Below are 227,871 nucleotides of genomic sequence, written 5' to 3' on the forward strand. Positions count from 1 at the left end.
CCGCTTCAGGACCAAGCCTTCAAGCTTCTCGACCTCGATCCGATGCGTGTCCAGTAACCGAAAAATCTGATCGTCAAATTGGCGAGTCGGTTCAAGGCCTTGCACAGCTCACAAACAGAAACTTCGGTTTAGGTAGGCAGTTGCCGTGATCGCCCCAACTCCGGGAATCGACATCAGCAACTGGCATTGCTGGCTTCTTCGCGCTTCAGCAAGGAGTTGCCTGCTCAACCTGGCTGCCTGGAGACGCAGACTACGCCACGCTTCGAGCAAGGGCAGGATTGTCCTCGAAAGTCCGACATTGTCGGCCAGGAGGAAGCGAACCTGCACCTCGAATTTGCCGCCCGTACCGCACGGAACGATAAGGCCGAACGTCTTCATCAATCCCCGGATCTGGTTCGCCACGTCCAGTGTCGTCCGCATGAGTTTCGTTCGAGCCGCGACCAATGTCCGAGAAAGTCGCGCCGCAGCACAGATAAATCTGGTCGGTCGGCACCACCGTGATCACCTGCTCAACTCCGCCATGACGATGCGCAGCGCTGTCGGATCGGCGGTCCCATCGATCCGCAATCGCGCACTGTTCGCAAAGGCCACGACGATTCTCCCGGCCGGGTCCGGGCAATCGGCGACGGGGCTTTCGACCTGGGCCAGATCGCTCACGTCGACGCGCGCGAAGGTGGCCACTGCCTGATCGGCATCGGGCTGGTCGCCGGCCATCTGCTTGCGCCACGCATAGAGCTGTGGACGGAGCCAAACCGAACGCTTGCGCGACCTCCGTCACCGACGAACCCGCCGCGCTCGCCAGGTCGACCAACGCGCGCTTCTCGGCGCAACTCCACAGCCTCCGTTGCCGTACGCGGCCGGGCATCGTTGCACCATCTTCAGCCGCCGCAGTGCTGCTGATCTCGGCGACCACATCGCCCTCTGCATGTTCCAATGTCATGGCGCGAAAGCTCCATGTTCATCGGCCTATTGCAAGGTGCCTTCACGCATTGCTTACGATGGTCGTGAAGCTGAGGATGACAATTAGCGCGAGAGGGTTTCTCAAGCTACTTCGCATTGGACGATCTTAGTTTTTGGGTCCGATTTCGTGAATGCGCCTAGACACTTTGGTGTTCTACTATTGGAACGCCGCAATGTGAGAGCTTCTTGCAAGGCTGCTGGATGAAAAGAAACCGCCACATCTATTGCGTAGGGAACAGCTTGCGCACTCATCGGCGTATTCATTTTTCCAATCGCTGATCGAACGTTTTGCGTACTGATGGATGGAGCCATCAAGAAGGCAGAGCTGGTGGTTGTAGACTGAGACATTGATCCTAGCGGCAGCCAGATACTGCACTGCAGCCCGCAGCTCACTTCGATAGTCGTACGGGTCCATCCAGAGCTTGTCCATGTTTGCCCTCGTGAAGCCGGTAATCTCAAGCCCCATAAACGTCACGTGATCGACGAAGGTCAGGTTCCTAAAAATGAAATCCGACAGGTCGGCTAGACCCTCGTAGGTCTGCTTGTGAACGACGACTCGTATCTCGACCTCAGCTCCGACAGCCTTCAGGTTCATGATCCCGCGGATAGTCTCATCAAAAGCGCCCTTGGATTGAACCACGTAATCATGAACTTCAGGGTCCGCGGAATAGATCGGTATGCCCAGCGAGAGGCGACGATGGCCAATCGCTTGATATCTCTGCGCGAAGGCCTTGTCCTTGAATGTCCGGCCGTTTGAAAGAATGTGGATTGGCGTTGCAGGTAGGTGGTCCCTAGCGCAAGACAAAATCTCGAAAAAGTCCTCGCCGACCAGCGTTGGCTCCCCACCTGTGATCCCGAGAAACGGTGTCGATGCGGGCAGCAGCGGCAGCACGTCTATGATTTCTCGCGCCAGCCAGCGATCATCAACATCTTTTGGCGGCTGAGAGCACATCAAGCAAAGATGGTTGCACCTTTCGGTCACGAGGAAATAGTTCGCGTTGGCCTCCTTTCGAAACAGGACGCGCACCGCCTTTCGATCCGGCGCAAAGCGGATGACGTCCCCTTCGCCGAGATAGGAGAAGTAATCAGGTAGAACGATCAGCCGTCGGTCTGAGAACAGTTTTTCCGCCTCGGCCTGATGCTCTTCAAAGGTCACGACCCATTGGCAGCCGGGGTCTGACGTTTTGCCCCGAAAGAGATAAGCATCATGGTTCGGATTGGGGTTGGGACCGGTCGGTGAGGTCACCAGACGGAGGGCCGCTCGAGGGGCGGACTCTTCGATATTGGCTGACGCGGCGAACCCGCTCAAACGCAGCATCTTAGTTCGCCCAGCTCAAAAATAGTTCTCGCGTGGCAACATCGCTTTCCATGAGCGCGATCAGCCTCTTGAAGATGGACATGTTTCGGTTGCAAAAGCCCGAACGAGTCTTCAGACCGACGAAGTCGCCATGCGTGGCAGTGTGGAATACCGGATCGGAACCACAAAAGGGTTCATAGGCGCATTCCGAGCACATTGGGACTGAGCCTGCGAAGGATTGCTCGATCGGATCCAACAGAGCGTCGGCTCCAAAGATTTCCGCATAGGTGTTTTCATGGACATTTCCGAGCAGGAACGTCTTGTCGCCCATTTCGGCTAACATCCGCGCCTCGTCGGACGCGTACACGCTGGCGTCATAATTATAGACAACGGCCGAGATACCGATGCCAGCTGGGCTCATAAGGTCTACGTATCCCGGCTCGAATGGCGTCAGCATCTTTGTGAGGATGGTAGCCGCGTAAAACTCCTTGAATGGAATGCCAATCCGATTGAGCTCAAGGATGTAGTTCAGCCCTTCGAAATAGAAATCGAGCCAGCGGTCCACGTCATAGGCGGAATAGAACTTCGTCTTGACTGCGAAACCATAGGGAGAAAGCGGACGAAGGAATATCCCGGGGAACTGCAAACTGACGTATTCGTCGATTATCGTGCGGACTTGCGAGAGGCTGGCCTTCGTAGTGGTCATTAACGCGCTGACGCGTTCATGGCCGAGGGCCTTTCTCGCCTTGTGAATGCCCGCGACAGCCAACTCGTAGCTGTTTTTCCCGGGACGCGGACGATTGGCGTTGTGAAGCGCAGCCGGCCCATCAAGCGATGTCGAAATCAGGATGCGGTGCTGGCGGCAAAACTCCAGGATTTCGTCCGTGATGACGGCGAGGTTTGTCGTGATGACGAACTGCAAGGATCGCCCGGCAACCTGATTGATCTCTTCAGCTCTGCGCACGACATGCTGGATCAGCGGAAAGTTCAGCAGCGGTTCGCCGCCTTGGAATTCGATTTTGATCGCTAGGCTTGGGGATTGAAAAATCAGGGCCAACGCTTTCTCGGCAGTCTCCTCCGACATGTCGAAGGCCGAGCGATCTTCACTCTGACGAGACACCTGACAGTACGGGCAGGAATGCTCGCACCGCAGGGATACGACCATTATGTGAAGCGAGGTAAAGTTCTCGAGCCTCTTGGCCTTGGTGCGAACCTTCAGCGCCAGCAGGTCTCGCCCCAAATTTGACGAGGCGTCGAAAAGGAACTGTCGGCTGCGAAGACGAGAGTATGCCGGGTGGTTGCTTGGGAGTTCATGCTTGACAAAGGAAGCCAGCACAGCGCGCGGCAATACCAGATATTCACCGGCTTGGTTCGTCAGGACATACCGCTCGTCGTCGAGCGGCGAAAAACGGAAGTAGGCCAGCTGGTACGTGTCATCCGCTGATCGGCGAAAGTCGCTCGCCGGGGCAAACCTAGTCATCCGACTGCAGGCCCGATCTGGAGAAGGCCAACGCCAATATCGCGTTCCTAACTGAAGTTGTTTCGGCGGCGATCGTGCCTCGCAGGTCTTGATCCAAAACCTCGAGTTGCAGCCTCTCTATCGCTGCGTCGGCCGAAGCTCGCCCGACCGCCTTGCTAAAGTTGATCGTGCAGATTGTGAAGCCATCTTCGATAGTGATTTCAACAGCAGCGTTCCCGGTTATCCGGTACGCTGCGCGCTTCACACAGTCGAGGCCGAAGACAGACAGATCAAACTTGGCTTGGGCAGTCCGGACGAGCTCGCTATCGCGAGGAGCGTCCGTCATCAGCAATAGCTGTAGCCAGAGCAGTGAGACCCGTGACTAGCATGGCTCGAATGGCTGGTGTGGTACGCCATGATAACGTCCGTACCATTGGAGCGGTCGAGCACCTCACCGTAGCCAAGGTCCGCCGGGACAGTGCCAGCTTCAGCCAGCTTGCTCGAAGTCTGATTCGCCGATTCGACAAGCGCTGCGGTCTGCACTTGGCCGCCAAGGATCATCGTGGCCGACAAGGCCATTGGCGATAGAAAACTACGTTTTGACATTATCCAAACCCCCGTTTGCACGGATTCATTAGCAAAGCCGGTCAATCTGGGCAAGTACCACTTGCGCGAAAAGGCTTAAGCCTTCACTAATATGATTGTTCAATACTGTATTGTTGCGGTGATGGGTTCCGCGTTCTGTGCACGAGGCTCGTCACGCATGTTCATGTTTTGTGCTTCATTAATGTTGCAACCAAGTTCGAATGTCGCGCAGCCAGCAAAGTAGAAATGTCGCAATCCGGTGCTGCCGGCTGCGACGCCAGCGCCCGATCGGGCGTCAGCTGGTCGGGGTTGCGCAGCCCGATCGGGGGGCGATCCAGTAGATCTCCGTCGGCTTTAGCTTTGAGAGCCGCGTGGCCCTCTTCGAGCTAAAAGCCGGCGTCCGTTGTCGGTTGAGTCTTCCGGTTGATTGGAAACTCGTCCAGCACTGCGAGGACATCCGCAATACGATGCCTATCGCTCTCTGAGAGTGTCAGATCGACTTTGACGGCCTGGCTCTCGACCTTGGCTGCGGGCAGTCTGGCAAACCCCTGCTCACGCCGCACGACGACCGCGGGGTCCTTTGTGAAATCCGCCTTCCGACCGGGCTTGCGGCCACGCTTCACATAGCCATTGCTCTGGCTGCCGTCGGGAATGCCGAACATGTGGTTCGTCTGTCCGGTGCGCCGCGGCCCGCGCTGGCTGCGATGAAGCTCCCGGCCAGCCTGCATCTGGGCGACCAGGTCCAGGGCAGCATCAAGTCGCTTGTTCTCGACAATCTCTGATCTATGAACCGAACGCAGCTTGTCGAAGGTTCTGTAGGGTAGGGCGATGCCGTCGTGCGTGACCTCGAGGCGACCGTCGGGATAGTCGCAGACGACGACCTTTTTGCGGGCAAGCCGCTTCGCGGTATCGGTCGGATCGAGAATGAACAGCACCTTGTCGTAGCGCAGCGTCAAAGCCTGAGACAGCGTGCGAACCTCCTTGCGGCACATGGCGCCGTCCAGATTCTCATGATCGGCGAGGGGGCGGTGCATATCCTTCGGATTGCGGGGTTCCTTGCCGAAGCGTGCGTTGAAGTCCGCCATGAACTCGGGCGCATAGGCATTGGCCGCTTCGATCGTGCTGATGTCGCGCAGGCGCAGTTCCTTCACAAGCCGGTCCTGGAGCGTTTGGTTGGCGCGCTCGACGCGACCCTTGGCCTGTGGGGTGTTGGCACAGATGATATCGATGTTGAGTTCATAAAGAGCCCGGCCGAACTGTGTCAGGCCGCTGCTTCTATCCTTCTCGGAACCATGGGTCGCTCGGAAAATGCCATGCTTGTCGCTGTAAAACGCAAGCGGCTTGCCCCATTCCCGCAGATACGCCTTTGCCGCGTGAAAGTAGTCGAACGTGTTCTCGGAGCCGGCAAAGCGCAGATGAAGCAGCTTGCCGGTCGCATCGTCGATGAAGACGAGCAGGGCGCATTTGGGCCCACGGTTCTCGAACCACCAGTGATGCGAGCCGTCGATCTGCACCATCTCGCCCAAGCAGTCTCGTCGCCCGCGCGGCTGATGCAGCCGCTGCTTGCGTTCACGGCGCGACGTCCAGATTCCAGCCTCCGTCATCCACTTTCGGAGCGTCTCCTTGCTGACCGCGAGCTGATGCCGTTCGATCAGCTTCTCGCGGGCAAGCGTTGGACCGAAGTCGATGTAGTGTTCGCGGATCAGCTGAAGCACGAAGTCGCGAACACCATCGACAATGCGATTGTTGGAACGCCGGCCACGCGCCTTGTGCCGGAGAGCTGCAGCGCCATCCACCTGGAACGTCTTCAACAGCCGCTGGACCTGACGAACTGAAACGTCGAGCAGGTTTGCCGCTGCAACGCCTGTCATTCGCTGCTCAATAACCTTCGACAGAACCTCGATACGCCGCAGCTCGCGTTCGCTCATCAGAACCAGTCCCAATCTGCAATCTCCCGCGCTCTCGAACGCGGGGAGATTGGCAAGGCAGGAGTGACATTCCTACTTTGCCAGATCCGGACATTTTAACTTAGCTGCTACAATTAAAAGTCGCATAAAAGGCAGTCTGGAATTTGCAGAAATTTCCAGAAAACCGCCACCCTCTTCACGGTCTCAGATCGCGTCGAACCTGCCGGCATCGCCAAAATCCGCGGACGACTTTCCTTGGATCGGGGTTGCGCGGTGTCAGAGTCGCTTCGGCATCCAGGCTATGCATTGTTCCAGGCGTTCCAACCTAGCCTTTTGCGAACGAAGCTGGTGACCTACGTTAAGCAGATTGGATTTGCCTTTGGAACCAGCCGCATTGATCAATTCGGATTCGAGCAAAGCTATCCGATCGCGCATCTGCTGAGCCTCCGTCAATCGTATTTCTCTAATCCAGCCTAGGCCGCGCATATTCAACGATCACCATCCATGCAGCGTGGATTAGCATCCGAAAACTAACGCCAGCAGATTCGAAAAACTCGCATTTTAAGCGTTGCTAAAATTCGCCGCGCTGTCCTACGTTTGCGCGCGTTCCCGACCGCAGATGACGGCACCTCTTTTCTCGCCCTTCTAGTTTCAGAATAATCTTAATTGACTTGGTAACGGCTCTTTCAGAGCCTCTAGCTAAAGAAACAGTGCCAATCTCCAAAGAAACAACATGACGCCTCGCGCCAAGCGTATTCTAGGCAAATCAATAGTCGTGACGATAATTGCAATCGTCGCGACCTTTGCTCTGTCGTTCACGGCAAGACTCGCCTTGCACATGCCGATCGATTGGCTGAGCTGGGTGGAATGCACCCTCATTCCCATCCTGATTGGAATGCCCGTCGGTGCCTACATCTTCGCCCAGTCGGAAACCATCCAAGACACCTGTGACAAGTTGGAGAAGTCGTATGCAGCCCTGAGAGAGACCCACGACAGGCTGGCGTTCGTGACTAGCCACGACCCGATGACGGGGCTTCTTAGCCGCGGCGGATTCATGGCAAGGATGGACAGGAAGCGCGATGAGGGTGAATACGACACGCTTCTCGTTATCGACCCCGATCACTTCGCCTTGTTCAATGACAAGCACGGACATTCCAAAGGTGACGAGGCCTTGGTTCGAATCGCAAAAGCGCTTGTCTATCTGACGCGCCCTGGCGATTCAATTGGGCGCCTTGGGGGCGAAGAGTTCGGGGTCCTGCTGCGAGGGGTCCGCAAAGAGCAGGCAATGACCATGGCGGAGAACATCCGCCGTCTTATCGAGGGGATGCCCTGGATCAAAGGACAACAGGACGATCTAAAGGTGACTGTCAGCATCGGGGGTGCGGAAATCCCTCCCAATGCAGATAGTCAGGATATCCTTCGCACAGCAGAACGATGCATTTTTGAAGCGAAACAGCGTGGCCGGAACCGCGTTTCGTTCGACTACGAAGCAATCAGATTCCGAGTCGTGACTTCATAGCCGACCTCGCTTCGGGCGGGTTCCTTCGGGTGCGGCGCTACTCAGTAAATCAACCATCGTGAGTTCAAAACGAGAGCCACACGCCGCAACAAATTGCCTTAAACGGAGCGCATCAAATTCCTGATGCCGTGCCAATCGGAAGCCGTAGTCTTCGATTTGTACCAGGCTGCCTCAACGCGAAGGCGGTTGTCGGTTGCGATGATCCGCCGCTGTCCCCCAGCAAAGGCGGCACTCTACGAAATCCATGATTTCCCTCGGGCGCGACGCGGCTCCTTCCCATCAAGCCGTCATCGCCGTGACAACACATGCTGCGATAGTCGCAACCGACCTCGATCAGTGGCCTCTTACACAGACAAGCCGTTCAGCAGGTCGGGGGAAATGAAATGAACGCCGAAGTTTTCAGCAGCCCCATCTTCGTGAGGCGTGCCACGGTTATCGTGCAAGAGATTGCCGGCCTTGCGGACGCAATCGATTTTCTCGATGAATGGCCGGAAGATCGCAGAGACTTGATCCATCAAACCGCCCTTCGGGCGTGCTTTGACGCCCACGACGGGCACAAGCCTATAGGCGCGGCCCACAATGCCTTTCTCGGCTTTGCGAAACGGGCCGGGATTTTGGAAGACCCAAACTCCGCGATGCAATGGGTCGCTGCCTGCAAATCGGGAAGCGGAAAGGTGCAGGTGTAGACTGGCGCTTGGGTGAGATTGGTCGAAAGAAGGCAGCGCCGAGCCTTGGAAGCCGGCGCAACCCAAATTCGCCAGTTCCCTTGTGGCGCAGCCGGCGCGACTTGCCGGTGGCCGAGTTCATCGCCTTGAAGCAGAGCGGATGCGACTGGCGAGGCAGGTCAGGCGATCTTAATATCCGCTGCACCGGGAGCTTGCTGAATGGCGTCCTTCGTGACCTTTCGACGGCAGGGACGGCCAGACGGGGTAGGACCTTAGCCGAATCCCGACCTGACCCAAATCAATTCGCGCAGAATGGTTCGATCCAATCGCCACTTGCTCTGGACGCAGGCTATCGACAGCACAGGTCGGCGATCCCGTTACGCGAGACGCGATGTCTCTTCGAAATACGCGCCGATGATGGAGGCGACACTCTTGCGGGCAACCGGCGGGCTGAACAGGAACCCTTGCAACTCGCCGCATTTTTCGGCGCGCAATGCCTCCAACTGCACGACCGTCTCCACCGCCTCGGCCGTGGTATCGATGCCGAGGTTGGTGCCGAGGCCGATGACGGCACGGACGATGGCGAGCGACTCTGGACACCGGCCGATCTCGCGGACAAACGACCGGTCGATCTTGAGGCCATTGAATGGAAACTGCCTGAGGTAGCTCAGGCTGGAGTAGCCAGTGCCAAAATCGTCGAGCGCAATGCGCACGCCGAGCGATCGAAGTTGCTTGAGAATGGCGAGGTTGGTGCTGCTCTCGGCCAGCAGCACCGACTCCGTGATCTCAATCTCCAACTGGTGCGCCTCCAGCCCGCTGCCGGCCAGGGCCAGTCCTCCTCCGACGAGATTCCCTTTGCGGAACTGCACCGGCGAGACGTTGACGGACAGCACCAGATCGCGCGGCCAGGGCCAGTCCTCCCGGCATGCCATCGCAAATACCCAGCGGCCGAGTTCGTCGAGTTTGCCGGTTTCCTCTGCGATCGGGATGAAATCCGCGGGCGACACCATGCCGCGGCGCGGATTTTGCCAGCGCAGCAGGGCCTCGAACCCGCGGAGCTTTCCGGTTTGGGTCCGGATGATTGGCTGGCAATGCAACTCGAACTCGCGTTCGATCTCGGCGCCGCGCAGCTCTATCTCCAGCGCACGCCGCTCGCGCTGGCGCATGTCCATCCCGGCTTCGAACCAGCGGAAGGTACCCTTGTCCGATTGCTTCGCTCGATAGAGGGCGAGATCGGCGCATTTCAGTAGGCTGTCGATGTCGGCGGCGCCGTCCGGGACCAGCGCAGCGCCGATACTCGCGCCGATCACTATCTCGGCGCCGTCGACCTGAAGCGGCGGAGTGATCGGGATGTCAAAGCTAGTTTATCTTGCAGCTGGAGCCGTCCGCCGCCGACCGGGCTAGGCAACCCTGACCATCTCCATCCGGTCGGCGGCTTGCGTCTTCGTACTTTGCAAATATTGTAACTTGCGAACGAAGTAATAATCGCATTTATAAGTTGGCTACTTTGTCTCACTTTAAATAGCATTGACAAAAATGCAGCCAATCACTTGCTCAGTTTCGGGAGACCCGAATGTCGTTTTGCCTACCTGACGGCCCCAATGTCGCCGTATAGGGCACGCCGTCAATGGTGAAATTCGTCTGCGGCCGAGACGAGCTCGGCAACACTTCCTTGTAGTGCATTCCGCGCATCAGGTCCATTGACGCCCGTTGATTGCCGTGTTGCCAGCCCGAGACGTAGATGTTTAGCTCTGGCACTGGAGGCGGCGCGTAAGGCATGTATGGTGCCCCAAAGATCGACGCTGCGGCGCCTTGCTCCCACGATGGGCCTGGCTGATTGACGCTGGGCGCCGGTGAAGGCGCACCCTGCCAAAAACTCGACGAGTTGGCCCCCCAATTCTGGGGCGGCGCCTGGTTCCATTGATCGACGCCCGCCCAAACCTCCGCCGAATTGTGACTGGGCGGTGGAGAGGCGCCGCGCCACCCTGCCTCCGTCGCATCATACGAGTCCCAAAGGTGGTCTTGATTGTAACTCGACACCCGCGACGGGGACGATTCGTGCTCTGGCTGATTGACGCTAGGCGCCGGCGAAGGCACACCCTGCCAAAAACTCGACGAGTTGGCCCCCCAATTCTGGGGCGGCGCCTGGTTCCATTGATCGACGCCCGCCCAAACCTCCGCCGAATTGTGACTGGGCGGTGGAGAGGCGCCGCGCCACCCTCCCTCCGCCGCATCATACGAGTCCCAAAGCTGGTCTTGATTGTAACTCGACACCCGCGGCGGGGACGACTCGTGCTCTGGCTGTCTAGCGCTACCCTCCGCAGCCCCCGACGTACCCTCCCCAAGAGTCTGACGGTAGTTCTCAATCATGCGCAGCCCTGCCGCGACCCGCTTGTCACCCCCACAAAGTTCCTGGGCATAATTCTTGAGCGCCTCGCCGCTGACTCCACAGAGAGACAAGCCGTAAACGCTGTGAAGCCTGTCAGATAGCTTCCGGAGCCCGGAACCATATTCGACCACGGTATGACCCGCTATAGTGTTACCAGCCCGAGCGAAATCACCCGCCCTCTGGATGAGGTCATCGTCTCCAGGAGCGAACTGATACCGCCTCCCAGTGCCCGCCTGCGACGAACCCTCCCCGGAAGTCCCACGGTACCGCTTAAGCATGTTCAGCCCCTTCACGACTTGGCTTTCACCTGCGCACAGTGTGCGAGCATAGCTCTTTAGCGACTCGCAGCTGAGGCCAGAGAGAGACAACCCATAAACGTCGTGAAGCCTTTCAGATAGTTTCCGAAGGCCTGAACGGAACTGATCTACGGCCGCACGCCCAGATCTCTGCAACTCCATATTACCCGCGCTCTGGATGAGGTCCTCGTCTCCAGGGGCGGCCCTATACCTCCTCCCATGATCCGGAACGTTCGGCTGGGCCGCCCCTTCGAGGTGCTGCTCAAAGTGGCCTTGCGCAGCCTCCTCAGGTTGTTCCGCCTGCCCCGCCTGCTGCTGCGCCGCCAAGGCGAAGTACGCATTCGGATCGAATCCAAATAGATTGAAGTTGCTCGGGTCCATCATAGTCTCCTAAGGTGCATGCATCACGTATGCATGGGCCCCAGACGCTACTCTGGTTAACTGTCCAAGAACTGACGAACGCCTACGGTCCTTCAGAAAACTGGACCAGTCCTTTTTGTCTGGTTCTTACTGCGCGCAATTAGCTCTAAGAATTCATATCGGTAGCACTCTCCGGTATCGAGTGCTAAAAAATTCGTGCCGCCCTCTTGAAATGCGTGTTTCAGATGATATGGGGCGAGCGGCGAGGGTGTGGCATCCTTCGGCGCTCCAAGATCATCCAGCAGAAGGAGCGTCCCCATGTCGCAATCTTTTGACGCGAGCCGGTCCCTTACCGCTCTTGAACAAGATAACACGATCGTCGCCGTCATCGAAATGAGCAAGGCGAAGTGGCTGGTCGCCGCGCTGGTTCCGGGCTTCAAGCGCCAGCCGCTCAAGAAGCTCGATGCCGATGCGCCAGCTCTGTTGAAACTGCTGCAGCGCTGGCGCGACGAAGCCGGCCAGGCCGGGCACCCGATCAAGCGCATCGCCGTCGCCTATGAGGCGGCTGGCGACGGCTTCTGGTTGGCGCGCTGGCTGCGGGGACAAGCCATCGAGGCCTACACCATCCACCCCGCCAGCGTTGCAGTGTCGCGCGAGCACCGCCGCGCCAAGACCGATCGCCTCGACACTGAGCTATTGATGCGTGCCTTTCTTGGCTGGCTGCGCGGCGAAAAGCGCCATTGCACCATGGCGGCGATCCCGACCATGGAAGAGGAGGACTCGCGGCGACCGAGCCGCGAGCGCGAGCGCCTGGTCGGCGAGCAGACGCGGCTCGTCAACCGCATCAAGGCGATCCTCGCCCGCTTCGGCATCCGCCACTTGCGGTTGAGCCTGCGCCAGGCTGCGGACAGGCTCGAGGCCGTCCGTACAGCTGAGGGGACGGCGCTGCCGCATAACACCCGCGCCGAGCTCCACCGTTTCCTCGAGCGGCTCAGCCTGGTGCGCCAGCAGATCCGCGCCATCGAACAGGAACGGGAGCGCAAGCTCGCCACCGGCCCGGCGGCGGAAAACGACCCGCACGCGATGGTTCGCCTTATCGCACGCATCATCGGCATCGGCGTCGAGACGGCGGACATGTTGGTCCACGAGATCCTGTCACGCGGCTTGCGCGACCGCCGCGCCGTAGCGCGCTATGCCGGGCTCACCGGGTCGCCGGACGAGAGCGGCCAGCGCCGCCGTGAGAGGGGGCTGGCACGTGCCGGCAACGCCCGCGTGCGGCGCGGCATGATCCAACTGGCGTGGCGGTTTCTGAGCTTCCAGAAGGACAGCAACCTCGCCCAATGGTTCCAGGCGCGCACGAGCGACGGCCGCAAAACCACACGTAAGACGATGATCGTGGCACTCGCCCGCAAGCTTTTGATCGCCCTGTGGCGTCTCGTCACCACCGGCGAGGTGCCGAACGGCGTCGTCTTGCGTTTGGCATCATGAGGGCACGTGGAAAAAGGAGAACAACGCATACCCCAGTTGGCGGGCCTTTAGCAGGGTCTGCTGATGACGATCCGAGGTGGCGGCAACCCGAGGAATTACATGGTCTTTGAGCCGCGTTTCAGAATGGGCCCGCCGCCCGGAGCTTCGCCACCGATGCGCATGCTGCATCATGGTCGGATCATCGGGATCCACCGCATACAAGTCTGCCGCGCGACCTCCGCGCCTGCTCATGGCGAGCTCGCCTCGGAATCCATCAATGGGTCCCGCAGGAAGGCCCCACCCCGTGGCTAGGCAGCCTGCCGCCATGCTCGTGACCGTCAAAGACAAGTCGCTTCGCGATGGCCTGCAGCCATCCTTGACCGTCACTGCGCGCGGCGGTCAGTCAGAAAGCCCAAAGGCCCGGGACGAGGAGATGGTCGCCAATCGGGCCGAGAAGGAGATGAGGAAAACGAACCAGGATCAAGCCTGACAAATCATAGCCCCATACAGGTAATTCCCGGACAGCCTTTTCGCTAAATCTAGTACAGCGGTGGCGGACGCGGCATTATGACTCGGGCGTGTCGGGTTGAGGTGGGTGGCGGTTTGGCGTGCGGCATGATTCCATCAGACCATGTCGGAGCCACCCGATTCTCGAACGCTGACCCCTGCGGGCCTGCTCGACGTGATCGTGGCAGTTGCGGGCGGAGGTCGCCGGGCTTCGCGCCGAGAATGCGGCTCTGAAGGATGAGATACGGCGTCTGAAAGGTCTACCGCCGCGCCGACGCTGAAGCCGAGCGGGATGGAGCAGTCGTCCAAGCGGAGCTCGCCTGCGGCAACGGGTCCGAAGCGGGTGGTCCGCTATGGTTTTGCCCCGGTTACTCCCAGCCGACGACAGATAATTCTGGGCTCGGGCCCTCAGGCAGCTGGCTGACCGTCGCTTGATCTCCGGGCGAAATGCCGTCCGAATTTCTCCGCCCAGCTTCGAATGGTGTGATGCGTGACGATGATACCGCGGGCCGACACCATGTCCTCAACCATGCGGAGGCTGAGCGGAAGGCGAAAGTAGAGCCATACTGCGTGCGCAATGAACTCGGGCGGGAAAGCGGTGGCGACGATAAGCGGATCATGAGCAACTTTCTGACATCGTCCATGTACGCACATTCTTCATCAGCCGTCAGTTAACTTTACGGGGCCTTCAGATCACCATGCTGAAGCAGAAGAAATTACCAAGGCTCTAATCGCCTGGATGACAGTTCAGCGGCAGGACAAACCTAACAATTGTCCCACACACGACAATTGTGCGCCCTGTGGGTTGAGGCTCGTGCGCGAGAGCCTCTTATCGATAAGCGACTGGACCCTATGGAACTTCCGAGTTTCTTCGAACACCTTTACATATGTGGCACGAAAGTTGCTGTTCCTCCTTGCGGCGTGCTGACACCAGGAAGCCTGGCGTACGGCAACATGACTGGAGTGGCATCCGCCAAACCAGTTCAGGTACTCACACGGAAAAGGAATGCACCATGCAGAAGAAGATCGCAGAAACCACCACGGTCATCCGTACGACCGGCACGGTCTAAATGACCTGGCAGAGAGGCAATGCGCCACCCTCCTCAATCGAAAACGGTGAGCAATATGGTCGATTTTGTACAGTCGAATGCGTTTGCGTTGATTTCGGAGGCGGTTGGCGCCCACGCAATTACATCGGCGTGCTTTATGCGACGCTGGGCAAGCCTGGTGGCGATGCGCCGGACTATCCTGGATAGACCAGCGGATCAGGTCCTGATGGGTCGACATCCGTTTTTGGGGCGTCGCGTCATTGGCGCGGTACCGGATCGCCGCCACATGGCCAAAATCGCAGCTTCGGGCCGATTAGGCCGAATACGCAGCCGCGTTCATGGCCAAAGCGGGCACGTCTTCTCGGCCTGCCGAACGCGATCCAATTCGTCGCCTAGATGACATCGCCATCGAAAAGCGCTGGCAAGGCGAGCGGCTCAAGCTGGCACGGGTTTTGCCCAGCGGTTGTTGGAGCGGCGCCACGACCGCCAGCCTTGGGAGCTTCGTTGCCGATCGCGTCATGCGTCGTTTGTTTAGTGAGGTGAAATGCGATCTGGAGTTCTAATTTGGGGTGGGGCAATAGTTGCGTTCGCCGCATGCGGTGCAGCCAATTCGGCCAATCTCAACAGGATGGTCGAGCCGGGACCGGCGGTCTGGGACTGGACCGGAGGATATATTGGCGTCCACGGCGGCGGAGGCTATGGCGGCACGTCCTTTAGTGATCCTTATGGCCCATCGATTTATGGAGACGTCGTCAGCACTCCGGTGTTCCTGGCCGGAGGCCAGCTCGGCTACAATTGGCAAAGAGATAGGTTGGTATTCGGCGCCGAACTCGACGCGAGCTACGCTGTCTCCGACGGCACAAACAGCTGCTTTGCCTTCTCAGGCACTGCTGTAATAGACACCTGCCACGCAGGTCCGAACTCCTTTTTCACAGCGACCGCACGTGTCGGGTACACGTTTGGCCCGCAGGGCCAAATGCTGGCCTACGTCAAGGCAGGCGTAGCTTGGCAAAACAATCGTGGCGAGATCGCCAACAACAACGAATTTTTGAGGCAGGACTTCCCTGGGTTCGGACGGCACACAACACATTTCGATTATGGTCGCTTCGGTTGGAGCCTCGGAGCTGGCGTTGAGCAAGCGCTCTCGCCTGATTGGTCTGTCAAATTCGAGTACGACTATATGGGTTTTAGCGGGACGCGTTTAACGACTCCTTCGACCGTGCAGTACCCACCTCTTGGATTCGTCTCCACCAGCAGCAGCAATTTATCTAGTAGCTATCACGTGGGAAAGGTCGGCCTGAATTACCATTTTGGCGTCTCCCCGCGATCTATGGGACGGAATGATACACTACTCTCGGACGGGGCGACAGAAGCCCAGCCTATTGTATATACAGGCGATTGGTCCTTCGAGGGTGGCTCACGGGCCTGGCTCAGCCGGGGGATATTTCAGTGGGATTACATCCTTGCGCCACCAACACTTGGGGATGAGAGCATCCCCAGCTCAAGGCTGACGTACAGGGGGTTGGACGGCCTTTCGGGCGAATTTTTCGGACGCCTTGATAGCCCCTGGGGGATATTCTTGAAGGGCAACATTGGCGCCGGACGCTTCGACAAAGGACGGATGAACGACGAAGATTCGAGCATTGACAAACTCGCCTACAGCAACACCTTACACGGCCAAGCAAATGGAAAGTTCGCGTACTACACGGCTGATGCGGGCTTCAACTTTCTGCGCGGTAGCACCTATAAACTGGGTGCATTCGTCGGATGGACCTATTACGGCCAGAAGTCGGATTCGATCGGATGCGTGCAGATCGCTTCGCCGTTCGCTCCATGCCAGGTGCCAATGCAGCCTCTGATCACTGGCCGCCAAGAATCCGATTGGAATGCGCCGCGCATCGGCCTTTACGCCGAGACTATGCTGCTTGAGCGCTGGCGTGTGAGCGCCGATGTTGCTTACCTGCCGTGGACGGACTTCCGTGGTCGTGACGACCACTTTCTTCGGTCTAGACCAACTTTCTACGATCAGCGGGGGCAAGGTGGCGGGGGCGTTCAGGTGGAAGGAGCACTATCCTACTTCTTCAACAAGAATTTCGGCATCGGCATTGGTGCCCGGTACTGGGCAATGTGGACGAAGAACAACAGCAGTGTTACCTATAACTGCATCTGCGATGACGTCGGCAACATTGTTAAGCAGCCTGCTCTTGCTAAGTACAGCATGGAGCGATGGGGCACGTTCATAGAGCTCTCCTACAGGTTTGACTGAAACGTATATTTATGGCTTGAAGTCTGTTTAAACCGCTGTTGCCGCAAAGAGCACCCGATTGCGCGGTGTTGGCCTGTAGCAGCTGGGGAAGGCTTCTCCCCAAACTTGAAGAGGGGTCGCATGGGAGGCAAAACCTCAGGCCGAGTGCCAAAGACGACAGTTGGCGACCTATCGGTCGTTTCACATTGGTCAATCCTGCGCGATGGTAGGTGCGACGCGCCATCGCCGCGCCTCCAGGTCACCGGCGCCGCCGATGTATCAAGTTGGTCCGGGGGGACGCTCCTGCTTTCGAGTTAGCGTCGCACGAAGATGTTTTCTCGGCAATGGACGCATGCTGGCTCGCCTATGCAAGGTTCATGGGTAGGTTACCGCCGGAGGAGGCTGTGGCGGAAGCCTAGAAGGGCACTCCGGAGATGAAGCTCGTTGCGCTTCGCACCACGCCAATCTCTGTCGGCGGCCGATTGGCCGCCCGCGCGGCCGGCGCCCCGCTCACGACAATCGACCAGACGATGGAGCAACTACACTTGGCCTCACTCGGTGACGTCTCGCCATTCGTCCTGAGGGCGCCGACGCCGACACCATTTCACGCCGGTCGTCTGCTCGATCTCGATTTCGCCGTCCCGCAGGCGGTGCTGCCCGCCACGTGATCGGGCAGCCGCTGATCGGGTTGGAGCTGGACAGGGCTCTAGCCGCCGGTAACGCCCATCCATTGCATGTGTAATGCATAGCAAGTGACATCGTAGGGCGTTGTGCGACCTTCGTCAGCATCGAATTAGTGGCCCCGGCAACGCCGATCATAGAAGTCCGCTTGTGCCTCACTTGCAGGCAGTTCTCACATTCGATATCGCCATGATGTTCGGACCATGGAGGTCAGACGCGGCCCGACTTGCCATTGAGGTCACCAGGACGAATGCTGTGCCGCACGCCTCGCCGGGGCGGTCTGCCCCGCGTCCCGCCTCAGGCGGCGCTATGTTGACGCTCCTTAGGCGCCCTGTTGAACCGGTCTCGGCGTCCGAACCGGCTCGACGATGAAATGAAATGTCCTGCGGCGGACATTTCATCGTATGCGCTTTGTACGTCCTCCTTTGCTTTGACCGCATACGCGGCGCGGCTAACGCCGGAATTGATAAAGTTCTCGGCGGGAGAGGGACCGTTAGCAGGGAAGGTTCAGGCGGCTCGGGTCTGAAGCGAGGGTCAGATGCCGCCCATGCACAGATACTTCATCTCCAGATAATCCTCGAGCCGGTGGCGCGACCCCTCCCGCCCGATCCCGGACTGTTTCACGCCGCCGAAAGGGGCTGCCTCAGACGACATTCGCCCGGTATTGATGCCGATCATGCCGTATTCCAGCGCTTCGGCCACACGCCAGACGCGTTGCAGATTGGAGGCGAAGAAATATGCGGCGAGGCCATAGATCGTGTCGTTGGCCGCGCGCACCACCTGGTCCGGATCTTCGAAGCGGATGATCGGCGCCAGAGGCCCGAAAGTCTCCTCCCGGGCCACCTCCATGTCGCTGGAGATACCGGTCAGAACCGTGGGCTCGAAGAACGTGCCGTGGGAACCGATCCGCTCCCCTCCGCATTGAATTACGCTGCCCTTCGCCACGGCGTCGGCGACATGCGCCTCAATTTTGGCAAGGGCATGCTTGTCGATCAGCGGCCCGATCGAAACGCCTTCCCCGAAGCCGTCGCCCACCGAAAGCTGGCTATCATGAAAAACAGGACGCCCTTGAGGCCTAGCCGCCGCGCACTCTGTGTATCTGCCCTAACCTGATCAGCGAAAGCCTTGCCGGTGAGGACGGTGCGCGCTTCTTCGGCATTGATGCCGACCTCCTTAGCAAGCTCGACCAGGGTACATATCGCCCAGCGTCTTACGGTCGCTGAAATAGGCTCTGAACAGGCGCTCCTCCATCCCCGTTTGTACGCCAAGGCGTGCGTGCGAAGTGGATCAGTCGGTGTGCATCGAACGAGTTGCCGTAGCGCCCTCGATCGAAGTTGTATTCGAGTCCTTCATGCGCGCCGTGCGAACGCATTTCCGACAAGGTATCATTGAGATTCTTGTTCGTGATGGGTGGCGCATCCGGGCTGATAGCTGCGCCAGTTGACCTCCACCTGGTTTGCGATGTTCGAACCCGGACAGCGCGTTGTCGAAGCGATGTTTGGCGATGTAGCACCAGGGGCAGACCATATCCGACCAGATCTCCACTTCATGGCTTTCTGATTACTGGCTCCTCGCGAGCGTCCGTGAGTGGCGAGATGAATATCGATGTTCATGCGCACGTCCATGAGCTTCCATGTCGGATTGCAAATGGCCGGCAGTGCCAGGAGCGGCCCGCACAAACTCTCTGCTCGACACTTTATCGAACAGAAACTTTGCCGGATGTCCTTTGGACAGTTTCATGCCGAGCTTCGTCCTTCCATAGGAACCAACCGCTAACCCGCCGTCGGCGGGACCGTCCTTGAGGAACGCGCTGCGCACCAAAGTCCAGTCGAGGTCGGAGTCTGCAACCAATTCGCCGGTCGCCTTGATGTCGTCGTAGGAACTCCGTGCGATTACCTTGAACAGCGTCACCAAAGCCTTCGATTTCAAGCCGAAGCCATCTTCTGGATCGCGGTAGCTCGCGGTCGAAACCTGGATAAGTCGCCCGAAATTCAGTTCGTTCATGATCGAAATCACGTTCCGAGGTTCATTCGTGACTACACAATGGAACGACCGACCGATTACGGTTGACGGCAATACATAGCGAGTCATCGCATCCAATCGTACGTGAGGCGCATTCGTAATTGTGCCTGGCCGCGCGATGCTACGTTGCGTTATCCAGCGAGACTAGCCAATGACGCCCACGAAGCTGTTAATCGGGCAGATCGCCGTTGTGTTCGCGATCGTCATTCTTGGGGTGTGGACGTCGACGCAATGGTGCGCTCACATGCTCGGCTATCAGTCGCCGCTTGGCGTCCCATGGTTCGTCGTAGCCGGCTGGCCGATCTACAAGCCGTGGAAACTGTTTGAATGGTGGTTCCATTTCGACGCCTACGCGCCCGAGATATTTGATCAGGCCGGCGCGCTGGCCGGCGCCAGCGGGTTCTTGGGTTGCGCAGCCGCGATCGCTGGTTCGCTCTGGCGCGCGCGGCAAAGAGGGTTGGTTTCCACCTACGGCTCCTCGCGATGGGCCACGACGCTAGAGATCGAGAAGGCAAGGCTGTTTCTGCCGGCCGGAGTTTTCCTGGGCAAATTGAAGGATCGGTATCTTCGCCATGATGGGCCGGAGCATGTGATGGCCTTTGCTCCGACACGTTCAGGCAAGGGAGTCGGATTGGTCGTTCCGACGCTCCTTTCCTGGACTGGCTCGGCCGTCATTCATGACATCAAAGGCGAGAACTGGCAGCTGACCTCAGGCTGGCGGTCGAAGTTCTCATACTGCCTTTTGTTCAATCCGACCGATCCACGATCGGCGCGCTATAATCCGCTGCTGGAAGTGCGCAAAGGTCCAAACGAGGTCCGCGACGTTCAGAACATTGCCGACGTCTTGGTCGATCCGGAAGGTGCGCTCGAGCGACGAAATCATTGGGAGAAGACCAGCTATTCACTGTTGGTCGGCGCGATCCTGCACGTGCTCTACGCCGAAGAGGAAAAGACGCTTGCACGCGTCGCCACTTTCCTGTCGGACCCTCAACGTTCGTTTGCCTCGACACTGAAGCGCATGATGACGACAAACCACCTCGGCGCGGCGAACAAGCCTCAGGTCCATCCCGTTGTAGCCTCGGCAGCACGCGAGGTGCTCAACAAGTCAGAGAACGAGCGTTCAGGCGTTCTCTCGACTGCAATGTCGTTCCTCGGTCTCTATCGCGATCCGACCGTGGCCGCGGCAACATCGGCCTGCGACTGGCGCATTGCAGACCTTATGGATGCCGAACGGCCGATGTCGCTCTATCTCATCGTTCCGCCGTCGGACATCTCGCGCACCAAGCCGCTGGTTCGACTGGTCCTCAATCAGGTCGGAAGACGGCTGACCGAGCGCCTGGAGGGTGATCCGAAGAAGAGCCGGAAACATCAACTGCTCATGATGCTGGACGAGTTCCCGGCGCTCGGCCGCCTCGATTTCTTCGAGACGGCGCTCGCCTTCATGGCGGGTTACGGCATCCGCGCCTATCTGATCGCGCAATCCTTGAACCAGATTTCCAAGGCGTACGGCGAGAACAACGCCATTCTCGATAATTGCCATGTGCGAATTGCCTTTTCCTCAAATGATGACCGCACGGCCAAACGGATTTCGGACGCGCTCGGCACAGCGACGGAACTCAGATCAATGCGCAACTATGCCGGCCACCGGCTGGCACCTTGGTTGTCGCACGTCATGGTCAGCCGCCAGGAGACTGCTCGTCCGTTGTTGACGCCAGGCGAAGTGATGCAATTGCCGCCCTCGGACGAACTAGTGCTGGTTTCGGGATTGCCGCCGATCCGCGCTCAGAAGCTGCGCTATTACCAGGATCAGAATTTTACCGAGCGGGTACTTCCTTCACCGGTGCTGCGCGACGATCCCTACGCGGACTGCCCCACGTCGAGCCCGGATGACTGGAGTGGACAAGTGCGCAGCTTCGACCGCCGTCTTGCCACCGACGACGAGAACGCCGGCGCGACAATTGAAGGTGAGGGCGGCGTTCAGCAGCAGCGCCATCCCGGTTTGCCTGAAGAACAAACCGTAATCGCTAAAGAGCCTGATCAGAGCGATCTGTTCGACTCCACGGACGACGATGGCGAGGCGGTAACCGACAAGCGCGTCATGGACCGGATTTCTAATGCCGCCCGCGCCTACGGCATCAATGAGGGCAGGGGCGACGACAAGGACATCGTTCCCGGCTTCTGAAAGGCCGCTCCAGGCAAAGCGCACGTCAGCGTAGATAACGGCCATAAGCGATTTTGAGCATCTGGCCGATGCTTGTTCGCATCGCCGGCGCAATGCCGGCCCGTCAGAACGAGCCGCTATGAAGTCCCACCGCATTCGTCATCAGTTTCTTCTCGAGCCGGAGCTCAGCGAGAAACTGGACAACCTCAGCCGCAACCCCTCGACCACCAAATCCGCGGTCGTGGCAAAGGCGATCGAAGCCTTTATCGAGCGGCGGGGCGAGAATGAGCTCGACCGGCGCTATGGTGTAAGGCTCGATCGTCTTTCCCGCGACCTTGGTCATGTCACGCGCGATGCAGAGATGATCCTGGAGAGCCTGGCGCTCTTCATCCGCTTTTCGATCACGCTCCATGCTCATACGCCGGTCCCCGACAAGGCAACGCAGGCGATTGCCCAGGAGCGTTTCGACAAATTCGTCGAGCAGGTCGGACGGCAGATCGCTTCCGGGAAACGCTCGCTCGGCAAGGAGAATAGCGGGGGAGGCGAAGGATGAGCTCTCATCCCGAAGTCGACCATCGCCGGCGCGCGATGTTGCGCACCGCAATGGGCCCGGCGATCACCGACGCGCTGGCAGATACGTTGGTCATCGAGGTGATGGTCAATCCTGATGGTGCGCTGCGGCTCGACCGTCTCGGAGAAGGCCGGATCGACACTGGCGTGTCCATGCACCCGTCGGAAGCGGAGCGCATCATCCGTCTGGTCGCATCCCATGTGCGCGCCGAGGCGCATGCCGACAATCCGATCGTCAGCGCCGAACTGCCGTCGGGCGAGCGCTTTGAGGGCCTGCTGCCACCGGTGGTGCTGGCGCCATGCTTTGCCATCCGCAAGCCGGCCGCAAAGCTCTACACGTTAGACAACTATGTCGCAGACCGGATCATGCTGCCGCTGCAGGCCGATGCCCTTAAAAAGGCGATACGCGAGCGTCGCAACATCCTGGTCGCTGGCGGCACATCATCCGGCAAGACGACCCTTGCCAATGCGCTCTTGGCCGAAGTCGCCGAATGCGACGAGCGGGTAATCCTGATCGAGGATACGCGCGAATTGCAATGTGCGGCCAAGGACTGCGTTGCCTTGAGAACAAGGCGCGGCTCGGTCACCCTCGCCGATCTCGTTCGCTCGACGCTACGCCTTCGACCCGATCGCATCATCGTCGGCGAAGTCAGAGGCTCGGAAGCGCTCGACATGCTGAAGGCCTGGAACACCGGGCATCCCGGCGGCATAGCCACCGTCCACGCCAACTCGGCACGCTCTGCCCTTTATCGCATCGAGCAACTCGCTCAGGAAGCCGTCGTCACTGTCCCCCGTCGGCTCATCGCCGATGCGATAGATCTGATCGTCTTCATCGCCGGGCGTGGATCCTCGCGCCGCATCGACGCGATCGCCGAGGTCACCGGTCTCGACGGCAGCGGCGACTACGCCGTCACCCAACTCATGCTTCCCCAACTCCAACAGTTCTGAAAGGCCAGTTCATGCGCAAGAAGCTTCGCTTTCTTTCGTCCGCCGCGCTCGCGTTCTGTCTTACGGCTCCAGCACACGCTGCCGGCTCTGGCATGCCGTGGGAACAGCCGCTGCAGCAGATACTGGAATCGGTGCAGGGACCGGTGGCCAAGATTGTCGCGGTGATCATCATCATCACCACCGGTCTGACCCTAGCCTTCGGCGACACGGCAGGCGGTTTCCGCAGGCTGATCCAGATCGTGTTCGGACTGTCGATCGCCTTCGCGGCATCGAGTTTCTTCCTCTCCTTCTTCTCCTTCGGCGGCGGGGCACTCGTCGGATGAGCACTGGAGAGCAACACATTGAGGGCTTCGAGGTGCCGGTCCACCGGGCATTGACGGAGCCGATCCTGCTGGGCGGTGCGCCACGAGCGGTGGCAATCCTCAACGGCACGGTTGCCGCGGCGATAGGCCTTGGCTTGCAGCAGTGGATTGCTGGACTGGTGCTTTGGATCGCGGGCCACACGTTAGCGGTCTTCGCTGCCCGTCGCGATCCGGACTTCGCCAGTGTGCTTGTCCGCCACCTTCGTCTGAGGGGGTGGCTTGCATGCTGAACCTGTCGGAATATCGCGGCAAAGCCGACCGGCTCGCCGACCATCTGCCCTGGGCTGCATTGGTGGCGCCGAGCATCGTGCTGAATAAGGACGGCAGCTTTCAACGGACGTTGCGGTTCCGCGGTCCCGATCTCGAAAGCGCGACGGAAGCCGAACTCATGGGCATTTGCGCCCGGGCGAACAATGCCCTGAGAAGGCTCGGGTCAGGCTGGGCACTGTTCTTCGAGGCCGAGCGCGTCGAAGCGCTTGGCTATCCGCACTCGCATTTCCCCGACGCGGCCACATGGCTGGTCGACGAAGAACGCCGCGCCGCTTTTGAGGGCAAGGTCGCGCATTTCGAAAGCCAGTATCACCTGACCGTGGTGTTCATGCCACCGCCGGACAGCCACGCTCGGGCGGAAAGCGCGCTCGTCGATACCCATCGTTCGGAGGGCGAAAGGGACTGGCGCCAGGAGCTGGCGCGGTTTCGAGATGAGACCAACCGCCTTCTGGATCTCCTGTCGGGCTTCATGCCCGAAGTGCGCGTGCTCGACGATGCCGAGACGCTGACCTATCTGCACGGCACCGTCTCCACCCGCCGCCATCCTGTCGCCGTGCCGGAAACGCCAATCTATCTCGACGGCATTCTGGTCGATGCGCCGCTCACCGGCGGATTGGAGCCGACGCTGGGCGAGCGGCATCTGCGCACGCTCACCATCCTTGGTTTTCCCAACCTCACCCGGCCCGGACTCCTCGATGCCCTCAATCATCAGGATTTTGCCTATCGCTGGATGACGCGCTTCATCCCGCTCGACAAGACGCAAGCTACGAAGACGCTAACACGGCTCCGGCGGCAGTGGTTTGCTAAGCGCAAGTCGATCGTCGCCATCTTGCGCGAGGTTGTCACCAACGAGCCCGTCCCGCTTGTCGACAGCGATGCCGACAACAAGGCGCTCGATGCCGACGAAGCACTTCAGGCATTGGGCGGCGATCATGTCGGCTTCGGCTATCTGACCACGACCGTGACGGTATTGGATGAGGACCGTCAAGTCGCCGCGGAAAAACTTCGCGCCGTCGAGCGCATCGTCAATGGGCTCGGCTTCACCACGATCCGCGAAAGCGTCAATGCGGTCGAGGCGTGGCTCGGCTCATTGCCAGGCCAAGTCTATGCCAATGTGCGGCAGCCGCTCGTTCACACGTTGAACCTTGCCCATCTAATGCCGCTGTCGTCGGTGTGGGCCGGTCCGGTTGCGAATGAGCATCTCACCAAAGCCACCGGCACCGAAGCCCCGCCGCTTCTCGTGGCCGAGACCAGCGGGTCGACACCGTTCCGGCTTTGCACCCATGTCGACGATGTCGGCCACATGCTGATCGTCGGCCCGACCGGCGCCGGCAAGTCGGTTCTGCTTGCCATGATTGCTCTGCAGTTCCGACGCTATGCCGGCGCGCAGGTCTATATCTTCGACAAAGGCAATTCGGCCCGCGCCGCAACGCTTGCCATGGGCGGCGAACACCATGCGCTGGGGGCTGCAGGCGCGCTCGCCTTTCAACCGCTGCGCAGCATCGGCGATCAGGCCACCCACAGTTGGGCGGCCGAATGGATCGCCGGGCTCATTGCCCATGAAAACGTCACCGTCACGCCAGAGGTGAAAGAGGCAGTCTGGTCGGCGCTCACCAGTCTTGCCACCGCGCCGGTTGAGGAGCGCACGCTGACCGGCCTGTCGGTCCTGCTTCAGTCCAACGCCCTGAAGTCCGCTTTGATGCCCTACACGCTCGACGGTCCCTTCGGTCGGTTGCTCGATTCTGATGACGATCGGCTGGCCTTGTCCGATGTGCAGTGTTTCGAGACCGAGGAGCTGATGCACAGCCAGGGCGCTGTCCTGCCGGTACTGACTTATCTCTTCCATCGTCTCGAGGAGCGCTTCGACGGTCGACCGACACTGCTTATGCTTGATGAGGCCTGGGTCTATCTCGACAACCCGCTCTTTGCCGCCCGCATCCGAGAATGGCTGAAGGTGCTGCGCAAGAAGAACGTGTCGGTGATCTTCGCCACGCAGTCGCTAGCCGACATCGCCGGGTCTTCAATAGCGCCCGCTATCATCGAGAGCTGCCCGCAGCGCATTTTTCTCCCCAACGATCGTGCCGTGGAACCGCAGGCTAAGGCAGCCTACGAACGTTTCGGTCTGAACGAGCGGCAGATCGAGCTGGTCGCTCGCGCCACACCGAAGCGGCAGTACTATCTGCAATCGCGCCGCGGGAACCGGCTGTTCGAGCTCGGCCTAGGCCCGATTTCGCTTGCGCTTTGCGGTGCCTCCGATCCTGCCAGCCAGACCCTAATCGATAGCGTGCTGTCCGAGCACGGGCAGGACGGCTTTGCCTCCAACTTCCTCAATGCACGCGGCCTCGACTGGGCCGCCGAGCTTCTCCGGCAATTCCCTCAACCAGATAAGGAGCAATCGTTATGATGCGGCGCCGTTTTCTCTCCGGCCTGATCACTCTTTCCCTGATCGCCAAACCGTTGGCCGATTATGTCCAGCCGGCTTATGCCCTCGTCGTGTTCGATCCGTCGAATTATGCGCGGAACGTGCTGACGGCCGCGCGGTCATTGGAGCAGATCAACAACCAGATCCAGTCGCTTCAGAACCAGGCGACCATGCTGCAGAACATGGCGCGCAACCTCCAGAGCCTGGATTTCTCTTCCGTTGGCCAGCTTACCGGTTCGCTCCAACGGATCGACGGTTTGATGGACCAGGCGAGCGGCCTGAGCTTCGATCTCGACAAGCTTCAGGACCAGTGGCGACAGCAATATCCCGAAAGCTATGACGCCACGATCAAGGTCAGCGACGTGGCGAGCGCCGCGCGTGAGCGCTGGCAGAGCGCCATGCAGGGGTTCCGCCAGACCATGGGCGTCCAGTCGCAGATCGTCGAGAATGTCCGCAGCGACGGCGACCTGCTTACCGATCTCGTCAACCGCAGCCAAGGGGCAGCCGGCGCGCTTGAGGCAAGCCAAGCCACCAATCAGCTGATAGCGCTTTCGACCAAGCAGCAGATGCAGATCCAGGCGCTGCTTGCGACCCAGTTTCGGGCTGAGGCTGAGGATGCGGCGCGCAAGGCGCAGTCCGAGGAAGCCGCCCGCCAGACAACGAAGCGCTTCCTGGGTAGCGGCACGGCCTATCCCGGCAACTGATCACTAGCTCTTCAACATGAGGGAGGTGGCGGCGTGAACGACCTGGGCGTCATCGACCGTTTTATGGAGACCTTCATCCGCTATATCGACAGCGGGTTCGGTCTGCTGACTGGCGACGTCGCCTTCCTCACCACGATTCTGATCGGCATCGACATCACGCTTGCCGGCCTGGCCTGGGCATTCGGCGGCGAACCCAACATTCTCGGCCGGCTCATCCGCAAGGTACTCTATGTCGGCGTCTTCGCCTTCATCCTGAACAATTTCAAGAACCTCGCCGACATCATCTACCGGTCCTTTGCCGGCCTCGGCATCAACGCGTCCTCCGGCAATCTGTCCGCTGACAATCTCCTGCATCCCGGCCGCATCGCCGCGACCGGCTTCGAGGGTGCCTGGCCGCTTCTCGATCAGGCGAGCCAGCTTCTTGGCTTCCCCGAAATTTTTGGCAACGCGCTGACCATCTTTGTGCTGCTCGTGGCTTGGTTCCTGGTCATCATCGCCTTCTTCATTCTTTCGATCCAACTCTTCATCACCATCCTGGAGTTCAAGCTCACCACGCTAGCCGGTTTCGTTCTGGTGCCCTTCGCGCTGTGGAACCGGTCGGCATTTCTGGCCGAGCGCGTGCTCGGCAATGTGATCTCGTCCGGCATCAAGGTGATGGTGCTCGCCGTGATCGTCGGTATCGGCTCCACGCTCTTCGGCGAGTTCGCTTCGGCGCTCCAGGGCAAGGAGCCCGACCTGGCGGCGGCCATGTCACAGGTGCTCGGCGCGCTGGCGCTGCTTGGCCTCGGCATTTTTGGTCCTGGGATCGCCTCGGGTCTTGTCTCCGGCGCGCCACAACTTGGCGCGGGCGCCGCACTCGGGACCACGGCGGCCGCTGCCGGATCAGCGCTCGTTGCCGGGGGAGCTGCCTTTGCCGGTGCGCGAATGGCAACCGGCGGCGGTCTCGCCGCCATTCGAGCTGGCACGACCATGGGTTCGGCAGCTTCCTCGGCATGGCAGCTGGGACGTGCAACGTCGCCTGACACCGGCCTGCCCGGTGTGGCTGCTGGAATGCAGGGCGTGGCGGGTGCCGCAAGCGGCGCTGCGATGCGAGCAGCACGATCTGCCGCCGGAAGCTTCGAGCGCAGCGCCGATGCCGGACGCGAAGCCGCATGGACCGCGACCGGCGGCGCGCCGACCGCATCTATGACCGAAACCCCAGCCGGTGCAGGCCCCGATGCCGCGCCCAATTGGGCAAGGCGTTTGCGTTCCGAACAGACCTCCCGTGCGCATCGCCACGCCGCCATACAGGCCGTCCGTGATGGAGACAGGCCAGGAGGCAGCGCCAATCCCTCTCTCAGCGACAAGGACGACTAGATGCTATTCAAACGACCCGTTCAACGTTACGGCAAGACGCCCGAGCCGGTCACGCCGTATCAGAAGGCCTCCCAGCTGTGGGATGAGCGCATCGGCTCTTCGCGAGTGCAGGCCCGCAATTGGCGGCTGATGGCTCTTGGCTGCCTGGCGTTGGCAACCGGGCTCTCCGGTGGTCTTGTTTGGCAGTCGATGCAGAGCCGCGTCGTGCCTTATGTCGTGGAGGTCGATCGCTTCGGTGAGGCGCGCGCCGTAGCCCCGGCAACCCAAGACTACGAACCCTCGGATGCCCAGATCGCCTGGCATCTCGGCCGTTTCGTTCAAAATGTCCGTTCTGTCTCAACCGATCCGGTGTTGGTGCGGCAGAACTGGCTGGCCGCCTACGACTTTGCCACCGACCGCGCGGCACTCTTCCTCAATGAGTACGCAAAGGCCAACGACCCTTTCGGCCAGATCGGTACGCGCAGTGTGTCGGTGCAGGTGACCAGCGTAGTGAGGGCTTCCGACAGCTCGTTCCAGATCAAATGGACCGAGCAGGTTTTTGAGCGCGGCAGCCTGGCCAGCACGACGCGATGGACCGCGATCCTGACCATCGTGATCCGCCCGCCAAGCAATACCGATCAGCTGCGCAACAATCCGCTCGGCGTCTTCGTCAACGCCATCGACTGGTCGCGAGAGCTCGACAGCGCAGCACCTGCATCCGTTTCCCCGAAGGAGCCCGATAATGACAAATAGAGCCCGATCGTTCCGTGCTGTGATGATCCTGTCAGCGTCGGCAGCCGTCCTCTCGGCTTGCGCATCGAAGCCGGTGCCGCCGCCTGAGATTTCTTATGACACGGGCGACTTCAAAGCAGCGGCAATCCAGAAGCCGCCGGAGAAGCCGGTCAAGATCGTCGAGGTGCCAAAGCCGCTGCCTTTGCCCAGTCAGCTGCAGCCTGACCCGGGCAAGGTCGGCGAGGATAAACGTTCCCCTGAAGAACGTGTCGCGGACGCCAACAAGGCGGCGACGCAGCAGCCCACCAAATACGGCTATGTCAATGCGGTCCAGGTCTATCCCTTTGCCGATGGCGCGCTTTATCAACTCTACGCCGCGCCGGAGCGCGTCACCGATATCGCTCTGCAACCCGGTGAGAAGCTGACGTCAGTGTCCGCGGGCGATACGGTGCGTTGGGTCATTGGCGATACAGTGAGCGGCATCGGAGACAATCAGCGCACCCATGTGCTGGTAAAGCCTTTCGCGCCGGGACTTAGCACCAACCTGGTGATCACCACGGAACGGCGGACGTATCACCTGCAGCTACAAAGCACTGACAAGACAGCAATGGCGGCGATCTCCTGGACCTACAGCGAAGACCAGATCGTCGCGCTGCGCCAGCGTAACGCTCAGGCCGAGGCCGCCACGCCCGTGGCGTCGAACGTGGTGCTCGAGAACATCCGCTTCCGCTATTCGATCAGCGGTGACACGCCGCCCTGGCGGCCGACGCGCGCCTTCGACGACGGCAGCAAGGTCTATATCGAATTTCCGCGCCGAATCGATCAGGGCGAGGCGCCACCGCTCTTCATCGTAGGAGCTGACGGCAGCAACCAGCTCGTCAACTACCGTATGCGCGGCAACTACTACATCGTCGATCGCCTCTTTGCCGCAGCAGAACTGCGGCTCGGCTCCAAGCAGCAGCAGGTGGTGCGCATCACCCGGACCGACGGCCGGAAGCCGCCGCGGCGGATCTCGCTGTTTTCGCGCTTCAGCAGGTGAGGGGAGCGCTCATGACTGACACGTCCCAGTACACCGCTCCGCCGAAGCTCGATCCCGAGCAGCTGCAGCTGCGCGCCTCGCCGCGACGCGCCGTCCGATTCAGGCGCGGCGTGATCATCGCGATCGCCGCCGTCGGGTCCGGTGCCATATTCGGTATCACGATGATTGCGCTTCAAGGACCGGAGTTGCGCATTCCAGATCTGGTGGAAGACCGGTACAATACCGAGCGCAAGCCGACCGCCGAGGGGCTCGACAGCCTGCCCAAGGATTATTCCGCGATCAAGCCAAAGGCGCCTGTGCTTGGGCCGCCGCTACCGGGCGATCTTGGCCGCCCCATCCTTGAGCGGCAGCGCCAGCTTGGTATTGCGCCGGGGCAGGAGGCCTCCGCCGAAGAGCAACGGCTCGCCCAGCAGGCGATTTCGGCGCGGGAGTCGCAAGTCATGTTCCGGATCGACAATCGACCGAAGCAGACAGATGCCGCGGGCAACGGGCAAGGTGCCCAGCAGCCAATTGAGGCTCTTCCGCAAGCCGTGGCCTCCCGGGCGTCAGCTTCAATTGCACCAGCCGAGGGCGACCAGAGCAATCTAGCCCCCGAAGCCTCGGCGAAGGAGGACCAACAGCACAAGCTCGATTTTATCAGCCAACGGAGCACAGGTGGCATCTACAATCCGCACGCGTTGCAGACGCCGGCTTCGCCCTATCAGTTGATGGCCGGCAGCGTCATCGCCGCAAGCCTAATCACCGGCATCAACTCCGATTTGCCCGGTCTCGTCGTCGCGCAGATCACCGAGAATGTGCATGACACAGTCACCGGCAGCACCTTGCTGATACCGCAGGGCTCACGGTTGATCGGAACCTATGACAGCGTCGTCGCCTTTGGGCAAAAGCGTGCGCTGCTGGTCTGGCAGCGCATACTGCTGCCCGACGGCTCGTCAGTCGAAATCGACAACCTGCCCGCCACAGACACTGCCGGCTATGCGGGGTTAGAGGACAAGGTGGATTTCCACACCTGGCAGTTGATCAAGGGGGTTGCGCTAGCCACGCTGTTGGGTGTCGGCACCGAGCTGAGCTTCGGGGAAAACGAAAGCGACTTGGTCAAAGCGATCCGGCAATCCACCCAGCAGAACATCAGTCAAGCAGGCCAGCGCATCACCGAAAAGAACCTTAACATTCAACCGACCATCACAGTGCGCCCCGGCTGGCCGCTGCGTGTCATCGTCCACAGGGATCTCTTGCTCCGGCCATACGCGGATTGAATAGGAAGCTCATGCCAAACCTGAAACTAGGAAAGCTTCCGGACCGGACGCCTTCCAAGATCACCATCACCGTTAGCGCCGGCTTGAGCCAAGCGCTCAACGACTATGCCGCGCTTTACCGTCAGACCTATGGCGAATCTGAAACGGTGGCAGAACTCATCCCATTCATGCTGTCGGAGTTCCTCGAAAGTGACCGAGCATTTGCCAAGGCCAGAAAGGAAGGCCTGCCGGGCGTCGGCGCATCGGAAAAGCCGCGACGGCAATCAGCCGCAAGATTGGACGACACATAGAGCGGGGTACTCGGGCTCTTCCGTCTAAAGATACCGCTGACGATTGCAGCGCTAGGAACTCTGCTGAAGATGACCACGCCAATAGCGAGCCGCTCTAATGGCCTCTTGCGGAGTGATTCACCGGAGACGCGCGTTTGAGTTCCGAGAAAACCGCAAACCAAAAGCGATAGTCGCGGTCGCGCCCATCAAAATGGGCCGTCAATGCGCAGTGAGCCGCGGCAGTCGTCGCGTCCGGCTCATAGACATCGAGAGCTGCTTTGGCCGCCTCATCCGGGTCCGCAAAATCCCAAAGCGATAGACTGCCACGATTTGCTCGATCGGCGCTGTCACGATCACGTTGATTCCCTGGCACGCCAAGACCTCCGGTTGTCCACCACTCAGGCTTTCGCCTTGCGTTTCGCAGCAGGTTTTTTGGCAGGAGCAGACTTTCTTCCCAAACCTAACGATTTCGCCAGCGCTGATCGGGTGGCCGAATAGTTCGGGGCGACCATGGGGTAGTCCTTCGCCAATCCCCACTTCGCGCGGTATTCATCGGGCGTCATCCCGTGTCGGGTTGCCAGATGGCGCTTAAGCGACTTGTATTTCTGACCGTCTTCAAGACTGATGATGTAGTCCGGGAACACCGATCTTTTAGGATTGACTGCTGGCTTTTGCGCGGGTGCTTCTTCTGGAGCTGCTTGCCCAATATTAGACAATGCCGAATTAACGCTGGCGATCAAATCCGGCAGTCCAGATACGGGGACTGGATTCTTTTGGACGTAAGCGGAAACGATATCTGCGGTAAGTTCGATCAGATTATTGTCGGCTTCTTCGGACATGTCAGGCTCCAGAGTCACAATCTATACGCTCATAGCCCTCAATCCAGCAACGTGCAACGTACCGGCGAGCTAGATCTGTGCCTGATCACTTAGAGAGCTAGGCAGCAGCGGATAAAAGCGCGTCGCAATAGCGTCGGCTCTCGTTGCTAGGAAACGATAGAGTCAAAGGCGTGCATGCCGCGACGGCGGCTACATTGTTGCAGGCTTTTCAACAGCGTAGCAATCTGACGGTATTATTGACGGTATTCTGGGTGTTGGCTGATTAAAGTTCATCAATAAAATCAAGGAGGTGCTGTTCAGATTGATGATCGAGTGGGAGTGAGGGATACGGCAATCGCAAAGCTTCGGCGGCGATTTCGCTTGCCGCGCCGTTCCCCGTTCATGAAAAGCGAACGGATAGGAGAGGCTGAGATATTCGGGCTCATCCCTGCAAAGACGGTCGACCGAAATTCCCCGGCAACCTCACAGCGCTTGTTCACGGAAGGGATGGCCTTGCAGCGTTCCGTGAACGGTCGCCTTGCCGATTGATGCCCGCAAACGGTGTTTCAAAGCGGTTTGCTCCGCCTTCGGTCAACGATGCCGGCGGAGGCGGTCGCGCAAGCACCGGAGGCTTGGAGGCAATTGCCGCGCCTCCAAGAAGAAGGCCAATCGCAATCAGCCAGCTGCCAAGGATGCGCGCGGCAATCGGAAACCAGCCGTGCCAAAAGGCGTGCCCGCTGAGCCCAATGGCAGCCAGGATCCACAAGCCGATAAGAGTGGCGATCATCGAAATTGCGGGATCGTGCAAGGTGGGGTCGGTCAGCGTTGTGGCGACACCCAGCATCGCGCCGATCAACATGGCGCAAACGGGAAGAATCCATCGTCTGACGCGGGCAGGCAGGATCAACAGCAGGCCGGCCGTAAGCGCCGAAACTGGCCCGGTCAGGAAAAGGTGCGTCGTCAACCCGGGGACGTCCGCCATGATCGCGAGATATCGATCACGAAAGGCAATTCCGAGCACGACGCCCAGGAGGAATGTTGCCAGTGCGACAGCCATGTGGCGTCCGCGCGCCAGTGCGATCGCCACACCCAATCCGGCAAGCGGCATGACCCGTTCTGCGGAAAGGCCACTGTTGAGAATCCACCATGTCGTCACCGACCGTTCGGATCGCGTCTCCAATATGAGAGCGCAGATCAAGGCAATCCCGAGGAATGCCAGCAGGGGGCCGGACCAGCGCAGAGCCCCGGGCGTTGTTCGCTCAGTGTCGTTCTCAAGTGACAAGGAAATAGACGCCTCCAACCGCGATCAGCCCGCCCAGCACTTGCGATAGCCGCCCGCCGAACGGCTTGCCTAGAACAAGCCCGACCCCGATGCCAAGAAGATGGATCAAGCCGGTGGCGATGACAAACCCGATTGCGTAGTCGGCTGGGTCGGCTGCGTTCGGAAGCTCCGCACCGTGAGCATATCCATGACAGATCGCAAACACTGCGATCAACAGCAAGGCCATCCATTCCGCCGGCCGCCAGGCGCTTGCAATGGCCAGTCCTAGCGCGATGATCGAAAGCGCGATTCCGATCTCCACGCCGAGTAGAGGGATTCCCGCAATGCCGGCGACGCCGCCGAGAACCATGATCAGCGGGAAGGCAACCGGCAGCGTCCATATTGATCGTCCGCCGATCTGAGCACCCCACAGGCCGACGGCGAACATCGCCAGAAAATGATCGGGGCCGGTCAACGGATGTTCGAACCCGCTGCCGAACCCCTCGGATCCAGACTGAATTATGTGAGCTTGGACTGCCGTTGGCATGGATATCAGTACACAACTGGCGACCAAGCGACAGACGAAGACACGCCCTTGCCGAAAGGCATCGGTTTGCGGAAGGTTCAGTTGATGCGCCGCGACGGTCTGCTGACTACGCACTAATCACGCCACCCATGATCAATCGTTCCGGACAGAACTCTTTGGATGGTTCTAGCGATAGAGTGTGCGAGACGCATTGGCAATTTCAAGCGCATGGCGTTCGGTGTGTTCCAGTCCTTTCGTCTACCAGATCCACGGCGTAGCCGCGGCTTGGTGATATTATGCATTCCAATTAGGAATACTCCGACGCCGCTTAACCCGGTGCATGGCTATCGTTGAAGCTATGCAGCGCTCCCCGAGCTCGCTGGCTGTCGCAACACCTCGTCGACGAAGGCGATAAACGTGCGCGCCTTGGTCGTCGCTGCCCGCCCCGTGGGATAGACGGCCCACAGATCCATTGATGGTAAGTCCCAATCCTGGAGCACCGCCTTGACCGTCCCAGCCGTCAGTTCGGGCGCGAACATCCAATCCGAGGCGATGGCGATGCCTGCGTCCGCCAGCACGGCTGCGCGCACCCCCTCGGCGGCCGTAACGTGCAGCCGGCCTTTGACCGTGACCGCCACTTCTGCCCCGTCGCGATGAAAGGTCCAGACCGTGCCGCCGCCACGCTGGCTGTAGATCACCGCCTCATGCGCAATCAGTTCGCCGGGTGACCGAGGCTCGCCGGCCCGCGCGAAATACGCGGCGGTGCCGATCACGGCATGTCGAGTTGTGGCAATGCGGCGGGCGGTCAGCGCCGTGTCAGCGAGCCGCCCCATGCGTAAAGCCACATCGATTCCCTCTTGCACGAGGTCGATATTCCGGTCGTCCAGCACAACCTCCATCTCAAGATCTGGATGGCGTGCCAGGAATTCCGGTAAACGCGGAATCAGATGGATGCGCGCGAAAGTGACCGCGGCGCAGATTCTGAGCTTGCCGGTGAGGCCGCGCCCGGCGCCGCGCGCCGCCAGCTCTGCCTCCTCTGCCTCCTCGATCGAGCGCCGTGCCCGTTCATAGAAATTGAGCCCGGCCTCGGTCGGCGCCAGACCGCGCGGCGAGCGGAGAAGCAACTTGACGCCGAGCCGGTCCTCTAGCTGCGCGACCGATTTCGAGACCGCCGGTTGTCCAACATTGAGACGGCGCGCCGCGGCCGAGAAGGAGCCGGAATCGATCACCAGCACGAATGCCTCCATCGCCGACAGTCGGTCCATGCGCATGCCTCATTGGAATAGATCATATAGCCACGGGGTTTCTGCCACACATATCCTGGAATGGCTATTTTCTCTTCCGGCAGAGCCGGAGTGGCTATGGATACGCGGAGACAAAGATCAGCGGCGCGCCGTGCGTGCGCGCTGGCGATCACGCGCCAGATTTCACGCTCACCACCCATGACGGACAGCCCGTTTCTCTGACGGCTGAGCTTCAGAAGGGGCCGGTCATGCTTTCCTTCTTGGCCTCTATGCAACTACGCTATGCCGACATTCAGCTCGCGGCCCTGTCAAACTGCGCGGGCAGATTGGGACGGAGGGCGGGGTACTTCTGGCGATCTCGTCTGCCGTCATGCCGAGGAGCGACTCGGCCCGCGATCTTCCCGTGCTGTACGACGCCTGCGTTGTCGCGGGGCGTTATGGAATTTCGGCGCCCGCTACCTTTGTCATCTACGATCGCGCTGTCACTGATCGACGTTGCCCCCGGCAACCGCCTCACCGGCGCTCTGGGCACTGCGCCGCATCGGAGTGCGCCGGTCACGATCACGCTCTTGTCCGCTGTCCTGCGTGTTCGTGCTGATCCTGGCGAACCTTGCCATCAAAGAATTCCTCGTCTTAAGCATCAAATCCTTGGCCGTACTACTGACAATGTCTCGGCACCGGGAGTCGCGTCACTGCCCATATTCCAATTCAGAATAGAAAGTATTTCTCCATGCTATCTGCTCACCGATTCCGGAATGAGCAATACTTCTCCTTAGAACGCAGCTTTAGAACAAAGGAGAGATCATGATTAACGGTTTCAAGCTTCACGAGACGGCGATCGCTCCTGCAGCCTCGGCGGAGATCCTGAACTGCGTCCAGAAGGCCTGGGGCTTCGTACCCAATCTGCACCGCGTCCTGGCCGAGAGCCCGGCCGCGCTTGAGGCCTACAGCACCCTTTGGGGCATCGCCGAAAAGACCAGCTTCACCGCGCAGGAACGCCACATCGCCTATCTCGCCATCATCTACGAGAACGAGTGCACCTACTGCATGGCGGGCCACACCAACCTGTCGCGGATGGCGAAGGTGGCCCCCGAGGCGATCGCGGCGGTCCGCGAGAGCCGGCCGATTGCCGATGCCAAGCTCGAGGCGCTGCGCCAATTCGCCGCCAAGGTCACGCGCCAGCGCGGCGCGGTCAGCGAGGCCGACGTCGAAGCCTTGAAGGCTCGGGGCTATGACAACCGCGCCGTGCTCGATGTGCTCGTGCTCGCAGCGACCAAGCTCATCTCAAACTACACGAACCATCTCGCGCAGACGCCCAATGACAGCTTCATGAAGGGCGCAGAATGGACGGTACCCGGCAAGCTCAAGCCGGCCGTTTGACCCACCCGCAGCGCCGTTGTTCCCGCGATCGAAATGGTGACCGCGCTCGCTTCAAAGGAGTGAACTGTGCCATGCCACTTTTACTTGAGGGTAAAAAGATCGTCGTAATTGGCGGCAGCTCCGGCATCGGTTTGGCGATTGCCCGCCAAGCTCAGGCGCAAGGAGCTTCGCTGGTCATCATCGGCCGGGATCCGATGAAGCTATCGAATGCGGCGTCAAAACTCGGCGGCGACGTTCAGACCATCGGGGGTGATGCCCATGATCACGCTGCCCTTGAGAGCTTCATCGCGGCCCTGCCAGAATTCGATCACCTTGTCTCGATGATCGGCGACACCATGGCGGGCGGTTTCCTGCAGACACCGCTCGACTCGATGCGACATGTGCTGCATTCGAAGTTCTGGACCAATCTGCTGATCGCCCGTTTTGCCGCACCCCTCGTCCGCGAGAGCGGCAGCATGACGTTCACCTCGGGGAGCGGTGTTAGGGCGCAGGAGGCGGCGGCGAGCTACGTGGCGAACGAGGCGCTCGCCGCAATGGCGCAAGGATTGGGTTCTGAACTCGGCCCGCGTGTGCGTGTGAACGTCATCGCCCCGGCGTTCATGGACACGGCCTTATGGCGCGCAAAGCCACGTGAGGACATAGACGCAAGGATACGCTCCTATTCTCAGATCAATCCACTGAGGCGTCTCGGGACGCCAGAAGAAGTGGCATCGGCCTATATCTTCCTAATGGTCAATACGTACACAACGGGACAGGTCTTGCAGATCGACGGCGGCATGATGCTGCGGAAATAGCTCCGGTGGCGTGACCCATCGGAGAACGACAATGTCCCAAACTATGAACCTGCGTTAGGTGCCTGAAGCCATGACCTTGCAAAGCGCCCTGTGGGCGGGCCGGATAATGAGCGCGTTTGTCGTTATCGCTCTGGTGGCAGACGGCACTATTCAGCTTTTCGCGCCGGCACAGATCGCGAGCATGTTGCAGGAAACCGGCTTCGCGATGGACCTGACCCGTGTCGTGGGTCCGATCATACTCGCCTGCGCCATCCTTTACGCCATCCCGGCCACGGCAGTCCTCGGCGCGATCCTGGTGACGGGCTTTTTGGGAGGCGCGATCTGCGCCCATGTCCGCATCGGTGAGTTGGGGTCGCCGCCGGAAATCATTTCCCTGCTTCTGGGCGCGATGACATGGGGCGGCCTTTACCTGCGCGCCCCCCGTGTCCGGGCCATTTTGCCGCTCATCCGTTGAACCCACAGGGCAGTGTTCTGGACCTCAAGATCAGGAGAAAACACATGTTTTTAGTAGTGGGAATCACGGGAAAGGTGGGCGGCGCAACGGCAGAACATCTGTTGGCGCACGGCAAGGAAGTGCGCGCGCTGGTCCGCAATCGCGAGAAGGAGTCAAGCTGGGCGAACCAGGGTGTGGAACTGGTTGACGGCGATTGGAATGATTCGGCAGCGATCGAGCGGGCGCTCAGAGGGGTCGAAGGCGCGTTTGTAATGTTGCCGGCTGTCTGGGCGCCCTCGCCCGACTACAGAGAAGCAAAGGGCGTGATTACAAACTATGTCGAGGCGCTCACCAAGGCAGCGCCGCCGCGAGTGGTTGCGCTTTCATCGATGGGTGCGAACAGAATCAACGGGCTCGGGATGATCACGGCCTTGTCGCTTCTGGAGCAAGGTTTTCGCGACCTGACATCCCCAATCGCATTTGTGCGCGCAGGCGGATTTTTCGAAAACTTCCTCTACGGCTTGCAGGTTGCCCAGGGCGGAACGCTACCGGTCTACTACAATCCGACAAACCGGAAATCGACCATGGTCGCGACGAGCGACATCGGCGCGGAGGTCGCAACCCTTTTGACCGAGCCAGCGTGGTCAGGGCAGCGCGTCGTCGAACTTGGTTCGATGGTCACCGCGGATGAAGTCGCGAAGCAATTGGGTGAAGTCCTGAATCTCGACGTGAAAGCCTTTGCAGTGCCGCGCGCGGGGTGGGCGGAAGCGTTCGAGCAGTTCGGCATCCCGAAGGGCCGCACCGGACCTGCCGAAGAAATGTTTGAGGCCGTGAATGCGGGATGGATGGATCTCGGAGTCGAGGGTACGGAGCACGTAGCGGGTACGACGTCTGCACGCGACGTCTTCGCGGCGGCTCAGAACGCCGCCAAGGCGCAAGTTCGGGACGGATCAAGCATGAGGCGGAGACTGCCCGCTTCTGTGTATCGTTGAGGCTCTTGCTAGCCGTGACGGTCTTTTTGCCGATGGGACCGATCGTGAAGGCACGGCTATAGAACGTCGAAAATCGATCAATCGGTGCCGATAGTCGCTGAAATCGAAGGGATTTTGAATCGCCGAAATTTTCCTTTGAAATCAAGAGCGAAAATTTCTGACGGATCGGTGAGACGGTTCTTCGTCGCGCACAGAAAAAATTTGCGCTGAAAATTCAGCGCGTTACCATCGCTTAGAACAATCGAGTGGGAGTGAAGGGGAGTGCCGTGGAGTGGCATAGGATAGCAATTGCCGAAATGCGCACGCCCAGGACCGCCATCTCGGAGATGGCCGAGCTCGTCATCTGCTGGGAACTGGTGGTTGCCCACTTGCGCGGTGAAGGGTCGGCTCCAGTCAACGCTGCAGCACGGGACTTTCTCGAGCTTCTCACTTTCTTCGAGACGTGATGCCCAGCAAACGCAGCTCGTTGGCAATGGAGGTCGTCTAAATAACGATCACGGCCTTGATAAGCCCCGACTTCTGATGTGCCCAACGAGCAATATCGTGCGGACTGTCCTCAAGGGTCGTGTGGTGCGTTATGAGCTTGGCCACAGGAACAGCGCCGTCGTGCATTGCTGCCATGACGTGGTCAAAGTCGACGCCAAGTGCGTTTCGGCTGCCGATCAACAACATCTCGCGTTTGTGGAATTCGGGGTCGGAGAAGCTGATTTCGTCCTTGATGACGCTTACCATTGTCAGGGCGCCGCCATGGGCGACGTAGCTGAACGCGGCTTGTATCGAGGCCTTGTTGCCGGTCGCATCGAAGACGAGGTCGAAACAATCGCCGTCGGTTCGCTCTCGCACCAGGTCGACAGGTGACAGCGACGCCCCATCGATGACGGGAAATCCAAGTTGACCTTCGGCGAAGTCGAGCCTTTCCCGGCTCACGTCCATCACCGTCACTGCCTGGCCTGCAATACGCGCAAACAATGCCGTACCCAGCCCGATAGGCCCGGCGCCGATAACCAGCGTATTTCTGCCGGCGGCAAGCCTGGAGCGCCTTACCGCATGAGCGCCGATCGCCAGAAATTCGACGGCTGCCGCGTCAACGAGCGACAGTCCTGCAACAGGGTAGAGATTGGCGACGGGCACAAGCAATTCTTCACACATGCCGCCGTCGCGATGGACGCCCAACACTTCGATCGATACGCAGCAATTCGGCTTGTCGTGACGGCACGCAATGCATTTGCCGCAGGCAAAATAGGGATTTACGACGACCCGCTCACCGAGTTCGATGGCAACGCCTTCGCCTATGGCGGTCACGGTCCCGGAAAGTTCATGCCCCATGACACGCGGATAGGCCAGGTAGGGATGTTTGCCTTCAAAAATGTGGTAGTCAGTGCCACAGATACCGATATGGCTGATGCTGACCAGCGCCCAACCGGCGCCCGGTCGGCCGGGCGCCGGGCGATCTTCGAAGATCAATTTGCCGGGCTTTCGGCACACGAGCGCTTTCATCGGAACTATCCTGAAATGTTCCAAAAGAACCCGGCGGCCGGGTGACCGCCGGGCCAAGTTGGGGAGACTACTCGAAGTCCTTGACGTTCTTGAGCGTCACAAGGCCTGCGCCGGTGTCCACATTGGCTTCGACGGTTTCGCCGTGGATCGCCTTGACGACAGTGTCGATGCCAAGCTCGCCCATTTTTGCCGGAAATTGCGCAACGCTAGCATCTTCCGCGCCGGACTTGATCGCTTCGATCTCACCGCAGCAGGCGTCGAAGCCGACCAGGATGATCTTGTCGTTGGCGATGCCCGCATTGCTGATCGATTTGACGGCTCCTGGGATGGGCGGGCCGCAGGCCGAGTAGATCGCCTTGAGATCGGGATTGGCTGTCAGGATGTCTTCGGTCACTGACGTGCCAAGTTCGAGCGTGCAATTGGTTGCACCCTTGCCAACGACGTCAACCTTGACGTCGCCTAGCCCTTCCATCATGCCGGTAACCCGATCATCCAGCGCCGGCACTCCAGGAACACCTTGCAGGATGCCGATCTTGTCGCCGTTCTTCAGCACGGTCTTCAGATACTCTCCAGCGATCTTGCCGCCATTGAGATTGTTGGTCGAAACCAGCGCCGTCGCGCCTTTCCAGTTCGGGATGCTGTTGTCGACGAGTACCACCTTGATGCCGGCGGCCACAGCCTTGTCGAGGGCGGGCGCCACGGTCGGATCGACCGGTGTGATCGCCAGACCCTTGACGCCTTGGGTGATCATGGACTCGATCAGCGCGATCTGGCCTTCGATGTCGGTAGCCGCCTGGCCCTGGCCGGTGACGAGTTCGATTTCGGGATGGGCGGCCGCGTATTTCTTGGCGGCATCCTCCATGGTCGAATAGAACGGCACCGGGAATTTTGTAATCAGGCCGACCTTGATCTTGTCGGCGGCCGAAGCCGGCATCGCAAACGTAACGGCGATCGCCAGCCCGGCTAACAGTTTCAGGTTCATTGGCATTCCATTCCTCCCTTGGAATTGAGGCGTCTTCCGGCGGAAGCCGCTTCAGGCATTTGCGGACCGGAACGGTCCCCAAATCTCGAACGGTTCAGGCTCCAACGATCATTGAAACCAGCTCCTGTTTGTTGCCCTTGGTCGGCACAAGTTCGCCAACCTTGCGGCCCTGGCGAAGCACCACGGCGCGATCGGCAAGCTCGACGACATGCTCCATATTGTGGGTGATCAGGATGACGGCGTTACCCTGGTCGCGCAGGGCGGCGACCAGGTTGAGCACCTGGCGCGATTCACGCAGGCCAAGTGCGGCGGTGGGTTCGTCCAGGATCACGACCTTGCGGGCAAACACGGTCGAGCGGGCCACGGCGATGGCTTGTCTTTGGCCGCCCGACATCATGGCGACGACGGCGTCCAGGCGCGGCAACGTCACCTTGAGGTTTGCCAGCAAAACGCGGGTTTCGGCATCCATCTTGCGTTGCTGAAGAAATCGCATCCCGCGCGGAAGCCATCGCGGCCTGGCCAACTCGCGACCTGCAAAGAAGTTCTGTCCAGGCGTCAGATTGTCGAACAGCGCCAGGTCCTGATAGACGGTTTCAATGCCGGCAAAGCGTGCATCCGCCGGCGAGCGGATTTGCGTTTGCACACCGTCGAGAACGATGGCGCCGGCGTCGAGCTGATGGACGCCGCTAATGCACTTGGTCAATGTCGACTTGCCGGCCCCATTGTCGCCGAGAAGCCCGACGATCTCGCCGCTCCGGACCTCGATGCTGACATCGTCCAGCGCCACCACCGAGCCGAAACGCTTGGTCGCGCCACGAACCGCCAGCACGGGATGGTCGGCTGCATGATCGACGCCGGCCGCAACGGCGCTCATGACTGCCTCCCGGCCTGCATGACACGCACACGCCCTTCGAGATAGTTGCGCAGCACGTCGGACTCGACCGCTATAACGATGACCACGCCGATGACGATGAGCTGGAAAAAGACGTTGACGTTGAGCAGGTTGAGCGCGTTGCGGATAACGCCGATCATGATGGCGCCGATCAAGGCATGGCCGAGATGGCCGCGGCCGCCAAGGAAGCTGGCGCCGCCGATGATCACCGCCGCAATCGTATCCAACTCCAGCAGATTGCCGAACAAGGGGGAACCGGCGTCGGTTCGGCCGGCGAGGATGACGGCGCCGATGCCGGCGCACAGCCCTGAGATCACATAGACCGAAACCAGAACCCAGGCCACGGGGATGCCCATGCGCACGGCAGCGTCGGGCCGGCCGCCGACCGCATAGATCCAGCGCCCCCAGACCATCGTCTTGGCCATGATGAAAAGGACGGCGGCTACGCCCGCAACGACGAAAACCGATCCAGGCAGACCCCAGACCGCCTCGCGGCCGAGCGCATCGATGGCATCCGGCATTCCAGGGATGGCGCGCCCGTCGGCCAGTTGCAGCGCCAATCCCTTGGCGATGCTCAACGTTGCCAGCGTGATGATGAAAGGGTGCGGCAGCCGGCCGAAGACGTAGAACAGCCCATTGATAGCGCCGACCGCCGCTCCGCAGCCAACCATCGCCGCGATCACCACGAAGGCGGGAGCGCCGGCATGAAAGGAGAGGGCGCCGACGACGGAAGCCAGCGCAACGTTCGAGCCGACGGAGAGATCGATCCCGCGTGTCAGGATGACGAGATGCTGGCCCATCGCCACGACCGAGATGACGGCGGTTTGGGCAAGGATGTTGCTGAGGTTGCGCCCTGTCAGGAAATAGGGTGACAGAAAACCGAGGACGACGATCAGCAACGCCAGGATGATGACCGGACCAGCACTCAGCAGGGTCAGGCCAAGCGCAAGGCCGGGAACGGCTTCCCGCTTCTTGGGTGCCGGCAATGCGGACCCGCCGACAGTGGCGCCGGTGTTTCCCGTTTCAGGCAAAGTTTCCCTCCCCGCCGAGGCTCGGTGCGCCGCGTCGTCAAAAACTCAATTCGTGCAACAGGTCTTCTTCTTATCGATAAAAAACAACGAGCGGGGTTGTTAGGTCAAGTTGTTTTTTATGGATAAAGTTCATGCTAAAAGAACAAGGTATTGTTTAGGAGGAGTCCGGTGCGAACTGATACCGTCTACAAGAGGGCCTTTAACCGCGCCGCCAGTATGCTGCGCGATGGACAACTGGTCGGGGAACTCCCGTCCGAGAACCAACTGAGGCGGCGAATTGGCATCAGCCGCACCACTGTCAGGAAGGTTCTACTGGAACTTGTTCGCCGCAAACTTGTCGCTTATCACAACGGCATCCGGGTGGCGGGTCGCGCGGTTGACGAAAATGACTACTATCCCGACGCCGAAACCACGCCGCGCGCCAAGCATGTCGAACAGCAATTCATGGAGTGGATGCTGCGAGGCGATACAAAACCCGGCACGAGCATCAACGAGCTTGAGCTTGCGCGTCAGTTCGGTGTCGCGACCAACGGCATTCGCGAGTTCTTGATTCGCTTCAGCCGGTTTGGGCTGATCGAGAAAAGGCCGAATACAGGATGGCTTTTCAAGGGCTTTACGGAAGATTTCGCACTTGAACTGTTCGAGATCCGGATGATGTTCGAGTTGCGCTCGGCGCATCTGTTTTCACAACAGCCCGAGAATTCCCCGCTGTGGACCAAGCTCGCCGCGCTCAAGATTGCGCATGTCGACCTGCTGAAGCGTATCGAGAGCCGCTTTCACGATTTCTCCGGCCTCGACAACCGGTTTCACAGGCTCATAAACGAGGCGTCGCCGAACCGCTTCATCGACGATTTCTACGAGATCATCAGCTTCATTTTTCACTATCACTACCAGTGGAACAAGCAGGACGAAAAGCAGCGCAACAAAGCAGCGCTCCTTGAGCACATCACCTATATAGATGCGCTCGAAAGCCGAAACTCAGCTCGAATTGCAAAGGCCTGCCGAGCGCATCTCGCCTCGGCAAGAGCAACGCTGATGCGTTCGCTGATTGCACTTGAAGAATAATCGAAGCCGCCGAACCCTAGCCATCGGATCTATGCCTGATTCGGGCCCAAAAAAACACAATTTAATCAATGGTTTCGGGACATCATCCGGTTCTGCCATTGAGATAACTATGTTACTTTTCAAATTTTCTGATGCTGCGATTTGGACTCGAACCCCTGGAACGATACGGGAAGATCTCTGAATCTGGCCCACGAAAAATAAATTCAACATTCTTAATACACCCTCGGGGCCGATCATTTTTTGCCCGTACAGTGCAGTTTCTGCGACTGTGCGACGGTGCTTTTCCGCTGGCCGGCTGGCAGGGATCACCGAATTGGTATGTGCTATTGTAGCCCAGCCACGATCGAAGCTCACACGTAGGCCGTCGAAACCGTGCGGCCTGTGACATGCGATCCCAGTTTCCAAGCAAGGAAGGACGTCACACGCGATCTCGTGCTGACGCCCTGGACGCTTAGGCGACGTAGCGGACCACGCCGCCATCCACGCGCAGAGCCGCGCCAGTGGTTGCGGAGGCCTGCTCCGAGCACACATAGACAATCATGTTCGCGACCTCGTCGGTGGTCGCGAAACGCTGGATGAGGGTGGTCGGACGCATAGCCCTCAGGAAGCCTTGCTCGGCTTCCTCTTGCGTGATTCCGGTTGCCTTAGCCTGCTTCGCCATGAAGTCACCCAGGATCTCAGATCGGGTAGGTCCCGGCAGGACGGCGTTGACGGTGACACCCGTGCCCGCGACCGCCTCGGCAAGACCGCGCGAGACCGCCAACTGCGCGGTCTTGGTCATGCCATAGTCGAGCATCTCCTTGGGAATGTTGACCGCGGACTCGCTGCTCACGAACACGACGCGGCCCCAGCCCTTCGCCACCATGCGCGGCACGTAGTGGCGCGTCATGCGCACGCCGCTCATCACGTTCAACTGGAACAGGCCGAGCCAGTCCTCGTCGGGGACCTTGGCGATGTCCTCGACGCCGTTATAGTCCCGGATGTGAGCCGTACCGACGTTGTTCACGAGGATATCGGCGTCGGGCGCTTGCGCGAAGAATGTGGCGGCGCCCTCCGCGGTCGACAGATCGGCGGCGACGCCGGAGATCTCGCGGTCCGGGAAAGACTGGCGCATCTGCCGCACTGCCTCGTCGACCCGGGCATTTCCACGGCCATTAATGACGACCGACGCCCCGGCACGAGCTAAACCCTCTGCGGTGGCGCGCCCGATGCCTGCCGTCGACCCGGTGACGATCGCCGTGCGGCCCTTGAGTTCGATATTCATGTCATTCATCTCCTGTTGTGAGCGGCTAATGCATGTTGCCCAAAAGTGCGCAGCGGTTTTGGGACAACGACATGCGTCAAAACAAAGACTTAAAGCGCGTCGCCTGAGTCCGTTTCATCGCGACGCGCTTTAAGGCGACCCAATGTGTGCAGAACCAGACTAGAAGCGCGTCGTCCCCTTCGATCGAGAGCCTTGAAACCTGGCCCGTGCGGGCCAGGTTTCAAGGCAAATGCGCTAACCTGCCTTTTCGCGACTTCCGCCTCCGCTGCGCGGGCGAGGCTTTCAACCCATTGCTGGTGATAGCGATAGAGCGCTCCGGGATGCTTGCGTCCGAGCTCCTCGAGGAACCAGGGGCCTTGCTGTGTCTCCTCGGTCAGCACATGACAACCATCGCTCGTGGGAGTGATGACCCAGCCGTGGTAGCGCTCGAGCCGGACCTGTCGCCATCGACTGTCGTCGCCCATGCGAGCCTGCGGAAGGGCTCGTACTCCTTCACGACCAGACTCATCGGGAATCCGACCGTCACTCGGCTGTATCTGGTTCCGAGCGCCAGCTCCGGCTCACCGGTCAGGATCTTGACCTGATCTTCGGCAGGAAAGTAGCTCGACCAGTTCTCGGCGTCGACGAGCAGCCTCCATACCACTTGAGGGGGTGCCTCCACGTCGATGTCATTGAGCGCATAGATGGCCGACGTTTTGGGATCGTACTTCTCGGGCCAAATCACACGGTCGTACATCGATTACTGCTCCTTCTTGAACAAATCCTGGAAGATGAGCTGGCCCCAAACGCGGCCGCGTGCGTGCACCAGCGCGCCACCCTCGTTGAGCTTTCCCAGGTTAATGGGTGCGAACCCGAGTTGTTTGGCCAGGGCCGCCACGGGAGCGATCGCGTCCTCGTCGTCGCTCGACAGGAAGACCACCCGGTGGCCGCCCCCGACGATCGGATCGGCAGCCAGGGTGGCCGCAATCAGGTGATTGAAACCTTTGACGAACTTGGCGCCGGTGAACGTCTTCGCGACGAAGGCGGAGGATGGGAGACCGTCCAGTTCCTCAGGGACTGGAAACGCGTTCGTCGCGTCGATGACTGTCTTGCCCTCCCAGCTCGGCAGAGCCTTCGCAACCTCGCGATGCTCCCCGAACGGGACCGCCAAGATGATTGTGTCGGCCTCGAGTGCATCCCGCAGCGACTTGGCGACGACCGAGGGTCCAATCGCCCGGGCCTGCGGTGCCAACGCCTCGGGCGGCCGGCGGCTCGCGACGGTCACGTCGATGTCTTTGCGGGCGAAGGCGCGGGCAAGGGCCTGGCCTATCTTACCGAATCCTACAATCGCATAGCTCATAGTACTTCTCCGATCCGTGTTGATATTGATTCCCCGGCCCTCAACGGCACTGGGTTATTCGTTTCGCTGCGTGGCGACTTCCGCGTAGCCGGGCCGACCGTTCAGCGCGGAAGCCGTTCCACCGTGGACATGCTAGTGCCCGCCGATCAGCCACTTCGCGCTATCCGGCGCGATTTCAGATGGCCGAGAGGCCGCCGTCGACAGACAACTCCACCCCATTCACGAAGCTCGAATCGTCTGAAGCAAGAAACAGCGCGGCCGCCGCAATTTCCTCAGGACGCCCCATCTTTCCGCGCGGGATCACGGATTCGAACATCCGCTTCGCCTCCTCGGTGAGAACTTGGTCCTGCATCGGTGTGGCGATCGGCCCCGGATGCAGCACGTTCACCCGGATATTCCTGCCCTTCAGCTCGTTGAGCCACCCGCGTGCGAATGCGAGCAACGTCGCCTTGCTCGCCGCATACACGCTGAAACCAGGAAAACCTTTGATCGAAGCGACTGACCCGGTCATGAAGATCGATCCGCCATCGTTGAACAGCGGCAACGCCTTCTGAACCGTGAACAGCGTGCCGCGCGCATTCAGGTTGAAGGCCGCATCGAAATGCTGCTCGGTAATCTCGCCCAGTGGGACGGCTTCGCCCATGCCGGCGCTCGCATAAAGGACGTCGATCTTGCCCTTTTCCCGCTTGACCGTATCGAACAGGCGGTCGAGGTCGTCGAGATTGGACGCGTCGCCGCGCACGCCGGTCACGTTCCGGCCGATCAGCTTGACGGCCTCGTCGAGCGCCTCCTGCCTCCGGCCCGTGATGAAAACATAGGCGCCTTCTTCAACGAACCGCTTGGCGCTCGCCAGCGCCATGCCGCTCGATCCACCCGTGACGACTGCAACCTTACCTTCAAGCTTTCCCATGACTTCTCCTTTCGTGGTGTCGAGACAGCATCTGCCTCCGAGAACCTCGAAATGGGTCCGCCGGCGTCAGTTGTTGAGTGCGGAAGCGCGCACATCGCTGGTGCAAAATCGATCCGGCTGGATGACCGACGTCAGCCGCGACGGTCAGTGTCCCACCGTTCGGAGTTGGGGCCGCGCTCCTCGACATAAGCTATGATGACCGTCCGTACCGCTGTACGATGCGTTAGATACGGGCTTGGAAGGCGCACCGCGCGGTGCGGGATTGCACCATGATCGACTGGGATGACATTCGCCATTTTCTTGCCGTGGCGCGCGGCGGCTCGGTGCGGGCTGCCGCCGAGGGCCTCGGGGTGTATCACTCGACCGTGCTGCGACGCATCGCACAGCTCGAGGAACGCCTCGGGGCGCAGATGTTCGAAAAGCTGCCTTCGGGCTACCGCCTGACGGCTGCGGGCGAGGAGGTCCTCGAGCTCGCGAACCAGATGGAAGCGTCGTCGCACCAGCTGGAGACGCGCGTCTTCGGTCGCGACCAGAGCGTGCGCGGGCTTCTGCGGGTGACGCTGGCACCGCCCCTCGCGACACACCTGCTCATGCCGGACTTCGCCGATTTCGCGCGTCTGCATCCGGACATCGAGATGGAAATCTTGTCGTCCGGCGAGCTGGCAAATCTGACCAACCGAGAGGCCGACGTGGCGATCCGCGTCGTCTACGATCGCAAAACCCTGCCGCTCAATCTTCACGGCCTGAAGGGACCGGAGGTGTTCGGCGGCGTCTACATGTCCCGCGATCGACTAGCCGCATGGCGTGCGGGCGCGCCTGATCCCATCCGGTGGATCGTCATAAGCATTCATGGAATTCCGGATTGGGCCAGCGAGGGTGAGGTTCGCACCACGGGGGTTCCATTCAGGACCACGGATGCCGAGGCACAGATCGTTGCTGTACGGCAAGGGCTCGGGATCACGACACTGCCGTGCTTCGTCGGAGATGCCGACCCCCTGCTGGTGAGGGTGCCGGGCACCGACCTGCACATGTACGGAACGCTCTGGCTTCTCACACAGGGGGAGACTCGCAAGACGAAGCGCGTGCGGCTCTTCACGGAGTTCGTATCCGGCAGGCTCGCCGCGTATGCTCCGCTTCTCGCGGGGCTGTCCATATCGCGCGACTGACGCCCGGCAGGTCGCCGGCGACGCTTGCCGTAATCCGGTCGGGAAGCCGAGCTGCGATCGCTTGAAAAGGCGTCGTTCAATCCGCGAATGTTGCGCCGTTTCGCAACCGGCGCGAAGGCCACACTACTGACGGCGACGGACTTCACCATCGCTACGCCTTGCTGGTGGCCGCAACCTTGGCGGCGGGATCTCGCCGTCAGCCTGGCATGTGAGCGGAGCAAGGTGCGGACGCGGAATCCAACGGACGCCGGCGTTCCGCTGGTGTTGCTCTTTAACGTCGGTTATGGGCGGTATCGCGCCGCAGAGTTGAAAGCGGCCCGGCCGCATCTGGGACAGGCCAAAAGTCGGTAGCCCAACGCAAAGGATGGTTTTGATCTTACCGTCATGGTTCCAGACCGTTTCTGCCGCTGGCAGCCATGAAGTTGCGCCAGCCACCATAGGCGGAGATGTCGGTCGCAGCTGTCAATCCCGCCGGTTCCGCCAGGAAGCCCTTCGACGAGGTCCCGTCATCGAGCTCGATATTGCCGATCCCGAGCGGTGACGGAATGGCGGCGACAAAGCGCCCAAAGGCCTCTGGGCCGAGCCGCCAGACTTCCACGTCGATAGACATGCCGCCGCCGTTCTCGACGCGGACCAAGCCAGGCTTGGGAACCGACTGGCCGGCGAGCGCATAAAGCTTATACGCCGTCGATGTCTTCGCGGATCGACAAAACCGGGCGTCCAGCTCTTTGAGCTGACCGTTCAGTGGCATGCCTGAAAGGTGAGCGCCGACGACGACCAGTTCGATCATCCCATCTTCGGTCGGCGGACGTGCGTGCGAGCGCTGGCCTGGCAACGGCCAGCCAGTCGCGCCGAGCGTAAGGCTGCTCGCGGCATGAAGATCACGGGCCAGCGAAGCGGCCAGCGCGTCCCTGCCGGCCAAGCCAAGCAAGGTCACACTCATCGGCAGGTTATCGCTGCGCTTGCCTGTGGGCACAGCGATGCCGCACATGTCGAGCAGATTGACGAAGTTGGTGTAGGTGCCGAGCCGGCTGTTGGTGACGATCGGCTCGGCGAGCACGGCATCGACTGTGTAATGCGTCGGCGCCGTCGGTACGCAGAACAGGTCGACCGAGGCGATGACCGGGGCAAGCTTCGCCTTGTAGGCCTGCAAGGCGTAGAGGCCCTTAAAGGCGTCGGCGGCAGACAGCTTGCGCGCGCCACCGATGATCTGGCGTGTCACCGGATGCATGACGGCTTCGTTGGCGTCCATGAAATCCCGGATCGCGGCGTAACGCTCCGCCACCCAGGCGCCCTCATAGAGCAGGTTGGCTGTGGCGTAGAAATCGGAAAAGGGGATTTCGGCCAATTTGCAGCCGAGCTTCTCCAGCATCGAGAGTGCAGCGGCGAAACCGGCCTGCATGGCATCGTCACCAAAGAACTTCAGGTCACTTCCGGCCGGAACGCCGATGGTCAGCACCGGCGGGAGGGCGGCGATCTGGGGGGCGGCAACGGGGCGCGAATAGGCATCGGCCTCGTCCTTCGCCGCAGCCACCCTGAAGATCGCGTAGGCGTCGTCGACGGTGAGCGCGAAAACCGAGATGCAGTCGAGCGTGCGGCAGGCCGGCACGACGCCCATGGCAGACAGCGCGCCGACCGTCGGCTTTAGCCCGACGATATTGTTGAGGCCGGCGGGGATGCGGCCGGAGCCGGCGGTGTCGGTGCCGAGCGCGAAGGAGACGATGCCACGCGCCGTGGCCACCGCCGAACCGGACGATGAACCGCCGGGCACCAGCGCGGCATCGATCGCGTTTCTCGGGATTGGATAAGGCGAACGAACGCCGACCAGCCCGGTGGCGAACTGGTCGAGATTGGTCTTGCCGATCACCAATGCTCCGGCCGCCTTCAGCCGGGCGACGACCGTGGCATCCTCCGCTGGCAGATAGGCGTATTCGGCGCAGGCAGCCGTGGTCGGCATGCCGGCGACGTCGATATTGTCCTTGACCGCGAAAGGAATGCCCCACAGCGGCTTCGTCACGGGATCGAACGGCCCAAGCGCGGCTGCCTGTGCAAGCAGGTCGGTCTTGTCGGCAAGGTGGATGAAGATGCCGGGGTCCGCAGCTTCGGCGATGCGCTCGAAGACGGTCTCGATCATGGCCGATACAGGCAGGCCCGCCGCATACGCCGAGTGCAGGCCGCCGAAATCGAAGCGAATGTCGCTCATCGTTCTTCTCCCAGAATGATCACCGGCAGGTCCCACTGGATCAGCACGACGCAGCCTTTTTCGGTCCATACCGAATGCTCGGTTCCGACCGGATTGAGGATGACGCTGCCGACGGCATAGCTGCCGTTCTCGTCGTTCTGCGTGCCCTCCAGCACGACGATGGTTTCCAGGCCGACATGGCGATGGCGCGGCACGCCGGCGCCGGGCTGGTATTTCAGGATTGCAACGGAGGCCTCGACCGGATCACCTCTGAGCAGCCAGTGCACCGTGATGCCTTCGCGAAAATGCTCGAACGCCAGCTCGCGCCACCCCCCGTCGAGGAGGCCGGCAAAACTCAGATTAGGCATCGGCAATTCCTTCGAGCACCTGGTCGGTCGTCGCCGTCCAGCCGACGATGGCACCTTGGGCGCGGATCATGGCGATGGCTGCTGCCTTGAACTCGGGGAAATAGCTTTCCGTCGCATCTTCGGCAAGCAGGCACTCATAGCCGCGATCATTGGCCTCGCGCATCGTCGTCTGCACGCAGACCTCGGTGGTGACGCCGGCGAAAACCAGTTGCTGCGCGCCAAGCCGCTTCAGCTCGTCGCCGAAGCTGCTCGCATAGAAGGCGCCCTTGCCCGGCTTCTCGATGACGATTTCGCCGGGCAGCGGCGCCAACTCGCAGAGGATCGCCGTTCCCGGCTCGCCAACGATCAGCACGCGGCCCATCGGCCCGACATCACCGATACGGATCGACGGATTGCCGCGGTTGCGCTTGGCCGGCGGCAGGTCGGAAAGGTCGGCGCGGTGGCACTCCATTGTGTGGATCACAGGCAGGCCGGCGGCGCGGAACCCCTCGATCAGCTTCTTCACCGTCGGCACGATGGCCGTGATGCGGCTGACATCGTTGCCGAGGCTGGCGCCAAAGCCGCCGGGCTCGGCGAAATCGCGCTGCATGTCGATGACCACCAGCGCCATCGTGTCGGGCTTGAACGCAAAGGCGAACGGCTGCGCGTCGATTTTCGCCATCAATGATGTCCCGCCATATGCTCGCCGATTGTCTGGACGCTGGCTTGCGCGATCGGGGTTTCGTAGACGAGGGTGCCGCCGGACATGACGAAGATGCGGTCGGAGAGTTCGAGCAGTTCGTCGAGATCTTCCGATATCAAGAGCACCGCCGCGCCGGCATTGCGCGCCCGCATGATGCGCGCGCGGATCTCGGCGACGGCCGAGAAGTCCAGGCCGAAACAGGGATTGGAGACGATGAGCAGATCGACTTCGCCGGTCAGTTCACGGGCCAGCACCGCGCGCTGGATATTGCCGCCGGACAGCGACGAGATCGGTGAAGCCAGCGACGCCGTCTTGACCTTGAACTGCTCGACCAGGCGCGCGCTGAAGGCGCGAATGGCGCTGGAGCTAATCCAGTTTACCGGCCTGCCATTGCCGTCTATGTCGAAGGTGCGGAAGGAGATGTTTTCGGCCACCGTCATTTTCGGCGCGCATGCATTCTTCAGCGGCTCCTCGGGAATGAGCCGCACATTGAGCGCGCGCGCTTCGGCACGCGTCGCCGCGTAGGCCGAGCCGCGCACCAGCACCTCGCCCGCCTCGCGCGGACGCTGGCCGGCCAGCACTTCCAGGAACTCCTTCTGGCCGTTGCCGGAAATGCCGGCAATGCCGACGATCTCGCCCGAGCGCACGCCGAGGTCCTCGATGCCGATCGACTTCAGCCCGGTTCGATCCGGCGCCTTCAGCGATTTGACCTTGAGCACGGTCTCGGCATCGGGTTTCGGCGTCGCGCGGCTGTCCAGCGTGGCGATCGGCTGGTCACCGATCATCATCGCCGCCATCGCCTTGTGGTCGAGGTCGGCGACGCGGCCAGTCCCGGTAAGCTTGCCCTTGCGCAGCACGCTGAAATCGTCGGCGAAGGCCGTTACTTCGTGGAATTTGTGCGAGATCATCAGCACGGTGAGGTCGCCGGCCTTGGTCATGTTGCGCACCAGCCCCAGCACCTCCTGTGCTTCGCCCGGCGTCAGCACCGAGGTCGGCTCGTCCAGCACCAGGAAGGAGCGGCCGAGATAGAGCTGCTTGATGATTTCGAGCTTCTGCTTCTCGCCGGCCGCAAGCTCCGCCACCTTGACGTCGAGCGGCAGCTTGAACGGCATGCGCTCCATGAACACGGCAAGATCGCCCCGCTCCTTGCGCCAGTCGACGATGCCGGGCACCTTCTCGCGCGAGATGACGAGATTCTCCGCTCCGGTCAGCGACGGCACCAGCGTGAAATGCTGGTAGACCATGCCGAGCCCGAGCGCCGAGGCATCCCTGGGGCTGGTGATCTTGACCTCCCGGCCATCGACCAGCATGTCGCCGGAGGTCGGGTGATAAAAACCCATCATGCATTTGACCAGGGTCGACTTGCCGGCGCCGTTCTCGCCGAGCAGCGCGTGGAACGAGCCTGCCGGGACCTTCACCGACACGGCGTCCAGCGCCGCGAAGGCACCGAAGCGCATGGTCATGCCGATGGTTTCGACGCCGACGGCTTTTCTGACGCTGTCACTCATAGGCCCTCCTCACGGCAGCTGCGCGACGAGCGCCTCAGAATTCGACACCGTGCCGAAGACGCCGCCCTGCATCTTGATCATCTTGATCGCCGCCAGATGGTTGCCGTGGTCGGTCGCCCCGCAGCAATCCTCCAGCATCATGCATTCATAGCCGCGGTCATTGGCCTCGCGCATGGTGGTGTGCACGCAGACATCCGTGGTGATGCCGGTCAGCACGATGTTCTGGATGCCGCGCTGGTTGAGGATCAGCTCCAGATCGGTGGCGCAGAACGAGCCCTTGCCGGGCTTGTCGATGATCGGCTCGCCCTCGATCGGGTAGAGGTCGGGGATGATGTCCCAGCCCGGCTCGCCGCGCACCAGGATGCGGCCGCATGGGCCCGGGTCGCCAATGCCGGCATTGATGCGGCGCGAGCGCCAGCGCTTGTTGGCCGGCAGGTCGGCGAGATCGGGCCTGTGCCCCTCGCGCGTATGGATGATGGTGTAGCCCTTGGCCCGCATGGCTGACAGCACCGCCTTGATCGGTTCGATCGGCGCCCGCACCAGCGACAGGTCGTAGCCCATATGGTCGACATAGCCGCCCGGCCCGCAGAAATCGGTCTGCATATCGATGATGATCAGCGCCGTGTTGTCCGGGCGAAGATCACCATTGTACGGCCATGGATAGGGATCGGCGTCGATGTAGCGCTTGGTGAATTCGGCTCTGGCGTTCATCGGCAAAACTCCAGTCATTTGGTGATCGACAATTCGCCCGGCGCGCCGGCAAGCGAGCGTGTCGGCGACGAGGTGGCGATCATGATGATGAGGGTGAGGATGTAAGGGGCGGCGTAGAACAGATAATAGCCTTGCGTGACGCCGACCGATTGCAGCGCCGGGCCGAGCGCGCCCGCCCCACCGAACAAAAGGGCCGCGGCAAAGCAGCCGAGCGGATTCCAGCGCGCGAAGATGACCAGCGCCACCGCCATCAGGCCCTGGCCCGACGAGATGCGTTCTGTCCAGCTGCCGGGATAGTAGAGCGACAGATAGGCACCGCCGACGCCGGCCAGAGCGCCGCCGACCCCGGTGGCAAGCAGCCGCACCGTATCGGGATTTAGGCCCATGGCGCGCGCGGCGTCCGAACTGTCGCCGACGACGCGCACGATGAGGCCGGCACGCGTATTGCGGAACGCCCACCACAGGATGACCGACAGCACCGCCCCGATCAGGAACAGCACGTTGACGTCGAGTGCGGCCTGCACCTGCGGAATGTCGGACCAGCCGCCGAAGGGAATTGCCGGCAGATTGGGCGCCTTCGGCTTGATGAACGGCTTGCCGAAGAAGAAGGCGAGGCCCGATCCGAACAGCATCAGCGCGATGCCGATGGCGATGTCGTTCACCTTGGGGAATTTGCAGATCCAGCCATGAAACAGGCCGAAGCACAGACCGGCAGCGGCTGCGGCAAGCAGGCCGAGCCAGGGTGAGTTGGTCATCACCGCGACCGCATAGGCGGTCATGGCGCCGAAGACGAGCGTGCCTTCGAGCCCCAGATTGATGCGGCCGGAGCGCTCGGTGATCGCCTCGCCCAGGGAGACGAAGATGAAGGGTGTCGACACGCGGATGGCGCTGCCCAGAATGGCCAGCGGCACGCCCCAGAGGCCGATCTCGGTCGCGCCCATCAGGCAGTCTCCCTCGCGAGGTCGGACCGCTTCCAGAGATCCGGATTGAAGGCCTTGAAGCGGCCGTAGAAAGTTTCGCTGAACAGGATGACGATGAAGATCATGCCCTGCAGCACAAGCACGGTGGCATCGGGCAGCTCCATGCGGCGCTGGATCAGCCCGCCCGAGGCATCGATGCCGCCAAGCAGGATGGCGACCGGGATGATGGCCAGCGGATTGTGGCGGGCGAGGAAGGTCACGAGGATGCCGGTGTAGCCATAGCCGGCGGCGAGCGAGGCATTGGCGCTGCCCTGCACGGCGGCGACTTCAAGCATGCCGGCGAGCCCGGCGAAGCCGCCGGCCAGCGCCGTGAAGCCGACGATGAGCGGCCCGACGGCCAGCCCCTGCACCTGTGCGGCCCGCACATTGCCGCCGGCGATGCGCGCGGCGAAGCCCCAGCGGGTCTTTTCGATGAGCACCCAGGAGAGGAGGCAGGCGACGACGCCGACAACCAGCCCCCAATGCACGTCCATGCCCGGAATGTTGCCGATGCGGTAGATGTCCGCCAGCGGCTGTGTCGACGGCTTGTTGAGCGAGGCCGGGTCGCGCAGCGGCCCCTCCACCAACTGGTTCATCAGCGCGATGGCGATGTAAGCCATCAGCAGACTGGAGATGGTTTCGTTGACGGCCCGGTAGTGGCGCAGCGCGCCGACGGCACCGATCCAGATGCCGCCGGCGGCCATGCCCGCCACGCCCATGGCAAGAATGACGATGAAGGAAGGCGCGCCGCCGAGCGCCATGCCGACGGCAGCGGCGGCGACGCCGCCGAGTACGATGGCGCCTTCGCCGCCGATGACGACGAGGCCAAGCCGCGCCGGCAGCGCCACGCAAAGCGCCGCCAGCAACAGCGGTGCGGCCCGCGACAGCGAGTTCTGGATGGAGAACCACGAGCCGAAGCCGCCCCGCCACATGGTCTCGTAGAGCAGGACCGGCGACTTGCCGACCAGGGCGATGAACAGGCTGAACAGCGCCATGCCGACGATGAGCGCCGCGAGCGGAATGACGAACGCCTCCGCCCGCCGCGCGATCCATTCCAGCGCCGCCGAATAGCCCCTGGCGCCGAATAGCGCCGGCATGCCGGCCCCTGTCACCATGTCCGTCATCGCCCGGCTCCCCTCAGATCAGGCGGTCGAACCGACGACGCCCTCGACCAGATAGTCCATGCTTTCGAGCTCGATGGCGGTCTCCGGGAACGCCTGGCCCGCGGTGGCGACGACCACGCCCTTGTTGCTCTTCAACGGTCCCTTGATGACGGCGAAGCCGCCCTTCATCATTTCGGCCAGCGTGGCGTCGAACTGCTTGCGCGCCGGCTCGCCGACGGCGGGGCCGAGCGGGCTCATCTTGACGAAGCCGTCGGCCAGCCCGCCGCGCGTGAAGTTGGGCAGCGGCGTGCCGGCCACCAGATCGTCGACGAACATCTTGTAGACCTTGGCCCAGTTCCACTCAGCGCCGGTCAGGTATTTCTCGGGCGCCAGTGGGCTCTGGTTGGCATGATAGCCGCAGACGAAGGCGCCGCGCCCGGCGGCCGTCTCGACTACCACTTTCGGGCTGTCGACATGGCAAGTGATGACGTCGGCGCCCTGGTCGACCAGCGCATTGGTGGCTTCCGCTTCCTTCACCGCCAGCGACCATTCGCCGGTGAAGATGACCTGGCAGGTGATGGTCGGATCGACAGATCGCGCGCCGAGCAGGAAGGAGTTGATGTTGAGCAGCACCTGCGGAATGGGCTTGGCAGCGACGAAGCCGATTTTCTTGGTCTTGGTGGTGTGGCCGGCCACGACGCCGTTGAGATACTGGCCCATGCCGATATAGCCGAAATAGGAGCCGGCATTCATCGGGTGCTTGGCTTTGTCCCACATGCCGCCGCAATGGCGGAACTGCACGTCCGGGAATTTCGCGCACATGGCCAGCATGTGGGGGTCGAAATAGCCGAAGGAGGTCGGGAAGACCAGCGAGGCGCCGTCAAGATTGATCATCGATTCCATCGTCTTCTGGACATCGACGGTCTCAGGCACGTTCTCCTCCTCGACGACGGTGATGCCTTCGATACCCTTCAGCGACGCCGCCCCTTCGGCATGCGCCTGGTTGTAGCCGTAGTCGTCCTTCGGTCCGACATAGATGAAGCCGACGGTGGCGGAGGCAGCGAAAGCCTTGCGGATTGGAAAGATTGCCGAAGCCAGACCGAGCGCCGCTCCGGCGGCGGAGGTCTTGAGCAGATCGCGGCGGCTAAGCATGAATTTCTCGGTCATGTGAATGCTCCCCTTTTCTAGATCCTGTCAGGATCGGTTGACGTCTCGCTAAGAAAGTGCATGCAATCACTGTGCCAGTTCTAAATTCGAATTTTTGCAATAAAATCAATAAGCGATTTTAGAAGTGCTGCATAAAGCTGCGGCAAGTGCATGCACTTTATGCCCTCAAATTCATCAATTTGACATAACGGCTAAAACATAGGCATACAGAGACGTTGCTGAATCGGAAATCGGCCCCTGGGCCGTCCACCTTACGGGCTTGGATGCAAGAAACTGGACGGAGGAGACGTGTCGGGAAAGCGCAGCTTGATCAGGTCGGGCACGACCGTCGATCAGATGGTGAGAGCGATCGGCGACCGCATCGTCACCGGTTTCCTGCGTCCCGGTGAAAAGCTCGATGAGGGCTCGCTTGCTGCCCGCTTCGAGGTGTCACGCACACCGGTCCGGGAGGCGCTCGGCCAGTTGAGCGCCATAGGGCTGGTCGAAAGACGGCCGAACCGGAGCGCCATCGTTGCCGTGGTGACGCAGGAGCACCTCGCTTCGATGTTCGAAAGCATGGCCGAACTGGAGGCGATCTGCGCCCGCTTCTCGGCCGAGCGCATGACCGGCGGCGAGCGCCGCTCGCTGGAGATCGAGCATCGGACCTCGGCGCGGCTGGTGCAGTTGGGCGCTGAGGAAGACTATGAGTATTTCAATACCGAGTTCCACACCCGGCTTTATCGCGGCGCCCACAACACGCATATCTATGATCTGACCGTGATGACCCGCAGCCGCCTGGCGCCGTTCCGGCGCGCGCAATTCATGCTGCCCGGCCGGCTGGCCAAATCCTGGCAGGAACATGACGTGATCGTCACCGCGATCATGCGCGCCGATGCCGCGGCGGCAGGCAAGGCTGCCAGGGATCACGTCTCGATCGTTAGCGAGGCTAGCTCGGTATTCGCTGCGGGTACAGCAAGACCTGGCGCGGATCTTCCCGGATCAGGCACTTTCATGCATGATCACTGACGTTCAGGAAACGTCCTTGATGCAATGTCGAAGGTTTCTGCGCTGCTGAAATTGCGTGACAATTTGGGATGGCAAGCCGCCAGGAATGTGATCATCCGATTCATCTGGGTTGCCAACCACAGGGTCCGCCGCGCCCTAACAACTACGCCAGGCCGCCGGTGCATTGGCATTGGAGAAGCATGGATCGATACGGCGCCAATAACCTGCTGCACTGGAGCGCAATCGCCGCACGCTCTACAATGGGCACCTCTTCGTCGGCAACCATTTGCTCAATGAGCCGGGCATGGAAACCATCCACTGACGTTATTGCGCTAGATGAAAGACGAAGGTCTCTTTGAGAAGAAGCACTATCTCTCGTCGAGATCCTGCAATAACGAGGCGGCCAAAGCCTCCTCGGCGATGGCCGCTTGATGGTCTTGCATGGCGACCGTCAGCGCCCCATCCCATGACGCTTCGACCGCCCTGCCTTCGAGAGGCGCCGAGCTCGGCGTGGTCCGGACGGCGGCAAGGTAGTCGATAGCACCGAAGCGCCATGGCTCCGCGGCATGTTCGCGCATGACATGGTTGCCGATCCGCAATCCGGGCCAGTCAAAGTCGCCGTGATAGCAGAGCCGCGCCCCCGCCTGCGCCAGATGGGACAGAAGGCATCTTTGCGCGGCGGCTGGCATGCCGTCTGTGCAGACCAGGGGCGCGCAGTCGGCCCCCCAGCGATCCGCGGCGATGGCGAGCAGGTTGGGATTTTCGCAGATATATACGTTGCGGTCTGCCACATCCCATTGGGGCGGCGAGCGCAGCAACGACCGCAGCGATGCGTAGGCCGGCTCTCCCGGGGGCCAGCGGTCGCTTTCGGCCTTTCGCATCGGCAGGTTGAGGAACAGAGCCGGACGCGCCAGTTCGTTGACCAGAACGCCTGCCCTGGCCCAGATGTCGCGGACCCGCTCCGCGCCGCCAGCCGGTTGCGCATCTGGATCGTCTTTCGGTTCCGCGGGCGTTTCGCTACCCTCATAAGCAACAGGGGAGATGGTCTGACGCCAGACTGCCAGCACGAGTGCTGCCGTCCCCTGGCCATTGTCGAGCGCATGGGCGTCGCCCAGCGCGTCGGCGGCGAGCTGTGAACGGGTGATGCCGTTTGCAGGCAGACGCTGCAGTACCTCTTCGGCGCGGCGGCAAAGCTGCGTCGCCGCGCCCGGATCCTGTCGGGCGAGCCGCTTGATGAGGCCGATGCCCGTCGGCGTCCGCAGCAAGCCGGCTAGGCCGGGATCACCGCAACCGTCGATCACGCCCGACCAAAGCGTCTGCAACCGGAGGCGAGTCCCGGCGAGATGAATGATAGGGCCGTCGAGCTTTTCCAAAGCGTCGCGCAAGGAAGCTGCGACGCCGGAGCGCTGCAAGGCGCCATCGACACTGCGGACGTCGATCCGCAAGGATTTCGTGCGGCGCTGCGGGCGGCCGAGCAGGGAGGCCAGCGCCGCGTGTTCCTCCGCGCCGAGATCGCCGATTCGAATGTGGTCAACAGTATCGTCGAGCGGCGCGCGTTCGAAGCGTTGGCGCAGCCGCCTGCGCAGCGAAGCGAGATGGTCGCCGCCGAGCAGGCGCTGAAGGCGGGCATCACCGCTCATGCCGGCGCAAATCGGCGATCGGGATCGGCCTCCAGCGTCTTCTCCCGCCCGTCCCAGGTCCACCGCGAGACGAACACGGCGTCGATGCCTTCGCGCCGCTGCAACTGGCATATGGCGACACCGGGCAGCTCGGCATAACAGGCCCACTCGCGCTCGCTGGTGATGACGAAGTCGAGGTCGAACTCGCGGATCAGCCCCATGCAGTGCGCACGCGCGGTGTCGTCGATGCCGGCGAACGCTTCGTCGAGCAGCATCAGCCGCGGGGCGAGCGCATAGCTGCCCTGACTGTAGAAGCTGGCCACTGCGGCGAACAGCGGTATGGTAAGGCCGAGCGCCCGTTCGCCGCTCGATGCGGGACCGGAAAGCTTGCGCCAATGCCCTTCCTGCCAGCGCTCGACCCGGAAGCGATGCCAATGGCGATAATCGAGAGCGCGGGCGAGTTGGTCGAGCAGGGTGCCGCCGCCATCCTTTCCGCCGATCGAATCGGCACGCTCCCGCTCCGCGGAGATCCGTTGCTGCAGCATGGCGCCGACGACGCTCCGGTCGTCCGCGGACCAGAGGTCGGCGCTGGTATTTAGCAGGCGTTTGCGCGCCATGTCGAGGCCGACGGGCGCGCCTTCCTCTTCAGACAACGGCTGCCACACCAGGCGGTAGCGCACGCCGGTGGAGGTGGGGCGCTTGTGCAGTTCCTTGTTGATGGCGTCGACCTGCCGTTCGGCGGCCTGCAGCAGGCGCTGGATTTCGGCGGCAATCTCCGCCTGCAGATGGTTCTCCAGAACGGCGCGTTCATTCGCAGTGAGAAGCTCGCTGCGCTGTCCGATCTCTTCGGCGAGGCGCATGGCGAGGCGATCCGGCCGTTCGCGCCGGTTCTGGTAGATGATATTCACGCTGAAGCCCCAGTCGCTGGGGTCCGCCTGGGCCTGGTGGCCGAGCGCGCCGAGCGCGCGCTGCAACTCGGTCAGCTCTTCCGCTATCTGGCGCTGCACGCGCGCCCAGGTCTCGTCATCGTCCTTGAGGCCGGACAGCTCCTGTTCGGCGCGCCGGGCCAGGGTGAGTGCTGGGTCGATCGTCCAGACACTGCCCATGTCGGGCATTTCGACATGCGGCAGCGCGGCCGACAACAAGCCGGTTCCCGTGAACTGCTGCAGCTTCGATATCGTCCGGGCGCGCGCTTCGCCGCGCTGCTGCAAGACGATGTTCGCAGTCTCCGCCTGTTCGTTCGCGACTGCTCGCGCCTCGCCCTTATTGCGCAGGGCCTCGCGAGCAAGCTTCAACGCGGTCTCGCCGGATTCGACCGCGATGCGGGCATCGGCCAGATGCCGTTGCAGTTCCTCGACCTTGGCACCGACCGTCTCACGCAACACATCGAATCGGGCGGAGGCGTCTTCGGCCTCGATGCGGGCTGTCGCGAGTTCCTCTTCGCGCTGCCGCAGGTCGCCGCGCGCCTCGTCCTCGCGGGCGCGCTGCCGCTGCCACTCAGGCAGGGCCAGACGTAGCTCGTGGGCGGCTTGATCGAGCTGGACCTGCGCGTCGCGATAGTGCTCCAGCGCTGCCTCCACGAGCGGCAGTGCGTCGGGCGATTCGGGCAGCCGCAGGTCCGCGGCATCCGCAGCGAGCTGTTCGCGAACGGCCTTGAGCGCCTGTTTGGCCTCGCGCCATTTTATGTCGGCTTCGGCCAGCTTTTCGCCGGCAAGCCGGGCCTCGCGGGTACACGCCGCGGCAGCCAGATGAGCGCTACGCAGCGCCTCGTCGGCGGGCGCGCGACGCAATTCCTCGTCGGCCTGCTCGCGATCCAGCGCGAGCTGCCCGGTCATGGCTTGCGCGGCCGCCAGTTCGGCCGAGAGCTGCGCCAGGCGGTCGGCGATCTCGGCCAACCGCCGTGTGCGGGCAACGGCACGGGCCGCATGGCCGACATGGATTGCCGTCGGCTTGCCCCAAGCGCCAGACAGGGCGCCGAGGCGAAAGCGGCCATCCGGAGCAATCCACGCCTCGCCGTCGATAGGGTCGTCATCCGCGCAGGCGATGCCGGACAGCGTTCGCTCGACGACGTCATCGGGAACATTGCAGCCGGCAGGCACGGTGGCATGCAGCCAGTCGGCAAGCGACGGTGGACGGTTCTGCCGTTCCAGCACCTGCACATCGAACAGCGGCGCGCCATCGTGGCCGGTCTGGAGGCGGCCATCCGGCGATATCCAGGCGTCGAGCAGCCCGGCGGCTTCGAGCGCCGCTTCAAGACCAGCGCGTTGCGGGGCCGTCACAGCATCGCGAAAGTCCACCACCTGCCAAAATGGCGCGCCTTGACGTGCTTCCCGAACGGATGCGTCACGCGGGTAGCGTAGGGGCGGCGCTATATCGCCGCCGGCTTCCAGGTGTCCACGTTCGTCTTCCAGGCTCGCGCGTTCGGTCTCCAGCGCCTGACGCTGGCCATCGAGCGCCACCTGACGCTGTGTGAGCGAGAGGCTGGCCTTTTGATGTGCCGATTGCAGGAGATGCCGGGCAGGGTTGTCGCCTTGCAACGCTACCGCCCACTCGGCCAGAGCAGTCAGGGCCGCGAACCTGCCGTCGGAATCGATTTGCAGTTGCTTCAGGTCGGTGAAATGGCGATCCCAGCTTTCCACCTGGCTCCGGCCTTGCCGTTCGACCTCGGCATCGGCTTGCGTACGGCGCTCGGTAGCCTCTTCGGCGTCGAGTTGCCGTTCGTCCTGGATTACACGGCGCTGCGCATAAGTTGCCTCGGCTTGTGCGACTTCGGTCTGGCGGCGGCGCAGCAGGGCGATCTGCTCGCGCCGGCCGGCAACGAGGTTGCGTAGCTCGACGCATGCCCTGTCGAAAGCATGCCGCGTCAACTCGACCAATTCGGACGTTTCGGATACAGCGAGCGGGCTTTCCGCATGCTGGCTGGCAATGCCCGCCGCATCGGCGTGGCCTGCGCTTTCCCGGCGCAGATCGGTCAAACCGCGTTCCGCCTGCCCCATGCGCAGGGCCGCGCGTCCCGTTTCCTCCGTAGCGAGCCCCAGCCGCCGGCCCGCCTCCTCGACCGTCTGGGCTGCCTTCTGCATCGCCTGCCGGCGCGCCGCGGCCTCTCTCTCTGCGCCTTCGAGGCGGTTGGCATCCTGCATCGTTGGGTCGGAGCGCAACGTATCGAGCCGAGCACTCCCACGCGTAAGGCTGATCTCGGCATCGTCATGGGCAGTTCGAGCAAGTGCTTCCTGCGCTCGTGCTTCATCGAGCCGGGCCTGGGCTTCGCCGCGCGCCCGGCTGGCATTGTCGAATTCGGTCTGCGCCTGGCGCAGCAATCGTGCCTGCCGCCGGGTCTGCGTGCCGGCATAGGCGCGATAACGTTCATCGAAGTGGCCGACAGCCTTGGCCAGCGCTTGGTACTCATCGAGCTGGCGGCGGTCTTCCTCCAATTGACCAAGGGCCTCGGCGACATCGCCGAGCAGTTCGGGCGCAAGCGGCGGCAAGGCCTCGGTCAAGGCGTTCGAAAGGGCGGTTTCGTCAGGCTTTCTGGAGAGCTGCGGCTGGCGAAGCTGGATCAGCGTATCCATCAACGCGTCGTAGCGCCTGGTACCCAGGTGGAACAGGCGCTCGTCGACAGCACGGCGGTAGCTGGCGGCGGTATCGAACACCTGGCCGCGACCTTCAAGGGCATCGCGCAGCCGCTCCTTGGTCAGAACTACCCGTTGCGCGCTCGTCAGCCACAGATCCTGGTTTATGCGCGGCGCGTCGTCGGCGTCTTCGATCAGGAAGAACCAACTGTCGACCTGCGGACGGGCAGCGGTCGCCGACAGGCCAACGCCAAGCGAGAGATAGCGTGGCAGGCCGTCTTCCGCGATACGGCCGAACTCGACCCACGCATAGCCGTTGCGCCGGTCGTAGCTGTTCATCAGCAGGTTCCAGGCCATCTTCTTGCCACCGTCCCCGTCGGGCTCGACGCGTGAAGGTTTGAGCTGCGCGTCAAGAAGCAGAGGCAGCGTCAGCGACAGCACCTTAGACTTGCCGGTGCCGTTGTTGCCACGCAGCAGCAGATGGCCGTCGCGAAACCAGAATTCCTCGCTGTCGTAGTGAAACAGCTCCACCAGGCCGAGGCGCAGGGGTTGCCAGCGTTTCCTCGTCGGCGCCGGCAGGGTAGGCTTTCCCGGCTGTGCGGCGAATGGGATGAAGCTATCGTTCATGCCAGTCCGAAGAGGGGACCTGCGGCAGCGGCCGCCACGTTGCGTGTTTCGCGTATTTCAGCGTCGCCCAGCGCGAAACGAGCAAGCGCCGGGAGCGGATATACGGTGCCGTCCTTTAGCACGGCTAGCTGTAATTTCTCCAGCCGCTCGACTGCGATGGCGGCGAGTTCGTGTTCGGCGCCCGGCTCGCGCGCCGATTTGCGCCAGTAGCGACCGTAGCTTGTCCTGGCCTCGCGCAGAAAGTCGGCAATGTCGCATTCCCGGATGCCCCGGACAGGTTCGCTCGCTCCATCGGCGCCATTCGATTTTCGCTGCCTTTGGCCTGCGGCCAGATGTTCGGCGACAAGCAGCGTCACATGCGCGTAGGTACCTTCGGCGGGCATGGCGATATCGGTCAGCATGCCCGCCTCGTCGACCAGCGCCAACCCCTCGGCGCGTTGCTCCGCGACGAGGCCGGCGGCATCGCACAGGCGGGCGGCCATGGCGCCGCGCTGATTGAGGAAATAGGCCCGGGCATCTGGATCCAAAGTCTCGATATAGACCACCGGATCATCGAGCAGCCGGCGCGCGAGCTGTTGGCGCAAAGCCGTGCGCCGGCCATCTTCGCTGTCCGCTACATGCTCGTCGACGACGGCATGCAGCCGGTCTTCGAGCGTGGCCGGAGCTTCTTCCGGCGTCCATGTCGACGGGCCGCGCACGGCTGCCAGCATGCCGGCAAGCATGCGCCTCTGCACGTCGTAGAGCGCGTCGGCCTGGTTGCCTCCGGCATGCACGAATGTTTCCTCGTCGCCGGCCACACGGTGCAGCACCCCTAGGCCCAGCAAGGTGCGGCACACCGATACGAGTTCGCGCCGCTCATGTTGCGCCTCGAGGGTGAAGGTGAAGTCGAGCTCAGGCTCGGCGGCGAACTCCAGCAGCCTCTCCCCCAACAGGCGCAGCGTGATCTGCGGGTCGGCGCGTTCGAGCACCGCGCAAGCAAGGCATAGCAACACGTAGCGGCGGCGATCGTAACCAGGTAGACCGCGCATGGAGTCGGTCACGTTTCCCGGACGCTTGTAGAGACGCGCACCCTCGCGCTCGACTTGCAGCGTCCAACCCGTCTCGCGCGAAAACCATTCCCGCAACGCTTCGGCCTGGCGGCGCACGGCAGCGAAATCGTCATGTGCCGGGCTCATCAATGGCGTCATCAGCAGGGCGCGCAGGCAGTCGCGAAACTCCTCCCGCAGGAAGCGCTGCTGTTGCAGACCGATGCTGCGGCCGTCCCCTGAATAGTCGCGCACCGCTTTCACAGGCTACCTTGCAAGGGTGTTATGGTGATGAGGTGGTCGCGCCCGGCGAACACACCTCGCGGCGTATCGATCTTGGCATAACTGTCGGCGGCGAGCGGCTTCAGGTGAATGTGCAGCAAGCCGTCGCCGGTGTGCCGTTCCACGGGCACCTCCGGCCCGGCCTGCTCGCCAAGCGCTTCTCCGAGCAGTCCCAGGAACAGGCCGAAGGCAGACGTGTCGAGTTCGCCCAGCTCCGAAAGGCGCGCGGTCCGGCCCGTGGCGAGGCGTTTGCGTGCCGATTCGACCTGCAGCGATTCCTCGGCAAGTTGGAGCGCCAGGAACGTGCGGTCCCCCGCGCGGTCGCGCACTCGGGGCAACGGTCCGCGTGGGGCGGCCTCGCCGTATTCGCGCAGGCGCGGATGAATCCTGAGTGGCTCGGCGTCGGCCCAGGAGGTGCTGGCCGGCAGTTCGGCGCCCGCGTCGGCGTTGAGTGAGAAATGCCGCGCCGGATTGAGCGCGAAGGCGGCGCGCGCGAGACGGTGCGCTTCGCCATCATCGGCACAGGCGGCGAACCAGCCGGCGAGCATGCGGAAGTCGGCCGAGCGATCGCTACGGCCGCTGCGGCGCTCATTGAGCGCGGCGATCGCCGCCAGCAGTTGCGGGATCGCCGAGCGTGCCCGCGCCCGCAGCAGCTCGGCTTGCGGCGGCTCGTGACCGGTGCTGAGAAACCAGCCGCGCAGCCCTTTCCAGCGTTCCCGCCAAGCTTGCAGGTAACGGGCTCGCGCATCGGCCTGATCCTGCGCATTGCCAGGAGCGGCGTCGCGCGATTCACGGTCGGCTACTTGCCCCAAAAGGGCATCTGTCCCGGGCTCCAGGGCGAGAATAAGGCGCGCGATGGTATCGGAGCGGCGCACCAGATCGCCCATGAAGCGCTCCAGGTAGTCGATCAGCCGCTTCTTGTAGTTCGCCACCGCGCCCGCCTCGGCTTGCTGCAGCTCGATGCTGCGTGAGACGCCGGCCATGAATGCCTGCGCGTTTTCGGCCAGACCCTCGAAGACGCGCACCAGATCCCTCAGCGTCTCATGGATCTTGGCCACGTCGGGCTCGGCTTTGGCAGCCAGAGCTCTAAGCGCCAGCAGCCGGCTCGCTATGTCTTCGAGCGCCACCGTCTGCAATTCGGCACGACGCTGCAAGGTCTGCACGAAGACCGCCATTGCCGATTCCACCGCCTCGCCGCCCTGCGACAGACGGTAGAGGAAGCGGGCGCGATAGAAGTCGCTGAGACTGGAAACCCGCGCGGTGTCGGGATGCGATTCGAGATTGCCCCATTCCGCAAGCTGGGCGAGCCCCGCATTGACTTCCTCAATGTGAGGCGGCCCATCCGGCCATCGGGCTTCGGCGAGCACTTCGTCGGGCCTCAATTGCAGGCGATATTGTCGCTTTGCCGCAGCGAAGACGTCCATGATGCAGCGGTAGAACGCGGCCTTCTCGGCGCTCACGTGGCGAAATAAATCTGCCCGGTCATCCGCCACTTGCATAGCCACTCCTTCCCACGGCCCACATTGCATGTTTTCGCTTTGTTCTCGGTTGGTGTCAAGACGGTGCATCGCTTGCGGTGCCAATTCGAGGATCGCCTGATGCGGCTATCGGCACCTGGCAAAAAATATCAATCAGCTCAGCTTTGTCGAGGAATCGGTGGAAGACCGTGAAAGCCGCAATGCGCCGGTCATCGATTTGGTGGACACTGGCCATCCGGCATTATCCAAAATCATTGGTGCTGGACCAGACCCTGCCGACCCTTTGTTGAACGGAAATATCCTTCCATGAAATCCAGACGCCGAAGCCTGAAATCCGCAGCCACCCCTCACAAGGAACCCAAGCTCTCGCGAATGCACGCGCCTGCCGATCTGTCTCCGGTGGACTGGCAACGCGGCTTGCGCCGCCAGTTCGGTCGCGAGCAGGCCTTCGGGCTCGAGAATCTGACCGGCGAACCATTCTTCTCCGAGTTTCGGGTCAGCAATCCCGCCTCGAAATCGAGCTATCGCGTGGCGATCCGGGGCTTGGGACCCGGTGGCAATTTCTGCTCTTGCGCTGACTATGCGACGAGCGAATTGGGTACCTGCAAGCACATCGAATTCACGCTTGCCCGGCTTCTGAAGAAGCGTGGCGCCAAGGCCGCTTTTGCGCGCGGCTATCAGCCCGTATTTTCCGAACTGTTTCTACGCAACGACGGGAGGCGCCGCATATATTTCCGGGCCGGAACGGATTGCCCGCCGGCGGTGCGCAAGGCCGCCGCGGCCTTGTTCGACCCCGAGCACGACGGCATGCTGCCGGACGATCGTCTCGGAGAACTCGACACGTTTATGGCCACGGTATCGAAGTCGGGCCACGAGTTTCGTGCCTATGACGATGCGCTCGATTTCATCGCAGGAAGGCGCGATGCGGAGCGGCGGGCCTCGAAGCTCGAGGAGTTGTTTCCTCAGGGAGCCGCCGACCCCAAGCTTGGCAAGCTTCTGAAAGTGCCGCTGTACCCCTACCAGGCCGAAGGCGCGCTGTTCGCGGTCCGGGCCGGCCGGGCACTGATCGGCGACGATATGGGACTGGGCAAGACCATCGAGGCCATTGCCGCGACGGAAATACTGTCACGGCATTTTGGCGTCTCGAAGGTGCTGGTGGTCTGTCCGACCTCGCTCAAATACCAGTGGCGGAGCGAGATTACGCGTTTCTCGGGCCGGCAAGATGAGAATGCGGTGCGGGTCATCAATGGCGGCCGGGAAGAGCGGCTGAAGGACTATCGTTCGGACGGTTTCTGCAAGATCACGAATTACGAGAAGCTGAAGCCCGATCTCGACCTGATCGCCGCCTGGGCACCCGACCTAGTGATCGTCGATGAAGCGCAGCGGGTGAAGAATTGGAACACCATCGCTGCACGGGCCTTGAAGCGGATCGACAGTCCCTACGCGATCGTGCTGACCGGGACGCCGCTGGAGAACAAGCTCGAGGAGTTGATCTCGATCGTTCAGTTCGTCGATCAGCATCGGTTGGGACCGACCTGGAAGCTGCTGCACGAACATCAGATCAAGGACGAGGGTGGACGCGTCACCGGCTATGCCGGGCTCGAGAAGATCGGCCAGACACTGGCGCCGATCATGATTCGACGGCGCAAATCCGAAGTGCTGCGGCAATTGCCGAGCCGTATCGACCAGAACCTTCTCGTGCCGATGACGGAGATGCAGATGCTCTATCATCAGGAGAACGCGGACGTGGTGGCGAAAATCGTCCAGCGCTGGCGCAGGACCCGGTTCTTGTCGGACAAGGATCAGCGACGCCTGACCTGTGCCCTGCAGAATATGCGCATGGCTTGCAATAGCACCTACCTCCTGGACCATGAGACCGACCACGGCGTGAAGGCTGACGAGTTGGCCGCGCTATTTGCGGATCTCTTCGCCGACCCCGAGGCAAAGGCGGTGGTGTTCTCGCAATGGACGCGGACCCACGACATCATTAGCAGGCGCCTCGATGCGCGTGGCCTGGGCTATGTCAGCTTCCACGGCGGCGTGCCGTCGGACAAGCGGTCGGCATTGGTCGATCGTTTTCGCACCGACCCCGCCTGCCGGGTGTTTCTGTCCACGGATGCCGGCAGCACTGGCCTCAATCTCCAGCACGCTTCGACTCTTGTGAACATGGACTTGCCGTGGAATCCGGCGATACTCGAGCAGCGCATCGCGCGCATACATCGCCTTGGTCAGGCAAGGCCGGTGCGGGTCATCAACTTCGTCGCGAAGGGCACCATCGAGGAAGGCATGCTTTCGGTGCTGGCGTTCAAGCGCTCCTTGGCGGCAGGAATCCTCGATGGTGGCAGCAGTGAGATTGCGCTCGGCGGCTCGCGGCTCACCCGCTTCATGAAGGACGTGGAAAACGTCACCGGGCGCATGGGCGAGAGCGAGGCTGTGACGCCGGCCGAGGAAGCCGGGAACAGCGTCATCGTTGTTGACGATCGACGGCCCGCCAAAGACGTGAAGGCAAATGAAGGCCTGGAAGCAGATGCGGATATTGTCGCCGGCGATATCACGCGCTCGAATGGACCCGCGGTGGCACGTCGCGATCCAAGGTCCGATCCGTGGCAAGCCCTGGTGCAGGTAGGTGCGCAGTTCGTTGCCGCTCTGGCGGCCGCCAACGATCCCACGGCTCCGGCGCATCCATGGATCGAGCGCGATGCGGCAACCGGCACGCAGAGTCTCAAGATGCCGCTCCCGCCGCCGGAAACCGCGCAGCAGCTCGCCGATGCGCTTTCGGCACTCGCGGAAGGGTTGCGAGGCAGGATCGTGTGACTGCAGCCTAGAATTAGGCAGTGCTGGATATTGGAGAGAAGATCTCGATCAACCTTAGAACGGTTTTTCGGAGATTGTCTCTGAACTCATATGCAACGACAAGAGCTGAGCGAAATTAAGATCGACTTACCACGGTGTCGATAAACGCGCGCAGCTTTGGCTGGGATTGGCTTCGCGCTGCAAAGTAGAGAAAAAGACTGTCAGGGGGCGGCATGTATTTTTCCAGGACCATAATTAGCTGGCCGCTGCGGATGCCTGCCTGCGCCGCAACGTCCGAGGTGTATGCCAGCCCGCTTCATGTCAGCAATTGCGTCGGCACGCCGAGCGCTGGACCGGCCTCGCCGAGCCGCTGGTCGAGCGTATACACCGTGGCGCCGTGCTCCGATGCAATGGCGAGATGCAGCGCATCGCCGGCCCGAAGCCCAAGCCTATGCTGATCGGCAAACTTCGCCGCGGTCCGGAATTGCCCGCCCGTCACACCGAGCACGGTGAAGCTCTCGGCGACCAGCTTGTTGAACATGGCGAGCGCCCCAGCGCGCTGTTGCAGGCTGATCTGGCTGGTCCGAAGTTTGATCGCCATGGCCGAAGACATCTCGGTGATGGTCCAGTCGCTGATCAGGAGCTGCGCCGCGTCCTGCTCCGCCAGCCAGGCCTGAACGCGCGGCGTCATCGCTTCATTGGAGAGCGCAGCGACGATCAGCGACGTGTCGAGATAAAGCATCAGTAGCGGTCGCCGTCCCGCATCGCTCGCACCAGATCAGCAGCGCTTTCAGTCTGCGGCGGCATAGTCGCCGTCAGAGACCGGAGCAGGGCAGCGTCGATCGGTTTGCGAGGCTTGGCCACGGCGCTGAGCCGTGCAACCGGCTTGCCGCGCCGGGTGATGTCAATTGAATCGCCTGCCTCGATCCGGTCGACCAACTCGCTCAGATGGGCCTTGGCGTCTGCCAGACTGATCACATCCATGCCATTCTCCTGACCATGTAGATGGTCATATAGCGTGTTCAGCTTAAGAATTCCAGCGCGACCTTTCGACGTCCGTCGTGGCGAGCTCTTCTGGAACGATTGTGAAGTATCCTTTCTTGATGACCAACTGGAACATGCGGCCGTTGGGCGTTCAAATGGTCGGAAGCTGACGTTGGCGACGGCAGCTGCCGTAGCGGGCATTCCCGGCCCGAGCAGACCATAGGTCAAGACAGCTAACCGGCGTTGTCCACCATCCAGTCGGCAAGGCTTCGCGCAAAACTTCGCGGCACAATCATGTCGCAGCCGGTCTCGGTGGTGCGCAATACGAGCACCGATACGTGATGAAAGGCCGTTTGGAACGCGCGGCCTGACGCTGAGGCTGGAGAGCGCCAGTCGACGGCGATGCATTTGGAGAGAGTTTCCAGGACGCGCGCCCCGCTCAACCTGAAGCGTACACGTCCCTCGTCGAGAGCAACCGAACAGCCCAATCCGGGATCGATCGTCAGAGGGGATGGTTTTGCACCTGCCTCCGTCATCAGCCAGAGACGGCGCGGAGAGATCCGGACGGTGAGCGTATCGCCGTGGCGGGCCGTTTCGCCGACCGAGATGGGCAGGGCGGTTCCCAGCAGCTGCGAAACACTCATCTCGAACCGGGTCAGCATCCCGCCCCAGCTCTCGATCTGAACGATCGGACAATCAGCCATCGATAGGTTGAAATCCTTCAACGCCAAGACCTCAGCCATGCAGCCGTTCTCCCTTCGGATCCAGAAAGACGGGCGAGACGATGCGCGCGCGAACCGTTTCGGCCTTCATCGGATAGGCGGCGAGAACCTGGTTTCCCTCTACCGCCACGTCACCCGCAAGCAGGGCCAGGCCGACATAGCGGCCGAACTCCGGACTGAAGGTCACCGAAGTTATCCGGCCGCGTCCATGGCCGGCCACTGCATCGCCGGGCGCGAACAATATCGCCCCGCCGCGCAGTCGCTTGCCCTCCTCGATGCATTCCAGTCCAACCAGTCGCTGGCGGTCGGGCGCCAGAAATGCCGTGCGGCGACGCAGGACGTCGCCAACGAACCCCGCGCGTTTGCCGACCATACGGCCAAGGCCGAGATCGTCGAGCGTGGTGCGGCCATCGATCTCGGGTCCGGCGACGTGGCCCTTTTCGACACGCAGCGCGCCGAGCGCCTCGACCCCATAGGGCTTGAGGCCGAACGGCGCGCCGGCTTCCAGCAGGCGGCTCCAGGCCTGTTCGCCGGCGCTGGCGCCGACATAGATTTCGTAGGCGCGTTCGCCGGAATAGCTGAGGCGGATGATGCGCAACGCCCGTCCTCCGAACTCCGCTTCGATGAAACCCATATGCGGCAGCGCGTCGTTCGAGATGTCGAGCTTCGGAAAGGCAGCGGCGAGGATATCGCGGCTCCTCGGTCCGGCGACCGACATTGCCGCCCATTCATCGCTGACGGAGGTGACCGCGACACGCAGGTCCGGCCAGGCGGTATCGAGGAGGAATTCCAGCCGCGACAACACGTCAGCCGCCTTGGCGGTCGAAGTGGTCATGAAGAAGCAGGTTTCCGACAACCGCGTGGTGGTGCCGTCATCGAAGACGATGCCGTCGTCGCGCAGTATTACACCGTAGCGGGCACGGCCGACTGGCAGCTTGGCGAAGCCGTTGGCGTAGACACGGTCGAGGAACATGGCCGCGTCCGGTCCTTGCACGTCGATCTTGCCGAGGGTGGAAATGTCCATCAGACCCGCGGCCCCGCGCACCGTGCGCATCTCGGCGACATAGGCCTCGTTCACGTCGCTCCCGGCGGGGCGGTAGAAATACGGACGCATCCACAGCCCCACCTCGAGCATCTCGGCGCCATTCGCCACATGCCAGTCATGCATCGGCGTACGGCGAAACGGCTTGAAATGGTGGCCGACTGCGCGACCAGCGAGAGCGCCGATGGCAACCGGCGCATAGGGCGGACGGAAGTTCGTGGTCCCGGTTTGCGGGATCGTCGCCTGGCGCAACACCGCCATGGCCGAAAGTGCTGCAAAATTGCTGGTCTTGCCCTGGTCGGTGCCCATGCCGAGCGTGGTGTAGCGCTTCAGGTGCTCGACCGATTCATAACCCTCGCGATGGGCGAGCTCGACGTCCTTGGCGGTCACATCCATCTGGAAATCGACGAAGGCTTTTCCGGGCCCTACGAACGGGATCGCGCGGAACGCGTTGGCAGCGGCTTCGCCGAGATCGAGTTTCAAAGGAGCTGGCGCAGCCGCCGATTTGCCGCAGAAGGATGCCGCTTCGATGCCGGCATGGTGCCCGTCCTCGATGGCACCAGCAGCCGAGAAGCGGCCTGTCATCGCGCCGGCGCCGAACTGGCCTGCCGGAAAACCGCCGGGAACGAAGCCGTCGATGTCGTCGCGATAGATTGGTTTGACGCCGAGATGCGAGGTGAGGTGCACGGTCGGTGACCAGCCGCCGGACACGCAGACGAGATCGCAGGCGATTTCCGGATTGCCGCCGGATCCAGTAAGCTTCGCGGCCTTCACAGCATGGCCGCCACGCAGATCGACGATTTGTGTCCCTGATCGGATCGCTATGTTCAGGCGCGCGGCTTCGGCGGCCGGACCGGCAGGCGGAGCGTCGCGCTGATCCGCGACCGTCACCTGCGCGCCGGCGGCGGCAAGGTCGATGGCGGTGCGATAGGCGCCGTCATTGGTGGTGGCGACCAGAACCTTTCTTCCGGGCAGGACGGCGAAGCGATTGAGGTAGGTTCGGGCGGCCGATGCCAGCATGACGCCTGGCCGGTCATTGTTGGAGAACGCCAGCGGCCGCTCGATGGCACCGGCAGCAAAGACAATGGAGCGGGCGCGAAGCATGGTGAAGACCTGCCGCGTAATGCCTTCCTCTAGCGGATCATCGTTTCGTTCGATCAGACCCAAGGCGTTGCCGTCATAGGTGCCGAACGCCATCGTCTTGCGCAGCACAGTGACGTTGGGGAGGCCTGCCAGTTCGGTCCCGATCGCCTTCAGCCAGGCTGCCGCCTCGCCATCGGAACGCTCCGATAGAAGCTGGCCGCCGAGCAGGAAATCCTGCTCGACCAGCGCAACGCTTGCGCCCGCGATTGCCGCGGCGCGCGCTGCCGAGAGGCCGGCAGGGCCGCCGCCGACGATCGCTACGTCGGCAAATACGTGACGCACCTCGTAACGGCCCGGGTCCGGCTCGGTGCCGGCTCGGCCCAGTCCTGCGGCCCGGCGGATGAAATGCTCATAGAACATCCAGGCGCGCCGCGTCGGCCCCATGAAAGTCTTGTAGTAGAAGCCGGCGGAAAGGAAGGGCGCGAACAGCCCGTTGATGCTCTGCATGTCGAAGGCGAGAGACGGCCAGCGGTTCTGGCTTTCGGCAGATATGCCCTGCGCCAGTTCGAGCGTGGTGGCAGGCAGGTTCGGTTCGCGCCGTCCGCCGGTTCCGAGCGTGACCAAGGCATTCGGTTCTTCGGGCCCGGCCGAGAAGATACCGCGCGGCCGGTGATATTTAAAACTGCGTCCTGTGAGTGTGACGCCGTTGGCCAGCAGAGCCGACGCCAGCGTGTCGCCTTGGTAGCCGTTCAGCGTGCGGCCATCGAAGCTGAAGCCGATCGGCTGCGCGCGATCGATATGGCCGCCGGCCGGCAAACGTCTGTCGTTCGGGTTCATGCTTCTATTTCCTGGCGAAGCCGACGGAGAGGATGGAATGGTTGCGAGTGTCGCGTTCGACGACCAGCCATTGCCGGCAGCCGGTCACGTGTTGCCAGAATTCGCGATGCAGCCCGGCCGGGTTCTTCCGTATGTAGACGTAGCGATACCAGGCTTCCGGATCGGGATCGTCGTGGGCCGGACGCACCGCGGAAGCGTCGCCGCCATAGCGGAACTCGTCATGATCGCGCAGGCCGCAGCACGGACATTCGATGCGAAGCATTGTTTCGGCCCTCTATTGCAGCCAGGCCGAGGGGCCGGCGCCGGCCTCGTCGAGCGTGTGGCCGGTACGGAAACGGTCGAGCCCATAGGCGGCGATCAGCGGATGCGGCTTGCCGGTCGCCAGCATGTGCGCAAAGCACCAGCCCGAAGCAGGTGTCGCCTTGAAGCCGCCATAGCACCAGCCGCCGTTGAGATAGAGCCCGTCGATCGGCGTCGGGCAGATGATCGGGCTGGCGTCGGGCGTCATGTCCATGACGCCGCCCCAATGGCGCAGCAGCCGGACGCGCGAGATGCAGGGCATCAGCGCGATCGCGGCCTCGGCCACTTCGCGCACGACGCCGAGATTGCCGCGCTGGGCGTAGGAATTGTAACCGTCGAGATTGCCGCCGAAGACAAGCCCACCCTTGTCGGACTGGCTGACATAGAAATGATCGGCGCCATAGGCGACGACATGATCGACCAGCGGCTTCAGGGGCTCGGTGACGAATGCCTGCAGCACGTGGCTTTCGATCGGCAATTCCAGCCCTGCCTTCTGTCCGAGCACGGACGTATGGCCGGCAACGGCGAGGCCGATCTTGCCGGCGCCGATCCGGCCTTTGCTGGTCTCGACGCCGACGATCCTGTCACCGTCGCGGACAAAATCGGTCACCTCGCAGTTCTGGATGATGTCGACGCCGTGACCATCGGCGGCGCGCGCATAGCCCCAGGCGACAGCATCGTGGCGGGCGGTGCCGGCGCGGCCCTGCAGGATCGCGCCATATATCGGAAATCGCGCCGTCTCGGAGAAATCGAGATAGGGAACCAGCCGCCGCACTTCGTCGCGGTCGAGGATGTCGGCGTCGATGCCGTTCAGACGCATGACGTTGGCACGATGGCTGAAAGCGTCGAGCTGATCCGCCGAATGGGCGGTGACGATCTGGCCACGCTGCGAGAACATGACGTTGAAATTCAGCGCCTGCGACATGCCTTCCCACAGCTTGACCGAGAATTCGTAGAATTGGGTGTTGCCGTCGAGCAGGTAGTTGGAGCGGATGACGGTGGTGTTGCGGCCGACATTGCCGCCGCCGACATAGCCTTTCTCCAGCACGGCGACATTGCGGATGCCGTGGTTCTCGGCGAGATAGAAGGCGGTGGCCAGCCCGTGTCCGCCGCCGCCGACGATGATCACATCGTAAGCCGGCTTCGGCTCTGCCGCGCGCCACGCGCGCTGCCAGTTCTTCTGGCCGGATAAGCCGTTGCGGAAAATCGAAAGCGCCGAATAGCGTGCCATGTTGATGGTCTAACGGACGATCGAGCCAGCCGGGGTGCGTGTCAGCACTTCGGCGCCCGCATCGGTCAGCAGCACGGTGTTTGAGACGAAATGGTCGCCGCGCCCGGTGCCCATCAGCCAGGACAGGATGTGGAAGCTCATTCCCGTTTCGATCTCGAGATCGGAATCGTGCCTAAGCCCGGTTACCGAATTGCCGCCGGTCCAGGATGGCGGCTGGCCGATGCCGACCAGATAGCCGCAATGATGGCGGCGATAATGCGAGAGGCCGGCTTTGTCGGCGACGCCCTGCCAGGCGGCATAGACGTCGCGCGCCTTCACACCGGGCTTGAGCGCCTTGACGACGGCGTCGAATGCCTTGGCCGTGACCTCGGCCATCGCCGCGTCTTCATCCTTGATGCTGCCGATGCGGATCACCCGGCCGAGCGGTGCATGATAGCGCGAGATGCAGCCGGAGAGTTCGACGAAGACAGGCTCGCCGGCGCGGTAGATGCCGTCGCCCCAGGTCGTGTGTTCTTCGCCAAGCCGGCGGGCAGGGCGGATGAACGGCCCGAAGCCCGGTGCATGGCCACCGGCGCGGATCATTGCCGCCACGCATTGGGCGGCGACCTCCTGTTCGGCCGCGCCGTCGGAGATCGCCGCGATCGCGGCGCCTGCGGCGGCATCCGTAACCTTGGCGGCGCGACGCATCAGCACCTGTTCCTCGGCGCTCTTCACCCGCCGCATCCCATCGACAAGCCCGGAGATATCGCTCCACTGCGCATCGGTTTGGGCCTCGAGTTTCAGCGCGAGGCCATGGCTCAGCCCCGAGGTCCAGTGTTCGAGGCCGATCCGCTTGCCGGTCAGGCCAAGCTCGGAAATCATGCGCGCGGCAAGATCGGCCGCGGTCTCGCTGTCGGAATGGCCGCGGAATTCTGCCGCCTTCACCTGGTTCTCGATCGTCACTTTCTCCATCGACCGGGTGACCAGGACCGGCCGGCGGTCGAGCGGGACGATCAACAGATGCGGCGCGAAATAGCCCCAATGGTCGAGGCCGGTGAGGTAGAAGATGTTTTCCGGGGAAGCGAAGACGGCGGCGTCGAGCTGGCGCTCGGCCAGCGCCGTGCGGACCTTCGACAGGCGGCCGGCGATTTCTGCTTCGGAAAAAGGATTTCGGTCCATTTTGTATCCTTGAATTGCCGGCTTTGATGTCGGGGTTAGTCGATGATGATGAGGTCGCGGGTCACGTCGCAGAGCCGCTCGCCGCCGTCTTCGGTAACGACGAAGGATTCGGAGATGGCGACGCCGAAATCGTCGAGCCAGACGCCGGCCATGAAGTGGAAGCACATGCCGGGTCGCAGCTCGGTCTTGTCGCCGGGCCTCAGGCTCGCGGTGCGTTCGCCCCAATCCGGCGGATAGGCGAGGCCGACAGGATAGCCGACGCGGCTTTCCTTCTTTAGTCCGTTTCGGCGCAACACCGCCTGCCAGGCGGCTTCGACCTGTTCGGCGCTGTTGCCGGGCCGGGCCAGTTCGAGGCCGGCATCGACGCCTTCGACGATCACCTTGGCCATGTCGGAGAGGGCGGTCGGCGGCTTGCCGAAATGCACCGTCCGGGTCAGCGCCGCGTGGTAGCGCCGTCGCACGCCGGCGATTTCGATGATCGCCAGCCCGCTGTCGGGAAGCGGCGCGTCCGACCAGGTCAGGTGTGGTGTGCTGGTGCCTTCACCCACCGGCATCAGCGGACAGATTGCGGCATAGTCGCCACCGGCGCCCGGCACGCCCATGATCTGCGCATGATAGATCTCGGCAATCACGTGGTTCTGCGGCACGCCCGGCCGCATCTTTTCGACGGCGCGGTTCATGGCATTGCTGCAGATCGCGCCGGCTTCGCGGATCAGCGCCAGCTCGGCGTCCGATTTCACCAGCCGGGCCCAGTTGACGAGATCATGATTGTTGCTGAAGCGCGCCTTGGGCAGACCGCCGACCAGATGAGCATGGCAGCGCGCCGTATAGTAATGCGCATCCATCTCGACGCCGATGCGCGCCCGTTCCCAACCGCGTGCCCGGATCAGGCCGGCGAGCTCGTCATAGGGATGCTCGACGGGCTGCTGCACCAGCCGCTCCGAGAACGAGACGATGTTTTCTTCGGGCAAGCCGGTGGTCATGCGGGCGCTCCTGGCGTCCTGCGCCCTGCCGAACCAGATCGGCCGCTCTTCCTCCAGATGGACGAGCACGCATTGCGGCACATAGAAGGACCACCCGTCATAGCCGGTCAGCCAGCACATGTTTGCGGGGTCCTGGCAGACGATGAGATCGAAGCCGGTCTTCTCCATGCGCTGCTTCACGCCTGTCAGGCGCTGCGCATATTCCGTCTTCGTAAAGCTGCCTGAGCCGCTCAACACTCGTTCCCCTGAACGTCACACCAATTCGACAAATGGGTAATTGTGCACAACTATCGGCCACCTCGGCCGTACATTCGAACCAAACGCGTCGATTTTTCAGGATTCGTACCGCGCGTCTTGCGATATGTCCAGATGAGTTGTATACGTCTTACATGCTCGCTGCGACGGAGGAGAAACGTCGTCCGGGTCAAGGCAATCGTCAAAAAGAAAAGGGGAATGCATGCTCATGTCTCAGATAACCCGCCGCGCGGTTGTGAAGGCGGCCGCCTGCCTTGCGCTCGCCGCGACCGCGTTCACATCGCTGCCAGCCCATGCGGAAACGACCCTCGAACGGGCCAAGAAGGACGGTTACATCCGTGTCGGCTTCGCCAACGAGGCGCCGTTCGGTTTTGCAACGCCTGACGGCAAGCTGACCGGCGAAGCGCCGGAAGTCGCCAAGGCGGTGCTCGCCAAGATGGGCATCCCGCAGGTGGACGGCGTGCTGACCGAATTCGGCTCGCTCATCCCCGGTCTCAAGGCCGGACGCTTCGACATCATCGCCGCCGGCATGTTCATCAATCCGAAGCGCTGCGCCGAGATCAATTTCTCCGAGCCGTCCTACGGCATCGGTGAGGCCATGCTGGTTGCGAAGGGCAATCCGAAAGGCCTGAAGGACTATACGAGCATCAAGGACAATCCCGATCTCAAGCTCGCCGTGATGGCAGGCGCCGTCGAGGGCGGCCTTGCCAAGGACGCCGGTGTCGCCGAGGCGCAGCTCGTCACCTTGCCCGACCAGTCCAGCCTGGTTGCCGCCGTCCAGTCGGGCCGCGCCGATGCGGCCACGCTGACCGCGCTCTCGATTGCTGAAATGGCCAAGAAGGCGGATGGCGTCGAATCGACCAAGCCGTTCGGCGAGGTTGCCGGCAAGTCGGTGAAAGGCCATGGCGGCTTCGGCTTCCGCAAGGAAGACACCGATCTGCAGGAAGCGTTCAACGCCGAACTGAAGAAATTCCTCGGGTCACCCGAGCACATCGCCCTGGTCGAGCCGCTCGGCTTCGGCAAGGACTATCTGCCGAACAAGACGACCGCGCAGCTCTGCAAGGGCGAATAAGTTCCCAACTGCTGGGCGGTGTGAAAACGCCGCCCTCTTTTTTCTTCGGAGAAGCAGATGGGAATCCGCACGCTCGTTGGCATGTTGGTCGTCTCGCTCGCCGTCATCGGCGTGCTGGCGACGCAAGAAACCTACAGGCTGTTCCTGCCGGGGCTGTTGCAGGGCGCCCTCCTGACGATCGAGATCGCCGTTCTTGGCAGCCTTCTGGCGGTTGCCATGGGCGTGCTCGCCGCATTGGCACGCATGTACGGCCCGGCGCCGCTTAGATGGCTGGCGACCGTCTATGTCGAGATCTTTCGCGGCACCTCGGCGCTGGTGCAATTGTTCTGGCTGTTTTTCGTCCTGCCGCAATTCGGCATCACGCTCGATGCATTTCTGGTCGCCGTTCTGGCGCTGGGGCTGAATGTCGGCGCCTACGGGTCGGAGTGCGTGCGCGGCGCGATCCTGTCCGTTGCCCGCGGCCAATGGGAAGCGTGTACGGCGTTGAACATGAGCCGTGGCCAGATGCTGCGGCGGATCATCCTGCCCCAGGCTTTCGTCGCTATGATCCCGCCCTGGGGCAATCTGTTCATCGAACTCTTGAAATCGACGGCGCTGGTCTCGCTGATCACGCTCTCGGACCTTGCCTTCAAGGCGCAGGAAATGAACCAGAGCACGTTCAAGACCATTCCGATTTTCACGCTCGTCCTGCTGATGTATTTGGCAATGTCGCTGGTTCTCACCATCGGCATGCGACTTCTCGAAACGCGGGCTTCGCTCGGATTGGCTCGGGGGAAGGCAGGATGATCTGGGATTGGGGATTTGCCTTGGAAATCCTGCCGGTGCTCGCGCGCGCCGCGATCGTGTCCATCGAAGCGACGCTGATCGGCTTTGTGCTCGCCGCCTCGCTCGGCCTGGTCCTGGCGGTCGTCCGGATCGCCGTGCCACGGACGGGCTGGACGATTTCGGTGCTGGTCGAGCTGATCCGCTCAACGCCGCTGCTCATCCAGATATTCTTTCTCTATTTCGTCTTTCCGAAATTCGGCGTCGTGCTCGACGCCTTCACCGCCGGTGTTCTCGCCATCGGCATCCACTACGCTGCCTATTGCTCCGAGGTCTATCGCGCCGGCTTCGACAATATCCATCGCGGCCAATGGGAAGCCTCGATCGCGCTCAACCTCTCCTCCTGGACGACCTTCCGCGACATCATCATCCCGCAGGCCATCCCGCCGATCGTGCCGGCGCTGGGCAACTATCTCGTCGCGCTGTTCAAGGAGACGCCGCTGCTTTCGGCCATCGCTGTGCTGGAGCTCATGCAGACGGCCAAGATCATCGGCTCCGAGACATTCCGCTACACCGAACCGATCACACTGGTCGGCCTGTTCTTCCTCGCGATGAGCCTGGTTTCGGCCGCGCTTATTCGTGCCCTCGAACGCCTGCTCAACCGGAGGAACGCGCGATGACGGAACAACCGATGGTCCGCTTCGACAATGTTTCCAAACGCTACGGCTCGTTGACCGTCCTCGACGGCCTGAACCTCGAAATCGCGCGCGGTGAGAAGGTCTCCGTCATCGGTCCGTCCGGCTCAGGCAAAACCACTGTGCTGCGCATGCTGATGACGCTGGAGACGATCAACGACGGCGTCATCTGGGTCGAAGGCGAGCCGCTGACGCATATGAAGAAAAACGGCGCGCTCGTTCCCGCCGACCTCGCCCACATTCGCCGCATCAGGGCGAAGATTGGAATGGTGTTCCAGTCCTTCAACCTCTTCCCGCACATGACCGCGATGGCCAACTGCATCGAGGCGCCGATGACGGTGCTTGGCATGAAGCGGGCCGACGCCGAGGCGCGGGCAGCCGAGCTGCTTGAGATGGTAGGACTCGGGCAGAAGAAGGGCCATTACCCATCGCAGCTCTCCGGCGGCCAGCAGCAGCGCGTCGCCATCGCCAGGGCATTGGCGATGCGGCCCAAGATAATGCTGTTCGACGAGGTGACCTCCGCGCTCGATCCGGAACTTGTCGGCGAAGTGCTGCAGGTGATAAGGCAAATCGGCCGCGAGCATGATTTGACGATGCTCATGGTCACCCACCAGATGGGTTTCGCCAAGGAATTTTCCGATCGCGTCTGCTTCTTCTACCAGGGCAAGATCTGCGAGCAGGGACCGCCAGGCGAGCTGTTCGGTGCCCCTAAGAACGAGCGGACGCGGCAGTTCCTGCACGCTGTCCTGGAGGCTGGATGACGCTGGAGACGGATGCCTCGGCCACCACGGCGATCGCAGAGGCGCCACGACCGCTTTCGGCGCGCGAACGGTTCGAGCGCATCTACCTCATCCTGCGTGACCGCATCTGCCTGCTCGACTACCCGCCGGGAAGCCGCCTCTCCGAAGAAGAACTCGCCCAGGAATTCGAGATCAGCCGCACGCCGGTCCGCCGCGTGCTGGCGCGGCTCGAATCCGAAGGCCTGGTTCAATCCGTGCATGGCGTCGGCACGATCGTCACCGACGTCGATATCGAGGAACTGCAGCAGGTCTATCACTTGCGCCTGGAATTGGCGCTTCTGGTCGGCAAGCTTTCGCCGATCCCGCGAACGGCGGCCGACCTGGATCGGATCCGGGCGCTCATTGCGCGCTGTGATTCCGATATGCTCAATCCGGATCAGCGCGCTTTCCTGCAGCTGAATATGGATTTCTTCTCCGAACTGACCGCCATGACCGGGAACCAGCCGCTACGCGAGATAAGCGAGAGATTATATTTCCAGGTGGCGCGTGTCGTTCTGAAGATGATGCCGCAACTGGGTTTGGTGGAGGAGTTCACGGCCTTCCGGCGTGAAATGGAGGAAGTTCTGGCCGCGGCAGAGATCGGCGACTGGGAATCGATCGGGCATATAAGGCGCGCCCATATCTCCATGAGCTTTCGGCGCATGATCCGGCATGCTGGCCGAAGTTAAGACAGCGCGTACTCTTGCCGGAATCTGCCAGCCGTCACGACCGTTTCATTCTTGCGGAGGCTGATGAGAGCAGGCAGAAATGGTTGCCATCATCATCGCTGCGCTACTCATAGTCGCTGGCATTGTCTACCTGGCGGGCGCGGATCTGGCACGCGGCCGGCCCGACTCTCGAGCCGCGCCGGTGTGGGCTAGGTTCGTCGGCCATAGATTATCCCGTACATTGTCTCGGCATGGCGGTGAGACTGCGGTGAAACGCCAAACCGCTCTAAAAGCGCGTCGCGATGAAACGGATTCAGGCGACGCGCTTTAAGTCTTTGTTTTGATGCATGTCGTTGTCCGAAACCGCTGCGCAGTTGGGCGACATGCATTAAGGTTCCGCTCGCTGGATGGTGACCGATTTGAACGCCACCTCGCCATTTCCCAGGGCCCAGACACGAAATTCCATGGTTGATGTGTGCTCGATCGAGAAGAGCAATTGTTGCGGCCCATGACTTTCCGTCAGGTCTTTCTGTGCCAGGATCGTCCCTCCTGGCGACGATGCCGCGTCGAGGCGGGCAACCGCAGCCGGATTGCCATTGGCTTCGACATCGAAGGTAAGGCGATACGTCCCTCGGGCAACACTCACATAGGGGCCATAAAACAGTGCCCCTTTCGCCGTCGTCCGCGCCACCAGCGCCTTCGCATCGCCACGCTCTTGCAGGGAGCCCACTTGGGTAGGCGCGCCGGCGTTGGCATGAAAAGTCACCGGCTGCTTGAAGCGAATATCCCAACCCGGCAGCTTTGCCGCGATGTTTTCTCCGAATACGAAAATGCCAAGGTTACCGAATTGAAGCTTCCGCGAGACGGGCAACCCGAGTGCCGCCAACTGCTTCCAGTCGACCTTATTTGCTTCCTCCTGTGTCAGCACAAGAAACGTCTCGCCCTTCCACGCATCGGCAAGGTACCACCGGTCCGAGGACAGGAAGCGCATCGGCGTCGGCAGTGGGCCGTCCAGGGTGATCTGCCGAACCAGAACCCGTTCATCGGACAGCACGCTGAGCGGACCGGCATTCCAGTAGGTGGCGTAGCCATAGGCCAGCCCATTATCCTCGAGATAGCGCGCCAGGCCCGAAAAATCGATGGCTCGGGGTTGCTGCAGCCCCAGGTTCATATGCGACTGGGGATCCGACCTGACGAAGGTCGGATAGGCGCTTGTCAGCAGCCCGGCAAGGACCACCGCCACGCTGATGAACTCGATAGGTCGCAGCCGCATGTCGAGAGGCGTTGCCAACGCCGCGATGGCCATCGTGATCAGCGACGGCACCAGGTAACGGGAACTTGCGATCGGTTCGGCCAGGTTCGGTATCGTCGTCGCCACTTGCAGAAAGCACACCGACAGCAGCGCCACCGATCCGTAGATGGCGAGCGGCCTGACCTCGCCGTCCGGTCTGGCCGATGTTGCCACCGCCCGCACGATCAACCAGACCAACAGGATCGCCACGACCATTCGCACCGCGCCGTACAGGCCGATCACGGACAGAAGTTCGCTGTCTCCCGGCGGCTGCCCGCCGAAAATGACCAGCATCTCCTTGCCCAGGATCGCGAGATTGCCGACGATCGCGTCATATGGCAGCCATTTGATGGAGGACGCGTCGCGCGCGGCATTGTTCACATGCGCGAAGGTCACTGCGTAGAGGATGGTCCCGCCGCCTATCCCCGCGCAGATCGAAGCCGCCATGCCCAGCAGGGATGCTCTTCCCGCACCGCCCCGATGGTCGCCTGGTCTGTATATCGACCACAGCGCCGCGGTGACGAACGGCATTCCGATGGTAATAAGCGCGCGCTGGGGGTTGCCCCAGAACTCGGTCGTAATCAGGACGCAGAGCAGCACGCTCCATAGGACGACATGCTTCGTCGACTGCGCCCTCGTCAGCCTGACGAGGCAGTATATCAAGTAGAGCGACATATAAAGGATGGTGCCGTATGAGGCCTGCCCGTAGAGATTTTCGGCCAGCAGTCCGGAAATTCCCGCCGCCATGGACGCCGTTATCAGCGTTCGCTGTGTCTTGCCGATCGGTGCCAGGCCGGTAGCGAGCCAGACGCTGTGCAGCACAAGTATGGATGTAACAAGACCCGAGATCGCGTGAACGGTAAAGCCGGCGGGAAGAAAAATCATCGCCGGAATGGCGAAGAGCTGTCCAAATACAACGACAATGTCATTGTTTCCATAATACCAGTCCGGCGGGAAGAAGTGGTGGCTATCGATGATCTCCCTCGCCAGCAGTATCTTCATGGCGCTGTCGGCGTTAAATAATTTTTTGTATCCCACAAAAACGTAGAATACGAGGAAGCAGAAATTGACGGCCAGAATCAATGCAGCCGCGGGAAACCAATAGGACCTGCCTTCGGACGGCCTCGCCGCTGGTAAGTTCTGCATGGTCGGGATCGCCAGCGACGACTCCTGGATTGACATCGTTCGGTTGAGCTCCCCCTAGGCCGTGCATGCTACCAAAGCGAGGAGCAGGCACGGGAACCGGCCTAGATGGACTGTCTGGCACTACCTTTGTCAACCGGCACGGGCCAATCGAAACTGGCATCGACGGCTCCTGGCGGAAGGCGGCCTGGCCGGCCGGAGACAGAAGTGCTGGCGAAAGGCCGTCCGGCGCGCTTATAGCCGCGGGCTCAACCCAAATGGATGTCCGGCATGCTACAGTCCAGGCGTTGCGGCGCTCGCCGATTCGAGGGAACGGAGACACAAACTGGACAACCGCGCCATCGGCATCACGCTCATTGTTGCGGCCGTATTCCTGCTCACCATGGCCCAGATCATCATCAAATCCCGGCTGACCGAGCATGGGGCCGTACCGTTCGGCCTTGCCGAAGGTTGGCCCTATCTTCTCGGGCTGCTCGCCGACTGGCGGGCTTGGCTGGGCGGCCTTGGCCTCGTGGCCTCCAGCATTCTATGGTATTCCGCTGTTTCAAGAATCCCGCTGTCGCTGGCCTTCCCGTTTGCAGCGCTCGCCTATCCTCTTGTCTTCGCCAGTTCGATCCTTGTCCTGCATGAGCGATTCAGCTGGCAGTCCCTTGCCGGCAACGGCTTGATTGTCCTCGGCGTGGTGCTGGCGGCGAGCCAATTGCCTTAACGGTTAACCTTGGCAAGGTTCCCCGCGGTCACGGACGCTTCGCCACCACCAGGCGGGAGCCGCCGACGGGAAGGGTGAGGCCCGTCGCGAGGAGCAGGCTTTCGATCGCCATCACGGATCGCAACGAGGCATTCACGGCCGGCCCGATGCGGAATTCCCTGCCGGCGTCGAACTCGCTGCCTTCGCTGTTGCGTCGTCGCGACAGCAACATCAGCGGCAACAGAAGCGACACGAACGAGGTGCTGTAGACGACCTCCAGTCCCACGCTTTCGATCTTTTCATGCAGCTCCCGCTTTTCATAACGCCGGAAGTGAAACGACTGCTTATCGATCTCGCTCCAGAGCCATTTGTGCTGCGGCACTGAAACGATCACGCCGCCCCCGGGCTTCACCGCGCGCTTCAGGTTCTCCAGCGCTTCGACATCTTCCTCGATGTGTTCGATCACGTCGAAAGCTCCCACGACGTCGAATTCGGCGGCGTAAGGCAATCGCCTTGCGTCCATCTGGGCAAAGCTTGCCGACGGCAAGCGGGCGGCGGCGAAGGGCAAACCGGCAATGAAGATTTCGGTCCCCATCAGCCGGGCGCCGGGAAAGGCACGGACGACGCCGTTCAGGACAAAGCCTGTGCCGCAACCGATCTCGAGGAATGACCGGAGTTGCGGAAAGAACCGCCTCAGCGTGCGCATGATGATGGTATTGCGGGCTTCGAACCAGAAATTGCCGACCTCGCGCTGTGCCAGCTCGGCAAAGAAGCTCTCGCGGAATCCCCCGCCTTCGTTTGCCATCTCGGGCGCCCAGGCAGGAAAGCCGTTCTGGTTGGCCGGCGCAAAGCCGCAGTTCGGGCAGCCCGCATCCGCGGACGCATGTTCCAGACTGCAGCGCGGGCAAACGATCATGCTTCGGATCAACCCCGCTACACGAGCACGGCCAAGCCGAAGCCGGTCTTTCCGTAACCATTGCCGTTATAGAGCATGTAGCGCCGCCCCTCATGATCGAACACGAACGGATATTCGATCATCTCGCTATCCCAGCCTGACTCAGCGCGCGCGATGCCCGCGGCATGGTCGAGGCGCACCCAGTTCAGTCCGTCGTCCGACTCGGCATAGCCGATCCGGTAGCTGTCGCCGCGATAGGAATACCACATGCGCCACAGCTCACCGTCCCGCTTAACCGCCGGGCGGGATATCGCATATTCCTCTTCGTTCGCGAAATCGACGGCGACGCGTCCGTCGCGGCGCCAATGGATGCCGTCGTCCGAGCTTGCATATTTGATGTGATAACGATGGATCGGCTCCTTCGCCGATGCGGTCCAGCCGACGCAGGACGTGTACCACATGTGCCAGAGGCCAGCCTCGTTCAGCACGCAGCAACTGCCGGCAAAATGCGGCTCCCTCATCGAGCGATCGATCAGCGGGCCCGCGGCGAAACGTGAAAACGATCCGTCGAGCGAGGCTGTGGCGAGGCCGATGGCGTTGCGGAACGGGACGGTCACCCCGAGGTTCCAGCCCACATAGTAGAGATGCCGTGTCGGCCCCGCCGTTGTAAGCCAGCTCGCTAGGGAGCCGCTGTCATCGAATTCACCGAGACTGCCCGGCACCAGGACAGGCCAGCGGGCTATGTCGAGGACGCGCTCCGGCGACGAAAGCTCAATGACAACATAGCCGGTGTGGGAGCGTTGCGACGCGTCGCGGGAGCCGAAGTAGATCCTGAACAGATCGCCGTTGACGTGCTCGGCAATCGGCATGGTCGCGTGCGAGCGCATCCATTCGACATCGCCGGTCGGGCAGAACAGGCGGCCAAGTTTCTCCCATCGCACGGGACTATATCCTTCCGAAGGCAAAAGCTTGCTTCACGGTATTTCCCGATACCAGCTCCGTCACGATTCAAGGATGGCGGCGCCGACTCCATCCCTCCCGTAGCCATTTCCGTTGTAGAGCAGAAAGCTGGCTTCGGCGGTGCGCAGCAGACTGGCGTAGCAGACCATTTCGCTGTCCCATCCACTCGCATTGGTGTCGAGCAGCGGCGCCCTCTCGCGCTGCCAATGGACCCCGTCGGCGGATGTCGCTTGATAGACCCGATAGGTCTCTCCCAGGCGCCTGGTGCAATAGAGCATTTCGTAGCCCGCCTCGGTCCTTTGAACGACAGGTCGGGCGATGGCGTGTTCACCCTCGAGGAAAGGCAGGCAAATGTGCTCGTCGGTCTTCCAAATCACGCCGTCGCTGCTCGTGGCGTGTTTGACGGTGTAGTAGTGGATCGGCGCATCCTTGCCTTCCGGGTCGACCTGCCACCGCAGGCCCGACACGTACCACATCCGGAAACTGCCGTCTTCGACGAGCACCCAGGGCGCACCGGCAAGCAAGGGATCATAGTGGTTGCGGCCGAGCACAGGCGCTTCCGATACGCGCTCGAAATGACGGCCCCCGTCGCGCGATTCCGCGAGCCCGATGGCGAAGGTGAAGGGCACCGGGCGGGTCAGTGACCAGCCGGTGTAGTAGAGCACCAGACGGCCGTCGTGATTGACGAGGCAACCGGGCATGGCGCCGCAATCATCGAATGTTCCTGGACGCCCGAGGTCGAGGGACGGCCCATCCGAACGGCCGGTCGGGGTGAGGCCGCCGGCTGTTGCCGCAACATCGACCCAACCGCCGCGCGAGCGATTGCTGTCGTCGCGGCTGGCAAAATGGATGCGGTATGTTTCATTGCCCAGGCTTTGGGCAAACGGGTTCTGGCAATGCGACCGCTCCCAGCCCGAGCCACCTGGGCGACATACCAATCCGGTGCGCTTGAAACGCGACCGCGTCATATCCGTCTCAGCCGCGAGCTCGGCACCTTCGATCGCTCCGTCTCGCCGCCCAGATAGACACCCTCGGGCGCCGCATCCGCCAGAATGAGCGCTCCCGCCCCGATCACGCACTGCTCGCCCACGCGGATATGGTCGCGCAGCGTTGCGTTGACGCCGATGAAGCAGGCTTCGCCGATATCGACGCCGCCCGAGACCACGATATGCGAGGCAAGAAAGCAGTGATCGGCGATGCGGGAATGATGCCCGATATGATTGCCGCTCCACAGTGTCACATTGTTGCCGATGGTCGCAAAAGGTTGAACGACATTGTGCTCGAGGATGAAGCAGTTCTCGCCGATCCTGCCGTCATTGAGCAGGGTGGCCTTCGAACTGAGATAGCTGACGAGATCGTAGCCCAGCGCCTTGAGCGCCAGATATTTCTGGCGGCGAAGCTCGTTCAGCCTGCTGTAGCTGAGCGCCACGAATGCCGCATGGGCATCCGGGGGAAATTGCTCGGCCAACGTCTCGAATGGCACGACCGGGAGGCCCGCCAGCCGGTCCCGCGTCAGAAACGCGCCGTCGACGGTGAACGCCGCGACATCGTGAGCCGAATCGCGGGTGAAATAATAGTGGGCAAGCTCGGCGATATCGCCTGCTCCGAATATGACGATGGGCCGCTTCATGTCTTTCTGACCAGCATGGTGAATTCATAGAGACCATAATCGTGCAGCAGTGCCACGCGCTGCGAATATTTTCTCTTGCAGATGTCAAAGAGATGCCTTGGGTCGGCGTAGAAGAGGTCGGCTCTTCGCTTGTCAATATCCGAGTAGGAGGTCAGGCAATTGAAGGCGAAGCCGCGGTGGCTGGTGGCATCGAGTACATCCAGTGTCGCCTCCAGATAGGCTGCCCATTGGTCGTCCGGGCGCGTCAGCCTGACGTTGAAGATACCGCTGGCGAAGCCGAAGTCGGCCACCTGCGCTGGCGCCGATCCGACTGCAAACCGCGCATCTGAACGATCGCCAAAAAGCCTGACCGCTGCTTCGATCATTTCTTCAGCCAAATCGCAGCCATGGTAGCGAATACCGGCGAAGCGGTCGGCGAGGAAGGGCAGCAGGGCGCCGTAGCCGCATCCGAGGTCGTTGACCGTGAAATCGCCCGGCAGGTCGATCAGCGTTGCCAATTGCCGGAAGCGAAGGAGCTGACCTTCTTCCGTATTCCAGTCCACGCCCTTGGGATTGGCGCCATGCGCCTGCACCTTGTCGGCATAGTAGCGTGCGACCTCGTGCAGGATCGTGCCGCTTTTGTCCGTTGCCGGGGCGCCGATAGACGTCATGGGTACAACCATGGGTGAGGTGTTACGCGCGGAATCGTGTATCGTAGCCGATACTAAATGGACGACTGTGCGAATGATACCGGAATTGAGTTTTGTTTCCCCCTCAACGAAGCAGCCGCTGACGAAGGCGCCGGACGGCTCTGCCTTGCTGGGCGGACCAGGCGAACGCTATCCGTTGATCGAGGGCATGCCGCAGTTGCTTGTCCACTCTGGTCAAGCGCAGGCTTCTGGCGAGAGCCAGGCCTACTATCGTGACCGTGCGAGTGAATACGATCGTGGCATCGAGGCTTTGTTTGCCATGCTCCTTGCCAACGAGGAGCAAACGCGCCGGGAGATGTTTGCCGAGCTCGACCTTCGGCAGGACAGCAGGGTGCTTGAAATCGGTTGCGGGACCTGCCGCGACACCATCCATCTGCTGGATATGCCTATCGATATATTTGCCGGCGACCTGTCGCTCGAGATGCTGCTGACGGGGCAGGATCGCCTGCGCCGCGCCGCAAAGGACACCTCGCGGCTGCAGTTGTTCTGCGCCGACGTGATGCATTTGCCCTTCGCGGACGAGTTCTTCGATGCCGTCTATCATTTTGGCGGCCTCAATCTATTCCCCGACCACAAGAAAGCCTTGGAGGAAATTACCCGCGTCGTGAAGCCGAACGGCCGGGTGGTTGTCGGCGACGAAGGTATCGCCCCTTGGCTGGCGAACAGCCAATTCGCCAATATCCTCGAAAATTCCAATCCGCTGTTTCGCCATCGCGCGCCGCTGGATTGTCTCCCGGTCGCGGCGCGGCAGGTCACCTGCCGGTGGATTCTCAGCGGTTCATTCTATCTGATCAGCTTCGTCAAGGGCGAGGGAGAGCCGCCGCTCGACCTCGACGTCGAATTCCCCGGGCGGCGGGGCGGGTCGCATCGGACCCGCTATTTCGGCAAACTGGAGGGCGTTTCGCCCGAATTGCGCGGCCGCGTGCTGGACGCGGCTGCGGCCGAGGGACTATCGGTGACCGCCTGGCTGGAAAGGACGCTTGGCAGAGCGACCCGGAACGTGGCGCGGGATGGCGTTGACGATTAGAGCAATTCCAGGAAAAGTGTAAACGGTTTTCCGTTCGGAATTGCGTCAAAACAAGGAGATAGAGCATTTCGCCGTTTCCGTGAGACGGTGAAACGCTCTAGTGGCTGACGCCTTCCGGCCGGGAAGACGACCGGTCCTGGGCCGTGCTGACGACGCTCTGTCCGCCGCGATGAATATCCCGGATGATCGTATAGGGGCGGCGTTTGGTTTCGGACAGAATGTTGGCGATGTAGATGCCCAGAATGCCCAGGACGAGCATCGTCATGCCGCCGAAAAACCAGATGGATATGATGATGGAGGTAAAGCCGTTCACGCCGATGCCGGAAAACATGTATCTAAATATATAGAAGAAAATCAGCAATGCGGACAACGTTGAAATAGACAGACCAAAATACAGTATTATATAGAGGATTCTTGTCGATGTCGTCATCAGATAGCGCACTGCCATTTGTATGCGGCGGCTGATCGAATAGGTCGTTGGCGAGAGGGAATGCTTGACGACGACCTGTTGCTCCTGCAGGAAGCCGGCCAACTGGAACAGATGGGCGATGATAAACTCGTGATCCTGATGGCTGACGAGGGCTGCAACATAGGCGCGTGTCATGAGCCGGGCGATCACCAGATTGCGTGGCAGGCGGAAGTCGCTCAGCGCATCGTTGATCGAGAAGAACAGTGCGCCGGTCCACCTCTCAAAGACGCCGCCGCGCCGGTATTCCTGCACCCCATAGACCACATCGAGCTTGCATTGCGACATCTGGTCGGCAAAGGACATCAGCCACTCCGGCTCTTCCTCGAGATCGCTGTCGATAAGGAAGACCCGATCGCCCGTGGCATGGGCCAGTCCGGTCATGATGGCCTTGTGGTGGCCGAAATTCCGCGACAGGTCGATAACGGTCACATGCCGGTCGGCCGCGCTGCGCTGGACCGCGAGGTCCAGGCTGCGGTCTGGCGAGCCGTCATTCACCAGGATGATCTCGAATTCATCGCCGACCAGGCGGCGCGCGGCGGCGGAGGCCCGGTCGCAGAACTCATTGATATACGGCTCGGATTTGTAGAGCGTGCTGACGATCGAAAGCTTCATGAAGGCGGCGGATCCGTTGCTGCGCGAGGCGCTTTCGCCCGACGATACCGGCTATCGTTGCCTCAGTAAAAGCAACGCCGTCAACCGGACTTGCTTCGTTCGACGCTTTCCACGCCAAAATCGGAGGTTTCGCGCATAGTTTTCGACATCGGCTTGCTTGAGCCGCCGATTGATGGAACTGTGCCCCAACGAGGTACAGGAAATACTTCCTTCGGCGATACGAGAGCGCCGATTGGCGGGGGGTGGCGGTGTCCAATTCCTTGAACAGGCCTTTGGCGGCTGCGGAGTCGCAGTCAATCGCATTCAACCGCCTTCACCTGACCGGCCGCGAGATGCGCTACATCGCCGAAGCGCGGGTAGCCCAGCATCTGTCCGGTGACGGGGTTTTCACCAAACGCTGCCATGCCTGGCTCGAGGAGAATGTGGGCTGCGCAAAGGCGCTGCTCACCCATTCATGCACCGCGGCGCTGGAGATGTCCGCCATCCTTCTGGATATCGCTCCCGGCGATGAAATCATCATGCCCTCCTACACTTTCACCTCGACGGCAAATGCGTTTGTGCTGCGTGGCGGCGTGCCGGTATTCGTCGATATCCGCGAGGACACGCTCAATCTCGACGAGCGTCTGATAGAGGCCGCGATCACCCCGCGGACACGCGCGATCGTGGTCGTCCACTATGCCGGAGTCGGCTGCGAGATGGACGCAATACTCGATATTGCTCGCCGGCACGGCCTGAAGGTCGTCGAAGATGCCGCCCAGGGCGCGACAGCGCGCTACAAGGGAAGGCCACTCGGCAGCATCGGCGATCTGGGCACGCTGAGTTTCCACGAAACCAAGAACCTGATTTCCGGCGAGGGCGGAGCGCTGCTGATCAACGACCCCGGACTGAGCGAGCGCGCCGAGATCATCCGCGAAAAGGGAACCGACCGCAGCCGGTTCTTCCGCGGCGAGGTCGATAAATACACGTGGCAGGACATCGGCTCCTCCTATCTTCCCAGCGATCTGCTTGCGGCGTTTCTGCTTGCCCAGCTCGAGGACGCGGAATCGATCACCGCCGAGCGGTTGCGGATCTGGAGCCTCTATCACGACATGCTCGAGCCGCTCGAGCATGCCGGGCAGCTTCGCCGGCCTGTTGTTCCGGCCGCGTGCGAGCACAATGCCCATCTCTACTATGTGCTGCTCCCCGAGGCGGCGGACCGCCCTGGCGCGCTGGCGCGTTTTCGCGAAAATGGCGTCAACGCTATTTTTCACTATGTTCCGCTGCACGAATCGCCGGCGGGGCAGCGCTTCTGCCGAGTTCACGGCGATCTGCGGGTCACCACCGAAACGGCCGAACGCCTGATCAGGCTTCCTCTCTGGTATGGCATCAATGCCGCAGCTCAGGAGCGCGTGGTCGCACTGCTTGGTGCCGTTCAGCGTTAGGCAGGCAAGCCGGACCCATTGGGCTGCACGAAGGATCCAGGCTGAAGCTGCGAGCAGATGACGAAGCGTGTAGCGATCCTCCAGTCCAATTATATCCCCTGGAAGGGTTATTTCGACCTTATTGCCTCGGTCGACGAGTTCATTCTCTACGACGACATGCAATATACCCGCCGTGACTGGCGTAACCGCAACAAGATCAAAACACCGCTCGGCCCGCAATGGCTGACCGTTCCGGTGGTGACCAAGGGAAGATATTTTCAGAAAATTTGCGAGACCGAGATCGACGGCGCCGACTGGGCTCAATCGCATTGGCGGCAGCTACAGGCGAACTATCGTCGAGCAAGCTGCTTCGCGGAAATAGCTGAATGGGCGGAGCCGCTCTATAGCCGCCGCTACACGCATATATCGGAGCTGAACCGCTGCTTTATCGCGGCAATATGCGGGTATCTTGGCATCGCCACGACCATAAAATCGTCCAGCGCCTACGAGTTTCACGGCGAAAGAACCGAGCGCCTGGCAAGCATATGCGCCCAGGCGGGAGGGACCGTCTATGTTTCCGGACCGTCGGCGAAAGACTACATCGTCCAGGATGTCTTCGACACGGCCCGCATAAAGCTCGAGTGGTTCGACTATGCAGGCTATCCCGCCTATCCCCAGCTCTGGACGGGATTCGTGCACGAGGTGTCGATCATCGATCTGCTCTTCAACTGCGGCAAGCAGTCATCCCGGTTTATGAGGTTCGTCACCAGGTGAGCCTGGCGGCGACGAACGCAATCACTTGGGTTTACCGCTCCAGGCAGATTGCCACGCCCTGGCCGCCGCCGATGCAGAGCGAAGCCAAGCCCTTCTTCGCCCCGCGGCGGATCATTTCATGCAGCAGCGTCACCACGATGCGGCAGCCGGAGCCGGCCAGCGGATGGCCGAGCGCGATGGCGCCGCCGCTCATGTTGATGATGTCCTCGTTCCAGCCCATCTCGCGGTTGACCGCGATGGCCTGCGCGGCGAAGGCCTCGTTGATCTCCATCGCTTCGAGATCGGCATGCCGCCATCCGGCCTTGTCGAGCGCACGGCGCGAGGCCGCGACAGGACCGAGGCCCATGTCCATCGGCACGACGCCGGCGGAGGCGTAAGATGCGATGCGGGCGAGGGGCTTTAATCCAAGTTCCTTCATCCGCGCTTCCGACATCACCAGCACCGCGGCGGCGCCGTCATTGAGGCCCGACGAGTTGCCGGCGGTGACTGTTCCTGCGGCGTCGAAGACCGGCTTCAGCCGGCCAAGGCCTTCGATCGTGGTCGAAAGATTGGGGTGCTCGTCACGCTCGACGATGAGCTCGCCTTGCCTGGCCTTGATCGAGACAGGCACGATCTCGTCGTCGAACCTGCCGACGACGCGGCATGAGAGCCTTCGGCCCGCTCCGTGTCGCTCAGAACCGCGGCCCCGCCACCATGCGTGCGACCCGCGCCATGTCGGCGCTCATTTCGCGGTCGTCGCCGAGCGGGGCGACCAGCGCCCGCACGGCTTCATAGCTGCGCCGCGGGCCGTCGCCCATGCTATCCAGCACGCCGCGCAGCTCCACGCCGGTCGCCGCGAAGATCAGTTCCATTGCAACCATATAGCGCAGTCGCTCGATGATCGCGGCCGTCTTGGCCACGACGCGCGGCGCCATCGACGATTGGTCCTCGACGCCGTCGGAGATCGCAAGCGGGCTGAGCGACATCGGATTGGCGAGATGCCGGATCTCCGCTTCGAGCGCCGCGACCGGCTTCTGCAGTTCCGCATAACCCTGGCGGCTGCCGCCTTTGGCCGACAGGAAGCGCGGCAGCTCCGCCACCGTTGGCGACATCAGCTTCATCGAACGGTTGGCTGTGCCGACCGCGCAATGCGCCAGTGCCTGGCCGAGGTTTTCCCAGGTCAGCGTGAACGCCGTCAGGTCGAAATTGCCGTTGGAAACGACGCGCTCGGCCCCGGGCAGGATGACAGGATTATCGCCGGAATGGCCAAGCTCAATCTCCGTCGCCAGCCTGGCTTGCTCGAACGCATGGACCAGCCCGCCCCAAACTTGCGGCACGCAGCGGAAGCTCAGCGGATCCTGGAGGCGTCGCGCGGCGCTCTCCTGCCAGAGCCCGCTTCCCGAAAGCTCGGCCCTCAGCCTGGCGCCGATCTCGCGCTGGCCGAAAGCCGGGCGCGCCGCTAAGGCATGCTCGTCGATGGCCTTGAGCGACGCGCGAAAAGCTTCGTAGTTCAGCGCCACGGCCGCAAGCGACCAATCGATCAGGCATGCGACGTCTTCCAGGGCGAGGCAGGCCGTTCCGGTCGAAAGGCTGTTGGCGACGATGATGGCGTGGCCGTCCTTCTCGCGCAGGTCGAGCGGTTCGAGCCCGGCGAGCTTGAGCGCCTTGGCTGAAGCCATGATCCGGCCCTGATATTCCGTCTCGCCGTCGCCGCGTAGCGCCCTCGCCAGATGGCCGAGCGGCGCAAGGTCCGCGGCACCTACCGATCCCCAGGAGGGTATCACCGGATGGACGCCGGCGTTGAGCGCCGCGACCAGGCCCATGATGACGCCCTCGGATGTGCCGGTGCCGCCCGCGGCCATGCCGCAGATACGCGCGGTCATCAGCGCCCGCACCGCCTCGGTCGGCAGCGACGGGCCGGCGCCCATGGAGTGGCTGAGCGGCACGCTGTGCTGGAAGGCGATCAGGTCGGCTGCCGCAAGCGGCGTGTCGACACAGGCGCCAAGGCCCGTGGTGACGCCGTAGAGCGGCTTGCCGAGTTGGGTGAGATGCTCGATGACGGCGCGGCTGGCACGAATGCGGCGCATGGCTTCCTCGCCGAGCACGAGGCGGGCATTGCGCCGCGCGACCTCGGCGACATCGGCCGCGCCGAGCGGCTTGGCGTCGAGAATTACCACTCTGGCTGTCATCTGGGCGGCTATTCCTTACGCGTGCCGGGGACCGGCTGCTTTGCGACCGAACGAACACAGGATAGCTGCCTTCAGCGCCGGATATTATCGAAAATCCGCCGTCGCAATTGCCGTTATCTTACTTCGGCGGTGTCGGGCTATCCGAGAGGAGTCGGCACGACCGGTCAATTGGCGGCACGGCAGGCAAAAAACCCGGGCCGATGTCACAATCGCGCAAGCCTCGCTCGTCTTGAGGTCGGAAGCAATGAAAGGAACCGACCATGACTGTCAGACTTGACCCCCTTGCCGCCGCTCCTTCGCTGATGAAGGAGTGGCACCGTGCCTCTTTAGCCATTGCCGGCAGCCTCGATCCGGCGCTTGCCGAGCTCATCGAGATACGTGCCTCCCAGATCAATGGCTGCGCCAACTGCATCAACATGCATTCGACCTATGCCCGCGAGCGCGGCGAGACCGAGCAACGCATCTATCTCTTGTCGGCCTGGCGCGAGGCGCCATGCTATACCGACCGCGAGCGCGCCGCGCTCGGCTGGACCGAGGCGCTGACCAGGATTTGCGAAGGCCATACGCATGAGGCGGCCTATGAAGCGCTCAAGCCGCATTTCTCCGAGGAGGAGCGCGTGAAGCTCACATTGATGATCAACATAATCAATGGCTGGAACCGCATCGCCGTCGGCTTCGGCGGCTTTGTCGATCCGGCGGCCGTCAAGGCTGCCAACAAGGCGGTTGCCGCCAAGGCTGCAGCCGCTTGACGACGGAGCCGGCATATGCGGGCGCGGCGGCGCAATTCGAGCCGCTGCGCTCCAAGCTGATGCGGGTCGCCTACCGCATGCTTGGCTCGGTCGCCGATGCCGAGGACGTGGTGCAGGAAGCCTTCATCCGCTGGATGAGGACCGAGCGCGCCGAGGTGCGCCAGCCCGAGGCGTTCCTGCGCCGAACGGTCACGCGGCTGTGCCTCGACCAGCTCAAATCCGCGCGACACCAGCGCGAGACCTATGTCGGCCCCTGGCTGCCCGAGCCGGTCGTGGAGGAAGATGAGGCGGAGGACGTCACCTTGCCGCTGATGATGGCGCTGGAGCGCCTGTCGCCGCTCGAGCGCGCCGCCTTCCTGCTGCATGACGTGTTCGGCCTCCAATTCGAGGAAGTCGCGGCCGAGATCGAGCGCGATCCGGGCGCTTGCCGCCAGCTTGCCGCCCGCGCGCGTGAGCATGTCCGAGAGGCGCGGCCCCGGTTCAAGGTCGAGAAACAGCGCGGCCTGGAGATTGCCGAGGCGTTCTTCGACGCTTCGCGCAGCGGCGACATGAAAGCGCTCGGCGCGATGCTGAGCGCCGATGTCACCGCCCACGCCGATGGCGGCGGCAAACGCCCTGCGGCGACCGAGCCGGCGCTTGGGTTCGAGGCGGTCATGACGCAATACGCGGTCGTGGCGGCGTGGCTCAAGGACAACCGCTCGGAGCTGGTCCGCTACGGCTTCATCAACGGCCTGCCCGGTTTCGTCACGCTGGAGGTCGACGGCGAGCTGCAGACCACCGCCCTGGACGTCGAGGACGGCAAGATCACGGCGATCTATGTCATGCGCAACCCCGACAAGCTGCGGCATCTGCACTAGCGGTGTGCGGACAAGCCCCATGCGGGAACTTTTGCTCCGCTGGCGATTTTGAATATGCTGCAGATCCAATTGCCGGAAGGTCGCTGCCATGACGAAATATTTTGCAATCGCCGCACTCATGCTTGCCGCGGCTGCCGCCGGCCCGGCTTCCGCCGGCGAACGGCATCGCCACCGCATCATCGAGCAGGAGCGCTATGTTCCGGCCAGCGACGACATCATCGACGCTCTGTTCGGCGGCCCGCGCTACTACGACCGGCAGATGTCCACCACGGCGGCGGGCGCCTGCGCGTATCACCGCGTCGGGCCGGACGCGGATGCGGTAAACGACATCAGCGACCACTATTGCGGGAAATAGGTTCCCCGGCGGCGTTCCGCGGGGTCGGTCTCGATGAGCTCGCACACATCGGTTCGAGCTTTGTATACAATACGGAAGAAAGATGTTGACAATCTGTCGCAGCCGGTTTCCCTTTACGCTATCCGCGCAGCCTACGAGCAAAACATAAAGCGCGATAACCAAGGGGAACTGCAGATATGATCAACCGTCGCTCGACTCTGAAATCAATGGCGCTCGGCGCCGTCTCGGCCCTGGCGATTGCCGCAGTCGGCATTTCGTCCGCGCAGGCTGAAAACAAGGAACTGAAAATCGGTTTTGTCGGTGTCACCAGCGGTCCGGCCGCTGCCTGGGGCACCTCGAACGTGCGCTCGATGCAGACGCGCGCCGCCTGGCTCAACGAAACCGGTGGCGTCAAGATCGGCAACGACACCTACAACATCAACATTGTCACCTTCGACGACCAGAAGGATCCCAAGCGTGCCATCGCCGGCATGGAGAAGATGGCGCAGGAAGGCGTCCACTATGTCGTCGGGCCGAACGTCGATGACGGCGCCGCCGCGGTGCGCCCCGTCGCCGAGGCCAACGGCATCATCTATTTCCCTTACGCCTTCCCCAAGGCGCTCTACCAAAAGCCGGCTTCGAACGCGGTGCTCGGCATGATCGCCAACTACCAGTCGGGTCCGGCGATCTACAAATACCTTAAGGAAAACAAGGGCGTGAAGACGATCGCCTTTGTCGCTGCGAACGAGTCCGACCCGCTGAGCCAGCGTGACGGCGGCGTCGAGGCGGCCAAGGCGCTCGGCCTCGATATCGTCGCCCAGAACGACACCTACCAGAACGACACCCGCGACTTCACCCCGGTGCTGACGCCGATCGTCGCGCTGAAGCCCGACCTGCTGGTGCTGTCGGGTGTTGCGCCGGCCAACGCGCCGTTGCTCATCCGCGCCGCACGCGAGCTCGGCTTTGAGGGTCTGATCTCGACCGAAACCGCGCAGGACGCCAAGGTTCTAGAGGAAGGTGCCGGCGAATACGCCAACGGCTTCATCTCCGTTGGTGGCGCTTCCACGCCCGAGATTGCCTCCGACACGATGAAGGAATTTGTCACCCGCTACACCAAGATGTTCGGCGAATACAACGACGAGTCCAACACCAAGGTCTACGCCCTGGAATACATTCTCGACACGCTGAAGGCCAATCCAGCGGCAATCAACGACGTCGCGGAATTCAAGAAGACAATGGACGCCTTCACGGCGCCCAATCCCTTCCTCAAGGGCGACGCCAAGTTGAGCTATGTCGGCTCGACGTCCTTCGGCCAGAAGCGCCAGCTCTCGGTGCCGATGGTGGTCAACGAGTACAAGGACGGCGCTTTCCAGACCCTGTTCGTCGGCTCCGTCGACTAGCATTACCTTCGAGCACCACTTCCTCCAGCTTGCCATGGGGCCGGTCGATAGGCCGGACCCCGTGGAAGATCGAAGGTGTCCATGGAACAGGTCATCGCCAACGGATTGTATCTGGGTGCCCAGTATGCGCTGATCGCGCTCGGGCTCACCCTGATCTTTGCCCTGATGAACGTGCTCAATTTCGCCCACGGCCAGATGTACGTGCTGGGCGGGTTCATCACCTATACCGTCTACGGCCAGCTCGGCCTGCCTTTCGTGGTGGCGCTGCTCGCCTCCGGCGTCACGCTCGCCGTCATCGGCGCGCTGATGGAGAAATTCCTCTTTCGAACCGTCATCAGGCGAAGCCACCGCGAGGAGAGCACCATGCTGCTCGCCGCGGCCACCGCCTTCTTTTTCGATGCCGTCATCCTGCTCATCTTCGGTGAAAAGCAGCGCGGCGTTCCCAAGATCGTCAAGGGCGTCTTCAACGACGCCGGCATCATCATGCCTTACGACCGGCTGGTCGTCGGCGCTTTAGCCATCATCTTCATCGCCGCTTTCGTCTTGTACATGCAATACAGCCGGGTCGGCCGCGCCATGCGGGCGCTCGCGCAGGATCGTGTTGCCGCCCAACTGATGGGGGTCAAGGTCGACCGCTATTCGATGATCGGCTTCGCCATGGGCGCCATGCTCGCGGGCGTCGTCGGTGGGCTGCTGGTCACCATCACCGGCGTCAATTCCGGCATCGGCGGGCCGATCTCGATCAAGGCCTTCATGATGGTGATGATCGGCGGCGCCGGCGTCGTCGGCGGCGCCATCGCCGGCGGCTTCATCCTCGGCATGATGGAATCGGTCGGCCTCACGGTGCTGCGCGAATATGGCGACGTCACCTACCTCGTCATCTTCGCCGCCCTGATGGTGTTCCTGTCGGTCCGCCCCAACGGACTAATGGGCAAGCCGTGGGGTTGATCGCGCCATGACCCTCAATCGCAATATCAAGATCGCCGCGGTCGCCGCCTTTCTCGCGATCGTCTTCATCGCAGTGCCGGCCGCGATCTCGTTGAGCGGCCGCTTCGACCTCTACTACACGCTGACCTCGGTGGCATTGCTCAGCATCGCCAGCGCCGGTGTCTGGCTCACCTTCTACATTGGCCGCATCAACATCGGCCAGGGCGCCTACGCGCTGACGGGCGGCTATGTCTCGGCAATCCTGGTGATGACCCATGGCTGGTCGTTTTGGCTGACGCTCCCCGTCGCGGGTCTCTTCTGCGCTGCGGCAAGCGTGCTGATCGGCCTGCCGATCCTGCGCCTGCGCGGCGTTTATTTCGCCATGGTCACGCTGGTGCTGACCGAGGTTGCGCGCCTGCTTGCGCTGGCGCTGCCGATCACCAACGGCGCCAAGGGCATCGTCAGCATCCCGTTGCCGGGCGCGCTGTCGGTCTTCGGCATCACGCTGATCCCGGACTTCGCAACGCTACAGAATTCGCGGCTCGCCTTCTACCTGCTGGCGGTCACGCTGATGGTCGTCTGCTTCGCGGTCATGTACCGGCTGGTCAATTCGCGCATCGGCAAGCTTTGCCAGTCGCTGCAGCAGAATGAGGAACTCGCTTCCTCGATCGGCGTCAACATCGCCTATCTGCGCGTCATCGCCTATGCCGTCTCGTCCTTCTTCGGCGGCGTTTCCGGCGCCATCTTTGCCGCCATCTCGCAATCGATTTATCCGTCGAGCTTCACCGTCACCGATTCCGTCAACTTCATGCTGAACTGCTTCCTTGGCGGCCTCGGCTATGTGTTCGGTCCGATGCTCGGTACGCTGGTGCTCTATTTCGGCTGGGACCTTCTGTTCCAGACCGGCCGGTTCCAGTTGCTCATCTATTCAGGCCTGATGATCGTCTTGATGCTGGTGCTGCCCAACGGCTTGCTCAGCCTTGCCGAAATGACCCGGAAAAAGGGTTGAGCCATGGCCGAAATGCTCGAAGTCTCCGGCCTCACAAAACGCTTCGGCGGTCTCGTCGCGGTCAACAACGTCTCCTTTTCGGTGCGCGAGAAGGAGATCCTGTCGGTGATCGGGCCGAACGGCGCCGGCAAGTCGACACTGTTCAAGCTGATCTCGTCGTTCCTCAAGCCGACAACCGGCGAGGTGCGCCTGAAAGGCGAGCGCATCTCCGGTCTCGCCCCCCACATCGCGGCCCGCAGGGGTGTGGTGCGGACCTTCCAGGAGACGACGATCTTCAAGAACATGAGCGTGCGCGACAACGTCATCATCGCGCACCATTTGCGCTCCAAGGCGAGCCTCTTCGGCTTCTTCCTCGGCACCGGCGCGGCGAGAGCCGACGAGGCCGCCTTCGGCACTTCTGCCGACGAGATCCTGGCGCTGCTTGGTCTCTCCCCGCTTGCCGGTGAAACCGCCCGCAACCTGCCGCATGGCCATTTGCGGGCGCTTGGCATCGCCATCGGCCTGGCCACCAACCCCTCCATCCTGCTGCTCGACGAGCCCTTCGCCGGCATGAACCACGACGAGACCATGCGCATGGTCGAGATGGTGCGGCGCCTGCGCGAGCGCGGCCTCACCATCCTGCTCGTCGAGCACGACATGCCGGCCGTGATGAAGATCTCGGACCGGCTCGTCGTGCTCAATTTCGGGCAGAAGATCGCCGAGGGAACGCCGTCGGAAATCCAGGCCAACGAGAAGGTGATCGAAGCCTATCTCGGCAGCGAAGACGAGGCGATCGGCCTATGAACCAGATCCTGAACTTCGCCAATGTCGAGCTCTACTACGACCACGTCTACGCGCTGAAGGGAGTCTCGCTCGAGGTCAACGAGGGCGAGACCGTCGCGCTGATCGGCGCCAATGGCGCTGGCAAGTCGTCGATCCTTCGCGCCATTACCGGCCTGCGCAAGATCAGGTCCGGCGAGATCCACTATGGCGGCAAGCGCATCGATGGCGCCGCCCCCGACGAGATCGTCAAGATGGGCATCGCCATGGTGCCGGAAGGACGCCGCGTCTTCCCCTACATGACGGTCAGGGACAATCTTCTGATGGGCGCCTTCACGCGCTCCAGCAAATCCGAGATCGCCGCATCGATGGAGATGGTGCTGGGGCGGTTTCCGCGGCTCAAGGAGCGCTTCTCGCAGGCCGCTGGCACGATGAGCGGCGGCGAGCAGCAGATGCTGGTCATCGGCCGCGCGCTGATGGCGAAACCGAAGCTTTTGCTGCTTGACGAGCCGTCGCTCGGCGTCGCGCCCAAGCTCGTCCAGGATATCGCCCGTTCGATCGTCGCCATCAACCGCGACGAGAAGGTCAGCGTGCTCTTGGTCGAGCAGAATTCGCGCATGGCGCTGCGCATCTCGCAGCGCGCCTATGCGCTGACCACCGGCAGCGTCGCGCTGAGCGGCAACTCCGCCGAATTGCTGACCGACGACCGGGTCAAGCGTCTTTATCTTGGCGGCGAGATCTGAGGCTGATTGGAATGCGCATAGTCGTCATCAATCCCAACACCACCGCATCGATGACCGCCAAGATCGGCGAGGCGGCTGCAAGCGTCGCCTCCGGCGCGACCGAGATCATCGCCGTCAATCCGGCCGACGGTCCGCCGAGCATCGAAGGCTATTTCGATGAGGTTTTTGCCATTCCGGGCATCATCGCGGAGATGGGCAAGGCGCCGGCGGCGGATGCCTATGTGATCGCCTGCTTCGACGACACCGGGCTCGACGCTGCTCGCTGTGCGACCGAGGCTCCCGTCATCGGCATCGGCGAGGCGGCGTTCCATATGGCGAGCCTTGTCGCCGGCAAGTTCAGCGTCGTTACCACGCTTGCCCGGTCGGTTCCGGCGATCGAGCACAACCTGGCGAAGTACGGCCTTGCCTCGCGCTGCGCCAAGGTGCGTTCGTCGGAAGTCGCCGTGCTCGACCTCGAACAGCCCGGATCGAATGCCAGGCATAGGATCTCGGAGGAGATCGCGCGCGCCATCAGCGAGGATAAGGCCGAGGCGATCGTGCTCGGTTGTGCCGGCATGGCCGACCTTGCGCACAGCCTGTCCGAAGAGCACGGCGTTCCGGTGCTCGACGGCGTCGTCTGTGCCGTCACGCTGGCCGAAGGCCTGTTCAAGGTGGGTTTACGGACCTCGAAGGTTGGTGGCTATGCCGCGCCGCGCGGCAAACGGTTCGCCGGGATCTTCGCCTCGCTCTCGCCGGCGGAGGCCGAGGTCGTTCCGTCCGTCTGACGCTGTTGGGATGGGCGGGCCTTAGTCTGCTGGGATTGACCGGCGCGCGAGCGACATTAGATTGAGGCGGCTGCTGGCGATTTGGGGCAGATTGGCCCGTGTTGGGCCCGCGCATTGAAAGCATGTTGACGGTACTCAGGGAAGAAGAGCGAGACGACAAGCCGGCGGCGCGCTGGTCGCCGATCTATTATGGATTGAGGGACGCCATCGTCAGCCATCGCCTTGCCCCGGGCACCAAGCTGCCGGAAGACGAGCTGGCGTCGATCTATTCGGTAAGCCGAACCGTCATCCGCGCGGCGCTGCAGGCGCTCGCGCATGACCGGCTGGCGCGGCTGGAGCCCAATCGCGGCGCCTTCGTCGCCCAGCCGTCGAAGATCGAGGCCCGCGAGGTGTTCGAGGCGAGGGCGCTGATCGAACCCAAGGTGGCGGCGCTTGCCGCAAGGACGGCTGTGCCGTCTGACATCGCGCAACTGAAACAACATCTCGAAAAGGAGCATGAAGCGCTGCATGACGGCCGCGACAGCGATGCCATCATGCTGTCGGCGCGCTTCCATGTCGGCATCGCCGAGATCGCGGCGCATTCGGTGTTCACCAACTTTGTCCGCGACCTCGTTTCGCACTCCTCGCTGATCATCGCGCTTTACTGGAAGCGCCGCGACGCGACCTGCGAGAAGCACGCCCATCACGCCCTGGTCGACGCCATCGAGGCCGGCGACAGCGCCAACGCCGCCGCCCTGATGAACAGCCATCTGGTCGACCTGCTGTCGGGACTGGATCTCACCGACAAGGTTGAGAAGTCCGACAGCTTGGCCGACGTGCTGCGCGCCTAGCGCAACATGGAATGTGAGGCGGTTCAGCCGGATCGCCGAACCGCCAAGAGACATGGCGTTAAGCCGCGGCCGCCTGCGAATAATCCATCCGCTCAAGATCGGCGATAAGGCCGGGTCCGCTCGGCTGCCAGCCGAGGTGCTTGCAGGTCCAAGCGTTGGATGCGGGCAGGTCGAGATCGGCGAACATGGCTAGCCATCCGAAATGCTCCGTTGCCTGTTCGGGTGACAGCGAGACCACCGGCATGTTGAGCCCGGCGCCGATCACTTCCGCGATCTCGCGCATGGCAATGCCTTCCTCGGCCACGGCGTTGTAGCGCACGCCGGCTTCCTGCTTGTCCAGCGCCAGACGGTAGAGCTTCGCGACATCGAGCACATGCGCCGCCGACCATCGGTTACGGCCCTCGCCGAGATAGGCCGACACCCCCTTGGCGCGCGTCTGAGCGATCAGCGGGGTAATAAGCCCTTGCTTCACCGTGTCATGCACCTGCGGCAGCCGCACCACCGATACTTTGACGCCGGCCTGCGCCATCGCCGCGCCGGTAAGCTCCGACAGGATGCGCGGATTGGGATGGTCGGTGTTGAACAAATCTTCTCTCGCCGGCTGTCCGTGTTCGGCAGAGCCCATGCCGACGCCCGACGTGATGATGAGCAGCCGGTCCGAGCCGGCGAGCGCGCCGCCGAGCGCTTCGATCGCACGCTTGTCTTTCTCGCAATTCGCGACGAAGTTCGAGAAATTATGGTCGAAGGCGGTATGGATCACCGCATCCGATTTAGCCGCGCCGTCGCGCAGGCTGTCGAGGTCTTCTAGGTCGCCGCGATGCGTCTCGGCCCCGGCAGCCGCAAGCGACCGCGCCCCTGCGTCCGACCGTGTCAGGCCAAGCACCTGATGCCCGGCGGCAAGAAGTTCGGGCACGATTCTGGAACCGATGAAGCCGGTCGCGCCGGTAAGGAATACACGCATGGGAAGGTCTCCTGTGTTGCTCGTTGGCCGTTATTGCGCTATAAATCATCCTGTTAAAGTAGTGACTTTATCATGGTATAATAGCCAACAGGATCGCAATGCCCGTCGAGACGACCAACAAGCTTGGCACCTTCCTTCGCGATCGTCGCATGCGCCTCGACCCCGCCACCTTCGGCTTCGCCACGGGGCGACGGCGAACGCAAGGGTTGCGCCGCGAAGAGGTGGCGCAGCGCGCCAATATCAGCCCAACCTGGTACACCTGGCTGGAACAGGGGCGGGGCGGCGCGCCGTCCGCCGATGTGCTCAACCGCATCGCGATAGGGCTGATGCTGACCGAGCCCGAACGCGAGCACCTGTTCATGCTGGGCCTCGGGCGGCCTCCGGAAGTCCGCTACAGAAATGTCGACAGCGTGACGCCGCGCTTGCAGCGCGTGCTGGACGCATTGGAGCCCAGCCCGGCAATCATCAAGACCGCGACGTGGGACGTGCTTGCCTGGAACCGTGCCGCGGCGGCAATGCTGACCGACTATTCCAAGCTGCCACGCGAACAGCGCAACATCCTGCGCCTGATGTTCGGCAACCCGCGCGTGCGGGAGGCACAGGACGACTGGGAGAATGTCGCTCGCTTCGTCGTCGGCTCGTTCAGGGCCGACGCGGTCCGCGCCGGCGCCGGCGCGGAGGTCACCGAGCTCGTCGAGGATCTTTCCCGCATGAGTCCCGAATTCGCGGCGCTGTGGCGCGACAATGACGTCGTCCCCGCCCATGGCGAAGGTGTGAAGCGTCTGCGGCATCCCGAGATAGGGCTGATCGAACTGGAGTTCTCCGTCTTCGCGGTCGACGGCCGCCCGGAACTCGGCATGATCGTCTACAACCCCGTCACGCGCGCGGACGCCGAACGCATCCAATCGTTGATCGAGTCCCGTTCCCTGTAATGGCGGTCCGCCGCGACCGGCGGCCCGCCACAAAGAACTGAAGGTAGTCCGCCTCAGTAGCCGACGGTAAAGCGCTGCCGGATATGCTTCGGGTTTTCGATCTCGTCCGCCATGACGATGGCATAGTCCTCGAAGGAGATGCTGCTGCCCTTGTCGGTGGTCAGCAGCGTGTCTTTGCCGAGCCGGAACTTGCCGGTGCGCTCGCCCGCGACGAACAGGGCCGAAGGCGACAGGAAGGTCCAGTCGAGGTCGGTGACGGTCCCGAGCTTGTCCAGGAAGTCCCCGCCCTTGAGCGCCTCCGCTTTGTAGATGGCCGGGAATTCCGGCGTGTCGACCAGTCGCTTGCCGGGCGCGACTTCGAGGCTGCCGGCGCCGCCGACGATGAGATAGCGCTTGACGCCGGAGGCGCGCACGGCCGCGATCAGCGTGTCGGGATCACTGGCGGTGAAATGCACCGAGCTGATCACGGCATCGTGGCCCTTGATCAAAGCGCCAAGGGCATCCTTGTCGAAGGCGTCGCCTTTGACGGCGGTGACGCCGGGCAGCGCGGCGATCTTTTCCGGGTTGCGGGCAATCGCGGTGATGGCATGGCCGCGATCGGAGAGCTCCTTGAGCAGGCGCGAGCCGACCTGGCCGGACGCGCCGACGAGTGCGATCTTCATGGGAAGTCCTTTCCGTTGGGGGAAGCGTCTTGGACCCAGATGGCAGTTCGGCCGGTTGCGAAAAACCGCGATCAATCATACAAACTGTCTGATCAAATCGGACAATGGCGATGGCAGACCTCCTCAATCTCAACCGGCTCGTCTACTTCACCACCGTCGTGGAGACCGGATCGTTTACCGCCGCCGCCGCTCGCCTCGACGTCGCCAAGGCCGTGGTCAGCCACCAGGTGGGCAAGCTTGAAGCGGAGCTTGGCGCAACGCTGTTGCAGCGCACGACAAGACGCGTCACCGCAACGGAGGAGGGCCGGCAGTTCTACGACCGCGCCGCCATCATCCTGCGCGAGGCGGAGGCGGCCTATGGCGACATCTCGCAAAGCGCGGGCAGGCCGACCGGAACGCTGCGTCTCACCGCGTCGCTGGACTATGGCGCGAAGATCGTCGCCCCGACCATTGCCGAGTATCTGAGGAAATACCCAAAAATGAAGGTCGAGGCGAACTTCGACGATGCGATCAGCGACCTGGTCGACGAACAAATCGACCTCGGCATCCGCATCGGCTGGCTCGCCGATTCCTCCAACCAGGCGCGCCGCCTGGGGACCTTGCAGCAATTCGTCGTTGCGACCCCGAAGCTCGCGGCCGGCCTTCCGGCCGATGTGAGCCCGAAGCACGCAAAATCCCTACCATGGGTCGGCAACGCGCAATTGCGCGGCATCGGGCAGTGGTTGTTCTTCAAGGACGGCGAGACGGTGCTGACCGAACTCAATCCGGTCGTGATCTGCAACAAGACCCCGGCGGTGCAGGCTTGCGTCAGTGCCGGCATCGGCCTCGGCATCTTCCCCGACTTCGCCGTCGAGGACGATATCGCCGCCGGCCGGCTCGTGCGGGTGTTCGCCGACTGGACCCTGCCGTCTGGCGGCATCCATGCCGTCTATCCGCCGGCCCGCTTCAGGCCGGCCAAGGTGCGCGCGTTCGTCGACCTGCTGGCGGCGGCCGAGAGGAAACGAAGATGAGATGCTTGGCGCTGATGCCTGCGCCAGGTTACTTAGGCAGTAAGAGTGGGAACTCTCCAGGGAGATATCCGTGAGCGTCAACGAACTCAGGTGGTCGTCGTCCGAAAAGAAAGTCGCACGCCGCGCTTTCGATACCGCGCTGAAGATAGCGCTCGGCAAGGCGATGGCCGAACTCAAAAGCAAGGTCGGTGCAGTCACGACACCTGATGACATGTGGGAGATCGAAGATTATCTGCGTCAGCAACGCCGAAAGATCGATCAGATGTTCGACTATCGCTATTCGCAGCTGATCGTCGTTTTCGCCGCTCTCATCCGGGAAGGATATCTGAACGAGAGCCAGCTTTCCGGTTTGTCGGAGGACAAGCGGGAGGAGATCCACAGGTTCCTTTCCTGGCACAAGGAATAGGCCCTGCAGGCATCACCGTCGCACCGCCCCGCGCCTCAGTGCCTGCGGCGGCTGGCCGAAGCCTCTCAAGAAAGCGCGGCGCATGCGACCGGCATCGCCGAAGCCGCTCTGCTCGGCGATGCGGTCGAGCGGCGCATTGCCGGTCTCCACCGCCATCCGCGCGGCTTCGAGGCGCAATCGCTCTACCGCCTTGGCCGGGGTGGCGCCGGTCTCCGCCGTGAAGGCGCGGGCGAAATGTCTCGGGCTCATGGCGGCGTGGTCGGCAAGGCGCTCGACGGTCAGCGGCTCTGCGAGTTTGCCGCGCATCCATTCGATCAGCTCGACGAAGCGGCCCGAGCGTCCGCCAAGTTCGACGAGTGCCGAGAATTGCGACTGCCCACCCGGCCGGCGCTGGTGGACGACCAATTGCTGAGCGGTGCGGCGCGCGATCGCCGCGCCGAGATCGTCCTCGATCAGCGCCAGCGCCAGGTCGATGCCGGCGGAGATCCCGGCCGAAGTCCATACGCTGCCGTCCTGGGTGAAGATGCGTTCGGGCTCGAGCTTCACTTGCGGATAGCGGCGGGCAAAATCGTCGGTGCTCCACCAATGCGTGGTGGCGCTCCGGCCGTCGAGGAGTCCTGCTTCCGCCAGCAGATAGGCGCCGGTGCAGACGCTGGCTGTCCGGCGCACCTTGGCGTGCCGCAGCCAGGCGACGATCTGTTGTGCGGCGGCAAGCGAGCGGATGATCTCGCCGCCGGAGATGACGGCTGTGTCGAGCGGCTCGGTGTCGGACAATGGGCGTGCCAAAAGGCGCATGCCGGAGGAGCTCTCGACCTCGCCGCCGCTTGGCGCCAGCATATCCACCCGGTAGCTGCCGGGAGCGTAATGTTCCGCCAGCTCGAAGGCCGCCGCCGGCCCGGCCGCATCCAGCAACTGGAAGCCGGGATGGATGATGATGCCTATCGTCCGCAGCATGGCAGTTTTTGCCCGATATATGTCATTTCGGACAAGATCAGACGCAGCTAGGCTGATAGTCAAGCGTTTAGATCAAGAGGGCTGAGCCATGAGGTTGCGGATGTTGTTGTGGAGCACGCTGGGGGTCGTTGCGCTCTTGGTGGTGGTTGGCGCCGTCTGGTTGCTGTCGCTGCCTTCGGCATCCATCGCCGCCGTGCAGCCGGCGATCGCCGCCAGCGAGGCCGAGGCCACGCTCGCGGCGCTGAAGCCGCCGAAGCGCCAGCGCCCGCTGATCGCGATCGTCGGCGTCAATGACGGCACCGAGACCACCGATTATCTGATGCCCTACGGCATCCTGCGCCGCGCCGATGTCGCCGACGTCGTTGCGCTGGCGACCCGACCGGGAGCGGTTCAACTGCACCCGGCCTTGCGTGTCGAGCCCGACGCCACGACGGCTTCGTTCGACGCCGAGCATCCGGAAGGCGCTGATTATGTCATCGTTCCCGCCATGATGCGCGACGACGATCCGGACGTGACGAAATGGCTCAGAAGCCAGTCGGCCAAGGGCGCCATGGTGATCGGCATCTGCGCCGGCGCCAAGGTGGTCGGCGCCAGCGGATTGCTCGACGGCAAGCGCGCGACGACGCACTGGTATTCGCTGGACGAGCTGCGTCAAAAACACCCGACGATCCGCTATGTCGCCGACCGCCGCTATGTCGTCGATCAAGGGGTCGCGACCACGACCGGCATCACCGCGTCGATGCCGATGATGCTGACCCTGATCGAGGCGATTGCCGGCCGTGAAAAGGCCGAGGCCGTCGCCCGCGGTCTTGGGCTTGAGCGCTGGGATGCACGCCACGACAGCGGCGGCTTCAAGTTCACACGGCCTTTCGCGCTGACGGCGATCGGCAACACGCTCGCCTTCTTCAATCACGAGCAGCTCGGCATCCCGCTGACGCCGGGCATGGACGAGGTGTCGCTGGCGCTGGTGGCCGACGCCTGGTCGCGAACCTTTCGCTCCGGCGCGGTCACCTTTGCCGCGAAGGATGGCGCCGTCGTCAGCCGCGACGGTATCCGCATCCTGCCCGATCAGGTCGCGAGCGACTGGCCGGCGGATCGAAAGCTGCCGGCCATGGCGGACACGCAGCCGGCAAGGGCCCTGGACCGGACGCTCGAAGACATCATGGCGCGCTACGGCGCGCGCACCACCGATTTCGTCGCCATGCAGCTCGAATATCCACGGACACAGTCGGCACGATGAAGCGTCAGCTTTGCCGCCGCCTGCCCGATGGCTTCGGGGAAGCACCTGGCTCGCCCGGATGTATGATGTGGTCGATGAAGGCACGCAGTTTGGGCAGAACCTGGTGCCTCTCCGGGTAATAGAGAAAAACGCCCGGCATGGTCACCGCGAAGCGGCCGAGCAGCTTCCGCAGACGCCCATCGGCAATCGGCGCTTCGGCGATCGGGCTTGGCACCTGGGCCAGTCCGACACCCTGGATCGCCGCGCCGAGAAGCGACGGATAGTCGTGCGCGATGAGCGGTCCCGAGACGATTGCCTCGACCGCCTTGTTGCCGTCGACAAAGGCCCATGGCGCGACCGAACCATTCGAGCGCCGCAGGCGCAGGCAGGCATGGTCGCGCAAATCCTCGATACGCTCAGGCGCCGCGCGCCGGCCCAAATATTCGGGACTGCCGACGACCACCATCGGGAAGGACGGCGTCAGACGGACCGCGACCATATCGGGCGCGATCAAGTCGCCCATGCGTATGCCGGCATCGAATCCCTCGGCGGCGAGATCGGCCAGTTCGCCGCTGGCGACGATCTCCAGCTCGATCTCTGGATAGGCCTGGCAGAAGGAGGCGATCATTGGCTCCAGCAGCATAGGCACCACCGCCGGCGGTACCGAAAGGCGCAACAGCCCCGCCGGCCGCCGGCCCATCCCGCGCGCGATCTCGCTCGCGGCGATCAATTCCTCGAATGCGGGCCGGGCGCGTGCGAAAAAGCGTTCGCCGGCTTCGGTCAGACCGACGCTGCGCGTCGTGCGGATGAAGAGCGCAGCACCTATGCGCGCCTCCAGCGTGCGTATCGCCTGGCTGATCGCTGACGGGGTGACGGCAAGCTCTGCCGCCGCCTTGCGGAAATTGCGGTGCTTGGCGACGCTCAAAAAAGCCTCGACGCCATCGAGCGCGCCATGCCTGACTGTGAAGTTCTGCTTCATGACCCATCGATATTATCGCGGATAGTCTCTGGCAGAAAGCGGTCGTATTCCTTCCGTGACTTGAAACCTGAAGGGAAGCGGCAATGACTGATGAACTCGATCGCGTGCGCGATCACTACCGCTCGACCGGCCTGACCGAACGCCTGAAGACGGCCCTGGCGGTCTTTGGGTCAGAGGAACAGCCGCTGATGCCCGAGCAACTGGCCACGCTCGACCAGTTCCACACCCGCGGACTGGCCGCGACGGCGGAGCTGGCCAGTCTTGCGGCTATCACCGCGGATATGTCGGTCCTGGATGTTGGATCGGGCGTTGGCGGGCCGGCTCGCTTCCTGGCTGCGACCTATGGCTGTAAGGTGACCGGCGTCGATCTCAGCGAACCCTTCGTCGAGGCCGCGTGTTACTTGACCGCGCGAACCGGGCAGGATGGCGAAGTGTCGTTCGAAACCGGCAGCGCGCTGGCGCTGCCTTTCGAAAAGGGCCGGTTCGATGCAGCGCTTTTGCAGCACGTGGCGATGAACATAGCCGACCGGCCGCTGCTCTACCGCGAGATCAGGCGGGTGCTGAGGCCGGGCGGAAAATTCGCCACCTTCGACGTTGTGCTGAATGGTGGCGACCCGCACTATCCGGTTCCGTGGGCGAAGACGCCGGGCGAAAGCTTCCTGCTGACGGCCGACGCGACTTGCGCGGCGATTGAAGCCGCCGGCTTCGACGCGCTCGTGCGCCGCGACGACACGGCTGCCGCCAAGGCCTGGTTCGCCGAGCTCCGCGCCTCCGGTCCGCCTTCGCTCAATCTCGGCGTCGTCATGGGGTCTGGCTTCGTGGACCTTACTTTCAATCTCGGACGCAATTTGATGGAAGGCCGGCTGGGCATTCTGACAGCGGTGTTCGAAGCCGTTCCAACCAGTTGAGCAATCCCAGGAAAGTGTGCAGTGGTTAGGCTCGGCGGCCTCGCCGTAGCCTCCCGTCGGGAATTGCGTCAGAGCAAATACTTGAAGGAGACGGAAATGTCGCCGGCGACAATCCTCAACATCCATCTCGGCCTGGGCTATGTGCCGTGGCTGCTTTGCTTCGCCGCCTATATCTGGCCCAGGCTCAAATCAATGGACAGCTTCGAAGCGCAGCGCGCCATCGCGATGCTGCACAGCTTCCGCTTCTTCGGCCTCGTCTTCCTCATTCCAGGCGTCGTCGGTCCGAACCTTCCCGTCGGCTTCGCTGTCTTCGCTGCCTATGGCGACTTTGCAACCGGGTTGCTGGCCATGCTGACGCTGCTTGCGGCGAGGAGACCTTCGCTCTTCTGGCCGCTCGTCGTCGCCTTCAATCTCGTGGGTGTGATCGACATCGTCGGCGACTACTATAACGGCACTATGCTCGACCTTCCTGGCCATGCCGGCCAATTGGGCGCCACCTATGCGATTCCGATCATCTATGTGCCGTTGCTGATGATCACGCATGTCGCGGCTTTCTATCTGCTGGCGCGTTCCAGGCGCCATCGGCCCGCCGCGACCTAATAGACCGGCGTCGCCATATGTTTGGGCGCCGGCCATTCGGCCGTGGTCTCCGGCTGCACTGGACGCTCGAGATAGGTCGACAGCACGACATAGCTGCGCGTCGAGGTGACGCCGGGCGTGTCGTAGAGACGGGCCAGAAGGCCTTCGAGCGCGCGCGTATCCTCGGTGCGCACCTTGAGCAGCATGCAAGTGTCGCCGGCAACCGTGTGGATTTCCTCGACCTCCGGAAATTTCGAAACCGCCATCAGCTCCGGCGTCTTGCCCCAGCCCCTGGTGTCGATATGCACGAAGGCGAGCAGCGGCTTCTTGACCGCCCTTGGATCGATGATCGCCGATGTGGCGCGGATGGCGCCGCTGCGCTTCAGCCTTTTGACCCGCTCATGCGCGGCCGGCGGCGACAGGCCGACCCGCTCGCCGAGCTCGGCATAGCTGATGGTCGCGTCCTCGACGAGAACGCCTAATATCTTTCGGTCGATGGCGTCGACCTCGCGAGCGGGATGCTTGTTCCGCTGAATGTCATCTGTTTCTGCGTCCATATGGAAATTCTCCATTGATGCGGAACTCAATTCGGCCATTATGAAGATATGTCGAACAGTGATCAATCAGCAATTCTGACTGCGGCGCCGCGCGCTCCGATCCCGGCCGCCGCCTATCTGCTGACAGGCTGCATCGCCGTCATCGGCTCCAATTCGCTGGTTCTGGGTCCGATAGCGCCGGCCGTGGCTGCATCGTTCGAGACAAGCGTTCCGGCGGTGATGACAGCGGCCGCCGCCTTCGGCCTCGGCACTTCGGCCAGCGCGCTCTTCCTTGCCCGCTACATCGACAGGATTGGCGCGCGGCGCATGCTGCAGGGCGCCTTGCTGCTGCTGGCGCTGGCTCTTGTCGCCAGCGCGCTCGCGCCGAAGGTGACGGCGCTGGTGGCCGCCCAGCTCGTTGCCGGCATTGCGGCTGGCATCGCCATGCCGGCGATCTATGCCAGCTCGGCCGCGATTGCGCCGCCCGGTCGCGAGAGCGGCACGATCGGCGTCGTGCTGACCGGCTGGACGCTTTCCATGGTCGCCGGCGTCTCGCTGTCGGCGGTGCTGGCCGATCTCATCCACTGGCGCGCCGTCTTCGCCGCCGTGGCGCTGCTGGCGGGAGCTGCCGTTGCCGGCCTGGCGATGAGTTCGTTGCACGACATCAGGAAAAGCGGCCCGGCGCCGTCGCCGCTCGGCGCGCTCGCCGTGCCTGGCATCGTCCCGCTGCTCATTGCCTGCGGCGCTTTCATGACCGCCTTCTATGGCGTCTACGGCTATCTCGGCGATCATCTCCATGAAGCCCTAGGCGAGCCGGTCAGCGCCAACGGCCTGGCGGCGGTCGCCTATGGCCTAGGCTTCGGCGCGGCCGCATTGCTCGACGGCATCATCGACCGCCTCGGTGCCCGCCGCGTCATGCCCTTCGCTTATTTGCTGGTCGCCGCCGTCTATGTCGCGATCGCCCTGGCGAGCGGCAGCTTCGGCCTCCTCCTTGCGTCAATAGCCGTCTGGGGCCTAGCCAATCATTTCGGATTGAACGTGCTGGTCATGCGCCTCACCGCGCTCGATCCTTCGCGGCGCGGCACCATCATGGGGCTGAACAGCGCGGTCACCTACCTCGCCGTCACCGTCGGCACGGCAGGCTTCGGCCCGCTCTATACGAGCCTCGGCTTCGCCAACTGCGCCTTGATCGCGGCCGGACTGATGCTGGTGGCGGCGAGCGCCGCGGCGTGGCGGTCGGCGGGCTGACCGGTCCGCGCGGTCAGTTTGGGCCTGCAACGACAACCGCGTGTGCCGCCCTTATCAGCCAAGGGCACGCATAATAGTCGCTTATCCGTTTGATGATCCCGTCGGTTGCTTCGATTCGAACAGGATAGACCGGTGTCCGGCCGCCTTCGCTTCGATGGAGCACGAGCAGCACGATTTCGTCATCGACCGCGCCGATTTCCATCTTCCAGTTCGCCTTGCCTTTTTCATATTCGACGAAATAAGGCGATTCCGACAAGAGGCCCCTGAAGCAGTCCGAGACCCGCAATTGCGCGTCGGCGCTGGTCAATGCCCGCACGCCGTCCCAGTCACGGCGGTTGAAGAGTTCGACATAGCGGGCGAGCAATCTGGCGAGCTGTGGATCTTGCGAAGGCTCCGAGCGGACGACTGGCCGGCACGGCAACGCCGCCAGTTTGGCGCGACCACGGCTGAGCGCCGCCTTGACGCCGCCGACCGTCGATCCGACGAGGTCGGCAATCTCCTCCAACGAATGGTCGAAGACGTCTTTCAAAAGAACGCAGGCACGCTCCTTGGGCGGCAGGTGGATCACCAGCCGCTCGATCGCGCGATCGGCGCCCTGGCCCGCCGGTTCGGCAGGCAGAACGATGTCGTCCACCGCGAAATTGGCTTCGGCGCGCCGGCGCGTTTTCTGGTTGCGCAGGAAATCGATGCAGCGGTTGTGCGCGGTGCGAAACAGCCAGGAGCGAAGAGCGCTCGGATCGTCGAGCCTGTCGATCTTGCAATAGACCTCGAACAGCGCTTCCTGCATGACGTCTTCGCCGTCGAGCACCGAGCCTGTCATGCGCGCGCAATAGCGGTGCAACCGGCCGCGCAAATGCGCGACCGTTTCCAGGAATGCGGCATAGCGAACGTCGAAGAGCCCGGTTGGCTCAAGTCTTGGCTGCATTGTCATGACAACACGAACATCGTTATGCGCGTCTCGCCGGAGCAAGGCCCGGCCATGTTACATCAACCTGATGTCATCGGGAGCCCGATCGAAGCGATCGTGTCTGCCGTCGACATACATCACCGGCGCCGTCGCCAATTCTTCCGGATCTATCCCGTCGAGAGCCGCTATCGGAATGGCGAAGACGATGCCGCCAAGGGCCGGAATATCGCCGCGCGCCGGCATGCGCACGCCGCAGGTCGCGCAGAAATGATACTGGATGCTGGGCGCATCCCTGCCCGGCGGGATCCACTGGTATTCGGTCTGCAATTCGGCCCTGGACATGAGGCGATAATGTTGAGGGCCGACAAATCCCACCCAGGAGCGCGTCTTGGAGCATGTCGAACAATTGCATTTGACGGTTCCCCGGCTGAGATCGATGTCCGCCTCGAACCGCACCTTGCCGCAATGGCAGCTACCTGCGTAGGTCTTCAACATAGCCCAATAGTCTCCGCGCTTGGCGACCGGCACGATCGCCGGCCGACTCCAAGACGTATGGCGGTGAGAAAAGGATACGTGGCGCATGCTTGCAGTCTTCGGCTGGGCTGGGCATCGGAGCCGGTCCGGACATCACGTGATCGACTTCTTTGCGCCAAGGTCATTTCAGCACGCGATAGGTCAGCGTGACGACACCGCTGTCGAACCGGTGTGTGTCCGTGAGTTCCAGCCTGACCAGCGATGGGTCGACATCCTGGAAGGCGCGTTTGCCGTGGCCCACCCGCGTCGGCACGATTGAAAGCTGGTACTCGTCGACGAGCTTATTGGCCAGCAGGGTCTGGTCGAGATTGCTCACCCCGTATTTCAGAATGTCACCGTCACCTTGCGCCTTGATCTCGGCGATCCGGGTGGCGACGTCACCTTCGATCAATGACGCATTCCAGCCGACCTCTTTCAAGGTTCGCGATACCACGAGTTTCTTCAGCCCGTTCATCCGGTCCATGTACTTGCCCTCGATCTGCGGCCAGCGGTTGGAGAACAACTCGTAGGTCACGCGACCGAGGAGAAAGAAATCCGCTTCGCCGGCTTTCTCGTAAGAATGTTCCACCGCATCGCCGACAAAGAACGGCGACGCCCAGTTCATTGGCGCCTCGACAACGCCGTCGAGTGAGACGAAGCTGCCTATGGTCAATTTCCTCACCACAAAATTCTCCTGCTGCGTGGACGACCCTCCTAGGACGTTCGAGGCGCGCTCCGGGATACGTGGTGCGGCGAATTTTTTCAGGAACGGGGTTGGCTTGCCGCTACCCTGGGTCTTTCGATATGCCTTGGCGCAATATCGGCCGGAGCTGAAGCGCGATGAAGACGACCCTTGAAGTCACGGCCGAGCCCTTGCCGCAGGACCTCGCTTTTCTGAGCGGGAGCCTTGCCGCCTTCAATGATGCAGACGTCGGCGTGTCAGGCCGAAAGCCGCTGGCTGTTTTTGGGCGCGACGAGCATGGCGCCGTCGTCTCCGGCATTGCCGGTTACACCGCCTGGGGCTGGCTCTACGTGCAGTGGCTGTGGGTCGACGAAAAGCTGCGCGGCCGACGCATCGCCGCCGGCATGCTCGGCGCCGCCGAACAGGAAGCCATCGCACGCGGCTGCCGCGGCGCCTGGATCGACACCTTCAATCCGACCGCCGAGAAGGTCTATCAGCGCCAGGGCTATAAGCCGTTCGGATCGCTGCCGGATTTCCCTGTCGGCCGCAACCGCATCTTCCTGCAGAAGAAGCTGCCTTAGCCAGCCAGTTTTCCGCCGCGCATCGGCTCAGGAGCGCCGGTGGTGCTTGGAAAACTGATCGGCAGGCCGCGCAGCACGCGCACGGCGAGGAAGGCGAAGCACTCCGCTTCCACCGCGTCGCCCTTCCATCCAAGCGTTTCGGCCTGTACGACCTGGGCGCCGGCGCGGCTTGAGAGCATCGCCATCATCGTCGGGTTGCGGCGGCCGCCGCCGCTGACCGCGAGCCGCTTCGGCCGGCGCGGCAACAGGTCGAGCGCCTTGCCGACCGCCGAGACGGTGAAGGCCGTCAGCGTCGCCGCGCCATCCTCCGCGTCGAGCCCCTCGGCCATCGCCGCGGTGAAGTCGAAGCGGTCGAGCGATTTCGGGTAGGGTTTGGTCAGGTACGAATGTTGCAGCAGCCGCGCGAGCCTTTCCTCGTCGACCTTGCCGGCGGCAGCCAGTCTGCCGTCGCGGTCCATTTCGCCGAGGCCCTTCGACTTGATGAAGTCATTGACCGGCGCATTGGCCGGCCCGGTGTCGAAGGCGACGATATTGTCCTTGCCGTCCCACCAGGTGATGTTGCCGACGCCGCCGAGATTGAGCACGGCGGTGTCGCCGCTGGCGTCCGCCTCCTTGAGCAGCGCCGCATGATAGGCGGCGGCCAGAGGCGCGCCTTGGCCGCCGGCCGCGACATCGGCCGAGCGGAAATCATAGGCGACCTTGGTGCCGAGCAGCGCGGCCATCAGCTCGCCGTCGCCGAGCTGGCGTGTGCGGCCGATCCGCCCCGGCTGCGGCGCGCGATGCAGCACGGTCTGGCCGTGGAAACCGACGACACCGATATCGGCCATGCCCATCCCCTGGCTCTCGACCAGATCCTTCACCGCGGCCGACTGCGCCCGTGTCAGCGCCTCCTCGGCCGCGCGGAAGATCGCCGGTTCCGGCCCTTCGAAATTCCAGGCGCGCGCCTGGCGCAGGGTTTCCTCCAGCAGGGTGCGGATCGATTGCGGGTAGGGGGCCAAGGTATAGGTGCCGGTGTCGGCGATGCGCTCGCCATCCGTCTTGATCAGCGCCACGTCGATGTTGCCGTCGAGCACCGTGCCGGTCATCAGGCCGACGGCCCAGATTGGTTCCATGGTCGTTCCTCGAATCGCCGTTCAAATCACGTGTCGGACGGATCGGCTCGTCAGGCAAGTATCTCGCCACGCCCAGGCAGGCCGCCGCATGGGCCGACGGCTTTTTACGTCGAATGGTGAAAACGGAGCAACGCCGTTCTTGCCTCTCGGCCAAGAAGGCGCGAGGCTGCGGACAAAGAAAACCAGCGGGCCGACTGTCCGGGTGGATTTTCGCAAGGAGGACACGACATGGCTGACAATGTTGCGGTGATCGCGGGCGCGGGGCAGGGGCTCAGCGCTTCATTGGCGCGGCTTCTCGGCAGGGAAGGTTTCCGCGTAATCCTTGCCGCCCGCAATGTCGACAAATTAGCCGCGCTGGTCAAGGAAACCGGCGCGCAGGCGATAGAAACCGACGTGTCGGACGCCGCCTCCGTCGAGCGCCTGTTCGAGGCGGCCGACAAGGCAGGCCCGCTCGAAATCGCCGTCTTCAACGCCAGCGGCCGCACGCGCGGCCCGATCGCCGAGCTCGATCCCGAGGCGGTCAAGCAAGCCTTGCTCGTCGGCGCCTATGGCGGCTTCCTGGTTGGCCGGCAGGCGGCGCGCCGGCTTCTGGCGCGTGGCTCCGGCTCGATCCTGTTCACCGGCGCCAGCGCAAGCCTCAAGGGTTTTTCGGGTTCGGCCGGTTTCGCCATGCCGAAATTCGGCCTGCGTGGGCTGGCACAGTCGATGGCGCGCGAGCTTTCCCCGAAGAACATCCATGTCGCGCATTTCATCATCGACGGCCAGATCGAGCCGGCCGGGCAGGTTGCCGACGCGGACCGTCCCGATCGGCGCCTCTCGCCGGACGCGATCGCCGAGACCTATCTCGCCGTCCATCGCCAGCATCGCAGCGCCTGGAGTTTCGAGGTCGAGCTCCGACCCTGGGTCGAGACGTTCTGACGATTCACGTTGACCGCCCGGACCCGTACAGTAACGCGCCCTACCGGCGACCTTCGTTATTTTAGGAAAACCGCATATTTCCTGATGCCATTTTAGCGATCAGCTATGTAACAAGGCGAAAAGCAAAAGCTACTTTTGCTTAACTTCGGCATGCATACTGCGCATTGGTCAGAATTGTCATCCGGCTCTCCTGCACGGTAGAGAAATGCGCATGCCGCTTACACGTCGCACGCTGTTTGCAGCCGGAGGCGCAGGGCTGCTGGTCGCACAGGCGGCGACCAGGACAGGCGCAAGACACTCCAAAGCAATCGTGAGCGACAACAAGCTGCGCATTGCCATGCCGGCCTTCGCCTCCGATCCATTCTTTCCGGCCGACGGCTCGGGGGACAACGGCATCGACATGGACCTGGCGCGCGGCATAGCCGCTGAGCTGGGCGTCGAACCGGTGTTCGACCGATCCGCGGTAACCTTCGATGCCATGGTGCAACAACTGATTTCCGGTCAGGCGGACACGGCGATCGGCAAGCTCAGCCGCACGCTTCAGCGCGGTCGCTCGATCCTCTATTCCCGGCCCTACGCCATGTTTCACCAGGGTCTGCTCGCCAACCGCCTCAACCTGGCGCGCATTGCGCAAGGCAAGCCGCCCGAACAGATCATTCGCGATTTCTCCGGCGATCTCGGCGTGATCGAGGGCTCATCCTTCGCCACTTATGCGGCGACGACTTTTCCGCACGCGCAGATACGCCGCTTCGCGGGCTGGAATACCGGGACAGGATATCGGCGGCGGGGTTCGAGGCTTGCGTTCCGCAAAGTGCGGAGTTTCAGGAGCGCGTCGACAGCGCAATCGGCCTCGTCAAGGCCGGTGCGATCGCGCAAGCCGCGGCCGAGACCGAGCGCGCGCTTGATATCGCGCAATCGGCCGGCGCCGATGCCACGCTTCTCGGCTGCACCGAACTGTCGGTCGTGGCCGCCAGCCTGAACGACCCGGCTGGGCTGATGGTCGTCGACAGCAATGCAGCCCTGGCGCGGGCCTGCCTGATACGGTTGGGTTTCGGTAGCCAGGAAGCGCGAGGCCTGCCGACCGTGCCTCGGCTGCAGGGGAACGGCCGATTGACCTGGCGCGCCGCGCAGCGGGCCTCATAGGAATTTACCGCTCGTGGAGACCTCCGACCAATTGGCCTCAACCGAAGCCCGTTTGAACGCAATTTGCCGCAAAAGCCGGGAATTGAGCGGCGGCTTGCTCCGTTTGCAATGAGATTGGTCGGTGCATTTCTTCACCGGCAATGACGCTCATGTCATCGTGCGGTGGGGTCGCTAGAGCAATTCCAGGAAAAGTGCGCGGCGGTTTTCCGTCCGGAATTGCGAAAAACAAAGAGCTACCGCCAAGAGGAGCCCGTCCATGCCCAGAATAATTCCGGTGCTCGATCTCGATCGCTTGGAACAGGGCGCGTCGGAACTGCGGACTTTCTTGTTCGATCTGCGTACCGCCGCCCGCGATGTCGGCTTCTTCTATCTCAGCGGCCACGGCATCACCCAGCCGGAGATCGATGCGGTGCTCGACGCGGCGCGCCGCTTCTTCGCCCTGCCGGAAGCCGACAAGCTCGCCATCGAGATGGTGAAGTCGCCGCAGTTCCGTGGCTATACGCGTGCCGGCGGCGAGCTGACCAGGGGCAAGGCCGACTGGCGCGAGCAGCTCGACATCGGTGTCGAGCGCACGACGATTTCGCAAGGGCCGGGCGTGCCGGCCTGGACGCGGCTGCAAGGTCCGAACCAGTGGCCCGCAGCACTTCCCGATCTCAAGCCGGCGCTGCTTGCCTGGCAGGCCAAGGCAACCGACGTGGCGATCCGGCTGCTCAAGGCCTTCGCGCTGTCGCTCGACCAGCCTGAGGACGCCTTCGATCCGATTTACAGCAGTGAGCCTAACCATCGCATGAAGATCGTGCGCTATCCCGGCCGCGACGCCACCGGCGGCGACCAGGGCGTCGGCGCGCATAAGGATGGCGGCTTTCTGACCCTTCTGCTGCAGGACGAGAACAAGGGCCTGCAGGTCGAATATGACGGCAGCTGGGTCGATGTCGATCCGATCCCGCGAACGCTCGTCGTCAACATCGGCGAGCTGCTCGAACTCGCCTCGAACGGGTATCTGAGGGCTACCGTGCACCGCGTCGTCACGCCGCCGGCCGGCGTCGAGCGCATTTCGGTTCCCTTCTTCTTCAGCGCCCGGCTTGACGCGACGATCCCGCTGCTCGACCTGCCCGGGGAACTGGCGGAGGAAGCGCGCGGTCCGGCCAGCGATCCCGACAATCCGCTGTTCCGCGATGTCGGAACCAATGTGCTGAAAAGCCGGCTGAGGTCGCATCCCGACGTGGCGCGGCGCCACTATGCCGATCTTCTGGAAAAAGTGGCCGCCGCAAGCTGACGATTTCCCATGGTTGAGCGAGATTTTTTCGCAATTTCGTCTATTTTTGGAATTTCGTTCGTGGAAAATATACCGCCGCAGCCCCAAATAGATGTCATCGCTCGGTGTTTTCCTCCCATTGCGCCGGGCGGTGTTCCCCTCTGAAGGTTATGACCTTCATTCTTGGCCGGGCCGCTTTCGCGCCCGGCCTTTTTCTTTCATGTGCTGCGAAAAATGCGCCGATCAGGCGAAGGCGATGCGGATCGCACCAAAGGCGCCGAAATCCGAAACGATCCGGTCGCCATGCCGGCATTCGACCGGCCGGATGAAGGAACCCGACAGCACGATCTGGCCGGCCTCGATGCGCATGCCGTATTGGTGCAACCGATTGGCGAGCCAGACGATGCCTTTCGCCGGATGATCGAGCACGCCGGCGCCAAGCCCCGTCTCCTCGACCTCGCCATTGCGCGAGACGATCGCGCCGATCCAGCGCAGATCCGCCTCGCGCGGGCCGGCCGAGCGGCCGCCGACGACGATGCCGGCATTGGCGGCGTTGTCCGAGATCGTATCGAAGAAGGTTCTGACTTTGCCGGTCCCCTTGTTCATCCGCTCGATGCGGGTATCGAGGATTTCAAGCGCCGGCGTGATGTGATCGGTGGCGTCGAGCACGTCGTCGATCGAAATGTCCGGGCCGGCGAGCGGCGCCTTCATGACGAAGGCGATCTCGGCCTCGATGCGCGGCTGGATGAAGCGGCCGGCCGGCACCGTGCCGCCATCCTCGAAGAACATGTCGTCGAACAGGATGCCGGAATCCGGAATGTCGATGCTGAGCGCCGACTGCATCGCCTTCGAGGTCAGGCCGATCTTCCAGCCCTTGATCGCCAGCCCCGATGCGACCTTTCTCTTCACCAGTGCGGCCTGCACGCGATAGGCGTCGTCCATCGTCGCTTCGGGAAAATCGAGGCTGAGCAGCCTGATCTGGCGGCGGTCGCGCTCGGCTTCGAACAGCCGGCGGGCGGCGTCCTCGACTTGCAACTCCGTTATCATCGGCCGGTTCCTTCATCGACGACACCGTTGCGGAGCATCCCGATGCCTTCCGCCTCGACCTTGATCACATCGCCGGGCTCCAGCCAGATTGGTGGGTCGAAGCGGGCACCGGCGCCGGTCGGCGTTCCAGTGACGATGACGTCGCCCGGCACCAGCGTGGTGAAGGTCGAGATGTAGTTGATGATCTTGCGGAAGGAAAAGATCATGCGGCCGGTGCGGTCCTGCTGGCGGACTTCACCGTTGACGCGCGTGGTCAGCGCAATATCGGCGATCTGCGCCTCATCGGTGAACGGCACCAGCCAGGGACCGATGGAACCCGTGCGGTCGAAATTCTTGCCTTGCGTGACGTTGAATTTGGCGTGGCGCACCCAGTCGCGGATGGTGCCTTCGTTGCACAGCGACAGTGCCGCGATATGGCCGAGCGCATCGGCTTCGGCGATGCGCCGGCCGCCCTTGCCGATGACGATGACGATCTCGCCCTCATAGTCGAGCTGCGGCGATTCCGGCGGCCGCACCAAGGGTGCGCCATGGCCGACGAAGGAGCGCGGGAAGCGGATGAACAGCGACGGGTTGGAGGGCGCTGTCTGCCCGTCCTTGTACTCCTCGTTGCGGTCCGGATAGTTGACGCCGACGCAGATGATTTTTTCCGGGGAGGGGACAGGGATTTCGTAGGTGATGGCGTCGAGCGGGAAGTCGGCGGCGAGGCCTCCGGACTCCTCGGCGAGTTTCACGAGCGCACCGGCCTCGATCACCTCGCGCAGCGTCGGCCATTCGAGATGGCGCGCCGAAAGGTCAACGACGCCTTTTTCGGTGATCGCGCCGTAGCGCGTCTTGCCGCCGGCGGTGAAGGTGGCAAGACGTCCCGCGCTCATGCTGGTACTCCACAGTCGGCGCTGCTAGCTAAGCGCCAGCGTCGAGCTCTACGGCGCCCCCCTCTGTCCTGCCGGACATCTCCCCCTCTTGGGGGGAGATCAGCAGAACTCGCGGCCGGCGCTTTTCTTGCAGCGGTGAAAATTGGCGAAGGCGGAGGTGACATCCAATCTCCCCCCTTGAGGGGGAGATGTCCGGCAGGACAGAGGGGGGCGCGAAGGAACGCGAACATCTCCTAATAGCCTATCAAGGCGCGATGATCGGCGAGGCTGCCAGATCCGACTGGCGCGGCGTCACCCCGGCAAAGAGGCTGCCTTCTTCGAACCAGCTTCGCGGCGCCGGCGCGCCCCACAGCGTCTGGCGCTGCGGGTCCTTGAGGTCCCATTTGATCGGCTCGAGGTCCGGATCGACAGTCTGGTAGTCCGAGCAATAGATCTCGATGCGATGATTGTCGGGGTCGCGGATATAGAGGAAGAAGGCATTGGAAATGCCATGCCGGCCGGGGCCGCGCTCGATATTCGGCAGCCAGCCGGTGGTCGCCATCAGGTCGAGCAGGTCAATGATGTTGAGCGGCGTCGGCACCCAGAAGGCGACGTGGTGCAGGCGCGGGCCGAGGCCGTTGGTGAAGGCGATGTCATGCACGCCGCCCTTGCGGTGCGTCCAGGCGGCCCACAGCTTCCCGGTCTCGGCGTCCTCGGTGTATTCGGTCACGCGGAAGCCGAGCTCGTTGTAGAAGGCAACCGATTCATCCACATTCGGCGAGAAGCAGTTGAAGTGGTCGATACGCAGCGGCTTCACGCCCTTGTATAAAGCGTATTTCTGGTGGATCGGCGGCAGCCGCTCCATCTTCGAATAGAATTCGAGCGGAATGCCGTGCGGGTCGCGGGTACGGAAGGTGCGCGACTGGTAGGGCCGCTCGACCCACTCCAATGGCAGGCCCTTGGCCGAAAAGAAATGCGCGGCCTTGTCGAGGTCCTCGTCGGAAAACACCTTGAAGCCGAGATCGCGCGCTTCGGGCGTCGCCGCCTTGCGCAGCACGATGCAGTGGTGGCCGCGTTCCTCCATGGCGCGCAGATAGATGGTGCCGCTGGTTTCGTCGGTCACCTGCAGGCCGAGCGTGTCGACATAGAAGGCGCGGGATTTTGCCAGGTCGGTGACGGCAAGCTCGACATGGCTGAGCCGAACGATGTTGAAGGCGGGGTAAAGGTTGGGTTGGGGCAGGGCCATTGATGTCTCCGGTCAGCCGCCGAGTTTCTGGATCGAATGCGGCGCCGTGGCGAACGCGATGTTCTTGGTTTCCATGTAGAAGTCGAACGACCAGTCGCCGCCGTCGCGGCCGATGCCCGAGCTCTTGATGCCGCCGAACGGCGTCGTCAGGTGGCGCACATTCTCCGAGTTGACCCAGATCATGCCCGCATCGAGCGCGTCGGTGAAGCGCAGCGCGCGGGTCACGTCCGAGGTCCAGAGATAACCGGTGAGCCCGTATTGCGTGTCGTTGGCCAACGCCAGGGCCTCGGCCTCGTCCTTGAACGGGATCGCGGTCAGCACCGGACCGAAGATTTCCTCCTGGGCGATGCGCATCTTGTTGGTGGCGCCGACGAACAGCGTCGGGCTGACATAGCAGCCGCCGCCCGGACCGGCAAACTTGCCGCCGCCGGCGGCGACGACCGCGCCTTCCGATTTGCCGATCTCGATATAGGAGAGCACTTTTTCTTCGTGCACCGGATGGATCAGCGGGCCGACCACGGTGTCCGGATCGAGCGGATGGCCTATTTTGATGCACCTGGCCTTCTCCGCCACCAGGTCGGTGAACTTGTCGTGCACGGAAGCCTCGACCAACAGGCGCGAGGACGAGGTGCAGCGCTCGCCGTTCAGCGAATAGATCATGAAGACGGCCGCGTCCGCGGCCCGCTCCAGGTCGGCGTCGGCGAAGACGATGACCGGGTTCTTGCCGCCGAGCTCGAAATGCACGCGCTTCAGCGTCTCAGCGCCTTGGCGCATGATCATCGAGCCGGTGCGGCTTTCGCCGACAAAGCCGATCGCCTTGATGTCGGGATGCTCTGTCAGCGCTCGCCCGGCATCCTCGCCAAAACCGTTGACGAGGTTCCACACACCATTCGGCAGACCGGCCTCCTCGGCGATCTCGACCAGCAGCCTGGCGGTCAGTGGCGATAGCTCCGCCGGCTTGTGAACGACCGTGCAGCCGGCAGCTAACGCCGGTGCGATCTTCCAGGTCGACAGCATGAAGGGCGTGTTCCAGGGCGTGATCACGCCGACCGGGCCGATCGGCACGCGCGTCGTCATGTTGAGCTGGCCGGGCGCCCTCAGCGACCGGCCGTCGCGAGCTTCCGGTGCGCGGTCGGCATAGAAGCGGAAATTCTCGGCGCCGCGCAGCGCCGCCTTGGCCATGAATTTCAGCGACTGGCCGGTGTCCATGCATTCGACGAAGGCGATCTCCTCCGCGCGTGCGACGATGGCGTCGGCGATTTTGTGCAGCAGCTTCTTGCGAGCACCGCCGGAGATCGATGCCCAGTCCTTGAAGGCAGCCTTGGCCGCCTTGGCGGCGCGGTCGATGTCGACGGCCTTGCCGCGCGCAACCGTCGCGATCGGCTTCAAATCCACCGGCGAGATCGTCTCGTAGGTTGAGCCATCTGCTGCCGGCATGGCCTTGCCGCCGATCTGGTTGAGCACGCCGCCCTTGCGGAAGCGCTCGAGATAGGCTTCGGCCTTCCTCAGATTGTCGTCCAGTGCCGCCATGGTGGTCTTTCCTGTTGCTTGCTTGCCGCCCGCATGTCACTTGCCGCGGAGCCGCGGATGGATGGCGTTCTTCTTCCAACTGAGCTCCGCATCGATCTCGCGGATCTCCAGCGAGAGCGCGAAATGCGGTGTGGCGAACAGCGATGCGAGATGCTCCGAGACCGCTGCGAAGATTGCCTCACCAGCGCTTTTCTTCTCCTCAGCGCTGCGGCCCTTGCCGATGCGGAAATTCATGTCGATGAAGCCGTTCTCGGGTAGCCGGTCGGCAATCGCATAGGCCTCGGTGCGGAAGGCGCGTACTCTGACCGCGCCAGGTTCGAACAGGCCGGTTTCGAGGATGGTGCGCGAAACCAGCGTGCAGAGCTCGCCCATATCGACCTTTGGGTCGAGATTCGCCGAATATTCGATCGACATATGAGGCAAGTGTCCTCCACCTTGTAGTTAACGTGTGAATTACATCTTGACGGCCGAATGTCAAGCGTCGTTCGCTATGCGGGCGCAGCTTCCGGCAGTGGGATTGCCGGTCTCGGCAAAATCACGGATATAGCTGGTGATCCGGGATATTTACCGCGAGTCGTACTGGATTGGATTTTTCGGAGACCTGATTTTGCTACCACCGAGCACCCGCCGCTCCCTGCCGATGGCTCTGCTTCGCGCCCGCGAAGTGATCATGGCGCATTTCCGGCCGATGCTTGCCCGCCACGACATCACCGAGCAGCAATGGCGCGTGCTTCGCGTGCTTGCCGAAACCGGGCCGCTGGAGGCGACCGAACTAGCCAATCGCGCCTCGATCCTGCCGCCCAGCCTCACCCGCATCATCAAGGCGATGGAAGAGCGCGAGTTCATCACCCGCAACAAGGTCAAGGACGATGGCCGCCGTGCGCTGCTTTCCATCAGCCCGGCCGGCGTGGCGCTGATCGAGGAGCTTTCGCCCGAGCGCACCGCCATCTACGACGCGATCGAGAGGCGTTATGGCGCCGCGGAGCATGAGCGCCTGTTGGATATGCTGGAGAGCCTGATCCAGTCGGAGTCGACGGAGGAGTGAATTCTTTCCCTTCTCCCCTTGTGGGAGAAGGGAAGATCCTTACCCGCCAAAACTCCCCAGCGAGCTCGGCTGCATGTAGTTTCGTCCGACGTAGAGCAGCGCAGCCTTGTCGCTGCCGTGGCGGATGTCGACGACGCGGCCGAACATCACATTATGCGTGCCGACCTTGTTCACCGCGCCGATCTCGCAATCGAAGCTCACGATCGCATCGAGCAGCGCCGGCATGCCGGACGGCATGGTCTGCCAGCGCGCCGCGTTATAGCGCTCTGCCATGTCGCGGATCGTGCCGGCGAATTTTGCCGCCAGATGCATATGCGACTGGGTCAGCACGTTGACGCAGAAGCGCCGGTTGGCGAGGAACATGCCGGTCTGCGCCGAACGCTCGTTCATGCACACAAGCAGCGTCGGCGGGTCGTCGGAAACGCTGCACATGGCGGTTGCGGTGAAGCCGCCGCGCCCGGCCGGACCGTCGGTGGTGATGATGTTGACCGGCGCGCAGACCCGCGCCATGGCCTCGCGGAATTCCAGCCTCGCGACTTGTGTGGTCATGGCCGCCTCCATGGCCGGCCTCCGTCAGTTGGCCTGGCTGGCAAGCGGCGGCAGCCAGGTGTCGCCGGTCCAGCCTTTTTCGTCATAGTCGGCCATGCATTGGTCGACCAGTTCCTCCATCTGCTTCAGCCGACCGCCGCGCTCCGCACCCTTCAGCACCTGCAGCCTCACCTCTTCCGGCGCGCCGGCATAGTTGAGCTCGTAAAGCGCGTGGCGACCGCCGAATTCGGTGCCGGTCGCATCCCACAAAAGCTTCATGATCTTGATGCGCTCGACATGACCCATGTCGTTGGAGCCGCGCACATATTGCGCGAGGTAGCGGTCGATCTCCGGATTGTCGAAATCGCGCGCCGAGGAAGGCAGGTAGATCAGGCCCGAAGCGATCACCCGCCGCACCGTGTCGATGACGCGCGGATAGGCCTCCGACATGAAGGTGCGGTAGGCGAGCGCGGCCTCGAGATTGGGCAGCACCGCGCCATTCGCCCAAGGGATCGGGTTATACGCCATCGCATTGGAAAAACTCCAGAACATGTGGCGCAGCGCAATGACTTCGCCGAGGGCTGCCTGGTTGCCGCGGAAGGCGTCGCCACCAGTCGCACGCAGCGCCTTGGCAAGCAGGCCGGCGAGGAAGTCGAGTTTGACGGCAAAGCGCGTGCAGCCCTGAAAACAGTAGCCATGCATGAAGCCTGACGCCGGGTGGAAGGACAGGATCTTCTGTGCGTCGCGCAGCACCAGCACGTCCTCCCAGGGGACGAAGACGTTGTCGAGCACCAGGATCGCGTCGTTCTCGTCGAAGCGCGACGACAGCGGATAGTCGAAGGGATGGCCGACCGTGTTCGCCGTCTGCTCATAGGAGACGCGGCAGAACATTTTTACCCCCGGCGCGTTCATCGGCACGATAAACATCACCGACAGCGACGGGTCTTCGGTCACCGTCGCCGAACTCTGCGCCAGGAAATTATAGTGGGTCAGCGCCGACGACGTCGCCACCACCTTGGCGCCCGACACCCAGATGCCGGCGTCGTTCTCCTTGGTGATGTGCACGAACACGTCCTTCACCTGTTCGGCCGGCTTGTGGCGGTCGATCGGCGGATTAACGATGGCATGGTTCATGAACAGGACGGCTTCCTGGGCGCGTTTGTGCCAGGCGCGCGCATTGTCCTTGAACGGCCCGTACCATTCGGCATTGGCGCCGAGCGTGTTCATCAGCGCCGCCTTGTAGTCGGCGGTGCGGCCCATCCAGCCATAGGTCATGCGCGCCCAATGCGCGATCGCGCTTTGCTGCGCGGCAAGCTCTGCGGGCGAGCGTGCGACGCGGAAATATTTGTGTGTGTAGCCGCCCGAGCCGGTGTCGGTGGGCGAGGTCAGGACCGCTTGCTGGGCCGGATCATGTAGCGCGTCGTAGAGGCGCGCCAGCGAGCGCGCCGAATTGCGCATCCCCGGATGCCTGGTGACGTCGGCCACCCGTTCGCCGTTGATATAGACCTCGCGCCCGTCGCGCAGGCTTGCCAGATATTCGGCGCCCGTGAACGGCCGCGAACTGTCGGCCCGGAATTCTTCCGATCGCATCATGATCCTCCCTTGATTGGTGGAGAGTAGCGGGGCGTGCCCTGATGGTTTATGGACGAAAGCACAAAACCGCTTGGACTTTTTCCGGCATATCATGCGCCAGACCGCCATCCCGGAATTCTTCGTCTACGGCGAGCCGGCGCGGGCGCTCGACGTCGGTTTCTTGCATGTCGAGACCGTGCAGGCCCGTGCTTCCGTGCATCGCGGCCAGGTTATGGCGCACAAACACCCGCAAATGGCGCAGATCACCCTTTGGACGAGCGGACAGGGTATCTATCGGGTCGAGGACAAGAGATGGAGTTTTTCGGTACCGACGGTGAGCTTCATGCCGAGCGGCGTGGTGCATGGGTTCGACATCGAGCCGGGTACCGACGCCATCGTCGTTTCGGTCGCGGATGCGGCGCTCGCGGCGATCGCCGAGCATTCGGCGCTGCCGCTCGACCAGCCGGTTTTCATCACCGCGCGGGGTGATACCGGGCTTTGGCAAAGGCTCGGCGACACGGTCAGGATGATCCAGGCCGAATATGCCGAGGCTCAAGCCGGCGCGGAAAAAATCCTACCGCCGCTGATCGCAGTGGCATTGTCGCACATCGCCCGCCTCGACGTGCAATCGCATGCGGTCACGGTGCCTGCAGCCGTCGCTCTAGGAGGCCGGCTCAGGCGGCTTATCGACTGCCATTTTCGCGACGACTGGCCTGTCGAGCGTTATGTCGAGGAGCTCGGTACCACCAGACATCTGCTCGACAAGGCGGCGCATCAGGTGCTGGGTTCCGGCGTGCGCCAGGCGATCGGTGAAAGGCGCCTGGTCGAGGCCAAGCGCCTGCTGCTCTTCACCATCCGCACGGTCGAGGATATCGCCTACGAAACCGGCTTCAACGATCCTGCCTATTTCTCGCGCTTCTTTCGGCTGGCCGTCGGCTTGTCGCCGGCGGCGTGGCGGAAGGAGCGAATAGTGGGTAGCGAATAGCGAGTAGGGAAATCGCTCGCTATTCGTTATTCCCTATTCGCTAAGCTGCCGCGGCAGCGGCCAACCCCGCATCCAACCCCTCGGCAATCTTCGCCACGTCGGCGGTGGTGATGATGAGCGGCGGCGACAGGATGACGGTATTGCCGGACACGCGCAGCATGACGCCCGCGCCATAGGCGCCATCGGCAACGACGGCCATCGTCTTCTTGTCGACCGGTTTTTTGGCGGCACGATCCGAGACCAGCTCGATCGCGGCCATCAGGCCCTGATAACGGACATCGCCGACCAGCTGATGCTTGGCCTTCAGCGCCTCCAGCGCCTTGCCGAGATCGACGCCGCGCGCGGCGGCATTCTCGTTGACGGCCAGCCGCCTGGTCTCGGCAAGCGCCGCAAGCCCGGCCGCGCAACCGACGGGGTGGCCCGAATAGGTATAGCCGTGGCCGATCGAGCCGAAGCTGGTCTTGTCGGCCTCGAAGACATCGGCGACCTTGGCACCGATCAGCGTCGCGCCCAGCGGGAAATAGCCCGAGGTGATCGCCTTGGCCATGGTCATGAAATCAGGCTTCACTCCGGAGAGCCGCGAGCCTGACCAGGCGCCGGTGCGGCCGAAGCCGGTCACCACTTCATCGGCGATCAACAGGATGTCGTGGCGGTCGCAGATCGCCCGCACCATCGGCATGAAGCTTTCATGCGGAACGATGACGCCGCCGGCGCCGAGCACCGGCTCCATGATGAAGGCGGCGATGGTGTCGGCACCCTGGAAGGCGATCTCTTCCTCGATCGCCCGCGCGCAGAGCTTTGCAAGCTTCGCCGGATCGGTCTCGTCGAACGGGTTGCGATAGGTCATCGGAGCCGGGGTATGGAAGACACCGGGCAGCAGCGGCTCGTAGTTCCTTCGGAAATTGGCGTTGCCGTTGACCGAGGCGCCGCCGAAATGCGTGCCGTGATAGCCCTTCTTCAGCGCCAGGAATTTCGTGCGGTCGCCCTGGCCACGGATCTTCCAGTATTGCCGCGCGAGCCTGAGCGCCGTCTCGACCGAATCGGAGCCGCCCGAGGTGAAGAAGGCGCGCACCATGCCTTCCGGCGCGAACCATTCCGCGAGCTCATAAGCGAGTTCGATCGAAGGTCCGGTCGAGGTGCCGCGAAAGCCGGAATAATAGGGCAGGGCATCCAACTGCGCGGCCATCGCCTTCTTGATCGGATCGCAGCTGTAGCCGAGGTTGACGTTCCACAACCCGCCGACGGCGTCGAGCACGGTGCGGCCGTCGGCATCGGTGACCGAAACGCCTTCTCCCTTCATGATGATCTTCGGCGGCGTCGTGCGCATTTCGGCCGGATGCGCCATCGGATGCCAGATCGGCTTGGCGTTGTTCTCGGTAAGGAAGTTGATGTCACGCATCGGGAGGGACTCCGGTTTTTCCGATTAGGAGAGCGTCAGGCCGAAAGGACCGAGCGCCTCGGTATAGCTTTGCGCCGGTCTGGCGACGTCGAAATGAACGGCGGGCATGCCGGCGGCAATGGCGCCGTCGACATTGCGCTTCTGGTCGTCGACGAAGACGCAGGCCGAAAGCGGCAGCTGCAGCGCTTCGCCGACCATCGCATAGGCGCGGGCGTCGGGCTTCAGAATTTTGGTGTAGGTCGCGTCGACGATCGTCTCGAACAGCGAAAGCAGCGGCAGCCGCTCGCGAAAGGATTTGCCGTAGAACAGGTCGAGTTCGTTGGAGAGGATTGCGAGCCTGACTCCGGCGTCATGCGCGATGCGGATCGCCCGCTCGGCCTCGGGCCGCACCACCGCTTGCGGGTCGGCGCCGCGCGCCCGCTGCACCAAGGTCGACATATCCCGCCAGTCCTCGCCGACCAGATGGCCGACTTCGCGCGTGCGTGTCTTCCAATAGTCGCGCTCGCTGATCTCGTCGGCCTGCATCGAGCGCCAGAGCGCATCGGAGGCCGGATCGAACGGTCCGCGCCAGTCGAGCGTGCCGGACTTGAGCCCGAGCGCGCGCTCGGTCAGCGCATGCGTCTCGAACAGCGTGCGGGTGACGACCCCGCCGAAATCGAGCACCAGCGCCTGTGGCTTCGCCTTGCTCATGCCGCCCGCCTGCCGGCCGGCACGATGCCCTCGGCAACCCAGCGGTCGAAGATCTCCAACGCCTTGGCGCTGAACGCGGCGTCGTTGATGTGGCCGGCGATCTCATGCAGCTCGGCATTCTCCGGCACGTTGGCGCGCATCGCTTCGACAAAGGCCGAGAGCGCTTCCGGTTCGTAGAGCGGCTCGCCTTCCTGGTCCCATTGCTGGATGCCGCCTGCGGGTAGAATGAACGCGGTCGGGCCGGTCGCCGCGGCGAGCTTCTCTCCGATGGCACGCGCGATCTCCCGGCGTGTCGCGCCGTCGGAGGTGACCGAGGCAAGCAGGCGGTTGTGCGCGTGATAGGGCCGCGCGGTGAAACGCGACGGCACCGATTGCCAGGTCGGGAAATCCACCATGTCGATGGCGCCGGGCGCGACGATCTGCGGGATGCCTTGCCGCCCGGCATTCTCCAGCCGGTCGGTGCCTGAATTCACCACCGAGCCGGTGAGCTGGTTGGCGAGTTCCTGCAGGCTGAAATCGAGCACCGCGACGAAACCCTTCTGCGCGGCGATCGCTTCCAGCGCGCGCCCGCCCATGCCCGTGGTGTGGAAGACGATGACTTCATAGCCGCGCTTTTCCAGCTCCGGCTTCAGCGTCACCATATAGTGCAGGCAGCTTTTGCCGAGCGAGCTCATGCCGACGCGCGGTCTGGACTCGTCGGGCTTCACCACAGCCCGCGCGGCGCCCACCACCGCGCCGCAGGCCTGCGACAGCACCGCCTTGCAGGCGCTGTTCAAGCCATAGAGGCCACCGGCCCACAGGATCATCATCAGGTCGGTGGCGATGCGCTCCGGCGGCACGAGATGCGAATAGGCGATCGTCGAGACGACGAATTTCGGCACGCCGAGCGGCAGTGCGAGCGCCACATCGAGCGCAAGATCGGTCCCCATCGAGCCGCCCAGCGCAATGAAGCCCTCGATCTCGCCCTTGTCGTGCAGAGCGCGAGCAAGCCGCGAGGCGCCGACCGCCATCAGCGTCATGGCGGTATTCTCGTCGCCGCTGGCGATGATTGCCTCGATCGTCGTGTCGGCGGCTTTAGCCACAGCATGCCGGTCGTGCTCCGGTCTATAGGGCGGATCGCCAAGCACGCTGACGTCCATCATCACGGCGACGCCGCCGACGGCCTCGATACGCTCGCGCATGAACAGAAGCTCGTCGGCCTTGGTGTCGCCGGTGCCGATAACCAGGATTCGGCGTTTCTCCTCCACGTCAATCTCCCTGCATTTCCTGTTGGTCGTTATGCTCGCTTCCGGCCGGGCAGCCGGCCGAAAAGCCGCTCGCCAATCTCGCGGCCCGCGGCGATCACGCTGCCGCCAAAGCGATCGATATCGCCCTTTTGGATACGCACCCGGGGTGCCGCCACCGCGATAGCGCCGATCGCGAAACCGTCGGCGCCGAGAATTGGTGCGGCAACGCTGATGACGCCTTCCTCGAAGCCTTGCGTGCCGGTCGAATGGCCACTTGCTCGGGCAGCGGCGACATGTTCGGCCAAAGTGTTTGCATCGCCGATGGTGAAGCGTGTGAAGGCCGGCATCGGTGCGGCCAGGACGGCCTCGCGGATGCGCTCGTCGGTAAAGGCCAGGAAAGCGATGCCGGACGCCGTCGCATGCATCGGCAGCACTTCGCCGAGCGGCACGCTGACCCGGTTGGCCTTGGCCGATTCGACGACGTGGACGGAGATCAGCCCGCGCTTCGAATACTCTGAAAGATGCACCGTCTCGCCGGTCTCGGCGGCCAGCGCCTCGACCACCGGAACCGCCATGCGCAGGAACGGAAACTGCGTTTCGCGCATCAGCGCCAGCCGCGTCAGCCCGGCGCCGAGCCGATAGAGGCGCGTGGCATCGTCCTGCTCGACCAGGCCTTGCGCAATCAGCGAAACCAGCAGCCGGCGCGTCGTCGCCTTGTCGAAGCCGGCACTCCTGGCGAGATCGGCAAGCGCCGTCTCCGGCGCGCCGCGGCCCAGCATATCCAGCAGCGAAATGGCTTTTGCCACCGTGCTCATCTCGTCCCAGTTCCTCCTTCAGATACTTAACGTGCGAATTAACTTGACAGCAAGTCGATTCCTTTGCAAGTCTAATATCGAAATGCCGTTGCGAATAATGAAATGACATCCGGCCCGCCAGAAGGCCCTCGGCATCTCAGGGGCACTTGGTTTCCGCAGCGCGGAATGGAGGGAAAAATGACGACCATTGAAGCCGGCTCAGCGAACCGGCTAAGGAAGAACAGCCTCGGCGTCGGCGCCATCACCTTCATGGTGATTTCGGCCGCGGCACCGCTCACGGCTGTCGCCGGCGGCACGCCGCTTGGCATGCTGATGGGCAACGGCGCCGGCTTTGCCGGCACCTATCTGATCGTGACGCTGTTGCTGCTTCTGTTCGCGGTTGGCTATGTCGCCATGTCGCGTCATATCGGCAATGCCGGCGCCTTCTATGCCTATGCCGCGCGCGGCCTCGGCGGCCTCTCCGGCGGCGCCGTCGCGCTGATCGCAATCCTCTCCTACAATGCCATGCAGATCGGCGTCATGGGCCTGCTGGGCGCGGCCACCGCCGGCCTGTTCGCCGGCTGGGGCATCAATCTGCCCTGGTGGGTGTGGAGCTTCATCGCCATCGCCATCGTCGCCGTGCTCGGCTACCGGCAGGTCGACCTGTCGGCCAAGATCCTGACCGTGCTGGTGCTTGCCGAATACATCGTCGTGTTGATCCTCGATCTCACCATCCTCAAGACCGGCGGCGACAGCGGCCTGTCGGCTGCACCGTTCAGCTGGAGCCAGATCACCAGCGGCGCGCCGGCGATCGCCATCCTGTTCTGTTTTGCCGCCTTCATCGGCTTCGAGGCGACGACGATCTATGCCGAGGAAGCGCGCGACCCCAAGGTGACCATTCCGCGCGCCACCTATTTCTCCGTCATCCTGATCGGTGTCTTCTACATGGTCACCGCTTGGCTGATGGCGGTCGGCGCTGGCGTCGACAAGCTCTTGCCATCGCTGCAAGCTTTGCAGGATCCGACCACCTTCCTGTTCGGCCTGTCGGATCACTATGCCGGAACGCTGCTCACGCACGCCATGAGCATCCTCTTCGTCTCCAGCCTGTTCGCCGGCGTGCTGGCCTTCCACAACGCGGTCGCCCGCTATATCTACGTCGCCGGCCGTGAACAGCTCTTGCCGCAGTCGATCGGCGTGACGCATTCGGCGCATCAGAGCCCGCATGTCGCCTCGGTTATCCAGACTGTGCTTGCGGCGATTGTCGTCGGCCTCTTCGCGGTGCTCGGCCTCGACCCGGTGCTGGCGCTGTTCTCGTGGCTTACCAACGTCGCAACGCTCGGCGTCATTGTCATGATGGCGGTCGCCTCGCTCGCCGTCGTGATGTACTTTCGCGCCAATCCGTCCAACCAGGAGAACGGGCTGAAGACCACAATCCTGCCGGCGCTGACCTTCATCGCCTTCGTCATTATCATCTATCTGATCGTCATCAATTTCGGCAGCCTGTCGGGGGCCGGCGGCTTCCTCGGCGTGTTCCTGCCGGCGCTGGTGCTGATCGCGGCCATGGTCGGCCTGCTGCTGGCGGCAGCCCTCAGGGGCCGTGATCCCGCCGCCTTCGAACGGCTCGGCCAGCCGCTGAACGATTGATGGACAAGGGGCGGCGTCCTCGCCGCCCCTTCTTAACGCCCTAGGAGCAGCCGTATGAGCTTTGCCGAGAGCATCACGGTCGAGGCGCTGGAGGCCGATCCCTATCCGATCTACGCCGAGCTCAGGCGCAGCGCCCCGGTGGCCTTCGTGCCGGCGGTCAACCTCTGGTTCGTCACCCGCTGGAAGGACGTCGAGCTGGTGGCGAAGTCGCCCGACATCTTCTCCGCCATCGTCAGGGTGGGCGTCTCTCCGGTCGAGCGCTCCTTCGGCAAGCCGACCATCCTGACCAGCGACGGCGAGGTGCATAAGGACCTTCGCCAGGGCGTCGATCCGAAACACCGGCCGCGCACTGTCGCTTCCTATGCCGGCGACCTCGTTCGGTCGATCGCCGAACCCTATCTCGACGAGATCGCCAAGCGCGGTTCCGCCGAGCTGATGGCCGACTATTTCGAGCCGGTATCGACGCTGAGCCTGGCGCGCTCGCTCGGTCTCGCCGACATCGACATGCCGACATTGCGCCGCTGGTTCTACGGGCTCGCCCAGGGCGCCATCAACTTCGAAAAGGACCCGCAGCGACAGGGGATCGCCGACGCGATCGGCGCCGAGGTCAGCGATGCCGTGATGCCGACCTTGCAGAAGCTTGCGCGCGAACGCGACGGCTCGGCGCTGTCGCACATGCTGCATGACGGCATGCCGGAGGGAAAAACCCGCTCCATCGACTTCCTGATGCCGACCATCAAGGTCATCCTGCTTGGCGGCATGCAGGAACCAGGACATGGCGCCGGCTCGATACTCGTAGGCCTGCTGACGAACCCGCGACAGTTGCGGCAGGTGCTCGATGATCCGGAAACCTTCGTGCCCAAGGCCGTCGACGAGGGCCTGCGCTGGGTGGCGCCGATCGGCACGCAGACGCGCGAAACGACCCGTGCCGTGGAGATCGGCGGCGCGACAATTCCAGTTGGCGCGCCGGTCGCGGCGCTGGTCTCCTCGGCCAGCCGCGACGAAAGCCGCTTCACCGACCCGGACCGCTTCGACATCAATCGCGACCAGGGCAACCACGCCGCCTTCGGCTTCGGCCATCATTTTTGCTCGGGCCGTTTCTTCGCCCGCGAGCAGATGTGCCTTGCGGTAAGATTGCTGCTGGAGCGGTTTCCCGACCTGCAGCTGGTGCCCGGCAAGGAGCCGGTCTTCCGCGGCTGGGAGTTCCGCGCGCCGGCGACACTTCACGTAGCCTTTGGAGCGACTGATAAATGATCGACCAGGACACCATCGACACGCTGCGCAAGGCGGAGGTCGGGACGCGGCGTCTGTTCATCGATGGCGCCCATTCGGATGCCGAGAGCGGCGCCAGCCTTGAGGTGGTCTCGCCGATCGACGGCCATCCCTTCGCCAGCATCGCCGATGGCGGCGCCGCCGATGTCGACCGCGCGGTCGCATCGGCGCGCAAGGCCTTCGCCAAAGGCTCCTGGTCGCGCGCGGCGCCCGCCTTTCGCAAAAAGGTGCTGTTGAAATTCGCCGAGCTGGTCGAGAAACATGTCGACGAGCTTGCCGTGCTCGGCGTGCGCGACAACGGCACCGAGATCGGCATGGCCTACAAGGCCGAACCGCTCTCGGCCGCCGGCACCATCCGCTACTATGCCGAGGCGATCGACAAGGTCTATGGCGAGATCGCGCCGACGGCTGACAATGTGCTGGGGCTGATCCGCAAGGAACCTCTCGGCGTCGTCGGCATCATCGTGCCGTGGAATTTCCCGCTGATGATCGGCGCCTGGAAGATCGCGCCGGCTTTAGCTGCCGGCAACACCATCGTCGTCAAGCCGCCGGAGATCGCCTCGCTTACCTTGCTGCGCCTGGCGGAGCTTGCCGCCGAGGCCGGGCTGCCGGAGGGCGTCTTCAACGTCGTTACCGGCCGCGGCTCCGTCGCCGGCGAGGCGCTCGGCCTGCACATGGATATCGACGCCATCGCCTTCACCGGCTCCGGCCCTGTCGGCCGCCGCCTGCTCGAATATTCCGCGCGCTCCAATCTGAAGCGGGTCTTCCTCGAGCTTGGCGGCAAGTCGCCCAACATCGTCTTTGCCGATGCGCCGGACCTGAAGCAGGCCGCGGTCGTCTCCGCCAACGGCATCTTCCGCAATTCCGGTCAGGTCTGCGTCGCCGGCTCGCGGCTGCTGGTCCAGGCCTCGGTCTATGACCGCTTCATGGATGAGCTTCTCAATGCAACGACGAAGCTGAAGGTCGGCGATCCGCTCGACCTCTTGAGCGACGTCGGCGCGGTGTCGAGCGCCGAGCAGCTGACCAAGAATCTGGGCTTCGTCGCGAAGGCAGCGGAAGAGGGCGCCCGTCTCGTCATCGGCGGCGAACGCATCCTGACCGAGACCGGGGGCAGCTACATGGCGCCGACGATCTTCGACAACGTGACCGAGAAAATGCAGCTTGCCCGCGAGGAGGTGTTCGGGCCTGTGCTCGGCGTCATGCGCTTCGAGACCGAGGAAGAGGCGGTACGGCTCGCCAATGCGACCGTCTACGGTCTTGCGTCGGCCGTATGGACATCGAACCTGTCGACCGCGCATCGCATGGTGCGCGCGATCAACGCCGGCGTCGTCCATGTCAACACCTATGGCGGCGCCGACATCACGGTGCCGCTCGGCGGCTTCAAGCAGTCCGGCTTCGGCCGCGACAAGTCGCTGCACGCCATCGAGAAATACACTGACCTCAAGACGGCGTGGATTTCGCTGGGGTGACCTTCAACGGGTCCCCAGGATGAAATCAGCGCAGCGGTCGCCGATCATGATCGCCGGCGCGTTGGTGTTGCCGCTGGTGAGTCTCGGCATGATCGAGGCATCGGCGATGCGCAGGCGCGGCACGCCGCGCACGCGAAGCCGCGGATCGACCACCGCTTGTTCGTCCGTTCCCATCCGGCAGGTGCCGCACGGGTGATAGACGGTCTTGGCGTAGCGGATGATGTGGTCGGTCATCGCCTCGTCGCCGAGGTCGTCCGCCTTGCCGGGGGCAAGCTCCTCGGCGACGACCTCGCGCAGCGCCGGCTGGCGCAGGATGGCGCGGGCGACCTTCATGCCGGCAAGCAGCAGCGCAAGATCATCGGCATGCGACAGGAAGCCGGTGGTGAAGCGGATCGGATCGCCTGCATCGCGCGAGCGCAGCCGGACCGAGCCGCGCGACTTGGGCCGTAGCACGCACGGGTTCAACTCCATGCCGTGTCGTTCGACCGAACCGTGCTCGGCGTTTTCGATCATCACCGGCAGCACGTGGAACTGCACGTCGGGCCGTCCGTCGCCATCGGTGTCGAAGAAGCCGCCGCTCTCGACGACGTTCGAAGTGAGCAGGCCGCGCCGGAACAGCAGATACTCGATTCCGTGCCGCAGCGCCTTGAAGCCACGATCCTCGCCGAGCAGCGAGACGGGCTTGCGGGTCAGCGCGTAAAGAGGTGCCGCGACATGGTCCTGCAGGTCCCGGCCGACCGCCGGCATGTCACGGATGACGGGAAGGCCCATTTCAGAGAGATGCGCGGCGGGCCCGACCCCGGAGAGCATCATCAGCTTCGGCGTGGCGAGGGCGCCCGCGGCAAGGATCACCTCCGCTTTCGCGGATGCTAAATGGTTCTGGCCGTCCGATGTGGAATAGGACAGTCCGGTCGCGGCGCCGTTCTCCAGCGTCAGCGCTGTCACCAGGGCATCGGTGACAACCTTGAGGTTGGCATTGCCGGCGAGCGGTCTGAGAAACACCTTGGCGGCAGACTGCCTTTGCCCGTTTGCGGTCGTCGTCTGGTAAAAGCCGACACCTTCCTGGCGATCGCCGTTGAAGTCGTCATTGAAGCGATAGCCCGCCTGCTGCGCGGCGCGCACATAGGCGAGCGACAGCGGGTGCCGGAAGCGTGGATCGGAGACCGGCAGCGGTCCTTCGCAGCCGTGCCACTCACCGGTCAGCCGCTCGTTGCGCTCCAGCCGCTTATAGACCGGCAGCACATCGTCCCAGCCCCAGCCTGGACAGCCGAGATCGCGCCAGCCGTCATAGTCCTCAGGCTGACCACGAATGTAGAGCATGGCGTTGATCGAAGAGCCGCCGCCGAGCGTCCGCCCCTGCGGGATCGGCAGCGCGCGGCCGCCGACGCTTGGCTCCGGCTCTGACTGGTAGATCCAACTGCGCGCCGTGCCGATGACCCTGGCGAAGGTGGCGGGCATGTCGATGAAACGCGTGTTATCGGCGGGACCCGCTTCGACGATCAGCACGCGCTTGCCGGCCGCGGCCAGCCGGCTCGCCACAGTGCAGCCGGCCGATCCGGCGCCGGCGACGATGTAGTCGTAAACCTCCATCATCTGGTCAGGCGTAGCGCATGATGGCGGTCTTGGTTTCGAGGTAGCCCTCGATCGCCGCGCGACCATGCTCACGGCCGATGCCGGACTGCTTGAAACCGCCGAAGGGTGCCGCCGGGTCGAGCGTGTTGTGCGAGTTCACCCACACCGTGCCGGCCTTGAGGCCGTGGATCGCTGTCATTGCCTTGCCCATATCGCTAGTCCAGATCGAGGCCGACAGGCCGTAGCGCGTGTCGTTGGCGATGCGGATCGCCTCGTCGAGATCGGCAACGGGCATCGCCGCCACGACCGGACCGAACACCTCTTCGCGTACGATCTCCATGTCCGGCTTCACATGGTGCAGGATGGTCGGCGCCACGTAGTGGCCCTTGGCCGGCACGGCGCGCGCGCCGCTGACACGTTCGACGCCGGCCGCCAGGCTGCGCTCGACGAAACCCTGAACGCTGTTGCGGTGCTTGGCCGAAACCAACGGATTGATCTGGGCCTGCGCGTCGCGGCCGGCGCCCATCGTCATACTGTCGGCAATCTCGGCCAGCCGCGCCAGCGTGCGGTCGTAGATCGGCTTCTCGATCAGAAGCCGCGCCGCCGAAGTGCAGACCTGGCCCTGGTTGAAGAACATGCCGAGCCCGGCAAGCAGCGGCTCGATGCCATCTTCCATGTCGGCAAGCAGGATCATCGGTGATTTGGAGCCGAGCTCCAGCGTGAAGCGCGCGACGCGGTCGACCGCGGCGTGGCCAATGCGTTTTCCCACCTCGGTCGAGCCGGTGAAGGTCAGCTTGTCGATGCCGGGATGGCGGATCAGGGCTTCGCCGGTGACGGTGCCGCTGCCGCTGACGATGTTGACGACACCCGGCGGGAAGCCGACAGCCTCGATCAGCTCGGCGAGCCTCAGCAGACCGAGCGGCGTTTCCTGCGGCGGCTTCAGCACGATCGTACAGCCGCAGGCCAGCGCCGGCGCGATCTTCCACATGCCGATCAGTAGCGGGAAATTCCACGGTACGATGGCGCCGACGACGCCGACCGGCTCCATCACCGTCATCGCATGGTGCTTGGCGCCCGGGGGCACGGAAATGGAGACCTGGAAGGTCGAGCCTTCGATCTTGGTCGCCCAGCCTGCATAGTAGCGCAGCCAGTCGACGGTGCCGCCGGCGCTCAGCATGCGCGCGACGCCCAGCGACTTGCCGTTCTCGATGCTCTCGATCTCGGCCAGAAGGTCGGCGTCGGCCTCGATCGCGTCGGCGAGCCTCAGCATCAGGTTCTGGCGGTCGACTGGCCGCATCGAGCCCCATGGCCCTTCGAGCGCCGCGCGTGCCGCGCGCACCGCTTGGTCGACGAGCTCCGGGCCGCTCTCCGGCACATGCGCGACGATCTCGCCGGAGGCGGAATCGTCGACCGCAAGGCCGTCGCCGGCGAGACCGTCGACAAAACGCCCGTTGATGAACGGTCGGTGCGGTCGCGACAGGAATGCGGCGGCGGCGGCACTGATCGGCGGCACAGTTCTCTCGTTCACGCCATCCTCCTCGAAAAGTCGATCAAAATTTTCGAGAGGGTTATGGAGCACGCCAACGCCCTTCAAGCCGCCACGGCCGTGAGTGCGCTTTCAGTCAAAACAAAGTTCCCGCTCGGACAAGACGGCTCGCCTTTGGCCAATCAAGATCGCAGATGAGATCGGCCACGATGGCGCGTCTCGTGGGTCTTGGAGGGTGGCGGCGATTTGAGCGCGGTTCTCGGCAATCCGATGGCCACCACGGCCGCACTGCCGCTGCTGCTCGGCATCGCGCTTGCGCTGTTTGCACGCTTCGCCCTGCCGCCTGCATCGCCTGTACTCACGCTGTTCTGGGCAGTGCTGCTCCTGTTCTTTTACTGGGACACGCTTGGTCCGCCGGTCATGCCGCCGGTTGCCGCCAGCCAGAAGCTGATCTACCTCGCTTTTGCCGGCATCGTCATCGGCCTGCTGCCAGAGCGGGTGTTGGGCCGCAGGACGAGTTTTCTCGCTGTCATCGCTTTTGCGGTGGCCTTTCTGTGGCTCGGCTGGCGGCGCTTGGCCGGCGCTTCGCCCAACCTGCAGATGATCGCAGCGCTCGCCGTCGGACTGTTGACGCTGCTCGGCGCCGCGATGCTGATCGCGCAGCAAGCCTCGCGGTCGCCGCCTGCGGAAGAGCCGTTCCTCGCGCCGGCGGCGGTGCTCGCCCTGTCGCTTTCAGGCGCCATCGTTTCGGTGCTTGGGGCCTCGATCATTACCGGACAGTTGCTGGGCTCGCTCGCCGCGCTGATCGGCGGCTGGTGCCTGATGCAATATCTCGCAACGCTGCGCGGCGGCGCCGCCGCTTCATGGAGCAAGGGCGTCGAATTCCTGCTGCTCTACGCTGCAGCCACGGCGCTGATCCAGGTAGCGCTGCTGGCGCCCAAGACCAATCCCGCCGCGCTCATCCTGTCATCCCTGCCGCCGATCGTTGCCGTGCTTGTGCGCGGCCGCTTGCAAAACCTGCTTCCCGGCGCGCGGCTCCTGCGGCCGCTGGTTGCCGGCATCCTGATCGCCATTCCGGCGATGCTGGCCATCGTGACGGCGATCGTTTGGGCGCCGCATGGGGCGGCCCTCGGCTTTTCCTGAGCCGGGTCCAAAACACCAACAAGAGGGAGAAACATGTGAGGACGAGAAAACTGATTTCGACGCTCGCTTTCGCCGGCGCATCCATGCTGGCCGGGGCGGCCCATGCCGACAATTACGAGATCGACGGCCAGCACGCCTGGGTCACCTTCATCATCAAGCATGGCATCTACGGCATCGCCCATGGCCAGTTCGACGGTGTCAAAGGCTCGATCGTCATGGACAAGACCGACGTCACCAAAAGCAGTGTCAAGGCCGAGCTCGATGTCGGGTCGATCCATACGGCTTTCGATCAGCGCGACAGCGACCTGAAAGGTCCGGACTTCTTCAACGCCGCCGAGTTCCCGGCGATCAGCTTCGAAAGCACCAGGGTCGAGAAGGTCGACGACAAGACCGGCAAGGTCATCGGCAATCTCACCATCAGCGGCGTCAGCAAGGAGATCACGCTCGACGTCAAGCTGCTCAATGAAGCGCGGGCGCCGTGGGACACGACGCTGACCAAGGCCGCCTTCAGCGCCACCGGCAAGGTCAGCACCGCCGATTTCCCGATGGCCAAGGCCGCCGACGGGTTCGGCCTCGGGCCTGAGGTCGACATCGTGATCGATCTGGAAGCGGTGAAGAAGTAGGCCATCGCGGGTTAATCGCGTGATGCCGCGCGGCAAGGTCGCGCGGCACATCGCAAAGGGGCGACGAAGTGCGCGCTCAGTCAAAACAAAGTTCCCGCTCGGACAAGACCGCCGGCAGCTCTCGTCGCACACTCCGGGCCAACGATCGGCAGCATTTGGGCCTCGTGCCCCTAAGGACGGCGGTATGAGATTTTCCGGCAAGACGGCCTTCATCACCGGCGGCGGCACCGGCATCGGTGCCGCAGTCGCCCGGCGCATGGCCGCCGACGGCGCCAAGGTGGTGCTGATGGGACGGCGGCGCCAGCCGCTCGAAGCCGTGACCAGGGATATTGGCGGTTTGGTGGTGCAGGGCGATGCCGCCGATGCCAAGGCGGTGCGCGCCGCGCTTGCCGAGGTCCACGAAAAGATCGGTCCGGTCGATATCCTTATTGCCAATGCCGGCGGTCACGGCGTCGGCCCGACGGTGACGATGAGCGACGAAACCTGGGCGCTGGCGACGCGCACCAATCTCGACACTGCTTTCGTCTGCGCCCGCGAATGCCTACCGGACTTGATCGCGCGCAAGGGCAACATCGTCGTCGTCGCTTCTATAGCCGGCCTGTTCGCCGGGCCGGCGGCGGCGGGCTACGTCACCATGAAGCATGCCTGCGTCGGCTTCGGTAAATCATTGGCGCGCGACTATGGCCGCCAGGGCGTGCGCACCAACATCATCTGCCCGGGTTGGGTGGCAACCGCCATGGCCGATGAGCAAATGCAGGTGGTGGTCGACAAGCATGGGCTTGGTTCCATCGAGGAAGCCTACAAACTTGTCACCAAGGACGTGCCGCTCGGCCGGCCGGCAACGCCGGAGGAAGTCTCAAATGTCATCTGCTTCGTCGCTTCCGGCGAGGCGGCGATGATGAACGGCTCGATCCTGACGGTCGACGGCGGCGCCACCGTGGTCGACCTGCCGACGCTTGCCTTTGTCGATTGATTTGGAGATGGCGATGAACGACCAGAACAGACCCGCCGACTGGAAGCACTTTGACGACTTCGCCGCCGGCATTGCCACCAACCGGCTGCCGACGACCGACGCATTGCGCGGCCAGACGTTCAAGATCACGCTGAAGACCGGCCGCACCATCGACCTCGCCTTCACCGCCGCCGACACCGTCGCCTGGAGCGAAGGCAGCGAGGCCGGCGCCGACTGGTACGAGGCGCTGGAAGTTGCGCCCGGCGTCTTCTTCATCAACATGACCTTCGTCGCCAGGCCGGCCGAGGACGAGGCCTTCATCGTCGACACCAAAACGCGGCACGTGCTGTCGGTGCGCGAGCGGGTGCGCGAGCCGGGTGAAGCGCCCGGAGAGCCGCGCGTGGCGCAGGTTTATTCCGTGGGCGTGCTGGGCGATCCAGCCGTGCCGCCGACCGGCCGCGAGCCGGCGCCGACGCGCGACCTGATCGGGCTGACCGCGCATTACACCTACAGCCCCAACCATGTTTACGAGCATATTTATCTGAGCTCGCAGCGCTACGCCTGGCAGAACCTTGTCGGCGTTCAGCGCGGCCATGGCGACGTCGATCTCGCCACCACCTGGAAGTTCGCCGAGAACCTTTATGTCTTCGGCTTCCGCGAGTTCATCATCCCGGTCGCATCGCTGTTCTTCTACAACTGGGACACCATGCGCTCGACCGGCAAATTCCTCGGGGTGACCAGCCAGGGCAAGGTCGAGAACAAACCCGCCGGCGCCTTCATCGAGAAGAAGTCCCGGGCCGTCTATGACCACGGCCAGGAGCCCGTATGAGCGTTGGGGTCAGCATCATGAGCAACAGGAATTACGACGCCATCAAAGCCCACTATGCCGGCTCCGACGCCAAGGACCTGCCGGCGATGATGGCGCCGATCACCGAAAGCACCGCCTGGACCGAGATGGCCGGCTTTCCCTATGCCGGCACCTATGTCGGCCCCGACGCCGTCATCGCCGGCGTCTTCAAGCGCATCGGCGAGGACTGGGAGGGCTACACCTTCGCGCTCGAGAAACTGGTCGACGGCGGCACCACCATCGTCGGCATCGGCACCTATTCGGGCACCTACAGGAAGACCGGCAAGCCGATGACGGCGCGCGTCGTCCATGTCTGGGAAATGCGTGACGGCAAGGCCGTGAGTTTCGAACAGTTCACCGACACCAAGCTGGTCGCGGCCGCGATGGGCTGAGGCGTCGGCGTGAGTGAATGCGGGCCTCGCCTTCGGAGGATCGGCCCGATGGAAACCTGGGAGGATGGAAATGGAAATCAGTCTGAAGAGAATGCTGGCCGGCCTGCTGCTGTCCTCGGCACTCGGCCTTGGCGGCACGCTTGTCGCCAAGGCCGCCGGCGACGAGATCGTCATTGGCGCGCCGATCTCCTTGACCGGGCCGCTCGCCGGCGACGGCAAGGAGCAGAAATGGGCCTATGAGCAGGCCGTCGCCGACATCAACAAGGCCGGCGGCATCATGGTGAAGTCGGCCGGCAAGAAGCTGCCGGTCAGGCTGGTCGTCGCCGACGACGAGAGCTCGGAAGGCAGGGTCGCTTCGGCGCTCGAGAACCTGATCAAGGTGCAGAAGGTCGACGCGCTGCTCTCGACCCATTCCGGGCCGATGAACATTGCCGGCGCCATCGTCGCGGAAAAATACAAGAAGTTCTACATGATCACGACGGCCTTCCCCTTCGAGTGGCAACCGTTGAAGCTCAAATACTCCGCCCTGTTCTTCTTCCATCCGGGTCCCGGCGCCGAGGTTCCGTTCGAGGTTTGGGACAAGCTGCCGGCCGGTGAGAAGCCGAAGCACCCGGCCCTGGTCACCGAGGATTCTCCCGACGGCAAGGGCTTTGGCGGCGCCTTCCAGGCGGCGGCCAAGAAATATGGCTACACCTTTGCCGTCGACGATCCTTGGGCGATCGGCGCCACCGATTATTCGGCGCTGATCACCAAGCTCAAGGCCGCCGACGTCGACGCCATGCTGGTCTTCGGCTCGCCGGCCGACACCATCACGCTGCTGCGGCAGATGAAGGAGCTCGGCTTCTCCGTGCCATACTTCCACGGATGGAAAGGCACTTGGACCGGCGAATTCCATGAAGCACTAGGACCCGACTCCGACTACATCCTGACCGACGGTTTCTGGTCGGCGAGCTATCCCTACAAGGGCGCGAAAGAGCTCGGCGAGCGCTACGAGGCGGAGTTCAAGAAGGACTCCGTCACCGTCGGCGCCTTCTATGCCAACGCGCAAGTGCTGGCGCAGGCGATCGAGAAGGCCGGCAGCACGGATGCTACCGCCATCCATGATGCGATCTTCGGCCAGGAGTTCAAGGATACCGTGGTCGGCGACCTGAAGTTCGACGAGACCGGTTTCGCGCTGATCCCCAGCGTCGCCACGCAATGGTGGCAGGGCAAGCACCAGCTCATCTATCCGGACGGCAGTTGGACCTACAAGCCGGCCCCGGCCTGGGACAAGCGCTGAACGAACAGATGCGGCGGAAGCGGCGGGCGCCTGATTGCGAAGCCAGGCGCCCGTCCGCTTCCTGCCAGCCCATCTGGATCGCTTGGCAACAAGGCGGTTTGAGTGCCTAATCTTATGCTTCCGCTGGAAGGAACAGAAACACAATGCAGGCGGACGGGACTTTGCTGCGCCTCGAGGCGGTCAAGAAGCGCTTCGGCGGGCTTGTCGTCCTCAACAACATCGATATCGCGGTCGGCGGCAACGAGCTGATCGGACTGATCGGGCCGAACGGCGCCGGCAAGTCGACGCTCTTCAACGTCATCACTGCCATCTATGCGCCGACCGAAGGGCGAGTGTCCTTTCGCGGCAAGGACATCACTGGCACCGCACCCCACCGCATATCGAGGCTCGGCATCGCCCGCACCTTTCAACTGGTGCGCACCTTCCTCACCATGACCGCCTTCGAGAATGTCATGGTAGGCGCCGTCTATGGGGCAGGGGGTCGCGTCAAGCACGCGACCGAGGCGGCGAACGCCGCGCTGGAACTCGTCGGCCTGACCGCAAGGCGTGACATGCGCACCGCGCATATGACGCTCTCCGACCGCCGCATGCTGGAGATCGCGCGTGCCGTCGCCTCCGACCCGGCGCTGCTCCTGCTCGACGAGCCGATGGCCGGCCTCAATCCGACCGAGATCCAGCGCATGGTCGATGTCATCCGCCGTGTTCGCGGCGAGAAGGGCATCTCGATGCTGTGGGTCGAGCACAAGGTCGACGCCATCATGAAAGTCTGCAGCCGGGTCATCGTGCTCGATCATGGCGAGAAGATCGCAGACGGCACGCCGCGCGAAGTCACGCAAAACCGCAAAGTCATCGAGGCCTATCTTGGCGAACCGGCTGCTTGAAGTAAGCGATCTCGAAGTCGCCTATGGCGACGTCGGCGCACTGTGGGGCGTGTCGCTCCATGTCGACCCCGGCACGATCGTCGCGCTTGTCGGCGCCAACGGTGCCGGCAAGACGACGCTGCTCAGGACCGTTTCCGGCCTGCTCAAGCCCAAGGCTGGCGACATCCGCCTGGCGGGCCAATCGATCACAGGTAAGGCGCCGCAGGAGATCGCTCGCCTGGGCATCGCCCACGTGCCGGAAGGGCGCGGCCTATTCCGCCAGATGACGGTGCTGGAGAATCTCGAACTCGGCGCCTTCCAACCCAAGGCCCGCCCGCGCACGAAGGAGCTTCTGGAAAAAGCCTACATGCTCTTCCCGCGCCTGAAGGAACGTGCGCACCAGAAGGCCGGTTCGCTCTCCGGCGGCGAGCAGCAGATGCTGGCGATCGCGCGCGCCACCATGTCGGAGCCGTCGCTGCTGATCCTCGACGAGCCGTCGCTGGGGCTCAGCCCGCTCGTCGTGCAGCAGATGTTTGCGCTCGTCCAGACCTTGCACGGCCAGGGCGTGACCATCCTGCTGGTCGAACAGAACATCCATCAGGCGCTGAAGGTCGCCGACTACGGCTTCGTGCTGCGGACGGGTTCGCTCGCCATGCAGGGCACCGGCGCCGAGCTGATCGCCGATCCCGAAATCCAGAAGGCCTATATGGGCGTGTTGGAGTAGAAATGTTGAATCTCCCGCCACCCGAGATCCTGCTCCAACTCTCGCTCAACGGCGCGCTCGGCGGCGCCATGTATGGCGTCGCCGCGGTTGGCTTGAGCCTCATCTTCGGCACCATGCGGCTGATCTTCCTCGCCCAGGGCGCGATGATCATCCTGGCCGCCTATTTCGTGCGGGCGCTGTTCTACGGCCTCGGCATCGATCCGTTCCTATCGCTGTTGATCGTCGTGCCGGTCGGGCTCGTCGTCGGCTGGCTGATCTATCAGGGTCTGTTCCGCAAGGCCGCCGCCGAGGAAGATCGCAACGTCTCGCTGCTCATCGCCGTCGGCCTGATGTTCCTGGTCCAGAACCTGATGACGGTGATCTGGGGCGGCAACACCGCCGGCGTGGTGACGTCCTATACGGCGACCGGTATCGAGCTCTTCGGCGTGCGCACCTCCTTCACCCGTTCGATGGGTTTCCTGATTGCGCTCGCCGGCACCGCGCTGGTGATGCTTTTTCTGCGCAAGACGATTGTCGGCAAGGCGGTGCGTGCCGCCTCCGAGGACATGGACTCAGCGATGCTGATGGGCATCAGCCCGCACCGCGTCAACGCCATCGCCTTCGCCATCGGCATTTCGCTGGCTGGCGCGGCCGGCGTCGCGGTGGCGACGACCTTTCCGTTCAACCCCTTCGCCGGCTTCATCTTCAGCCTGAAGGCACTGGTGGCGCTGGCACTGGGCGGTATCGGCAACGTCACCGGCGCTTTAGCCGGCGGCATCCTGCTTGGCCTGGTCGAGGCCTATGTCCAGTTCTTCATCTCGGGCGGCTGGACGAACGCCATCGCCTACGGCGTCTTCCTCCTGGTGCTGATGTTCAAGCCCGAAGGCCTGTTCAGCCGACCCTACAAGAAGGCATGAGTGCGATGAGCCGAGCCTTGCAATGGATCGCAATCGTCGTTGTCGCGGCGCTCGCGCTACTGCCCTTCCTGCCCGGCGCGGTCGACGCCTACTATTTCTCCTTCCTGTTCTTCGTCTTCCTCTACGCCATCATGGCACAGAGCTGGAACCTGGCCGCCGGCTATGGCGGCCAGATCAACCTCGGCAGCCACGCCTTCTTCGGGCTCGGCGCCTACACCACCGCCATCCTGTGGAACGGCAACTATCTCTGGGGCTCCCTCTATGATGCGCATCCCGGCATCTATTATTTCGATCCGGTGACGATGCTGCTTGGCGGGCTTGTCGCGGCGCTCGCGGCAATCCTCATCGGCCTGCCGCTTCTGTCGAAACTCCATGGCGATTACTTCGCATTGGGCACGCTCGGCTTCGGCGAGATCGTCAAGGTGATCTTTGTCAATGGCGGCGACTTTACCGGCGGCGCCTTCGGCATCGTTGCGCCGGCAAGCAGCTTCGATACGCTGCGACCGCACTACTGGGTCGGGCTAGCGCTGATGGTCGCCACCGCTTTAGCCATTCGCGCGCTGATGCGCTCGCGCTACGGCCTGGCGCTGATCGCCGTGCGCGACGACGCAATGGCGGCTTCCGCCAACGGCATCGACACGCTCAAGGTCAAGGTCGCCGCCTTCGCCGGCAGTGCCTTTATCGCCGGCGTCGCCGGCAGCCTCTACACCTATTACATCTTCCATGTCGGGCCGGACTCGGTATTCGACCTCGACTGGATGCTCCTGCCGCTGATGATGACCGTGGTCGGCGGCACCGGCACACTGCTTGGACCCATCCTCGGCGCGCTGGTGATGTACGCGGTGTTCGACCTCGCCCGCATCGTCGTGCCGGACTACCACCCGGTGATCTCAGGGCTGACCATTATTCTGGCGATGCTATTTCTGCCGAAGGGGTTGATGCGGCTGGGCGTGATGCGGCGATTGAAGTCGGCGTAGAACCTAGCTCATCTGCTTCGGCAATCCTGCGGCCAGCGTATCGAGGGCGAGCCGAACCTTCAGCGGCAGATGTGGTGTCTGCAGCCAGAGCGCGTGGCAATCGTAGAGATAGTCCGGCTGTTCAGGCAGCATCCGCACCAGCGTGCCGGCCTCGACGCGCTTGCGCACCAGCCAGTATGGCAGCCACGCCAGCCCCATGCCTTCGGTCGCCGCATCGGCGATGGCGTCGAGATCGTCGAGCCGCAGCCGGCCGGTCGGGGCGATCTCCGCGACCGAACCCCCGTCGCGCGGGAACAGCCAGGGCTGCAGCACCTGGCCGAGCCGCCGGTAGATGATCGCCTGATGGCTGGCGATGTCCTCCAGGCCGGCCGGTTGGCCGAACGTCTCGATGTAGGCGGGCGAAGCGCAGACGATCATGCGCTGCCGCGCGATGCGGCGCGCGATGATGCCGGCCCTGTCGTCGAGCCAGCCGGTTCGGATCGCCAGGTCGAAACCATCCTCGACGAGATCGGCGAAACGGTCGCTGAGCGACAGGTCGAGCTCCAGCGCCGGATAACGCCGCGCCAGTTCGAGCAGGATCGGCGTGACGCAGTGGCGGCCGAAATGCGCCGGCATCGTCACGCGCAGTTTTCCGCGCGGCTCGGACAATTGATCGGCCGCCAGCGCATCGGCCGCTTGCGCCTCCGCCAGCACGATCCGGCAGCGCTCGTAATAGGCGCGCCCGAAATCGGTCAGGCTCTGCCGGCGGGTCGTGCGGTTGAGCAGACGCATCCCGAGCCGCTCTTCGAGGAAGCGCACATGCTTGCCGACCATCGGTCCCGATAGATCGAGCGCCGCCGCGGCGGCCGCGAATGAGCCGAGATCGACGGCCTTGACGAACACTTCCATGCTGTCGAGACGATCCATATTCAAAACCAATCATTTCGACTGTTCTGCCAATTGAGCGATTTATCGCCGTCTGGAGTCCTTGGATAGTCCATTCCATCAGTTGGATTTGGAGTTGTATCATGGCAAGGGTGGTTCGCTTTTACAGTCACGGTGGTCCGGAGGTGCTGCGCATCGAGGATCTCGAAGTGCCGCGGCCTGGTGCGGGCGAGGTGAGGATCAGCGTCAAGGCGCTGGGCTTGAACCGCGCCGAGGCCTCGATGCGCAAGGGCACTTACATCGAGATGCCGGCGCTGCCGTCAGGCCTCGGCCTCGAGGCGGCCGGCATCGTCGAGGCGCTCGGCGACGGCATCGAAGGCTTCGCGCCGGGCGACGCGGTTAGCATCATCCCGCCACGCCAGATGGCGCGCTGGCCGGCCTATGGCGAGCTCGCCACCTTTCCGGCCGAGCTCGTCGTCAAGCATCCGCCGTGGCTCGGCTTCGAAGCCGCCGCCGCGACATGGATGCAATACCTCACCGCCCATGGCGCGCTGATCGATGTCGCCCGTCTCGGCCGTGACCAGCCTGTCGTCATCACCGCCGCGTCAAGCAGTGTCGGGTTGGCCGCCATTCAGATCGCCAACTTGATCGGCGCCGTGCCGATCGCCGTCACACGGACATCGGCCAAGAAAGCGGCGCTGCTCGATGCCGGCGCCGTGCATATCGTTGCCACGCAGGAGGAGGATATCGAAGCGCGGCTGAGAGAGATCGCGCCGCAGGGCGTGCCCGTCGTCCTCGACCCGATCGGCGGCCCGATCTTCACGCCGCTGACGGCAGCGATGGCGCGGGGCGGCATCCTTATCGAGTATGGCGGCCTCAGCCCCGAGCCGACACCGTTCCCGCTGTCCGATGTGCTGGCGAAGACACTGACATTGCGCGGCTACCTGGTCCATGAAGTCACCGGGGACCCCGAGCGCTTGGAAGCCGCCAAGACCTTCATCCTCGACGGTCTCGCCTCAGGTGCGCTGAAGCCGATCATCGCCAGGACGTTTCCGTTCGAGGACATCGTCGAGGCGCATCGCTTCCTGGAATCGGGCGAGCAGTTCGGCAAGATCGTCGTGACAGTCTGATTCGAACGGTCAGCGCGCCCGGGGCACGGGCGCGCTTGACGCAGCCAACGGGTCGCTATCCGCGCTTTTCGACAACGCCGTAGAGCACGTTGCGGTTCTCGCCATAAAACACCTGCGCCTCGACGGTGTTGCGATCGACGCTGGCATTGATGATGTTCCACATGTCAGCCTCCGACCGCAGCAGCAATACCCAGTCCATGAACGTCTCCCGATAGCCGGCGTCGGGGGTGCCGTCGGCGTAGTTCGCGAACAGGAACCGGCCGTTGGGCTTCAGCATCTGCAGGCAGGTCTTGGTGAGCTTCACGGCGACATTGTGCTGGAGGTAATCGTAAAGGCCGGAGGCATAGATCAGGTCGAACTTGCCAAGCTTGTGGCCTCTGGTCAGCACGGTTCGTACCGAGCCGTCGACGGCCTCGACTGCGGTGCCCTGGAAGTCGCGCGTGATCAACCCGACGCTCTGCGGATCCTGGTCGAGTGCAACCCAGCGCTTGAGCCTGCCCTCTGCCAGGGCGGTCGAACGATTGGCCTCGCGCAAATGGCCGGCCGCGATCGCCAGGACCTCGGCTTCCGGTCCGCTTTTCGTCGCGGTCTCGTCGACATATCCGGTCAGGAGATCACGACGTTCCCGCGCCGCGACGCATGACGGCACGTTCTGGGTGTGGCTGTAGAGCGCTTTCCCGGTTTCCGAGGCACCTGCCACGTCATCGGCCACGTGCGGGTCGCAGTAGATGTAGTCGAGCAGTTGCGCGTCGCCGGAATAGCCCCTGGGCTTGGTGAAGGACCAGTGCGTGAGCGGGTCCTGGAGAAAATACTCCAGGACAGCGTGGTTCTGCGCCACCGGTATCAAGGCCTGCCAGACGTCGGGATGAACCCTGGAGCGCAGCGCGCTGAGCAGCGACAGCAGGCGACGAACGATCTCGGCGGGATCCTTCTGCTGCTCGACCTGCTGCTGTGTCGTCAAAAGGATGAGCGCCAGCTCCGCGCGAGCGGTTTCGAACGCTTCGCCATGATGCTCGGGCTTGCCTCGATGCAGGCTGCCGGCAATCATCTTGGCAGTAATAAGGCTTTTGCCATCCAAAACGGGTTGCACCAGATGCTCCATGGTTAACAGTCTATTAATTTATTGCGTAGAATGTCGCATTTGCCAACGGCGGTTCGATAGCATTTTAACAATATGATTAATTTCCGGCCAACCATCTCGGCTCATTGGATATTTTGCGGGTCGGAATCCGGGTTCGAGTTAACGCAAACTTGTCTCGCGCCGTGGCATTTTATTGCTCGGCAAATCGTTGTTTCCCAAGGAGCGGGCCCGCGTGGGGGCAGAAGCGAGAAAAGAGGTCGAAACGCAAAAACCCCTTGAACCGGGGTTCATCGCGAACGAACGCGTCGCGTCGAGATTGGCCGATATGGCGCATGTGGAACCGTACGAACCGCGCCCCGGCCCTGGGCCGGACGTGCTCCGCGCCCTTTATCGCGAGGAAGCTCAGGCGAAGCGGCGGAAGGAAGCCAGGCCCGGGCTTTGGATGGCAGTTGCCATCTATGTGCTGTTTTCGGCGACGGACCTGCTGCTGATACCGGATGTGGCGCTCTACACGATCACGGCGCGCTTGGCCGTCGGCCTCACGGCGCTTCTGACGCTGGAGGGTCAGCTTCGCCGAGGGGCTGCCACGCAATGGCTTGACGTGACCTGCGCCGCGGCCATCATCTTTGGCTATATCGGCTGGCTGTGGCCCACATCCATGGGCGCGGAACGGGAAGCCGTCGCTTATTATATGGTATTCGGCACTATTTTCATGATGAGCGCCAATCTCTTCTTCACGTTCAGCTTCAAAGTTTCAATCGTCACATCAACCATAATACTGTGCATATTATACGTGGTGAATTATTTTGTACCCGCTTCGCTGACATACAAGCTGGTGTTTGGAACGTTCTACGTCTCGTGCTTCACGTTCACCTCCTATGTGAACTGGAAGCTGAACGAAGAACGCTACAACGTCTTCCTCAACGCGCTGGAAGCCAAGATCCAGCACAAGGAGGCCACCGAACGCGGCAAGGCCCTTTTGCGACTGTCGCGCACCGATCCACTGACAGGCCTGGAGAACCGGCGGGCGATCGACGAGAAGCTGCGGGATTGCTGGAGCGATTGGCAGAAGCTCGGCAATCGTTTCGCGGCGATCCTCATCGACGTCGATTTCTTCAAGAAGTTCAACGACTGCTACGGCCATCAGGAAGGCGACCGTTGCCTGATCCATGTCGCCACTGCGCTGAGCGATCTCGTCAGGCAATACAATGGCTCGATCGGGCGCTATGGCGGCGAGGAATTCATCGTCCTGGCGCGCCTGAACGACAAGGACCAGGTCGCGGACCTTGCCCAGGCCATTTGCCGTACGGTGGAGGACCTGGCGCTTACGCACGAGCTGCGGCGGGACGGCACCTCGATCGTGACGGTCAGCGTCGGCGCCGCATTCACCAGAACGCAGGCCGGCGGCAAGCTGGAGAAGATCATCCACGAGGCCGATCGCGCGCTTTATTTGGCAAAGGCCGGCGGCCGCAATTGCGCTCGATTGTTCGACCCGACCGATCCTCAGAGCAGCGACGAGAGCGAGAACATTGCGGCCTTGCTGAAGATCGCCGTCGAAAGGGATCTCGTCTCGCTGGTCTACCAACCCATCCAGGATGTCGCGTCGGGTCGGTTCGAGGCCGTCGAGGCGCTGATGCGCCTCAAAATGCTCGACGGCATATTGGTTCCGCCGAGCCTTTTCATTCCCGTCGCCGAACGCACCGGCGCCATCCTCGAGCTCGGGCGCTGGGCGATAAGGACGGTGTGCACGGATCTGCTGGCGCACGACCATATCCGTCTCGTCAGCGTCAACGTATCGCCAATTCAGCTCAAGACGCCCGGCTTCGCGACGTCTGTCGCCGGCATCCTCGGCGAGACCGGCGTCGCCGGCAGCAGGCTGGCCTTCGAGATCACCGAGGGCCGCGAGTTGGAGATGGACTCCGACATTCTGCGCTGCATCAGCGACCTGAAGCTGCTGGGCATCAGGATATGGCTCGACGACTTCGGCACCGGCTTCGCGGGGCTTTCGTGGCTTCGCCTGATCGATTTCGACACGGTCAAGATCGACCGCTCGTTCCTCCACGACTGCGGCACGCCGAAAGGCATGGCGATGCTCCACGACATCATCGCGCTCGTCCGCAACCGCGGCCACAAGATCCTGGTCGAGGGCGTGGAAACCGATGAGCAGATGGCGCTGATGCGCGAATTCGGCATCGACAAGGTGCAAGGCTATCACGTCGGCCGCCCCGTGCCGGCGGCGAGTTTCCAGGCCAAGCGGGCGGTGCAGAAGCGGCCATTCACGGTGCTTAAGTCGGCGTGAGGGCGCAGATGCCTTCCACCCTCAATGCACCACCGACTTCACCTTTTCCCGCAACTCCCTTGGCGCCACGTCATACTTGCTCTTGAACGCCCGTGAAAAATGCGCGCTCGAATTGAAGCCGCAGGCAAAGGCGATTTCCGAGATCGAGGCTGAGGCGCGGGCGGGGGAAAGCAGTTCCTCCTTGCTGCGCTCCAGCCGCCTGTCCCAGACGAAGCGCTCCAGTGTGGCGCCTTCGCCCTCGAAAGCGCGGTGCAGATAGCGGCGCGAACAGCCCATGTGACGGGCGATGTCCTCGGCCGAGAGGTTGGAGCGCGCCAGGTTGGCGTCGATATAGGCGACGATGCGCTCGCGCAGCGCTTCCAGCGGCGAGCGGCGGAATTCCGGCGCCATCGGCTTGGCCTGGATCAGCCCGTTGACCAGCTGGATCAGGCTTTCGCCGACGCGGCGGCAGCCGGCTTCGTCGAGCTTGTGCGCCTCGCCGATCGCCATCTGCATCAGGCCCGACACGATATGGGTCAGGCTGTCGTCCTCGCCCGGCAGCGGCACCGGCGCCGCAAGCCGCGCCAGCGTCTCGTCGCCGAAGGTCGAGCGCGGCACCTGCAGGATGAGCTGGTCGACATCGGAAAGGTTCTGCAGCGAATAGCTGCGCACCGGATCGTAGATGATCGCCGCGCGCGGGCCGAGATCTATCGCCGTCTGCTGCTGCTCGAAGCGGCTGCGGCCTTTGAGCTGCATCAGGATCTTGATCGCGTCGGGATCGAAGCTGCGCCAGATCATGCGATCGCTGACGACCAGATGCGACTTGGCCCTGATCTCGGACAGGCGGCAGGCGCCGAGATTGACCGAGACCAGCTTCGGCAGCGACGGCGCCTCGCCGCGCGAGAAGCGCTGGGTGATCGGGCCGAACAGTATCCGCGAGGCGGACAGGAAGGCTTCGCCGTCGGCGACGCTCACATGGTGGCCGTGCATCGTTTCCTCCTCCGGTTCATGATCGGGAAGATCATGCCTAAACCAGAATTCCCATCTTCTCGCTGGCTCCGTCTTCTCGCGGGCCCCGTCTTTCGCGGGATTGAGACGCAACGGCAGTGCCGATGCAACCGGAAAGGAAGTTAACATGCTAATCATCTCCGCCGCAACGGCCGAGATGAGCAATGAACAGGCCGGCGTTTCGCACCGGCCAGCTCATTGATAAAGTTCAAGCGGCCTTGATCTTCAGCTCTTCCGCGCCGCGCACCATCCTGGTCACGCCGGCGAAGTCGAGCTTGCCGGAACCGAGCACCGGCACTTTCGGCACGACGCGCACTTCGGCCGGCACCATCAGGTCCATGGCGCCGTTCGCCTTGGCGAAGGCGAGGAACTCCGCGCGGGTGGCATTGGAAGCCTCGGTGATCAGGATCAGCTTCTCGCCCTTGCGCGCATCGGGCTGCGTGGCGACGGCCGACAGCGAGCCTTTCCACAATTCGCCGGCCAGCGCCTCGACCGCCGCCAGCGAGATCATCTCGCCGGCGATCTTGGCAAAGCGCTTGGCACGGCCGCGGATCGAGATGAAGCCCGCATCGTCGACGGTGACGACGTCGCCGGTGTCGTGCCAACCGTCGGCCAGCGACTCGATCACGCCCGGATTTTCGGCGCGCAGATAGCCGGCCATGACGTTCGGGCCGCGCACGTACAGCCGCCCGCCTTCGTCGACGCCGGGCACCGGCTCCAGCCGATACTCCATGCCGGGCATGATTTTGCCGACGCTGCCCGACTTGTTGTACATCGGCGTGTTGATGGCGATCACCGGGGCGGTTTCGGTCACGCCATAGCCTTCCAGGATGCGCAGGCCGAACTTCTCCATATAGGTCGTGCGCGTTGCGGCCTTCACCGGCTCGGCGCCGGCGAAGCAGTAGCGCACCGAGCGAAAGTCGTAAGGATGCGCGGTGCGGGCGTAACCCGAGAGGAACGTATCGGTGCCGAAGATGATCGTCGCGTTCGAGGCATAGATCAGTTCCGGCACGATGCGGTAGTGCAGCGGCGATGGGTAGAAATAGACCGGCACGCCCGAGATCAGCGGCAGCACCGTGCCCGCCGTCATGCCGAACGAGTGGAAGATCGGCAGCACGTTGAACACCTTGTCGCCCGAGTGGAAGTCGATGCGCGAGGCGGCCTGGGCGGCATTGGCCAGGATGTTGCGATGGGTGAGCACCACGCCCTTGGGCGTGCCTTCCGAGCCCGAGGTGAACAGGATCGCCGCCGGATCGTCCGCCTTGCGCGCCACCCGCGGCGTCGCCTTGCGCAACAGGCCGAGCAGCTTGTCCTTGAGGCCGATCGTGGCGCGCAGATCGTCGAGCCAGACGATGTCGACCGAACGGCCGATCTCCTCGACCACCGGCCCGAGCTTTGCCTGTTCGACGAAGGCGCGGGAGGTCAGCACGGTGCGCACCTCGGCCGCCTTGCAGGCCGACAGGATGTTCGCGGCACCGGCGGTGAAGTTGATCATCGCCGGCACCTTGCCGGCCGACATCACGCCGAGAAGTGCTGCGCAGGCGCCATTGGCGTTGGGCAGCATGATACCCAGCGTCTGTTGTCCGGCATAGAGGTGCTCGAACTTCTCGCCGAGCACCGCGGCGGCGGTCAGCAGCTTGCCGTAGCTCAGCGAACCGGTGACCGGATCCTGAACGGCGAGCTCCTTCATGCCGCGCTCGCTGGCGGTCTCGATGATCTTCTGAAGCACCGTCTTGTCGATGTCCTGGGTGCGGAAGACGAGGTCCGACATCACCTGGTAGAGCGCGGAGCCCGCCGCGGCGCGGCGCTGGCGGCCCTTCAACTCCTGCGGGACCTCGAGCTTCACCGGCTCCAGGATGGTCACCTTGACCTTCGGGAACAGGCGGCGGCGCACATGTTGCGAGGTCAGGCGCGAGAAGTAGCTCTTCTCCAGCCCCTCGATGCGCACCGGCACCACCATCGAGCCGGTCTTGTCGGCGACCATGGCGGCGCCGTCATAGACCTTCATCAGGCCGCCGGTGACGGTGATGCGGCCCTCCGGGAAGATCACCAGCGGATCGCCACCCTGCACGATCTTGATCAGCGTGCGGGTCGACATCGGCTTGGCCGGATTGAGCGGCAGCGCGCGAGCGAGCTTCATGAACGGCTTCATCCACCAGGCCTGCGCGATCGTGTAGTCGATGGCGAAGACCGGTTCCTCGTCGGTCAGCGTCAGCGCCAGCGGGCCATCGAGGAAGCTGACATGGTTGAGCGCCAGGATCGGCGCCTTGCCGGCGGCCTTGAGATTGTCCAGCCCCTCGACTTCCAGGCGCAGGAAGGCGCGGAACAGGATCGAGACGAAGTCGCGGAATGGATTGGTCGGCAGGAATTTCAGCATCAGCCAGGCGGCAATCGCGTTGGCGACGACGAGGCCGAACAGGATGCCCGCGATGGAGACGCCCGCAGCCTGGATCGCGGCGACGAGAATGCCGCCCACAGTCATGAAGCCGGCATTGACGATGCTGACCGCGGCAACGACGCGAGCGCGGCGCGCCTCCGGCGACCAGGCCTGCACGGCGGCGAAGGTCGGCACCACGAGGAACGCCGCCGCAATCGCCATGCCGGCGAGGTCGATGGCGACGCGGATGGTGTTCGGCCCGGCGAAGAACATCGCAAGCGTCTCGGCCTTCGGCGAAGGCTGCATGCTCCAGATGGTCCAGGCGAGGTGCAGGCCGAACACTGCCAGCAGCACGGTGCCGACCGGCGCCGGAAGCAGCACCATGCGCCCTTGCGACATCCAGGCCGCGATTGCCGAGCCGATGGCGATCGAGACGGCGAACACCGCGAGATAGGCGGTGACCGCGATCTCGTTGCCGCCAAGCGAATCCTTGATCATTGCCGGCAGGATCGAAAGCACGATGGCGCCGACCAGCCAGAACCACGAGGTCATCAGGCCGGCGCGCCAGATGCGTGTGTCGGTGCGCAAGTCGGCGACCTGACGCCAGGTCGAACGGAAGATGTTCTTGTCGATGACAAGATCCGGGGCGGCCGAACCGGTGGAAGGGATGTAGCGGCTGACGAACCAGCAGCCGACGGCCAGCGCCATCATGATCGGTCCGAACACCGCGACGCCGATGCCATCGGCGGAGACGACGCCGCCGGCAATGGTGCCGCCGAGGATGGCGGCGAAGGTCGCCGACTCGATCCAGGCGTTGGCCTTGGGCAGTTCCTTGCGCTCCAGATGATCCGGCAGGATGCCGTATTTGATCGGCCCGAACAGCGCCGATATGACGCCGAACATCAAGAGTGCCGTCATCAGTACCGGGATCGACGACAGCGCGATGCCGGCGACAGAGACGGCCGCCGCGGCTATCTCGGTGAATTTCAGCCGGCGCGCGATCAGCGCCTTGTCGAAGCGGTCGGCGATCTCGCCGCCCAGCGCGGAAAGCAGCAGGAACGGGGCCATGAAGACAGCGCCGGCCAGCGTCACCAGCGACGCGGCCTGATCCTTCGCCAGCGTGAAGAGAATGAGGAACACCAGCGTGTTCTTCAGGAAATTGTCATTGAAGGCCGAGAGGAATTGCGTCCAGAAGAGAGGCGCGAAGCGCCGCGACATCATCAGATGGGTGTTCATGGCAATTTCCATTGGGCAAGGCCGCCTGGCAGTCCGATTGGACTGAGTGGACACTTGCGCGGTTGAGCCTTGTTTACCGGGAAGCGGTTAAACTTCGTTACTGCGATTTAATCCAATCCATTTGTTTCTTGTTCTTGGCGCCCCGCATCTGTCGTCCGCGATCGGTCTCCAGGCTTTGCAGGCGCTTGAATATTTGCGGGCATGGCTGTCGGCGGCCATCGATATGATCCTTTCGTTTCAGGGTTAGTGTGGCTCGGCGCCGGTCTGTTTCAGGCCGGATACATTGTCTTGAACGCTGTTCAAGGGCGCAGCATAGCACATCATGAACGGTGTTCAAGAAGAAAATGAACACCGTTCATGATATGCGGCGCTTGGTTAATGGGAACGAAAAAGGCAAGCATGAAAGGTAGGGACCTGCGCCGCCCTATGCGATTGCCCTGCAGGGCGCCTCGATGCGTTCGAGGAATCGTCCTAGATGCCTCACGCCTCGCCGATCAGCCGCGCCGAGATCATCCTTGCCGCCCTGACCGCCGCTTCGCCATGACTGGCCGCAATCGCGTCGTCGACACGCGAGACGGGCGAGGCCACCGCCAGCGTGCCGATCGGCTGGCCGTCGGCGCCGAGGATCGCGGTGCCGATGCTGTGCAAGCCTTCCTCATAACCCTGGGAGCTGCGCGAATAGCCGCGCGAAGCGGCAAGCGCGACGGCTTTCACCAGATCGTCCGGCCGGGTCATCGTGAAGGAGGTGAAGGGCCTGCAGCGGCTTTTCGAGATAGGCGCTGGCCGCTTCCAGGCGTGAAGCGGCAAGGAAGGCGATGCCCGACGCCGTGCCATGCAGCGGCAGCACTTGGCCGGCATCGTCCGTGGCGATGGCCCGTTCGACCTCGCGGACAATACTGTCGTTACAACGGCTCGCCTGCGCAAAAATTTAAAACGTTTGCAATTTCAAAAAGGGGGATTACAAACGTTTCAACATCGCGTTCAGGGAGGAACGATTGCCGGTCCGCGTCACCACGCTGAAGGAGCTTGCTGCGAATCTCGGCCTGTCGATCACGACGGTGTCGCGGGCGCTCGCCGGCCATCAGCAGATCGCCCTGAAGACGCGCGAGCGCGTCGCCCAGGCGGCGCGTCAGGTCGGCTATGTGCCCAACACCGCGGCGCGTACGCTGGTTTCCGGACGCAGCGGCTTCGTCGGCCTGGTGCTGCCGATCCGCGGTCCCAACCTGATCGATTCCTTCCTCGGCGAGTTCGTCACCGGGCTCGGTGAGGGGTTGGTGGCGCATGGCGCGGACCTCATCCTCGCCACCGTCCCGCAAGACCAGGCCGAGCTTGCCGTACTGCGCCATGTCGTTGAGTCCGGGCGCGCCGACGGCGTCGTCGTCACCCGCATCTCTGAGGTCGACGAGCGGCTGGCCTATCTGCGCCGGCGCAGCTTTCCGTTTGTTGCACATGGCCGGTTGCTCGACAACGATTTTGACTACAACTGGCTCGACACCGATGGCGCCCATGCCTTCGGCGAAGCCTTCGACATGCTCTACGATCTCGGCCACCGCCATTTCGGCCTGGTGACGATTTCCGAGCCGATGACGTTCAGACACCTCAGGCAGGACGGTCTCGCCGCCGCGATCGCCCGTCGCGGCGATCCTTCGGTGCGGCTCGATGTGGCCACCGCGCCGCGCTTCGATCGCGGCGCCCGCATCCAGGCCGTCAACCGCATGCTCCAGGGCTCCGACCGGCCGACCGCGGTCATCGCCCTGTTCGACGAACTGGCGCTGACGGTCTTGGAGGAGGCGGCGCGGGCCGGCCTCACGGTGCCGCGCGACCTCTCCGTCATCGGCTTCGACAATGTCCTTGCCTCGGCCTATGCGCCGCCCGGCCTCACCACTTTCGACGCCTCGATCCGCCACTGCGCGCGCGAGATCGCCGACTTGCTGCTCACCGTCATTGCCGAGAAACCGGCCGCGCCGCTGACTCGTCTGATCCGGCCGACCTTGGTGTCGAGGGCGAGCCATGGGCCCGCACCGCGCACAAGAAGCTGACGCCGGCGTGACGGCGCACATCCAGGGAGGAAGAGCATGACCAATGTGTTGAGGAAACTGGCGGGTGCGGCGCTGGCGCTGTCGTTTGCCCTTGGCGGCGCCCAGGCCCAGCAGGTACTGTTCTGGTCGACGCAGGCGCGCCCGGTCGAAGAGACGCAGAAGATGCGCGACGAGGTGCTGAAAGGCTTCGACGGCCAGGTCGACTATCAGGTCGCCGAGGACGGCCCGTGGCTCACCCGCCTGCAGGCCGAATTGCAGGCCGGCTCCGGCACCATCGGCCTGCTCGGCGGCTTGCATGGCGACTTCTCCACCGTCGGCGCCAACCTTGTCGATCTCTCCGCCGTCGATGTCGGCGGGGTCAAGGTCAACGAGGCCTACAAGAAGCTCGGCATGCTCGGCACCGGCGAGCAGAAATACATGCCCTGGATGCAGGCCACCTATCTGATGGCGGCCAACAAGCAGGCGCTGCAATATTTGCCGCGGGGCGTCGATCTCAACACCATCACCTACGACCAGCTGATCGAATGGTCGAAGAATATCGCTGAAAAGACCGGCTCGCCGAAATTCGGCTTTCCGGCCGGTCCCAAGGGGCTGAAGCACCGCTTCTTCGAGGGCTTCCTCTATCCGTCCTACACCGGCTCAATGGTCACCAAGTTCCGCTCGGCCGAGGCCGAGACCGCTTGGAACAAGTTCAAGGAGCTTTGGCAGTACACCAATCCGAACTCGACCAATTACGCCTTCATGCAAGAGCCGCTGCTGTCGGGTGAAGTCTGGGTCGCCTTCGATCATGTCGCGCGCCTCGCCGATGCCTTCAACCAGAAGCCCGACGACTTCGTGGCGTTCCCGGCGCCGGCCGGTCCCGCCGGGCGTGGCTTCATGCCGGTGGTGGCCGGCGTCGCCATCCCCAAGACCTCGCCCGACGTCGACAAGGCCAAGGCGCTGGTCGCCTATATGCTGAAGCCGGAAACGCAGATCGCGACGCTGAAGGCGACCAATTTCTTCCCCGTCGTCGACGTCAAGCTGCCCGACGACATGCCGGCCTCGGTGAAGGCGTTCGGCTCGGCGATCGCCACCATGACCGGCGCGCCCGATGCGCTGCCGGCGCTGCTGCCGATGGGCCTGGGCGATCTCGGCGGCAAGTTCAACCAGGTCTACACCGACAGCTTCGAGCGCATCGTGCTTGGCGGCGAGGATGTGCATGGCGTGCTCGAAGAGCAGGCCGCCGCGCTCAAGGCTATTATCGACAAGGCCAAGGCGCCGTGCTGGGCGCCAGACAAGCCATCAGAAGGGGCTTGTCCAGTTGAATAGGTAGCCAACAGGATCCTCCCGAGCGGGTGCCCGGAGTTTGTTGCACTCCGGGCGCCCGGACCGCGACCCTCGACTGCGGCGCGCAAAGGACCAACACCATGAACGGCAAGGCTCTGCCCTATCTGCTGCTGATGCCGGCGACGCTGTTCCTGTGCGTCTTCTTCCTCTATCCCTTCGTGCTGGTCGTCTTCGAGGCGGTGACCCGCGACGGCGCCTTCACGCTCGACAATTTCCGCGCCATGGCCGGCAGCTGGAAGTTTCCGGCCACCGTCCGCAACACGCTGCTGCTCGCCGCGATCGTGGTGCCGATCCAACTCGCCATGGCGTTGCTGATGGCGAGCGTGGTGTCGCGGCTGGAGACCGGGCGCAGCGCCGCGCTTTACATCTTCGCCATTCCGCTCGGCATTTCAGACCTTGCCGCCGGCCTGATCTGGCTCGCCATCTTCGACCAGTCCGGCTTCCTCAACACGTTGCTTTCCGGCCTCGGCATCATCGAACGGCCGATCATGTTCCTCGGCTACCAGAGCAAGCTCACCATCTTCGTCGCCGTGGTGCTGGCCGAGATCTGGCGCGCCACGGCGATCATGATGGTCATCCTCGTCGCCGGCATGGGGCTGATCCCCAGGGAATATTACGAGGCGGCGGAGGTGTTCGGCGCCGGCCCGTGGAAGCGCTTCATACGCATTACCCTGCCGCTGCTCCGCCCCAGCCTGCAGACGGCGATCATCTTGCGCGTCATCCTGGCCTTCGAGGTCTTCGCCGTGGTCGCGGCGCTTGGCGGCACCAATCTGCCGGTGCTGATGGGCGAGACCTACAACTGGCAATTCACGCTGCAGGACCGAAACGTCGCCGCTGCCTCGGCGCTGCTCATCCTCGCCATCTCGATCGGTTTCACGCTGCTCTTCCTGAGAGTGCTGCGCGTGCCCAAGGAGGCACGGATATGAAGGAGACGCGCATATGAGCGCCGTCGCCGAGGCGCCGGTCGCCGCGACGGCTGACGCCCGCAAGGCCGGCGACTGGCTGCTTGTCGCCACCACCATCCTGCTTTGCGTCTGGGTGCTGCTGCCGATCTATCTGCTGATCGTCAACGCGCTGTCGTCGCCGCAAGAAGTGACCGGCTTTCCCAAGCGCTTCTTCCCGTCCTTCGATCTCGGCAGCCTCGCCTTCTTTATCAACTTCGCCGGCGTCGCCAAGGCGCTGTGGAACTCGGTGCTCGTCGCTACGCTGACGATGATCCTTTCCATCGGCTTCGGCGCGCCGGCCGGCTACGCGCTGTCGCGCTTCGATTTCCCAGGCAAGGGTACGTTCCGCTTCCTGGTGCTGATGACCAGGGCCTTCCCGTTGCCGTTGTTGGCGCTGCCGCTGGCGGTGATGTTCATCCGCACCGGCCTCGACGACACCGCGGTCGGCCTGGCGCTGGTGCACACCACGCTGGCGCTGCCCTTCGCGGTGCTCATTACCTTCTCACTGTTTTCCGGCATCCCGGTCGAGCTCGAGGAGGCCGCCTGGACGCTCGGCTGCACCCGATGGCAGGCCTTTCGCAAGGTGATCCTGCCGCTTGCGCTGCCGGGCATCGCAGCCTCGGCGGTGTTTGCTTTCACCATCTCCTGGAACGAGGTGTTCGCCGCCGCCGTGCTCACCATCGAGAACCGCACGCTGACCGCTTTCCTGCTGCAGAGCCTTGGCGAGTCGCCGCTCTACCTCAAATTCGCCGGCGGCGCGGCGCTGGTCGTGCCGGCGCTGATCTTCATCTTCGCCGTCCGCAAATATTTGTTCGCCATGTGGGGGATCGCCAACCGATGACGCGCGAGACGGAGAACGCTCATGGCTGAAATTGCCATCAAGGGAGTGGCCAAGCGCTTCGGCGGCTTCACCGCGCTGCATCAGGTCGACCTCAAGGTCGCCGACCAGGAGTTCATGGTGCTGCTCGGCGCCTCCGGCTGCGGCAAGACCACGCTGCTCAGGATCGTCGCCGGACTGGAGACGCCAAGCCAGGGCGAGGTCTGGATCGGCGGCCGCCGCGTCGACCATCTGCCGCCGCGCGACCGCGGCATCGCCATGGTGTTCCAGAACTACGCCGTCTTTCCGCATCTGACCGTATTCGAGAACATCGCCTTCGGCCTGCGCATGAAGAAGCTGCCGCAGGCCGACGTCGAGCGCCGGGTCAACCGCACCGCCGAGCTGATGCATATCGAGCAGCTTTTGAAGCGCTATTCGGGCCAACTGTCCGGCGGCCAGCGCCAGCGCGTCGCCGTCGCCCGCGCGCTCGCCATGGAGCCGGACGTCATCCTGATGGACGAGCCGCTGTCCAACCTCGATGCGCTGCTCAGACTGGAGATGCGGGCCGAGCTCAAGGGCGTGCTCGCCGCCTCGAAGACGACGACCATCTATGTCACCCATGACCAGGTCGAGGCGATGAGTCTCGCTGACCGCATCGCCGTCATGCATCAAGGGCGCATCGTCCAGGCGGCGTCTCCGGTCGAGGTCTACCGCAATCCGGCCGCTCGCTTCGTTGGCTCCTTCATCGGCAACCCACCGATGAATTTCCTGCCCGCGTCCAAAGCCGCGAATGGCAGCTGGAACGTCGCCGGTCTGACGCTACCCGGCCCGAAGTCGGACAGGCAGAAAATAGAGTTCGCCATCCGGCCCGAGGACGTCGATGCCGGCGACAATGGATTGCAGGCCACCGTGCGCGTCATCGAGCCGCTCGGACCGCACACGCTGGTCACTTGCGATGTCGAGGGCGGCCTGTTTCGCGCCGTGCTGGACTCCGGCTCCACCGTTGCCGTGGGCGACCGCCTGCGGCTCGCACCCAAGCCGGATCGCATCCGCTGGTTCGATCCCGAAACGACCAATGCCCTCTGAAAGACCTCGATCCGCCATGACCGCCTCTGCCGCCAAAGACATCATTGCCCGCGCCGTCGAGGTGCTGAAGGAAAACGACCACGGCGACTACACCATCCCGACGAAGGGACTCTACCCGTTCCAGTGGAATTGGGATTCCTGCCTGACGGCGCTTGGTCTCGCCCACTATGACGAGGCGCGCGCCTGGACCGAGATCGAGACCTTGTTCGCGCATCAATGGCCCGACGGGATGGTGCCGCACATCGTCTTCCATGTCTGGAACGACGGCTACTTTCCCGGGCCCGAGGTCTGGCGGACGGGCCGCCCGACGGCGACGTCCGGTATCACCCAGCCGGCCGTCGCCGGCTTCGCCGTGCGCCGCCTGTTCGATCGGGCCAAGGACAGGAAATTGGCAACCGAGCGGGCCCGTGCGCTGCTACCCAGGATCGACGCCTGGCACCGCTGGTTCTACGAGAACCGCGACCCCCAAAGCGAGGGGCTGGTTGCGATCATCCATCCCTGGGAGTCCGGCCGCGACAATTCCATCGATTGGGACGAAGCCTTCGAGCGCGTGCCGACCGAAGGCGTCGAGCCCTACACTCGTCGCGACATCCTGCATGCCGATCCGGCGCATCGGCCGACCGAGGCGCAATACGACCGCTATCTCTGGCTGGTGCAGCATTTTCGCGGGCTGGGCTGGGACAATGCCAGGCTGCACGACGCCTCGCCGTTCCAGATCGTGGATCCAGGCTTCAACGCCATCCTGATCCGCGCCTCCGCCGACCTTGCCGATCTCGCCGGGGCTCTCGGCGAAATGGAAATCGCCGCCGCCAACCGGGCTCGCGCCGAAAAGGGCATTGCCTCGATGCAGCGCCTGTGGAGCGAGGCGCATGGCCAATACCTCTGCCTCGACCGCACGACCGGCAGCCTCGTCGACAGTGCCTCCGTCGGCGGCATCCTGCCGGCCTTCGCCGCCATTCCGCAGGCGCGCGTCGCCGCAATCGCCGCTACCGTCGAGCGCCTCGCAGGCAAAGCGCGTCACATCGTTCCCTCGCACGATCCCAACGATCCGCGCTTCGACGCCAAACGCTACTGGCGCGGTCCGGTCTGGCTGGTGGTCAACTATATGATCGCCGACGGCCTTCGCACTGCCGGCCACCCCAAGGTTGCCCAGCTCATCACCCGCTCCAGCCTCGATCTGATCACCGAAAGCGGCTTCGCCGAATATTACGACCCGCTCACCGGAGAACCGCTCGGCGGCGGCCGCTTCACCTGGACGGCGGCAATGGTCATCGAGTTCTTGCGCGGAATGTAAGCGCTCGTTTGCCGGGGCGCGTAAAACTTTGCGGTGGCTGGAGCTACACCAGCGCGCCGCAAACGGCTATCAATCGTCGCGACGTCATGCTTCGGGGTGGTGAGAGGCGCGCGGCTTGCAGCTGGATTTGAAAACAATCGAGGCTTTGGCCCCCGATCAGGCCTCGCTTGGCGCCGCCGCCAAGCTGACCAAGCGGTCGAACTGGCCCAGGCTTGAGGCGCATGAACAATTGCCGCTGATCTGGGGCGAATGCCAGGGTTCCGGCTCGAATCCGTATCGGGTCGCGTTCGACACCTCCGATCACGGCTATAAATGCACCTGTCCCTCGCGAAAATTTCCCTGCAAGCACATCCTGGCGCTGGCCTGGATCGGTGCCACCGCGCCGGCCAGCTTCGCGCGTGTCGATCAGACGCCCGACTGGGTCAACGACTGGCTCGGCCGGCGCCGCAAGCCCGGCCAATCTCCAACGCAAGCGGCAGTCAGCTCCGAAGGAAAAAGCATCGACGAGGCGTCGCGGCCGGCGGAAAGTGCGCCGGCCGAGGACGCCGCTGCCACCGAACGCCGCGAGGCTGCGCAGCGCAAGCGGGCCGAGGACACACGCAGCGCGGTCTCGGCGGCGCTCGATGAGCTCGACCAGTGGATCGCTGATCAACTTCGCCTCGGCCTTGCCGGCTTTGTCGACGCCAGCAGCGAGCGCTGTCGCCGTATCGCGGCACGGCTTGTCGACCTCAAGGCGACCGCACTGGCCGGGCGCATCGACGAATTGCCGGCGCGGCTGATGGCGTTGCGCGGCGAAGAGCGGCCGGACGCCGCGATCCGTGAGCTCGGCAAGCTGGTGCTGCTCGCCAAGGCTTGGCGCGCCGCGCCCGATGACGCCGAGCTGAAGCGCCTGGTTTCGACATCGGAGACGCGCGACCAGATCCTCGCCAGTCCTGATGCCGTCAAGGTCGAGAGCGAATGGGAAGTGTTGGGAGAAAAGATCGAGACGCGCCGCGACGGCCTCGTCAGCCACGCGACCTGGCTGCTCGATCTGAAAAGTCCTGCTCCGCGATTTGCCGTGCTGCTCGATTTCTCCCCCGCCTCGGCCGGACGGCGGTCCGGCGCCTTCGCGCCGGGCGATCGCTTCAAGGCTAGGCTCGTGTTCTATCCGTCCCGCAATCCGTTGCGGGCGCTGGTCGCGGAACGGCTGGGCGATACTGAGCCGGGCAATTGGCCCGATTTCGCTGCGGACGCGGCCGGCGATCCGCTGGCCGCTTACGCCGCCTTCCAGGACGGCGCGCCATGGCTGGCCGATTGCCCGGTCATCCTGCCCGCCGGCGCGATCGCGTTGGACGAAAAGCAGGGCGCCTGGTGGCAGGCGGCCAACGATCGGCATGGCATCGCCTTGCCTGTTGCCGGTTCGGTCAACAACACCTTGCTCGGCCTCGATCTCGCGGCGACGGCCGCACTCTGGAACGGCGCCAGGCTCGAGCTGCTGGCGTCGCAGAGCAGCATGGGGAGGCTCGACCTGTCATGAACGAGCTCGATCAGGCCGGACTGGCACGATTGCGCGACGGCTGGATTTCGGGCGGGACGGCTTTCGAGCTGGCCCCCGCCGAATGGAAGGAAGTTGCGACTGCTGCAAGCTCGGACGAGCAGGAGCGGCGGCTGTTGGCCATCGCCGCGCAGGCGCTGGATGTCGCGCTTCGGCCGGCAGCGCCGAAAAGCTTGAAACGCCGTCCACCCCTGCCGGTGCTCGTTCTGCCGATGCTTCCCGATCGGCTGCGGCCGCCGCTTCGGGCCGCGCTTAAGCAGGCCGCCGATGCCAGGCGCAAGGCGCAGGTCATCAAGCTGGTTGCCAGCCGTGGCTTCGTCACGCATCCGATGGACTGGATGCCTGCCGCGTCCGACCAGACCGCCCCGGACGTCTATGCGCCCTGGATCGACTGGCAGGCGAGCGCCGAAGAAGAACGGCTGCCGCATGAGAAGCTCACCTTGCAGAACTGGGCTCAATTCTACCCGGCCGCGCGGCGCGTGGCGCTGGCTGGGATGCGCCGGAGCGAACCGGCGGTTGCGAGGCTGCTGATCGAGGCCAAGGCGCCGGCGGAATCGGCCGACGTCAGGCTGTCGCTGGTCGAACTCGTCCGCATCGGCCTCGGCCCGGACGACGCGCCGTTCCTGAAAAGCCTTGCCGCCGATCGCTCCACCAAAATCCGTGAGTTGGCTGGCCGCATGCTGGCGATGCTTGGCCAACACGGCGAAGGCGGCGCGGACGCCCCCGTGGCGGAGCTCGCCGGCTTCATCGAGGAAGGTAAGGCCGGCTTCATCCGCCGCCGGACCACCTTCGGCCCGGCGAAAACCAAATCGCATGCCCAGGAGCAGCGCCGCGCCGAGCTGTTCGAGCTTTGCAACCTGGTCGATCTGGCTGCCCGGTTCGGCGTGACGGAGTCCGACTTCATCACCGGTTGGCAGGTCGGCACGGACAACAATGCCGACATCTTTCTCTCGCGCATGATCGCCGCCTCGGGCAGCGACGCCGCAGTCGCGCATATGGCCGACACGCTCATCGCCGCAGGCGGCAAGCCGGCGCTCTTGGTGCTGCATCTGACGCCGCGCCTCGATATCGGCCGCCAGCGCGTCCTCATTCGCCAGATCGTCAAGGACGCGCAGTTTCCTGCCGCGCTCGGCCAGGCGCAGGACATCGAGGCCGGCTGGCTGGGCTGGGACGATCTTTCGAACGGGCGCTTCCTCGCCGTCCTCCGCAACGGCATCTCCGCAAAGGAGGATCCTCCGCGAAGGGCCGCCGAGGACATCGTCGAGACGATCGGCTACCTGGCCACCGCGCCTGCGGCGGCACAATTCATCGATGAGGTCGTGGCCGCCGGCCTGCCGCCTGCATCCCCATCGCTCGGCCTGCTGCGGCTCAACGCTGCGATGACCGAAAGTCCCTCCCAATCCAACAGATGATCAACCCCGGAGAAGATCGCATGAACACAGCCATCCGCCTTCCGGCCGAAGAGGTCTATGCCTCCGAACTGCAGGCGCTCGCGCGTGGCGACGACCGCCAGAAGCCCGTCGGCTGGAGCCTGTCACCCAAAGCCGTGCTCACCTATTTGATGGGCGGCAAGGCAAGCGACGGCACGCTGATCTCGCCGAAATATGTCGGCCGTCGGCAATTGATGGAAACCGCGATCGCGACGCTCGCGACCGATAGGGCGCTGCTTCTGCTAGGCGTTCCGGGAACCGCGAAATCCTGGGTATCGGAACATCTCGCGGGCGCCATCATGGGCTGCTCGACGCTGGTCGTGCAATGCACGGCCGGCACCGACGAGAACCAGATCCGCTACGGCTGGAATTATGCCCAGCTCTTGGCAAAGGGCCCGAGCCAGGAGGCGCTGGTTCCGACGCCGCTCTACCGCTCCATGCGGGAGGGCAAGCTCTGTCGCCTGGAAGAGCTGACGCGCATGGGCTCCGACGTGCAGGACACGCTGATCACAGTGCTGTCGGAAAAGATGATGCCGGTGCCGGAGCTGAACACCTCGATCTATGCCCAGCGCGGCTTCAACATCATCGCCACCGCCAACAACCGCGACAAGGGCGTCAACGAGCTTTCCTCGGCGCTCAAGCGCCGCTTCAATGTCGTGGTTCTGCCTTTGCCGGACGATATGGCGGAGGAAGTCTCGATTGTCTTCCGGCGCGTCGGCGAGATGGCCGGGAGCCTTGACCTGCCGGTGCCGAAAAATGTGGGCGAGGAGATCGCCCGCGTGCTCACCATCTTCCGCGAGCTGCGCTCGGGCGCGACTGCCGACGGCAAGGTGACGTTGAAAACGCCGTCGGGCTCGCTCTCCACCGCCGAGGCGATCTCCACGATGGTCAGCGGTCTCAGCCAGGCGGCATGGTTCGACGGCGGCGAACTCCACGCCGAAGGGCTGGCGCCAAGCCTTGTCGGCGCGATCGTCAAGGACCCGGTCCAGGACAAGGTCGTGCTGGAGGAATATCTGGAGACGGTCGTGAAGAAGCGGCCGGACTATGCAGGTTATTACGCGGCGCTGAACGCGGCCATCTGAGCCATGACGCAGGGCATCATCAGCTATTTCGGCATTCGCCACCACGGGCCGGGCTCCGCCGAGAGCCTGGTCAGGGCGTTGCAGGAATTGCAGCCTGTCGCGGTGCTGATCGAGGGGCCGGTGGATGCCTCGCCGCTGTTGCCGCTGCTCGCAAGCCCCGACATGAAGCCGCCGGTGGCGCTGCTTTGCTATCCCGAGGACGATCCCGCCGCGATAAGCTTCTGGCCCTTCGCCGAATTCTCGCCGGAATATCAGGCGGCGCTGTGGGCCGTCGCCAACAAGGCGGCGCTGCGCTTCATCGATCTTCCGTCGGCCGCCCGGCTGGCTGAGAAGACGCCTGAAGGCCCAACGGACACCGATGCCGGTGAGGCGGAGGTCACAGAAGGGCAGGGCGAAGAACCCACTCGCATCCAGGATCCGATCGGTACCCTGGCGCGCGCCGCCGGCTACGAGGACGGCGAAAGCTGGTGGTCGGATATCATCGAGCAGAATCCCGAACCCGGCCCGATCTTCGCGGCCATCGCCGACGCGATGACGACGCTGCGCGACGGCGAGGGCGCGATCGGCAAATTCGAGGCCATGCGCGAAGCGCATATGCGCCTCGAAATCGCGGCCGCGCGAAAGGAATTCGATGGGCCGTTGGCCGTCGTCTGCGGCGCCTGGCATGTGCCGGCCCTGCAAGCCGCGCACACGCAAAAGAGCGACCAGGCGCTGCTCAAGAGTATCGGCCGGCGCAAAACCACCATGACCTTCGCACCGTGGACCGGACCGCGCCTGGCGCTGGGTTACGGCTATGGCGCCGGCGTCGTCGCGCCCGGCTGGTGCAAACACCTGTGGCAGACGCGCGGGCAGGACGATGCCTCGGTCCTGTGGCTGGCGCGGATCGCTTCGGTACTCAGGGCGAAGGGCCACATGATTTCCACCGCCTCGCTGATCGAGGCGGAGCGTCTGGCACGCGCGCTTGCGGCCATTCGCGAGCGGCCGAAGCCGGGATTCGAGGAACTGCGCGACGCTTCGATTTCGGCCCTCTTCAACGGCGAAGCCCTGCTGTGGAAGATGGTCGAGGCCGAGCTGCTGCTCGGCGCCGATGTCGGCGAGATTCCGCCCGACACGCCGCTTGCGCCGCTGATCGACGACTTGCAGCGCAACCAGAAGGCCGCCCGGTTGAAGCCAGAAGCGTTGGAGCGGGAACTTTCCGTCGACCTGCGCAGCGAGAGCGGACTTTTCCGGTCGACATTGCTCCATCGGCTGAACGTGCTTGGTGTGAGCTGGGGCAGGCTGACGGATGTTGGACGCAGCCGCGGCACATTCCGCGAGCGCTGGATGCTGGCCTGGCAGCCGGAATATGCCGTTCGCCTTGTCGAAAACCTGGTCTATGGCCCGACCATCGAGAAGGCCGCCAGCGGTCGCCTGATCCAGATGATCGGCGCCGCCGCGACGCTCGATGCTTTGGCCACGCTGGTCCAGAGCGCGATCACCGCGGCCTTGAGCGAAGCATCCGCGGCAGGCCTTGCTGCGCTCGAGGAGAAGGCGGCGCACAGCAGCGAATGCCTGGAGCTGCTCGCCTCGGTGCCGCCGCTTGCCGACATCATCCATTACGGCGAAGCGCGCAAGACCGAGACCGAACGCCTTGCCGGCCTGCTGGAGCGGCTGATCATCGAAGGCTCTATCGCACTTTCATACGCGGCGCGCGACCTCGACGCGCAGGCCGCCGCGGCGCTGATGGCCGCGCTGCGCAAGGCCGACGAGGCGATCAAGCTGGTAGAGCCGGACGAGCATGTCCTGGAGGCTTGGCGCAATGGGCTGGCGGCGGTGCTGGATTCATCGCGATCGACGGCGCTCGTCGCCGGCTGCGCCGCGCACCTGCTCTACGAGGCCGGCCGCCTCTCCGCCGAAGCGGCCGCCGATCTCCTGGCGAAGCGCTTGTCTCCGGGAACGCCGGTCACCGATGCCGCCGCCTTCTTCGAAGGTTTTTTCAGCGGCGCCGGCCAGCGGCTGATCTATGACGAGGGTTTGCGCGGCGCCGTCGATGCCTGGCTGGCATCGCTCGATGAGGGCGCCTTCGTGGCGCATCTGCCGCTGCTGCGTCGCGTCTTCTCCAACCTCGACAGCATGGAGCGTCGGCGCCTGATCGAGGCCGTGCTTGGCAAGAGAGCGAGCCTGCCCGCCGGGCTGACGGCGGCACCGGACGGTGGCCAGGCGTGGCACAGGCATTTCGCTCTCCTCGGCAAGCTGCTTGCAGGGGAGGTCAGCCATGGCAGATGAAGCGACCGGGGCGGATCTCGATCCGACGGAAGACGATCGTGAGCGCCGCTGGCGGCTGGCGATCGGCGCCGACGACGAGTCCTCGTCGGCGCTGTCGGCCGAGGATCGGCGGCTGTCGGCGGCGCTCGACGCGCTCTATGGCGACGGCAGCGGCGATACTGGCGGGAATCCGCGCAAGCGGCGCGGCGGGCTCGGCCGCTCGGCGCCGCGCGTCGCGCAATGGATGGGCGATATCCGCTCCTTTTTCCCCGAACAGGTCGTTCAGGTCGTGCAGAAGGATGCCTTCGAGCGGCTGAACCTGAAGCAGATGCTGATGGAGCCGGAATTTCTCAAGGCGATCGAAGCCGACGTCAATCTCGTCGCCGACCTGATCTCATTGCGCTCGGCGATGCCGGACAAGACCAAGGACATCGCCCGTTCGATCATTTCCGACATCGTCGCCAAGCTGATGCAGCGTCTCGAGCAGAAGACAGCCGAGGCGATCCGCGGCGCGCTCGACCGTTCCAGGCGCACCAACCGGCCACGGCAACGCGACATCGACTGGCCGCGCACGATTACCGCGAACCTTCGCCACTATCAGCCGGAGCACAAGACCGTGGTGGCGGAAAAGCTGGTCGGCTTCATGCGACGCCAGCGCCGGCTGGTCGACCTCGACGAGGTGACACTCTGCGTCGACCAGTCCGGCTCGATGGCAAGCTCGGTCATCTATGCCTCGATCTTCGCCGCCGTCATGGCCTCGCTGCCGGTTGTGCGCACCAAGCTGGTCTGCTTCGACACAGCGATCGTCGACCTGACGGAAGAGCTTAGCGATCCGGTCGAAGTGCTGTTCGGCGTCCAACTCGGCGGCGGCACCGACATCAACCAGGCCGTCGCCTATTGCGCCGAGCGCATCGAGCGGCCGACCAAGGCGCATTTCGTGCTGATCACCGATCTCTACGAAGGCGGCAACGGCAAGGAGCTTCTGCAAAGGCTGGCAGCACTCGTGCGGTCCGGCGTCAATGTCGTCGTGTTGCTCGCGCTCACCGACCAGGGCCGTCCTGGCTACGATCCGTCGATGGCCGGCTCGGTCGCGGCGCTGGGCGTTCCGGTCTTTGCCTGCACGCCCGACCATTTCCCGGAAATGATGGCAGCGGCGCTGCGCCGCGAGGACATCGCTGCATGGGCGGCAGGTGCCGATATCAAGCTCATCCGCGCGGACGCTGAAACGCCAAACGCTGCCGAATAGGCTCGCCCTACCAAAACGATGTCGGAGCATCGCCATCGGGCGCGATGGCCTGAGAATAGCCGTCAAAGTCCGAACGGATATGTGTCGGGAACACCAGCCCTGGCATGCTCCGGCCCGAGCGGGGTGACGGCTTTCGTTTTGTCGAACCAGACGAAGGCGTCGAATTGCCTCGGCAGCGACGCATCGGCATAGTGGCTGCGCAATTCCGTTTCCGGCCTGTAGATCACGCCGATGAAGCGTTCGAGCCGTCGCTCCAACAGGCGGTGTCTGAGCGCCGGGTCGCGGTCCAAATCGAGCAGGAATCGCAAAACGCCGCTATCGTGGCAGAGCCGTTCATAGCTGTCCGGATGCGAGTGGCGCACTCGCATGACCTGCATCGGATCATCCCAATCTGATGCCGCAGCCACTGTGCCGGTGTCGGTGCCGAATCCGATCAGCGCCGCCTCGCCGCCGAAACGTTCGCGGCAGAGCTGACCGATGTTCACCTCCTGCCGGATCGTTCCCATTTCGGTGTAGCGCGCGTCGCCGATATGCGAGTTGTGGGCCCAGACGACAGCCTTCGCGTTGCGACCGCGCGCCTCGAGCAGGTGCTCGAGCGTCTCGAACATATGCGTATCGCGCAGGTTCCATGATTCCGCTCCGCCGTAATACATGATGCGGTAGTAGCGTTCGGCAGCGGCGACGAGCCTTGCATTCTGCGCCGCATCGAGGAAGTCGATGCCATCCTGGCGTGCATAGTCGAGCTGCTTGGCAAGCAGGTCGCGGCATTGCTCAAGCACCGCCTTCTCGCATTTGCGGTAGCCGGAGGTGAGCACTGCTCGCCCATAGGTGGAGGGATCCTTCTGCCAAGGCGTCAGGCAGCCATAGCGTTGCCGCGCCGCTGCCGCCGCTTCCGGATCGACTTGATCGAGATAGCGCAGAACGGCCGTGATCGATGCGCTCATATTGTAGATGTCGAGACCGTAGAAGCCGGCCCGGCGGTTCGCATCGTCGAGGCTCGCATTGTGATCCCGCATCCAGCCTACAAAGGCCTCGACATCGGTGTTGCGCCACATCCAGGTCGGAAAGCGCTGGAACGGCGGCTCGGCCGTCATGCGCGCCGGTCGATGGCGGATGTAGCGGTCGATGGCAGCGGCATCTGGCCAATCTGCTTCAACCGCGACGATGGTGAAGCCATGTTTTTCTATGAGCTTGCGCGTGATTGCGGCACGCGCCTTGTAGAATTCAGAGGTACCATGACTGGCTTCCCCGAGAAGGACAACACGCCGGTCGGCGAAGCGGTCGAACAGATCGCCGAAAGCCGGGTCTTTGAAATCGGGAAGCGGTTCGGCGGCGGCTGCGATCATCTCTGGCAGGCTTCGTCCGCGTGCCGGCAGCCTGGCCAACGCCGGTCGATCGCCTTTGGATTGAGGCTGTTCCGCCCAGCCCTCCTCACTGATGAGCGGGACGAACTGTACGCCACCGAGGTCTTCTTCCTCATAGGTCGCTGCGCCCGTCCGGGTGACCTTCAGCAGGCGCTGGCCGCCTTCCTCACCGATAGGGATCACCATGCGCCCGCCGACATCCAACTGCTCTTGAAGTGCCAGCGGAGCACCGGGACCGGCTGCGGCCACCAGTATGGCGTCAAAGGGAGCAGCATCGCGCCAGCCCTTGGTGCCGTCGCCGGCACGGACTTCGATGTTGTCGTAGCCGAGGCGCTCGAACCGTTGGCGGGCGCTCTCGGCGAGCGTCGCATGGCGCTCGATCGTATAGACGTGACCAGCGACACGGCTCATCACGGCCGCCGCATAGCCGGAGCCGGTCCCAACCTCGAGCACGCGGTCGTCAGGGTCGATCTCGGCGGCCTCGATCATGTAGGCGACCATAAAGGGCTGCGAGATCGTCTGGCCCTTTCCGATCGGGAGCGGGGTATCCTCATACGCGAATTCTTCGAAATCGGCATCGACAAAGACTTCGCGAGGGACGTCCCGCATGGCCTGCAGAACCCGGCTGTCGCGAACTCCGCGCCCTGCGATCTGGAAATCGACCATCTGGCCGCGCGTTAGGGAAGGATCGGCCATCAACGCTTTCCCTTCATCATTTGCAGGCATCACTGCCTTGCCGCAGAACCATTTGCAGACGGGAAAGTTTCATGCCCTGGGACGATTTCGACCGCCCGTCATGTCAGAACGGCTTCTCGCCGATCACCTCGAAGCGCTCGACCGCACAGTGCTCGGCGATCACCGACAGCACATCCGTCGAAGGCTCGATCGCGTCGGGCTGTTTCCATTGAACGTTGAACGAAAACACGAAGCGGTTGCGGTCTGGGTCGTGCTCCATGCCGACGAAGCGCGCGTCATAGCCGAGGGGGCGCACCATGTCCCCAATATCGGGCGGCGAACTCTTCGGCCATGACACCGAAAGGATCGCCTTGTGGTCGCGAGAAATCTTCAAATCGACCCACTTCAGGGCCTGCAGCGTCACCAGCGTTAGAACGGTCGCGATCCCACCGAGGCCGAACTGGCCGCCGCCGAAGGCCAGCCCGATCATCGTCATGATCCACATGGTGGCGGCGGTGGTGACGCCGGTGACCAGATCGCCGCGCCGCAGGATGGCGCCGCCGCCGATGAAGCCGACGCCGGTGAGCACGCCGAGCGCGAAGCGCATGACGTCCATGCGCACGAAAGAGTCCGGCGCTTTGCCGGAGACATCGAGCAGCATGTTGGCTTGAACCATGGCCACACAAGCCGCCAAACCTACCAATATGGTGGTGCGCAGCCCGGCGGAATGACCGCGCGCCTCGCGGTTCAGGCCGATAAGGAAACCTGCAACCAGGGTCAGCAACAGTCGCCCGACGAGGTCTAGCCAGGTCGGGTGAAGCGGCATGTCGCAGCAAAGCGGCGTAAACATCGTTTCGCCAGGGCGGCGTAAGCTTGCCGCGCCTCAATTGCATCTGGGATGCTCAACTAGGCTAGGGCACAGTTGGTTCCTTGGCCGACGCCGTCGGTTTCCCGTGGCGAGCCGTCGGTCATCGGACGGCGAGGCTCAGCACCAAGGCCAGAACGACGATGCCGACCAGCCCGGCGATGAAGATGAAGCGGCGGGCACGCGTGCGCAGGATGATCTCGCCCTGTCGCGCGTCCTGGCCGGAAAAGACCGGTCCTTCGCTATCGCGATCGTTGCTCATGAATTGCTCCTTCCCAGCAGGCGAGCACGGGAGGTATCAGAACAAGGAACCGATTTGCTGGCGTGGGGTTCCGCCGAATTCGCTGGCGGAGCGGGGGCAAGGAGGCTTCCGCGGCCGGCTTTCAGCCGGCCGCGGCAAATGGTTGCTCAGGCGAATTTCGGGTCGAGGCTGCCCGATTTGTAGCGCTTGGCCATGGCCGCCAGGGGGATCGGCTTGATCTTCGGCGCGTTACCGGCGGTGCCGAACTGCTCGAAGCGTTCCTTGCAGAGCTTCTTCATCGCCGCCATGGCCGGCGTCAGATATTTGCGCGGATCGAACTCCGAAGGATTCTCGGTCAGCACCTTGCGGATGGCGCCGGTCAGCGCCATGCGGTTGTCGGTGTCGATGTTGATCTTGCGCACGCCATGCTTGATGCCGCGCTGGATTTCCTCCACCGGCACGCCCCAGGTCGGCTTCATCTGGCCGCCATATTTGTTGATGATCTCCTGCAGGTCCTCCGGCACCGACGACGAGCCGTGCATGACGAGATGCATGTTGGGCAGACGGCGGTGGATCTCCTCGATCACGTTCATCGCCAGCACCGCGCCGTCCGGCTTGCGCGAGAATTTATAGGCGCCGTGGCTGGTGCCCATAGCGACGGCCAGCGCATCGACATGGGTGTCGCGCACAAACTGCTCGGCCTGCACCGGGTCGGTCAAAAGCTGGTCGTGGCTGATCGCCCCTTCGACGCCGTGGCCGTCTTCCTGCTCGCCGCCGCCGCTCTCCAGCGAGCCGAGCACGCCGATCTCGCCTTCCACCGACACGCCGCCCCAATGCGCCATGTCGACGACGCGTCGGGTGATGCCGGAATTATAGGCGTAGTCGGCCGGCGACTTGCCGTCCTCCTTCAGCGAGCCGTCCATCATCACCGAGGTGAAGCCGTACTGGATCGCGGTGACGCAGGTGGCTTCATTGTTGCCATGGTCGAGATGCATGCAGACCGGGATGTCGGGATGGATCTCGACCAGCGCGTCGATCAGCTTGGCCAGCACCACGTCATTGGCGTAGGCGCGCGCGCCGCGGCTGGCCTGCAGGATGACCGGCGACTTGGTCTCCTCGGCCGCCTCCATGATGGCGAGGCCCTGTTCCATATTGTTCATGTTGAAGGCAGGCACGCCATAGCCCTGTTCGGCGGCATGGTCGAGCAATTGTCTCAGAGTGATGCGAGCCAACGAATAGTCTCCCGTATCTGGTTTCGAGCCCGTGTTTGAAAAGGCCGCCCGGGCGTCGGGCGGCCCCGTTGCTTCTGGCCGGATTTCAGACCTGCCGCAACCTTTTGGAGCCTTTTCGGCTGCAATTCTTGTTGCAGGGCTGAAATCCGGCTCTGGTCGAGCCTAGGCAGCGAGTCTTGCGCGTGCGGCGAGGATTTCGACGCATGCCTTCGCCGCTTCCTTGCCCTTCACGGTGAAATGCTCGTGGAAGAAGCGGTGATGTTCGGCGCTCTCATGGTAGTTGTGCGGCGTCAGCACCGCCGACAGCACCGGCACGCCGGTCGCAAGCTGCACGTTCATCATGCCGTCGATGACCGCGCCGGCGACGAAGTCGTGCCGGTAGATGCCGCCATCGACGACGAAAGCGGTACCGAGGATCGCCGCATAGCGGCCGGTTCCGGCAAGCGTCTTGGCATGCAGCGGGATCTCGTAGGCACCGGGCACGTCGAAGATCTCGACGGCAAACCCGCCGAGAGCGGCGAACTCCGTCTCGAACGCCGTCACACATTGGTCGACGATATCGGCGTGCCAGCGCGCGCGAATGACGGCAACGCGGACAGTTTCATAGTCTTTTGGGGAATGCTGATTCATGGGTCCATCCTTCCGTTTCGAACCAGAATCAGGACGCACGACGCAAAACACGGCCCGCGAGCGGACCGTCCTTGCGTACGTTCTCTTCCATCCGGACTGTAACCGTCGGCTCCGGAATTGCACCGGATCTGCTGACCCTTCCACTAGAGCGCCACGCGTCCTTTTGGACGCGTAAAGAACGCTCCAGCACTTAAAGAATCCACGCACTATGCGTGGACCGGAAGGCGCTCGCGGGCTTGGGTCGAGACCCTTACCGCCGGTGGGGATTTTCACCCCGCCCTGAGAACATTAACGCAGGTTTTATGGAAGGGCGAAGCGGCGCTGTCAATTGGGGATGACCTTTCGGTCGTCATCCTAGGGCGGAGCAAGGAGCGAAGCGACGCGCGCAGACCCTAGGATCCATGCCGTGACGCTAAGGCGTTGAAATGATTACAAATTCTGCGCCGTTGCGCCCCGTGACGGAGGTCACGGAATGGATCCTCGGGTCAAACCCCGAGGATGACGAACTGCCAGGGGGCATCGGCTCTCACCCGCGCTCCGGGAACATCGCCTTCAGCCCTTCACGCGAGGCTTTAGCCACGCCGCGTTCGGTGATCAGCCCCGTCACCAGCCGCGCCGGCGTCACGTCGAAGGCAGGGTTCGCCGCCGGCGTGGCATCGGGCGAGACACGCACCTGCGCTATTTTGCCGTCCGCCGTCTTGCCCCAGACCAAGGAAACCTCGTCGCCGGAGCGCTCCTCGATCGGGATTTCGGCAAGCCCGTCGGCCACGGTCCAGTCGATGGTGGGCGAGGGCAGCGCGACATAGAAGGGCACGTCATTGTCGGCGGCGGCTAAAGCCTTGAGATAGGTGCCGATCTTGTTGCAGACGTCGCCATTGGCGGTGGTGCGGTCGGTGCCGACGATCACCATGTCGATATCGCCGTGCTGCATCAGATGGCCGCCAGCATTGTCGACTATCAGCGTATGCGGCACGCCGTGGCCGGCCATCTCCCAGGCGGTCAGCTGGGCGCCCTGGTTGCGCGGCCTCGTCTCGTCGACATAGACATGCACCGGGATGCCGGCCTCCGTCGCCAGGTAGATCGGCGCGGTGGCGGTGCCGTAGTCGACCGTCGCCAGCCAGCCGGCATTGCAATGGGTGAGAATGTTGACGCTCTCGCCCGGCTGCTTGCGCGCCGCGATCTCTCTGATGATGGCAAGCCCGTTCTCGCCGATGGCGCGGTTCAGCCCGACATCCTGGTCGGCGATCTCTCCGGCCCGCCGATAGGCGGCTTCCGCGCGCTGTTCGGGCGCCAGCGGCTTCAGGAAGCGCCGCATCTCGTCCAGCGCCCAGCGCAGGTTGATCGCCGTCGGTCGCGTTTTGTGCAACACCTCCCAGACTGCGTCGAGCGCCTCGTCCGAGGCATCGTCGGTCATCTGGATGGCGACGCCATAGGCGGCCGTGACGCCGATTAGCGGCGCGCCGCGCACCCACATGTCGCGGATCGCGGTGGCGATGCCGGCAACGGTTCCGATCGTCTCGATGCGGAACTCATGCGGCAGCCAGCGCTGGTCGATGATCTCGACCGAACGCTTGTCGTCGCTGAGCCAGATGGTGCGATAGTGGCGTTCGCCGACATTCAAAGGCTCGTCTCCTGTTCTATCAGCGCGGCCAGCTTGTTGACCTCATCGATGCTGTGGATCTGGCGCCGGTTGACGGCGATGTGGCGGCCGAAGCGCAAAGCCTTGGCTTCACATGTGGCGCGCAGGTCTTGATCGGCAATGGTCTCGAAATCGGCATTGTGGGCGAGGCCGAGGATGCGCCGGTGCACTTCGATGCCGGCGAAGCCCAGCAGATCGGTCCAGATGCTGGAAAGCATATGGTCGAGCGCCTGTTCGGCGCCGAGCAGGTCGCCCTGATCCTCGAACAGGCTCTTCTGGTAGAGCATGCCGGTGCGCTCGGTCCGCCACAGATGCGAGAACTCGGCGCGGAACACCGCCCAGGTCTCGGCCGTGACCTCAAGCAGATAGGCGCGCATCTGGCCTCGGCTGCCTTTCTCCTCATGGCCGCGCTGCGAAAAGAAGGCCATCCAAAAATTGGCGAGCAGCATGCCGACATCGAAGGCGATCGGGCCGTAGAAGGCGAATTCCGGATCGATCATCCGGGTCTCGCTGTCGGTGACCATGATCGAGCCGGAATGCAGGTCGCCATGCAGCAGCGTTTCGGCATTGGCGGCGAAGAGATGCTTCAGCCGTTGCGCCTCGACCTTGAGATCGCGGTCGGCGCGCAGTTCGGCGACCAGGCCGTCAAGCTGCGGCGACGTATGCCGGTTCATCTTGGCGTCGAAATAGGGGTCGGAAAACACCAGGTTCTCGGTGATGTCGCAGAGCTCGACATTGTCGGCGAATAAAGCGAGGTCGGCCTTGCGATCCTTTGCCATCATCGACAGGTCCGAGCCGCGAAACAGCGTGCGGGCCATGAACAGGCCGATATCGCGCGCAATGTTCGGCAGTTCGCGCCCGTCGATCAGCGCGCGCCTGAGAATAATGTGCGGCGGCGCCAGATATTCCATGACGATCAGCGCCTGGGTCTCGTCGAAATGGTAGATCGCCGGCACCGAGCCGGGCGCTCGGCGCTCCTGCCTGGTCAGCGCATGATATTCGAAGAAGGAGCGCTTCAACGGCAGCGGCCAGCTGTCGCCGACCAGCCGCACATAGGGCAGCGCCTGCTTCACTACCGCCGCGCCCTGGTCGCCCTCGACGATGAAGACGAGGTTCAGATTGCCGTCGCCGACCTCGCGTACCTTCCAGCGGCTGGCATCCTTGCCGATACGCCCGGTCAGCGCAGCGGTCTCGCCAAGGCGCTTCGGCAGCGTCTCCACCGACAATGCTTCGAACTTCCCGGTCATTCTTCCCCTCCTGCTCGCGGTTTCCGACGATAGCGGAGCCACGGCGGCGGGGCCAAGCTAGGAAGCGCTCTGGCAAATGTCAATCGTGTTGACAATTGCCGAGTGAGCCCATAGCGTCACGGATCAGGGAGGAACGAATGGGTGCAGATGCCGTGTTCCGTGTGGAGGGCCTGAGGAAATCCTTCGGCCGCAACGAGGTGCTTGGCGGCATCTCGCTCGACCTGTTTGCGGGCGAGGTGACCGTGCTGATGGGCGCCAACGGCGCCGGCAAATCCACCCTGGTCAAGATCGTCAGCGGCGTCTACGAGCGCGGCGCGGGCTCGATGCATCTCGCCGGCAAGGCCTTCGACCCGCAGACCCCCGCCGAAGCCATCCGCGCCGGCGTCGTCACCGTGCATCAAAACATAAATGACGGCGTGGTCGCCGATCTCGATGTCGCCACCAATTTGACGCTCGACCGGTTGAGCGGCAAGGGCGCCGCGATGCTGTTCAAGCCGCGCAATGTCCGCGCCGAGGCCAGAGCCGTGGCCGACCGCATGGGGCTTGCCCTCGATTTCAAGGCGCGCGTCGCCGACCTTGCGCTGGCCGATCGCCAGATGGTGGCGATTGCCCGCGCTATGGCGCATCGGCCAAAGGTCCTGATCCTCGACGAGCCTACCTCGTCGCTATCGAGCGCCGAGGCCGAACGGCTGTTTGCGCTGATCGACCGGCTGCGCAAGCAGGGCGTCGCCATCCTCTATATCTCGCATCGCATGTCCGACATCAGGCGGCTCGCCGACCGCATCGTCTCGATGCGTGACGGCCTCATCTCCGGCGTCTTCGACAAGTTGCCTCTCGATTACGAGGGCGCCGTCAACGCCATGCTCGGCCGCAAGATCCGTCTCGACCGGGTCGTTGCGAGAAGCCCGGCCCGCGCCGTCTTCACCGCCGAAGACCTGCGGATCGGCCAAGGATCGAAGCCGATCTCGATGACGCTCGGCACCGGCGAGGTGGTTGCGGTCACCGGCCTGGTCGGCGTCGGCAAGACGGCTTTGGCCGAGACGCTGTTCGGCGTACGCAGGCCGCTCGCCGGCACCATGCATATGGACGGCAAGCCCTATGCACCAGCCTCGGCGCGCGAGGCGATCGCTGCCGGCGTCTTTCTTGTCGCCAAGGACCGTGCGGCAAGCGGCATCGTCGGCGACTTCAACATCGAACGCAACATCAGCCTGCCGTTCCTCAAGCGCATGTCCGGCTTCGGTGTCATGAAGAAGCGTTCCGAGCGCGCTGTCGCGCGCCGCCAGATCGACGAGCTCGGCATCGTCTGCCGGTCCGAGAAGGACGAGCTGTCGGCACTGTCCGGCGGCAACCAGCAGAAGGTGATGGTGGCGCGCTGGATGTCGCAGGCCTCGCGGCTGTTCATCCTCGACGAGCCGTTCCAGGGCGTCGACATTTCGGCCAGGCGCGACATTGCCGCCAAGCTGAGAGCCAGCGCCGACGGCCGCGCGACGCTCATCTTCGTCACCGAGATCGACGAGGCGCTGGAGACCGCCGACCGCATCCTGGTGATGTCGGAACACACGATCGTCGGCGAGCATCGCAACGCCGATATCAACCTCGACCGGCTGCTGGCGGAAGTAGCCGGCGGACCGCTTCACAGCGCGGCGTGAGGGTCGAGGAATTTGCATGGAGTGGAGTTGGAATGAGTTTCTGTCGGACAGCCGCGCGGCGGGGCGCTGAATGATGCGCGACCATGCCATCCGCTACGGCTTCATCGTCCTGCTGGTCGGGCTGATCGCCTATTTCGCTGTGGCCGCCGACGGTTTCGTTTCGCCGCAAAGTGCGGTCTTCATCTTCCAGTCGGTGGCCATCACCGGCGTGCTGGCGCTCGGCGTCACCGCGACGCTTGTCGTCGGCGGCTTTGATCTCTCGATCGGCTCGGTCGCGACCAGCGCCATGATGGCGGCCTCCTACGCCATGGTGGTGCTGGAGCAGAACGCCATCGTCGCCGTCATCGCCTGCCTGGTCATCGGTGTGCTCGTCGGCCTGATCAATGGCTGGCTGATCGTCTACATGCGTGTGCCGGATCTCCTGGCCACCCTCGGCATGATGTTCCTGTTGCTCGGCCTGCAGCGCATCCCGACCGAAGGCCGCTCGATCGCCACCGGAATGACCATGCCCGACGGCTCGGTCGCCAACGGCAAGTTCTCCGAGGCGTTCCTGGCGCTCGGTCGCCACCGCATCGACTTCTTCATCCCGAACCTGATCCCGGTCTCGGTGGTGGTGCTGGTCGTGCTTGCGGCGCTGATCTGGTTCTTCCTCGAATACACCCGCTTCGGCCGCATGATGTATGCCGTCGGCAGCAATGAACGCGCCGCCGAACTCGCCGGCGCCCCTGTCAAGGCATACAAAATCTGGGCCTATGTGATTTCGGGAGTTTTTGCCTCGATCGGCGGGATTCTGCTCGCCGCGCGGCTTGGACGCGGCGACATCGCCTCGGGTAATAATCTCTTGCTCGACGCAGTAGCGGCGGCGCTCATCGGCTATGCGGTGCTCGGCGCCGCCAAGCCCAACGCCTTCGGCACCGCCGTCGGCGCGGTGTTCGTCGGCGTGCTGCTGCAAGGCCTGACGATGATGAACGCCCCTTACTACACGCAGGATTTCGTCAAGGGCGCGGTGCTTGTCGTCGCCCTTGTCTTCACCTTCGCCCTGTCCGGCAGGGGCAAGAGATAGTCTCGACCGGGGCATTGATGAGAACACAACGGAGGAAAAAATGAGCATCACAAGAAGACTTTTGGGGAAGGCTGCACTCAGCCTCGCCGGCGCGGCGCTGCTGATGCAGGGCACGGCATTGGCGGCGGACCGCCCGGCGCCGTTCGACAAGCCCGGCGTAAAAATAGCGCTGGTGCGCTATCTGTCGACCGGTGACTTCTTCCAGGCCTATCTCTCCGGCGTCGAGGCGCAGGCCAAGGCGCTCGGCGTCGACCTGCGCGTGCTGGATAGCCGCCAGGATGCGGCGCTCCAGGCCGACATGGTCGACCAGGCGATCGCACTCGGCGTGCAGGGCATCATCATCCAGCACGGCCTGACGGAATCGATGAAGGACGCCGCCCAGCGCGCGGTCGACGCCGGCATCAAGGTCGTCGCCTTCGACGTCAATGTCGAGAACCCGAAGATCCCGCAGATCGAGCAGTCCGACCGCGACCTGGCCAAGCTCGCGCTCGAGCAGGCGGTCAAGGACAATGGCGAGAGCTGGAAGGCCGGCTATGTCTATGTCGCCGGCATCGCCCCGCTCGACCGCCGCAACGAGACCTGGGTGGACGTGAAGAAGAAATATTCGGGCATCAGCGAAGTCGCCATGTTCGGCACGCTCGACAACCCGATCGCCAACTCCGTCGCCAACCAGGCGCGCTCGGTGCTGCAGGCGCATCCCGACATCAAGGTGATGTTCGCGCCCTATGACGAGTTCGCCAAGGGCGTGAAGATCGCCGTCGACGAGGCGGGGCTGAACAAGGGCATCAAGATCTATTCGGCCGACATTTCGACCTCGGATATCGCCGCGATGCGCGAGGCCGACAGCGCCTGGGCGGCGACGGCCGCCACCAACCCGGCCGTCGTCGGCCAGGTCTCGGTGCGCGCTCTGGCGCAACTGCTCGCCGGCGAGGATCCCGGCCACAACGTCATCGTGCCGCCGACGCTGATCACCCAGAAGGAGCTCGTCGACAAGGACATCAAGAACATGGAGGACCTGTCGGCCAAGCTGCCGCAGTTCGCCCATGCCGATGTTGCGATGCCTGCCTGGATGCCGAACCCGAACGCCAAGTGAGGTTTTTGACGGTCGCAAAATAGGAGAGCGGCCCAATAGGCCGCTCTCTGTCTTTTCTAAGGGACTGTTGCGGCCTCATCGCTGCCAGAAGGGCAGTTTGGCGATCTCCGCCTCGACCTCTTTTTTCGTCAATCCGATGTCGTCGATCAGATGCGGATTGTCCGTCGCCATGCGCTTGAGCTCGAAGCGAAAATAGGCCTGCTCGCGGCGCAACGCGATGAGGCTGCGCAAGGCCGCCAGGCTGTAGCGCCGGCGCCTTGAATGCATTGCCGGTGCCGCCGCCAGACACGTAGAAGGCGCGAAGGTATCGTTCATGGCAACCTCCATCGAATGAGGGTTCCCAAAGCCCTCGACCTGATTGAGATTGCAGTCTGCCGCGGACGGACGGCGGCGTAATTAAGCTCTCCCAAATAGTTCTCAAAACTTCCAAATCGGCTATAGATGCGCCGCATGCAGGGATCGCGCTTTGCTTTTGGACCGTTCGTGTTTGATCCTGGCGCGGGAACGCTGCTTCGCGGCGATGTTCCCGTTGCCGCCGGCCACCGTGGGCTGAAGCTGCTCGAGGCGCTCGTCGTGCGCCCGGGCGAAATCCTGGCCAAGGCCGAGTTGATGGACGCGGCTTGGCCCGGCACGGCGGTCGAGGAAGGCAATCTCACCGTCCAGATCGCGCAACTGAGGAAGCTGCTCGGGCCGGCAACCGATGGCGGCGAGTGGATCGCCACGGTCCCGCGCGTCGGCTATCGCTTCACCGGCGCCATCGAACAGCCCGACATCAAGCGAAAGCCTCTGCCGCTGCCCGACAAGCCGTCGATCGCCGTTCTGCCCTTCGTCAATCTGAGCAACGATCCCGAGCAGGACTCTTTCGCCGACGGCCTGACCGAAGACCTGATCACCGATCTCTCGCGGATCCCAGGCCTGTTCGTCATCGCGCGCAATTCGGTCTTTGCCTATAAGGGCAAGGCAATGGATGTGCGCGCGATCGCCGCAGAGCTTGGCGTGCGTTATCTGCTGGAGGGCAGCGCCAGGCGCGCCGCGGGGCGCGTGCGCATCAACGCCCAACTGATCGATGCGCTGAGCGGCGAGCATCTCTGGGCCGAGCGCTTCGATCGCAGCATGGAAGATATTTTCGCCGTTCAGGACGAAGCGACGGCCAAAATCGTCGAAGCTTTGCTCGGCCGGCTGCGCGCGCTGCCGGAGCGCAACCGGCCGAAGAACCTCGAGGCCTATGATCTATGCGTGCGGGCGCGCAAACTGTTCGACGAGTCGCCACAAATGGCGCGCGAAGCGCATTTGATGCTGACGCGCGCGATCTCGCTCGATCCGGATTACGCCGAGGGCTATCGCTGGCTTGCGATGAACCACTGGATGGGCTGGGTGCATTGGGGCGAGCCGTTCGAGCCGGCCCGCAGCACGGCCTTGGAACTGGCGCGCAAGGCTGTGGCGATCGATCCCAACGATGCCGGTTGCTGCTGGGTTCTGGCAAACTTGCTTGCCTATGAACGCGATTTCGACCAGTCGGACATGGAATTCGCCAAAGCGATCGAGCTCGACCCGAACGAAGCCGATATCTGGGCGACCTTGTCCGACATCGAGGTGCTGGCCGGGCAGGTAGAGTTGAGCCTCGAACACATCCGCAAGGCGTTCCGGCTGAACCCGTTTCCACCGAGCTGGTACTATCTGACGCTCGGCCAGGCGCAGTATGCGGCCGGCGACTACGAAGCCGCCGTCGAGACGCTGCGCCGCGACGAGACCTACCGCACCAGCTCGCGCCGGTTCCTCGCGGCAAGCCTGGCGCAGCTCGGTCGCCTAGACGAAGCGCGCACCGAGGTCGCGCTGTTCCTCGTCGGCAATCCGCATTTCTCCACGCAGCGTTGGGTCGAGACGGAACCGTTCCGCGATGACGCGACACTCGAGCATTTCATCGATGGCTTCCGCAAGGCCGGTCTTCCGAAGTGAAGCGGCCGACGTGACCGGTTGGTCGTCCCGGATCCATTTCCTCAGGCCTTGGCCTCACCGGCCGGCGCGAGCCAGCCCGTGGGCCACCAGCCGGTCGATCACCTGCGGGTAGCTGACGCCGCTGGCCGCCATCGCCTTGGCGTACATGCTGATATCGGTGAAGCCGGGAATTGTGTTGAGCTCGTTGACCAGGAATTGCATGTCCGGCATCAGGAAAAAGTCGACACGCGCCATGCCGTCGCAACCGAGCGCCCGGAACGCCCTTGCGGCCATGTCGCGCATCGCCTCCTCGACCTCTGGCGAAAGGTCGGCTGGCACGATCAAGGCCGCACCATTTTCGTCGATATATTTGGCATTGTAATTGTAGAAGCCGTGACTCTGCGCAGGCACGATCTCGCCCGGCCGCGAGACGAAGAGTTCGCCCGAGGGGCTCTCCAGCACGCTGAATTCAATCTCGCGGCCACGAACGAATTCCTCCGCCAGGACCTTGCGATCGTGCTGGAAGGCTTCCGCAAGCGCCCGATCGAATTCCTGGCTGGCATTGACCTTTGCGACGCCGACCGACGAGCCCTGCCGCGCCGGCTTGATGAACAGCGGCAGGCCAAGCTGATCTTCCAGCACGGCGAGGGAAGGCGCGTCGCCAGCATCGATCGTCACCGAGCGCGCGACAGGCACCCCCGCCGCTTTCAGCAGCCGCTTGGCGATATCCTTGTCGAGGGCCGCGGCGGAGCCGAGGATACCGCAGCCGGCGAGCGGTACCTGCGCCACCTCGGCCAGTCCTTGCACCGCGCCGTCCTCGCCATGCAATCCGTGCAGCACCGGAAACAAAATATCGATGCGAGGCATGTCGTGGGGTGCACCGTCGGCCGGAACCGCCAGCATTCGTCCATGCCCGCCCGGCAGCAGGCAGATTTCCGTGCCGCTTGACGGCGTCGCGAGCGCGCCGTCGCTGAAGCCGCTCAGCAGCCATTGACCTTGCCGGGTGACGAAGATCGGAACGGCATCGTATTTTGCCGGATCCAGCGCGTGCATGACGTTGGTCGCCGAAAGCAGCGACACTTCATGCTCGGCGGAGCGACCGCCAAACAGCACTCCGATACGCAGTCTTTTCGCGGCCACGGACATCTCCACCAAATGATCAGCTTGGAGCTCGCATGCGAAAACACAGCTCCCTTAAACTGGTTGACCAATAAGCGAAGGATTGGAGTGGGACTTTGACCGGTTCGAGCAGTTCTTCAGCAGAAGCGTCGAAGGCCTTCTGTCCTGCGCTGCATCCGTGTTGCCACCATCGACGGTTGCCAGTCCGCAGTAGTGCACTCGACCGCCGCCTGGTGCGGATATCGTCGGTCGTGGCCTCTACTCGTTGAACAGATCCGAATGAGAGCCGGTGCGGACAAGCTGCAGTTCTTCATTCGCAACGCGATAGATCAAAAGCCAATCCGGTTCGATGTGAGCGTCGCGATAGCCCTTCCACTCGCCTTTCAGAGGATGGTCCTTGTAAATCGGCGGCAATTCATGTTCGCCGATCAGGAGACTCAATATATCGCGCAACCTGCCAAGATCTTTGCCACGCTTCCCCATACGCTTCACGTCCCGGCGGAATTGCCCGGAGCGAACGGGGATCAACATGTCAGATTTCCAGATCCTTGAACAACTCGTCGGCCGAAGCGAAACGCTTGCCCTTGCCTTTTTCCAATTCGGCCATGGCCTTGCGGGTGGCTGTGTTAGGCACTTTCACCGGAAAGGGAAATTCCTTGTCGGCGGCGACACGGAACAGCAGCAAGCGAATGGCGTCGGAAACCGACAACCCCATGGCCGCCAGGGCTTCCGTAGCCTGATCCTTCGTTGCGGTGTCGATCCGAGCGCGGACTACCGTATCTGTTGCCATGCGCGACTCCTTTTGAGCCACAATGTAGCTACACAGAATCACTCCTGCAAGCGGATGCCCTGTATTTTTACGGGCATCAGCGCAACGCTGCCGCGATGTTGCCGCCGTCCACCGTCGTGACGTCGGCAGTGGTGCGTTCGGCCAGCGCCTGATGCAGGAAGGCCTGCGCCACGTCGTCGGCCGTCACTTCCTGCCCGAGCAGGTTGCCGGACATGTATTCCTTTTCCGACACGCCGCGCGCGCCGGAGCGGCTGGCGATCATCGCGTCGGTCAGCAACCCGGAGCGGATGCGGTCGGCGTTGACCGCATTGGAGCGGATGCCATGGGCGCCGTAATCTAGGGCGTATTGCCTGGACAGGAACAGCGTCGCGGCCTTCGGGATGCCGTAGGCGCCGAATTTCGGCCCGGGATTGATCGCCTGCTTGGAGGTGTTGAACAGCAGCACGCCGCCCGTGCCCTGTTCCAGCATGATGCGCACCGCATTCTGCGCCGCCGACTGATGGGCGAAGAAGTTGAGCTCGAAGCTCTTGCGCAGCGTGGCGTCGCCCAACTCGCCGATCCGGCCTTCCCAGGCAGCGCCGGCATTCGAGACCAGGATGTCGACGCCGCCATAGACGGCGACCGCCTTGTCGAAGGCGTCGCGCATTTCGGCCGGATTGGTGATGTCGGCGCCGACGCCGATCGAGTTGTTGCCGGCCGCCTTCGCCGCTTCCGCGGCCTTGGCAGGGTCGAGGTCGACGATGACGGCATGAGCTCCGTTGGCCGCGAACAGTTTTGCCGTCGCAGCACCGATGGCGCCGGCGCCGCCGGTGATCAGCACCACCTGGCCGCTCAGCGCCTTCGGCTTGTTGGATGCGAGCTTGGCCTGCTCCAGGGACCAGTATTCGAGCGGGAAGAGGTCGGCCTTGGAGAGCGGATGGAAATTGCCGACGGCTTCCGCGCCGCGCACCGCCTCGATCCACATCTCGCCGACATCCGACGCGATCCTGGCGTCCTTCAGCGTGCGGCCATGGCCGAACATGCCCAGCCCCGGCACCAGCGTCAGGCGCGGCATCGGGTCGAGCATGGTGCGCTTGACGTCGTCCAGCGCGTCGTTGGTCTCGAAATAGGCGGTGTAGTCGTTGACGAAGGCCTCGACATGGCTGCGGATGACACCCTTGTAGTCGCCAAGCTTGTCGGCATCGGGCGCCGGCACCGCCATCGGTCCGGTCTTGATGCGGATCGACAGATCCGGCGTCGACACGCCGCGGCCGGCATAGTCGGCGATCTTCGCCGAATTGATGAAATCGACAACGGCATCGGACGTGCGGAAGTCGCTGATCATGCGGTCGAAGCGGCCCTCGCCGCGCGCCACGGCGACAGCGCCACGCAACGTCGGCGCGATGTCGCTCGGCCTGGCAAGCTTTGCCGGCAGCGCCGCCTTGGCTGCCTGCGGCTTGCCGTTCTGGGCGACGTAGTCCTCGGCTACATTCACATAATGGATCATGCGGTCATAAGCTTGCTTCGCGTCGTCGCCGAAGGTGAAGATCCCGTGCTTGTCGAGGATCAGCCCTTCGACGCTCGGGTCGGCGTCGAAGACTTCCGCTGCGACTTTGGCGAGGTCGAAGCCCGGCTTGATGTAGGGCACGTAGCCTAGTCTGTCGCCGAACACGGTCTTGATCAGCGGCTTGCTGTCTTCCTGGTCGACGATGGCGAGGATCGCGGTCGAATGCGTGTGGTCGACGAAACGGTGCGGCAGGAAGGCATGCAGCAGTGTTTCGACCGACGGGTTGGGCGAGGCGGGATCGATCAGGTTGGAGCGCTGCAGCGCCACCATGTCCTCGTCGGCGAGCTTGTCCAGTCCGCGGGCCTTGAGCAGCGCGCCCATCTTCACCGCCGGCAGGCCTTGTGGCTCGATGACGGCCATGTCCCAGCCGCTGCCCTTGACGCAGAGCACGTCCCATTCGTCGCCGACCAGATCGGTGGCCTTGGTCTTGCAGGAGGTGTTGCCGCCGCCGTGCAGCACAAGGCGCGGCTCGCCGCCAAGCAGGCGGGTCGTGTAGACGCGCAGCGCAAGGTCGCGGCCGACGCCGTTCTTGGCATAGTCGGCAACCATCTTTTCCGCGTCGGCGTCATTCCAAAGGTTCTTCATCTCGTTCCGTCCGATTCCGTCTTTTGCTGCTCATGAACAGGAAGCCGCGACGTCTTGATGACGGAAGCGGCGAGGGTGGTTTTCCAGGGCATGATGCCGAAAAGTGTGAAGCGGTTTTCGGACGACATCATGCTCTACCTCTTTGATTTAGAGCCGGATGATTTCAGGTCGATTCGACCTGAAATCATCCGGCTCTAGGGGGCCCTTTTGGTTGCCGCGCCGGCGTGCTGGAGCAGGCGCCCGGCCATATGCGCGCCGATCACCAGATGCGTGCAGAGCCCGCCGGCGATGGCCGAAAGCAGCGGCTCGAACTTCGTATCTTCCTGCACCACCATCAGCCGCTTATCGATGGCGCGCAGCGAGGCGAGCTCGGCGGAGATGACGCGCCGGTTGTAGCTGCAGTCGAGCACCTCGCCGGCGGCGTCGATGATCTGCCCGGCGATGACGCCGGCAGCACCTTGGCTCCGCAGCGCTTCCATCTCGGCCGGCGCCAGCGCGCCGCATTTCACCAGATGGCTGTCGGCGTCGACCGCGCCGACGGAGTAGAGCGCGAGATCGCAGTCGGCGATGCCGGCCAACTGGTCGCGGATCACCGGCTCGGCGCGCAGGCCTTGCGCCAGCGCCTCTGTCGACAATACCAGCGGCGCGTAGAAGTTCAGGCCCTTGGCGTTGAGCCGCCGGGCGATCTCCATCGTGCACTGGTCGGGCCGGTAGGAATAGGGCGCGCCGAGATTGCCGCAGAGCTGCACCACGGTGACGTCCTGCAGGTCGGCATAGGACATGATGTCGGCGATGGTGTAGACGGTGCGGCCCCAGGCGACGCCGATGCGGTCGCCCTTTTTGACAAGTTCGAGAAAGACGCTCGCCGCCAGCACCGCGATGTCGGTCGAAGGGTCCGCAAGATAGGCATTCTCTGGCGCGATCCAGACGGCGTCGAGCTCGAAGGCATCTTCCAGCCGGCGCGCCATGACGTCGTCGGTGAAAAGCTGGGTCGAAGTCGAGATGTTGACGATGCCTGTCCCGCGCGCCTTGCGCAGATACATGGCGACCGATGCCCGCGAGATGTTGAGCTGGTTCGCCACTTCGTCCTGACGCAGGCCATGGGCATAGTAAAGCCAGGCGGCCTTGTGGATGAGCTGTTCTGCCGGTCTGATCGCCATGCCGCCTCCTCGGCTGACATTAGTCACGGCGCTCGACAAAAGTCAAATTGCCCGCGTAAGCCGCGATTACCTCGCGGCGCGGCTCGATCCGGATCGCTATTCCACCAAGCCGGCGCAGCATAGCATTTTCAGCCGTGGAAGGGGGATAGCGTGACGAGAGGCCTAAGGTTAGAAAGTTTGAAAGGACTTTGGGGAGAACGGGATGGCCAATCCCTACGAACAGGATCTCGACAGGAACGCCGCCAACCACCGGCCGCTGACACCGCTCACCTATCTTGAGCGGGCGGCCAAGACCTATCCCGATCATGTCGCCATCATCCATGGCAGCCAGCGCATTTCTTACCGCGATTTCTGGCGGCGCTCCTTGAGGCTCGCCTCGGCGCTTGCGAAGCACGGTATCGGCAAGGGCGATACGGTGACGGTGATGCTGTCCAACACGCCGCCGATGCTGGAAGCGCATTTCGGCGTGCCGATGACCAAGGCAGTGCTGCATTCGCTGAACACCCGCCTCGACGCAGCCGTCATCGCCTTCCAGCTCGACCATGCCGAGACCAAGGTGTTGATCGTCGACCGCGAATTCTCGGGCATCGTCAAGGAGGCGCTGGCATTGGCCAAGGCCAGGCCATTGGTCGTCGACTATGACGATCCGGACTATGCCGCCGATGCGCCCTATCCGAAGGGCGGGCGGATCGGCACGCTCGACTATGAGGATTTTCTCGCCGGCGGCGACGAGGCTTTCGCCTGGTCGATGCCCGACGACGAATGGGACGCCATTTCCCTGAACTACACCTCGGGCACGACGGGCAATCCGAAGGGCGTGGTCTACCACCATCGCGGCGCGGCGCTGATGGCCTACACCAACACCATCCATGCCGGCATGGCCAAGCACGCGGTCTATCTCTGGACGCTGCCGATGTTTCACTGCAACGGCTGGTGCTTTCCCTGGACTTTAGCCGTGCAGGCCGGCACCCATGTCTGCCTGCGCTGGGTGCGGCCGAAGCCGATGTATGACGCGATCGCCGACCATGGCGTCACCCATCTCTGCGGCGCGCCGATCGTCATGTCGGTGCTGATCAACGCGAAAGATGAGGACAAGCGCGAGTTCCCGCAGACCGTCACCTTCAACACAGCCGCCGCGCCGCCGCCGGAGGCCGTGCTGTCGGGCATGGCCGACGCCGGCTTTGCCGTCACCCATCTCTACGGCCTCACGGAGACCTACGGCCCGGCCGTCGTCAACGAATGGCACAATGAGTGGGATGGATTGGAGAAGGGCCCGAGGACGGCGAAGAAAGCCCGCCAGGGCGTGCGCTACGCCTCGCTCGAAGGACTCACGGTGATGGACCCTCAGACGATGGTCGAGACGCCGGCCGATGGCGAGACCATCGGCGAGGTCATGTTCCGTGGCAACATCGTCATGAAAGGCTACCTGAAGAACAGGAAGGCGACCGACGAGGCCTTTGCCGGCGGCTGGTTCCATTCCGGCGATCTCGGCGTCATGCATCCCGACGGCTACATCCAGCTCAAGGACCGCTCCAAGGATATCATCATCTCGGGCGGCGAAAACATCTCGTCCATCGAGGTCGAGGACGCGCTCTATAAGCATCCCTCCGTCGCCTCCTGCGGCGTCGTCGCCCGGGCCGACGAGAAATGGGGCGAGGTGCCGGTCGCCTATGTCGAGCTGAAGCCCGGCAAGACGGCGACCGAGGCCGAGATCATCGAGCACTGCCGCTCGCTGCTGGCTCGCTTCAAGGTGCCGAAGGCGGTGGTGTTTGCCGAAATCCCGAAGACGTCGACCGGGAAAATCCAGAAGTTCCGGCTGCGGGAGATGGCGAAGAGGGCGTAGTTCGCTCCTTCGAACATGGCCGTGACGTCGACAGTTTGCGCAAGCATCCGCGACGTCGTCATCCCAGGGTGGAGCAGTCGCGAAGCGACGTCGCGGAAACCCTGGGATGACGACGGCGCGGGGCCATCGGCTAATCGCGGGCGTCGGTCATTGCTCCCTTGCGACTGTCACCATCTGTCACCAAATTATACGCGTACGTCGATTTCGCGTTGACTCCTCGCTTCTTTCGTTTTACGACTGACGAAAATTGAAATTCGTCAATCATTAAAACGAAAGCGCTATGTCAGAAGCCGCCAACATCGTGGCAGACCCTGCCAGACAGGAGAATGTGACCCGCATTCTCGACTGCGCCGAGCGCCTGTTCCGCCATTACGGCTACGGCAAGACCAACGTGGCCGACATTGCCCGCGAGCTCGGCATGTCGCCGGCCAACATCTACCGCTTCTTTGCCTCAAAGGTTGAAATCCACCAGGCCGTCTGCGGCCGCATGCTCGGCGCCAGCTACAAGATGGCCTACGAGATCATGCACCTGCCGATCAGCGCCGAGGAGCGGCTGCGGCGTTATATCCATGCCCAGTACAAGATGACTTTGGAAGTCATGCTCGACGAGCAGAAGGTCCATGAGATGGTCATCGTCGCGCTGGAGCGCGACTGGGGTGTCATCGACAAGCATGTCAACAGCATCCACGACCTGTTCGCCGAGGTGATCCGCGAGGGTGTCGAAGCCGGCGAGTTCAGGCAGCAGGATCCTGAAACCGCCTCGCGCTGCTTCGGCGCCGCCACCGTCATCCTCTGCCACCCGCAGATGGTGGCGCAGTGCCTTGCCAAGACCAACCGGGCGATGCCCGACGAACTTATCGACTACGCCATCAGAGCCTTGAAATAGCCGCTGCCCGCCGGGCGCGGTGTCGACAATCATCTCCAATTCGGGAGTGCTAAGGTGTCTTTGTCCAGTTCCATCCTCCGCAAGCTGCCGGCCGCCGGCCTTCCAGCCGTCGGCATCATCGTCGCAGCGCTCGGACTTGCCGGCTGCAGCCAGGAGAAAGCCGAGGTCGTCCAGGAGGTCGTTCGGCCGGTCAAGGTGGTCGAGATCGGCGAGGCGCAGACGTCTCGCCAGCTCGACTATTCCGGTTCGGTGCGCGCCCGCACCGAGATGAACCTCGGCTTCCGCATCGCCGGCAAGGTCACCGAGCGTCTGGTCGATATCGGCCAGCATGTGAACGAGGGCGACGTGCTCGCCCGCGTCGACCCTTCCGACTATGAGCTGTCGGTGAGGAGCGCCAAGGCGAGCCTCGACGCCGCCGAACGCCAGGTCGAAACCGTCGATCTCGCCAAGAAGCGCGCCGAGCAGCTCTATGCCAAGAACTTCGCGCCGAAGTCTCAGCTCGATCAGGCAACGCTGACCTACGACCAGGCGGTGGCGACCCGAGATGCTGCCCGTTCGACGCTGGCCCAGGCGCAGAACCAGGTCCATTACACCGATCTCAAGGCCAGCCAGGCCGGCATCGTCACCGCAGTTTCCGCCGATGTCGGCCAGGTGGTCGGCGCCGGCACGCCCGTCATGACTGTCGCGGTCGACGGCGAGAAGGAAGTATCGATCGCGGTGCCGGAAATGGATATCGCCGGCTTTAAGCCCGGCAAGGAAGTCAAGGCGAGCTTCTGGTCGGACGACGGGCTGACGCTTGACGGCAAGGTCCGTGAGGTCGCCGGCAGCGCCGATCCGCAGTCGCGCACCTTCGCGGTCCGGGTTTCGCTGCCCAACGATCCGCGCGTGCTGCTCGGCATGACCGCCAATGTCCAGGCGACCGTCGGCAGCAAGACGCAACTTGTGTCGATCCCGCTGACGGCGATGGCCGAGAAGGACGGCAAGCAAATCGTCTGGACGGTCGATCGCGCCTCCGACACCGTGCATCCACGCCCGATCAAGGTTGCCAACTTCACCGCCGACGGCGTCGCCGTGGCCGACGGCTTGAAGCAGGGCGATGTGGTGGTCGCGGCCGGCACGCAGTTCATGACCGAAAACCTGAAAGTCAAGCTTTCCAGCGACGCTCAGCAGTCCGCCTCGGCGGAGGACGATGTCGCCACGACGAGTAGCCTGCACTAACCAGGCGCAACAGACGCCTTTCCCGCTCTCGCTGCGTCAAGCCGCGAGCCGGGGAGGGCATGGGTTCCGGGCGGCGGACGCCCGATCGTGAGATGCCGGCATGTTGGCTCCCCCGCAGCAGTGCCGCGTCCCCCGCGATTGCGAGTCTCTCTCCGCTTGAGGGGTTTCGCCGCCCGGAAGCCCGACCGAACTCAAAAGCAGCATGCCTGGCATGCCTTGCCGATCAATTGGACTGGACTTGTGCCATGACCACCACCGACAACACCGAAAAGCGCCCCTTCAACCTTTCGCGCTGGGCGATCGGACATCCGAGCATCGCGCGCTTCCTGTTCGGCCTGATCATCCTTGCCGGCGTGCTCGGCCTTATGCGCATGGGCCAGAAGGAAGACCCGGACTTCACCTTCCGCGTCATGGTGGTCCAGGCGATCTGGCCCGGCGCCTCGATCCAAGACATGGAGGATCAGGTCGTCAACAAGATCGAGCGCAAGCTGCAGGAAACGCCGCATCTCGATTTCGTGCGCTCCTACACCCGCGCCGGCAGCGCCATCATCACGCTCCAGGTGAAAGGCGACACCAATGCCGAGGAAGTGAAAGACGCCTTCTACCAGGTCCGCAAGAAGGTCGGCGACATCTCCAATGAACTGCCGCAAGGCCTACTTGGCCCCTATTTCAACGACGAGTTCGGCGACACCTTCATCACGCTGCATTCGATCAGCGGCGACGGCTTCACCTATCCGGAGCTGAAGAAATTCGCCATCCAGGCGCGCGACATGCTGTTGACGACGCCAGGCGTCGAAAAGGCCGTCATCATCGGCGACCAGCCGGAGAAGATCTACATCGACGTCTCGTCCAAGGCGCTGGCCGAGCGCGGCCTGACCATTGTCGATCTGCAGAACGCCGTGAAAGGGCAGAACGCCGTCGATCCGGCGGGCTCCGTCGACACCGGCCTGCGCTCGGTGCGCATTTCGGTCGAGGGCGACGTCACCAAGGCCGCCGACATCCGCGAGCTCAGGCTGCGCTCCGGCAATCAGGTGACGCGTCTCGGCGACATCGCCACCGTTACCTCCGGCCTCGAAGATCCTTACGAGCGCAAATATCGCTTCAACGGCCACGAGAGCGTCCAGGTTGGCGTCGTCATGGCCAAGGGCTTCAACGTCAGGGATGTCGGCAAGGGTGTAGAGGCGACCTATCAGCGCTTCGAGGCAGGGCTGCCCTACGGTGTCTCAGTCGACCAGATCTCCGACCAGCCCGAGGTCGTCAAGGATGCGGTGAACGAGTTCATGGAGGCGCTCGGCGAGGCGCTGCTGATCGTACTGGCCGTCTCGCTGCTGTCGATCGGCTGGCGCTCAGGCCTGGTGATCGCGATCGCCATCCCCCTGGTGCTCGCCGCCACATTCGCCATCATGTACGAGATCGGCATCGACCTGCAGCGCATCTCGCTCGGCGCGCTGATCATCGCGCTCGGCCTTTTGGTCGACGACGCCATGATCGTCGTCGAGATGATGGAGCGAAAGCTGGAGGAAGGGCTGGTCAAGATCGAGGCGGCGAGCTTCGCCTATACCTCGACCGCCTTCCCGATGCTCACCGGCACGCTGATCACCACGGCGGGCTTCATCCCGGTCGGCTTCGCCGCCTCCACCGCCGGCGAGTATGTGCGCACGCTGTTCTACGTCGTCGGCATCGCGCTGATCGTGTCGTGGTTCGTCGCGGTCTACTTCACGCCGTGGCTGGGCTACATGATCCTGAAGCAGCGCAAGCACGCCGGCAATCATCACGATGCCTTCGACACCGGCTTCTACCACCGCCTGCGCGCGACGGTCACCTGGGCCGTGCGCCACCGCATCATCGTGCTGGTGATGACGCTGGTCACCTTCGCCACCAGCCTGTGGGCCTTCCAGTTCATCCCGCAGAACTTCTTCCCGCAGTCCTCGCGTCCGGAAATCCTCGTCGATCTCTGGCTGCCGGAGGGCACCTCGATCAAGGAGGTCGAGAAGCAGGCCCAGGCGCTCGAAGCCAAGATGATGGATGATCCCGACAAGCGCTTCATCGCCACCTATATCGGCGAAGGTGCGCCGCGCTTCTTCCTGCCGCTCGATCAGCAGCTCAGGAACCCGAACTTCGCCCAGCTCCTGGTCATGGCCAAGGACGAGCCGGCGCGCGAGCGGCTGATCGTCAAGATGCGCGGTATCCTGGCAAAGGACTTTCCTTCGATCCGCGGCAAGGTCGATCGCCTCTTCCTCGGGCCGCCGACTGGCTGGCCGGTGCAGATGCGCATCATGGGCCCTGACCGCCAGGAGGTGCGCCGCATCGCCGACGAGGTGAAGGCGAAGTTCCAGGCCAATCCGCTGCTCGGCGCCATCCATGACGACTGGCTGGAACCGGTGCCGGCGATGAAGCTGGTGATCGATCAGGATCGCGCCCGCGCGCTTGGCGTCACCTCGCAGCGCATCCGCCAGATGCTGCAGGCAACCATGTCCGGCGCGCCGCTCGGCGACTTCCGCGACGGCGAGGAGACGGTCTCGATCGTTGCCCGCGAGCCGGAGGCGAGCCGCCATCTGCTGTCCTCGGTCGACTCGGTCTACATCCCGACCGACTTCGGCGGCTCGGTGCCGTTGTCGCAGGTGGCCAAGGTCGTGCCTGTAATGGAGCAGGGCGTCGAATGGCGGCGCGACCGCCTGCCGACCATCTCGGTGCGCGCCACGCTGCCGGACGGCGTGCAGTCGAACGATGTCGTCACCAAGATGTACAACGACATGAAGGATCTGCGCGCCGGCCTGGCGCCCGGCTACAAGATCGAGATCCAGGGCGGCGCCGAGGACTCGGCGGAAAGCCAGGCCTCGATCGCGGCCAAGGCGCCGATCATGCTCGCCATCATCGTCGTGCTGTTGATGGTCCAGCTGCAGAACTTCGGCAAAGCGATGCTGGTTCTGGCAACCGGCCCGCTCGGCATCATCGGTGCGGCGGCGGCACTGCTGATCAGCGGCGCGCCGTTCGGCTTCGTCGCCATCCTCGGCGTCATCGCGCTGCTCGGCATCATCATGCGCAACTCGATCATCCTCGTCGACCAGATCGACCAGGACATCGTCAGAGGCATGGAACGCTCGGAGGCCATTGTCGGCGCAGCCGTACGCCGCTTCCGCCCGATCGTGCTGACGGCGATGACCGCTGTGCTGGCGCTGATCCCGATCTCGCGCGCTGTCTTCTGGGGACCGCTGGCCTACGCCATGATGGGCGGTATCCTGGTAGCCACCGTGCTCACCATCCTGGTGCTGCCGGCTGGCTACGCCCTGTTCTTCGGCCGCGCACCCAAGAAGGCGAAGACCGACGAACAGGCGCCCGAGCCGGAGAAGGTCGAAGGCATCGAGCGGCCGCAACTGGCGCTCGCAGCGGAATAAGGTGGCAACCGGGATCATCCGCCATCGTCGTCGGACGGTGGCGGATGATCCGAACAATACGGGCAACCACATCCCAAAAAAATCGAGCGCGCCGAAGCGCGCCCGTTATTTTCTTAAGCCGTCATTGTCAGATGACAAACACCCAGTTGGCGATCAGCATCACCGCCACGCCGGCAATCAGCGTCAGATAGGGCAGCATGCCCGCCTTCTTGACCGAGAGGTCGGCTCCCGCCATGCCGAGATCGGCCAGCATGTGCTCGGGGAACTTTCCTTTGTCCTGCACATAGTGGCGGAAGCAGAACACCGGGATGATCAGCGCCGCGGTGATCAGGCCCGCCCACAGTGCCATCGGGTTCCATACCTTGGCGCCGGCGCCCATGAAGATGGCGTTGACATAGGCGAAGATCGCCCCGATGCCGAGCAGCCAGGCCGGCGCCTTCCACGGCCGGTTGATGTGGCCGTTGTCGATACGATGGATCCAGCCGGCGTTGAGGTTGAGGAAGTTGAAGATGATGTAGCCGCAGTTCGACACGGCGAGGATGAAGAAGAAGCTCGTCGCGTCGGCCGAGGCGATGGCCAGCACGGCCAGGTTGAAGCAGAGGTCGGTCCACATCGCCCGCGTCGGCGCGCCGTGTTCGTTGACATGGCTGAGATAGCGCGGCAGCCAGCCGTCGACCGAACCCTGGTAGAGCGTGCGCGAGGAGCCGGCCATCGCCGTCATGATGCAGAGCACCAGCGCCAGGATCATCAGCATGACCAGCAGGCTGTGGATCAGCTTGCCGCCGCCGACCATGCCGGCCAGCGCGTCGGCAACACCGGAGCCGTCGACGATCGGCGTCGCCAGCATGCCGTTCAGGCCCAGCACGCCCTGGAAGGTGAAGGGCACCAGGATGAACAGCAGCATGCAAAGCAGGCCGGAGTAGAAGATCGCCTTGAAGGTGTCGGTGCCGGGGTTCTTGAACTCCGACGTGTAGCAGACTGCGGTCTCGAAGCCGTAAGTCGACCAGGCCGCGATGAACATGCCGCCCAGCGCCAGCGTCCAGCCGGCAATGTTCCATGAGCCGGGGTCGGGTGCGTAAGCGGCAGCCAGCGGCACCAGCGGCGAGAAATTCGCCCAGTCGATCTGGCCGGTGAAGATCGGCACGACGCCGACGATCAGCATCGGGATGATGACGAGCAGGCCGATATATTTCTGCACATTGGCCGTGCCGAGGATGCCGCGATGCTGGATGGCGAAGATGATCAGCATCAGCACCGCGCCGATGAAGAAGGTGGCGTTGAGCGTGAAGGACACCGGCCCCAGCGTGTGGCTGAACAACGTCCAGGTGCGGATCGCCGGCGTTGCCGCTGCCGTCACTGCGGCGATGGCATCAACAGGTGCCGTTCCCGCGTGCGCGGCGATGTAGGCGACGACTTCCGGCGAAGTTTCGCCGAAGAGCGGCACCGGCGCCAGCGCGTTGAGGATGTAGGCGGCGGCGATCGAGCAGCCGAGCGACAGCACCGGCGACCATGCGAACCAGTTGCACCACACCGACAGCGGCGCGATGAACTTCGAGTAGCGCAGCCAGGCCGTGGCGCCGTAGATCGAGGCGCCGCCCGACTTGTTCGGGAACAGGCCGGCGATCTCCGCATAGGTGAAGGATTGCAGGAAACCCATGATCATGGATACCGTCCAGATCAGGAATGCCAGCTTTCCGGTCGTGCCGGCAATGCCGCCGATCGAGAACAGGACCAGCGCCGGGACGCCGCTTGCCACCCAGAAGGCGCCACGCCAGTCGATATGCCTAAGCAGCTTGCTGTCGGCAGGCTGCTCCAGGGCCGTGCTTATCGTGCTCATATGTGTGTCTTCCCCTTTTTGTTGTTCCCCGCCAGCGACGCTTCGGCTCTCGCGAAGCTTGCTCCCCGGCATATGATCGGCACGACTGTCGTGTTTCCACTCAGTCGTATTTTTTTCTTAAGAGTGAAGATTGATCCGACGCGCTTTCGCGTCAAGCGTTTTGTGAATGTCATGCACACCACGCTTGCGAAACGTCGGTCCGCCCGTCGTCGGTAGCGCCCGGCGGAGGGGTCAGGTCCTGCCTTGGAAGGCGTATCAGGAACGCGGCTTGGTCTTCTGCGGATCGTAATGGGCGAAGGCCACGACGCGCGCCGGCAGCCGCTTGGCCTGGCCGTCGAGCTTGCCGATCTCGACATCCGTGCCGATATCGGCGTGCGTGACGTCGAGCCTTGCCAGCGCGATGGTCTTGCCGAGCACCGGCGAGCGCATGCCGGAGGTGACGACGCCGATCTGGGCGCGGCCGACATGGACGCAGTCGCCATGACCGACGGCGACGTTGGCATCGATGTCGAGGCCGACAAGCTTGTGCTGTGGGTGCTCCTTGCGCCGGATCAGCGCGTCGCGGCCGATGAAGTCGTCCGCCTTGGTCTTCAGCGGCACGGTAAAGCCGATGCCGGCCTCGAACGGATCGGTCTGGTCGGAGAACTCGTAACCGGCGAAGATCAGGCCGGCCTCGATGCGCACCATGTCGAGCGCCTGCAGCCCCATCGGCTTCAGCCCGTGCGGCTGGCCGGCTTCCCAGACGGCGTCGAACACTTTTTCGGCGTCGCGCGGATGGCACCAGATCTCGTAGCCGAGCTCGCCCGTATAGCCGGTGCGCGAGACCACGACCGGTATGCCGCTGCCGCCGCCGATGCGGGCGACGGCGAAGCGGAACCATTCGAGCTCGCCGATCGAGGGCTGCACCGGCGAGGTCCAGACTACCTCCTTCAATATGTCGCGGCTCTTCGGCCCTTGCACGGCGATGTTGTGCATCTGGTCGGTGGAGGAGCGCACCAGCACGTTGAGGCCGAGTTTCTTGGCCGCCTCGCGCAGCCATTCGCCGGAAAGATCGTCGCCGCCGACCCAGCGGAAATTGTCCTTGCCGAGTCTCAGCAACGTGCCGTCGTCGATCATGCCGCCGTGCTCATAGCACATCGCCGTATAGACGACCTGGCCGACGCCGAGCTTCTTGACGTCGCGGGTCAGCGTGTATTGCAGCAGCGTCTCGGCATCGGGTCCGGTGACCTCGAATTTGCGCAGTGGCGACAGGTCCATGATCACCGCGTCCTGCCGGCAGGCCCAGTATTCGGCGATGGCGCCTTCTTTGGCGAAGCTATTGGCGAGCCAAAAGCCCCTGTATTCGACGAAGTCGCGCGTATGCTTGGCAAAGCTCGAATGAAAGGCTGTCTCGCGGGTCATTTTCGGTTCCGAGTCGGGCTTCATGCGTCTGGCGATCGCTCGCGAGAATTTGCGCTGGCCGGAATAGCTGCGCACATGGATGTCGGTCAGGTCCCAGCCATTGGCGGGCGTGGTGTCGTCCGGACAGGCCGAGGACACGCAGACGATGTCGGTCAACGCTCTCAAAAGCACATAGTCGCCCGGGCGCGACCACGGCTCGTCCGACACCATCACGCCATGCGCGTCGATCGCCGTGTTGAAGAAGAAGTTGATCGCCATCCAGCCGGCGCGGGGATTTACGCCCTTGTCGGAAAGCGCCTTGTTGAAATTCTCCGAGCAATTGGTGTGGCCGGGATAGCCGATGTCGTCGTAATATTTCGCCGCGCAGGCGAGCGCGAAAGCGTCGTGCCGGCCGCACGTGTCCTGCACCACCTCGACCAGCGGCTCCATGTCCTGGTCGTAATATTTCGAATGCAGGCCGGGCATCGGATAGGCAGAGCCCATCAGCGTTCGTGTCGTCGTCACGTCGAGCGGCAGGTCGCGGCCCTTGTCCAGCTTGCGCGCCGAAAAACACTGGAAGTCGGTGCACTGCCGTCCATCGACGTCGATGATCTGCAGATAGTCGCCAGCTTTGACGAAATAGGATTCGGCGGTCGCAGAATTCACTCTGAGATCAAGCACCGGATCGGCGAGGGGATCGGGAAGCTGCGACTTGTTTTTCAGCCTGATCGTGGCGCGGCGCACGATCACGGTGAGCGGCGTCGCGGTGTTGTGGCCGTCGACGAGCATCGGCCCGCCTGGCGCCGCAATCAGCAGCGCGCCGTCGCGGGCGACAGCGAAGCTCTGCTCGGCGCCGGCCGGCGTGGCGCCGCCGAACACGTGGACGCCTTCCGGCTGGTCGAGTTGCGCCTGGCGGCGCGCGAGGCTCAGCCGCAGCGCCGCGAGGCTGTCATCGCCTTCGGCGAGCAGCGCCTTGATGCCGGCGGCATTGCTGTTGGACCGTTCGCCGAAAATGCCTGGATCGGTCGCGCCGGTCTTGTCCCAGGCCAGCAGCTCGCAGGGCTGGCCGCCCTCGACATTGCTCACGCTGACACTGTCGCCGGCCTCGACGTCGATCAGCACCGCGCCATTGCCCTGAACAGTATAGCGCTCCATGCCGGGCGGCAGCGCAATCTGGCCGGGCCTCAGGATCAGGCTCGGACGGGGCGGTCCGGATAGGACCGCGGGGTAGGGCGACTGGCTCATCTCAAACCCTCCTCCGAGCGAGAAACAAGTTTGCCTGTGTGTGAAATTATTTTAGCAGCAAGAATAGCAGTGCGAATGAGTTTGACAAGGCGGCACTTCCCTTCTCCCCTTGTGGGAGAAGGTGGCCGCGTAGCGGCCGGATGAGGGGTGTTCCAGGAAATGCCAGCGCTCACTCAGCTGGAGCACCCCTCAACCGTCTCGGCGCTGCGCGCCGATCCACCTTCTCCCACAAGGGGAGAAGGGAAGTGCGCAGCGCATCTACGCCAATTCCTCGGAGTGGCCGATATCAACGCCACACTCCGCGGCCGAGTCGAGGATCGTATGCCAAAGGCTTTCTGCGAAGGTCGCGAATGCCAGCAGATTGAACACTGCCTGTCCGTTGCGATCGTTACCCCGCCAGAGCGCGACGCTCGTGTGATCCATCGACGTGGCAGCTGCCGAACCGACCGCGAACACCTCGGGATGCAGGTCGATCGACGACAGCTTGCCGAGCATCGTGCGCGCCTGGTCGCCGGAAACGCTGATCAGTGCCCGCGCATGCGATTGGTCGGAAAGCGAAGCCGAAGCGGCAAAGGCCGGGGCAAGCGCATCCATCCCATTCTTGCCGCCTTTCGACAGCACGAAGAACTGATCCGGTCCCGACCAGATCAGCGTCGCATCGGCCGCGCCGACCGCCTGGGGCGTTTCCGGCGCTGCGACACCGAAGCGCGCCTTTGCGGCCTTCGCCATCTCACCGCCCTTGCCGCGCCGCGCCATCACCTGGATGAGGTCGACATTGCGGATCTCGGTCAGCGATACTCCGGCTTCGCCTTGCGCGCCATAAGGGCCGGCGACCAGCGCGCGGTCGAGCGGGCTGCGAACGTCCCAGGAAAAATCAGCCACGCTGGCGCCCTCCATCCGGATCGTAGAAAACGGGATTGCAGAGCTCGACATCGTAGTCCTCGCCGCGCAGCGGGTCATGCGCGTGCACGATCTCGCCGATGCGCTCGCGTCCGCGCTCGACGAGCCCGAGCCCGATCCACAGGTCGAGCACAGGCGAGAAGCAGACCGAGGTGACATAACCCTGATCGTTGCCGGGACCGGGGATCTCGTCCTTTGGAATGATGTGCGCGCCAGAGCGCAGGCGGCGCGCCTTGTCGGTCGGCTTGATGCCGACGACGACCTGCCGGTCCGGCGCGACCAGCGCCTCGCGACCGGCCATGACGCGGCCGATGAAATCCTTCTTGGTCGACATCATCTTGCTGAGGCCAAGATCGGCCGCCGTGGTCGTGCCGTTGAGCTCGGGCCCGGCGACATGGCCCTTTTCGATGCGCATCACGCCAAGCGCTTCGGTGCCGTAAGGCGTCACGCCGAATGGCTTGCCGGCAATCATCAGATTGCGCGCCATGGCCTCGCCATAGCGCGACGGCACGGAAATTTCGAACGCCATCTCGCCGGAGAAGGAAATGCGGAACAGCCGCGCCTTGATGCCGCCGCGCAATTTGACCTCGCGCGCGCCCATGAACGGAAAACCTTCGTTGGACAGGTCCTCGGCCGGATCGACGACCTCCTTCAAGAGATCGCGGGTCTTCGGCCCGGCGATGGAGAACTGAGCCCACTGGTCGGACACCGAGGTCAGCTGCACGTCGAGCTCGGGGAACAGCACCTGGCGGCAGAATTCCAGGTGCTGCATCACCGGTCCGGCCTTGGCCGTCGTTGTGGTCAGGAAGTAATGATCCTCGGCCAGCCGCGAGGTCGTGCCGTCGTCATAGACGATGCCGTCCTCACGCAGCATCAGCCCGTAGCGCGCCTTGCCGACGGCAAGGCTGGAGAAGGCGTTGATGTAGACGCGGTCGAGGAAGGCGCCGGCGTCCGCGCCGTGCACGTCGATCTTGCCGAGCGTCGAGACATCGCAGAAGCCGACGCCGCCGCGCACCGCCCTGACCTCGCGGGTGACCGATTCCAGCCAGTCCTTCTCGCCGGCGCGCGGATACCATTGCGCGCGTTTCCACAAGCCGGTGTCGACGAAGACAGCGCCCTGTTCGGCCGCCCAATGGTGAGACGGCGTCAGCCGCGTCGCGTGGAAATTCTCGTCGCGGTGATGGCCGGCGAAGGCGCCGATGGCGACCGGCACATAAGGCGGCCGGTAGATCGTCGTGCCCGTCTCGGGGATCGACTTGCCGGTGACGGCCGCCATGATGGCCAGGCCGGCGACATTCGAGGTCTTGCCCTGGTCGGTCGCCATGCCGAGCGTCGTATAGCGCTTCAGGTGCTCGACCGATTGAAAACCCTCGCGCTGCGCCAGCTCGACATCGGAAGCGGTGACGTCATGCTGCTGATCGACGAAGGCCTTGCCCTTGCCGGCGACATGCCAGAGCGGTGTCAGCGAGAAGGCCTCGTCGTCGGCGACCGGCATGGAGCCCGTGCTGCCGCTGCGTCCGGCATCGCGCGCCGCGGCGGCGCCGGCCTCAAAACCTTCGCGCAGGCAGGCGCCGAGGCCGAAGGCGCCATTGGCCGCGCCTGCCGCGAGCATGCCGGGCGGCGCGCCGTCCGGCACGAAGGCGGCGATGTCGTCGCGCCATTTCGGCCGGCCGCGATGATAGGAGGTGAGGCCGACCGTCGGGTTCCAGCCGCCGGACACGGCAAGTCCATCTGCCTCGACTTCGGCGCGGGCACCGCCGGTCAGCGATACCGAAATCTTGCGCACGCCGTTCTTGCCGCCGTCGACGCCGCTGACGGCGCCGTGCAGCACCGGGAAGCCGCCCTTACTGGCAAGCGAGCGATGGGCCGCCGAAACGTCCGGCCGCGCATCGATCACCGCGGCGACCTGCAATCCCGCCGCGATCGCTGTTTCGGCTGTCCGCCAGCCATCCTCATTGTTGGTGAAGAACGCGATGCGCTTGGCTGGCGTTGCCGCATAGCGGTTGATGTAGCTGCGCATGGCGGACGCCATCATCACGCCCGGCGTGTCGTTGCCGGCAAAGACGATGGGACGTTCGATCGAGCCGGCGGCGACCACGCAGCGCTTGGCCACGATGCGCCACAGCCGCTGGCGTACCTGATGTTCCGGCGGCACCGGCAGATGGTCGTTGACGCGTTCGATCGCGCCATAGGTGCCGCCGTCATAGACGCCGAACAGCGTCGTGCGCGTCATGATGCGCACATCCGGCATCGCCGCGAGTTCAGCCAGCGTGCGCGCAACCCAGTCCGTGGCCGGCAATCCGTCGATCGTGCCGCCATCGGCAAGCAGGCGGCCGCCGAGAACAAAATCCTCCTCGCACAGGATGACGCGCGCGCCGCTGCGGCCGGCGGCAAGGGCGGCGGCCAGGCCGGTTGGGCCTGAGCCCGCGATCACCACGTCGCAATGCGCCCAGGCCTTGTCATAGTGGTCGGGGTCGGAAATGATGGCGGCACGGCCGAGGCCCGCGGCGCGGCGGATAGCCGGCTCATAGATCGCTTCCCAGAACTTCGCCGGCCACATGAAGGTCTTGTAGTAGAAGCCCGCGACGAAGATCGGCGCGAACAGCTGGTTGACCGACATGACGTCGAAACCGAGCGACGGCCAGCGGTTCTGGCTGGCGGCGTCCAGGCCCTCATAAAGCTCGGCCGTCGTCGCCCTGGTGTTCGGCTCGCGCCTGGCGCCGCTGCGCAGCTCGACCAGCGCGTTCGGCTCCTCCGAGCCTGCCGTCAGGATGCCGCGCGGGCGGTGATATTTGAACGAGCGGCCGACCAGCTTGACGCCATTGGCGACCAGCGCCGAGGCTAGCGTGTCGCCCTTGAAACCCGAGAAGGTCTTGCCGTCGAAACGGAAGCTGAGCGGCGCCGAGCGGTCGATGAGACCGCCGGAGGTCAAGCGATTGGGTTGGCTGGAAATCACAATGCCCGGCTTTCAATTGGTGCGACATCATGGGAGACGGCCGCGCCGCCTCTTACCCTCCCCCTTGTGGGGAGGGTCGCTGCGAAGCAGCGGGGTGGGGGTGCGGCGCCGACCCCCACCCGGACCTGCGGTCCGACCTCCCCACAAGGGGGAGGTAGGGGGCTGGCGATCTTCGCAGGGGCGCTGACTTGGACAGGAAAGTTCATTTCGCAACCTGCCTAGCGCCGGCGCCCGCCGCCGGTTCGACCGCTGAAATCTCATGCGTCAGCGTGTTGCGCGTGACCTTCAGCCAGGCCCGGCAGCCTCCGCCGTGATACCAGTGCTCGCTCATCACGCCGGCGACGTTGTCGCGCAAATAGACGTAGTCGTAGACGGCGTCTTCGCCGGCATCGCCCACCGGTCGCACCGGCTTCGCGTCGCCGAGATAGGTGAACTCGCCGAGCTCGCGTTCACCGCAGAAGGGACAGACAATACGCATGGTTTTTCGACTGTCCTCAGTGCAGGTTCGGTTGGGCGCCCTGGCCCTTCTCGTCGATCATGGCGCCGCGCCGGAAGCGGTCGAGGCGGAAGAATGCAGCTTCCTTGTGCGATTGATCGCGGGCGATGAGATGGGCAAAGACGAAGCCTGAGCCCGGCGTCGCCTTGAACCCGCCATAGCACCAGCCGGCATTGATATAGAGGCCGTCGACCGGGCTCTTGTCGATGATCGGCGAGCCGTCCATCGACATGTCCATGATGCCGCCCCATTGGCGCAGGAGCCGCACGCGGCCGATCATCGGGATGAGCGCCATGCCGCCTTCGCAGACATCCTCTACGACCGGCAGATTGCCGCGCTGGGCATAGGAGTTGTAGCCGTCGATGTCGCCGCCGAAGACCAGGCCGCCCTTGTCGGATTGGCTGACATAGAAGTGCCCGGCGCCGAAGGTCATGACACCGGGGATAAGCGGCTTGATCGCTTCGGAGACGAAGGCCTGCAGCACGTGGCTTTCGATCGGCAGGCGTAGCCCCGCCATCGCCGCGACACGCGACGAAGACCCGGCGACCGCCATGCCGACCTTGCCGGCGCCGATCTTGCCGCGTGAGGTCTCGACGCCGGTCACCTTGCCGTTGGCGTCGCGCGTGAAGCCGGTGACCTCGCAGTTCTGGATGATGTCGACGCCGAGTTCGCTCGCCGCATGCGCATAGCCCCAGACCACGGCGTCATGCCGCGCCGTGCCGCCGCGCCGCTGCAAAAGCCCGCCTTGCACGGGAAACCGCGCATTGTCGAAGTTCAGGAACGGCAGCATCTTCCGCAGCGCGGCCTGGTCGAGCAGTTCCGCGTCGATGCCGTTGATGCGCATCGTGTTGCCACGTCGCGCGAAGGCGTCGCGCTGGGCATCGGAATGATAGAGGTTCAGCACGCCGCGCTGGCTGACCATCGCGTTGTAGTTGAGATCCTGCTCCATCTTCTCCCACAGCTTCATCGACAATTCGTAGAAGCCGGTATTGCCGGGCAGGCCGTAATTGGAACGGATGATGGTGGTGTTGCGGCCGGCATTGCCGGAGCCGATCCAGCCCTTTTCCAGCACCGCTACGTTGCGGATGCCGAACTCGCTGGCGAGGAACCATGCGGTGGCGAGACCGTGGCCGCCGCCGCCGATGATGATCACGTCATAGCGATCCTTGGGCGCGGCGTCGCGCCAGGTCGGCTTCCAGTTCTTGTGGCCGGAAAGGGCGGCGCGGGCGAGCGAGAAGATCGAATATTTCATCAGTTCATTCCAAGGCCGCTCGCCCTACGCGTTGGGGGTCAGATATCCAGCGTGTGGTCGCGCTCCCACTGCGTGAAGTGCGAAGCATAGGAATTCCATTCCTGTTGCTTCAGCTTTAGGTATGCCGACGAAAATTCCTCACCCAGCGCCGCCTTGAGCGATTTGTCGTGGTCGAACTCGCGCAGCGCGTCGAGCAGGTTGAGCGGCAGTTTCGGCGCATCCGTGACGGTATGGCCGAGCTGGTACATGTCGATATCGTAGCGCTTGCCGGGATCGGCCTTGGAGCGGATGCCGTCGAGGCCGGCGGCGATGATGACGGCCTGCAGCAAATACGGGTTGGCCGCGCCGTCGGGCAGACGCAGTTCGAAGCGGCCGGGCCCCGGCACGCGCACCATGTGGGTGCGGTTGTTGCCGGTCCAAGTCACCGTATTCGGCGCCCAGGTCGCGCCCGAAATGGTGCGCGGCGCGTTGATGCGCTTGTAGGAATTCACCGTCGGATTGGTGATCGCGGCAAGCGCCGAGGCATGTTTCATGATGCCGCCGAGGAAGTTCCGGCCCTTGGCCGAGAGGCCGAGTTCCATCGAATTGTCGGCAAACACATTGGTCTTGCCGGTCTCGTCCCACACCGAGATATGGGCATGGCAGCCATTGCCGGTCAGGCCCTGGAACGGCTTCGGCATGAAGGTCGCGCGCAGGCCATGTTTCTCCGCGATCGACTTGACCATGAACTTGAAGAAGGAGTGCTTGTCGGCGGTCGCCAGCGCGTGGTCGAAGGACCAGTTCATCTCGAACTGGCCGTTGGCGTCCTCATGGTCGTTCTGGTACGGGCCCCAGCCTAGCGCCAGCATGTGGTCGCAGATCTCGGCGATCACGTCGTAGCGGCGCATCACCGCCTGCTGGTCGTAGCAGGGCTTCGAGGCGGTGTCGTATTGGTCGGAAATGGCCGTGCCGTCCGGGGAGATCAGGAAGAATTCGGCCTCGACGCCGGTCTTGACATGCATGCCGTCGCGGGCGGCTTCCACGATCAGACGCTTGAGCGTGTTGCGCGGCGCCTGGTCGACCTCCTTGTCGTCCATGATGCAGTTGGCGGCGACCCAGGCGACGTCGGGCTTCCATGGCAGCTGGATCACCGAAGCCGGATCCGGCACCGCCAGCATGTCGGGATGCGCCGGCGTCAGATCGAGCCAGGTTGCGAAACCGGCAAAGCCCGCGCCGTCCTTCTGCATGTCGGCGATCGCCTGCGCCGGTACCAGCTTGGCGCGCTGGCCGCTAAACAGGTCGGTGTAGGAGATCATGAAATATTTGACGCCGTTCTCCTTGGCGAATGCGGCGAGATCGTTCCCCATTTATAGTTCCTCGCAGTGGTTTTTTGCTGATGTCCTAGAAGCCGTTCTTCCCCGGTATCCAGTTGGTGCCGGCTAAAGGCACACCGGCCATGGCGGCGGCTTCGATCGAGAGCGCGACGAGATCCTCGGGCTCGAGATTGTGCAGGCTGTTCTTGCCGCAGGCGCGGGCGATCGTCTGCGCCTCCAGCGTCATCACCTTGAGATAGTTCGCCAACCGCCGCCCGGCCGCGATCGGGTCGACCCGCTTCATCAATTCGGGATCCTGCGTGGTGATGCCGGCCGGGTCGCGGCCCTCGTGCCAGTCGTCATAGGCGCCGGCTGTGCTGCCGAGCGCATTATACTCCGCTTCCCAGCGCGGATCGTTGTCGCCGAGCGCGACCAGCGCCGCCGTGCCGATCGACACCGCGTCGACCCCGAGCGCAAGCGCCTTGGCGACATCGGCGCCGTTGCGGATACCGCCGGAGACGATCAGCTGCACCTTGCGGTGCATGCCGAGGTCCTGCAGCGCCTGCACCGCCGGCCTGATACAGGCAAGTGTCGGCTGACCGACATTTTCGATGAACACTTCCTGGGTCGCCGCCGTGCCGCCCTGCATGCCGTCGACCACCACGACATCGGCGCCGGCCTTCACCGCGAGCGCGGTGTCGTAATAGGGGCGGGCGCCGCCGACCTTGACGTAGATCGGCTTTTCCCAGTCGGTGATCTCGCGCAGTTCGAGGATCTTGATCTCGAGATCGTCCGGCCCGGTCCAGTCGGGGTGGCGCGAGGCCGAGCGCTGGTCGATGCCCTTGGGCAGCGTACGCATCTCGGCGACGCGATCGGAAATCTTCTGTCCCAAGAGCATGCCGCCGCCGCCGGGCTTGGCGCCCTGGCCGACGACGACTTCGATCGCGTCGGCGCGGCGCAGGTCGCGCGGGTTCATGCCGTAGCGCGACGGCAGGTACTGGTAGACCAGTTGCTTGGAATGGCCGCGCTCCTCCTCGGTCATGCCGCCGTCGCCGGTCGTGGTCGAGGTGCCGGAAAGCGTGGCGCCGCGCCCGAGCGCTTCCTTGGCCGGGCCGGAGAGCGAACCGAAGCTCATGCCGGCGATGGTGATCGGGATCTTCAGCTCGATCGGCTTCCTGGCATGGCGCGAGCCGAGCACCACCGAGGTGTCGCAGCGCTCGCGATAGCCTTCCAGCGGATAGCGCGAAATCGAGGCGCCAAGGAACAGAAGGTCGTCGAAATGCGGCAGCTTGCGCTTGGCGCCGGCGCCGCGGATGTCATAGATGCCGGTCGCGGCCGCGCGGCGGATTTCGGAAAGCGTGTAGTCGTCGAAAGTCGCGGATTTGCGCGGCGTCGTCGGCGGGTTGCGGTAGGTCATCTTGCCTCAATACGCGTCGGCGTTGTCGATATTGAAATTGTAGAGCGTGCGCGCCGAGCCGTAGCGCTTGAACTCCGACGCCTTGACGCCGGTGACGCCGGCCTTGTCGAGCAGGCCCTGCAGCAATTCGATATGCTCGGGCCGCATCTCCTTGGCGATGCAGTCGGCGCCGAGGCTTTCCACCTTGCCGCGCACGAAAAGCCGCGCCTCATAGATGGAATCGCCTAGCGCATCGCCGGCATCGCCCAGCACCACGAGGTTGCCGGACTGCGCCATGAAGGCCGACATGTGGCCGATATTGCCGTGCACGACGATGTCGATGCCCTTCATCGAGATGCCGCAGCGCGACGAGGCGTTGCCTTCGATGACCAGCAGCCCGCCGCGGCCGGTGGCGCCGGCATACTGACTGGCGTCGCCCTTGATGACGATCGAGCCCGACATCATGTTCTCGCCGACGCCGGGGCCGGCCGAGCCATGCACGGTGATCGCGGCGCCGTCATTCATGCCGGCGCAGTAATAGCCGACGCTGCCGCGCACGTCGATCGCGATCGGTTGGTCGACGCCGACGGCGACCGAGTGGCTTCCCTTCGGGTTGAGCACTTCCCAAGCCGTCTCGTTCGAGCCGGGCGTGAGCTTGTGCAGCGCCTGGTTCAACTCGCGCAGCGAATGTTGCGAGAGGTCGAAGACCCTCGCATGGCTCTGATCGCGCTCGGCTTTCGACATTATGGTTGCCGGCATCGGCTCAATGCTCCCAGAAATAGACGGTTGCGGGCTCCGGCTCCCAGACCCGCGCATTGTCGATGCCGGGCAGCTTGGTGAGCGCGCGATATTCCGAGCCGAAGGCGACATATTGGTCGGTCTCGGCCATCACGGCCGGCTTGCAGGCGATCGGATCGCGCACCACGCCGAAGCCGTTCTTGGTGCCGACGACGAAGGTGAAGAAGCCGTCGAGATCGGAGAGCGTGCCTTCCAGGGCCTCGCCGAGATTCTTGCCGTGCGCCATCCGGTTGGAGAGATAGGCGGCCGCCACTTCGGTGTCGTTTTCGGTCTCGAAGGTCATGCCGTCGCGGACCAGTTCGCGGCGCACATTGTTGTGGTTGGAGAGCGAGCCGTTGTGCACCAGGCACTGGTCGGCGCCGGTCGAGAACGGATGCGCGCCCATCGTCGTCACCGCCGATTCCGTCGCCATGCGGGTGTGGCCGATGCCGTGCGTGCCGGTCATGGAGCGGACGTCGAAGCGGTCGACAACGGCTTCAGGCAGGCCGACTTCCTTGTAGATCTCCACCGCCTCGCCGGCGCCCATGATGCGGATGTCGGGCCGTAGCGACTGCAATGCCTCGCGCGCCGTGTCGACCTTGTCCGGCGTGGTCCTGATGACCGCATGCGTCGATTTCACGGCGACGCTCACCGGCGCGCCGATCGCCTTGGCGAGTTCGGCGTCGAGGCCGCGGAAATCGCGATCGGGCTTCGGCGACTGCACGGTGATCTTGGCTTCATTGCCGGTGGCGGTGCCATAGATGGCGATGCCGGCGCTGTCGGGTCCGCGGTCGCTGAGCGAGACCAGCATCTCCGACAGCATCGCGCCGAGCTTCGGCTCCAGCGCCTTGTCCTTCAAGAAAAGTCCGACGATTCCGCACATGCCAGCCTCCGACGTTTTTTGGCTCTCAGATGATGTACCGAATGAGCTTGCTTAATTCAATGGTATGAAAGAAATTTTCCTGCCGTTATATATTAGACGGCGCATTGCCCTCGGCACTATCGCCGTCCGGGCGCACCTTGTGAACCCAGATCGCATGGCGGATGCGCGCGATCCTATAGGCATCGAGCACCGACAGCGCATAGATCAGGAAGCCGCCGGCATGGCGACCGATGAAGCTGGCGTCGGCCGGCGCCAGCTTGGTCGTTACCCAGCCAAGGATCACCATGAAGAACAGGAACTGCAGGCCGCGTACCGGCACGCCAAGTATGACATGGCCGCTTGCCGGCAGAACGATCGCCGCGCCGAGCACGAGATAGGGATTGGCCGGGGAGGAGGAGGCGGCTCCGTCGGTCATGCTGCTTGCCTTTCGCGCCGGTTGATGGCTTCGCGAAGGCCCGACGCCACCTCGAGCAGTCGTTCGATCAGAGCCGGATCGATTCTGGCTTCGCCGAACGCGGCCTGCCGGAACACGCCGTAGCGTGCGCGCTCGGCCTCGGCCAGCAGCCAGACGATGCGCACGCCCTTCGGCGTGACCAGCAATTCCTTGGCGCGGCTTTCGGCAAAAATGTCGGTATGCGAAGCGATCAGATCCTGCGGGAAGGCGACGCCCCGGCGGTCGGTGCGCAGCATTGCCTCGGCTGGAAAGCCGAGCACCTTCGGCAGCGTGTGCGCTAGATGGTCGAAATTGGAAAATGTCGTCGCCGAATTCGGCCGCATCATCATGTCGAAAATACCCGGAACCGCGACCGACTCGGTGATCGAAACGCTCAGCCAGCGCGTCGGGAGCTTTCGCGTCGCCAGCGTATCGACGATGGTGCGCACCTGAACGCGCTGACCGTTCCAGGAACCGGCCCAGGTGACTACGCCGGCCGTGCCATCGGAAATGTCGGCGGCATCCGCAATGACGCTGCGAACACTGGCCATATCGGCGTCCAAGGCTGTCTTCGCCCTGTTGCGGCCGGCGCGCGCAAGCCAGGCGACATGGGCGACGACGCCCGATGCGATCGCCCCGATAAGCAATACTGACGTCAGCTCTGACATTTCGACACGCCACGGCCCGCCGCCAACCGGCGGGCCTTTACTCCACTCAATAACCCTGCGGCTTCGGCCACGGCATGGAGAACTGGTCGCCGCGCCGCACGAACTTGTAGCGGTAGAAGTGGAACCATAGCGAAATCAGGAAATAGAACACGGTCATCGCGATCAGCTGCGAGCCGAAGCCGAGGAAAATGGCGAAGAAGGTCACCATGCACAGGCAGAACAGAACGATCGCCGGCAGCGGATGGAAGGGGTGCGTGTAGCCGCGGCGGATCGAGCCGATCGGCCATTTCTTCCGGAACATGATGATGTTGATGCTCATGAAGGTGTATTGCAGCACGCCCGACAGGATCGAGAAGGTGATTGCCTGGTTGAGGTCTGCGATGAAGGCGAAGGCCAGCGCGATCGGCAGCAGGAACAAGATCGAACGATAAGGCGTGCGATACTTCGGATGCACCGCCGAGAACCAGCTCGGCAGGTAACGATCGCGGCCGAGCGAGAACCAGGCGCGCGCCGCATCGTTGATGCAGCCATTGGCCGATGCGAGCGCTGCCAGCAGCGTCGCGATGAACAAGAGGTTTTCCAGCAGCGGGCTGCCGGTCAGCTTGCCGGCGTCCCACAGCGGATAATAGGTGATGCCGAGATATTCCCAAGGCATCAGCGAAGCGCAGACATACCAGGTCATGGCGGCGGCGATCAGAAGCGTGATCATGCCGGCCATGGTGCCGTAGGGCAGGGAGCGCGCCGGCGAGCGCACTTCCTCGGCCGCCTGGGTGGTGCCTTCGATGCCGAGATAGTACCAGATGCCGAACTGGAAGGCGGCGATCACGCCGATCCAGCCATAGGGCAGCGCATTGCCGGGGGTGACCAGTTCGTTGAGCTTCAGCACCACGCCTTGCGTCCACGGGCTGACCGAGAAGAACAAGATGACGATCGAGACATAGGCGATCGCGGTGATGACGAAGTTGACGTTGAGCGTCATCAGCACGCCGCGATAGTTGAGCCAGGCGAGCACGACAATGGTGGCTGCGATGAAGGAATTATGCGTCAGCCCTTCGACGCCGGCCTTGGCGACGATCGTATCGCCGAGCAGGATCGCATCCGACACTTCGAGCATGGTGTAGGCAAACACCAGGAACAGCGCGACATTGAAGGCCATCAGCGGGCCGACGATGTGCTTGGCCTGTGCATACTGGCCGCCGGCGGCGGCGACGGTGGACGTCACCTCTGAGTCGATCATGGCGACCGAAGTGTAGAGCAGGCCGACGACCCAGCAGACGATCAGCGCGGCGAGCGCGCCGCCCTTGTCGGCGGAGAAATTCCAGCCGGTGAATTCGCCGACTAGCACGATGCCGACGCCGAGCGCCCACACATGGGCGGGGCCGAGGACCCGAAGCAGCGAAACCCTGTCGCCGTGGATTGTCGTCGTTTGTGCCGTTTCAACCGCAGCCGTCATGTCAGTCCCCACTCAGATCCGGTGCTTTTCGGAAACAGCTTCAAGCTCGCCTTCGCGCGAAGAGGTCAGCACGGCCTCGGAATAGGTCGTGTCCACCTTGAACCAGTCGTAGAGCATCCACAGCGCAAGCACGACCGAGATGCCCCAGCAAACGTAAGACAGTCCCATCCACATTGTGTTTTCCCCGAACTACTTGTCTTCAAGTGTCTATTTGTCGTCGAACTTCTCGTTGATGACCTCGCGATATTCGCGATCGGAGGCGCGGAACAGAAAGACGAAATAGGCGATCAGCACGATCGCCATGATGATCAGCGTCGGCCAGTCGATGATGTAGTGGAAGCGGTTCTGGATGATGTCGTGCGCCGTCTCCGGCGTGTAGCCCAGCTTCTCCCAGATCGAGGCCATGGTCGCATTCTGGCCGAGCGCGTCCCAGGTCTTGGCGTCGAGCGGGTCGATCGACTTCGCCGCCCCGGCGAAGCCGAGCTTCAGCGGCAGCCAGAGCGCCACGAAAATTGCGACCACCACGACCGCGATGTCGAAGACCTGTCCTGCCTTGCTCTGCTCCGGCGGGATATAGCGAGCCATGGTTTCTCCCTTCAGGATTGACGGTTGCGGGCAGCGTCGGCGTTCTTGATGTCGAGCCCGTAGATGAAGTCCTTGTCTTCCTTGTAGTGGTTGAGCATGGCGAGGATCGCCGCGGTGTTGAAGATCAGCACCGCGGCGGCTGCAACCGCCACCACGACCTTGATCCCGCCGTCCGGGATGTATGGCCATGTCATCAGGAGGACGAAGAGGATCGTTGCCCACAGGCAGACGATCAGGAGCACGGATCCGCGCACGTCGGAACGGTACAGCGCTTCGATGCGCTGCTGCAGGTCGGACATCGGTTTTCCCCTTCTGGCGACGTCCGGCCCGAAATCGACCGAGCGTCCACTCTTTCAAGAGAGTGAAATTTTTTTCATAAGTTCCGCTCGAATTCCGGAATTGTCAAGCCGGATTTATGCTTTGCAAACCACTTATTCCAGGTCAAGAAATTTGCCTGACAATGAAATTTTTTGCTTCAAGGGGATTGCAGGGCTTCGCCGTTTGCGGTCAATATTCGACCAAGCTCCGCCGCCAAGCAGGAGCAGGGAACAGCAACGACTTAAATCGCATGGAGGACGATCGGATGACGGCATCCTGGAGATTCTCGACCCTGGCGGATCGCCATCGCGCGCTCGGCTCGAAACTCGAGGACTGGAGCGGCATGGGCACCGCCTGGACCTACGACAAGGATGCCGACGAGGAATATGTCGCGATCCGCACCAAGGCCGGGCTGATGGATGTCTCCGGCCTGAAGAAGGTCCACATCACCGGGCCGCACGCCTCGCATTTGATCGACCTCGCCACGACGCGCGACGTGGAAAAAATCTATCCCGGCAAGTCGGCCTATGCCTGCATGCTGAACGAGGCCGGAAAATTCACCGATGATTGCATCCTCTACCGCACCGGCCCGAACGCATGGATGGTCGTGCACGGCTCCGGCACCGGCCATGAGGAGCTGCAGCGTGCTTCAGTTGGGCGTGATGTGTCGCTGCGTTTCGACGACAATCTGCACGACCTTTCGCTGCAGGGGCCGGCCGCCGTCGACTATCTGGCCAAGCACGTGCCTGGCATCCGCGACCTGAACTACTTCCACCATATGCAGACGCAACTCTTCGGCTTCCCGGTGATGATCTCGCGCACCGGCTACACCGGCGAGCGCGGCTACGAGATTTTTTGCCGCGGCCAGGACGCCGGCACGATCTGGGACAGGATCCTCGACGACGGCAAGAGCGCGGGCATCATCCCGTGCCGCTTCACCACGCTCGACATGCTGCGCGTCGAGAGCTACCTGCTCTTCTACCCGTACGACAATTCGCAGAAATATCCGTTCGAGAATGAAGGCCCCGGTGACACGCTATGGGAACTCGGCCTCGACTTCACCGTCAGCCCCGGCAAGACCGGCTTCCGCGGCGCCGAGGAGCATTACCGGCTGAAGGGCAAGGAGCGCTTCAAGATCTACGGCGTTCTGCTCGACGGCAAGGAACCGGCCGACGAAGGGGCACCCGTCTACCGCGACGGCAAAAAGGTCGGCGTGGTGACCTGCGCCATGTATTCGCCGCTGGTCGAGAAATCGATGGGCATCGCCCGTCTCGACGTCGACTGCGCCGTCAAGGACACCAAGCTCGAGATCCGCAACAAGAGCGGGTCCATCAAGGCCGCGGCGCAACCGCTTCCATTCGACGATCCCAAGAAGACCAAGCGCACGGCAAAGGGCTGAGGCATCATCACGGGGAGGGATTTCGAGGTACGAAGGTATAATGGCAGCCAAGACGATCATCAGCCGGCCTATTTACGGAACGCTCTCACCGCAGCCCGGCAGGCATCATCTTTTCATCGCCGACGCCGAAGGCGCGCTCGCGATAACGGACATGGCCGGCAAGGCTCCGCCCGGCTTTTTCGATGGAGCCGAAATCGTCTTCATTCCGGACTCGCAGGGCAGGCATATCGATGCACTCGAGGCGTTGAACCCGGCGCAGCTCCACATCGCTCCGTCCTTTGCGAGCCTCTTGCCGCGGCTGAGGCAGACGCTGACCAACGCCCATATGGGGCTGCGCCTCTATCTTGCCGGCACCGAGGGCCTGATCGGCCAGGCCATGCAGGCGGCGCTCGAAGCCGGCATCGACCACACCTCGATGCAGACCGAGCATCGCGGCTCGCTGGCGCGGCGCATGCAATGCGTGCACTGCAAGGGCATCACCGAGAATGTGACGACGCAGCCTGCCACCTGCGCGCATTGCGGCTTGCTGCTTCTGGTGCGTGATCACTATTCGCGCCGGCTGGCCGCTTTCCAGGGTGTGTGCATCAACGCCGAGGATCGCTCGGAAATTCCTCCGATAGAGGAGGCCTTCCCATGAGCACCGGCACCACCAAGCTCGATGTCGTCGTCAGCGACGTCGTTCCGGTCAACGACCTGGTCACCCGCTTCCACTTCCGCCGCCGCGACGGCGAGTTGTTGCCGACCTTTTCCGGCGGTGCCCATGTCGTGGTCGAGATGCGCGACGGCGACCGCACCAGGCTCAATCCCTATTCGCTGATGGGCTCGCCGCTCGACACGCGCGAATACACGATTTCCATCCGGCGCGACGATGTCGGCCGCGGCGGCTCGCTCTTCATGCACCGGCAAGTCAAGCCGGGCGCGGAGATGGTGATCAGCTACCCGGTCAACCTGTTCTCCCTCGATCTGAGAGCGAAAAAGCATCTGATGCTGGCCGGCGGCATCGGCATCACGCCCTTCATGGCGCAGACCGCGCAACTCGCCGGCGCCGGCGGCAATTTCGAATTGCACTACACCTGCCGCACCGCCTCGCTCGGCACCTATGCCGACGTGCTGCGAGCGCGCTACGGCAACCGGGTCAGGCTCTATCACGACGACCGCGAGGAGCGCATCGAGCTCGAGCGGCTCTTGTCCTCGCAGCCGCTCGGCACGCATCTCTATGTCTGCGGGCCGGCCGGCATGATCAACTGGGTGCGCGATCGCGCAGCAAGCCTCGGCTGGCCGCCGGAAACCGTGCACTTCGAGCATTTCGCGGCCCCGCAGCCCGGCGCGCCGTTCGACGTGACTTTGGCCGTCAGCGGCAAGACGATCCATGTCGGCGGGCAGCAGAGCCTGCTCGAAGCCATCGAAGCCGCCGGCGTCGACCCGCCCTATCTGTGCCGCGGCGGCGTCTGCGGCCAGTGCGAGACCAATGTGATCTCCTCCGACGGCAAGTTCATCCACAACGACCATTGGCTGAGCGAGGAAGACCACCGTTCCGGCTGCAAGATCATGCCTTGTGTCTCGCGCTTCGAGGGCAGGTCGCTGGTCTTGGAAAGATAGGAGGCGAGCATGGGCATCACCTTTCGCAAGGAAACGTTTCGCGACGACTTCACCTTCAGGAACAGTCCGGAGCACATCAGGCGCTTTCCGTTCCCGTTCAACGAAGACGCCTACATGTATGCGGTCAACATCGAGCCGCATGTCATCGGGCCGAAAGGCAGCGTGCTGGAAAACCTGATCGACGTCGACGAGCACTATGTCGCCGAGATGCAGGACCGCGCGCTGGTGCTGGCCGAGGATCCGCTGCGCTGCCAGTCGCTGCCGCACATGACCTTGGCAGGCTGGGATCTGCTCGAGCTTCTGATGGAGCAGCAGGCGCTCGGCTATCCCGAGCATTTCACGCTGACGCGCGACGGCGATCGCTGGCGCTGGATCAACCGGCCGCTCGGTATCGACGACACCTTCACCTTCGGCGACACCTCGACGCTGCCTTATGGCCCGATGGAATATATCACCCGGCAGAGCCAGGGGGACTTCTGCATCCTCGACCAGCGCGACGGCAATCTGTGGATGGATGCCGGCATGGTCACCACCCAGGCCGACTGGTCGCTCGATTTCGACATCGGCATGAATTTCTTCGAATGGCACGCGCCGGTGCCGCTGGCGCATGAGAAGGGGATTTTCATCCGCGCGCTGAAATTTCTCACCAATATCCAGCAGGGCAAGCCGGCAAGGCGCTTGAACTGGACGATGACCGTCAATCCACGCCTCGACACCAGCCCTGAGAATTATCACAAATGGGGTCCGGACCGCGCCACCGTCACGCCTGAAAATGTCGGCGACAAGGTGCATCTGCGAGTCGAATTGCAAAGCTTCTGGCGGCTGCCGCGCTCCAACGGCATCGTCTTCCCGATCCGCTGCTATCTGATCAAGATGGACGAGCTGGTCACGCAGCCGAAATGGGCACGGCGCCTGCATCGCGTCATCCGCGACCTGCCGGAGGAACTCGCCACCTACAAGGGCCTGACCCGCTACCGTCCGACGCTGGTCGAATGGCTGTCGAAGCTCGACGACGGCAGCCCGACAAGTCCGGGTTTCGGGCCGGACTAGAAGCTGCCAATCTCCCCCCTTGTGGGGGAGATGCCCGGCAGAGCAGAGGGGGGCGCGAAGGAACGCAAACGATTGAGGTCGTCATCCTAGGGCGAAGCAAGGAGCGAAGCGACGCGCGCAGACCCTAGGATCCATGCCGTGACGCTAAGGCGTTGCAACGGTTACAGAATTCTGCTCCGTTGCACCTTTCGGTGAAGGTCTCGGCATGGATCCTCGGGTCAAGCCCGAGGATGACGAAGCGCTGGGACGGGCCGATCCAAGCACTGACATGTCAGCGGGACAGCGCCCCCCTCTGTCCTGCCGGACATCTCGCCCACAAGGGGGAAGATTAGCCAGTCACCCAGCGCTGTTTTGCGGATAGCAGATGATCGACAGGTAGCGCATCGGCAGTTGCGTCAGCTCTTCCGGTCCATGCGGCGCGTCGGCGTCGAAGAACAGGCTGTCGCCCGGCTTCATCGGATAGAGATTGTTGCCGTGCCGGTAAACGACCTCGCCTTCGAGCATGTAGAGGAACTCCATGCCCGCATGCTGGAAGGTCGGGAACACGTCTGAATTCTCGGTCAGCGTGATGAGATAGGGCTCGACGACGACGCCGCTGGTATTTGCGCCGATATGTCCCAGCAGATTGTACTGATGGCCGGCGCGCGTGCCGCGCCGCTCGACGTCCACGCCTTGGCCTGCCTTGACGAAGACGGCGCTGTGCTCTTCCTCGAAACGCCGGAAGAAGGCGGTCACCGGAACACCCAGCGCCCTTGACAGCGCCTGCAGCGTCGTCAGCGACGGCGAGGTGATGCCGTTTTCGATCTTCGACAGCATGCCGAGCGAGATGTCGGTGGCGGCGGCGAGATCGGCGACGGTGATTCCGAGCTTCTTGCGGAACGCCCGCACCTCATGGCCGATCGCCACTTCGAGCACCTTCTCGCGCGTGTCGCGGATGGCGTGCGGATTTTGCGTCAGCGGCGTGCGGATCGTGCGCCCGTCGGCCGAAACGCGCGTTGGCGGCGCGTTGCCTTTGGCTACCGCATCGGTGGGCCTGGTATTAGAAGTCTTGTTCGCCATCTCGCCCCCGATGTCCGCGGATTTATTTCACTCAAGGTGAACATATTCGGTGTCGATACCGGAGTGCAACCACAACGACAAGCCACCGGATGCCGCAGCGTCGCCGGCCCGGACGCGACTGCGGCCGCTTTGCGCACAAAAACCATTTCGCGCAAACGCCGTTGCCGCAGATGTTTGTTGACAGCACCGGAGACCCAATTACTGTCACTGTCAGTGAAATTTGTTTCGTCGGGGAAATCAAAAAGAGGAGGACCGCAATGAAATCTCGTGTTGCCGTCATCGGCGCCGGACCGTCCGGTCTGGCGCAGCTAAGGGCCTTCAAGTCAGCAGCCGACAAGGGCGCCGAGATCCCGGAAATCGTCTGCTTCGAAAAGCAAGGCGACTGGGGCGGCCTGTGGAACTACACCTGGCGAACCGGCCTCGACGAGCATGGCGATCCGGTGCACGGCTCGATGTACCGCTATCTGTGGTCGAACGGCCCGAAGGAGTGCCTCGAATTCGCCGACTACACGTTCGAGGAGCATTTCGGTCGGCCGATCGCCTCCTATCCGCCGCGCGCCGTGCTGTGGGATTACATCAAGGGCCGCGTCGAGAAATCGGGCTTGCGCGAATGGGTGCGTTTCAACAGCCCGGTGCGCATGGTGACCTATTCCGACCAGACGAAGAAATTCACCGTCACCGCGCATGACCGCACCAACGACGTGACCTACTCGGAAGAGTTCGACGATGTCGTCGTCGCTTCAGGCCACTTCTCGGTGCCGAACGTGCCTTTCTTCGAAGGTTTTGCCACCTTCAACGGCCGCATCCTGCACAGCCACGATTTCCGCGATGCGATGGAATTCAAGGGCAAGGACATATTGATCATCGGCCGTTCCTACTCAGCCGAGGACATAGGCTCGCAATGCTACAAATACGGCGCGAAATCGATCACCTCCAGCTACCGCTCCAAGCCGATGGGCTTCAAATGGCCGGAGAACTGGGAGGAAGTGCCGCTGCTGCAGAAGGTCGTCGGCAAGACGGCGCATTTCAAGGATGGCACCACCAAGGATGTCGACGCCATCATCCTGTGCACCGGCTACCTGCATTCCTTCCCCTTCCTCACCGACGATCTCAAGCTCAAGACCGCCAACCGCATGTGGCCGCTCGATCTTTATGAAGGCGTCGTCTGGGAGAAGAATCCGAAGCTGTTCTACATCGGCATGCAGGATCAGTTCTACACCTTCAACATGTTCGACGCGCAGGCCTGGTACGCGCGCGATGTCATCATGGGCCGCATCAAGCTGCCGTCGGCCGAGGCGATGGCCGAGCATGGCGCCAAATGGCGGGCGCGCGAGGAGACGCTCGAGGACGCCGAGCAGATGATCTGGTTCCAGGGCGACTACACCAAGGAATTGATGGACCAGACCGACTATCCGGGGTTCGACGTCGAGGCGGTCAACCACACCTTCATGGAGTGGGAGCACCACAAGATGGAAGACATCATGGGCTTTCGCGACCATGCCTACCGCTCGTTGATGACCGGCACGATGGCGCCGCTGCACCATACGCCATGGCTGCAGGCGCTGGACGATTCGATGGAGAGCTATCTCGACGTGAAGGGGGTGGCGGCCGAGTAGGGGCGACGCGCTCGCGCCAACGTTCCCGTCGTGAAATCAGCAACGTGTGGGGTGTCTCGCGGGCACCCCTATCGGTCTACCAGCAGACGTAGCCGCCATCCACGATCAGGTCGAGGCCGGTAACGAAGCTCGACGCGCGGCTGGCCAGGAACACCGTTGGCCCGACCATTTCCTCCGGCGCCGCCATGCGCCCCATCGGCGTGTCGCGTTTGAACACCTTCACCTCTTCCGCCACCTCAGGCCGTTTGTTCATCGGCGTCAGCGTGTAGCCTGGGCTGATGACGTTGACGCGCAGGCCGCGATCGGCCCACTCCATGGCGAGGCTCTTCGACATGTGGATGACGGCGGCCTTGGAGGAGTTGTAATGCGCCTGCGTCAGCCCCCGGTTGACGATGGTGCCCGACATGGAGGCGATGTTGATGATGGAGCCGGCGCGCCGAGGCAGCATGACACGCGCTTCGGCCTGACAGGACAAAAATACGCCTGCTACATTGACCTCGTGCACCTTGCGCCATTTCTCCAGTGACATGGTCTCAGCCGCTTCCGAGCCGGCGATGCCGGCATTGTTGACGGCGACCGTCAGCGCACCGAGTTCAGCCTCAACGCTCTCGATCGCCGCTGCGATGTCGCTTTCGGAAGTCACGGTGCCGGTCAGCACCAACGCTTTGCGGCCAAGTGCCGTGATCCTATGAGCGGTCTCTTCAAGCCCGCCCCTG

208 protein-coding genes, 6 pseudogenes and 1 riboswitch (1 of these 215 only partly in view) are annotated in these 227,871 nt (G+C 63.2%); of the genes and pseudogenes, 101 read left to right on the forward strand and 113 right to left on the reverse strand.

The features are described 5' to 3' along the window. Window positions 1-129: 129 nt before the first annotated feature. The 6 genes and pseudogenes from RFM68_RS06285 to RFM68_RS06310 all read right to left on the reverse strand — a co-directional run. Window positions 130-456 (reverse strand): annotated as a pseudogene (locus tag RFM68_RS06285) (IS110 family transposase); the annotation flags it as partial. 45 nt (window positions 457-501) lie between these two features. Further along, window positions 502-714, reverse strand: a complete 213-nt coding sequence (locus RFM68_RS06290; RefSeq protein WP_320231855.1) for a hypothetical protein — start codon at window positions 712-714, stop codon at window positions 502-504. Between the two features lie 403 nt (window positions 715-1,117). Beyond that, window positions 1,118-2,278, reverse strand: coding sequence for a His-Xaa-Ser system radical SAM maturase HxsC (gene hxsC, locus RFM68_RS06295; protein ID WP_320231856.1), 1,161 nt, complete (start codon window positions 2,276-2,278; stop codon window positions 1,118-1,120). 1 nt (window position 2,279) lies between these two features. Further along, on the reverse strand, window positions 2,280-3,737 hold the full coding sequence (gene hxsB / locus RFM68_RS06300) for a His-Xaa-Ser system radical SAM maturase HxsB (protein ID WP_320231857.1): 1,458 nt from the start codon (window positions 3,735-3,737) through the stop codon (window positions 2,280-2,282). Then, window positions 3,730-4,062 carry an HxsD-related protein gene (locus RFM68_RS06305; RefSeq protein WP_502572767.1) on the reverse strand — a complete coding sequence of 111 codons (333 nt, stop codon included), beginning with the start codon at window positions 4,060-4,062 and terminating at the stop codon, window positions 3,730-3,732. Before RFM68_RS06305 ends, hxsB begins: the two co-directional genes overlap by 8 nt. A 760-nt stretch (window positions 4,063-4,822) precedes the next feature. Then, window positions 4,823-6,229, reverse strand: a pseudogene (locus RFM68_RS06310) (ISNCY family transposase); the annotation flags it as partial. A gap of 712 nt (window positions 6,230-6,941) precedes the next feature. On the opposite strand from RFM68_RS06310, the gene RFM68_RS06315 reads away from it, so the two are divergent. Together RFM68_RS06315 and RFM68_RS06320 are read left to right on the forward strand one after the other, a co-directional pair. Continuing rightward, a complete protein-coding gene (locus tag RFM68_RS06315; RefSeq protein WP_320231859.1) occupies window positions 6,942-7,727 on the forward strand; it encodes a GGDEF domain-containing protein in 786 nt (261 codons plus the stop codon). 383 nt (window positions 7,728-8,110) lie between these two features. After that, a complete protein-coding gene (locus RFM68_RS06320) occupies window positions 8,111-8,413 on the forward strand; it encodes a DUF982 domain-containing protein (protein WP_320212921.1) in 303 nt (100 codons plus the stop codon). Window positions 8,414-8,769: 356 nt separating this feature from the next. On the opposite strand, the gene RFM68_RS06325 is transcribed toward RFM68_RS06320, so the two are convergent. Next, window positions 8,770-9,702: a putative bifunctional diguanylate cyclase/phosphodiesterase gene (locus tag RFM68_RS06325; RefSeq protein WP_347343989.1), complete on the reverse strand. Its 933-nt coding sequence runs from the start codon at window positions 9,700-9,702 to the stop codon at window positions 8,770-8,772. A gap of 2,053 nt (window positions 9,703-11,755) precedes the next feature. Between RFM68_RS06325 and RFM68_RS06330 the strand changes: the two genes are divergently transcribed. Then, a complete protein-coding gene (locus tag RFM68_RS06330) occupies window positions 11,756-12,925 on the forward strand; it encodes an IS110 family RNA-guided transposase (protein WP_320231860.1) in 1,170 nt (389 codons plus the stop codon). Window positions 12,926-13,229: 304 nt separating this feature from the next. Beyond that, on the forward strand, window positions 13,230-13,394 hold the full coding sequence (locus tag RFM68_RS06335) for a hypothetical protein (protein WP_320231861.1): 165 nt from the start codon (window positions 13,230-13,232) through the stop codon (window positions 13,392-13,394). Window positions 13,395-13,828: 434 nt separating this feature from the next. Here the strand turns inward: RFM68_RS06335 and RFM68_RS06340 are convergent. Then, a pseudogene (locus tag RFM68_RS06340) lies at window positions 13,829-14,021 on the reverse strand (IS6 family transposase); the annotation flags it as partial. Window positions 14,022-14,798: 777 nt separating this feature from the next. Here RFM68_RS06340 and RFM68_RS06345 point away from each other — a divergent pair. The 3 genes from RFM68_RS06345 (at window position 14,799) to RFM68_RS06355 (ending at window position 17,373) form a co-directional block, all read left to right on the forward strand. After that, entirely contained in the window at window positions 14,799-15,023 is a 225-nt protein-coding gene (locus tag RFM68_RS06345) for a hypothetical protein (RefSeq protein ID WP_320231862.1), read from the forward strand. After that, window positions 15,005-16,726: an outer membrane protein gene (locus RFM68_RS06350; protein WP_320231863.1), complete on the forward strand. Its 1,722-nt coding sequence runs from the start codon at window positions 15,005-15,007 to the stop codon at window positions 16,724-16,726. The genes RFM68_RS06345 and RFM68_RS06350 overlap by 19 nt, the downstream gene beginning before the upstream one ends. A gap of 413 nt (window positions 16,727-17,139) precedes the next feature. Further along, window positions 17,140-17,373: a hypothetical protein gene (locus RFM68_RS06355; RefSeq protein ID WP_320231864.1), complete on the forward strand. Its 234-nt coding sequence runs from the start codon at window positions 17,140-17,142 to the stop codon at window positions 17,371-17,373. 547 nt (window positions 17,374-17,920) lie between these two features. On the opposite strand, the pseudogene RFM68_RS06360 reads toward RFM68_RS06355, so the two are convergent. From RFM68_RS06360 to RFM68_RS06365, 4 genes and pseudogenes are all read right to left on the reverse strand, one after another. Then, window positions 17,921-18,430 (reverse strand): annotated as a pseudogene (locus tag RFM68_RS06360) (aldehyde dehydrogenase family protein); the annotation flags it as partial. Next, window positions 18,379-18,654 (reverse strand): DsbA family protein, encoded by a 276-nt coding sequence (locus tag RFM68_RS33600; protein ID WP_430694824.1) that lies wholly within the window; start codon window positions 18,652-18,654, stop codon window positions 18,379-18,381. The pseudogene RFM68_RS06360 and the gene RFM68_RS33600, both read right to left, overlap by 52 nt. 19 nt (window positions 18,655-18,673) lie before the next feature. Continuing rightward, window positions 18,674-18,931, reverse strand: a complete 258-nt coding sequence (locus RFM68_RS33605; RefSeq protein WP_430694825.1) for a hypothetical protein — start codon at window positions 18,929-18,931, stop codon at window positions 18,674-18,676. A 15-nt stretch (window positions 18,932-18,946) separates the two neighbouring features. Then, window positions 18,947-19,477 (reverse strand): NAD(P)H-binding protein, encoded by a 531-nt coding sequence (locus tag RFM68_RS06365; RefSeq protein ID WP_320231865.1) that lies wholly within the window; start codon window positions 19,475-19,477, stop codon window positions 18,947-18,949. An 82-nt stretch (window positions 19,478-19,559) separates the two neighbouring features. Here RFM68_RS06365 and RFM68_RS06370 point away from each other — a divergent pair, with 82 nt between their 5' ends. The 12 genes from RFM68_RS06370 to RFM68_RS06425 all read left to right on the forward strand — a co-directional run bounded on the left by RFM68_RS06370 (window position 19,560) and on the right by RFM68_RS06425 (window position 31,497). Next, window positions 19,560-21,590: a conjugal transfer protein TraG gene (locus RFM68_RS06370; RefSeq protein WP_320231866.1), complete on the forward strand. Its 2,031-nt coding sequence runs from the start codon at window positions 19,560-19,562 to the stop codon at window positions 21,588-21,590. 118 nt (window positions 21,591-21,708) lie between these two features. Continuing rightward, entirely contained in the window at window positions 21,709-22,122 is a 414-nt protein-coding gene (locus tag RFM68_RS06375) for a YlcI/YnfO family protein (protein ID WP_320212895.1), read from the forward strand. After that, window positions 22,119-23,087, forward strand: a complete 969-nt coding sequence (trbB, locus tag RFM68_RS06380) for a P-type conjugative transfer ATPase TrbB (protein ID WP_320231867.1) — start codon at window positions 22,119-22,121, stop codon at window positions 23,085-23,087. The genes RFM68_RS06375 and trbB overlap by 4 nt, the downstream gene beginning before the upstream one ends. A gap of 11 nt (window positions 23,088-23,098) precedes the next feature. Beyond that, complete coding sequence (locus RFM68_RS06385) at window positions 23,099-23,410, forward strand: TrbC/VirB2 family type IV secretion system protein (RefSeq protein ID WP_320212893.1); 312 nt, start codon at window positions 23,099-23,101, stop codon at window positions 23,408-23,410. Next, entirely contained in the window at window positions 23,407-23,679 is a 273-nt protein-coding gene (locus RFM68_RS06390; RefSeq protein WP_320212892.1) for a VirB3 family type IV secretion system protein, read from the forward strand. Before RFM68_RS06385 ends, RFM68_RS06390 begins: the two co-directional genes overlap by 4 nt. Continuing rightward, window positions 23,673-26,123 carry a conjugal transfer protein TrbE gene (gene trbE, locus RFM68_RS06395; protein WP_320231868.1) on the forward strand — a complete coding sequence of 817 codons (2,451 nt, stop codon included), beginning with the start codon at window positions 23,673-23,675 and terminating at the stop codon, window positions 26,121-26,123. The genes RFM68_RS06390 and trbE overlap by 7 nt, the downstream gene beginning before the upstream one ends. Then, window positions 26,120-26,845: a P-type conjugative transfer protein TrbJ gene (gene trbJ / locus RFM68_RS06400; protein WP_320231869.1), complete on the forward strand. Its 726-nt coding sequence runs from the start codon at window positions 26,120-26,122 to the stop codon at window positions 26,843-26,845. Before trbE ends, trbJ begins: the two co-directional genes overlap by 4 nt. A gap of 33 nt (window positions 26,846-26,878) precedes the next feature. Then, complete coding sequence (gene trbL / locus RFM68_RS06405) at window positions 26,879-28,201, forward strand: P-type conjugative transfer protein TrbL (RefSeq protein WP_320231870.1); 1,323 nt, start codon at window positions 26,879-26,881, stop codon at window positions 28,199-28,201. Then, window positions 28,202-28,933, forward strand: a complete 732-nt coding sequence (gene trbF, locus RFM68_RS06410; protein ID WP_320212888.1) for a conjugal transfer protein TrbF — start codon at window positions 28,202-28,204, stop codon at window positions 28,931-28,933. After that, window positions 28,923-29,951 (forward strand): P-type conjugative transfer protein TrbG, encoded by a 1,029-nt coding sequence (gene trbG, locus RFM68_RS06415; RefSeq protein WP_320231871.1) that lies wholly within the window; start codon window positions 28,923-28,925, stop codon window positions 29,949-29,951. Before trbF ends, trbG begins: the two co-directional genes overlap by 11 nt. Before the next feature lie 11 nt (window positions 29,952-29,962). Beyond that, on the forward strand, window positions 29,963-31,207 hold the full coding sequence (locus RFM68_RS06420; RefSeq protein ID WP_320231872.1) for a TraB/TrbI/VirB10 family type IV secretion system protein: 1,245 nt from the start codon (window positions 29,963-29,965) through the stop codon (window positions 31,205-31,207). 11 nt (window positions 31,208-31,218) lie between these two features. Next, on the forward strand, window positions 31,219-31,497 hold the full coding sequence (locus tag RFM68_RS06425) for a DUF2274 domain-containing protein (protein ID WP_320231873.1): 279 nt from the start codon (window positions 31,219-31,221) through the stop codon (window positions 31,495-31,497). Between the two features lie 94 nt (window positions 31,498-31,591). Here RFM68_RS06425 and RFM68_RS33830 read toward each other — a convergent pair whose 3' ends face one another. The 5 genes from RFM68_RS33830 to RFM68_RS06445 all read right to left on the reverse strand — a co-directional run bounded on the left by RFM68_RS33830 (window position 31,592) and on the right by RFM68_RS06445 (window position 35,346). After that, window positions 31,592-31,849, reverse strand: a complete 258-nt coding sequence (locus RFM68_RS33830; protein WP_502572766.1) for a Y4oE-related protein — start codon at window positions 31,847-31,849, stop codon at window positions 31,592-31,594. 25 nt (window positions 31,850-31,874) lie between these two features. Continuing rightward, window positions 31,875-32,315 (reverse strand): Ros/MucR family transcriptional regulator, encoded by a 441-nt coding sequence (locus tag RFM68_RS06430; RefSeq protein ID WP_320231874.1) that lies wholly within the window; start codon window positions 32,313-32,315, stop codon window positions 31,875-31,877. A gap of 475 nt (window positions 32,316-32,790) precedes the next feature. After that, on the reverse strand, window positions 32,791-33,576 hold the full coding sequence (locus RFM68_RS06435) for a hypothetical protein (protein ID WP_320231875.1): 786 nt from the start codon (window positions 33,574-33,576) through the stop codon (window positions 32,791-32,793). Beyond that, entirely contained in the window at window positions 33,566-34,216 is a 651-nt protein-coding gene (locus RFM68_RS06440; RefSeq protein WP_320231876.1) for a HupE/UreJ family protein, read from the reverse strand. The genes RFM68_RS06435 and RFM68_RS06440 overlap by 11 nt, the downstream gene beginning before the upstream one ends. Window positions 34,217-34,437: 221 nt before the next feature. Next, the gene (locus RFM68_RS06445; protein WP_320231877.1) at window positions 34,438-35,346 is read right to left on the reverse strand and encodes a LysR family transcriptional regulator; all 909 of its coding nucleotides are present in this window, start codon (window positions 35,344-35,346) and stop codon (window positions 34,438-34,440) included. A gap of 783 nt (window positions 35,347-36,129) precedes the next feature. Between RFM68_RS06445 and RFM68_RS06450 the strand changes: the two genes are divergently transcribed. The 5 genes from RFM68_RS06450 to RFM68_RS06470 all read left to right on the forward strand — a co-directional run bounded on the left by RFM68_RS06450 (window position 36,130) and on the right by RFM68_RS06470 (window position 39,370). Next, window positions 36,130-36,705, forward strand: a complete 576-nt coding sequence (locus tag RFM68_RS06450) for a carboxymuconolactone decarboxylase family protein (protein WP_320231878.1) — start codon at window positions 36,130-36,132, stop codon at window positions 36,703-36,705. A gap of 71 nt (window positions 36,706-36,776) precedes the next feature. Further along, window positions 36,777-37,499 carry an SDR family oxidoreductase gene (locus tag RFM68_RS06455; protein ID WP_320231879.1) on the forward strand — a complete coding sequence of 241 codons (723 nt, stop codon included), beginning with the start codon at window positions 36,777-36,779 and terminating at the stop codon, window positions 37,497-37,499. A gap of 70 nt (window positions 37,500-37,569) precedes the next feature. Continuing rightward, complete coding sequence (locus tag RFM68_RS06460) at window positions 37,570-37,953, forward strand: DoxX family protein (protein ID WP_320231880.1); 384 nt, start codon at window positions 37,570-37,572, stop codon at window positions 37,951-37,953. A 44-nt stretch (window positions 37,954-37,997) separates the two neighbouring features. Continuing rightward, on the forward strand, window positions 37,998-38,924 hold the full coding sequence (locus RFM68_RS06465) for an NmrA family NAD(P)-binding protein (RefSeq protein ID WP_320231881.1): 927 nt from the start codon (window positions 37,998-38,000) through the stop codon (window positions 38,922-38,924). 296 nt (window positions 38,925-39,220) lie between these two features. Continuing rightward, a complete protein-coding gene (locus RFM68_RS06470; protein ID WP_320231882.1) occupies window positions 39,221-39,370 on the forward strand; it encodes a hypothetical protein in 150 nt (49 codons plus the stop codon). A gap of 37 nt (window positions 39,371-39,407) precedes the next feature. Here RFM68_RS06470 and RFM68_RS06475 read toward each other — a convergent pair whose 3' ends face one another. From RFM68_RS06475 to RFM68_RS06490, 4 genes are all read right to left on the reverse strand, one after another. After that, complete coding sequence (locus tag RFM68_RS06475; protein WP_320231883.1) at window positions 39,408-40,421, reverse strand: zinc-binding alcohol dehydrogenase family protein; 1,014 nt, start codon at window positions 40,419-40,421, stop codon at window positions 39,408-39,410. A gap of 67 nt (window positions 40,422-40,488) precedes the next feature. Further along, entirely contained in the window at window positions 40,489-41,403 is a 915-nt protein-coding gene (locus RFM68_RS06480) for a sugar ABC transporter substrate-binding protein (RefSeq protein WP_320231884.1), read from the reverse strand. 94 nt (window positions 41,404-41,497) lie between these two features. Next, window positions 41,498-42,277, reverse strand: a complete 780-nt coding sequence (locus tag RFM68_RS06485) for an ATP-binding cassette domain-containing protein (protein WP_320231885.1) — start codon at window positions 42,275-42,277, stop codon at window positions 41,498-41,500. Then, window positions 42,274-43,206 (reverse strand): ABC transporter permease, encoded by a 933-nt coding sequence (locus RFM68_RS06490; RefSeq protein WP_320232148.1) that lies wholly within the window; start codon window positions 43,204-43,206, stop codon window positions 42,274-42,276. The genes RFM68_RS06485 and RFM68_RS06490 overlap by 4 nt, the downstream gene beginning before the upstream one ends. Window positions 43,207-43,494: 288 nt before the next feature. On the opposite strand from RFM68_RS06490, the gene RFM68_RS06495 reads away from it, so the two are divergent. After that, complete coding sequence (locus RFM68_RS06495; RefSeq protein WP_320231886.1) at window positions 43,495-44,391, forward strand: GntR family transcriptional regulator; 897 nt, start codon at window positions 43,495-43,497, stop codon at window positions 44,389-44,391. Between the two features lie 451 nt (window positions 44,392-44,842). Here the strand turns inward: RFM68_RS06495 and RFM68_RS06500 are convergent, their stop codons facing one another. From RFM68_RS06500 to RFM68_RS06515, 4 genes are all read right to left on the reverse strand, one after another. After that, window positions 44,843-45,655 carry an SDR family NAD(P)-dependent oxidoreductase gene (locus RFM68_RS06500; RefSeq protein WP_320231887.1) on the reverse strand — a complete coding sequence of 271 codons (813 nt, stop codon included), beginning with the start codon at window positions 45,653-45,655 and terminating at the stop codon, window positions 44,843-44,845. 373 nt (window positions 45,656-46,028) lie between these two features. Next, window positions 46,029-46,391: an SRPBCC family protein gene (locus tag RFM68_RS06505; protein ID WP_320231888.1), complete on the reverse strand. Its 363-nt coding sequence runs from the start codon at window positions 46,389-46,391 to the stop codon at window positions 46,029-46,031. A gap of 3 nt (window positions 46,392-46,394) precedes the next feature. Further along, on the reverse strand, window positions 46,395-46,994 hold the full coding sequence (locus RFM68_RS06510; RefSeq protein ID WP_430694826.1) for an NADPH-dependent F420 reductase: 600 nt from the start codon (window positions 46,992-46,994) through the stop codon (window positions 46,395-46,397). Window positions 46,995-47,169: 175 nt separating this feature from the next. Beyond that, on the reverse strand, window positions 47,170-47,904 hold the full coding sequence (locus RFM68_RS06515) for an SDR family NAD(P)-dependent oxidoreductase (RefSeq protein WP_320231889.1): 735 nt from the start codon (window positions 47,902-47,904) through the stop codon (window positions 47,170-47,172). A 269-nt stretch (window positions 47,905-48,173) separates the two neighbouring features. Here RFM68_RS06515 and RFM68_RS06520 point away from each other — a divergent pair, with 269 nt between their 5' ends. After that, on the forward strand, window positions 48,174-49,070 hold the full coding sequence (locus RFM68_RS06520; RefSeq protein WP_320231890.1) for a LysR family transcriptional regulator: 897 nt from the start codon (window positions 48,174-48,176) through the stop codon (window positions 49,068-49,070). 382 nt (window positions 49,071-49,452) lie between these two features. Here RFM68_RS06520 and atzF read toward each other — a convergent pair whose 3' ends face one another. Genes atzF through RFM68_RS06560 form a run of 8 tightly spaced genes read right to left on the reverse strand, consistent with a single transcriptional unit; the run spans window position 49,453 to window position 57,750 of the window. Continuing rightward, window positions 49,453-51,273: an allophanate hydrolase gene (gene atzF / locus RFM68_RS06525; RefSeq protein ID WP_320231891.1), complete on the reverse strand. Its 1,821-nt coding sequence runs from the start codon at window positions 51,271-51,273 to the stop codon at window positions 49,453-49,455. Continuing rightward, the gene (locus RFM68_RS06530) at window positions 51,270-51,620 is read right to left on the reverse strand and encodes a cupin domain-containing protein (protein WP_320231892.1); all 351 of its coding nucleotides are present in this window, start codon (window positions 51,618-51,620) and stop codon (window positions 51,270-51,272) included. Before RFM68_RS06530 ends, atzF begins: the two co-directional genes overlap by 4 nt. Then, a complete protein-coding gene (locus tag RFM68_RS06535) occupies window positions 51,613-52,281 on the reverse strand; it encodes a cysteine hydrolase family protein (protein WP_320231893.1) in 669 nt (222 codons plus the stop codon). The genes RFM68_RS06530 and RFM68_RS06535 overlap by 8 nt, the downstream gene beginning before the upstream one ends. Then, entirely contained in the window at window positions 52,281-53,810 is a 1,530-nt protein-coding gene (locus RFM68_RS06540) for an ABC transporter ATP-binding protein (protein ID WP_320231894.1), read from the reverse strand. The genes RFM68_RS06535 and RFM68_RS06540 overlap by 1 nt, the downstream gene beginning before the upstream one ends. A 9-nt stretch (window positions 53,811-53,819) precedes the next feature. Further along, on the reverse strand, window positions 53,820-54,521 hold the full coding sequence (biuH, locus tag RFM68_RS06545; protein WP_320231895.1) for a biuret amidohydrolase: 702 nt from the start codon (window positions 54,519-54,521) through the stop codon (window positions 53,820-53,822). Window positions 54,522-54,535: 14 nt separating this feature from the next. Beyond that, on the reverse strand, window positions 54,536-55,462 hold the full coding sequence (locus tag RFM68_RS06550) for an ABC transporter permease (protein WP_320231896.1): 927 nt from the start codon (window positions 55,460-55,462) through the stop codon (window positions 54,536-54,538). After that, window positions 55,462-56,595: an ABC transporter permease gene (locus RFM68_RS06555; protein WP_320232150.1), complete on the reverse strand. Its 1,134-nt coding sequence runs from the start codon at window positions 56,593-56,595 to the stop codon at window positions 55,462-55,464. The genes RFM68_RS06550 and RFM68_RS06555 overlap by 1 nt, the downstream gene beginning before the upstream one ends. Window positions 56,596-56,622: 27 nt before the next feature. Further along, a complete protein-coding gene (locus RFM68_RS06560) occupies window positions 56,623-57,750 on the reverse strand; it encodes a BMP family ABC transporter substrate-binding protein (protein ID WP_320231897.1) in 1,128 nt (375 codons plus the stop codon). Between the two features lie 336 nt (window positions 57,751-58,086). Here RFM68_RS06560 and RFM68_RS06565 point away from each other — a divergent pair, with 336 nt between their 5' ends. Beyond that, the gene (locus tag RFM68_RS06565) at window positions 58,087-58,755 is read left to right on the forward strand and encodes a GntR family transcriptional regulator (RefSeq protein ID WP_320232151.1); all 669 of its coding nucleotides are present in this window, start codon (window positions 58,087-58,089) and stop codon (window positions 58,753-58,755) included. 347 nt (window positions 58,756-59,102) lie between these two features. On the opposite strand, the gene RFM68_RS06570 is transcribed toward RFM68_RS06565, so the two are convergent. From RFM68_RS06570 to RFM68_RS06590, 5 genes are read right to left on the reverse strand one after another with little or no spacing between them, the layout of a single operon-like run. Beyond that, window positions 59,103-60,374 (reverse strand): TIGR02679 family protein, encoded by a 1,272-nt coding sequence (locus tag RFM68_RS06570; RefSeq protein ID WP_320231898.1) that lies wholly within the window; start codon window positions 60,372-60,374, stop codon window positions 59,103-59,105. Then, on the reverse strand, window positions 60,371-64,549 hold the full coding sequence (locus tag RFM68_RS06575) for a TIGR02680 family protein (protein WP_320231899.1): 4,179 nt from the start codon (window positions 64,547-64,549) through the stop codon (window positions 60,371-60,373). Before RFM68_RS06575 ends, RFM68_RS06570 begins: the two co-directional genes overlap by 4 nt. Next, entirely contained in the window at window positions 64,546-65,838 is a 1,293-nt protein-coding gene (locus RFM68_RS06580) for a TIGR02678 family protein (RefSeq protein ID WP_320231900.1), read from the reverse strand. The genes RFM68_RS06575 and RFM68_RS06580 overlap by 4 nt, the downstream gene beginning before the upstream one ends. Continuing rightward, window positions 65,835-67,355 carry a TIGR02677 family protein gene (locus tag RFM68_RS06585; protein ID WP_320231901.1) on the reverse strand — a complete coding sequence of 507 codons (1,521 nt, stop codon included), beginning with the start codon at window positions 67,353-67,355 and terminating at the stop codon, window positions 65,835-65,837. The genes RFM68_RS06580 and RFM68_RS06585 overlap by 4 nt, the downstream gene beginning before the upstream one ends. A gap of 55 nt (window positions 67,356-67,410) precedes the next feature. Then, the gene (locus RFM68_RS06590) at window positions 67,411-67,569 is read right to left on the reverse strand and encodes a hypothetical protein (RefSeq protein ID WP_320231902.1); all 159 of its coding nucleotides are present in this window, start codon (window positions 67,567-67,569) and stop codon (window positions 67,411-67,413) included. A gap of 71 nt (window positions 67,570-67,640) precedes the next feature. Here RFM68_RS06590 and RFM68_RS06595 point away from each other — a divergent pair, with 71 nt between their 5' ends. Continuing rightward, window positions 67,641-70,148 carry a DEAD/DEAH box helicase gene (locus RFM68_RS06595; RefSeq protein ID WP_320231903.1) on the forward strand — a complete coding sequence of 836 codons (2,508 nt, stop codon included), beginning with the start codon at window positions 67,641-67,643 and terminating at the stop codon, window positions 70,146-70,148. Between the two features lie 295 nt (window positions 70,149-70,443). Here the strand turns inward: RFM68_RS06595 and RFM68_RS06600 are convergent, their stop codons facing one another. The 8 genes from RFM68_RS06600 to RFM68_RS06635 form a co-directional block, all read right to left on the reverse strand. Further along, complete coding sequence (locus tag RFM68_RS06600; protein ID WP_320231904.1) at window positions 70,444-70,869, reverse strand: type II toxin-antitoxin system VapC family toxin; 426 nt, start codon at window positions 70,867-70,869, stop codon at window positions 70,444-70,446. Further along, a complete protein-coding gene (locus tag RFM68_RS06605) occupies window positions 70,869-71,111 on the reverse strand; it encodes a type II toxin-antitoxin system Phd/YefM family antitoxin (RefSeq protein ID WP_320231905.1) in 243 nt (80 codons plus the stop codon). Before RFM68_RS06605 ends, RFM68_RS06600 begins: the two co-directional genes overlap by 1 nt. Before the next feature lie 233 nt (window positions 71,112-71,344). Continuing rightward, window positions 71,345-71,854 carry a sarcosine oxidase subunit gamma family protein gene (locus RFM68_RS06610; protein WP_320231906.1) on the reverse strand — a complete coding sequence of 170 codons (510 nt, stop codon included), beginning with the start codon at window positions 71,852-71,854 and terminating at the stop codon, window positions 71,345-71,347. After that, on the reverse strand, window positions 71,847-74,795 hold the full coding sequence (locus RFM68_RS06615; protein WP_320231907.1) for a sarcosine oxidase subunit alpha family protein: 2,949 nt from the start codon (window positions 74,793-74,795) through the stop codon (window positions 71,847-71,849). Before RFM68_RS06615 ends, RFM68_RS06610 begins: the two co-directional genes overlap by 8 nt. 4 nt (window positions 74,796-74,799) lie before the next feature. Beyond that, the gene (locus RFM68_RS06620) at window positions 74,800-75,057 is read right to left on the reverse strand and encodes a sarcosine oxidase subunit delta (RefSeq protein ID WP_320231908.1); all 258 of its coding nucleotides are present in this window, start codon (window positions 75,055-75,057) and stop codon (window positions 74,800-74,802) included. Between the two features lie 12 nt (window positions 75,058-75,069). Next, on the reverse strand, window positions 75,070-76,326 hold the full coding sequence (locus RFM68_RS06625; RefSeq protein ID WP_320231909.1) for a sarcosine oxidase subunit beta family protein: 1,257 nt from the start codon (window positions 76,324-76,326) through the stop codon (window positions 75,070-75,072). A gap of 9 nt (window positions 76,327-76,335) precedes the next feature. Then, window positions 76,336-77,484, reverse strand: coding sequence for a M24 family metallopeptidase (locus RFM68_RS06630; protein ID WP_320231910.1), 1,149 nt, complete (start codon window positions 77,482-77,484; stop codon window positions 76,336-76,338). A gap of 35 nt (window positions 77,485-77,519) precedes the next feature. After that, a complete protein-coding gene (locus RFM68_RS06635; protein ID WP_320231911.1) occupies window positions 77,520-78,701 on the reverse strand; it encodes a M24 family metallopeptidase in 1,182 nt (393 codons plus the stop codon). A gap of 229 nt (window positions 78,702-78,930) precedes the next feature. Between RFM68_RS06635 and ehuB the strand changes: the two genes are divergently transcribed. The 5 genes from ehuB to RFM68_RS06660 are packed head-to-tail and all read left to right on the forward strand — an operon-like array spanning window position 78,931 to window position 82,719. Beyond that, a complete protein-coding gene (gene ehuB, locus RFM68_RS06640) occupies window positions 78,931-79,794 on the forward strand; it encodes an ectoine/hydroxyectoine ABC transporter substrate-binding protein EhuB (RefSeq protein ID WP_320231912.1) in 864 nt (287 codons plus the stop codon). Window positions 79,795-79,851: 57 nt separating this feature from the next. After that, complete coding sequence (gene ehuC / locus RFM68_RS06645; protein ID WP_320231913.1) at window positions 79,852-80,580, forward strand: ectoine/hydroxyectoine ABC transporter permease subunit EhuC; 729 nt, start codon at window positions 79,852-79,854, stop codon at window positions 80,578-80,580. Continuing rightward, window positions 80,577-81,236, forward strand: coding sequence for an ectoine/hydroxyectoine ABC transporter permease subunit EhuD (ehuD, locus tag RFM68_RS06650; RefSeq protein WP_320231914.1), 660 nt, complete (start codon window positions 80,577-80,579; stop codon window positions 81,234-81,236). The genes ehuC and ehuD overlap by 4 nt, the downstream gene beginning before the upstream one ends. Beyond that, a complete protein-coding gene (ehuA, locus tag RFM68_RS06655) occupies window positions 81,233-82,012 on the forward strand; it encodes an ectoine/hydroxyectoine ABC transporter ATP-binding protein EhuA (protein ID WP_320231915.1) in 780 nt (259 codons plus the stop codon). Before ehuD ends, ehuA begins: the two co-directional genes overlap by 4 nt. After that, window positions 82,009-82,719: a GntR family transcriptional regulator gene (locus tag RFM68_RS06660; protein WP_320231916.1), complete on the forward strand. Its 711-nt coding sequence runs from the start codon at window positions 82,009-82,011 to the stop codon at window positions 82,717-82,719. The genes ehuA and RFM68_RS06660 overlap by 4 nt, the downstream gene beginning before the upstream one ends. Before the next feature lie 367 nt (window positions 82,720-83,086). Here RFM68_RS06660 and RFM68_RS06665 read toward each other — a convergent pair whose 3' ends face one another. Further along, a complete protein-coding gene (locus RFM68_RS06665) occupies window positions 83,087-85,171 on the reverse strand; it encodes a hypothetical protein (RefSeq protein ID WP_320231917.1) in 2,085 nt (694 codons plus the stop codon). 343 nt (window positions 85,172-85,514) lie between these two features. Here RFM68_RS06665 and RFM68_RS06670 point away from each other — a divergent pair, with 343 nt between their 5' ends. After that, on the forward strand, window positions 85,515-85,841 hold the full coding sequence (locus tag RFM68_RS06670; protein WP_320231918.1) for an EamA family transporter: 327 nt from the start codon (window positions 85,515-85,517) through the stop codon (window positions 85,839-85,841). A 28-nt stretch (window positions 85,842-85,869) separates the two neighbouring features. Here RFM68_RS06670 and RFM68_RS06675 read toward each other — a convergent pair whose 3' ends face one another. The 5 genes from RFM68_RS06675 to RFM68_RS06695 form a co-directional block, all read right to left on the reverse strand. Next, window positions 85,870-86,625, reverse strand: a complete 756-nt coding sequence (locus RFM68_RS06675) for a class I SAM-dependent methyltransferase (protein ID WP_320231919.1) — start codon at window positions 86,623-86,625, stop codon at window positions 85,870-85,872. A gap of 128 nt (window positions 86,626-86,753) precedes the next feature. Then, on the reverse strand, window positions 86,754-87,602 hold the full coding sequence (locus tag RFM68_RS06680; RefSeq protein WP_320231920.1) for a glycoside hydrolase family protein: 849 nt from the start codon (window positions 87,600-87,602) through the stop codon (window positions 86,754-86,756). 114 nt (window positions 87,603-87,716) lie between these two features. Next, window positions 87,717-88,643: a glycoside hydrolase family protein gene (locus RFM68_RS06685; RefSeq protein ID WP_320231921.1), complete on the reverse strand. Its 927-nt coding sequence runs from the start codon at window positions 88,641-88,643 to the stop codon at window positions 87,717-87,719. Then, window positions 88,640-89,305, reverse strand: coding sequence for an acetyltransferase (locus RFM68_RS06690; RefSeq protein WP_320231922.1), 666 nt, complete (start codon window positions 89,303-89,305; stop codon window positions 88,640-88,642). Before RFM68_RS06690 ends, RFM68_RS06685 begins: the two co-directional genes overlap by 4 nt. Then, window positions 89,302-89,877 (reverse strand): class I SAM-dependent methyltransferase, encoded by a 576-nt coding sequence (locus RFM68_RS06695; protein ID WP_320231923.1) that lies wholly within the window; start codon window positions 89,875-89,877, stop codon window positions 89,302-89,304. Before RFM68_RS06695 ends, RFM68_RS06690 begins: the two co-directional genes overlap by 4 nt. Before the next feature lie 76 nt (window positions 89,878-89,953). On the opposite strand from RFM68_RS06695, the gene RFM68_RS06700 reads away from it, so the two are divergent. Beyond that, window positions 89,954-91,021, forward strand: a complete 1,068-nt coding sequence (locus RFM68_RS06700; RefSeq protein ID WP_320231924.1) for a class I SAM-dependent methyltransferase — start codon at window positions 89,954-89,956, stop codon at window positions 91,019-91,021. Between the two features lie 97 nt (window positions 91,022-91,118). Here the strand turns inward: RFM68_RS06700 and RFM68_RS06705 are convergent, their stop codons facing one another. After that, entirely contained in the window at window positions 91,119-92,102 is a 984-nt protein-coding gene (locus RFM68_RS06705; protein ID WP_320231925.1) for a glycosyltransferase family 2 protein, read from the reverse strand. A gap of 272 nt (window positions 92,103-92,374) precedes the next feature. On the opposite strand from RFM68_RS06705, the gene rffA reads away from it, so the two are divergent. Next, window positions 92,375-93,523 (forward strand): dTDP-4-amino-4,6-dideoxygalactose transaminase, encoded by a 1,149-nt coding sequence (gene rffA, locus RFM68_RS06710; protein WP_347343990.1) that lies wholly within the window; start codon window positions 92,375-92,377, stop codon window positions 93,521-93,523. A gap of 57 nt (window positions 93,524-93,580) precedes the next feature. Further along, window positions 93,581-94,276: a WbqC family protein gene (locus RFM68_RS06715; protein ID WP_320231926.1), complete on the forward strand. Its 696-nt coding sequence runs from the start codon at window positions 93,581-93,583 to the stop codon at window positions 94,274-94,276. Window positions 94,277-94,307: 31 nt separating this feature from the next. Here the strand turns inward: RFM68_RS06715 and RFM68_RS06720 are convergent. Beyond that, window positions 94,308-94,898: pseudogene (locus tag RFM68_RS06720) on the reverse strand (acetyl-CoA C-acyltransferase); the annotation flags it as partial. A 49-nt stretch (window positions 94,899-94,947) separates the two neighbouring features. After that, the gene (locus RFM68_RS06725; RefSeq protein ID WP_320231927.1) at window positions 94,948-96,444 is read right to left on the reverse strand and encodes an HAL/PAL/TAL family ammonia-lyase; all 1,497 of its coding nucleotides are present in this window, start codon (window positions 96,442-96,444) and stop codon (window positions 94,948-94,950) included. A gap of 260 nt (window positions 96,445-96,704) precedes the next feature. On the opposite strand from RFM68_RS06725, the gene RFM68_RS06730 reads away from it, so the two are divergent. The 10 genes from RFM68_RS06730 to RFM68_RS06775 all read left to right on the forward strand — a co-directional run bounded on the left by RFM68_RS06730 (window position 96,705) and on the right by RFM68_RS06775 (window position 104,816). Then, complete coding sequence (locus tag RFM68_RS06730; RefSeq protein ID WP_320231928.1) at window positions 96,705-97,193, forward strand: carboxymuconolactone decarboxylase family protein; 489 nt, start codon at window positions 96,705-96,707, stop codon at window positions 97,191-97,193. Further along, a complete protein-coding gene (locus tag RFM68_RS06735) occupies window positions 97,190-98,050 on the forward strand; it encodes a sigma-70 family RNA polymerase sigma factor (protein ID WP_320231929.1) in 861 nt (286 codons plus the stop codon). Before RFM68_RS06730 ends, RFM68_RS06735 begins: the two co-directional genes overlap by 4 nt. Window positions 98,051-98,138: 88 nt before the next feature. Then, complete coding sequence (locus RFM68_RS06740; RefSeq protein ID WP_320231930.1) at window positions 98,139-98,405, forward strand: hypothetical protein; 267 nt, start codon at window positions 98,139-98,141, stop codon at window positions 98,403-98,405. A gap of 176 nt (window positions 98,406-98,581) precedes the next feature. After that, complete coding sequence (locus RFM68_RS06745; RefSeq protein WP_320231931.1) at window positions 98,582-99,784, forward strand: ABC transporter substrate-binding protein; 1,203 nt, start codon at window positions 98,582-98,584, stop codon at window positions 99,782-99,784. An 81-nt stretch (window positions 99,785-99,865) separates the two neighbouring features. Beyond that, a complete protein-coding gene (locus RFM68_RS06750) occupies window positions 99,866-100,732 on the forward strand; it encodes a branched-chain amino acid ABC transporter permease (protein ID WP_320231932.1) in 867 nt (288 codons plus the stop codon). Window positions 100,733-100,739: 7 nt separating this feature from the next. Then, the gene (locus RFM68_RS06755) at window positions 100,740-101,720 is read left to right on the forward strand and encodes a branched-chain amino acid ABC transporter permease (RefSeq protein ID WP_320231933.1); all 981 of its coding nucleotides are present in this window, start codon (window positions 100,740-100,742) and stop codon (window positions 101,718-101,720) included. A gap of 3 nt (window positions 101,721-101,723) precedes the next feature. Beyond that, window positions 101,724-102,503 carry an ABC transporter ATP-binding protein gene (locus RFM68_RS06760; RefSeq protein WP_320231934.1) on the forward strand — a complete coding sequence of 260 codons (780 nt, stop codon included), beginning with the start codon at window positions 101,724-101,726 and terminating at the stop codon, window positions 102,501-102,503. Continuing rightward, on the forward strand, window positions 102,500-103,222 hold the full coding sequence (locus RFM68_RS06765; protein WP_320231935.1) for an ABC transporter ATP-binding protein: 723 nt from the start codon (window positions 102,500-102,502) through the stop codon (window positions 103,220-103,222). The genes RFM68_RS06760 and RFM68_RS06765 overlap by 4 nt, the downstream gene beginning before the upstream one ends. 11 nt (window positions 103,223-103,233) lie before the next feature. Further along, complete coding sequence (locus tag RFM68_RS06770) at window positions 103,234-103,986, forward strand: aspartate/glutamate racemase family protein (protein ID WP_320231936.1); 753 nt, start codon at window positions 103,234-103,236, stop codon at window positions 103,984-103,986. A gap of 122 nt (window positions 103,987-104,108) precedes the next feature. Continuing rightward, the gene (locus RFM68_RS06775; protein WP_320231937.1) at window positions 104,109-104,816 is read left to right on the forward strand and encodes a GntR family transcriptional regulator; all 708 of its coding nucleotides are present in this window, start codon (window positions 104,109-104,111) and stop codon (window positions 104,814-104,816) included. A gap of 58 nt (window positions 104,817-104,874) precedes the next feature. Here RFM68_RS06775 and RFM68_RS06780 read toward each other — a convergent pair whose 3' ends face one another. After that, complete coding sequence (locus RFM68_RS06780; protein ID WP_320231938.1) at window positions 104,875-105,777, reverse strand: SDR family oxidoreductase; 903 nt, start codon at window positions 105,775-105,777, stop codon at window positions 104,875-104,877. Window positions 105,778-105,875: 98 nt separating this feature from the next. Here RFM68_RS06780 and RFM68_RS06785 point away from each other — a divergent pair, with 98 nt between their 5' ends. Then, window positions 105,876-106,709, forward strand: a complete 834-nt coding sequence (locus RFM68_RS06785; protein ID WP_320231939.1) for a helix-turn-helix transcriptional regulator — start codon at window positions 105,876-105,878, stop codon at window positions 106,707-106,709. A 53-nt stretch (window positions 106,710-106,762) separates the two neighbouring features. Here RFM68_RS06785 and RFM68_RS06790 read toward each other — a convergent pair whose 3' ends face one another. Next, a complete protein-coding gene (locus tag RFM68_RS06790) occupies window positions 106,763-107,371 on the reverse strand; it encodes an NAD(P)-dependent oxidoreductase (RefSeq protein ID WP_320231940.1) in 609 nt (202 codons plus the stop codon). Window positions 107,372-107,481: 110 nt separating this feature from the next. On the opposite strand from RFM68_RS06790, the gene RFM68_RS06795 reads away from it, so the two are divergent. Further along, window positions 107,482-108,381 (forward strand): LysR family transcriptional regulator, encoded by a 900-nt coding sequence (locus RFM68_RS06795; protein WP_320231941.1) that lies wholly within the window; start codon window positions 107,482-107,484, stop codon window positions 108,379-108,381. A gap of 70 nt (window positions 108,382-108,451) precedes the next feature. Then, a complete protein-coding gene (gene frp / locus RFM68_RS06800) occupies window positions 108,452-108,787 on the forward strand; it encodes a fluorescence recovery protein (RefSeq protein WP_320231942.1) in 336 nt (111 codons plus the stop codon). Window positions 108,788-108,799: 12 nt separating this feature from the next. Here frp and RFM68_RS06805 read toward each other — a convergent pair whose 3' ends face one another. Beyond that, window positions 108,800-109,741, reverse strand: a complete 942-nt coding sequence (locus RFM68_RS06805) for a GlxA family transcriptional regulator (RefSeq protein WP_320231943.1) — start codon at window positions 109,739-109,741, stop codon at window positions 108,800-108,802. 88 nt (window positions 109,742-109,829) lie between these two features. Here RFM68_RS06805 and RFM68_RS06810 point away from each other — a divergent pair, with 88 nt between their 5' ends. Continuing rightward, window positions 109,830-110,981, forward strand: a complete 1,152-nt coding sequence (locus tag RFM68_RS06810; protein ID WP_320231944.1) for a DJ-1/PfpI family protein — start codon at window positions 109,830-109,832, stop codon at window positions 110,979-110,981. Between the two features lie 4 nt (window positions 110,982-110,985). Here the strand turns inward: RFM68_RS06810 and RFM68_RS06815 are convergent, their stop codons facing one another. Next, the gene (locus tag RFM68_RS06815; protein WP_320231945.1) at window positions 110,986-111,939 is read right to left on the reverse strand and encodes a LysR family transcriptional regulator; all 954 of its coding nucleotides are present in this window, start codon (window positions 111,937-111,939) and stop codon (window positions 110,986-110,988) included. 83 nt (window positions 111,940-112,022) lie between these two features. Here RFM68_RS06815 and RFM68_RS06820 point away from each other — a divergent pair, with 83 nt between their 5' ends. Next, a complete protein-coding gene (locus tag RFM68_RS06820; RefSeq protein WP_320231946.1) occupies window positions 112,023-112,847 on the forward strand; it encodes a class I SAM-dependent methyltransferase in 825 nt (274 codons plus the stop codon). 96 nt (window positions 112,848-112,943) lie between these two features. Beyond that, on the forward strand, window positions 112,944-113,447 hold the full coding sequence (locus tag RFM68_RS06825; RefSeq protein WP_320231947.1) for a DUF8737 domain-containing protein: 504 nt from the start codon (window positions 112,944-112,946) through the stop codon (window positions 113,445-113,447). Here the strand turns inward: RFM68_RS06825 and RFM68_RS06830 are convergent. Beyond that, entirely contained in the window at window positions 113,444-113,983 is a 540-nt protein-coding gene (locus tag RFM68_RS06830; protein WP_320231948.1) for an Lrp/AsnC family transcriptional regulator, read from the reverse strand. The genes RFM68_RS06825 and RFM68_RS06830 overlap by 4 nt on opposite strands. A gap of 48 nt (window positions 113,984-114,031) precedes the next feature. On the opposite strand from RFM68_RS06830, the gene RFM68_RS06835 reads away from it, so the two are divergent. Then, the gene (locus RFM68_RS06835; RefSeq protein WP_320231949.1) at window positions 114,032-115,210 is read left to right on the forward strand and encodes an MFS transporter; all 1,179 of its coding nucleotides are present in this window, start codon (window positions 114,032-114,034) and stop codon (window positions 115,208-115,210) included. A 13-nt stretch (window positions 115,211-115,223) separates the two neighbouring features. Here the strand turns inward: RFM68_RS06835 and RFM68_RS06840 are convergent, their stop codons facing one another. From RFM68_RS06840 to RFM68_RS06850, 3 genes are all read right to left on the reverse strand, one after another. Continuing rightward, window positions 115,224-116,141: a sigma-70 family RNA polymerase sigma factor gene (locus RFM68_RS06840; protein ID WP_320231950.1), complete on the reverse strand. Its 918-nt coding sequence runs from the start codon at window positions 116,139-116,141 to the stop codon at window positions 115,224-115,226. Between the two features lie 51 nt (window positions 116,142-116,192). Continuing rightward, window positions 116,193-116,612: a GFA family protein gene (locus tag RFM68_RS06845; protein WP_320231951.1), complete on the reverse strand. Its 420-nt coding sequence runs from the start codon at window positions 116,610-116,612 to the stop codon at window positions 116,193-116,195. Window positions 116,613-116,772: 160 nt separating this feature from the next. Then, a complete protein-coding gene (locus RFM68_RS06850; RefSeq protein ID WP_320231952.1) occupies window positions 116,773-117,315 on the reverse strand; it encodes a dihydrofolate reductase family protein in 543 nt (180 codons plus the stop codon). Window positions 117,316-117,470: 155 nt separating this feature from the next. Between RFM68_RS06850 and RFM68_RS06855 the strand changes: the two genes are divergently transcribed. Then, the gene (locus tag RFM68_RS06855; RefSeq protein WP_320231953.1) at window positions 117,471-117,893 is read left to right on the forward strand and encodes a GNAT family N-acetyltransferase; all 423 of its coding nucleotides are present in this window, start codon (window positions 117,471-117,473) and stop codon (window positions 117,891-117,893) included. On the opposite strand, the gene RFM68_RS06860 is transcribed toward RFM68_RS06855, so the two are convergent. Further along, window positions 117,890-119,005, reverse strand: coding sequence for an anhydro-N-acetylmuramic acid kinase (locus RFM68_RS06860; protein WP_320231954.1), 1,116 nt, complete (start codon window positions 119,003-119,005; stop codon window positions 117,890-117,892). The two genes, RFM68_RS06855 and RFM68_RS06860, sit on opposite strands and share 4 nt — an antisense overlap. Window positions 119,006-119,233: 228 nt before the next feature. Here RFM68_RS06860 and RFM68_RS06865 point away from each other — a divergent pair, with 228 nt between their 5' ends. The 4 genes and pseudogenes from RFM68_RS06865 (at window position 119,234) to RFM68_RS06880 (ending at window position 122,342) form a co-directional block, all read left to right on the forward strand. Continuing rightward, entirely contained in the window at window positions 119,234-119,923 is a 690-nt protein-coding gene (locus RFM68_RS06865; RefSeq protein ID WP_320231955.1) for an SDR family NAD(P)-dependent oxidoreductase, read from the forward strand. A 400-nt stretch (window positions 119,924-120,323) separates the two neighbouring features. Then, window positions 120,324-120,524: pseudogene (locus tag RFM68_RS33610) on the forward strand (transporter substrate-binding domain-containing protein); the annotation flags it as partial. Window positions 120,525-120,697: 173 nt separating this feature from the next. Beyond that, window positions 120,698-121,066 (forward strand): aspartate/glutamate racemase family protein, encoded by a 369-nt coding sequence (locus tag RFM68_RS06875; protein ID WP_320232153.1) that lies wholly within the window; start codon window positions 120,698-120,700, stop codon window positions 121,064-121,066. 256 nt (window positions 121,067-121,322) lie between these two features. Continuing rightward, window positions 121,323-122,342, forward strand: coding sequence for an isopenicillin N synthase family dioxygenase (locus RFM68_RS06880; protein ID WP_320231956.1), 1,020 nt, complete (start codon window positions 121,323-121,325; stop codon window positions 122,340-122,342). 222 nt (window positions 122,343-122,564) lie between these two features. On the opposite strand, the gene hpaH is transcribed toward RFM68_RS06880, so the two are convergent. The 5 genes from hpaH to RFM68_RS06905 all read right to left on the reverse strand — a co-directional run bounded on the left by hpaH (window position 122,565) and on the right by RFM68_RS06905 (window position 127,418). Beyond that, a complete protein-coding gene (gene hpaH, locus RFM68_RS06885) occupies window positions 122,565-123,368 on the reverse strand; it encodes a 2-oxo-hept-4-ene-1,7-dioate hydratase (protein ID WP_320231957.1) in 804 nt (267 codons plus the stop codon). Continuing rightward, window positions 123,365-124,240, reverse strand: a complete 876-nt coding sequence (locus tag RFM68_RS06890) for a fumarylacetoacetate hydrolase family protein (RefSeq protein WP_320231958.1) — start codon at window positions 124,238-124,240, stop codon at window positions 123,365-123,367. The genes hpaH and RFM68_RS06890 overlap by 4 nt, the downstream gene beginning before the upstream one ends. 244 nt (window positions 124,241-124,484) lie before the next feature. Next, entirely contained in the window at window positions 124,485-125,465 is a 981-nt protein-coding gene (gene hpaD / locus RFM68_RS06895; RefSeq protein ID WP_320231959.1) for a 3,4-dihydroxyphenylacetate 2,3-dioxygenase, read from the reverse strand. Window positions 125,466-125,477: 12 nt separating this feature from the next. Beyond that, complete coding sequence (hpaE, locus tag RFM68_RS06900; protein ID WP_320231960.1) at window positions 125,478-126,995, reverse strand: 5-carboxymethyl-2-hydroxymuconate semialdehyde dehydrogenase; 1,518 nt, start codon at window positions 126,993-126,995, stop codon at window positions 125,478-125,480. Window positions 126,996-127,031: 36 nt separating this feature from the next. Next, entirely contained in the window at window positions 127,032-127,418 is a 387-nt protein-coding gene (locus RFM68_RS06905; protein ID WP_320231961.1) for a 5-carboxymethyl-2-hydroxymuconate Delta-isomerase, read from the reverse strand. A gap of 217 nt (window positions 127,419-127,635) precedes the next feature. Here RFM68_RS06905 and hpaR point away from each other — a divergent pair, with 217 nt between their 5' ends. Then, entirely contained in the window at window positions 127,636-128,040 is a 405-nt protein-coding gene (hpaR, locus tag RFM68_RS06910; protein WP_320231962.1) for a homoprotocatechuate degradation operon regulator HpaR, read from the forward strand. A 39-nt stretch (window positions 128,041-128,079) separates the two neighbouring features. Here hpaR and RFM68_RS06915 read toward each other — a convergent pair whose 3' ends face one another. Both RFM68_RS06915 and RFM68_RS06920 read right to left on the reverse strand, forming a co-directional pair. Further along, window positions 128,080-128,589 (reverse strand): flavin reductase, encoded by a 510-nt coding sequence (locus RFM68_RS06915; RefSeq protein ID WP_320231963.1) that lies wholly within the window; start codon window positions 128,587-128,589, stop codon window positions 128,080-128,082. A gap of 24 nt (window positions 128,590-128,613) precedes the next feature. Continuing rightward, window positions 128,614-130,158: a 4-hydroxyphenylacetate 3-hydroxylase N-terminal domain-containing protein gene (locus tag RFM68_RS06920; protein ID WP_320232154.1), complete on the reverse strand. Its 1,545-nt coding sequence runs from the start codon at window positions 130,156-130,158 to the stop codon at window positions 128,614-128,616. Window positions 130,159-130,252: 94 nt separating this feature from the next. Here RFM68_RS06920 and RFM68_RS06925 point away from each other — a divergent pair, with 94 nt between their 5' ends. Further along, window positions 130,253-131,125 carry a helix-turn-helix domain-containing protein gene (locus RFM68_RS06925; RefSeq protein WP_320231964.1) on the forward strand — a complete coding sequence of 291 codons (873 nt, stop codon included), beginning with the start codon at window positions 130,253-130,255 and terminating at the stop codon, window positions 131,123-131,125. A gap of 40 nt (window positions 131,126-131,165) precedes the next feature. Here RFM68_RS06925 and RFM68_RS06930 read toward each other — a convergent pair whose 3' ends face one another. From RFM68_RS06930 to RFM68_RS06945, 4 genes are read right to left on the reverse strand one after another with little or no spacing between them, the layout of a single operon-like run. After that, on the reverse strand, window positions 131,166-132,524 hold the full coding sequence (locus RFM68_RS06930; protein ID WP_320231965.1) for an aminotransferase class III-fold pyridoxal phosphate-dependent enzyme: 1,359 nt from the start codon (window positions 132,522-132,524) through the stop codon (window positions 131,166-131,168). Between the two features lie 24 nt (window positions 132,525-132,548). After that, window positions 132,549-133,214 carry an HAD family hydrolase gene (locus RFM68_RS06935; protein WP_320231966.1) on the reverse strand — a complete coding sequence of 222 codons (666 nt, stop codon included), beginning with the start codon at window positions 133,212-133,214 and terminating at the stop codon, window positions 132,549-132,551. Further along, window positions 133,211-134,461 carry a Tm-1-like ATP-binding domain-containing protein gene (locus RFM68_RS06940; protein WP_320231967.1) on the reverse strand — a complete coding sequence of 417 codons (1,251 nt, stop codon included), beginning with the start codon at window positions 134,459-134,461 and terminating at the stop codon, window positions 133,211-133,213. Before RFM68_RS06940 ends, RFM68_RS06935 begins: the two co-directional genes overlap by 4 nt. A 29-nt stretch (window positions 134,462-134,490) precedes the next feature. Beyond that, window positions 134,491-135,255, reverse strand: a complete 765-nt coding sequence (locus RFM68_RS06945; RefSeq protein ID WP_320231968.1) for an IclR family transcriptional regulator — start codon at window positions 135,253-135,255, stop codon at window positions 134,491-134,493. A gap of 177 nt (window positions 135,256-135,432) precedes the next feature. Between RFM68_RS06945 and RFM68_RS06950 the strand changes: the two genes are divergently transcribed. Genes RFM68_RS06950 through RFM68_RS06960 form a run of 3 tightly spaced genes read left to right on the forward strand, consistent with a single transcriptional unit; the run spans window position 135,433 to window position 139,619 of the window. Next, the gene (locus RFM68_RS06950) at window positions 135,433-136,878 is read left to right on the forward strand and encodes an APC family permease (protein ID WP_320231969.1); all 1,446 of its coding nucleotides are present in this window, start codon (window positions 135,433-135,435) and stop codon (window positions 136,876-136,878) included. Between the two features lie 54 nt (window positions 136,879-136,932). Continuing rightward, window positions 136,933-138,132 (forward strand): cytochrome P450, encoded by a 1,200-nt coding sequence (locus RFM68_RS06955; protein ID WP_320231970.1) that lies wholly within the window; start codon window positions 136,933-136,935, stop codon window positions 138,130-138,132. Next, window positions 138,129-139,619, forward strand: a complete 1,491-nt coding sequence (locus RFM68_RS06960) for an aldehyde dehydrogenase (RefSeq protein WP_320231971.1) — start codon at window positions 138,129-138,131, stop codon at window positions 139,617-139,619. The genes RFM68_RS06955 and RFM68_RS06960 overlap by 4 nt, the downstream gene beginning before the upstream one ends. A 3-nt stretch (window positions 139,620-139,622) precedes the next feature. On the opposite strand, the gene RFM68_RS06965 is transcribed toward RFM68_RS06960, so the two are convergent. Then, window positions 139,623-141,212, reverse strand: a complete 1,590-nt coding sequence (locus tag RFM68_RS06965) for a GMC family oxidoreductase (protein WP_320231972.1) — start codon at window positions 141,210-141,212, stop codon at window positions 139,623-139,625. 4 nt (window positions 141,213-141,216) lie between these two features. Then, window positions 141,217-142,719, reverse strand: a complete 1,503-nt coding sequence (locus RFM68_RS06970; protein ID WP_320231973.1) for an aldehyde dehydrogenase family protein — start codon at window positions 142,717-142,719, stop codon at window positions 141,217-141,219. Window positions 142,720-142,923: 204 nt separating this feature from the next. Between RFM68_RS06970 and RFM68_RS06975 the strand changes: the two genes are divergently transcribed. The 10 genes from RFM68_RS06975 to RFM68_RS07020 all read left to right on the forward strand — a co-directional run bounded on the left by RFM68_RS06975 (window position 142,924) and on the right by RFM68_RS07020 (window position 151,370). Further along, window positions 142,924-143,820: a hypothetical protein gene (locus tag RFM68_RS06975; RefSeq protein WP_320231974.1), complete on the forward strand. Its 897-nt coding sequence runs from the start codon at window positions 142,924-142,926 to the stop codon at window positions 143,818-143,820. 35 nt (window positions 143,821-143,855) lie between these two features. Further along, window positions 143,856-144,443 (forward strand): YceI family protein, encoded by a 588-nt coding sequence (locus RFM68_RS06980; protein ID WP_320231975.1) that lies wholly within the window; start codon window positions 143,856-143,858, stop codon window positions 144,441-144,443. 184 nt (window positions 144,444-144,627) lie between these two features. Next, entirely contained in the window at window positions 144,628-145,416 is a 789-nt protein-coding gene (locus tag RFM68_RS06985; RefSeq protein WP_320231976.1) for an SDR family NAD(P)-dependent oxidoreductase, read from the forward strand. A gap of 13 nt (window positions 145,417-145,429) precedes the next feature. Then, window positions 145,430-146,224, forward strand: a complete 795-nt coding sequence (locus RFM68_RS06990; protein WP_320231977.1) for a MoaF C-terminal domain-containing protein — start codon at window positions 145,430-145,432, stop codon at window positions 146,222-146,224. Next, window positions 146,221-146,634, forward strand: a complete 414-nt coding sequence (locus RFM68_RS06995) for a nuclear transport factor 2 family protein (protein ID WP_320231978.1) — start codon at window positions 146,221-146,223, stop codon at window positions 146,632-146,634. The genes RFM68_RS06990 and RFM68_RS06995 overlap by 4 nt, the downstream gene beginning before the upstream one ends. Before the next feature lie 70 nt (window positions 146,635-146,704). Continuing rightward, complete coding sequence (locus tag RFM68_RS07000; protein ID WP_320231979.1) at window positions 146,705-147,913, forward strand: amino acid ABC transporter substrate-binding protein; 1,209 nt, start codon at window positions 146,705-146,707, stop codon at window positions 147,911-147,913. A gap of 143 nt (window positions 147,914-148,056) precedes the next feature. Continuing rightward, on the forward strand, window positions 148,057-148,794 hold the full coding sequence (locus RFM68_RS07005) for an ABC transporter ATP-binding protein (RefSeq protein ID WP_320231980.1): 738 nt from the start codon (window positions 148,057-148,059) through the stop codon (window positions 148,792-148,794). Continuing rightward, window positions 148,787-149,497 carry an ABC transporter ATP-binding protein gene (locus RFM68_RS07010; protein ID WP_320232155.1) on the forward strand — a complete coding sequence of 237 codons (711 nt, stop codon included), beginning with the start codon at window positions 148,787-148,789 and terminating at the stop codon, window positions 149,495-149,497. Before RFM68_RS07005 ends, RFM68_RS07010 begins: the two co-directional genes overlap by 8 nt. Window positions 149,498-149,499: 2 nt before the next feature. Then, entirely contained in the window at window positions 149,500-150,393 is an 894-nt protein-coding gene (locus tag RFM68_RS07015) for a branched-chain amino acid ABC transporter permease (protein ID WP_320231981.1), read from the forward strand. Window positions 150,394-150,398: 5 nt separating this feature from the next. Next, window positions 150,399-151,370, forward strand: coding sequence for a branched-chain amino acid ABC transporter permease (locus RFM68_RS07020; RefSeq protein WP_320231982.1), 972 nt, complete (start codon window positions 150,399-150,401; stop codon window positions 151,368-151,370). A gap of 3 nt (window positions 151,371-151,373) precedes the next feature. Here the strand turns inward: RFM68_RS07020 and RFM68_RS07025 are convergent, their stop codons facing one another. After that, a complete protein-coding gene (locus RFM68_RS07025; RefSeq protein ID WP_320231983.1) occupies window positions 151,374-152,276 on the reverse strand; it encodes a LysR family transcriptional regulator in 903 nt (300 codons plus the stop codon). Window positions 152,277-152,377: 101 nt separating this feature from the next. Between RFM68_RS07025 and RFM68_RS07030 the strand changes: the two genes are divergently transcribed. Beyond that, window positions 152,378-153,364 carry a zinc-dependent alcohol dehydrogenase family protein gene (locus RFM68_RS07030; protein WP_320231984.1) on the forward strand — a complete coding sequence of 329 codons (987 nt, stop codon included), beginning with the start codon at window positions 152,378-152,380 and terminating at the stop codon, window positions 153,362-153,364. A gap of 55 nt (window positions 153,365-153,419) precedes the next feature. Here the strand turns inward: RFM68_RS07030 and RFM68_RS07035 are convergent, their stop codons facing one another. Continuing rightward, window positions 153,420-154,466 carry a class I SAM-dependent methyltransferase gene (locus tag RFM68_RS07035; RefSeq protein WP_320231985.1) on the reverse strand — a complete coding sequence of 349 codons (1,047 nt, stop codon included), beginning with the start codon at window positions 154,464-154,466 and terminating at the stop codon, window positions 153,420-153,422. A 304-nt stretch (window positions 154,467-154,770) separates the two neighbouring features. Here RFM68_RS07035 and RFM68_RS07040 point away from each other — a divergent pair, with 304 nt between their 5' ends. After that, window positions 154,771-156,744 (forward strand): putative bifunctional diguanylate cyclase/phosphodiesterase, encoded by a 1,974-nt coding sequence (locus RFM68_RS07040; RefSeq protein WP_320231986.1) that lies wholly within the window; start codon window positions 154,771-154,773, stop codon window positions 156,742-156,744. 21 nt (window positions 156,745-156,765) lie between these two features. Here RFM68_RS07040 and RFM68_RS07045 read toward each other — a convergent pair whose 3' ends face one another. The 3 genes from RFM68_RS07045 to RFM68_RS07055 all read right to left on the reverse strand — a co-directional run bounded on the left by RFM68_RS07045 (window position 156,766) and on the right by RFM68_RS07055 (window position 162,202). Further along, a complete protein-coding gene (locus RFM68_RS07045) occupies window positions 156,766-157,713 on the reverse strand; it encodes a helix-turn-helix domain-containing protein (RefSeq protein ID WP_320231987.1) in 948 nt (315 codons plus the stop codon). Window positions 157,714-157,939: 226 nt separating this feature from the next. Continuing rightward, complete coding sequence (locus tag RFM68_RS07050; protein ID WP_320231988.1) at window positions 157,940-161,344, reverse strand: acyl-[ACP]--phospholipid O-acyltransferase; 3,405 nt, start codon at window positions 161,342-161,344, stop codon at window positions 157,940-157,942. Between the two features lie 480 nt (window positions 161,345-161,824). Then, window positions 161,825-162,202 carry an IclR family transcriptional regulator domain-containing protein gene (locus RFM68_RS07055; RefSeq protein ID WP_320231989.1) on the reverse strand — a complete coding sequence of 126 codons (378 nt, stop codon included), beginning with the start codon at window positions 162,200-162,202 and terminating at the stop codon, window positions 161,825-161,827. 137 nt (window positions 162,203-162,339) lie between these two features. Here RFM68_RS07055 and RFM68_RS07060 point away from each other — a divergent pair, with 137 nt between their 5' ends. The 11 genes from RFM68_RS07060 to RFM68_RS07110 all read left to right on the forward strand — a co-directional run bounded on the left by RFM68_RS07060 (window position 162,340) and on the right by RFM68_RS07110 (window position 176,386). After that, entirely contained in the window at window positions 162,340-163,383 is a 1,044-nt protein-coding gene (locus RFM68_RS07060) for a substrate-binding domain-containing protein (protein ID WP_320231990.1), read from the forward strand. Window positions 163,384-163,419: 36 nt separating this feature from the next. After that, on the forward strand, window positions 163,420-164,691 hold the full coding sequence (locus tag RFM68_RS07065) for an ABC transporter substrate-binding protein (protein WP_320231991.1): 1,272 nt from the start codon (window positions 163,420-163,422) through the stop codon (window positions 164,689-164,691). Between the two features lie 98 nt (window positions 164,692-164,789). Next, window positions 164,790-165,635, forward strand: a complete 846-nt coding sequence (locus RFM68_RS07070) for a carbohydrate ABC transporter permease (RefSeq protein WP_320231992.1) — start codon at window positions 164,790-164,792, stop codon at window positions 165,633-165,635. A gap of 13 nt (window positions 165,636-165,648) precedes the next feature. After that, window positions 165,649-166,494, forward strand: coding sequence for a carbohydrate ABC transporter permease (locus tag RFM68_RS07075; RefSeq protein ID WP_320231993.1), 846 nt, complete (start codon window positions 165,649-165,651; stop codon window positions 166,492-166,494). Between the two features lie 21 nt (window positions 166,495-166,515). Further along, the gene (locus tag RFM68_RS07080; RefSeq protein ID WP_320231994.1) at window positions 166,516-167,556 is read left to right on the forward strand and encodes an ABC transporter ATP-binding protein; all 1,041 of its coding nucleotides are present in this window, start codon (window positions 166,516-166,518) and stop codon (window positions 167,554-167,556) included. Window positions 167,557-167,572: 16 nt separating this feature from the next. Then, the gene (locus RFM68_RS07085; RefSeq protein WP_320231995.1) at window positions 167,573-168,850 is read left to right on the forward strand and encodes an amylo-alpha-1,6-glucosidase; all 1,278 of its coding nucleotides are present in this window, start codon (window positions 167,573-167,575) and stop codon (window positions 168,848-168,850) included. Window positions 168,851-168,977: 127 nt separating this feature from the next. Beyond that, window positions 168,978-170,366, forward strand: a complete 1,389-nt coding sequence (locus RFM68_RS07090; RefSeq protein WP_320231996.1) for an SWIM zinc finger family protein — start codon at window positions 168,978-168,980, stop codon at window positions 170,364-170,366. Beyond that, window positions 170,363-171,796, forward strand: coding sequence for a DUF5691 domain-containing protein (locus RFM68_RS07095; protein WP_320231997.1), 1,434 nt, complete (start codon window positions 170,363-170,365; stop codon window positions 171,794-171,796). Before RFM68_RS07090 ends, RFM68_RS07095 begins: the two co-directional genes overlap by 4 nt. Window positions 171,797-171,816: 20 nt before the next feature. Next, on the forward strand, window positions 171,817-172,896 hold the full coding sequence (locus RFM68_RS07100; RefSeq protein WP_320231998.1) for an ATP-binding protein: 1,080 nt from the start codon (window positions 171,817-171,819) through the stop codon (window positions 172,894-172,896). A gap of 3 nt (window positions 172,897-172,899) precedes the next feature. Continuing rightward, window positions 172,900-175,161, forward strand: a complete 2,262-nt coding sequence (locus RFM68_RS07105) for a DUF5682 family protein (RefSeq protein WP_320231999.1) — start codon at window positions 172,900-172,902, stop codon at window positions 175,159-175,161. Beyond that, the gene (locus RFM68_RS07110; protein ID WP_320232000.1) at window positions 175,151-176,386 is read left to right on the forward strand and encodes a VWA domain-containing protein; all 1,236 of its coding nucleotides are present in this window, start codon (window positions 175,151-175,153) and stop codon (window positions 176,384-176,386) included. Before RFM68_RS07105 ends, RFM68_RS07110 begins: the two co-directional genes overlap by 11 nt. Window positions 176,387-176,448: 62 nt before the next feature. On the opposite strand, the gene RFM68_RS07115 is transcribed toward RFM68_RS07110, so the two are convergent. From RFM68_RS07115 to mtnK, 7 genes are all read right to left on the reverse strand, one after another. Further along, the gene (locus tag RFM68_RS07115; protein ID WP_320232001.1) at window positions 176,449-178,446 is read right to left on the reverse strand and encodes a protein-L-isoaspartate(D-aspartate) O-methyltransferase; all 1,998 of its coding nucleotides are present in this window, start codon (window positions 178,444-178,446) and stop codon (window positions 176,449-176,451) included. A 103-nt stretch (window positions 178,447-178,549) separates the two neighbouring features. Beyond that, window positions 178,550-179,275, reverse strand: a complete 726-nt coding sequence (locus RFM68_RS07120; RefSeq protein WP_320232002.1) for an MgtC/SapB family protein — start codon at window positions 179,273-179,275, stop codon at window positions 178,550-178,552. Window positions 179,276-179,393: 118 nt separating this feature from the next. After that, entirely contained in the window at window positions 179,394-179,552 is a 159-nt protein-coding gene (locus RFM68_RS07125; protein WP_320232003.1) for a peptide ABC transporter permease, read from the reverse strand. 146 nt (window positions 179,553-179,698) lie between these two features. Further along, the gene (gene fba, locus RFM68_RS07130) at window positions 179,699-180,763 is read right to left on the reverse strand and encodes a class II fructose-bisphosphate aldolase (RefSeq protein ID WP_320232004.1); all 1,065 of its coding nucleotides are present in this window, start codon (window positions 180,761-180,763) and stop codon (window positions 179,699-179,701) included. 162 nt (window positions 180,764-180,925) lie between these two features. Then, complete coding sequence (locus tag RFM68_RS07135; protein ID WP_320232005.1) at window positions 180,926-181,393, reverse strand: 6,7-dimethyl-8-ribityllumazine synthase; 468 nt, start codon at window positions 181,391-181,393, stop codon at window positions 180,926-180,928. Window positions 181,394-181,468: 75 nt separating this feature from the next. Next, a riboswitch (FMN riboswitch) is annotated at window positions 181,469-181,684 on the reverse strand. A gap of 235 nt (window positions 181,685-181,919) precedes the next feature. Further along, the gene (gene mtnA / locus RFM68_RS07140; protein ID WP_320232006.1) at window positions 181,920-183,014 is read right to left on the reverse strand and encodes an S-methyl-5-thioribose-1-phosphate isomerase; all 1,095 of its coding nucleotides are present in this window, start codon (window positions 183,012-183,014) and stop codon (window positions 181,920-181,922) included. After that, entirely contained in the window at window positions 183,011-184,279 is a 1,269-nt protein-coding gene (gene mtnK / locus RFM68_RS07145) for an S-methyl-5-thioribose kinase (RefSeq protein ID WP_320232007.1), read from the reverse strand. The genes mtnA and mtnK overlap by 4 nt, the downstream gene beginning before the upstream one ends. A gap of 137 nt (window positions 184,280-184,416) precedes the next feature. Between mtnK and RFM68_RS07150 the strand changes: the two genes are divergently transcribed. From RFM68_RS07150 to RFM68_RS07160, 3 genes are all read left to right on the forward strand, one after another. Next, window positions 184,417-185,928, forward strand: a complete 1,512-nt coding sequence (locus RFM68_RS07150) for a sugar ABC transporter ATP-binding protein (RefSeq protein WP_320232008.1) — start codon at window positions 184,417-184,419, stop codon at window positions 185,926-185,928. Window positions 185,929-185,998: 70 nt separating this feature from the next. After that, on the forward strand, window positions 185,999-186,991 hold the full coding sequence (locus RFM68_RS07155) for an ABC transporter permease (protein ID WP_320232009.1): 993 nt from the start codon (window positions 185,999-186,001) through the stop codon (window positions 186,989-186,991). A gap of 40 nt (window positions 186,992-187,031) precedes the next feature. Beyond that, a complete protein-coding gene (locus RFM68_RS07160; RefSeq protein ID WP_320232010.1) occupies window positions 187,032-188,084 on the forward strand; it encodes a substrate-binding domain-containing protein in 1,053 nt (350 codons plus the stop codon). Window positions 188,085-188,159: 75 nt separating this feature from the next. Here RFM68_RS07160 and RFM68_RS07165 read toward each other — a convergent pair whose 3' ends face one another. Then, window positions 188,160-188,399 (reverse strand): DUF1127 domain-containing protein, encoded by a 240-nt coding sequence (locus RFM68_RS07165; RefSeq protein ID WP_320232011.1) that lies wholly within the window; start codon window positions 188,397-188,399, stop codon window positions 188,160-188,162. A 126-nt stretch (window positions 188,400-188,525) separates the two neighbouring features. Between RFM68_RS07165 and RFM68_RS07170 the strand changes: the two genes are divergently transcribed. After that, the gene (locus tag RFM68_RS07170; RefSeq protein ID WP_320232012.1) at window positions 188,526-190,040 is read left to right on the forward strand and encodes a winged helix-turn-helix domain-containing tetratricopeptide repeat protein; all 1,515 of its coding nucleotides are present in this window, start codon (window positions 188,526-188,528) and stop codon (window positions 190,038-190,040) included. 54 nt (window positions 190,041-190,094) lie between these two features. On the opposite strand, the gene RFM68_RS07175 is transcribed toward RFM68_RS07170, so the two are convergent. The 4 genes from RFM68_RS07175 to RFM68_RS07190 form a co-directional block, all read right to left on the reverse strand. Continuing rightward, window positions 190,095-191,165 (reverse strand): D-alanine--D-alanine ligase family protein, encoded by a 1,071-nt coding sequence (locus RFM68_RS07175; RefSeq protein ID WP_320232156.1) that lies wholly within the window; start codon window positions 191,163-191,165, stop codon window positions 190,095-190,097. Window positions 191,166-191,396: 231 nt separating this feature from the next. Then, on the reverse strand, window positions 191,397-191,669 hold the full coding sequence (locus RFM68_RS07180; RefSeq protein ID WP_320232013.1) for a type II toxin-antitoxin system RelE/ParE family toxin: 273 nt from the start codon (window positions 191,667-191,669) through the stop codon (window positions 191,397-191,399). Between the two features lies 1 nt (window position 191,670). Next, window positions 191,671-191,928, reverse strand: a complete 258-nt coding sequence (locus RFM68_RS07185; protein WP_320232014.1) for a type II toxin-antitoxin system RelB/DinJ family antitoxin — start codon at window positions 191,926-191,928, stop codon at window positions 191,671-191,673. Between the two features lie 76 nt (window positions 191,929-192,004). Further along, complete coding sequence (locus RFM68_RS07190; RefSeq protein ID WP_320232015.1) at window positions 192,005-194,059, reverse strand: bifunctional aldolase/short-chain dehydrogenase; 2,055 nt, start codon at window positions 194,057-194,059, stop codon at window positions 192,005-192,007. Window positions 194,060-194,116: 57 nt separating this feature from the next. Between RFM68_RS07190 and RFM68_RS07195 the strand changes: the two genes are divergently transcribed. Continuing rightward, window positions 194,117-194,257: a hypothetical protein gene (locus RFM68_RS07195; RefSeq protein WP_320232016.1), complete on the forward strand. Its 141-nt coding sequence runs from the start codon at window positions 194,117-194,119 to the stop codon at window positions 194,255-194,257. Here the strand turns inward: RFM68_RS07195 and RFM68_RS07200 are convergent. Beyond that, window positions 194,254-195,219 (reverse strand): sugar-binding transcriptional regulator, encoded by a 966-nt coding sequence (locus tag RFM68_RS07200; protein WP_320232017.1) that lies wholly within the window; start codon window positions 195,217-195,219, stop codon window positions 194,254-194,256. The genes RFM68_RS07195 and RFM68_RS07200 overlap by 4 nt on opposite strands. 202 nt (window positions 195,220-195,421) lie before the next feature. Between RFM68_RS07200 and RFM68_RS07205 the strand changes: the two genes are divergently transcribed. The 4 genes from RFM68_RS07205 (at window position 195,422) to RFM68_RS07220 (ending at window position 202,561) form a co-directional block, all read left to right on the forward strand. Next, window positions 195,422-197,062 (forward strand): acyl-CoA synthetase, encoded by a 1,641-nt coding sequence (locus RFM68_RS07205; protein ID WP_320232018.1) that lies wholly within the window; start codon window positions 195,422-195,424, stop codon window positions 197,060-197,062. Window positions 197,063-197,342: 280 nt separating this feature from the next. Continuing rightward, entirely contained in the window at window positions 197,343-197,948 is a 606-nt protein-coding gene (locus RFM68_RS07210; protein ID WP_320232019.1) for a TetR/AcrR family transcriptional regulator, read from the forward strand. A 54-nt stretch (window positions 197,949-198,002) separates the two neighbouring features. After that, window positions 198,003-199,166, forward strand: a complete 1,164-nt coding sequence (locus RFM68_RS07215) for an efflux RND transporter periplasmic adaptor subunit (protein WP_430694828.1) — start codon at window positions 198,003-198,005, stop codon at window positions 199,164-199,166. Between the two features lie 245 nt (window positions 199,167-199,411). Continuing rightward, window positions 199,412-202,561: an efflux RND transporter permease subunit gene (locus tag RFM68_RS07220; protein ID WP_320232020.1), complete on the forward strand. Its 3,150-nt coding sequence runs from the start codon at window positions 199,412-199,414 to the stop codon at window positions 202,559-202,561. 127 nt (window positions 202,562-202,688) lie between these two features. On the opposite strand, the gene RFM68_RS07225 is transcribed toward RFM68_RS07220, so the two are convergent. The 16 genes from RFM68_RS07225 to RFM68_RS07300 all read right to left on the reverse strand — a co-directional run bounded on the left by RFM68_RS07225 (window position 202,689) and on the right by RFM68_RS07300 (window position 220,413). Next, window positions 202,689-204,398, reverse strand: coding sequence for a trimethylamine N-oxide permease (locus RFM68_RS07225; RefSeq protein ID WP_320232021.1), 1,710 nt, complete (start codon window positions 204,396-204,398; stop codon window positions 202,689-202,691). A gap of 255 nt (window positions 204,399-204,653) precedes the next feature. Continuing rightward, complete coding sequence (locus RFM68_RS07230; RefSeq protein ID WP_320232022.1) at window positions 204,654-207,023, reverse strand: trimethylamine N-oxide demethylase; 2,370 nt, start codon at window positions 207,021-207,023, stop codon at window positions 204,654-204,656. 258 nt (window positions 207,024-207,281) lie between these two features. After that, complete coding sequence (locus RFM68_RS07235) at window positions 207,282-207,905, reverse strand: sarcosine oxidase subunit gamma (RefSeq protein ID WP_320232023.1); 624 nt, start codon at window positions 207,903-207,905, stop codon at window positions 207,282-207,284. Beyond that, entirely contained in the window at window positions 207,898-210,876 is a 2,979-nt protein-coding gene (locus RFM68_RS07240; protein WP_320232158.1) for a sarcosine oxidase subunit alpha, read from the reverse strand. The genes RFM68_RS07235 and RFM68_RS07240 overlap by 8 nt, the downstream gene beginning before the upstream one ends. A 205-nt stretch (window positions 210,877-211,081) precedes the next feature. Beyond that, window positions 211,082-211,357 carry a sarcosine oxidase subunit delta gene (locus RFM68_RS07245; protein ID WP_320232024.1) on the reverse strand — a complete coding sequence of 92 codons (276 nt, stop codon included), beginning with the start codon at window positions 211,355-211,357 and terminating at the stop codon, window positions 211,082-211,084. A gap of 16 nt (window positions 211,358-211,373) precedes the next feature. Beyond that, entirely contained in the window at window positions 211,374-212,627 is a 1,254-nt protein-coding gene (locus RFM68_RS07250; protein ID WP_320232025.1) for a sarcosine oxidase subunit beta family protein, read from the reverse strand. Between the two features lie 38 nt (window positions 212,628-212,665). Continuing rightward, the gene (glnT, locus tag RFM68_RS07255) at window positions 212,666-213,973 is read right to left on the reverse strand and encodes a type III glutamate--ammonia ligase (protein WP_320232026.1); all 1,308 of its coding nucleotides are present in this window, start codon (window positions 213,971-213,973) and stop codon (window positions 212,666-212,668) included. Window positions 213,974-214,007: 34 nt separating this feature from the next. Next, entirely contained in the window at window positions 214,008-215,336 is a 1,329-nt protein-coding gene (locus RFM68_RS07260) for an FMN-binding glutamate synthase family protein (protein ID WP_320212007.1), read from the reverse strand. Between the two features lie 6 nt (window positions 215,337-215,342). Beyond that, window positions 215,343-216,074, reverse strand: coding sequence for a GltB/FmdC/FwdC-like GXGXG domain-containing protein (locus tag RFM68_RS07265; RefSeq protein ID WP_320232027.1), 732 nt, complete (start codon window positions 216,072-216,074; stop codon window positions 215,343-215,345). 4 nt (window positions 216,075-216,078) lie between these two features. Next, window positions 216,079-216,975 carry a class II glutamine amidotransferase gene (locus RFM68_RS07270; RefSeq protein ID WP_320232028.1) on the reverse strand — a complete coding sequence of 299 codons (897 nt, stop codon included), beginning with the start codon at window positions 216,973-216,975 and terminating at the stop codon, window positions 216,079-216,081. Between the two features lie 85 nt (window positions 216,976-217,060). Continuing rightward, window positions 217,061-217,390, reverse strand: a complete 330-nt coding sequence (locus RFM68_RS07275) for a hypothetical protein (protein ID WP_320232029.1) — start codon at window positions 217,388-217,390, stop codon at window positions 217,061-217,063. Next, window positions 217,387-218,076 carry a hypothetical protein gene (locus RFM68_RS07280; protein WP_320232030.1) on the reverse strand — a complete coding sequence of 230 codons (690 nt, stop codon included), beginning with the start codon at window positions 218,074-218,076 and terminating at the stop codon, window positions 217,387-217,389. Before RFM68_RS07280 ends, RFM68_RS07275 begins: the two co-directional genes overlap by 4 nt. A gap of 46 nt (window positions 218,077-218,122) precedes the next feature. Continuing rightward, window positions 218,123-219,529, reverse strand: coding sequence for an APC family permease (locus tag RFM68_RS07285; protein WP_320232031.1), 1,407 nt, complete (start codon window positions 219,527-219,529; stop codon window positions 218,123-218,125). A gap of 12 nt (window positions 219,530-219,541) precedes the next feature. Continuing rightward, a complete protein-coding gene (locus RFM68_RS07290) occupies window positions 219,542-219,703 on the reverse strand; it encodes a hypothetical protein (RefSeq protein WP_320212001.1) in 162 nt (53 codons plus the stop codon). Window positions 219,704-219,736: 33 nt separating this feature from the next. After that, on the reverse strand, window positions 219,737-220,114 hold the full coding sequence (locus RFM68_RS07295; protein WP_320232032.1) for a hypothetical protein: 378 nt from the start codon (window positions 220,112-220,114) through the stop codon (window positions 219,737-219,739). Between the two features lie 11 nt (window positions 220,115-220,125). Continuing rightward, window positions 220,126-220,413 carry a hypothetical protein gene (locus tag RFM68_RS07300; RefSeq protein WP_320232033.1) on the reverse strand — a complete coding sequence of 96 codons (288 nt, stop codon included), beginning with the start codon at window positions 220,411-220,413 and terminating at the stop codon, window positions 220,126-220,128. 284 nt (window positions 220,414-220,697) lie between these two features. Between RFM68_RS07300 and RFM68_RS07305 the strand changes: the two genes are divergently transcribed. The 4 genes from RFM68_RS07305 to RFM68_RS07320 are packed head-to-tail and all read left to right on the forward strand — an operon-like array spanning window position 220,698 to window position 224,480. Continuing rightward, window positions 220,698-221,831 carry an aminomethyl transferase family protein gene (locus RFM68_RS07305; RefSeq protein WP_320232034.1) on the forward strand — a complete coding sequence of 378 codons (1,134 nt, stop codon included), beginning with the start codon at window positions 220,698-220,700 and terminating at the stop codon, window positions 221,829-221,831. A 40-nt stretch (window positions 221,832-221,871) separates the two neighbouring features. Next, entirely contained in the window at window positions 221,872-222,468 is a 597-nt protein-coding gene (locus tag RFM68_RS07310; protein WP_320232035.1) for a dimethylamine monooxygenase subunit DmmA family protein, read from the forward strand. Beyond that, window positions 222,465-223,430, forward strand: coding sequence for a PDR/VanB family oxidoreductase (locus RFM68_RS07315; protein ID WP_320232036.1), 966 nt, complete (start codon window positions 222,465-222,467; stop codon window positions 223,428-223,430). Before RFM68_RS07310 ends, RFM68_RS07315 begins: the two co-directional genes overlap by 4 nt. A gap of 9 nt (window positions 223,431-223,439) precedes the next feature. Then, window positions 223,440-224,480 carry a heme-dependent oxidative N-demethylase family protein gene (locus RFM68_RS07320; protein WP_320232037.1) on the forward strand — a complete coding sequence of 347 codons (1,041 nt, stop codon included), beginning with the start codon at window positions 223,440-223,442 and terminating at the stop codon, window positions 224,478-224,480. A gap of 336 nt (window positions 224,481-224,816) precedes the next feature. Here the strand turns inward: RFM68_RS07320 and RFM68_RS07325 are convergent, their stop codons facing one another. Further along, on the reverse strand, window positions 224,817-225,539 hold the full coding sequence (locus RFM68_RS07325) for a helix-turn-helix domain-containing protein (RefSeq protein WP_320232038.1): 723 nt from the start codon (window positions 225,537-225,539) through the stop codon (window positions 224,817-224,819). A gap of 257 nt (window positions 225,540-225,796) precedes the next feature. On the opposite strand from RFM68_RS07325, the gene RFM68_RS07330 reads away from it, so the two are divergent. Further along, the gene (locus RFM68_RS07330; protein ID WP_320232039.1) at window positions 225,797-227,155 is read left to right on the forward strand and encodes a trimethylamine monooxygenase; all 1,359 of its coding nucleotides are present in this window, start codon (window positions 225,797-225,799) and stop codon (window positions 227,153-227,155) included. Window positions 227,156-227,231: 76 nt separating this feature from the next. Here the strand turns inward: RFM68_RS07330 and RFM68_RS07335 are convergent, their stop codons facing one another. Next, window positions 227,232-227,871 carry the 3' portion of an SDR family oxidoreductase gene (locus tag RFM68_RS07335; RefSeq protein WP_320232040.1) on the reverse strand. It continues 125 nt past the right edge of the window, so only the last 640 of its 765 coding nucleotides appear in the window; its start codon lies off the right edge, out of view — the gene reads right to left on this strand; its stop codon occupies window positions 227,232-227,234.

Origin of the sequence: Mesorhizobium montanum, assembly GCF_033977145.1 — a bacterium.
In the GTDB taxonomy this organism is placed as follows: domain Bacteria; phylum Pseudomonadota; class Alphaproteobacteria; order Rhizobiales; family Rhizobiaceae; genus Mesorhizobium; species Mesorhizobium montanum.

Bases quoted from the DNA above. Each gene is read 5' to 3' on its own strand.
- RFM68_RS06365 (WP_320231865.1), bottom strand. From the start codon at position 19,477: ATGACTCGCTATGTATTGCCGTCAACCGTAATCGGTCGGTCGTTCCAT.
- RFM68_RS07030 (WP_320231984.1), top strand. From the start codon at position 152,378: ATGGCAAGGGTGGTTCGCTTTTACAGTCACGGTGGTCCGGAGGTGCTG.
- RFM68_RS06770 (WP_320231936.1), top strand. From the start codon at position 103,234: ATGCGCATAGTCGTCATCAATCCCAACACCACCGCATCGATGACCGCC.
- RFM68_RS06330 (WP_320231860.1), top strand. From the start codon at position 11,756: ATGTCGCAATCTTTTGACGCGAGCCGGTCCCTTACCGCTCTTGAACAA.
- RFM68_RS06925 (WP_320231964.1), top strand. From the start codon at position 130,253: ATGCGCCAGACCGCCATCCCGGAATTCTTCGTCTACGGCGAGCCGGCG.
- RFM68_RS06510 (WP_430694826.1), bottom strand. From the start codon at position 46,994: ATGAGCTATGCGATTGTAGGATTCGGTAAGATAGGCCAGGCCCTTGCC.
- RFM68_RS06610 (WP_320231906.1), bottom strand. From the start codon at position 71,854: ATGGCTGAGGTCTTGGCGTTGAAGGATTTCAACCTATCGATGGCTGAT.
- hpaH (WP_320231957.1), bottom strand. From the start codon at position 123,368: ATGATAACGGAGTTGCAAGTCGAGGACGCCGCCCGCCGGCTGTTCGAA.
- RFM68_RS06860 (WP_320231954.1), bottom strand. From the start codon at position 119,005: ATGGAACCAATCTGGGCCGTCGGCCTGATGACCGGCACGGTGCTCGAC.
- RFM68_RS06430 (WP_320231874.1), bottom strand. From the start codon at position 32,315: ATGTCCGAAGAAGCCGACAATAATCTGATCGAACTTACCGCAGATATC.
- RFM68_RS07220 (WP_320232020.1), top strand. From the start codon at position 199,412: ATGACCACCACCGACAACACCGAAAAGCGCCCCTTCAACCTTTCGCGC.
- RFM68_RS06605 (WP_320231905.1), bottom strand. From the start codon at position 71,111: ATGGATGTGATCAGTCTGGCAGACGCCAAGGCCCATCTGAGCGAGTTG.
- RFM68_RS06485 (WP_320231885.1), bottom strand. From the start codon at position 42,277: ATGAGCGCCGTTGCGGCCGGCGTCGATCATGCAGCCGACCATCCCGTG.
- RFM68_RS06350 (WP_320231863.1), top strand. From the start codon at position 15,005: ATGCGATCTGGAGTTCTAATTTGGGGTGGGGCAATAGTTGCGTTCGCC.
- RFM68_RS07285 (WP_320232031.1), bottom strand. From the start codon at position 219,529: ATGACGGCTGCGGTTGAAACGGCACAAACGACGACAATCCACGGCGAC.
- RFM68_RS06785 (WP_320231939.1), top strand. From the start codon at position 105,876: ATGCCCGTCGAGACGACCAACAAGCTTGGCACCTTCCTTCGCGATCGT.
- ehuC (WP_320231913.1), top strand. From the start codon at position 79,852: ATGGGAATCCGCACGCTCGTTGGCATGTTGGTCGTCTCGCTCGCCGTC.
- RFM68_RS06375 (WP_320212895.1), top strand. From the start codon at position 21,709: ATGAAGTCCCACCGCATTCGTCATCAGTTTCTTCTCGAGCCGGAGCTC.
- RFM68_RS06670 (WP_320231918.1), top strand. From the start codon at position 85,515: ATGGCCCAGATCATCATCAAATCCCGGCTGACCGAGCATGGGGCCGTA.
- RFM68_RS06845 (WP_320231951.1), bottom strand. From the start codon at position 116,612: ATGTTGAAGACCTACGCAGGTAGCTGCCATTGCGGCAAGGTGCGGTTC.
- RFM68_RS07040 (WP_320231986.1), top strand. From the start codon at position 154,771: ATGGCGCATGTGGAACCGTACGAACCGCGCCCCGGCCCTGGGCCGGAC.
- RFM68_RS06535 (WP_320231893.1), bottom strand. From the start codon at position 52,281: ATGGCGAAAATCGACGCGCAGCCGTTCGCCTTTGCGTTCAAGCCCGAC.
- RFM68_RS07150 (WP_320232008.1), top strand. From the start codon at position 184,417: ATGGGTGCAGATGCCGTGTTCCGTGTGGAGGGCCTGAGGAAATCCTTC.
- ehuA (WP_320231915.1), top strand. From the start codon at position 81,233: ATGACGGAACAACCGATGGTCCGCTTCGACAATGTTTCCAAACGCTAC.
- RFM68_RS06455 (WP_320231879.1), top strand. From the start codon at position 36,777: ATGCCACTTTTACTTGAGGGTAAAAAGATCGTCGTAATTGGCGGCAGC.
- RFM68_RS06855 (WP_320231953.1), top strand. From the start codon at position 117,471: ATGAAGACGACCCTTGAAGTCACGGCCGAGCCCTTGCCGCAGGACCTC.
- RFM68_RS07025 (WP_320231983.1), bottom strand. From the start codon at position 152,276: ATGGATCGTCTCGACAGCATGGAAGTGTTCGTCAAGGCCGTCGATCTC.
- RFM68_RS07225 (WP_320232021.1), bottom strand. From the start codon at position 204,398: ATGAGCACGATAAGCACGGCCCTGGAGCAGCCTGCCGACAGCAAGCTG.
- RFM68_RS07205 (WP_320232018.1), top strand. From the start codon at position 195,422: ATGGCCAATCCCTACGAACAGGATCTCGACAGGAACGCCGCCAACCAC.
- trbF (WP_320212888.1), top strand. From the start codon at position 28,202: ATGCTATTCAAACGACCCGTTCAACGTTACGGCAAGACGCCCGAGCCG.
- RFM68_RS06465 (WP_320231881.1), top strand. From the start codon at position 37,998: ATGTTTTTAGTAGTGGGAATCACGGGAAAGGTGGGCGGCGCAACGGCA.
- RFM68_RS06675 (WP_320231919.1), bottom strand. From the start codon at position 86,625: ATGGCAAACGAAGGCGGGGGATTCCGCGAGAGCTTCTTTGCCGAGCTG.
- RFM68_RS06965 (WP_320231972.1), bottom strand. From the start codon at position 141,212: ATGATGGAGGTTTACGACTACATCGTCGCCGGCGCCGGATCGGCCGGC.
- RFM68_RS07250 (WP_320232025.1), bottom strand. From the start codon at position 212,627: ATGAAATATTCGATCTTCTCGCTCGCCCGCGCCGCCCTTTCCGGCCAC.
- RFM68_RS07115 (WP_320232001.1), bottom strand. From the start codon at position 178,446: ATGGCCGATCCTTCCCTAACGCGCGGCCAGATGGTCGATTTCCAGATC.
- hxsC (WP_320231856.1), bottom strand. From the start codon at position 2,278: ATGCTGCGTTTGAGCGGGTTCGCCGCGTCAGCCAATATCGAAGAGTCC.
- glnT (WP_320232026.1), bottom strand. From the start codon at position 213,973: ATGGGGAACGATCTCGCCGCATTCGCCAAGGAGAACGGCGTCAAATAT.
- RFM68_RS06480 (WP_320231884.1), bottom strand. From the start codon at position 41,403: ATGAACCTGAAACTGTTAGCCGGGCTGGCGATCGCCGTTACGTTTGCG.
- RFM68_RS06685 (WP_320231921.1), bottom strand. From the start codon at position 88,643: ATGACGCGGTCGCGTTTCAAGCGCACCGGATTGGTATGTCGCCCAGGT.
- RFM68_RS06990 (WP_320231977.1), top strand. From the start codon at position 145,430: ATGAACGACCAGAACAGACCCGCCGACTGGAAGCACTTTGACGACTTC.
- RFM68_RS06915 (WP_320231963.1), bottom strand. From the start codon at position 128,589: ATGACCACACAAGTCGCGAGGCTGGAATTCCGCGAGGCCATGGCGCGG.
- RFM68_RS06680 (WP_320231920.1), bottom strand. From the start codon at position 87,602: ATGCGCTCGCACGCGACCATGCCGATTGCCGAGCACGTCAACGGCGAT.
- trbJ (WP_320231869.1), top strand. From the start codon at position 26,120: ATGATGCGGCGCCGTTTTCTCTCCGGCCTGATCACTCTTTCCCTGATC.
- RFM68_RS06420 (WP_320231872.1), top strand. From the start codon at position 29,963: ATGACTGACACGTCCCAGTACACCGCTCCGCCGAAGCTCGATCCCGAG.
- RFM68_RS06475 (WP_320231883.1), bottom strand. From the start codon at position 40,421: ATGAAAGCGCTCGTGTGCCGAAAGCCCGGCAAATTGATCTTCGAAGAT.
- RFM68_RS06335 (WP_320231861.1), top strand. From the start codon at position 13,230: ATGCTCGTGACCGTCAAAGACAAGTCGCTTCGCGATGGCCTGCAGCCA.
- RFM68_RS06760 (WP_320231934.1), top strand. From the start codon at position 101,724: ATGGCCGAAATGCTCGAAGTCTCCGGCCTCACAAAACGCTTCGGCGGT.
- RFM68_RS06500 (WP_320231887.1), bottom strand. From the start codon at position 45,655: ATGAATATCGAACTCAAGGGCCGCACGGCGATCGTCACCGGGTCGACG.
- RFM68_RS06815 (WP_320231945.1), bottom strand. From the start codon at position 111,939: ATGAAGCAGAACTTCACAGTCAGGCATGGCGCGCTCGATGGCGTCGAG.
- RFM68_RS07270 (WP_320232028.1), bottom strand. From the start codon at position 216,975: ATGTGCGGAATCGTCGGACTTTTCTTGAAGGACAAGGCGCTGGAGCCG.
- RFM68_RS06705 (WP_320231925.1), bottom strand. From the start codon at position 92,102: ATGAAGCTTTCGATCGTCAGCACGCTCTACAAATCCGAGCCGTATATC.
- RFM68_RS07190 (WP_320232015.1), bottom strand. From the start codon at position 194,059: ATGAAGAACCTTTGGAATGACGCCGACGCGGAAAAGATGGTTGCCGAC.
- RFM68_RS07100 (WP_320231998.1), top strand. From the start codon at position 171,817: ATGAACACAGCCATCCGCCTTCCGGCCGAAGAGGTCTATGCCTCCGAA.
- RFM68_RS06725 (WP_320231927.1), bottom strand. From the start codon at position 96,444: ATGACAGCCAGAGTGGTAATTCTCGACGCCAAGCCGCTCGGCGCGGCC.
- RFM68_RS06660 (WP_320231916.1), top strand. From the start codon at position 82,009: ATGACGCTGGAGACGGATGCCTCGGCCACCACGGCGATCGCAGAGGCG.
- RFM68_RS06630 (WP_320231910.1), bottom strand. From the start codon at position 77,484: ATGGACCGAAATCCTTTTTCCGAAGCAGAAATCGCCGGCCGCCTGTCG.
- RFM68_RS06795 (WP_320231941.1), top strand. From the start codon at position 107,482: ATGGCAGACCTCCTCAATCTCAACCGGCTCGTCTACTTCACCACCGTC.
- RFM68_RS06385 (WP_320212893.1), top strand. From the start codon at position 23,099: ATGCGCAAGAAGCTTCGCTTTCTTTCGTCCGCCGCGCTCGCGTTCTGT.
- RFM68_RS07245 (WP_320232024.1), bottom strand. From the start codon at position 211,357: ATGCGTATTGTCTGTCCCTTCTGCGGTGAACGCGAGCTCGGCGAGTTC.
- RFM68_RS07125 (WP_320232003.1), bottom strand. From the start codon at position 179,552: ATGAGCAACGATCGCGATAGCGAAGGACCGGTCTTTTCCGGCCAGGAC.
- RFM68_RS06920 (WP_320232154.1), bottom strand. From the start codon at position 130,158: ATGCGATCGGAAGAATTCCGGGCCGACAGTTCGCGGCCGTTCACGGGC.
- RFM68_RS06390 (WP_320212892.1), top strand. From the start codon at position 23,407: ATGAGCACTGGAGAGCAACACATTGAGGGCTTCGAGGTGCCGGTCCAC.
- RFM68_RS06575 (WP_320231899.1), bottom strand. From the start codon at position 64,549: ATGAACGATAGCTTCATCCCATTCGCCGCACAGCCGGGAAAGCCTACC.
- RFM68_RS06780 (WP_320231938.1), bottom strand. From the start codon at position 105,777: ATGCGTGTATTCCTTACCGGCGCGACCGGCTTCATCGGTTCCAGAATC.
- RFM68_RS07210 (WP_320232019.1), top strand. From the start codon at position 197,343: ATGTCAGAAGCCGCCAACATCGTGGCAGACCCTGCCAGACAGGAGAAT.
- RFM68_RS06835 (WP_320231949.1), top strand. From the start codon at position 114,032: ATGTCGAACAGTGATCAATCAGCAATTCTGACTGCGGCGCCGCGCGCT.
- RFM68_RS07310 (WP_320232035.1), top strand. From the start codon at position 221,872: ATGGCAGCCAAGACGATCATCAGCCGGCCTATTTACGGAACGCTCTCA.
- RFM68_RS07050 (WP_320231988.1), bottom strand. From the start codon at position 161,344: ATGAACACCCATCTGATGATGTCGCGGCGCTTCGCGCCTCTCTTCTGG.
- RFM68_RS07200 (WP_320232017.1), bottom strand. From the start codon at position 195,219: ATGGCGATCAGACCGGCAGAACAGCTCATCCACAAGGCCGCCTGGCTT.
- RFM68_RS06995 (WP_320231978.1), top strand. From the start codon at position 146,221: ATGAGCGTTGGGGTCAGCATCATGAGCAACAGGAATTACGACGCCATC.
- RFM68_RS06765 (WP_320231935.1), top strand. From the start codon at position 102,500: ATGAACCAGATCCTGAACTTCGCCAATGTCGAGCTCTACTACGACCAC.
- RFM68_RS06540 (WP_320231894.1), bottom strand. From the start codon at position 53,810: ATGAGTGACAGCGTCAGAAAAGCCGTCGGCGTCGAAACCATCGGCATG.
- RFM68_RS06550 (WP_320231896.1), bottom strand. From the start codon at position 55,462: ATGGGCGCGACCGAGATCGGCCTCTGGGGCGTGCCGCTGGCCATTCTG.
- RFM68_RS07015 (WP_320231981.1), top strand. From the start codon at position 149,500: ATGTTGAATCTCCCGCCACCCGAGATCCTGCTCCAACTCTCGCTCAAC.
- RFM68_RS06700 (WP_320231924.1), top strand. From the start codon at position 89,954: ATGGGTACAACCATGGGTGAGGTGTTACGCGCGGAATCGTGTATCGTA.
- RFM68_RS07175 (WP_320232156.1), bottom strand. From the start codon at position 191,165: ATGTCCGTGGCCGCGAAAAGACTGCGTATCGGAGTGCTGTTTGGCGGT.
- RFM68_RS06730 (WP_320231928.1), top strand. From the start codon at position 96,705: ATGACTGTCAGACTTGACCCCCTTGCCGCCGCTCCTTCGCTGATGAAG.
- RFM68_RS07105 (WP_320231999.1), top strand. From the start codon at position 172,900: ATGACGCAGGGCATCATCAGCTATTTCGGCATTCGCCACCACGGGCCG.
- RFM68_RS06560 (WP_320231897.1), bottom strand. From the start codon at position 57,750: ATGACCGAGAAATTCATGCTTAGCCGCCGCGATCTGCTCAAGACCTCC.
- RFM68_RS07300 (WP_320232033.1), bottom strand. From the start codon at position 220,413: ATGTCCGACCTGCAGCAGCGCATCGAAGCGCTGTACCGTTCCGACGTG.
- RFM68_RS06945 (WP_320231968.1), bottom strand. From the start codon at position 135,255: ATGAGCACGGTGGCAAAAGCCATTTCGCTGCTGGATATGCTGGGCCGC.
- RFM68_RS06305 (WP_502572767.1), bottom strand. From the start codon at position 4,062: ATGACGGACGCTCCTCGCGATAGCGAGCTCGTCCGGACTGCCCAAGCC.
- RFM68_RS06315 (WP_320231859.1), top strand. From the start codon at position 6,942: ATGACGCCTCGCGCCAAGCGTATTCTAGGCAAATCAATAGTCGTGACG.
- RFM68_RS06665 (WP_320231917.1), bottom strand. From the start codon at position 85,171: ATGTCAATCCAGGAGTCGTCGCTGGCGATCCCGACCATGCAGAACTTA.
- RFM68_RS06750 (WP_320231932.1), top strand. From the start codon at position 99,866: ATGGAACAGGTCATCGCCAACGGATTGTATCTGGGTGCCCAGTATGCG.
- RFM68_RS07155 (WP_320232009.1), top strand. From the start codon at position 185,999: ATGATGCGCGACCATGCCATCCGCTACGGCTTCATCGTCCTGCTGGTC.
- mtnK (WP_320232007.1), bottom strand. From the start codon at position 184,279: ATGACCGGGAAGTTCGAAGCATTGTCGGTGGAGACGCTGCCGAAGCGC.
- RFM68_RS07315 (WP_320232036.1), top strand. From the start codon at position 222,465: ATGAGCACCGGCACCACCAAGCTCGATGTCGTCGTCAGCGACGTCGTT.
- RFM68_RS06520 (WP_320231890.1), top strand. From the start codon at position 48,174: ATGATCGACTGGGATGACATTCGCCATTTTCTTGCCGTGGCGCGCGGC.
- RFM68_RS07045 (WP_320231987.1), bottom strand. From the start codon at position 157,713: ATGCACGGCCACCATGTGAGCGTCGCCGACGGCGAAGCCTTCCTGTCC.
- RFM68_RS06805 (WP_320231943.1), bottom strand. From the start codon at position 109,741: ATGCTGCGGACGATAGGCATCATCATCCATCCCGGCTTCCAGTTGCTG.
- RFM68_RS07070 (WP_320231992.1), top strand. From the start codon at position 164,790: ATGAACGGCAAGGCTCTGCCCTATCTGCTGCTGATGCCGGCGACGCTG.
- biuH (WP_320231895.1), bottom strand. From the start codon at position 54,521: ATGAACGCCAGAGCCGAATTCACCAAGCGCTACATCGACGCCGATCCC.
- RFM68_RS07065 (WP_320231991.1), top strand. From the start codon at position 163,420: ATGACCAATGTGTTGAGGAAACTGGCGGGTGCGGCGCTGGCGCTGTCG.
- RFM68_RS07230 (WP_320232022.1), bottom strand. From the start codon at position 207,023: ATGAGCCAGTCGCCCTACCCCGCGGTCCTATCCGGACCGCCCCGTCCG.
- RFM68_RS07320 (WP_320232037.1), top strand. From the start codon at position 223,440: ATGGGCATCACCTTTCGCAAGGAAACGTTTCGCGACGACTTCACCTTC.
- RFM68_RS06450 (WP_320231878.1), top strand. From the start codon at position 36,130: ATGATTAACGGTTTCAAGCTTCACGAGACGGCGATCGCTCCTGCAGCC.
- trbG (WP_320231871.1), top strand. From the start codon at position 28,923: ATGACAAATAGAGCCCGATCGTTCCGTGCTGTGATGATCCTGTCAGCG.
- RFM68_RS06425 (WP_320231873.1), top strand. From the start codon at position 31,219: ATGCCAAACCTGAAACTAGGAAAGCTTCCGGACCGGACGCCTTCCAAG.
- RFM68_RS07005 (WP_320231980.1), top strand. From the start codon at position 148,057: ATGCAGGCGGACGGGACTTTGCTGCGCCTCGAGGCGGTCAAGAAGCGC.
- RFM68_RS06555 (WP_320232150.1), bottom strand. From the start codon at position 56,595: ATGGTGACAGGGGCCGGCATGCCGGCGCTATTCGGCGCCAGGGGCTAT.
- RFM68_RS06515 (WP_320231889.1), bottom strand. From the start codon at position 47,904: ATGGGAAAGCTTGAAGGTAAGGTTGCAGTCGTCACGGGTGGATCGAGC.
- RFM68_RS07185 (WP_320232014.1), bottom strand. From the start codon at position 191,928: ATGGCAACAGATACGGTAGTCCGCGCTCGGATCGACACCGCAACGAAG.
- RFM68_RS06755 (WP_320231933.1), top strand. From the start codon at position 100,740: ATGACCCTCAATCGCAATATCAAGATCGCCGCGGTCGCCGCCTTTCTC.
- RFM68_RS07165 (WP_320232011.1), bottom strand. From the start codon at position 188,399: ATGAACGATACCTTCGCGCCTTCTACGTGTCTGGCGGCGGCACCGGCA.
- hpaD (WP_320231959.1), bottom strand. From the start codon at position 125,465: ATGGCCCTGCCCCAACCCAACCTTTACCCCGCCTTCAACATCGTTCGG.
- RFM68_RS06790 (WP_320231940.1), bottom strand. From the start codon at position 107,371: ATGAAGATCGCACTCGTCGGCGCGTCCGGCCAGGTCGGCTCGCGCCTG.
- RFM68_RS07260 (WP_320212007.1), bottom strand. From the start codon at position 215,336: ATGACCTACCGCAACCCGCCGACGACGCCGCGCAAATCCGCGACTTTC.
- RFM68_RS06840 (WP_320231950.1), bottom strand. From the start codon at position 116,141: ATGACAATGCAGCCAAGACTTGAGCCAACCGGGCTCTTCGACGTTCGC.
- RFM68_RS06930 (WP_320231965.1), bottom strand. From the start codon at position 132,524: ATGCGTGACATCAACTTCCTTACCGAGAACAACGCCAAGCCGATCTGG.
- RFM68_RS06775 (WP_320231937.1), top strand. From the start codon at position 104,109: ATGTTGACGGTACTCAGGGAAGAAGAGCGAGACGACAAGCCGGCGGCG.
- RFM68_RS07180 (WP_320232013.1), bottom strand. From the start codon at position 191,669: ATGTTGATCCCCGTTCGCTCCGGGCAATTCCGCCGGGACGTGAAGCGT.
- RFM68_RS06810 (WP_320231944.1), top strand. From the start codon at position 109,830: ATGAGGTTGCGGATGTTGTTGTGGAGCACGCTGGGGGTCGTTGCGCTC.
- RFM68_RS07280 (WP_320232030.1), bottom strand. From the start codon at position 218,076: ATGTCAGAGCTGACGTCAGTATTGCTTATCGGGGCGATCGCATCGGGC.
- RFM68_RS07035 (WP_320231985.1), bottom strand. From the start codon at position 154,466: ATGGAGCATCTGGTGCAACCCGTTTTGGATGGCAAAAGCCTTATTACT.
- RFM68_RS06620 (WP_320231908.1), bottom strand. From the start codon at position 75,057: ATGCTTCGCATCGAATGTCCGTGCTGCGGCCTGCGCGATCATGACGAG.
- RFM68_RS07170 (WP_320232012.1), top strand. From the start codon at position 188,526: ATGCGCCGCATGCAGGGATCGCGCTTTGCTTTTGGACCGTTCGTGTTT.
- RFM68_RS07295 (WP_320232032.1), bottom strand. From the start codon at position 220,114: ATGGCTCGCTATATCCCGCCGGAGCAGAGCAAGGCAGGACAGGTCTTC.
- RFM68_RS06740 (WP_320231930.1), top strand. From the start codon at position 98,139: ATGACGAAATATTTTGCAATCGCCGCACTCATGCTTGCCGCGGCTGCC.
- RFM68_RS07110 (WP_320232000.1), top strand. From the start codon at position 175,151: ATGGCAGATGAAGCGACCGGGGCGGATCTCGATCCGACGGAAGACGAT.
- RFM68_RS07160 (WP_320232010.1), top strand. From the start codon at position 187,032: ATGAGCATCACAAGAAGACTTTTGGGGAAGGCTGCACTCAGCCTCGCC.
- RFM68_RS06355 (WP_320231864.1), top strand. From the start codon at position 17,140: ATGAAGCTCGTTGCGCTTCGCACCACGCCAATCTCTGTCGGCGGCCGA.
- RFM68_RS06615 (WP_320231907.1), bottom strand. From the start codon at position 74,795: ATGAACCCGAACGACAGACGTTTGCCGGCCGGCGGCCATATCGATCGC.
- RFM68_RS06600 (WP_320231904.1), bottom strand. From the start codon at position 70,869: ATGCTTTATCTCGACACGTCGCTGATCGTCGCTGCGCTCTCCAATGAA.
- RFM68_RS06625 (WP_320231909.1), bottom strand. From the start codon at position 76,326: ATGGCACGCTATTCGGCGCTTTCGATTTTCCGCAACGGCTTATCCGGC.
- trbB (WP_320231867.1), top strand. From the start codon at position 22,119: ATGAGCTCTCATCCCGAAGTCGACCATCGCCGGCGCGCGATGTTGCGC.
- RFM68_RS07135 (WP_320232005.1), bottom strand. From the start codon at position 181,393: ATGAATCAGCATTCCCCAAAAGACTATGAAACTGTCCGCGTTGCCGTC.
- RFM68_RS06460 (WP_320231880.1), top strand. From the start codon at position 37,570: ATGACCTTGCAAAGCGCCCTGTGGGCGGGCCGGATAATGAGCGCGTTT.
- RFM68_RS06445 (WP_320231877.1), bottom strand. From the start codon at position 35,346: ATGGACCGACTGTCGGCGATGGAGGCATTCGTGCTGGTGATCGATTCC.
- RFM68_RS06595 (WP_320231903.1), top strand. From the start codon at position 67,641: ATGAAATCCAGACGCCGAAGCCTGAAATCCGCAGCCACCCCTCACAAG.
- RFM68_RS07195 (WP_320232016.1), top strand. From the start codon at position 194,117: ATGACGGAAGCGGCGAGGGTGGTTTTCCAGGGCATGATGCCGAAAAGT.
- RFM68_RS06570 (WP_320231898.1), bottom strand. From the start codon at position 60,374: ATGAGCGGTGATGCCCGCCTTCAGCGCCTGCTCGGCGGCGACCATCTC.
- RFM68_RS06890 (WP_320231958.1), bottom strand. From the start codon at position 124,240: ATGAGCGCGGGACGTCTTGCCACCTTCACCGCCGGCGGCAAGACGCGC.
- RFM68_RS06505 (WP_320231888.1), bottom strand. From the start codon at position 46,391: ATGTACGACCGTGTGATTTGGCCCGAGAAGTACGATCCCAAAACGTCG.
- RFM68_RS06935 (WP_320231966.1), bottom strand. From the start codon at position 133,214: ATGAGCAAGGCGAAGCCACAGGCGCTGGTGCTCGATTTCGGCGGGGTC.
- RFM68_RS07085 (WP_320231995.1), top strand. From the start codon at position 167,573: ATGACCGCCTCTGCCGCCAAAGACATCATTGCCCGCGCCGTCGAGGTG.
- RFM68_RS06865 (WP_320231955.1), top strand. From the start codon at position 119,234: ATGGCTGACAATGTTGCGGTGATCGCGGGCGCGGGGCAGGGGCTCAGC.
- RFM68_RS06960 (WP_320231971.1), top strand. From the start codon at position 138,129: ATGATCGACCAGGACACCATCGACACGCTGCGCAAGGCGGAGGTCGGG.
- RFM68_RS07095 (WP_320231997.1), top strand. From the start codon at position 170,363: ATGAACGAGCTCGATCAGGCCGGACTGGCACGATTGCGCGACGGCTGG.
- RFM68_RS06320 (WP_320212921.1), top strand. From the start codon at position 8,111: ATGAACGCCGAAGTTTTCAGCAGCCCCATCTTCGTGAGGCGTGCCACG.
- RFM68_RS06985 (WP_320231976.1), top strand. From the start codon at position 144,628: ATGAGATTTTCCGGCAAGACGGCCTTCATCACCGGCGGCGGCACCGGC.
- RFM68_RS06590 (WP_320231902.1), bottom strand. From the start codon at position 67,569: ATGGCCAGTGTCCACCAAATCGATGACCGGCGCATTGCGGCTTTCACG.
- hxsB (WP_320231857.1), bottom strand. From the start codon at position 3,737: ATGACTAGGTTTGCCCCGGCGAGCGACTTTCGCCGATCAGCGGATGAC.
- RFM68_RS06530 (WP_320231892.1), bottom strand. From the start codon at position 51,620: ATGCCTAATCTGAGTTTTGCCGGCCTCCTCGACGGGGGGTGGCGCGAG.
- RFM68_RS07080 (WP_320231994.1), top strand. From the start codon at position 166,516: ATGGCTGAAATTGCCATCAAGGGAGTGGCCAAGCGCTTCGGCGGCTTC.
- RFM68_RS07305 (WP_320232034.1), top strand. From the start codon at position 220,698: ATGACGGCATCCTGGAGATTCTCGACCCTGGCGGATCGCCATCGCGCG.
- RFM68_RS07055 (WP_320231989.1), bottom strand. From the start codon at position 162,202: ATGCCGGCCAAGTGCTGCCGCTGCATGGCACGGCGTCGGGCATCGCCT.
- RFM68_RS06820 (WP_320231946.1), top strand. From the start codon at position 112,023: ATGACTGATGAACTCGATCGCGTGCGCGATCACTACCGCTCGACCGGC.
- RFM68_RS06290 (WP_320231855.1), bottom strand. From the start codon at position 714: ATGGCCGGCGACCAGCCCGATGCCGATCAGGCAGTGGCCACCTTCGCG.
- RFM68_RS06825 (WP_320231947.1), top strand. From the start codon at position 112,944: ATGTCGCCGGCGACAATCCTCAACATCCATCTCGGCCTGGGCTATGTG.
- RFM68_RS07120 (WP_320232002.1), bottom strand. From the start codon at position 179,275: ATGTTTACGCCGCTTTGCTGCGACATGCCGCTTCACCCGACCTGGCTA.
- RFM68_RS07020 (WP_320231982.1), top strand. From the start codon at position 150,399: ATGAGCCGAGCCTTGCAATGGATCGCAATCGTCGTTGTCGCGGCGCTC.
- hpaR (WP_320231962.1), top strand. From the start codon at position 127,636: ATGGCTCTGCTTCGCGCCCGCGAAGTGATCATGGCGCATTTCCGGCCG.
- RFM68_RS07290 (WP_320212001.1), bottom strand. From the start codon at position 219,703: ATGTGGATGGGACTGTCTTACGTTTGCTGGGGCATCTCGGTCGTGCTT.
- atzF (WP_320231891.1), bottom strand. From the start codon at position 51,273: ATGAGCGACATTCGCTTCGATTTCGGCGGCCTGCACTCGGCGTATGCG.
- trbE (WP_320231868.1), top strand. From the start codon at position 23,673: ATGCTGAACCTGTCGGAATATCGCGGCAAAGCCGACCGGCTCGCCGAC.
- RFM68_RS06345 (WP_320231862.1), top strand. From the start codon at position 14,799: ATGGCCAAAGCGGGCACGTCTTCTCGGCCTGCCGAACGCGATCCAATT.
- RFM68_RS06950 (WP_320231969.1), top strand. From the start codon at position 135,433: ATGACGACCATTGAAGCCGGCTCAGCGAACCGGCTAAGGAAGAACAGC.
- RFM68_RS07325 (WP_320232038.1), bottom strand. From the start codon at position 225,539: ATGGCGAACAAGACTTCTAATACCAGGCCCACCGATGCGGTAGCCAAA.
- RFM68_RS06745 (WP_320231931.1), top strand. From the start codon at position 98,582: ATGATCAACCGTCGCTCGACTCTGAAATCAATGGCGCTCGGCGCCGTC.
- ehuB (WP_320231912.1), top strand. From the start codon at position 78,931: ATGTCTCAGATAACCCGCCGCGCGGTTGTGAAGGCGGCCGCCTGCCTT.
- RFM68_RS06690 (WP_320231922.1), bottom strand. From the start codon at position 89,305: ATGAAGCGGCCCATCGTCATATTCGGAGCAGGCGATATCGCCGAGCTT.
- RFM68_RS06830 (WP_320231948.1), bottom strand. From the start codon at position 113,983: ATGGACGCAGAAACAGATGACATTCAGCGGAACAAGCATCCCGCTCGC.
- hpaE (WP_320231960.1), bottom strand. From the start codon at position 126,995: ATGGCGGCACTGGACGACAATCTGAGGAAGGCCGAAGCCTATCTCGAG.
- RFM68_RS06585 (WP_320231901.1), bottom strand. From the start codon at position 67,355: ATGCAAGTGGCGGATGACCGGGCAGATTTATTTCGCCACGTGAGCGCC.
- RFM68_RS07275 (WP_320232029.1), bottom strand. From the start codon at position 217,390: ATGACCGACGGAGCCGCCTCCTCCTCCCCGGCCAATCCCTATCTCGTG.
- RFM68_RS06370 (WP_320231866.1), top strand. From the start codon at position 19,560: ATGACGCCCACGAAGCTGTTAATCGGGCAGATCGCCGTTGTGTTCGCG.
- RFM68_RS07330 (WP_320232039.1), top strand. From the start codon at position 225,797: ATGAAATCTCGTGTTGCCGTCATCGGCGCCGGACCGTCCGGTCTGGCG.
- RFM68_RS06715 (WP_320231926.1), top strand. From the start codon at position 93,581: ATGACGAAGCGTGTAGCGATCCTCCAGTCCAATTATATCCCCTGGAAG.
- RFM68_RS06470 (WP_320231882.1), top strand. From the start codon at position 39,221: ATGCGCACGCCCAGGACCGCCATCTCGGAGATGGCCGAGCTCGTCATC.
- ehuD (WP_320231914.1), top strand. From the start codon at position 80,577: ATGATCTGGGATTGGGGATTTGCCTTGGAAATCCTGCCGGTGCTCGCG.
- RFM68_RS06880 (WP_320231956.1), top strand. From the start codon at position 121,323: ATGCCCAGAATAATTCCGGTGCTCGATCTCGATCGCTTGGAACAGGGC.
- RFM68_RS06955 (WP_320231970.1), top strand. From the start codon at position 136,933: ATGAGCTTTGCCGAGAGCATCACGGTCGAGGCGCTGGAGGCCGATCCC.
- RFM68_RS06565 (WP_320232151.1), top strand. From the start codon at position 58,087: ATGGTGAGAGCGATCGGCGACCGCATCGTCACCGGTTTCCTGCGTCCC.
- RFM68_RS07265 (WP_320232027.1), bottom strand. From the start codon at position 216,074: ATGCCGGCAACCATAATGTCGAAAGCCGAGCGCGATCAGAGCCATGCG.
- RFM68_RS07075 (WP_320231993.1), top strand. From the start codon at position 165,649: ATGAGCGCCGTCGCCGAGGCGCCGGTCGCCGCGACGGCTGACGCCCGC.
- RFM68_RS07000 (WP_320231979.1), top strand. From the start codon at position 146,705: ATGGAAATCAGTCTGAAGAGAATGCTGGCCGGCCTGCTGCTGTCCTCG.